Source organism: Streptomyces sp. Je 1-4 4N24 (assembly GCF_026239515.1).
Taxonomy (GTDB): domain Bacteria; phylum Actinomycetota; class Actinomycetes; order Streptomycetales; family Streptomycetaceae; genus Streptomyces; species Streptomyces nigrescens.
The window spans coordinates 5,762,718-5,993,403 of record NZ_CP110836.1 but is presented as its reverse complement, the minus strand read 5'-3'; the positions used below and the strand labels follow the sequence as shown (position 1 = coordinate 5,993,403).

Genomic DNA, 230,686 nt, shown 5'->3' with positions numbered 1-230,686 from the left:
CGCCACCGACCCGAACAGGTCCAGCGCCAGCTGGAAGTGGTTGATGATGCTCAAGCCGGGCACGGCGCCGGACAGCTCGAACAGGGTGCCGGTGACGGCCATCCCGATCACCGACAGCAGGGCGCCGGGCAGCGACACCACCGCCAGCCCGATGGCCAGCCCGCGGGCCGCGGAGCCGCGCATCAGGCTGTTGAGCGCGGCCGGCGCGGTCAGCGCCAGGAAGAACACGGCGTACCAGCCGGAGGCCATGCCCAGCAGCGAGCCGAGGGCGCCCTTGCCGAGGTAGAACATGGCGAGGTACTCGCTGCCCTGCGTCAGCATGTAGATCTGCCAGACCAGGTTGACCAGCACCATCGCGCCGAGCACCAGACCGCACACCACACCGGCCGTCCTGGCCGGGCGCATCGGCGGGTCGCTGGGCTGCTGACGCGGCCAGGAACGCATCCCGGCGAGCAGCACGATGCCCGCGACGAGGGACAGCAGGAACAGCCCCAGGCTGCTGAGGAAGACGCTGTCGAAGGTGTCGGTGCCCGTTTCGGCGTGCCGGAACCAGCGGTTGTCGCTGGTGTGGGTGCCGACGCTGATGATGGCCTGGAACGCCGTGGCGAAGGTGAGGGTGGTGGCGACGGCCAGCAGCCCGCCGGCCACCCGCTGCCCCGCGAACGCCGTGAAGACGGCCGCCAGCTGGACCAGGGCCAGGCCCAGGTGGAACGGATTGGTGACCTGGTTGAGGCCGCCGGAGTTCTGCATGGTCCAGGATTCCCAGACCCCGTCGATGCCGAACTCGCTGAGGTCGACGACCAGCCAGGTGGCGGTGAAAAGGAAGAACAGCAGGCAGAATGCCCCGCCGGTGATGCGGGCGCCCTTGGCGAGCGCCATGGATTGGTGCATTTCGTCCCCCGGTTGTGTCAGTGCGTGGCGAGGGAGCACGGTAGCAATGCGCCGGTCCGCGGTCTGCCCCTGGACCTGCAGTTCTTCACCGTCTCCGCGCATGGTGCCCCGGACGCCGTCACGATCCGGACATGCCGGACCCCCGGCCGGCGGGGGTCCAGCCGGGGGTCCTCAGGACGTCCTCAGTGGTTGCTGGGGAAGCCCAGGTTGATGCCGCCGTCGGACGGGTCCGGCCAGCGGGTGGTGACGACCTTGCCGCGGGTGTAGAAGTGCACGCCGTCGTTGCCGTAGATGTGGTGGTCGCCGAAGAGCGAGTCCTTCCAGCCACCGAAGGAGTGGTAGCCGACCGGCACCGGGATCGGCACGTTCACGCCGACCATGCCGGCCTCGACCTCCATCTGGAAGCGGCGGGCCGCGCCGCCGTCGCGGGTGAAGATCGCGGTGCCGTTGCCCCACGGCGAGTTGTTCATCAGCGCGATGGCCTCGTCATAGGTCTCGACGCGGACCACGGACAGCACCGGGCCGAAGATCTCGTCACGGTAGGCGTCCATCTCGGGCGTGACGTTGTCCAGGAGGGAAACACCCATCCAGTGGCCGTCCTCGTAGCCCTCGACGGTGTAGCCGGTGCCGTCGATGACGACATCGGCGCCCTGGGCCGCGGCGCCCGTGACGTACGAGGCGACCTTGTCGCGGTGCACCTTGGTGATCAGCGGGCCCATCTCGGAGGCCGGGTCGTCGCCGGGGCCGATCCGCAGCTTGTCGGCGCGCTCCTTGATCTTGCCGATCAGCGGGTCGGCGGTCTCCCCGACGGCCACGACGACGGAGATCGCCATGCAGCGCTCACCGGCCGAGCCGTACGCGGCGTTGATCGCGGAGTCCGCGGCCAGGTCGAGGTCGGCGTCCGGCAGGACCAGCATGTGGTTCTTGGCGCCGCCCAGCGCCTGGACCCGCTTGCCGTTGGCGGTGCCGGTGGTGTGGATGTAGCGGGCGATGGGGGTGGAGCCGACGAAGGAGACCGCGGCGATGTCCGGGTGCTCCAGGATGGCGTCGACAGCCACCTTGTCGCCGTTGACGACGTTCAGCACACCGTCGGGCAGCCCCGCCTCGGCGGCCAGCTCGGCCAGCTTGAAGGCGGCGCTGGGGACCTTCTCGCTCGGCTTGAGGACAAAGGTGTTACCGCAGGCGATGGCGAGCGGGAACATCCACATCGGCACCATCGCCGGGAAGTTGAACGGCGTGATGCCGGCGACCACACCGAGCGACTGACGGATCGCCGCCACATCGACGCGGGTGGATACCTGGGTGGACAGCTCGCCCTTGAGCTTCTCGGGGATGCCGCAGGCCAGCTCGACGATCTCCAGACCGCGGGCGACCTCGCCGAGCGCGTCGGAGTGCACCTTGCCGTGCTCGGCGGTGATCAGCTGCGCGATCTCCTCGCGGTGCGCGTCGAGCAGCTCGCGGTACTTGAACAGCACCGAGGTGCGCTTGGCCAGGGAGCTGCTGCCCCAGGTCCGGAAGGCTTCCTTGGCCGCGCGGACGGCCGCGTCGACCTCGTCGGCCGAGGCGAAGGCGACCTGCTTGTCCTGGGCGCCGGTGGCCGGGTTGTAGACCGGGCCGAAGTTGCCGGAGACGCCCTCGACGGGCTTTCCGCCGATCCAGTGGCTGATGGTCTTCATGCGGGGGGCCTTTCTGGGCTGACGGCTTCGGGCAGGGGTCACAGGTGGCGGCGGCGCCCGGCGGTGTGCCGGTCGTACGCCTCACGGGCGGCCACCGCCGCCGGACGTGTCGCGGTCTCGGCAACAGGAACATCCCACCAGGCCTGAGCCTCCGGCGCGCCCGGCACAGTGTCAGCCGTTTCGGTCTCGACATAGACACATGTGGGCCGGTTCGCGCCACGCGCCTCGGCGAGCGCCGCGCGCAGCTCACCGACCGTGGCCGCCCGCAGGACGTGCATCCCGAGCGAGGCGGCGTTGGCCGCGAGATCGACGGGCAGCGGCGCGCCGGTGTACGTGCCGTCCGCGGCGCGGAAGCGGTAGTCGGTACCGAACCGTTCGCCGCCGGTCTCCTGGGAGAGCCCGCCGATCGAGGCGTAGCCGTGGTTCTGGATGAGGACGATGTTGATGTGGATGCCCTCCTGGACCGCGGTGACGATCTCGGTGGGGTTCATCAGATACGTACCGTCGCCGACCAGCGCCCACACCGGCCGGTCGGGGGCGGCCATCCGCACACCGATCGCGGCGGGGATCTCATAGCCCATGCAGGAGTAGCCGTATTCGAGGTGGTACTGCCTGCGGGACCGGGCGCGCCAGAGTTTGTGCAGGTCACCGGGGAGGGACCCGGCCGCGTTGACGAGGATGTCGGTGTCGTCGACCAGGGCGTCCAGCGCGCCGAGGACCTGGGTCTGGGAGGGCCGTACGGAGGCGTCCCGGGCACCGAACGCGGCGTCCACCCGGCGTTCCCAGTCCGCCTTCGCCACTCCGTAGGCGGCCTCGTACTCCGCGTCGACGCGGTGTCCGGACAGCTCCTTGGTGAGCGCTTCGAGTCCGGCGCGGGCGTCGGCGACGAGGGAGGCGGCGCCGAGCTTGTGGGAGTCGAAGGGGGCGATGTTGAGGTTCAGGAACCGCACACCGGGCGCGGCGAAGAGGGTCGCGGAGGCGGTGGTGAAGTCGGTGTAGCGGGTGCCGACGCCGATGACCAGGTCGGCCTCGCGGGCGAGCGCGTCGGCGGTGGCGGTGCCGGTGTGGCCGATTCCGCCGACATCGGCGGGGTGGTCGTGGCGCAGCGAGCCCTTGCCGGCCTGGGTGGACGCGACCGGGATGCCGGTGGCGTCGGCGAAGGCGCACAGCGCGTCCTCGGCCTCGGAGTGGTGCACACCGCCCCCCGCGATCAGCAGCGGCCGGCGGGCGCCACGGACCGCGCGCACCGCATCCGCCAGGGCATCGGCGTCGGGAAGGGGCCGGGTGACCCGCCAGACCCGGTCGGCGAAGAACTCCTCCGGCCAGTCGTACGCCTCGGCCTGGACGTCCTGCGGCAGCGCGAGGGTGACGGCACCGGTGTCGACGGGGTCGGCGAGCACCCGCATGGCCTGGAGGGCGGCGGGGATCAGCGCTTCGGGCCGGGTGACCCGGTCGAAGTAGCGGGAGACCGGGCGCAGCGCGTCATTGACCGACACGTCCCCCGCGTGCGGGACTTCCAACTGCTGCAGGACGGGGTCTGCCGTCCGGCCGGCGAAGGTGTCGCCGGGCAGCAGCAGGACCGGGAGGCGGTTGACGGTGGCGAGCGCGGCGCCGGTGACGAGGTTGGTGGCGCCGGGGCCGATGGAGGTGGTGACGGCCTGGGCGGAGAGCCGGTCGCACTGCCGGGCGTAGCCGACGGCGGCATGCACCATGGCCTGCTCGTTGCGGCCCTGGAGGTACGGGAGCACCGGGGGCCCGGGGGTTGCCCCCTGCCCGGGGGTTGCCCCCTGGTGGGACGCGGCACCGGATTCCAGCAGGGCCTGGCCGAGACCGGCGACATTGCCGTGGCCGAAGATGCCCCAGCAGGCGTTGATCAGGCGGTGCCGGCGGCCGTCCCGCTCGGTGTACTGGTGGGCGAGGAACTCGACCAGGGCCTGCGCGACCGTGAGCCGGCGCGTCGTCGGAGCGTTCATCGGGCGTCTCCTGCGGGCGCTTCGTAGAGGGGGAGGCGGGGGTCGACCGGCCGGCCGGGCCAGGTGGAGCGGATCCAGCCGTGATCGGGGTGATCACAGATCAGCCACTCGCGGGCGCCGGGACCGGCCATCACGTTCAGGTAGTACATGGTGTGGCCGGGCGCGGCGATGGACGGGCCGTGCCAGCCGTCGGGGATGAGTACGGCGTCCCCGCTGCGGACCTCGGCCAGCACATCGGTGCCGCGGCCGCGCCCCGAGGGGCTCACGCGCTGGTAGCCGACCCCGTCCGTACCGCGCGCGGACGCGATCTCGAAGTAGTAGATCTCCTCCAGTTCGGACTCCTCGCCGGGGCGGCACTCGTCGTGCTTGTGCGGCGGGTAGGAGGACCAGTTGCCGCCGGGGGTGAGCACCTCCACCGCGATCAGCCGGTCGCATGCGAAGGTGTCCGCCGCGCCGAAGTTGTTGACCTGGCGGGAGCAGTTGCCGGTGCCGCGCAGCTCCACGGGGACGTCGGACGCGGCCCCGTAGCGGGCGGGCAGGCGGTTCTCGCAGCGGGCGCCGGTGAGCGCGAAGCGGCCGCCGGCCGCGGTGGCGATCTGGACGTGGGCGTCACGCGGCACGTAGGCGAAGTCCGTGACCCCGCTGAACACGCTCTCCCGGCCGGTCAGTTCGAAGGTGTCGCCCTCATCGGTCAGCACCGTGCAGCCGCCGGACAGCGGCAGCACGATCCATTCGCTGTCGCCGGTGGCGAAGGCGTGGTGGGCACCGGGCGGCAGGTCCAGGACGCGCAGCGAGGAGTGGTCCCAGCCCGCCCGCTTCGGGTCGATGTCCAGGGCGTACGGGCCCGCTGCCGTGGCCCCGGCCCCCAGATGGAATTCAGTGCTCATAAGTCGAGTCTCCTGCGGAAATCGCGGCGTTCACAGCAGGCCCACGGCGGTGTCCACGGCGGCCGCGACATCCCCGTCGGCCGGGTAGAGCAGGGAGCGGCCGACGACCAGGCCCTGCACGGTCGGCAGCCGCAGCGCCTTGCGCCACTTCTCGTAGGCGGCTTCCTGGTCCTGGACGGTGCTGCCGATGTCGCCGCCGAGCAGCACGGTCGGCAGGGTGGTGGTCTCGCAGACCCGGGCCATGGCGTCGGGGTCGTCGGTGACCGGCAGTTTGAGCCAGGTGTAGGCGGAGGTGCCGCCGAGTCCGGAGGCGATGGCCACCGAGCGGGTGACGGCCGCGGCGCTGAGGTCGTTGCGGACCGCGCCGTCCGCCCGGGAGGAGAGGAACGGCTCGACGAAGACGGGGAGCTGCCGTTCGGCCATCGCGTCGATGGCGCGGGCGGTGGCCTCCAGGGTGGTCAGCGAGCCGGGGTCGCGGTAGTCGATGCGCAGCAGCAGTTTGCCGGCGTCGAAGCGGAGCCGGGCGAGGTCCTCGGGGCGATGGCCGGTGAACCGGTCGTCCATCTCGAAGGAGGCGCCGGCCAGACCGCCGCGGTTCATCGAGCCCATCACGACCTTGCCTTCGAGGGCGCCGATCAGCAGCAGGTCCTCAAGGATGTCGGCGGTGGCGAGCACCCCGTCCACACCGGGCCGCGACAGCGCCAGGACCAGCCGTTCGAGCAGGTCGAGGCGGTTGGCCATGGCGAGCTGCCGGTCACCTACGGCCAGCGCGCCGCGGGCCGGGTGATCGGCGGCGACGATCATCAGCCGGCCGCTGTCGCCGAGGAGCGGGCGACGGGTGCGGCGGGCGGCGGCCTCCGCGACGGCTTCGGGGTGCCGGGCCCGCAGCGTCGCGAGGTCACTGATCCGAGGGGTCAAGGCTCAACTCACCTTCTTGAGTGCACAGGTGGAGGGGGTACGGCCACCGGGCGGGCCGGTCCGGGCGGTCACCGGCCGGCAAGGAACGCGTCGACCTCGTCGGCCGTGGGCATCGCCGAGGAGCAGGCGAGGCGGGAGGCGACGATGGCGCCCGCGGCGTTGGCGTACCGCATCATCGGCTCCAGCTCCCACCCGGCGAGCAGGCCGTGGCACAGCGCCCCGCCGAAGGCGTCCCCGGCGCCCAGGCCGTTGACGACCTCGACGGGGGTGGGCGGCACCTCGGCGGTGCGGCCGTCACGGTGGACGGCGAGCACGCCCTTGGGTCCCTGTTTGATGACGGCGAGTTCGACGCCCCTCTCCAGCAGCGCCCCGGCGCAGGCCTTGGGGTCGCGCAGCCCGGTGGCGACCTCGGCCTCGTCGACATTGCCGACCGCGACGGTGGCGTGCCGCAGGGCGGCCTCGTAATACGGGCGGGCGGTGGCCATCGCCGCGGCGCCGGTCGCCCCGCCGTCCCCGGAGGCGCCGCCCTCGCCGCCCCAGAACATCGGCCGCCAGTCGAGGTCGAAGACGGTGGGGCCCGCCTTGGCGCGGGCCTCCAGCGCGGCGAGGGTGGCACTGCGGCTGGGCTCCTCGCAGAGCCCCGTACCGGTGATCCAGAAGATCCGGGCGGCCGCGAGGGCGTCCTGGTCGAGTTCTTCGGGGCGGATGACCAGGTCGGGGGCCTTGGGACGGCGGTAGAAGTAGAGCGGGAAGTCGTCCGGCGGGAAGATCTCGCAGAAGGTGACCGGTGTCGGGTAGGCGTCGACGGAGGTCACCCAGCGGTCGTCCACGCCGAAGTCGCGCAGCGCCTGGTGGACGTAGTCGCCGAACGGGTCACGGCCGGTGCGGCTGATCACCGCGCTGCGGCGGCCGAGCCGGGCGGCGGCCACCGCGACATTGGTGGCGGAGCCACCGAGGAACTTCCCGAACGTCTCGACCTGGGCCAGCGGCACACCGGTCTGCAGCGGGTAGATGTCGACTCCGATGCGGCCCATGGTGATCAGGTCGTACGGCTGGGTCATGTGCGCCCCTTCGGGTCGGCCGGCGCGGCGGGTTCGGCGGGTTCGGCTCCGAGGAAAGGTCTAACGGGGAGAGCCAGACCCTGTCAATACTTTGTCCTTACATACTGACGTCAGGGAGAACATTGGATGCGCGACATGGGGGGAGCCGAGATGAACGCGAGGGGAGCCGGAGCGAAGGCACGGGGGAAGCCCACGTGCCCCCGGAAGGGGTTCGCGTGACCTCGGAAGGGTCGCGTGAACCCGGCATGGGCCCGCGCGATTCCGGAAGGGGCCCGCGCAATCCCGGCATGGACCCGCGTGCCCCCGGAAGGGCCGCACGATCCCGGAAGGGGCCCGCGCGATCCCGGAAGGGGCCCGCGCGATCCCGGAAGGGGCCCGCGTGATCCCGACAGGGGCCCACCTGCCCCAAAAGGAGCCCACGCACCCCAGGGGCGCGGCACCCGGCCACACTCCGGCGCACCCCGAGTGACAAAGTCCTTAAGTCCTTATGTCAGGACGAAGTCTTGACACTCCCCGGGGCGGCAGAGAGGCTGTGCCCCACAACCCCACCCCAGCGCCTCCCGGTCACCGTCGACCGGCGAGAGGAGAGCCGCAGCATGTCCGTTCCCCATGCCGCCCAGCCCGTCCTGGACCGCATCCGCGTCGGTTCCGCACCCGACTCATGGGGGGTCTGGTTCCCCGACGACGACCAGCAGGCCCCCTGGCAGCGCTTCCTGGACGAGGTCGCCGAGGCAGGGTACGAGTGGATCGAACTCGGCCCGTACGGCTACCTGCCCACCGACCCCGCCGTCCTGCGCGAGGAGATCGCCCGCCGCAGCCTGCAGGTCTCGGCCGGCACGATCTTCACCTCGCTGCACCACGGCCCGTCCGTATGGGACAAGACCTGGGCGCACGTCTCCGAGGTCGCCACCCTCACCCAGGCGATGGACGCGGGGCACCTCGTCGTCATCCCGTCCTTCTGGCGCGACGACAAGACCGCCGAGGAGCTCGAACCGCGCGAGCTGACCGTGGAGCAGTGGAAGCACCTGACCACCGGCATGGAGCGGCTGGGCAAGCGGGTGCGGGACGAGTTCGGGCTGGACATCGTCGTACACCCGCACGCGGACACCCACATCGACACCGAGGAGCACGTCGAGCGGCTCCTGGACGCCACCGACTCCGACCTCGTCAACCTCTGCCTGGACACCGGCCACTACGCCTACTGCGGCGGCGACAGCGTCAAGCTGATCCGCACCTACGGTGAGCGGATCGGCTACCTCCACCTCAAGCAGGTCGACCCGGACATCCTCGGCGAGGTCGTCGCCAAGGGCACGCCGTTCGGCCCCGCCGTCAAGCAGGGCGTGATGTGCGAGCCGCCGCTCGGCGTACCGGCACTTCCGCCCGTCCTGGAGGCCGCCCAGGAACTGAATGTCGACCTCTTCGCCATCGTCGAGCAGGACATGTACCCCTGCCCGCCCGACCAGCCCTTCCCCATCGCGGAGCGGACCCGCCGCTTCCTGCGCTCCTGCGGCGCATGAGCCGCCGGCACCTCCTGCGGGTGCCGCGGGTGCGGCGGGTACGGCGGTAGGCCTCGTGCGCGGATGCCGTATACGTATGCCTCGGACGCCTACGTCGGGTACGCCTACGTGGGGTACGCCTGCGCCCGGCAAGCCTGCGTCCGGCAAGCCTGCGTCCGGCAAGCCTGCGTCCGGCGCGCATGCGCCTCGCACGCGGCCGCCTCGTACGCCTGCACCTTGTACACGGCCGCCCCGCACACCTGCACCTTCTACACAGCCGCCCCGTACGCCTGCGTCTCGTTCGCGGCCGCCCCGTACACCTACACCCCGTACGCGCCCGCCTCGCGACGCCTCCTCCTCTTACCCCGGCAACGATTACGGAGCGTAACCAGTTCCGTTCTCAGGGTATCCCTCACACTCTGTAGCACGTAAGGACTTGTGGACGACATGACTTCGCACGAAACGCTGGGCGTGGCGATCATCGGCACCGGCCGGATGGGCGCCGACCACGTACGCCGGATCAACGAGGTGATCAGTGGCGCCCGGGTGGCGGCCGTGGTCGACATCGACGCGGCGCGGGTCAAGCACCTCGCCGACGGCATCGAGGGGTGCACCCCCTACACCGACCCGGCCGCCGCCATGGACGACCCCGGGGTGGACGCCGTACTGATCGCTTCACCGGGGCCCGCGCACGAGGCGACGCTGCTGGACGCCTTCGCACGGGATCTGCCCGTGCTGTGCGAGAAGCCGCTGACGCCGGACGCCGCCTCCGCGCTGCGGGTGCTGGAGGCCGAGCAGGCCTTGGGGCACCGCCGGGTCCAGGTCGGTTTCATGCGCCGCTACGACGCCGACTACCGCGCCCTCAAGTCCCTTCTGGACCAGGGCACTTACGGCCGTCCGCTGATGCTGCACAACAAGCACCGCAACGCCGGCAGCACGCCCGGCTTCACCAACGCGATGATGATCAACGACTCGGTGGTGCATGAGATCGATGTGACGCGCTGGCTGCTGGGGGAGGAGATCACCGCGGTGCGGGCGCTGCGCCCGGCCCCCACCGGCAACGCCCCGGAGGGTCTCAGCGACCCCCAGCTGATCCTCTTCGAGACCGCGGGCGGCCAGGTCGTGGACACCGAAATCTTCGTCAACTGCGGCTTCGGGTACCAGGTCAGCTGTGAGGCGGTCTGCGAGGGCGGCACGGCCAGGATCGGTGACGACCACGGGGTGTTCAGCAACACCGCGGGCCGCTGGGGCGGTGCGATCACGCCCGGTTTCGTGGAGCGCTTCGAGGAGGCCTACGACCGGCAGGTGCAGCGCTGGGTGAACGCCACCCGGCGCGGTGAGGTAGAGGGCCCCAGCTGCTGGGACGGCTATGCCGCGGCCGCGGTGTGCGAGGCGGGTGTGCGCGCCCAGACGACCGGCGAGCGGGTGACGGTCGAACTGATCGAGCGGCCCGCGCTGTACGGATGAGGCCGCCCGTCGCCGAGCCGTACCGCTGAGGCGGCGCACCCCCTTGCCCCCTGTGCCCCGAGGCCCTCGCCGCCCAAGCACCCGGGCACCGGGCACCCAAGCACCCGGGCACCCGTCGAGCCCGCACCCCCTCGCCCCCCTCCACCGATGCACGCCGTACCGCCGCGGTGCGCCGCCCGCTCCCCCGGGCCGCGCACCGCACCTGGTCCACCGAAAGGCCCCGCACCATGTACGTCGCTCCCGACGCCGGCCCGCACGGCCATCTGCCCCCGCACCAACATCCCGCTCCGGACGCCGGGTTGACCGGCCGGGCGCGGGCGGACCGGAGCTGCTGATGGCGGCTCCGACCGGCCAGATGGCGTCCGCCGGCCCGCACGAGGGTGCGCGGGCCCGCCACGCCAGACGCTTCATCGTCGGCATCGCTGCCATTGCCGCCCTCGGCGGCGCCCTCTTCGGCTACGACACCGGAGTGATCTCCGGCGCGCTCCCGTTCATGGAGGGCCACTTCGGCCTCACCTCCCTGGGCGAGGGCATCATCACCAGCGCGCTGCTGATCGGCGCGGCCTTCGGCTCGCTGATCGGCGGCCGGATGTCCGATGCGCTGGGCCGGCGCAACTCCCTGCTGTGGGCGGGCGCCGTGTTCATCGGCGGTGCGCTGGCCGTCGCGCTCTCCCCCGATGTCCCGTTCATGACCGTGTCGCGCTTCGTCCTCGGCCTCGCCGTCGGCAGCGCCTCGGTCATCACCCCGCTCTATCTCTCCGAGATCGCGCCCCCGCACATCCGCGGCCGGCTGGTCTCCTTCAACTCGCTGATGATCGTCAGCGGCCAGTTGCTCGCCTACCTCATCAATGCCTTCCTGGCGCAGTGGGCGGCCTGGCGCTGGATGCTGGGCCTGGCGGCGCTGCCGGCCGTGGCGCTGTTCGTCGGGCTGTTCTTCCTGCCCGACACCCCGCGCTGGTACATCAGCAAGGGGCGGCAGGACGAGGCGGCCCGGGTGCTGCGCCGTACGCTGCCCGCCGAGGAGGTCCCCGCCGAGCTGGCCCGGATCGATCACGCCCGCAGCCTGGAGGCGGATGCCCGGCAAGGCGGCTGGCAGCAGCTGCGCACGCCTTGGGTACGGCGGCTGTTGCTGGTCGGTATCGGTCTGGCGACCGTCCAGCAGATCACCGGTGTGAACGCCGTGGTGTACTTCGCGCCCAAGATCCTGGCGTCGACCGGTCTGGGCACCGGTGCCTCGATCACCGCCACCATCGCGGTCGGGGTGATCTCGGTGCTCGCCACCGCGCTCGGGATGTTCCTGATCGACCGGGTCGGCCGACGGCCCCTGCTGCTCACCGGCCTGGCCGGGATGACCGTCTCGCTCGCCCTGCTCGGCGCCTCCTTCCACCTCCCGCACTCCCCCGGCGTCAGCGCCCTGGTGCTGGGCCTGATGGTCCTCTACATGGCCTTCATGCAGGGCACTCTCAATACGGGGGTGTGGCTGCTGCTGGCCGAGATGTTCCCGCTGAAGGTCCGCGGACTGGCCATGGGCGCCGCGGTGTTCGTGATGTGGCTGGTCAACTTCGGGGTCGCGCTGGTCTTTCCGCTGCTGCTCGACGCGGTCGGCGCCGGCACCACCTTCCGGTTCTTCGGCGCGATGTGTGTGCTGTCCCTGGTGTTCTGCAAGCGGTACGCGCCGGAGACGAAGGGGCTTGCGCTGGAGGATCTGGAGGACGAGCTGCGGAAGGCGGCGGGGGCCGCACCGGCCGCGGCCTGACGGGGCGTCGGCAGGTTGCCGATCGCGGGAACCACGGACCGCGTCCCCGGCGTCACTACGGGTGGAATCACCTCCAACGGGGGAAACGGTGGAATTCGTGAATACCAACGCACTCAGCCATGCCGTCAAGCGCACGGCCGTCCTGACCGCGACCGCGGGTCTGCTGACCGCGGGTCTGCTCACCGGTCCGGCGTCCGCCGACAGTCCGGCCGCCGGGCGGGCCGACACACGGGCCGCCTGCGTGTACTACAACGGCAACGCCCTCACCGTCTACGGTCAGCGCGGCGACCGCGTCCGGCAGGTGCAGTGCCTGCTGGCGAACCGCCGCTATCTCCCCTGGGGAGATGTGACGGGGTACTTCGGCCCCAAGACCCGGGCCGCGGTGAAGAAGTTCCAGTCCCGGCACCATCTGACCGCTGACGGCAAGGTCGGCAAGAAGACCTGGTACGCGCTGTACCACGCCTGATCCGCGTCCGGCCGTCCACGGCACTCCTGTGGCGGGCCGGTTCCCCAGCCGGGGACCGGCCCGCCACACGTCTGTGTGCCCGCTGCGCCGTGGCCGCGCAGGCCGCCCTCCCCCTTCCGGATCATCCCGCACCCCCTTCCGATCGCCCCGTCTCCTTCCGGGTCGTCCCGCCCCCGTCACAGCCGTCCGCCCCGCGTCACAGCTGTCACCGTTACGCGCGCCTTACGTCACAGCCGTTCAACAGCCCCTCCCCGATGGTTACTCGGTGTCGTTGTCCAGGCACAGGGTGAGTGATCACCTGGCCGTACGCAGCCCCCTGCCGGCTCTCCGGGCCGACCCTGCGTACGGCGCTCAGGAGGTGGCAGAGATGACCGACCGCAAGCTCTGGTCGTACAAGGAGATCGCCGCGCACATCCAGGTACAGCCGGACACCGTGCGCTCCTACCGGAAGCACGGGTTGCTGCCCGAACCGGATCTGGTGGAGGGCGGAAAACCGTACTGGTTCGCCGATACGGTCAGAAGGTGGGTGGCGCAGCGACCGGGCCAACGCGGCCGGCGCTGAGAGCCACCGGACCGGCCCCGGGGCGCTCGGGCGGCATCGCCCGCCAAGTGTTCCCGGGCGCCACGAGTGGTACGTCCCCCGGCGCGGTCAGTCGGGCCGGGGTGGTGCCGTCGACCCTCTGATCTCCAGTGCGGGGGCCACGAGTTGCTGTCCGGCGGGGGCGTCCGGGCGCTCCATACGGTCCAGGAGGCAGCGTGCCGCGCGTCGGCCGACCTCGTGGCTGGCGTTGTTCACCGAGTTCAGCCAGAGGTGGCGGATGCGGGAGAGGTAGGTGTTGTCGTAGCCGACGAGGGAGAGGTCGGCGGGCGTGCGCAGGCCCAGCTCCTGGGCCGCGGACAGCGCGCCGACACCGGAGATGTCGTTGAACGCGAAGACGGCGGTGGGGCGTTGGGCGGCCGGATGCCCGGCACCGGGGCGCGAGGTGACGGGTGGCGTGACGGCCGGCGGGGTGAGCAGCCGGACGGCGGCGCGGGAGCCGCCTTCCTCGGTCCCGTCACCGCTCGCCACTACGGAGCTCGCGGCCAGGCCGTGGGCGCGCATCGCGGCCTCGAAGCCGCGCCGGCGCAGCTCGCCGACCAGACCCTCTCCGGCGATGTGGGCGATCCGCCGGTGGCCGAGGCCGATGAGGTGTTCGGTGGCGAGCCGGGCGCCGCGCTCGTCGTCGTTGGCGACGAGGTCGGTGTGCGGCAGCCGGGGTTCGTGGTTGCCCGCGATGACGGTCGGCAGTCGTTCGGCGACCTCGGCGAGGCCGTCGGTGTCCGGGAGGGTGCCGACGACGACGAGTCCGTCGACCCGCAGCTCCTGGAAGGTGCGGGCGAAGTCCTGGCCGGCGCGTCGGTCCAGCCGCCCGTCGGCCATCAGCATCCGCAGACCGTGCGCCTGCAGCAGCGAGTTCAGGCCGTCGAGCACCTCGACGAACCAGGGGTTGCGCATATCGTTCAGCAGCACCCCGACGGTGTGCGTACGGCGGGCCACCAGGCTGCGGGCGGCGGCGTTCGGCCGGTAGCCGAGCTCCTCGATGGCGTCCAGTACGGCCTGCCGCTTGGTGTCGCTGACCCGCGGGGAGCCCTGCAGCACCAGCGAGACCAGTGATTTGGAGACGCCCGCGCGCTCGGCGACACCGCGGATCGTCGGTGGCCGGTCCGCGCCCGGCCGTGTGCCGGTACATGTGCCGTTCCGTCCGTCGGCCTGGCCGTCCGTCCGCCCGTCGGCTCGCTTGTTGGACCGTTCCATGAACGGAAATCCTTCCATCGGCGCAGGTGGGCGTCAATGCGCAACCTTCTCTTCCTGCGGGGTGGTTGACATGCGGACATCAGGACATGCAGGGTGCGGATACCTGCGAGGGTTGGACCGTTCCAATTCCCCGCGCCCCGCATCCCCCTCCTCCCCTCTCTCCGTCCCACCCCCTGTCCGCGCCCCTCCCCTCCCCCTCCCCCGGAAAGGAACCGAGGCATGAAGATCGGGCTGATCGGCACCGGGCGCATCGGTGCGTTCCACGCCAACACCCTCCGGAGCGTCCCGGGCGTCACCGACCTGGTGGTCGCGGATCTGGATCCCGCACGGGCCGCCGCGCTGGCGGACACCCTTGGTGTACACGCCGCCCCGGGCATCGAGGAGATGTACGCGGACGGCCTGGACGGTGTGGTGATCACCGCCGCGACCAGCGCCCACGCCACGCTGATCCACCAGGCCCTGGACGCCGGGGTGCCGGTGTTCTGCGAGAAGCCGGTCGCCCTGGACGTGCCCGGCACGGTCGGGGTGGTGGAGCGGGTGCAGGCCGGCACCGTGCCCGTACAGATCGGTTTCCAGCGCCGCTTCGACGCGGGCTACCGCACCGCCCGCGAGGCACTGCACTCCGGTGCCCTGGGCCGGCTGCACACGCTGCGCGCCTGCACCAGCGACCGGACGCCGCCGCCCGCCGGCTACATCCCCACCTCCGGCGGGCTGTTCCGGGACTGCAGCATCCATGACTTCGACATCCTGCGCTGGCTGACCGGCCGTGAGGTGGTCTCGGTCTATGCGCAGGGCAGCAATCGCGGGGCGTCCTTCTTCGCGGACGGCGACGATGTCGACACCTGCGCGGCGCTGCTGCGCTTCGACGACGACACCCTGGCCACCGTCACGGCGACCCGCTACAACGGCGCCGGCCATGACGTCCGGCTGGAGGTGTGCGGCTCCGAGGGCGCCCGCTTCGTCGGGCTCGACGACCGGGCGCCGCTGCCGTCCGCCGAGGCGAAGCTGTCGTGGCGGCGGGCGGCCGATCCGTACGCCACGTTCATGGAGCGCTTCCACGACGCCTACGTCACCGAGCTGGGCGTCTTCACCGAGGTCGCGGCGGGCCGTACGCCGAGCCCCTGTTCACCGGCGGAGGCGCTGGAGGCGCTCTATGTGGCCGAGGCGTGCGAGCGCTCGCGCCGCACCGGTCAGCCGGTGGCCGTCGCGGAGGTCCGGGCCTCGGCCGGGGGCGCGGTTCCGGGCGCGTGAGGGCGCTCGGGGCGGGCCTCGGGCACCGCCCGCCCCCCCGTCACGTCGCCGCCACGGAGGAGGCCCGGCCGCCGGGATCCTCGCCGCCTCCTTTGCGGGGGCCGCCGCTCTCGCCCTCGCTGCCGTTCTCCGAGGGTTCGCGCAGGGCGCGGCGGCGGGCGGCCCATTGGATCGCGGCGCCGACCGTGGCGACCGCGCAGGAGACGCCGAAGCCGATGGCGGCGGCGTGGAGCGGGCGGCCGGTGGTGGCGCTGCCGAGGTAGCCGAGGCCGACGGAGTAGGTCGCCCAGGTGGCTTCGGCGATGCCGGCGCCGAGGACGTATTTGCGCAGCGGGTAGCGCAGCACGCCGGAGGCCAGTGCGCCGGCGATCCGCCCGCTGGGCAGGAAGCGTACGGCGATGACGAACGGCAGGCCGTAGCGCTGGATCCGGTCAGAGGTCCACTCCAGTAGTGCCCGGCGGCGGGGTTTGCGCCGCATCCAGGCCCGTACGGGTCCGCCGAACCGCCGCGCGACCAGGTACATCAGCAGGTCTCCGACCAGGGCGCTGCCGGCGACGGTCAGCAGGATCAGCGGGAGGAACAGCTCTCCCCGGGAGGCGAGCACACCGGCGGAGACGAGCAGGGCGGAGTTGGGGACCAGTGGCGGCAGCGTGGTGAGCACCAGCAGGCCGTAGAAGGCGAGTACGTCCATCCGGCCGCCTCCTCGGATCCGCCCCGAGCCCGTTATCCCAAGGCTGACGCGTGGTGGGGCGCACGGCAACGCGGTGCGGGTGTCCATGGCTTGGATTGATACCCCCCAGGGGTATACAGTGCGTAAGGTCGGGGGCACCGGCGGTCGCCTGAGCCTCGCGTGGCACGCTGCGGCACTCCGGCACTTGCACCACACGGAACACATCGGCACCACAAGGAGAGTCCCCCATGGCTGAGAACAGCTCCTGCTGCACCCCGGAAGGCTCCTGCCACTCCGGCGGCACCGACGTCCAGGTCGGCGCGGTGACCACCACCTACAAGGTCACCGGTATGACCTGCGGCCACTGTGAGGGTGCGGTGTCGGCCGAGATCGGTGAGATCGCCGGGGTCAGCGCGGTGCAGGCGGTGGCGGCCACCGGCCTGGTGACCGTCACGTCCCAGGCCCCGCTGGACGAGGAAGCCGTCCGCGCGGCCATCGACGAGGCCGGCTACGAGCTCGTGGGGCAGGCGGCCTGATCCCGGCGTCCGGTCCCCTCACGCCGGGGCCGCACCCTCACCGAGGGGGCCGGCGCCGCGAGGGCCTTCTCGTCGGCCTTCGCGATCACCAACAGTCGCGGCTGCGAAATTTCACACAGCCCTTACAACTAACACAACACCCATACCGGAGGGCCCCGATCTTCAGATCGAGGCCCTTGACCGCATTCGCCCCCATATGGCAAGAGACCCAGATCACACTCATCGGAACGTAACCATTGAGGGGGGTCGTGAGTCTAACCGGGCAGTGCAGGCACCCCGGCGGGGCTTGCACTGCAACAGCCGTGCTGATCTTGGGGGATCGTGCCCGGCTACGCGTGGCCGGGGCGACGTGCCCGGGGAGCTTTGAGCGGCCCTCCCGAACGTGCGCGTCCCGGCAGATCGCGGTGCAACCCGGAACGCCCGGACGGATCCCGTGGGGGGAATCCAACCGGGACAAGGGAAGCGCCCCGCGCTCTGGACCCGTGGGGGGATCCGGAGGCGGGGCGCTTTCTGCTAATGACCGTGAGGGCACCCTGGCGGGGCGGCCGTCAGCGCTCCTCGACCGGCACGAAGTCGCGCTCGACGACACCGGTGTAGATCTGCCGCGGACGGCCGATGCGGGAGCCGGGCTCCTTGATCATCTCGTGCCACTGGGCGATCCAGCCGGGCAGCCGGCCGAGCGCGAAGAGCACGGTGAACATCTCGGTCGGGAAGCCCATGGCCCGGTAGATCAGGCCGGTGTAGAAGTCGACGTTCGGGTAGAGCTTGCGCTCGGTGAAGTAGTCGTCGGAGAGCGCGTGCTCCTCCAGCTTCAGGGCGATATCCAGCAGCTCGTCGGACTTGCCGAGCGCGGAGAGGACATCGTGCGCCGCCGCCTTGATGATCTTCGCCCGGGGGTCGAAGTTCTTGTAGACGCGGTGCCCGAAGCCCATGAGCTTCACGCCGTCTTCCTTGTTCTTCACCTTGCGGATGAAGGAGTCGACGTCGCCGCCGTCGCGCTGGATGCCCTCCAGCATCTCCAGCACGGACTGGTTGGCGCCGCCGTGCAGGGGGCCCCACAGGGCATTGATACCGGCCGAGATCGAGGCGAAGAGGTTCGCCTGCGAGGAGCCGACCAGGCGGACCGTGGAGGTGGAGCAGTTCTGCTCGTGGTCCGCGTGCAGGATCAGCAGCTTGTCGAGGGCGCTGACCACGACCGGGTCGAGGTCGTAGTCCGCGGCCGGCACCGAGAAGGTCATCCGCAGGAAGTTCTCGACGTACCCGAGGTCGTTGCTCGGGTAGACGACCGGGTGGCCGACCGACTTCTTGAACGCGTAGGCCGCGATCGTCGGGAGCTTGGCCAGCAGCCGGATCGTGGAGATATGGCGCTGCTGCTCGTCGAACGGGTTGTGGCTGTCCTGGTAGAACGTCGACAGCGCGCTGACGACCGAGGACAGCATCGCCATCGGGTGGGCGTCCCGGGGGAAGCCGTCGTAGAAGCGCTTGACGTCCTCGTGCAGCAGGGTGTGGTAGGTGATGTCCTGCTTGAAGTTCGCCAGCTCATCGACGGTGGGCAGCTCGCCGTTGATGAGGAGGTACGCGGTCTCGACGAACGTGCTGCGCTCTGCAAGCTGCTCGATCGGGTACCCGCGGTAACGAAGAATCCCGTTCTCACCGTCGAGATAGGTGATCGCGGATTTATACGCCGCGGTGTTGCCGTAACCGGAATCCAGGGTCACCAGACCGGTCTGGGCGCGCAGCTTCGAGATATCGAAGCCCTCGTCGCCGACGGTGCTCTCGACGACCGGGTAGCTGTATTCGCCGTCCCCGTAACGCAGTACTACAGAGTTGTCGCTCACGTCATCCCTCACCGACGTTGTGCCTCTTCTTCGAGGTGCCCTGACTGCCTATACCTTCCCCCATTTGGGCCTTGGATGTGCACTCGGGGTCGGCCATAGGGCCTGTCTGCGGCACTCAGTGCCGTCCGAGTGCCCATCCTGCCCCTCTTCGCCCTGAATAGGAAAGAGGGGTGACATCACATCGCCCCGGCGAGCCGGTGATCCAGTGCCGTACACCGCCGACCGGCGGATACCGTGCGGACGGCTTGTCCCAGGGCTTTCCGGGAGCCGACCAGCACCACCAAGCGCTTTGCCCGGGTCACGGCGGTATACAGCAGATTGCGCTGCAGCATCATCCAGGCACTGGTGGTGACCGGAATCACCACCGCTGGATACTCACTACCCTGCGAACGATGGATCGTCACGGCATAGGCGTGGGCGAGTTCATCGAGTTCGTCGAAGTCGTAGGGAACCTCCTCGTCCTCATCCGTGCGCACGGTCAGCCGCTGCTCGTCACAGTCCAGTGCGGTGACCACGCCGACCGTGCCGTTGAAGACGCCGTTGTTGCCCTTTTCGTAATTGTTCCTGATCTGGGTGACCTTGTCGCCGACACGGAAGACCCGGCCGCCGAAGCGGCGCTCGGGCAGATCGGGACGGGCCGGGGTGACGGCCTGCTGGAGCAGGCCGTTCAGGGCGCCCGCCCCGGCCGGACCGCGGTGCATCGGGGTGAGCACCTGGACGTCCCGGCGCGGGTCGAGGCCGAACTTCGCCGGGATGCGGCGGGCCACGACATCCACCGTCAGCCGCCCGGCCTCTTCGGCGTCCTCCTCGGCGAACAGGAAGAAGTCCGTCATTCCGGACGTCAGGGGCGGCACGCCGGAGTTGATGCGGTGGGCGTTGGTGACCACCCCGGATTGCTGGGCCTGGCGGAAGATCCTGGTCAGCCGTACCGCCGGCACCGGGCCGGACCCGTCGAGCAGATCGCGCAGCACCTCGCCCGCGCCCACCGACGGCAGCTGGTCGACGTCCCCGACCAGCAGCAGATGGGCGCCCGGCGGCACCGCCTTGACCAGCTTGTTGGCGAGCAGCAGATCCAGCATCGACGCCTCGTCGACGACCACCAGATCGGCGTCCAGCGGCCGGTCCGCGTCATAGGCGGCGTCCCCGCCCGGCTTGAGCTCCAGGAGGCGGTGGACCGTGGAGGCCTCCGCCCCGGTCAGCTCCGAGAGCCGTTTGGCCGCCCGGCCCGTGGGCGCCGCCAGCACCACCGTGGCCTTCTTGGCACGCGCCAGCTCGACGACGGACCGGACCGTGAAGGACTTGCCGCAGCCCGGCCCGCCGGTGAGCACCGCGACCTTCTGCGTCAGCGCCAGCCGCACCGCCTGCTGCTGCTCGGGGGCCAGCTCGGCGCCCGTCCGCCGCGCCAGCCATGCCAGCGCCTTGTCCCAGTCGACGTCCCGGAACGCCGGCATCCGGTCCTCGTCCGTCCGCAGCAGCCGGGTCAGCCGGCCGGCCAGGGAGATCTCGGCGCGGTGGAACGGCACCAGATAGACGGCGGTGACCGGCGGCGCACCGTCCGCGCCGCCCGGTACCTGCTCGCGGACCACGCCCTCCGGGTCGGCGGCCAGCTCGCCCAGGCAGTCGATGACCAGTCCGGTGTCGACCTGGAGCAACTTCACCGCGTCGGCGATCAGTTGCTCCTCGGGAAGGAAGCAGTGGCCCTGGTCGGTGGACTGCGACAGGGCGTACTGCACGCCCGCCTTGACCCGGTCCGGGCTGTCGTGCGGAATGCCCACGGACTGTGCGATGCGGTCGGCCGTCAGGAAGCCGATGCCCCAGACGTCGGCGGCCAGGCGGTAGGGCTCGTTGCGGGTGACGGAGATGGCGGCGTCACCGTACTTCTTGTAGATCCGCACCGCGATGGAGGTGGACACCCCGACGCCCTGGAGGAAGACCATGACCTCCTTGATGGCCTTCTGCTCCTCCCAGGCCGCGCCGATCAGCTTCGTCCGCTTGGGGCCCAGGCCCGGTACCTCGACGAGGCGGGCGGGCTCGCGCTCGATGATGTCGAGGGTGTCCGTGCCGAAGTGCTCGACGATGCGGTCCGCGATCCGCGGCCCGATGCCCTTGATGAGTCCGGAGCCCAGATAGCGGCGGATGCCCTGGATCGTGGCGGGCAGGACGGTGGTGTAGTTCTCGACCGTGAACTGCTTGCCGTACTGCGGGTGGGAGCCCCAGCGGCCCTCCATGCGCAGCGACTCCCCCGGCTGCGCCCCGAGCAGCGCGCCGACGACGGTCAGCAGATCGCCCGAGCCGCGGCCCGTGTCGACCCGCGCGACCGTATAGCCGTTCTCCTCGTTGGCGTAGGTGATCCGCTCCAGGACCCCTTCGACGACGGCTGCGTTGACCATGCACCGACCGTACCGCCGGGGTCTGACACCGCGCGGGGATCCGCCGTCGCGCCGGGTCAGGGAGGCCGCGCCGGGCCGGGACATCGCGCCGGGTCCGGGACGCCGCGTTCCCATCGAGGGGCCCGTCCGATGGTCGGGCCCCTCGATTCCCCCTCCGTGCCGGTCCCGGATCCCCCCGGATCCCTCCCCTTTCGGGACCAACGTCAGCTATGACCTTTGTGGGCGGTCAACGGTTGCACACCTCCGCGGAGTTATTTCCCGGCCGCCGAGGTGCGGTCCCCCTGTCGGCCGGAGGTCGTCCGGCGGCCGTCCGGCGGTCATCCGACGTGCGTACGGACGCGCCGCACGATCTCGGCGAGTACCTCGGCGCCGTCCCGTGCCCACAGCGCCGGGTTGAAGATCTCCACCTCGACCGGGCCCCGGTAGCCGGCCGTCTCGACCCGCTCCCGGAACCACCGCAGATCCACCGAACCGTCCCCGAGCTGCCCACGCCCCAGCAGGACGCCTTCGGGCAGCGGGGTGACCCAGTCGGCGAGCTGGAAGGCGGCGAGCCGTGAACCGGCCGCGCCGCCGGTGCCGCCCGCGCGCCCGATCTGGACGCCGACCGTGTCGTCCCACCACAGGTGGTAGGTGTCCACGACCACCCCGACCCGGTCGGCGGGGAACCGCTCGGCGAGGTCGAGGGCCTGCGCGAGCGTCGAGACCACGCACCGGTCCGCCGCGTACATCGGGTGCAGCGGTTCCAGCGCCAGCCGTACGCCCCGCTCAGCGGCGTACGGCGCCAACTCGCCCAGCGCGTCCGCGACACGCTCCCGGGCGCCGGGCAGATCCCGGCTGCCGTGCGGCAGTCCGCCGGAGACCAGCACCAGGGTGTCGGTCCCGAGGGCGGCCGCCTCGTCGAGGGCCGCCCGGTTGTCGTCCAGGGCCGCGGCCCGCGCGCCCGGGTCCAGGGCGGTGAAGAACCCGCCCCGGCACAGGCTGGTGACCCGCAGCCCGGCGTCCCGGATCAGCCGGGCGGCCGCGGCCACCCCGTACTGCCGCACGGGCGCGCGCCACAGGCCCACGCCCCGTACGCCCGCGCGTGCGCAGCCGTCGGCCAGTTCGGGCAGCGACCACTGGCGGACGGTCTCCTGGTTGAGGCTGAGACGGTCGAGGAGCGAGGGGGTGGCGTGGCTCATGCGTCGTCCGCCCCGTACACCGTGAGCAGGGTGCGCATCCGGCGTGCGGCGCGTTCCGGGTCCGGGAACAGGCCGAGCGCGTCGGCCAGTTCGTGGGCGCGCCGCAGATGCGGCAGCGAACGGGCCGACTGGAGGCCGCCGACCATGGTGAAGTGCGACTGGTGGCCCGCCAGCCAGGCGAGCAGGACCACACCGGTCTTGTAGTGGCGGGTGGGTGCCGCGAAGAGGTGCCGGGCGAGCGCGACGGTCGGGTCCAGGACGGCCCGGAAGCCCGCGGTGTCCCCGGTGTCGAGGCGGCGTACGGCGGCCGCGGCCAGGGGGGCGAGCGGGTCGAAGACGCCCAGCAGGGCATCGCTGAAGCCGTGCCCGTCGCCGGCGATCAGCTCCGGGTAGTGGAAGTCGTCGCCGGTGTAGCAGCGCACGGCCGGCGGCAGTTGGCGGCGCAGCCGTACCTCCCGGCCGGGGTCCAGGAGGGAGATTTTGATGCCGTCCACCTTGGCGGGGTGGTCGGCGACGAGGGCGAGGAGCGTCTCGGTGGCGGTGTCGGGTTCCGTGCTGCCCCAGTAGCCCGCCAGTGCCGGGTCGAACATCTCGCCGAGCCAGTGCAGGATCACCGGCCGGGTGGTCTGGCGCAGCAGGTGGCCGTAGAGCTCCCGGTAGTCGTCCGGGCCGGTGGCGGCCGCGGCGAGCTGACGGGACGCCATCAGGACGGGGCGGGCACCGGCCGCCTCGACGGCGGCGAGCTGCTCCTCGTACGCGTGCCGGACGCCGGCCAAGGAGGCGCCGTGGGCGGGGAGTTGGTCCGTTCCGGCGCCGCAGGCGAGCAGGCCGCCGACCGCCCGTGCCTCGGCGGCGGAGCGCCGGATCAGCTCTGCGGCGGCGCCCCAGTCCAGGCCCGCACCGCGCTGCGCGGTGTCCATCGCCTCGGCCACGCCCAGGCCGTGCGACCACAGATGGTGCCGGAAGGCGAGGGTGGCGTCCCAGTCGACGGCGGCCGGGCCGTCCGGAGTGGTGTCGGCGTGCGGATCGGCGACCACATGGGCGGCGGCGAAGACCGTGCGGGAGCGCAAGGGGGGCGGCGCGGGAGCGGACCGGGATACGGGGTCCGGCGCGGACGGGGACGCGTGCGCCGACGCGTTCACCGGCTCAGCTCCGGCACGTCCAGGCGGCGGCCCTCCGCCGAGGACCGGCGCGCCAGTTCGGCGAGCTGGACGCCGCGGGCGCCCGCCGCCAGGTCCCAGCGCCAGGGCTCGTCGCGTACGACATGCCGCAGGAACAGCTCCCACTGCGCCTTGAACCCGTTGTCGAAGGCGGCGTGGTCGGGGACCTCCTGCCACTGCGCGCGGAACGGCTCGGACGCCGGGACATCGGGGTTCCAGACGGGCCGGGGGGTGCCGGCGCGGTGCTGGATGCGGCAGTGGCGCAGCCCGGCGACGGCCGATCCCTCGGTGCCGTCCACCTGGAACTCCACGAGTTCGTCGCGGTGCACCCGGACCGCCCAGGAGGAGTTGATCTGCGCGACGATGCCGCCGGCCAGTTCGAAGATGCCGTAGGCGGCGTCATCGGCGGTGGCGTCATACGGGGTGCCCGACTCGTCCCAGCGGCGCGGGACGTGGGTGGTGAGATGTGCCTGGACGCTTCTGACCGGCCCGAACAGTTCGTGCAGGACGTACTCCCAGTGCGGGAACATGTCGGCCGCGATGCCGCCGCCGTCCTCAGCGCGGTAGTTCCAGGAGGGGCGCTGCGCCTGCTGGAGGTCACCTTCGAAGACCCAGTAGCCGAACTCGCCCCGTACGGACAGGATGCGGCCGAAGAAGCCGCTCTCGACGAGGCGGCGGAGCTTGCGGAGGCCGGGCAGGAAGAGCTTGTCCTGGACGACGCCGTTCTTGACGCCCGCCTCCTGGGCCAGCCGGGCCAGCTCCAGGGCGCCGTCGAGACTGCTCGCGGTGGGCTTCTCGACGTATAGGTGCTTTCCGGCGGCGATGGCCTTGCGCACCGCTTCCTCGCGGGCGGCGGTGATCTGTGCGTCGAAGTAGATGCCGATGGTGCCGTCGCCCAGTACGGCGTCGAGGTCGCAGCTCCAGTGCTCCACGCCGTGGCGTTCGGCCAGCGCCCGCAGTTTGTGCGCGGAGCGGCCGACGAGGACGGGCTCCGGCCGGATCCGTGTCCCGTCGGCGAGTGCGAGGCCGCCCTGGTCGCGCAGGGCGAGGACGGAGCGGACCAGGTGCTGGCGGTGTCCCATGCGCCCGGTCACGCCGTTCATGGCGATACGTACGGTCGTGTGTGTCACGGCCCGGCCTCTCTCGCTCGCGGCAGATGAGGATCGTCATGCGGGGGCGTTCTCTCGTGAGGACGCTAGCCCGCGCGGGCGGGCGCCGACAGGGCGCGGAAATTCCGCTGCGCGGAGCGGCCCCGGTCGCTTATTCTTGACTCAGTCAAGGGTGAGGGGTCGACGATGACAACCGGGACGACATCCGACACGACTTCCGGCGCGGCGTGCGACGCCACGCCCGACGTCCGTGAGCTGCGCAGATTCAACCGCTTCTATACGAACCTGATCGGCGCCCTCGACTACGGGCGGCATCTCTACACCCCGTTCACGCTCACCGAGGCCCGGGTGCTCTACGAGGTCGCCCACCACGAGCGGGTGGACGCCGCCGATCTGCGGGCCTCGCTGTCGCTGGACGCCGGCTATCTGAGCAGGCTGCTCGGCAAGTTCGAGGACCGCGAGCTGATCACCCGCGGCAGGTCCGAGCGGGATCCCCGCCGGCAGCGCATCACGCTGACCGAGGGCGGCCGGGAGGCGGCCGGCCTGCTGGAGGAGCGCTCGCAGGACGCCGCCGGATCGCTGCTGGAGCGGCTCCCGGCCGGGGACCGGGCCCGGCTGGTGGACTCGATGCGGACCATCCGTGCCCTGCTCGGCGAGGGCGCGGAGCAGCCGCCCGAGGACCGGGGGCCCAAGATGACGCTGCGCACGGCCCGCCCCGGGGACCTGGGCTGGATGGTGGAGCGCAACGCCGCGCTCTACTCCGCCGAGTACGGCTTCGATCTGAGCTATGAGGCGCTGGTGGCCCGGATCGTCGCGGAGTACGCCGAGGCCTTCGACCCGCGGTGGGACCGCACCTGGATAGCGGAGCTGGACGGGCGCAGAGCGGGCGCGGTCATGTGTGTCCGGGACGGCAGGCCCAAGGTCGCCCGGCTGCGGCTGCTGCTGGTGGAGCCGGACGCGCGCGGCCACGGGGTGGGCCGTCAACTCGTCGATTCCTGTGTGGAGTTCGCACGGGAGGCCGGGTACGGCGAGATGGTGCTGTGGACCAACTCCGTCCTGGGCGCGGCCCGCAGCATCTATCAGCGGGTCGGGTTCGAGCTGGTCACCGAGTCGGCGCACCACAGCTTCGGGCAGGACCTGGTCGGCCAGGACTGGCGGCTGGTGCTGTGATGGCGCGCGCATTGCGGGCAGGGTGGAGGGGACGGACGACGATGACGTGACCGACGAGGAGGAGCCCAGGCATGGTCAGCACGGGCAACACGCACGGCACCACCCCCGCGATGCGCTTCGCGTTCTCCACCCTCGGTGTGCCCGGGATGCCGGTGGCCGACGTCCTGCGGCTGGCAACCGGGTCCGGGTACCAGGGCGTGGAGCTGCGGGCCCATCCGGAGGAGCCGGTGCATCCGCTGATCGGGATGCGGGAACGGGCCGCGGTGCGCAAGCAGTTCGCGGACGCCGGGGTCGAGATCCTGGCCGTGGCCGGATACGCGCAGGTCGCCGCGGCCCGGGATGCGGCGGGCGAGGAGGAGCTGGCGCAGGAGCTGAGCGAGCTGGTGTGGCTCGCCACCGATCTGGGTGCGCCGTATGTGCGGGTCTTCCCCGGCGGCGGGGAGCGCCCGGCGGCCGAGGCGGACGCGGATGCCGCCCGGCGGCTCGCCGCGGTGGCGCCGCTCGCGGCCGAACGGGGCGTCCGGGTGCTGCTGGAGACCCATGACTCGCACCGTACGGGCGCGGATGCCGCCCGTGTGCTGGGCCCCGTGGGGCACCGTCAGATCGGGGCGCTGTGGGATGTGCTGCACAGCTGGCTCGGCGGTGAGGAGCCGGCCGACACCCACGCCGCGCTCGCCCCGCATCTGGGCTATGTCCAGGTCAAGGACGTCGCCTCGGCCGAGGACCGCACACCGCTCCCGCTCGGTGCCGGCGCGGTCCCGCTGGCGGCCGTCCTGGAGACCCTGGGCCGGGAACCCGCAGGTGCCCACGGCCCCGTGCCCGCCCCCGAGGGCACCTACGACCAGGGCGCGGGCGGCTGGCTGTGCTGGGAGTACGAGAAGCGCTGGTACCCGGAGGCGGCCGGGCTCCCCGACCTGCTGGCCCCGGGCCGCATCCACCTCCAGCGGCTCCTCGACGGGCCGGACGCCTCCTGAGCGGGCTGCCGTCGGGCCGACCAGGGATATAGCCGTCGGCCCGCCCCCTGGCGTGGCAGTCGGCCCGGCCCCGGACACGGCCATCGGCCCGGCCCCGGACATAGCCGTCGGCGCGACTCCACTCCGGACACGGCCGTCGGCCCGGCCCCGGAGGGCGGCGTCCGAGGCGGCGTCCGACGCTCCATCACACATCCCCGGCCGCCGCGCAATAGCTGGGCGCCACCACGGATCGAGTCATTGACCGACAATAGTTTTCCGGCTATCCGTGTCTCCTTGGAAGTTTCCTTCAATGAGCCGAGGAAGCCCTCCGGAAGGAGCGCAGATGCACTCCAGACGTACCGTCCTGACCACCGCGGCCGCCGCGGCCGCCGCTGCCACGGGCGCGGGTGCCGGCCTGGCGCACGGCACGGCGCCCGCCGTCGGACACCAGCCCGCCGCCCCCGCCCCCTCCGCCGCCACCCGGGCCCGGCTGCGCCGCCTCATCTCCCGTATGACTCCGGAGGAAAAGGTCGGCCAGCTCTTCGTCATGCGGGTCTACGGGCACTCCGCCACCGACCCCGACCCGGCCGATGCCGCCGCGAACCAGAAGGAGATCGGGGTCGCCAACGCCGCCGAGCTGATCGCCAAGTACCACGTCGGCGGCATCATCTACTTCGGCTGGGCGCACAACACCCGTGAGCCGCACCAGATCGCCGACCTCTCCAACGGCATCCAGAAGGCCGCCGCCGCCCAGCGCGTCCCCGTCCCGGTGCTGATCTCCACGGACCAGGAACACGGCATAGTGGCCCGCGTCGGCGCGCCCGCCACGCTCTTCCCGGGGGCGATGGCGCTCGGCGCGGGCGGCTCCCGCGACGACGCCCGTACGGCGGCCCGGATCGCCGGCGAGGAACTGTTCGCGATGGGCATCCGGCAGGACTACGCGCCGGACGCCGATGTCAATGTCAACCCCGCCAACCCGGTCATCGGCGTGCGCTCCTTCGGCGCGGACCCGCAGGCCGTGGCCCGTATGGTCACCGCCGAGGTGAAGGGCTATCAGGGCGCCGGGATCGCCTCCTGCGCCAAGCACTTCCCCGGTCATGGCGACACCGACACCGACAGCCATGTCGGGCTGCCGTACATCCACCACAGCGCCGAGGAGTGGGAGCGGCTGGATGCGCCGCCCTTCCGGGCCGCGATCGCCGCCGGGATCGATTCGATCATGACGGCGCATATCGTCGTGCCCGCCTTCGACCCTAGCGAGGACCCGGCCACCCTCTCCCGCCCCATCCTCACCGGCATCCTGCGCGAACGCCTCGGCTACGACGGGGTGGTGGTGACGGACTCCCTCGGGATGGAGGGCGTCCGGGTGAAGTACGGCGACGCCCGGGTGCCGGTGCTCGCCCTGAAGGCCGGTGTCGACCAGCTGCTGAACCCTCCGGACCTCTCCGTCGCGCACGGTGCCGTCCTGACCGCGCTCAAGGAGGGCGAGCTGGCCGAGCGGGACCTCGACACGAAGCTGATGCGCATCCTGCTGCTCAAGGAGCGGCGCGGACTCTTCAAGGACCCGTACACCACCCACCGGGCCGTGGACCGGACGGTCGGCACCCGCGGTCACCTCACCGCCGCCGACCGGGTCGCGGACCGCACCACCACACTGCTGCGCAACGACACCGGCATCCTGCCGCTGTCCCGGCGCCGGGAGCGCAGGGTGCTGGTGGCGGGTGTCGACGCGGCCGCGCCGTCCGGGACCGGCGGTCCGCCCACCACGGTGCTGGCGCGCGCCCTCACCGAACTGGGCTTCACGGCCACCGCCCTGTCCACGGGCCTGACGCCGACCCAGCAGCGGATCGACGAGGCGGTGGCGGCGCTCGGCGAGCGGGACGCGGTGGTGGTGGCCACCTACAACGTGACCGCGGCCTCGGGCCAGCGGAAGCTGGTCGACGCGCTGCTCGCCACGGGTAAGCCGGTGGTGCAGCTGGCGGTCCGCAACCCTTATGACATCGCCCAGTTGGGCGGTGTCCGGGCGGCCCTGGCGAGCTACTCGTGGACGGATGTGGAGCTGCGGGCGGCGGCCCGGGTGATCGCCGGACAGCGGGATCCGGCGGGCAGACTGCCCGTGCCGATAATGCGTGCCGACGCCCCGACCCGGGCGCTCTACCAGATCGGCCACGGGCTGACGTACTGAGCCGGGGCCGGAGACGGACCCGGCGCGCTCCCCCGGTCACGGACCCGGCGCGCTCCCCCGGTCTCGGGGAGCGCGCCGGTTGCGTGCTGTCACCTCACTGCGGGCGCGGGGCGCTGCGGCCCACGGCGCCCCGCGGACTCAGGGCCGCAGCAGCGGCATCCGCCGGAACTCCTGCTTGTCCAGCTTCTTGTCGTCCGGGGCCAGCGGGGCGGGCTTGCCTTCCGGGGCCTGGACCCCGGCCCAGTCGAGAAGCTCGGCGGTGGCCCTGGTGCGGTCGGCCTCCTTCAGCTTCGCGATGTTCGAGCCGTGGTTGCCGCCGGGCACGGTGAAGACGTAGGAGTCCCGTGCGCCGTTCTTGCCGACCTCGAAGTGCTCCGAACTCCACGGGTCGTACTGGCCGTTGACGAACATCATCCGGTGCGCACGGTGCCGCACCCAGCGGTCGATGTCGGGCATCGCGCGCTTGTCGAAGCGCATCGGGATGTCCTTCGGCACGAACGACCGGGAGTTGTTGATGCCGGGGTACTTCAGCAGGCCGGCCAGCTGCGGGTAGCGGTAGCCGGGCTCACCGAGCTGGGTGCCCGCCTGGTAGTAGTACGGCGTGTAGGGCTCCATGCCCTGGTCGGTGTAGCTGTCGAAGCCGCCGACCTTGTCCATCCACTTCCACAGCTCGTCGGTGGAGACGGTCGGCTCGGGGACCTCGGCGCAGGCCGTCTCGGCCGGCTGGTACTGCCAGAAGCCGAACACCAGGTCCGTGACCATGACTTCATAGGCCCGGTCGGCGTTACCGACCTTGGTGAAGGTCTGCTTCTCCTTGTCGGCCCAGTCCTGGAAGCGCTTGACCATCTCCCCGCGGCGCAGCAGGGCCTCGCGCTCGATGGCGGTGAGGGCGGTGCGGCACTCCTTGGTCCCGACGGTCCGGAAGAACCGGTCGTACGCCGCGTCCGCGTCGTTGCGTACGTCGTTGGGCGCGACATAGGCGACGGTGCCGTTCATGTCGTCCGGGAAGAAGCGGCGGTAGTACGTGGCGGTCATACCGCCCTTGCTGCCGCCGGTGTCGATCCAGTTCTTGCCGTAGATCCGGTGCAGCGCCCGGAAGATGCGGTGCTGGTCGTTGGCGGCCTGCCGGATGTCCAGCTTCTTCCAGTCGGTGGGCGTGGGCCGCGACGGGGTGAAGTACCGGTATTCCATCGAGACTTGATTGCCGTCGATGATCTTGGTGGGCTCGCTGCGGGACGGTGTGGTGCTCACGTTGTACCCGGAGGTGAAGAACACCGTCGGCCGGTCCACCGACTTGTGCAGCAGGGTCAGTCGCTGCTGGAAGGTCCCCTTCGAGGGGTGCCGGTGGTCAACCGGCTGGCTGTAGTTCAAAACGAAGTAGCGGTAGCCGTCGACCGGCTTTTCCTCGACGAGGCTCATTCCCGGGATCGCGAGGATCCGGTCCTTGATGTCCTCGGTCTCCGGCCCTGCGGCGGTAGCCGCCCCGGCCGGCACGCTGCCGGCTCCCGCCGTGCCTATGAGCACCGCGAGCGACAGCAGCCATCTGGTGGCCTTGCGCATGCACCCTCCCCTTGGGATAGCAAAGGTCGGGCTGAACCTATCGGCGCGACGGGGGTGCCACCAGCCCTTGGCGCCGTTCGGAGGATCGGCCTCCCCGGCGCCGGGCGGGCGCGGACCGGTCGCGGAACGGCCGGGAGTCGGTCCCGGAACGGTCCGGACCGGCCCCGGAACTGCCATGGAACTGCCATGGAACTGCCCCGGAACTGGCGCGGAACTGGCGCGGAACGATCTGGAACAGCCCCGGACCGGTCGCGGACCGGGCCCGGGGCTCGGGCCTGAGACCTCACGCCTCGGGCCTCAGCCCTCACCCTCAGGCCGCGAGTTCCTCCTCCTCGCCCGTGAAGGTGCGCCACAGCTCCGCATAGCGGCCGTCGCGGGCGAGGAGCTGGGCATGGCTGCCGTCCTCGACGATCCGGCCGCGGTCGAGCACCACCACCCGGTCGGCGCGGGCCGCGGTGGTCAGCCGGTGGGCGACGACGAGGGTCGTACGGCGCCCGACGAGCCGGTCGGTGGCCTGGTTGACGACCGCTTCGGTGGCCAGGTCCAGGGACGCGGTGGCCTCGTCGAGCAACAGCACGTCCGGATCGACGAGTTCGGCACGGGCCAGGGCCAGCAGCTGGCGCTGGCCGGCCGAGAGGTTGCGGCCGCGCTCGGCGACCTCGTGGAGGTAGCCGCCGTCGAGGGTGGCGATCATCGCGTGGGCGCCGACGGCCCGGGCGGCGGCCTCCACCTCGGCGTCGGTGGCGTCCGGCCGGCCGTAGGCGATGGCGTCGCGGACCGTGCCGGTGAAGAGGTAGGACTCCTGGGGGACCACACCGAGGCGCCGGCGGTAGCCGGTCAGGTCCAGCTCGCGCAGATCGGCGCCGTCGACCCGGACGGCGCCCGAGGACGGGTCGTAGTACCGCGCGACCAGCTTGACCAGGGTGGACTTACCGGCGCCGGTCTCGCCGACGAAGGCCACGGTCTGGCCGGCCGGGATGCTCAGCGCGATACCGGCCAGCGCCGGGTCCTCGTCCTCGCCGTAGTGGAAGTGCACATCGTCGAAGGTGATGTCGCCCCGCAGCGCGGGCACCTCGCGGGGCCGCTCGACGGCCGGGGTGGTAGTCGGCTCGCGCAGCAGCTCCTGGATCCGGCCGAGGGAGACGGACGCCTGCTGGTAGCCGTCGAAGACCTGGGAGAGCTGCTGGACGGGGGCGAAGAACAGATCGATGTAGAGCAGGTAGGCGACCAGCGCACCGGCGGTGAGGGTCTCGGAGCCGACCCGCCCGGCACCGACGATCAGCACCAGCGCCGCCGCCACGGACGACAGCAGCTGGACGAAGGGGAAGTAGACGGATATCAGGAACTGGCCGCGGACCCGGGCCCGGCGGTAGGCGTCGCTGCGGGCGGCGAACCGCTCCGCGCCCTGCCGCTCGCGCCGGAACGCCTGGACGATCCGCAGTCCGGACACGCTCTCCTGGAGGTCGCCGTTGACGACGCTGATCCGCTCGCGGGCCAGCTCGTAGGCCTTCACGCTCTGCTTGCGGAAGAAGTACGTGCCGATGATCAGCGGCGGGAGGGTGGCGAAGACGACCAGGGCCAGCTGGAGGTCGATGGCCAGCAGCGCGACGAGTATGCCGAAGAAGGTCAGCATCGAGACGAGGGCGGTGACCAGGCCGGTCTGCAGGAACGTGGACAGGGCGTCCACGTCCGTCGTCATCCTGGTCATGATCTTGCCGGTCAGTTCCCGCTCGTAGTAGTCGAGCCCGAGGCGCTGGAGCTGCGCGAAGATCTTGAGGCGGAGGGAGTAGAGGACCCGCTCACCGATGCGTCCGGTCATGCGGTTGCCGCCGATCTGCGCGACCCACTGGGCCAGGACCACGACCAGGGCGATGGCGGCGGCCGTCCAGACACCGATCAGCGCACCGCGGCGGACGCCCTCGTCGATGCCCTGCCGGATCAGGACCGGCAGCATCAGCCCGGCGAGGGCGTCCACCGCGACCAGCGCCAGCGCGAAGGCCAGCGGCCCGCCGAAGCCGTGCAGCAGCCGGCGCAGGCCGTAGGAGCGCTCGGGGCGCACGGCTTGGTCCTCGTCGACGTCCGGGGTGTCGGTCGCGGGCGGCAGCGCGGCGACCTGGGCGAGGAGTTCGGGTGTCGCGGGCAGTCCTGCCATCGCGGCGCCGATACCGGGCCCGGCCGCGACGGCCGCGCGGGCCGCCATCCCGGCTCCGCCCGCCTCGGCCTCCTGCTCCCGGCGGACCCACAGTTCGGGGGTGATCGTGCCGTCCGCCCCGGTCCGGCCCGCCGCGCCGTCCCGCGCCCCGTCGGGCCGGTCGGTATCCACCGCCGGGTCCCGTTCCAGCAGTCCGCCGGCGGCGAACTCGCCGTCGAAGGCGCCGGCCAGCGCACCGGCCGGGTCCCGCTCGACGCCGCCCAGCTCCTCCGGATCGGTCAGCAGCCTGCGGTAGAGCGGACAGCGCTCTTCGAGCTCCTCCTGGGTGCCGAGGTCGACCAGCCGCCCGCCGTCGAGGACGGCGACCCGGTCGGCGAGCGCCAGGGTGGAGGCCCGGTGGGCGATGAGCAGGGTCGTCCGGCCCGCCATGACGCCGCGCAGCGCCTCGTGGATCTCGTGCTCGACCCGGGCGTCGACCGCCGAGGTCGCATCGTCCAGCACCAGCAGCCGGGGGTCGGTGAGGATGGCGCGGGCCAGGGCGACGCGCTGGCGCTGGCCGCCGGACAGGGTCAGCCCCTGCTCGCCGACCTTGGTGTCATAGCCCTCGGGAAGCTCGGAGATGAAGCCCTCGGCCTGGGCGGCGCGGGCCGCGGCGCGCACCTGCGCGTCGGTGGCGTCCGGATGGCCGTAGGCGATGTTGTCGCGCACGGAGTCGGAGAACAGGAAGCTGCTCTCGGGGACCAGGCCGATGGCGGCCCGCAGCGACTCCAGGGTCAGCTCGCGCACATCGTGGCCGCCCACCAGGACCCGGCCCGCGGAGACGTCGTAGAAGCGCGGCAGCAGCAGCGAGACCGTGGACTTGCCGCTGCCGGACGTGCCGACCACGGCGACGGTCTCACCGGCCTCGATGCGCAGCGAGAAGTCCTCCAGGACGGGGCGGGCGGCGGGCGGGGAGTCCTGGGCGGGCCCGGCGTCCTCGTCCGCGCCCCCGCGCAGCGGTGCGTACCCGAACGTCACCCGGTCGAATTCGACGGTGGCCGGGGCGTCGGCGGGCAGCTCGTGTGCGTCCGGCCGCTCGGCGATCGAGGGCTCGGTGTCGATCAGCTCGTAGACCCGCTCCACACCGGCCCGTGCCTGCTGGCCGACGGTCAGCATCATCGCCAGCATCCGGACCGGTCCGACCAGCTGCGCCAGATAGGTGGAGAAGGCGACGAAGGTACCGAGGGTGACCTGCCCCTGGGTGGCCATCCAGCCGCCGAGGGCCAGCATCGCGACCTGGCCGAGCGCGGGTACGGCCTGCAGCGCGGGGGTGTAGCGGGCGTTGAGCCGGACCGTGCGCAGCCGCCCGGCGAACAGCCGGCGGCTGACCTCGCGCAGCTTGCCGGTCTCCTGCTCCTCCTGCCCGAAGCCCTTGACGACCCGCACCCCGGAGACCGCGCCGTCCACGACACCGGCCACGGCGGCCGCCTGTCCCTGGGCGTACCAGGTGGCGGGGAAGAGGCGGGCGCGGCTGCGCTGGGCGATGAACCACAGGGCGGGGGCGGCGGCCAGCGCGACGACGGTGAGCAGCGGCGACAGCACCGCCATCACCACCAGCGAGATCACGAACAGCAGGACGTTCCCGATCATCATCGGGAGCATGAACAGCAGGCTCTGGATCAGCTGGAGGTCGCTGGTGGCACGGCCGACGACCTGGCCGGTGCTCAGCTCGTCCTGCCGCCGGCCGTCGAGCCGGGCGATCGCGCCGAACATCCGGGTCCGCAGATCGTGCTGGACGTCCAGGGCGAGCCGGCCGCCGTAGAAGCGGCGGATGTAGGTGAGGACGTAGACCACGACCGCGGCCGCGACCAAGAGAGCGGCCCAGGGGCCGAGGGCGCGCTCGTGCCGGACGATGACCTCATCGATGATCAGCTTCGGTACGAGCGGGACCAGGGCCAGCACCGCCATCCCGGCGAGCGAGGAGCCGAGGGCCAGCAGCACATCCTTCCGGTACTGCCAGCAGTCGCGGGTCAGCCGCCGCGCCCAGCCCGCTCGTTCCGTGTCCGTCCCCGCCACCCGATGCCTCCCGCCCATCGACACTTGTCGAGGGCACCAACACCACACGGGGCGGATTTCATCCCGCCGTGACAAACTTCTGTACGCATCCCGCCCGGCGCGGCGGAACGGCCCCGGCACGGCACGGCGGAGGGCCCCGTCTCCGCACGGCGGACGGCCCCGCCCCGGGTGGTCCGGGACGGGGCCGTCGCTCAGGCGGCGCGGCGGGTTACTTCCCCCGCTCCGCCGTCGGGTCGTCCTTCACCCGCTCCACCGTCAGCTCCGAGATGCCCGGATGCGGCTTGGGCTTCCCGTCGGCCGCCGGGGTCCGGTCACCGTTCACCGTGACCCGGACGTACCGGGCCGGGGTGCGGCCCGAGTATCCGGTCCCCGACCAGTGCTTTCCGTCCTGGGAGACCTGGACGTTGTAGGACTTGGGCCGGGTCTTGTTCCAGTGCGGGGTGATCTGGCCGACGCGGGTGGTCCGGCCGAGGTCGACGGTGAGGGTGCCGGTGGCGGCGTTGGGCACCCAGGCCGTGGTGCTGTTGCCGTCCACCGCGGCGCCGGCGTAGAGACCGGGCTCCTCCGAGGTCGCGGTGGCCGAGGTGCACCGGGCCGCGTTCGAGGTCGCCGCCAGATCCGGGCGGCGGGTCTTGAGGACGGCCGGCGCGCCCCGGCTGACGATCTTCTCGCCCTCCGGCGACTCGATCCGCATCGGGGCCCCGGCGGTCAGCCGCACGGTGGTCTGGTGCGCGCCGATCGCGATGTCGTAGGTCCGCCCCTGCCAGTGCAGACCACGCAGGGTGACACCCTCCTTGAGCTGCGGCGGCAGCATCGGGTCGAGACGGACCCGGTCCTCGCGCAGCCGCAGCCCCGTCAGCCCGTGGGTGAAGGTCTGCAGGAAGCCGCCCTTGCCGGTGAGGAAGTCCTGGGCGGGCTTGCCGGCGTGCGGATCCTCGGCCCCGGCCTTCTCGCCGCGCGCCTCGGAGAACTGGTCGAACGGCCCGCGGACGAACGGCTTGATGGAGCGCTGCAGGTAGGTGTACGTGGAGCAGCCGGCCTCGCCGATCCCGGCGGCGTCGATGGCGTGCACCGAGTCCGTCATGGCCGGGCCGTCCGGGTCGGTGTGTCCGGCGTAGAAGTCCAGCGTGCGGGCCGCCTGCGTCTGCGACATCGGCCATTCCAGCGGGTACATCAGCAGCACGGTGTCGGCCTGCTTGATGGTCGTGCCCTTGTACCCGGCGTACTGCTCGAAGACCTTCTTCTTGCTGTCGTAGGGGATGCGCAGCTTGTCGGCGATGGTCTTCCAGGAGGCCGGTGCCTTCTCGCCGAGGATCTCGGCGACCCGGCCGGCGTGCCGCAGCGCGGTGGCGGCCCCGGCGTTGGTGAACACCGCGTCGTTGACGCCGTTGCTGTACTCGTCGGGCCCGGCGACGTTCTTGACGGAGTAGCTGCCGTCGGTGTTGCGGGTGGCCCGTGAGGACCAGAATTCGGCGATGCCCTTGAGGACGGGCCAGCCGCGGGACCTGAGCCAGGCGGTGTCCTTGGTGGCGAGGTAGTACTGCCAGGTGGCGAGGGAGATGTCGCCCATCAGGTGGTTCTGGGTCTTGCAGTGCGGCGGGTCCCAGCTGTGGCACTCGTTCCACAGATCGCCCTTGCTGCCGCTGGTCCAGGAGTAGAACAGCCCGTCATAGCCGAGCTTGCGGGCGTTGGCGGCGGCCCCGGCCCGGGTCTTGTAGCGGTAGTCGACGATCGATTTGGCGAGTGCGGGGTGGGCGGCGAGCAGGCCCGGGTACATCCAGGTCTCGGCGTCCCAGAAGATCTCGCCGGCGTAGTTGTCGCTGGTCAGGCCGGTGGGGCCGATGCTGTTGCGGTTGCCGGCGCGGGTGTTGGCCAGCAGTCCGTACTGCGCCGAGCGGACCCAGGACTGCAGGTCGCGGCGGCCCTTGACCTCGATGTCGCTGCGCCACAGCCGCTTCCAGGCGTCGGTGTGCCCGGCGAACAGGGCGTCCCAGCCGCGGTCGGCGGCCCGGCGCGAGGCCGCCTCGGCGGCGGCGCGCGGGGAGTGGGAGGTGAGCGCGGTGTCCACGCCGACGTACTTGGTCAGCTCGTACGAGCGGCCGCTGCTGACCGGGAAGGACACCCGCTGCCGGTTGCTCAGCTTGTCCTGCCGGGCCGCCGGTCCGGGCGGGTCGGCGCGTACGCCGGGCCCGGTGCGCAGGGTGGAGGCCACCGCGCCCTCGGTCTTCGTCCCGTCCGTGCGGAACCCGACGTCCATGGTGCGGCCGGTGTCCGTGCCGCCGGCTTCCTTGCCGCCGGCCTCCTTGCCACCGGTGGCGGGGCCGCCGGCCTCCTTGCCGCCGGCCTCCTTGCCCCCGGCTTCCTTGCCCCCGGTGGCGGGGCCGCCCTCCGACGCCGTCATCCGGCGGGCGCCGCGGCCGTCGAGGCCGTCGGTGACCGTGGCCGAGCCGCTCCAGTGGGGCGTCATCCGCAGGCGTACGGCGCCGGTGTGGGCGTCGGTGCGGTCGGCGAGCACGTCGTAGACCAGATCGGTGGCCCGGCCGTCGGCGGCGGTCCAGGTCAGCGACGTACGGACGAATCCGCAGCGCAGGGAGAGGGTCTGGCGGTAGTGCGAGATCCGGCCGGGCGCGGTGGCGGAGGAGAAGGTGTCGGGGCGTGCGCCGCCGGTGGCGACGTCGAGGGTGGTCCAGGTGGGGATCGCGGCGATGGCCTGCCGGCCCTTGAGGTCCTTGGGCCCCTTGGCATACAGCCCGGAGACGAACGAACCGTCGTATTCGGGGGTCTTCAGCGGCCAGCCGGTCGCACCGCCGGGTGCCGCGTAGCCGGTGCCGTTGGGCGGTACCCGCTGTCCGAGGTAGCCGTTGCCGACGTAGGCGTGGTGGCTGTCCTTGGGGTCGATCTTGGTGGCGGTGGCGGTCCAGCCGTCTTCGCCGTCGCCCTTCAGACAGGGCCCCTGGCCGGAGCCGGCCGGTTCCGGCGCCGGAGTGGGCACCGAGGCGGAGGCCGATACGGGGGCGAGGACCGCTATCAGGGCGGTGGCGAGCAGGGGGGCGACCAGCTTGCGGGAGCGTGGCGCGGCCGGACCGGCCGCTTGCTGCGGCGGCCGGTCCACGGGGTGCTGAGCCGAAGGGTGCATGGTTCTCCGTCGTCTGTACGCGGTCCGCGCCGCTTGCCGCGGCACGGACTCACCATGGACATCATCAGGCCCCCGCCTGCACGGCACCCTAGGACGATTCCCCCGTCCGGGTCACGGGATCGACGCGGCCGACTTCGGTCCGCTCTCGCCGGGGCACCCCGATTGGTCAACAAGGCCCTCGATACGGCACACTTTTAGACTGACCAGTCAGATCAAAAGGGGAGGGGTGCCGGTGAACACCACCCGCCAGGGGGCGGCGGTCAACGCCAGGGGAATCGGAGTGGAGGGCCCACGGGGATGGGCCTTCAGAGGGATCGACCTCACCGCGGAGCCGGGAACGCTGATCGCGGTCCAGGGCCCCTCCGGCTCCGGCCGCACCTGTCTGCTGCTGGCCCTCACCGGCCGGATGCGGATCACCGAGGGTGAGGCGACGGTCTCCGGACTCCCCCTGCCCAAGCGGATGGGGACGGTGCGCAGCCGTACGGCGCTGGCGCACGTACCGGGCGTCGCCGACCTCGAACCCGCCCTCACCGTCGGCGAACACCTCAGGGAACAGGCCCTGCTGGGCCACCGCGTCAAGGGCTCCCTGAGCGCCTCGCTCCCCTGGGGCAAGCGCCACAAGGAGGCCACCCGGGCCCGGATCGACGCCGCCCTCGCGGCCGCCCGGCTCGACCCCGGCACCCTCCCCAAGGGCCTGCGGACGGCCGTACACGATCTGGAGCGGATCGAGGCGCTGCGGCTCTCCGTCGCGCTCGGGCTGATGCACGGCCCGCAGCTGCTGGCCGTCGACGATGTGGACCTCAAGCTCTCCGACGCCGAACGCACCGAGGCCTGGCAGCTCCTGCGGGACCTCACGCGCGAGGGCCTCACCGTCGTGGCCGCCGGCGACGGCGCACCGGCGGACGCACTGACCGTCAGCACCGCGCGGACGGACTCCGAAGCCGCCGGCCCCACCCCCACCCCCGTCCAGGACGACCCCCACACCCCCGAGGAGGAAGCAGCGCATGCGTTCGCCGAGACTGGCCGCGCTTGAGCTCAGGCGGTTCGGCAGGGGCAAGCTGCCCCGGCTGGGCCTGGTGGCCCTGACGCTGATCCCCCTGCTCTACGGAGCCCTTTACCTGTGCTCCTTCTGGGACCCGTACAGCCGCCTGGACAAGATCCCGGTGGCCCTCGTCAACGAGGACCGGGGTGCCACCACCGGCGGCAAGAAGATCACCGCGGGCGACGACCTGTCCGAGAACCTCAAGGACAGCAAGAAGTTCCACTGGGAGGACGTCAGCTCCGCCGACGCCGCCAAGGGCGTCGAGAACGGGACGTACTACCTCTCGCTGACCGTCCCCAAGGACTTCAGCAAGCGGATCGCCTCCAGCTCGGGGGACACCCCGCAGACGGGCGCGCTCCAGGTGCGCACGAACGACGCCAACAACTACGTCGTCGGCTCGATCTCCAAGACGGTCTTCTCCGAGGTCCGCGCCAAGACCTCGGCCACCTCGTCGCGGGCCATGCTCGACAAGATCTTCATCTCGTTCTCCGATCTGCACGACAAGACGGCCGAGGCGGCGGACGGGGCCGGCAAGCTCGATGACGGCCTCGGCACCGCCAAGGACAAGACCGGCAAACTGGCCGACGGCCTCGGCGAGTTGAACAAGGGTGCCGGCCGGATCAGCAAGGGCACGGCGGAGGCCGCCACGAAGGCCAGGCAGCTGAGCCTGGGCGCGCGCAAGGTCTCGGACGGTACCCAGCAGCTCGCCGACAAGGTCCACGGCATCGCCAGGAAGGACCTGCCCTACCTCCGCGAGCACGGCAAGGACATCGGCCGCAAGGCACAGATCGTCGCCGACCTCACCGAGCAGCTCGACGAGGACCTCGGCAAGCTGCCGGGAGACTCCGCCAAGGCCGCCCAACAGGCCCGGGAGAACGCCGACAACGCCGCGGACCTCTACCGGGAACGCTGCAACGGCCTCGTCGACGCCGACCCCGACTGCCCCAAGCTGAAGGCGATCGCGGACGGCAGCGCCCTCGCCGCCGACACGGCCGAGAAGGTCAACGACACCGTCGCCCACACGGACTTCGGGCAGCTGCGCACCAAGGTGCGGGAACTGCACCAAGGTGCCGCGATGGTCGCCGAGGAGGCACCGGGCATCGCGAACCGGGCCGACAAGGCGATCGGCCAGATCAACCAGCTCAACGCGGGTGCCCACAAGGTCTCCCAGGGCGCCGGACTGTTCGCCGACGGCATCGGCACGCTCGCCGACGGCGCCGGCAAGCTCCACGACGGCCTGGGCGTCGCCAAGGACGGTGCCGACAAGATCTCCGGCGGCCTGTTCAAGCTCAAGGACGGCAGCAACCAGCTGGCCGACGGGCTGCACAGCGGCGTCTCCAAGATCCCCGACTACAACAAGAAGGACCGGGACACCCGCACCGAGGTGATGGCCGACCCGGTCGAGCTGGCCGCCAAGTCGCTGCACAAGGCGCCCAACTACGGCACCGGCCTGGCGCCGTACTTCATCCCGCTCTCCCTCTGGGTCGGCGCGATGGTCGCCTTCATGCTGCTCCAGCCGCTGGGCAAGCGCGCACTGGCCGCGGGCGCCCCGGGCTGGCGGATCGCCCTCGGCTCCTGGCTGCCGGCCTACGCCATCGGCGTCGTGCAGGTGCTGGCGCTGATGGCCGTGCTCCACTGGGGACTCGGTCTGGAGATGGCCCGTACGGCAGGCACCGTCGGCTTCCTGCTGCTGGCCACGGCCTGCTTCACCGCCATCATCCAGCTGCTGGGCGCGTTCTTCGGACCGGCCGGCCGGGTGCTGACCCTGGTCGTCCTGATGCTCCAGCTGACCTCGGCGGGCGGCACCTATCCGGTGCAGACCAGCCCCGGGTTCTTCGCCGCCATCCACCCCTTCCTGCCGATGAGTTACGTGGTCGACGGCCTGCGCCGGCTGATCACCGGCGGTGACCTCGCCATCGTGCAGCAGGGCTGTGTGGTCCTGGCGGTCTTCACCCTGGGCGCGCTGGCCCTGACCGCCCTCGCGGCGCGCAGCCGGCAGGTCGTCCGGATGAAGGATCTGCATCCGGAACTCAGCCTGTGAACGTCCCCACGGTCCGACGGGGCGGTGCCGGCCACGGCACCGCCCCGGGGGCCGCCCCCGGCCCCCGGCGCAGCTCGACGCGCCGCCGGATCTTCGACGCCGCCGTCATCCTCATCGCGGAACAGGGCTTCTCCGCCACCACCGTCGACGAGATCGCCGACCGCGCCGGCGTCGCCAAGGGCACCGTCTACTACAACTTCGCGAGCAAGAACGTCCTCTACGAGGAGCTGCTGCGGGACGGCATCGATCTGCTCGCCGACTCCCTGCGCCGGGCCGCCGACGCCACGGCGGAGCGCGGCGGCACCCGGGTCGACGCCCTGGACGCGATGATCCGGGCCGGCCTGGACTTCATCGCCGGCTCCCCCGCCCTCATCCAGCTCTACGTCGCCGAGCTCTGGCGCACCAACCGCACCTGGCGTGCCACCCTCACCTCCGTGCGCGGCCGTGCCCAGGCCGTCGTCGAGGACGTCCTCCGGGACGCCGTGCGCACCGGTGAGCTCTCCGCCGAGCTCGACATCCCCCTCACCGCCTCCGCCCTCCTCGGCATGGTCCTGGTGGCCGCCCTGGACTGGCAGTCCTTCCAGCCGGACCGCTCGGTCGAGGACGTCCACGCGGCGCTGTCGCGGCTGCTCCAGGGGCGGGTGGGGGCGGGCGGCGGCGCGCCGGAGGCGTAGTTCGGCGGCCCGCCTCAGGGGTTCAGGTGGGTGGGCGCGAACATCCGCAGCCGGGCCGGGAGGACGACGACCGACGGGCCGGCGGCCGCCAGCGCCGCCGCCAGGTCCGTACGGAGCCGCTCCGGGCTCGTGCGGACCGCGGGGACCCCGAACGACTCGGCCAGGGCCACGAAGTCCGGCCGGGTGAGTTCGGTGGCGGTGGCCTCGCCGAACGCGTCGGTCATGTACTCGCGCAGGATGCCGTAGCCGCCGTCGTCCACGATCAGCCAGGTCACCGGCAGGTCGTACTGCCGGGCGGTGGCCAGCTCGGCGATCGAGTACATCGCGCCGCCGTCGCCGGAGACCGCCAGCACCGGCCGCGCCGGATCGGCGACCGCCACGCCCAGCGCCGCCGGGAAGCCGTAGCCCAGCCCGCCGGCGCCCTGCGCCGAATGCAGCGCGTTGGTCCGCCGTGGGTCGAAGGCGGACCAGGCCCAGTAGGCGAGGATCGTCATGTCCCAGCAGCTGACCGCGCCGTCGGGCAGCGCCTCCCGCACCGACGCCAGGACCTGCTGCTCCAGGTCGAGCTGCTGCCCCGCGATCCGGTCGCGGACCCGCGCCAGGAGGCCGGACACGGCGGCCTCGGGGGCGGGCGCTCCGGCCCCTCCGGTCCCTTCGGCCTCTTCACAAGCCTCTTCGGCGGCGCCGGTGTCCCGGGGCCCGCGCTCCCCGACCTCCTTGACCAGCGCGGCCAGCGCAGCCCGGGCGTCCGCGTGGATGCCCAGCGCGGCATGGTTCGACTCCAGCTTGCCGAGGTCGGCCTCGATCTGCACGACCTGCCCCAGCGGCCGGAACGTGTGGTAGTTCGAGGAGAGTTCGCCCAGCCCCGAACCGACGACCAGCAGCGTGTCCGCGTCCTCCAGGAAGGTGGTGGTGTAGCGGTCCTCCAGCCAGGACTGGAGGGAGAGCGGATGCTCCCAGGGGAAGGCGCCCTTGCCGCCGAAGGTGGTGGCCACCGGTGCCCCCAGCTGCTCGGCGAGCGCCAGCAGCTCCGCCTCGGCCCCGGCCCGGACGACTCCGCCGCCGGCCAGGATCACCGGCCGCCGGGCCCCGGTCAGCCGGTCCGCCGCCGCCGCGATCAGCTCCGGCCGCGGCAGCAACTCCCGGGGTGTGGCGTCCAGTTCACCCACCGGCGGGATACCGGCCTCCGCCAGCAGCACGTCCTGCGGGATCTCCAGCCACACCGGCCCGTGCGGGGCGCTCAGCGCCGACTCCCAGGCGGCGGCCACCGCCGAGGGGATCTGTGAGGCGGTACGCGCCGTGTGGACGGACTTGACCACACCGCGGAACGAGGCGCTCTGGTCGGTGAGTTCATGCAGATAGCCGTGGCGCCCGCCGCCGATCCCGGCCAGCGGCACCTGACTGCCGATGGCCAGTACGGCGGCCGACCCGGCCGCCGCCTCCTGGAGCGCGGCCAGCGTCATCAGCGCACCGGGCCCGGTGGAGACCAGCAGCGGCGCGACCCCGTGCGTGGCCCGGGCGTACGCGTCGGCGGCGAAGCCCGCGTTGTTCTCCACCCGCAGCCCCACATAGCGCAGGGTGGAGCGGCGCAGCGCGTCGAACACCCCGAGCGCATGCTGCCCCGGCAGCCCGAAGACGGTGCGCGCGCCGAGTGCGGCCAGCGACTCGACGACCAGGTCACCGCCGGTGCGCCGGTGCTGGGTTGCCGTGGGGTGGGGGATGCTCATGGATACGTGCTGCCTTCCTTGCCGGGGCGGACGTGGGGAGGGACGGACGGGTGGGCGGGCGGATGCGGAGGGGTGGCCGGGCGGTGGGGGCCGGGCGATGGGGGGCCGGGCCTGGGGGCCCGGGCACGGCTCGGGGACGGTCTGCGCCGGTGTCAGGCCCGTCCGGCGGGTCAGGCCCGTCCGGCGGCGGAGGGAGGCTGCAGCGCCAGCGCCACCGCCCCGGCCGTATCGCCTTCCGGCTCCCTCTCCGGGCCGCCCTCCGGATCGCCGTCCGGATCGCCGTCCGAGTGGCCGGCCAGCCGCGCCCGCCAGGCGGCCAGTACCGCCGCGTCCGTGGGCGGGGTGGCCAGGCTGACCGCCACATACGCCACGAGCGAGGCGATCAGCCCGTAATAGATCGGCTCGTTGGCGAGGACACCGAGCCAGACCATCAGCCCGACGACGGTCAGCCCGCCGACCGCGACCGAGGCCAGCGCACCGGCGGCGGTGCCTCGCTTCCACAGCAGCCCGCCGAGGATGGGCACCAGCAGCCCGCCGACGAGGACGTTGTAGGCGAGGGTGAGCGCCTCGACGACATTGTTGAGCGCGATCGCGATGACGATCACCGCGAGGCCCATGAGGAGGATGAAGAGGCGGTTGCCGCGCACCTCGTCATGCGCCACCGCCCCGTCCCCGGCGTCCGCCCCGTCCCCGGCGTCCGCCCCGGACCGGGTGCCGCCGTCGCCGGACCCTCCCGCGGCCGGCCGCCGCCGCTTCGCGGCGACGCCCTTCACCCGGGACCAGATGTCGTTGTTGGCGACCGTGGCGCAGGCGATGAGCGCGCCCGAGGACGTGGACATCACCGCGGACAGCGCCGCCGCCAGCACCAGCCCGCGCACACCCACCGGCAGCGCGTCCTTGACGATCGTGGCGAAGGCGTCGTCCGGGCTGCCCAGATGCGGGTAGAGCACCTTGGCCGCGGTGCCGATGACCGCACCGGCCAGGGCGTAGGCCAGACAGTACGTACCGGCAGCGGTGCCGCCCAGGCGCGCCACCTTGTCGCTGCGCGCGGTGAACACCCGCTGCCAGATGTCCTGCCCGATCAGCATGCCGAAGGAGTAGATCAGCACATAGGTGAAGACCGTCTGCCCGCCGATGCCCAGGGGCGCGAAGTAGCCGTCCGGCAGCTGGGCCTTCATCTCGGCGAAGCCGCCCGCCTTGATGACGGCGATGGGCAGCAGGAGCAGCAGCACACCGATCGTCTTGACGACGAACTGGACCATGTCGGTGAGGGTGATCGACCACATTCCGCCGAGCGTCGAGTACGCGACGACGATCGCCCCGCCGAGGATGATCGAGAGGGACCGGTCCAGGCCGAAGAGCACATCGAAGATGGTCGCGTAGGCGATGGTCGAGGTCACCGCCAGCATCAGGGTGTACGCCCACATGACGACACCGGAGATGATCCCGGCGGCGCCGCCGTAGCGCAGGTCGAGCATCTCGGAGACCGTGTAGACCTTCAGCCGGGCGATCCGGGCCGAGAAGAAGACGCTCAGCGCGAGCAGCCCGAGGCCGATGGTGAAGACCATCCAGGCGCCGGAGAGGCCGTACCGGTAGCCGAGCCCCACGCCGCCGATGGTGGAGGCGCCGCCGAGCACGATCGCCGCCATCGTTCCGGAGTACATCGCGGGGCCGAGGCGGCGGCCGGCGACCAGGAACTCGCTCTTTGATTTGGCGCGCCGCATCCCCCACCAGCCCATGGCGAGCATTCCGGCCAAATAGAGCACGATCACCGCATAGTCGACAGCCATGGGCCATCCCTTCCAGCTGCGCCGAGGGGGAGAGGGGGGAGAGGGAGAAGCGAGAAGTGCGAGGGGGGTGGGGTGTGACAGGGGGGACGACGGGCGCTCGGCGAGCGGGGGTCCCGTCCAAGCGCCGCGTCCCGGAGGTTGACCCTAGGAGGCGGCAGGACGACGCTGAAGTGTACGTTTCCTCCACTCGTCACCCTCCGATGTGGATGGTCCGCACATGCCGCACCCGATGCCTCCGCCGTCCACCCCGCCGGTGCCGCTGGCGGATCTCCTCGCCCGTACGGATCTGGGCCTGCGCCAGATCGCCGGCCCGCGCGAGGGCATCGCCATCCACTGGGTGCACACCTCCGAGATGGCCGACCCGGTGCCGTACCTCCTGGGCGGCGAGATGCTGTTGACGGCGGGGGTGCATCTGGCGGAGGTGATGGGGGGTGCGGAGGGGGCGGAGGGGGCCGCAGCGGGGCCGGACGCGGTGGATGCGGCGGATGCCGTCCCGGCGGACACCGCACGCGCGCCGGGCGCCCTCGATGCCTATCTGGACGGCTACGCCGCCCGTACCGTCGCCGCCGGTGCCGCCGCCCTCGGCTTCGGGATCGCGCCGGTGCACGACACCGTGCCCGCCGCCCTGGTGGCGGCCTGCGACCGGCACGGACTGCCGCTCGTCGAGGTCCCGGCGGGCACCCCGTTCACCGCCGTGGAGAGCGCCGTATGGCAGGCCGTGACGGAGGCCAGACACCGCGAACTGACCCGGCTCAGCGAGGCACAGCGCGCCCTGGCCGCGGCCGCCGCCCGCCCCGACCCGGCCACCGCCGTGCTGCGCACCCTCGCCCGCCATGTGCACGGCTGGACCGCGCTGCTCGCCCCGGACGGCGCGCAACACGGCTCAGCCGGCCCCCGCCCCGCCACCGCCGTCCGGACCGCGGCCGGCCGTCTCGCCCAGGTGATCGGCGCCGGCGGCCCGTCGTCGGCCACCGACACCCTCCCCGGCACCTCGCTGTCCGCCTACGCCCTGACGGGCCGCGGCCGCGACCGTCAGGCGCTCGCCCTGGTCGTCGCCGCGGACCCGCACGACCCGCCCGCGCATGCCATCGCGGGCGTCGCCGCCGTACTCCTCTCCCTGATCACCGGCCCGGCCGCCGCCCACGGCCCGGCCACCGCCGAGCACTCCGCGGCCCTGGTCCGGCTGCTCCTCGGCGCCCGCCCTGCCGATGTCGCCCCGCTCCTCGGCCCGTCCCTCTGGACCGTCGTACACGCCGAACGCCGCCGCGACACCACGGAGTCGGCGGCCTCACTCGCCGCCGCCCTGGGCACCTCCCTGGTTGCCCCGGGTGCGGCCGCCGAACCGCCCGCCGCCCCTGGGAAGCGCCCCGGCTCCGAGGTCCCTGGGACGCGCCCCGACTCCGAGGCGACGGCTCCCACCGAGGCCGGCGCCGAGGCGACCACCGCCCCCGGCGCCACCCCCGCCCTGCGCGCCCTGATCCCCGCCGGCCACGAGATCACCGCACACCCCGGCTGGACGCTCGGTGTCAGCGAACCCGCCCCGGTCGCCGAGCTGCCGGCCGCCGACCGGCACGCCGCCTCCGCCCTGCGCCGCGCCCTCGCCGGCCGCACCGCCCTGGTACGCCACCGCACCCCCGGCCCCCACAGCGTCACCTCCCTCGTCGCCCCCACGGACGCCCGGCGGCACGCCCAGGCCCTGCTCGCCCCGCTGGCCGACTCCCCTCCCCTCCTCGCCACCCTGCACAACTGGCTCGCCCTGCACGGCAGTTGGGACCGCACCGCAACCGCCCTCGGCATCCACCGCAACACCGTGCGCCAGCGCATCACCCGTATCGCCGGCCTCCTCGACACCGATCTGGACGACCCCGACGTCCGGATGGAGCTGTGGTTCGCCCTCCGCACGCTCGACCGGGACACCGCGCGGACCTGACGCCCCGCTCCGACTCCCGCACAACCGGGTCCGGCCCGGCGGCCCACTCGGCCGAACCAGGCGCATGCCGCACCTCCTGACGCACCCTCCGCCCCGGGCCTCCGGTGGAACGCGGCCTCTCCATCGGTAACACCCTTGTGACAACGCGCTCCTTGAGGCGGAACGGGCATGCCCCACTAGACTCGTTGAATGTTGTGCGGTCGTGACGACGCTTCCAGGGAACGGGGGACGCCATGGCAGGAGATGGGCTACAGGCCGACATTCCGTCACTGAAGTCCGGTGGCAAGGACTTCACCAATGTCGGCCGGCGCTATCAGAGCGCGGTGACGAAGCTGAAGAACGCGCTGACCGGCCTGGAGGGCAAGGACACTCCGCCGTGGGGCGATGACGAGATCGGTGAGAAGTTCGGCGTGGTCTACGAGGGCCTGCGCGACGGCATGTACGAGTCCATGGGGCATCTGGCCGCCAAGCTCCAGGAGATCGGCGGCGCCCTGAACACCATGGCCGACAACCACGAGGCCGACGAGGACTTCAACGACTCCCTGATGAAGCAGCACATCGCCAACGCCGAGGCGGAGAGCCAGCAGATCATCGCCCTCAAGTCGCCCCACGTCTGACGCCACCACCAACTCACCTGAGTCTCACGTTTCGTGACCAAGCTTCACCGCTTACCGGGGGATTGCCGCCATGTCGCTCATGCTTCCTGACTGGCTCGAGTGGGTACTCGAGATGCTCGGCTACGACTGGCCGACGGGCGACGAGGACAAGATGAACGACTCCGCCGGCCAGTGGCGGGAGTTCGCCCACGCCGTCGAGCAGTTGCAGGCCGAGGGCGTGTCCGCGGCGGGCAACGTGCTGTCGGCCAACTCCGGCGACAGCATCGACGGCTTCAGCAAGACCTGGGAGAAGTACTCCGGCAACGGCTCCGGCTACCTCGACGACGCCCGTAGCGCCGCCGAACTCATCGCGTTCGCGCTGGACGCCGGCTCCGGGGTCATCATCGGGATGAAAGTCGCGGTGATCGCCCAGTTGGCGATCCTCGCGGCGGAGATCATCGCGGCTCAGGCGGCCGCGCCCTTCACCCTCGGCCTGTCCGAGATCGGCGCAGCCGCCGCCACCCAGGCCACCCGTCTGATCGTGCGCCGCATTCTCAAGGAAGCCCGTGAGGCGCTGGTCGAGGCGATCGTCGAGACGGTGAAGGAGCCGGCCGTCTCCGCGCTGGAGGCGATGGTCTCCGACGCCATCGCGCAGGGCATGAACATGCACTTCGGGGCCCAGCAGGGCTTCGACGTCGGCCGCAGCGCCAAGACCGGCGCCGAGGCGGGCGTGGAGGCGCTCAAGAACTCCGGCCAGACCTTCGCCGAGTCCCTGCGCGACGGGGCGGGCGGCCGGGCGGGCCACCATGCCCGCAACGGGCTGGAGCACGCCGCCGGCCGGGGCGGGAGCGAGGACAGCGGCGGAGACGGCGGAGGCACGAGCGAGTCCAGCGGCTCCGGGGCCGGGAGCAACTCCGGGAGCGGGAGCAGCTCCGGAAGCGGCAGCGGCAGCGGAGACGGTGCGGGCTCGGGGAGCGGGTCGGGGTCCGCGAGCGGTTCCGGCAGCGGGTCGGCGAGCGGGTCCGACGGTGGCGGGGCGGGCACCGACAGCGGCTCGGGGGCCGGGGCCGGGTCGGGAACCGGTTCGGGGTCGGGGCCCGGGTCCGGCGCCGGTGAATCGAGTGGCGGTGGGAACAGCTCGGGCAGCGGCAACGGCTCCGGCGGCCCGTCGCATGCCCCGCGCGCCGGCGATTCCGGTACGGGCACCGGCTCCGGCAGCGACCCCTCCACCACGGGCGACAGCTCCACGCCCGGCCCGGACGGCAACCGCAACACGCCCCAGGCCCAGCCCCTGCCGCCTCAGGACCAGCGCACCGCGTTCGACGAGGGGTACACGGGCGGCAACAACCACAACCCGTACGGGGGCTCCACACCCGGCCCGGACTCGGGCAGCACCACCCCCGACTCGGGCGGGCCCGGCCCTGACTCGGGCACCACCCCCGACTCCGGCGGCCCCACCCCGGACGCCGCGCGCCCGGACTCGGACTCCGCGAGCACCCGGCCCACCCCGGACGCCGCCCGCCCGGACGCCATCAGCACCCAGCCGGCACCGGACAACACCCCCGACTCGGCCCGCCCGGACGCCATCAGCACCCAGCCGGCGCCCGACCACACCCCGGACTCGGCCCGCCCGGACCCCGACTCCCTCAGGACACAACCGGCCCCGGGCCCGTCCGTGCACCCCGACGGCGCACCGACCCCCGACTCCGGGACGACGACCCCCGACCCCGCCCCGGCCCCGGACCGCTCCTCCGCCGGACCGTCCAACTCCCCCACCCCCGACGGGCCTTCCCACCCGGACGCGTCCCAGCAGCCGCAGCAGGCGTCGCCCTCCCCCGACCCGGTGGCCGGCAACCCGCCCACCAACACCGACAACTCCCCCCAGGGCGACAGCAACAGCGGTCACAGCGGCTCCCAGAACAACGGGGACAACTCCGCATCCGGCGCGGGCGGACGCCCCTCCACCCCGCATGTGAGCGTGCCGTCCCAGGGCGCCCCGGTGCAGCACTCCTCGTCCGGCCCTCCCATCGGACAGCGTGACCCCTCGCCCGGCGACCCCATGCCGCATGTGCGCGACGAAGACACCACCGTCACGACCCAGTCCGCCGGCACCATGACGGCACCACCGCCGACCCCGCACACGGCGGACCCCAGCACCGGTACGCCCTCCACCCCGCAGCAGTCGCCGCAGAACACCCCGCAGAACCCCGGCCCGATGATGGGCCCGCCCACCGCCGTGCCCCCGCAAGGCGGCCCGGCGACGCCCCACTCCGCCCCGCCACGCGGCGGCACACCGTCCAACGGAAACGCGTCCGCCCCCTCCAACCGCCGCCCCGACGGCTCCCAGGCCATCCACGACGCCACCCAGCAACGCCGCCCCGAGCCGCCGCCGCACAACCCCCGCCTGGACGGCCCCCGCCCCACCACCACCTCACCGGGCCCGAACCGCCGCCCCGACGGCTCCCAGGCCATCCACGACGCCACCCAACAGCGCCGCCCCGAGCCGCCGCCGTACAACCCCCGCCTGGACGGCCCCCGCCCGGACCAGGACCGGCAGAACCAGCAGCACTCGCAGGACAGCCGGTCCCCCCAGGGCCAGAACCAGGCCCCCCAAACGAACCAGCCGAATCAGCAGAACCAACAGGGCCCGCGTCCCGACCAAACCCAGCCGGTACGCCCGGACCAGACCCAGCCGGTACGTCCCGACCAGGCCCAGCCGCGCCCCGACCAGACTCAGCCCGTACGCCCGGACCAGCAGCACCCCCATGACCAGCGCCCGGACACCACCCGGCCGGACACACCGCGCCCCGATGCCACGCGCCCGGACCAGCCACGTCCCGACGCCACTCGCCCCGATGCCACCCGCCCGGACGACCCGCGCACCCCCCAGAACGGGCGACCCGACCCCCGCCAGCAGCGTCCCGACCAGGCCCAGCCGCGCCCGGACACCACCCGCCCTGACGCGACCCGCCCGGATACGCCGCGCCCTGACGCCCAGCGTCCTCCGCAGCAGCAACCGCACGGCCCCAACCAGCAGCGTCCGCAACAGCAGCCACAGCAGCAGCCCCATCGCCCGGATCCGCGTCAGCAGCCCGAGCACCAGCCGACGAACCAGCCGAACCGCCCGGACCCCCATCACCAGCCGACGCTCCAGAGCCACCAGCCGCAGTCACAGTCGCAGTCGCAGCCGCAGCCGACGAACCAGCAGCAGCCGCAGCACCAGAACCAGCAACCCCAGCAGCAACAACCCAACCAGCAGCCACAGCACCAAGCCCCGCCCCAGCCCCACAACCAGAACCAGAACCAGAACCAACAGCCACAGCACCACCAACCGCAACAACAGCAGCAGCCCGCGCCGCCCAACCACCCCCCGCAGCCAAGCCTCAACGACGTCCGGGCGAGCCTCAACCACCAGCCCAGCGGCCTGTATTCACCGTTCCCGCACGACCAGCAGGCGTTGGAGAACCAGTTCCCGCGCAACCCGGACGGCAGCCCGCAGCGGCATGCGGACCCCTTCCAGCCCTGGTCCCAGCTCCAGAACGACGGCGGCCCGACCGTTCCCGGCCGCTCCAACAACTGCGCCGACTGCACCCGTTCGTTCATGGAGTCCTGGTACGGCAACCCGCAGGTCTCGGCACCCCGTACCTACGACAACGACGGCCATGGCGGCCTGGACCGGGTCAGCGGTGAGCGCGACGGCACCAACAACATCCAGAACTGGGCCGGCACCAACTTCCGCCACTCCGGCCAGAACGCCCAGGACAGCTACCAGCGCATCGCCGACGAACTCCGTCAGTCCGGCCACGGCTCGGCGGCCGCCGTTCTCGTCACGTGGCCCAAGAACCCCGACGGCTCCGGCGGCGGCGCCCATGTCTTCAACGCCGTCAACCACAACGGCCGGGTCGTCTGGGTCGACAGCCAGACCGGCGAGATCAGCCCACAGCCCATCCACACCCACGCCGACGGCGTCTGGCACCTGACTCTGGACGCCGACCGCAAGCCCTTCGACCCCGCGGCCAACCAGCAGCAGGGCCAGGGGCAGGGTCAGGGTCAGGGCCAGGGCCAGGGACAACACCAGAACCCGCAACAGCACCCCCAGACCCAGCAGCCGGGCCCGCACCAGTCCCAGAACCAACCCCAGCAGCCGGGCCCGCACCAGTCCCAGAACCAACCCCAGCAGCCGGGCCCGCACCAGTCCCAGAACCAGGGCCGGCCCCAGAACCAACCCCAGCAGCAGAACCCGCAACATCACCCGCAGAACGCCCCCGGCCCACACCCCGCCGGTACCCCCAGGGACGGCACCGCGGGTGACGGCACCACGTCCGACGCCTCCTCCGGCCGCCCGGATCACCCCTCCCCGGGCGATCCGTCGCCGTCCCACCGGACCCCGGACAACGAAACCCCGGACAACGAAACCCCGGCCGACGAAACCCCGGACCACCGGCCCCCCGACCGGCACACCGACGACAACCCGCCGGCCGCGGACCGCCGTCCCCCCGAGAACCCGTCCGGCCAGGACAACCCCCAGCCGCCGTCCGACCCGTCGGGCACCAAGCGGCCGGCCGAGGACGAGATCGAGCAGGGCGGCTCCAAGCATCCGCGTACGGACATGGAGATCGACAGCCCGGAGCCCGAGGGCGGGCACGGCGACGGCCACCCTTCGCCGTCCCCGATGGACATCGACAGCCCGGAGCAGCAGACCGGTTCGGACCCCCATTCGGCGGAGAACACCCGGGAAGAGCGCAACTCCGACCTGCCCGAGCCCGAGCGGACCACGGACCACCACGCTTCCCTGCCCCCGGACTCGGAGCAGCAGGGAATCCGGGTCGACCCGAACCATCCCGACGCGCCCCATCCGCACCCCGTTTACCGCATCGGGCTCGATCCGGTCCACGACCGCATGCAGCACTGGGCGAACGACGGAAGCCTCGCCGAACTGCTTCAGCGGGCCGCCGACCGCAAGGCCGCCGCCGACGCCGCCCGGGCGAACAACAAAAAGCAGGACGGCAAGGACCCCGTCGACATTCCGCCGACGGCCTTCACCGAGCGGGAACTGCGCGAGGTGCTCGGCAAGGACTTCGCCGACATGAACGACGGCCAGCGGGGTGCCGTCGTCGCCACGCTCGCCCGGATGAGCCAGGCGTTCCACGAGGACAACGGCGTGGGCCAGAGCCCTCAGCGGGCCACCGACGGCGAGAACCCGTACCACGGCGCCCCGCCCCGCAAGAAGGACGGCAAGCCCGACCCCATCGAGCAGAACGAGGTCTCCGCCGGTGCCCACTCCCGTGAGCAGGCGAAGCCCGCGGGGTCGTGGCCGGAGACGTACCGGCAGCCCGGCACGCCGGAGCACCAGGCGCTGACCGATCTCCGCGACGCGCGTCGCCCCAATCTGGCCGGCCGCGATCTGACCACCGCACACGTCAACCAGCTGCTGCGCCAGGCGGGTTCCACCCGGCCCGACTTCACGGGCAAGAACTACGCCGTGATCGAGGTCGTCGACAGCGAAGGGAACAGCACCTACGTCGTCGACTCCTCGATTCCGGCGGGAAACTCGGGTTACACCCCGCGGCACTCCGAACGGCACCTGCTGGAGTGGGTGGAGCGGCTCAACAAGAGCCAGACGGCCAGCGGCCAGGGCACGTACGACATCGCCGGTCTGTACACCGAACGCGAGCCGTGCGGCGAGGGGCTGGGGCACGCCCACTGCACCACGGAGATCCAGAAGCGCCCGCCCTTCCCGGTCTACTACAGCACGACCTACCGGACCGATCCGGAGGGCCAGCCGGCCCGTGACGAGGAACGTGCCCGCCTCCAGCAGGAGCGCAGGGACCTCCTGGCGAGCATGGAGGGCCAGTCGGAGGCCGCCCAGAAGGCGGCCCTGCGCAAGGCGGAGCTGTCCGACTCCAAGATCGATGAACGGGTGAAGGCCCACCGGCAGCCCAACGAGCAGATCATGGACGAGGAGATGGACAATCACCTGCGGAAGATGGGCCGTATGTGGGCAACCACCCGCATGCATATGCTGCCGAAGCCGTAGTCGAGGAGAGCAGCGATGAGCAGTAACACCCCGGTGCTGGAGACCATTTCCGCGCAGGCGGCGGCCGGACGGCTCCTGCGGTGGTGGCAGGACACCTCCGATCCGCTGGCGCCGGGGGGCTGGCTGAGCCTGGTCGGCGAGGGCGCGGCCGACGGCGGGCAGGTGCTGCGGGAGGTGGGCGCACAGGTCGCGTCGAGCGTCCTGGTCGATGCCACGGAGCGCACCGCGGAGGAGTTGCTGGGGGAGGTGCTGGCGGCGCTGGGGCTGGAGTCCCGGCGGTACGGCGGCCTCCGGTGGATCTCCGAGGTACGTGCCCTCCCGGAACGGCGGCTGGTGCTGCTCACGCATGTGCACCGGATGGGCCGTACCCGTCGTTCGTACGAGGCGGAGCGGCTGCTGACCGGAACGCTGAAGGCGCTGTGCGCGCGCACCGGACTTCAGGTGATCGCCCAGGTGGACGCGCCCGGTCTGCTGCGCTCCGGCGACGCCGGCCTCCGGCTGGAGCCGGCCGGAGCGGACCCGGCGCCCACCCCGCCGGCCTGGCCGGACGAGGTGCGGGCCCTGGCGCTCGCCGAGCCCCGTACGGTGCCGCCGCGCGCCTGGGCGGCACTCGTGGCGGGCCTGCGCGCGGACGCCGGCCGGCCGGTCACCGAGGACGCGCTCCCGACCGTGCCGGCCGCGTACGAACGGTGGCTGGAGCGGCGCGAGGACGGTGTCGGCTTCGTCGACGAGGCGGTGGCCGAGTCGCTGCGGCGGGAGACCGCCCCGGAAACCGTCACCCGGGTGAACCGTCATATGACGGCCTGGCTGCGGACGCTCGCCCCGGAGCTCGCCCACCCCGACGGCTGGGCGGCGAGCGGAGCGCTCGGCACGTACGCGGCAGCGGGGCTGGCCATGCACGCGGCACAGGCCGACCACGAGCAGAAGTGGACCACGCAGACCCTCGACGAACTGGTCGCCAGGGGCGAGCTGGTGGCCCATCTGCCGCAGACGGCCCTGCTCGATGCCGCGCGCTGCGCACACTACGGCGGCATCGGCAGCAACAGCGCCGCGGCGGACGCCGCGTACCTCTGGGACTACGGAGTGGTCCCGGCCTCGCAGACCGCCTGGGCCGCCTGGCTGCACCTGATGGCGACCGCCCGGGGCGACGAGGACTTCGTGGCCGGACTGCTCGCCTCGGGGATCCGCCTCCCGTGGAAGGCGGTGTGGACCCGCTGGCGTCCGCCGGGCGGTTTCCACACCTCGTTCCTGGCACCGGGCGTGGTCGGCGAGACGGCCGAGGTCCGCTGGCACGGCCGGCCCGCCGTGGCCGCGCTCGGCACACCGGAGGTGGACGTCAGCATCTGGGACGCGCAAACCGGCGAACCGCTGGCCGGCCCCTGGCCGGAGGACTCCGTCGTCCCGGAGGACGCCCAGGCCGCCCTCACCTGGCCGGACGAGTCGGGCACCGGTGACCCGATCACCACGCTCGCCGCACTCGAAGCCGCCGTCCCGGGCACCGACACGGCACATCCGAGCCTGCTCTCCGCTCCGGTGCTGACCGTGGGCGAACTGGCGATTCTGGGCGGCCCCGGCGGCCTCTTCGCCCTGGCCCCCGCGAAGGGCTGGGAGGAGACGGCCGGCACCCCCTGCCGCGCCCCGCTCTCCGGGCCGTACGCGGCGGCGGGCCCGACCACCCCGCGGCACGCCACGCCCCCCGGAGCGGCGGACCTGCGCGCCGTCGTGGGCGGGGACGCCTTCCGCCCCGTCAAGGAGGACCAGCTGCCGGCCGGCCTGGCGGAGGACGGCGCCCGCGAGGTGCTGACCGGCATCGGCGTCCCCGCGTTCGACGAGAGCGGCCTGCGCCTCGCCCCGGACGACGACGCCTTCCTGACCGAATTCACCTGGCCGGACGACGCGGCCGAAGACCCCGAGAGCGAGGGGCCGTTCTTCCGCCTCGGCCGGTGGATGGGCGGTGACGTGGTCCTGGACGGGACCGGCGGCGCGGTCTTCCGGGTCACGGACGAGGACGACCCGGTCGACGGCGCGCTGGTCGCGTCCTCCCTGGAGAACTTCCTCGCCATGGCCGCCCAGTGGCTGACCGGCCTGCGCATCTCCGCGACGGTCGACAACAGCGACGAACAGTACGCGCTGCGCCAGCACGTCAGCGGAGAACTCTGGATGCTCGACGACGCCGGCTCGCAGTCCGACGCCTGGATGTACATCTTCGAGAACGACTGACGGGGCGGTGACGGGCGGGCGGTGAGGGCCGGCGCGCGGGCGGTGAGGGTTGGGCACGCGGGCGGTGAGGGTTGGGCACGCGGGCGCGGCCGGGGCGGCGTGCCGGGCCGGGGCCGTTCCCGCTGCGGGCCGGGGTCGTGGTCGTACCGGGCCCGCCCTCATAGGGCGCCAGGGCCAGCCGCCCCCGGCGCCCGATTCCCGTTACTCCCCCTGCCGCCCCGCCGCGATCTGCCGCGACATGATCGTCGTCAGCTCGTACGCGGTGTGCGAGGCGGCCACGGCGGTGATCTCCGCATGGTCGTACGCGGGCGCGACCTCGACGACGTCCGCCGAGACCAGGTTGCAGGACGCGAGCCCGCGCAGGATCTCCAGGAGCTCGCGGGAGGTCATGCCGCCCGCCTCCGGCGTGCCGGTGCCCGGGGCGTGCGCGGGGTCCAGCACGTCGATGTCGATGGAGATGTACAGCGGACGGTCACCGATGCGCTGGCGCAGCTGGTCGGCTACCTCGTCCACCCCACGCCGCATGACATCCGCCGAGGTGACGATGCCGAAGCCCATCTTCTCGTCGTCGTCGAGGTCCTTCTTGCCGTAGAGGGGGCCGCGGGTGCCGACGTGGGAGAGCGCGGAGGTGTCGAGGATGCCTTCCTCGACGGCGCGGCGGAACGGGGTGCCGTGGGTGTATTCGGCGCCGAAGTAGGTGTCCCAGGTGTCCAGGTGGGCGTCGAAGTGCAGCAGCGCGACCGGGCCGTGCTTCTTGGCGACGGAGCGCAGCAGGGGCAGGGCGATGGTGTGGTCGCCGCCGAGGGTCATCATCCGGGCGCCGCCGGCGAGCAGGTCGTCGGCCGCGGCCTCGACCGTCTCCACGGCCTCGTTGATGTTGAAGGGGTTCGCGGCGATGTCACCGGCGTCGGCGACCTGCGCGAGCGCGAACGGGGACGCGTCCTGGGCCGGGTTGTACGGACGCAGCAGCCGGGACGCCTCACGGATGGCGTTGCCACCGAAGCGGGCTCCGGGACGGTAGGAGACGCCGGTGTCGAAGGGGACACCGACGACGGCCACATCGGCCCGGCCGCCGACCTCATCGAGGCGGGGCAGGCGGGCGAAGGTCGCGGGCCCGGCATAGCGCGGGACGCGGGAGGAGTCGACGGGGCCCACGGGCCCGTTGGATGCGCTGGCTGCGGTGGTCATGACGGTGAGGTTAGGGAGCGCCGAGCGCGGGGCCCATGGACATTTGCGCACCCGGGGCCGGGGTCGTTCGACATTTTGGCCAGGGGGCGCGCAAGGGCGGTGACCAGGCAATACGGGGTGTCCGCAGCGCGGTGCCGCGGCTCCGGCATCCGCACCCCGGTGTCCGCGCTGCGGAACTCCCCCGCCCCGGAACAGGTGTACGGGCACAATGGGCGCTATGCCGATAGCCTCCGCAGCCACCGCCCCCTCGCGCGCCGAACTCGTCGATCATCTCGTACGGACCCGGATCGCCGGTGACGTCGCCACCCCCCGCGAGAACAACCTCTCCCACTACCGCAGGCTCGCCAACGGCGACCGCCACTACTGGTTCGGCCTGGAGTTCGGCGACCGGTGGGTGGACGAGCAGGATGTGCTGGCCGTGATGGCGGAGCGCTGCGGGGTCATCGACGATCCGCACCACCGGCAGGGACAGGACACCATCGACCCGGAGTTGACGGTCGACGCGCTGGACCGGACGGCCGCGGTGCTGCGCAAGGCGGCCGCCGGGCAGCACCGGGTGCTGTTCGCGACCGGCCACCCGGGCGGCCTGCTCGACGTCCACCGGGCGACCGCCGAGGCACTGCGCGCGGCGGACTGCGAGATCGTCGTCATCCCTGACGGGCTGCGCGCGGACGACGGCATGGTCTTCCAGTTCGGTGACGTGGCGATGCTGGAGCGCGGTGCGACGCTCTGGCACACCCACTCCCCCGAGCCGATGGCCGCGATCCTGGACGGCCTGGAGCAGGCGGGCCGCCCGCTGCCGGACCTGGTGATTGCCGACCACGGCTGGGCGGGCTGTGCGGGCCAGCGCGGTATCGACGCGGTGGGTTTCGCGGACTGCAACGACCCGGCCCTCTTCCTCGCCGAGGCCGAAGGCACCCTCCAGGTGACGATCCCCCTGGACGACCACGTCCTCAGCCCCCGCCACTACGACCCGCTGACCGCGTACCTGCTGGACGCGGCGGGGCTGGTCTGAGGGAGCCCCGGACCGAACGCCCCCGCGGCTCGTCTCCCGGCTCGGCGCCTCCACGGAGCACAGCGGCGGATCAGAGAAATCAGAGAACGCAGAAGCCCCGTCCACCACGCCACAGAGGGCGGCGCACGGACGGGGCCGGTTCCGTCGGTCACTCCGCTCACGCTCGCGGAAGCCCGGCCTCGGGCGCGGGGTTGCCGCGACGGGCGCGGCGGACTCCGATCAGCAGCAGGGCGCACCCGACCACGAAGAGCGGCCAGGGCGTGAACGGGAGGACCACGGCGTCGACGACGGTCCAGCCCCCCAGCGTCCAGCCGATGAATGCCGGCGGGGTGATGCCGCGGCGGTCCAGCCACAGCACCGTCAGGCCCACCAGGATGAGCGGTATGCCGAAGCTGGCCAGGCTCAGCCAGTACGCGCTGCCCGCCGGGCTCATGTCGGCAAAGTCCTCGCTCCACAGTCCACCGCTGAACCAAGTCCCGGCGTAGCGCCCGGCCTTCTCCATCGTCAGGGCGCCGACCGTGTGTCCGGTGCCGCATAACGTGATGATCCAGCCAGCCCACTTGATCATCTGAGTTCTCCGTTCTCGTCGCGAAGCCACGCCGTGCGACTTCCTCGCGGTTGTCTCTGCGCAGCGGGAGCCAGCGAGCTCCGAAACTCTAGTTCCGGTACTACAGTTTCGATACTCACGTTCCGTATCATGCAGCCATGACAGCGAGAAGGCAACGGGGTGGACGCCCCCGGGACAGTCGTGTGGATCACAAAATCCTGCAGACCACCCGTGAGTTGATCGACGAAGTCGGCTACCCGGCCCTGACCGTCGATCAGGTCGCGACGCGCGCCGGGGTCGGCAAGGCGGCGATCTACCGCCGCTACGCCTCCAAGGCCGAGATGGCGTTCGTCGCCACCGTGCACGAGCAGCAGCTGCCCCCGCCGGCCGACACCGGCTCCTTGCACGGGGACCTGCTGGCGCTGGTCCGCGCGTTCCACGTCCGCATGGCCGCCCCGGCGGCCCGACAGCTGGCACCGGCCCTGATCAGCGAACTTGCCGGCAATCCCGAACTGGACACCCGGTTCCAGGACACCTTCCTGGCCACCGAACAGGCCGCCTTCGCCGAGATCATCGAACATGCCGTGGCCCGCGGCGAGTTGGCCGGGACCGTCGACCCCGCGATGGCCCACCTGCTGCTGCTCGGCTCCCTGGCGTCCGCCCTGTACCTCCTCAGCCTGCCCGTCGACGACGCGATGGTCACCGACCTCGCCACCGCCGCCACAGCAGGAATCACCGCCCTGGCCGACCGTCACCACAACGCTTCCGGCGAAGCCGCCGAGCCGCACTGACAGGGCCGCTTCCCCTGCGCGAGCGGGATCGAGTCGAGCAGGTCATGTCATGGAAGCCCCGTCCACCACGCCACTGAGGGCAGCGCATCGACGGGGCCGGTTCCCTTCGTCACACGGCCCAGGAGTCGGCCGGGTCATCCAGCCACACCCGCTGCCCCTCCGCGGTGACGGTGAGACCGAACCGGGTGTGGTCCGGCTCGCCCCGGCCGGCCCACCATCGGAGGGCCGCCTCTACTTCGTCCCACAGGCGACGCGGGCCCGACTGGTAGACCGTGGCGTCCGGTTCGCCGCTGCGGAACACGGCGGCGGCCCATGACCGGCTCCTCAGATCGAAGAACCACGCCTTCGCGGTCCCCCCGTCGGACCTGTTGATGACATGGGCGCAGTCGGGCACACACAGCCCCATGACGAACCGTGCGGGCTCGTAGCGGTCCCCCAGGTCTGTCAAAGCGACCGTCGTACGGGAGACGCCGGCATCGCCCGGGAAATCCGGCACGTGCTCCCTGAACCGGTTCCAGTCCAAGCGCTGTTCCCGCAGCTTCATGAACTCGACCATGCGCAGGAACGGGCCCGACGCGGAGCCGTCCTCCCGCACGGTCAACCGGACAAGTGCATCCTGGTCGCTGTAGTGGGTGCCCCAGGGGGCAAGGATGACCGCACCCGGCCGTGACTGCTCCAACCAGCGCGGCGGAACGGCTCGCACCCCCGCCGTGACCATCACCCGGTCATACGGCGCCCCGTCCAGCCAACCGTCCCCACCGTCCCCGTGGACCGTCCCGGGGTGGAGTCCGGCGCGCAGCAACGCTCCTCGGGCTTGACCGGCGACCGCCTCGTCGATCTCGACGCTGACCACGTTCCCGCCCCCCAGCCGGTGAGCGAGGAGTCCGGCGTTCCACCCCGTGCCGGTGCCGACTTCGAGCACCCGCATACCGTCGCGTACGTCCAGGTCGCGCAGCATCGCGGCCACGACTGACGGCATGCTCGCCGAACTGGTCGGCACGGTCCCGGGCTCGCTGCCCGTGTGCTGTCCGTCGTCCCACTGGATGACGAGCGGGACGTTCGCGTACGCGGCCCGCTCCCACCCTGCGGGGTCGTCGCTCCGGGAGACGGACACGCTGCGGCCGGTCGCCATGTCGTGCGCCCAGACGAGATCCGGCAGGAACAGCGCTCGTGGAACGGCTCTGAACGTCTCCGCCCAATCGGGCGTCAGGGCCCCCGCTTCGAGGAGGGACCGCGCCAGCTCGTCACTGGCGCGGCGCCCCTGCTGAGAGTTGGGGCTCACTTGCGGTGCGTCCCGTCGCCGGGCGGCATGTCACCGTCCGGGGGCGGCGGAGGCGGCGGCGTCCAGGGCTGACCGGGGTGCCCGTCCCCGTCGTCTTCCCCGCCGCCTTGCTGCGCGCCATCCGCAGCGGTGATGATCTGCATGCGCACTCCGTGCTCCTCTCCTTCATTCAGTTGGTGGTTCCCTGTACTTGCTACCCACCCGGACCGCTCAGGCTGTCCAGAACTGGTGTCCGGGGCTGTGCCCGGCCCCCGGCCGGGTCCACCCAGTCCAGAGGCGGGAGTTTGGGTTGTCAGCCTCCGTCTGTGGCTAGCGTCGTTCCGACACGCGACGCGGTCGGCTACCGCTCCTCACCGGCTCAGCCGCGCACCTCTGCTCTCCGCAACGCGATGCACGTCCCGCAGTGCCGCACTCAACTCGCGTGGTCGGTGACTCGCTCATCGCGCGGCCACCTCTGCCCCGACCGTCGGACGAGGGTCGGCACCCGGAGCCGGCGCTTCCGACAACAGGCCGTGATGGACGTGGAGTTGACGCCGATCCGCGTGCCGTCGTTCGTACGCCACCAGGTACGGGCGCACCATGGCGGTGTCCTCGCCCCGCAGCATCGGTACACGCACCAGCCACGACCGTACGGGCGGCCGATCCGTACGCGGCGGCATGGCTCCGTACGGGTACGCACCCGCCGACCGATGACGCCCCGGCGCGGGCAATAACAGCCGCAGCAGCAACTCGAAGATCCTGGCGATACCGTTCGGCATGTCGACCTGCTTTCCTCAGGTTGGCCATGCCCCCGGGCCGTCCCAACACGGTCGCGGGGGTCTTCTGACCCTCTCAGCGTGCCGACAGCGGAAGGCCGGAACTATCAGTCATCGCTGATAGCTCCGGCCATGGACTCTCAGAGCGTTACATACGGAGCCATGAGCCGTAGTTGCTGAAGGTGTCAGGCATTCTGCGCCTGGCTGAGTCCAGACCGGCGTACGTCTCCCGCACGGTGGGGTGGTATCGCGTCTGCTGCGGGGCAACCTTGCGGGCCTTCAGCAGACTCTTGAATGCCGCGTCCGTGCGTCCCGTCCACATCAGTGCCCGCGCCACCTCGGCATGGTGGTGCGCCAGCCGGGACGGAGGCCACCCGTCCGGAATCGTGATCTCTTGCGCCGACTGCACGGCCTCCGGGTATAGGTCCAGCTCTGCGAGCACGCTGACCCGGTGAACACCGACGTTGGTCGGCCCGAACGACAGCCAGTGGACCTGTTCGGCAGGGCCGGTCCGCTCCGCGATCCGCTGTGCCTCACCGAGGTGCCCCTCTGCGGTGTCCCTGTCCTTGTCGCGGCCCGCCAGAACGGCCGCTCCTAAGTGCAGTTGGCCCGTGACGGCGTCAAGCACCCGCCCGGAAGCGGCCTGATCCAGGTCGGTCAGGCCGAGCCGGACCAGTCGCTTCCCGGTGCGGTAGTCGCCCGCCCGCAGGTACGCCACACCGCGCATGTACTGACGCACTCCACTGAGCACCGCATCCGACGCCCGCTCGGCCGACCAGCCCATCCGGTCGAGCGCCACCATGCCCAGGTCGCAGAAGCCCAGTTTCGCCGCCACGTCGTAAGCAGTGCGGTACGTGCTCGCCAGCAGGCGCCAGTTGCTGTCCGTGGGGTGCAGGTGTGCCGTCGTCGTGGCCTCGTGGATCAAGCCGGGAAGTTCGGCGGCAACCTGCTTGATGTTCGTCGCCCGCACCATGGCGCACAGCCGATCGGCATCGGCTGCCAACTCCTCCGCCGTGCGCGGGGATACGTCCGGGTCGGGGCCGAGGTCGTAGATGTTGAGTGCTTCGCGAATCGGGTTGATCAGACCGTCCAGCTGGTCCTGGCGGAGTTCTTCGAGGTAGGGCTGTCCGGTCAGTTCCGTCACCGGCACCGAAAGGGCCCGGGCCAACGCCCCGAGCACCGAAGGACTTGCGGACAGGGCTCCTTGCTCCACTTTGGTCAACGTGCTGTACGAGACGTGGGCAAGGTCGGCCAACTCGCGTTGGGTCAGGCGTCGCACCTTGCGCGTGTGCGCGATGCGTGCGCCCGTGTGGTCATCGTGCAGTGAAGGCATACCGCTCTCCAGTCCCTCGCAGCCATTCGGAACGGTACCGGCACGGGCGGACAGGTGAAGGCTCTCCGCTCCTGATCCACAGGGTTCACGACAGAAGGCTGTGGTGGGATGGCGTGATGAATCGTCCCGTGCTTTACCTGTTCGGTTCCGCCGCCCCGCCCGTCCAGCAGTTTGCCGAAGTGGCGCGCAGCGCCCGCACAGTTGGGTTCGACGTGTGCATCGGCCTGACGCCCACGGCGGCCCGGTGGCTCGACGGCGAGGTGCCGCTGCTGGAAGAGCTGACGGGGTACCCGGTCCGGTCCGAGTACAAGCAGCCGGCCGACCCTGATGTGTGGCCTCCGGCCAACGTCATCGTGTTCGCACCGGTCACCTTCAATTCCCTCAACGCCTGGGCGCTCGGATTGACGCACCACTTCGTGGTCGGGGTGGTTGCCGAGGGCATCGGCAAGGGCATTCCCACGGTGGCGATGCCCTGTGTGAACACCGCGTATGTGCAACATCCGCAGTTCGACCGGTCAGTGGCGACACTGCGCGGCGCGGGCGTGTCGGTGTTGTACGGGCCCGGCGGCTTCGAACCCAACGAGCCGGGCAAGGGGCGACCGGAGGGCTATCCGTGGCAACTGGCGATGGCTGAAGCGGCGCGGGTCGTCCGCGTCACGCCATAACGGTCGCGGGAACCGGTCACGACCGCTGTCGGGGACCTGGCACGGCACCCCGGGGGCGACCCCACGCAAGGCACCCCAGCCGACCCACCGCCTAACCCCGCGGCACCCGGATAACCCCCTCCTGAATCACCGACACCGCCAACTGCCCCTCCGCCGTGAAGATGCGGCCCTTGCCGAGGCCGCGGCCGCTCTGGGCGGTGGGGGACTCCTGGTCGTACAGGAGCCACTCGTCGGCGCGCAGGGGGCGGTGGAACCACATGGCGTGGTCCAGGCTGGCGCCGACCACGTCGCCGACCGCCCAGCCGCCGCGGCCGTGCGCGAGCAGGATCGAGTCCAGCAGGGTCATGTCGGAGACATAGGTGACCAGGCAGATGTCCAGCAGGGGGCGGGGGATCTCGCCGTCGTCGTCGAGCTTGCCCTGGGTGCGGAACCAGACCTGGGACCGGGGGTCGCGGGGTTCGCCGACGGTGACGTAGGGCGGCTCGTCCACGTACCGGAGGTCGATCGCGGCGCGGGCCTCCAGGAGCCGCTCGGCGACGCCGGGGGCGAGGAACCGTTCGGCGTGGCGGGGCAGCATCTCGGCGGCGGTGGGCAGCTCCAGCGGGTCCGGTGCCGGCGGCATCGGCTCCTGGTGCTCCAGCCCCTCCTCGGCCGCCTGGAAGGAGGCGGAGAGGTGGAAGATCGGCTGGCCGTGCTGGACGGCGACGACCCGGCGGGTGGTGAAGGACCGGCCGTCGCGGATCCGGTCGACGGTGTAGACGATGGGGGCGCCGGGGTCTCCCGGGCGCAGGAAGTACGCGTGCAGGGAGTGCGGAGGACGGTCGGCGGGGACCGTGCGCCCGGCCGCGACCAGGGCCTGGGCGGCGACCTGGCCGCCGAAGACCCGGGGGACGACCGAGGCGCGGCTCTCGCCCCGGAAGATGTCCTGCTCGATCCGCTCCAGTGCGAGCAGATCGAGCAGGGACCGGAGTGCGTCGTTCACGTGCGCGGTGCCCTTACGGCCTAGAGGCCCATGGACTTGGCGATGATGGACTTCATGACCTCGCTGGTGCCGCCGTAGATGCGGTTGACGCGGTTGTCGGCGTAGAGGCGGGCGATGGGGTACTCGTTCATGAAGCCGTAGCCGCCGTGCAGCTGGAGGCAGCGGTCGATCACGCGGTGCGCGACCTCGGTGCAGAACAGCTTGGCGGAGGCGGCCTCGGCCGGGGTCAGCTCACCGGCGTCCAGGGCTTCGAGCGCGCGGTCGGCGACGGCCTCGGCGGCGTCCACCTCGGCCTGGCAGGCGGCCAGTTCGAACTTGGTGTTCTGGAAGGAGGCGACCGTCTTGCCGAAGATCGTGCGCTCCTGCACGTACTCCTTGGCGAACCGGACGGCGGCCTTGGCCTGGGCATAGGCGCCGAAGGCGATGCCCCAGCGCTCGGAGGCGAGGTTCAGGCCCAGGTAGGCGAAGCCCTTGTTCTCCTCGCCCAGCAGGTCCTCGACCGGGACCTTGACGTCGACGAAGGCCAGCTCGGCGGTGTCGGAGATCTTCAGGCCGAGCTTGTCCAGCTTGCGGCCGACGGAGTAGCCCGCGGACTTGGCGTCCACGGCGAAGAGCGAGATGCCGAAGCGGCGGTCGTCCTCGCGGGGGGCGGCGGTGCGGGCGCAGACGATGACGCGGTCGGCGTGCACACCGCCGGTGATGAAGGTCTTGGCGCCGTTGAGGACGTAGTGCGTGCCGTCGTCCGACAGCTTCGCGGTGGACTTCATGCCCGCGAGGTCGGAGCCGGTGCCCGGCTCGGTCATCGCGAGCGCCCACATCTCCTCGCCGCTGACGAACTTCGGCAGGAAGCGCTTCTTCTGCTCGTCGGTGGCGAGCATCTGGATGTAGGGCAGGCCCAGCAGCACATGCACACCGGAGCCGCCGAAGGTGACGCCCGCGCGGGAGGTCTCCTCGTACATCACGGCTTCGAACTTGTGCGAGTCGATACCGGCGCCGCCGTACTCCTCGGGGACCCGGATACCGAAGACGCCCAGCTCGGCGAGCTTGTAGTAGAAGTCGCGCGGGGCCTGCCCGGCGGCGAACCACTCGTCGTGGACGGGGACGACCTCGGCCTCGATGAAGGCGCGTATGGTCTCGCGGAACGCCTCGTGATCCTCGTTGAACACCGTACGGCGCATTGCTACGTCGCCTCCTCCAGGTCGCCGGCCCAAGCGCATGGCTAAGCGCTTGCTCAGCGAAAGCTACCGGCCAGTTACCTAAGCTGTCCAGAGGTCAACGAAAATGCGTGCGAGTGAGAGCGCCCACCAGGGATTACGGGACAGCCCTTAGGCGCCCGGCACCGACGCCGAGGCCGCCATCGGCTCCCCGGCCTCCGCCTCCCCCACCACCGCGCCGAACGCGCCGAGCGCGAGCCGGTGCAGCAGTTCCGCCATCTCCGTACGGCCCGGGAGGGCGCCCGGGCGGCCGAGGTGCGGGGTGGAGTTGAGCAGGCCGAAGACGGCGTGCACCGCGGCGCGGGCCTGTGACTCGGAGGGGCCCGGGTGGACCCGGCGGACGACCTCCACCCACAGCTCCACATACTGCCGCTGGAGCTGGCGGACCCGCTTGCGGTCGGCCTCCCGCAGCCGGTCCAGCTCCCGGTCGTGCAGGGTGATCAGCGGCCGGTCGTCCAGCGCGAAGTCGATATGGCCGTCGATCAGCGCGTCCAGCACCGCCTCGGGGCTCCCGCCGCCCTCCGCGACCCGCATCCGGCCCCCCGCGAGCAGCCGCTCGCTGATCCCGACCAGCAGCTCGGCGAGCATCGCGTCCTTGCCGGCGAAGTGCCGGTAGAGGCCGGGGCCGGAGATACCCACGGCCGCCCCTATCTCGTCCACGCCGACGCCGTGGAAGCCGCGCTCCGCGAAGAGCCGGGCGGCCTCCTTCAGGATCTGCTCGCGGCGGCTGGTCGGGGCGGAGGGCTGCGCATTACTCATGCCGTCGATTGTAGACAGCCGGGTTAGTGCTCGTTAACCTGAAGGCAATGAGGTTAACGCCCATTAACCCGGATGGCCCGGCAGCCGCGGACCGCGGCACCGGGACAGTCGACCGAGCAAGGGGGCTCGTAACGATGGAGCAGGCACCGGTGCTGGGGAGTACCGCCGATCCGGCGTCCGACTCCTGGCGGGCCAATGAGGCCGCGCACCGCGAGCTGGCCGCGGAGCTGCGCGAGAAGCTCGCGGCGGCCCGGCTGGGCGGCGGCGAGAAGGCCAGGGCGCGGCACACCGCCCGCGGCAAGCTGCTGCCCCGCGACCGGGTGGACGCCCTGCTGGACCCCGGCTCGCCGTTCCTGGAGCTGGCGCCGCTGGCCGCGGAGGGGATGTACGGCGGGGCCGCACCGGCCGCCGGGGTGATCGCCGGCATCGGCCGGGTCTCCGGCCGCGAGACGGTGATCGTCGCCAATGACGCCACGGTCAAGGGCGGCACGTACTACCCGATGACGGTCAAGAAGCATCTGCGGGCGCAGGAGATCGCCCTGGAGAACCGTCTCCCCTGTCTTTACCTCGTCGACTCCGGCGGCGCCTTCCTGCCGATGCAGGACGAGGTCTTCCCCGACCGGGAGCACTTCGGGCGGATCTTCTACAACCAGGCGCGGATGTCGGGGGCGGGGATTCCGCAGATCGCCGCGGTGCTCGGCTCCTGCACGGCGGGCGGCGCGTATGTCCCGGCCATGAGCGACGAGGCCGTGATCGTCCGCAACCAGGGCACGATCTTCCTGGGCGGGCCGCCGCTGGTGAAGGCCGCCACCGGTGAGGTGGTGACCGCCGAGGAGCTGGGCGGCGGCGAGGTGCACGCCAAGACCTCCGGGGTCACCGACCATCTCGCCGAGGACGACGCCCATGCGCTGCGCCTGGTGCGCACCATCGTCTCCACCCTCGGCGAACGCGAGCCGCTCCCCTGGACCGTGCGGACCGTCGAGGAGCCCAAGGTCGACCCGGCCGGTCTGTACGGGGCGGTGCCCGCGGACTCCCGTACGCCCTATGACGTCCGGGAGGTGATCGCGCGGCTCGTGGACGGCTCCCGCTTCGCGGAGTTCAAGGCGGAGTACGGCACGACGCTGGTCACCGGCTTCGCCCATATCCACGGCCACCCGGTCGGCATCGTCGCCAACAACGGCATCCTGTTCTCCGAATCCGCCCAGAAGGGCGCCCACTTCATCGAGCTGTGCGACCAGCGCGGCATCCCGCTGCTGTTCCTGCAGAACATCTCCGGCTTCATGGTGGGGCGTTCGTACGAGGCCGGCGGGATCGCCAAGCACGGCGCGAAGATGGTGACGGCGGTGGCCTGCACCCGCGTCCCCAAGCTGACGGTCGTCATCGGAGGCTCCTACGGGGCGGGCAACTACTCCATGTGCGGACGCGCCTATTCCCCGCGCTTCCTGTGGATGTGGCCGAACGCCAAGATCTCGGTGATGGGCGGCGAACAGGCCGCCTCCGTCCTCGCGACCGTCAAGCGCGACCAGCTGGAGGCGCACGGCGAGGAGTGGAGCGCCGAGGAGGAGGCCGCCTTCAAGGCGCCGGTCCGCGAGCAGTACGAGACCCAGGGCAACGCCTACTACGCCACCGCGCGGCTGTGGGACGACGGAGTGATCGACCCGCTGGAGACCCGGCAGGTGCTGGGGCTGGCGCTGACCGCCTGCGCCAACGCGCCGCTTCCCCAGAAGGACAGCACCGCGCCCGGCTACGGCGTCTTCCGGATGTGAGAGGGATGTCCACAGGAATGGCCACCAACTTCGACACCGTGCTCATCGCCAACCGCGGCGAGATCGCGGTCCGTGTCATCCGCACGCTGCGCACCCTCGGCATCCGCTCGGTCGCCGTCTTCAGCGACGCGGACGCCGACGCCCGCCATGTCCGCGAGGCCGACACCGCCGTACGCATCGGTCCGGCCCCGGCCGCCGAGAGCTATCTGTCCGTGGAGCGGCTGCTGGACGCGGCCGCCCGGACCGGCGCCCAGGCGGTCCACCCGGGCTATGGCTTCCTCGCCGAGAACGCCGCCTTCGCCCGTGCCTGCGCGGACGCCGGGCTGGTCTTCATCGGCCCGTCCGCCGAGGCCATCGAGCTGATGGGCGACAAGATCCGCGCCAAGGAGACGGTGCGCGAGGCCGGTGTCCCGGTCGTCCCCGGCTCCTCGGGCAGCGGGCTGACCGATGAGCAACTGGCCGCCGCGGCACGGGAGATCGGCGTACCGGTGCTGCTCAAGCCGTCCGCGGGCGGCGGCGGCAAGGGCATGCGGCTGGTCCGTGACGAGGCGCTGCTGGCCGACGAGATCGCGGCCGCCCGCCGCGAGGCCCGCTCCTCCTTCGGCGACGACACCCTGCTCGTCGAGCGCTGGATCGACCGGCCCCGGCACATCGAGATCCAGGTGCTGGCGGACGGCCACGGCAACGTCATCCACCTCGGCGAGCGCGAGTGCTCCCTCCAGCGCCGCCACCAGAAGGTCATCGAGGAGGCCCCCTCGGTGCTGCTGGACGAGGCCACCCGTGCCGCGATGGGGGAGGCGGCCGTGCAGGCGGCCCGCTCCTGCGGCTACCGCGGCGCCGGCACCGTCGAGTTCATCGTCCCGGGCAAGGACCCGTCCTCCTACTACTTCATGGAGATGAACACCCGCCTCCAGGTCGAGCACCCGGTCACCGAACTGATCACCGGCATCGACCTGGTCGAGTGGCAGCTGCGGGTCGCGGCCGGCGAGCATCTCCCGTACGCCCAGGAGGACATCACTCTCTCCGGGCACGCCATCGAGGCGCGGATCTGCGCCGAGGACCCGGCGCGCGACTTCCTGCCGACCGGCGGCACGGTGCTCACGCTGCACGAGCCGCAGGGCGGCGGAGTGCGCACGGACTCCGGCCTCTCGGAGGGCGGGGAGGTCGGCAGCCGCTACGACCCGATGCTGTCCAAGGTGATCGCCCACGGACCGGACCGGGCGAGCGCGCTGCGCCGCCTCCGGGCCGCGCTGGCCGGGACGGTCACCCTCGGCGTCACCACCAACGCCGGTTTCCTGCGGCGGCTGCTGGCCCACCCGGACGTGGTCTCCGGCGAACTGGACACCGGTCTGGTGGAGCGGGAGGCGGCCGGTCTGGTCGACGGCACGGTGCCGGACGAGGTGTACGCGGCGGCCGCGGCGGTGCGGCAGGCCGCCCTGGAGCCGGCGGTGGAAGACGGCGGCTGGCGCGACCCGTTCGCCGCGCCGAACGGCTTCCGCCTCGGCGGCGAGCCCGCGCCGGTACGCCACTGGCTGCGGGTGCCAGGACACGACCCGGTGCCGCACGACGTACGTCCCGGCGCCCCGGCCGGGCATCTGGAGCCGGGCCGCGTACGGGTCACCGTCGACGGGGTGGTGCACAGCTTCCACCACCGCGGCGACTGGCTCGGGCGGGACGGCGACTCCTGGCAGGTGACCACCCACGACCCGGTGGCCGCGGCGCTGCGCGGGGCCGCCGGGGCGCACGGTGCGGACACTCTGGCCGCCCCGATGCCCGGCACCGTCACCGTCGTCAAGGTCGCCGTCGGAGACGAGGTGGCCGCGGGCCAGGGCCTGCTGGTGGTGGAGGCGATGAAGATGGAGCACGTCATCTCCGCACCGCACGCCGGGACCGTCACCGAACTCGACGTCACCGCGGGCTCGACCGTCGCCATGGACCAGATCCTGGCCGTGGTCGCCCCGCACGAGAGCCCCGAGGAGCCCGCCGCGTCCGCGGGCGGCCTTGAGGGCGGGCAGGAGAGCGCCTCATGACCGCGTCCGGACTGCCGATGGAGATCCGCGCGGAAGGGCTGCCCACCCGCGTACGGATCCATGAGGTCGGCGCGCGCGACGGGCTGCAGAACGAGCAGACCGTGGTGCCCACGGAGATCAAGGCGGAGTTCATCCACCGCCTCGCCGCCGCGGGCCTGCCGGCCGTCGAGGCCACCAGCTTCGTCCACCCCAAGTGGGTGCCCCAACTCGCCGACGCCGAGCAGCTGTTCCCGCTGCTGGACGATCTCGATCCGCAGCGGCTGCCCGTGCTGGTCCCCAACGAGCGCGGGCTGGACCGGGCGCTCGCCCTGGGCGCCCGGCGGATCGCGGTGTTCGGCAGCGCCACCGAGTCGTTCGCCCAGGCCAACCTCAACCGGACGGTCGACGAGGCACTGGCGATGTTCGCCCCGGTCGTCGCACGGGCCAAGGACGCCGGGGTGCACGTCCGCGGCTATCTCTCGATGTGCTTCGGCGACCCCTGGGAGGGCCCGGTGCCCGTCGCGCAGACCGTCCGGGTCTGCCGGGCGCTGCTCGACCTGGGCTGCGACGAGCTGAGCCTGGGCGACACCATCGGGGTGGCCACCCCCGGCCATGTGCAGACCCTGCTGGCCGCCCTCGGCGAGGCCCAGGTCCCCGCCTCCCGTATCGGGGTGCACTTCCACGACACCTACGGGCAGGCCCTCGCCAACACCTTCGCCGCGCTGCAGCACGGCATCACCACCATCGACGCCTCGGCGGGCGGCCTCGGCGGCTGCCCGTACGCCAAGAGCGCCACCGGCAACCTCGCCACCGAAGACCTCGTGTGGATGCTGCACGGCCTCGGCATCGAGACCGGGGTCGACCTGCACCGCCTGACCGCCACCAGCGTGTGGATGGCCGGGGTCCTGGGCCGGCCGAGCCCCTCGCGCACCCTCCGAGCCCTCTCCCACCAGGAGTGACCCTCATGTCCCTTGACCACCGTCTGCCCGCCGAGCTGGAAGAACTCCGGCGTACGGTCGAGGCGTTCGCGCACGACGTCGTCGCCCCGAAGATCGGCGAGTACTACGAGCAGCATGCGTTCCCGTACGAGATCGTGCAGGAAATGGGCCGGATGGGCCTGTTCGGGCTGCCCTTCCCCGAGGAGTACGGCGGGATGGGCGGCGACTACCTCGCCCTCGGCATCGCCCTGGAGGAGCTGGCCCGGGTCGACTCCTCGGTGGCCATCACCCTGGAGGCGGGCGTCTCCCTGGGCGCCATGCCCGTCTACCACTTCGGCACGGAGGAGCAGAAGCGCGCATGGCTGCCCAAGCTGTGCAGCGGTGAGATGCTCGGCGCCTTCGGCCTCACCGAACCGGACGGCGGCTCGGACGCCGGCGCCACGCGGACGACCGCGGTGCGCGACGGCGGGGACTGGGTGATCAACGGCAGCAAGTGCTTCATCACCAACTCCGGTACGGACATCACCGGACTGGTCACCGTCACCGCCGTCACCGGCCGCAAGGACGACGGCTCCCCGCTGATCTCCTCGATCATCGTGCCCTCCGGCACCCCGGGCTTCACGGTCGGCGCCCCGTACTCCAAGGTCGGCTGGAGCGCCTCGGACACCCGCGAGCTGGCGTTCGCAGACGTCCGGGTCCCGGCCGCCAACCTGCTGGGCGAGGAGGGCCGCGGCTACGCCCAGTTCCTGCGCATCCTCGACGAGGGCCGGATCGCCATCGCGGCGCTGGCCACCGGTCTGGCGCAGGGCTGTGTGGACGAGTCGGTGCGCTACGCCAAGGAGCGGAAGGCCTTCGGCCGCGCGATCGGCAGCAACCAGGCGATCCAGTTCAAGCTCGCCGACATGGAGATGCGTGCCCATACCTCCCGGCTGGCCTGGCGCGATGCCGCGTCCCGGCTGGTGCACGGCGAGCCCTTCAAGAAGGAGGCCGCGCTCGCCAAGCTCTACTCGTCCGAGATCGCGGTGGACAACGCCCGCGAGGCCACCCAGATCCACGGCGGCTACGGCTTCATGAACGAGTACCCGGTCGCCCGGATGTGGCGGGACGCCAAGATCCTGGAGATCGGCGAGGGCACCAGCGAGGTCCAGCGGATGCTGATCGCCCGGGAGTTGGGCGTCGTCTAGGGCATGGCCCGGTGCGGTGAAGGCAGGCGGTCCGGTCGCTTCGGTGACCGGGCCGCCACTTTTTGTGCGCGGTGAACGGAGCGTTCGACGGTGCGGCGGTGCTGCAGTGCTGCGGTTGCTGCGGTTGCTGCGGTGCTGACGTCCCGGACACCGCGCGCCCCTGTGCGCGTCCGCGCCTGTACCCCGGTGCGTCGGGAGCATGCGGCGGCCGGAGGGCGCGCGGGCGCACCACCATGATCCGCCTGCCTCGCTTCGGGGTTTATGACTCGTGGATGCGAGTTCGCCCCCTTTCACGCCGTACCGGCGTGCTCTCCCTCCTGTTTGGCTTGCTCCTGAACACGGCCATTTTGGTCACCGCAGGCCGTTTTGCTCACTTCTGTTCATGTCCCGGGAGGGAATGTGTCCGTACCGGACGGCGTCACCGGTTCCGCTGCCGAAGAGCCCGCTCTCGCACCATCCGCAGACAGCGCGCTCACCAGCCTCAGCACCCAGGCAGCGCGCCAACTGGCGACCACCACCAAGTCCGAGCCCCAGATGCAGGCCATCACCTCACGATGGCTGCTGAAGACGCTGCCCTGGGTGGACGTCAAGGGCGGCTCCTACCGGGTCAACCGGCGTCTGCAGCTCCGCGTCGGCCGGGGCCGGGTCCAGTTCGAGCACAACGGCGCGGACGACATCAGAGTGATCCCGCAGACACTCACCGAACTGCCCGCCCTGCGCGGCTACTCCGACACCGAGGTCCTCAAGGAGCTCGCCGGCCGCTTCCGGGTCCGGGAGGTCCGGGCCGGCCAGGTCCTCTTCGAGGCCGGTCAGCCCACCACCGAGGCGTACCTCGTCGTCCACGGCCGGTTCGCCCGCTACACGGTCGGCAAGTACGGCGAGGAGGAGGTCATCGGGGTCGTCACGGACGGCGACCAGATGGGGGACGAGGCGATCGGCCGGCCCGACCCCCGGTGGCTGAGCTCGGTCCGGGCCGAAACGGCGGGCGTCCTGATGGCGCTGCCCTGGGACGTGGTCCGGGAGTTCACCGACCGGGTGCCCTCCCTGGCCGCCCATCTGACGGCGTACGCGGAGCGGCAGCAGCGCCCCATGAACCGCAAGGGAGAGGCGGAGGTACCGGTGCGGGCGGGGCACGTCGGCGAGCCGACGCTGTCCGGCGGCTTCGTCGACTACGAGCTGGCCCCGCGCGAGTACGAGCTCTCCCTGACCCAGACCGTGCTGCGGGTCCACAGCCGGGTCGCCGATCTCTACAACGACCCCATGGACCAGACCCAGCAGCAGCTCCGGCTCACCGTCGAGGAGATCCGCGAGCGCCAGGAGTGGGAGCTGCTCAACAACCGGGAGTTCGGACTGCTGCACAACGCCGACTACGGCCAGCGCATCAGCACCTACACCGGCCCGCCCACCCCGGACGACATGGACGAGCTGTTGTCCATGCGCCGCAAGACACGGCTGTTCCTGGCCCACCCGAAGGCGATCGCCGCCTTCTTCCGGCAGTGCAACAAGCGCGGTCTGGTGCCGGGCACGGCGAATGTCGACGGGCACGAGGTGCCCGCCTGGCGCGGCGTCCCGATCTTCCCGTGCGGCAAGATCCCGGTCAGCGACACGCACACCAGCAGCATCCTCGCACTGCGTACCGGTGAGGCGGACCAGGGAGTCGTCGGTCTGCGCCAGACCGGTATCCCCGAGGAGTACCAGCCCGGCCTCAACGTCCGGTTCATGGGCATCGACCCGTCCGCCGTCATCAACTACCTCGTCACCGCCTACTACTCGGTGGCCATCCTCGTGCCCGACGCCGTCGGAGTCCTGGAGAACGTCCAGATCGGCCGGAGCGCCGACTGATCAGGTGGAGTCCCGAACCATGAGCACGCCCCCGAACACCGCCGCCGCGTTCTCGCTGCCCGGCCCGCCGAACCTCGCCCGCACCCTGCGGACCCGGCCCCCCGGCGGAGCCGTCCCCGGGCTGAGGTACCGGCCCGCCGCCCCCGCCGACCCCGAGAAGGCCGAGGAGATCGACCGCAGGCTGGAGGCCTGGGCCCGCCAACTGGACCTGTTCCCCGCGCAGTGGACCGGGGACTTCACCCAGTTCCAGTTCGGCCGGGCCGTCGTCCTGCAGCATCCCGGTGCGGCCGACCTCGAACGCCTCACCGTCGCGGGCAAGCTGCTGCTGGCCGAGAACATCGTCGACAACTGCTACTGCGAGGAGGACGAGGGCAAGGGCGGCGCCCACCGTGGCCTCGGCGGCCGGCTGATCATGGCCCAGTCGGCCCTCGACCCGCTGCACGGCACCCCCGAGCTGGAGGAGGAGTGGCGCCACGGTGTGCAGGCCGACGGACCGCTGCGCTCCTACCACTGGGCCCTGAAGGACTACGCGGCCCTCGCCACCCCCAGCCAGACCGACCGGTTCGTCCAGGACATCGCCCGGCTGCACCTCGGCTATCTCGCCGAGGCCGCCTGGGCGGAGACGCGGCATGCGCCGCGGGTCTGGGAGTACCTGGTCATGCGGCAGTTCAACAACTTCCGTCCCTGTCTGTCCATCGTCGACGCCGTGGACGGCTACGAACTGCCCGAGGCCCTCTACGCCCGCCCCGAGGTCCAGCGGGTCACCGCTCTGGCCTGCAACGCCACGACCATCGTCAACGACCTGTACTCCTTCACCAGGGAGCTGGCGAGCGACCCGGACCATCTGAACCTGCCCCAGGTGGTGGCCGCCAACGAGCAACGCGGCCTGAAGGCCGCCTACTTGAAGAGCGTCGAGATCCACAACCAGATCATGGAGGCGTTCGAGACGGAGTCGGCTCCGCTGTCCGCCATCTCGCCCCTCCTCGAACGGTACGTCCGCGGCCTGGCCGACTGGGTGTCCGGCAACCACGAGTGGCACGCCACCAACACCGACCGCTACCAGCTGCCCAACTACTGGTAGACCGATCCGCGCACCACAGCAAGGAGTCACCGTTGACCATCGCTCACGCCGACACCGCCCGCACACCGGTGCCGACCCAGTCCACGTACCAGTCCCGGGTCGCGGACTACTGGAACGCCGAGGAGAACCCGGTCAACCTCGAACTGGGAAAGATCGACGATCTCTACCACCACCACTACGGCATCGGGGACGCCGACCGGTCGGTGCTGAACGAGCCGGACCCCGGCAGGCGACGCGACCGGGTCACCGGTGAACTGCACCGGCTGGAGCACGCCCAGGCCGAACTCCTCGCCTCCCACCTCGGTGACCTCTCCCCCACCGACCGCGTCTTCGACGCCGGGTGCGGCCGCGGCGGCGGCAGCGTGGTCGCGCATCTGCGCTACGGCTGCCACGCCGACGGGGCCACGATCTCCGCCAAGCAGGCCGACTTCGCCAACGGGCAGGCCCGCAAGCGCGGTATCGACGACAAGGTGCGCTACCACCACCGCAACATGCTCGACACCGGCTTCACCCCCGGCGCGTACGCGGCGTCCTGGAACAACGAGTCGACCATGTACGTCGAGCTGGACCTGCTGTTCGCCGAGCATGCGCGGCTGCTGCGGCGCGGTGGACGGTATGTCACGATCACCGGCTGCTACAACGACGCCTACGGACGCGCCTCCCGCGAGGTGTCCCTCATCAACGCCCACTACATCTGCGACATCCACCCGCGTTCGGAGTACTTCCGCGCCATGGCCCGCAACCGGCTCGTCCCGGTGCACGTCGAGGACCTGACGGAGGCCGCGCTGCCGTACTGGGAGTTGCGCCGGGAGGCCGACCATCTGGTCACGGGGATCGAGGACACCTTCCTGACCGCGTACCGCAACGGCAGCTTCCAGTACCTGCTGATCGCCGCCGAGCGGGTCTGAGGGCCCTGAGACCGTGCCGGGCGTCCGTCGACGCCCGGCACGGCCGGCTCAGCGTGCGGGCCAGGGCACGTCCGGGGAGCGGTAGTAGCCGATGCCCAGGGCGTCCCAGCGCGGCCCCTGGGCGGCCAGCCGCACCCTGTAGTCGTCCCAGTCGTGTGTGCTCGCCGGCGACCAGCCCAGCTCCGCGATACCGGGCAGCCGCGGGAAGGCCATGTACTCGATGTGCGCGGAGGTGGAGAGCGTCTCGGACCACAGGGGTGCCTCGACGCCGAGGAGGGAGTCCGCGGGCGCGCCCTGGAGGTAGCTGCCCGGGTCCCAGTCGTAGGAGCGCCTGGTGTCGACATAGCCGGCCCAGGACAGGCCCAGCGGCGTGTTCTTGTCGTACTTCATGTCGAGGTAGGCGCGGTCGGCGGGCGAGAGGACCAGCCGGGTGCCGTTCCGGGCGGCGTCGGCGACCTGCTGCCGCTCCGCCGCGCTCGTCTTGTCGTAGCCCCAGTACTGCGCGACGGCGCCCTTCGCCGGGTGCGCCCCGGTCAGCTGGTGCCAGCCGACCACGGTCTTGCCGTACTTGGCGACCACCGGCTGGACCTTGTCCATGAAGGCCACGTAGTCCGCATGGCTGGTGGAGTGCGCCTCGTCGCCGCCGATGTGGAGGTAGCGGCCGGGTGTCAGGGCCGCGAGCTCGCGGATGACATCGTCCACGAAGTCGTAGGTCTCCTTCTTCTGCACGCACAGGGAGCTGAAGCCGACCTCGGTGCCGGTGTAGAGCGGCGGTGCCTGGCCGTTGCAGTTGAGCGGGGCGTAGGAGGCCAGCGCGGCGTTGGTGTGGCCCGGCATGTCGATCTCGGGGACGACGGTCAGATAACGGGACGCGGCATAGCGGACGATCTCGCGGTAGTCGTCCTTGGTGTAGTAGCCGCCGGCGCCGCCGCCGACCTGGGTGGAGCCGCCGTAAGTCGCCAGCCGCGGCCAGGACTTGATCGCGATCCGCCAGCCCTGGTCGTCCGAGAGATGCAGATGCAGCTTGTTGATCTTGTACATGGCGAGCTGGTCGATGTACCGCTTGACCTGCGCCACGGTGAAGAAGTGCCGGGAGACGTCGAGCATCGCGCCGCGGTAGCCGTAGCGCGGGGAGTCGGCGATGGTGCCCCCGGCGATCCGCCAGGGCCCGCGCCGGGCGCCCTGCCGCTCCACATCGGCGGGCAGCAGCTGGCGCAGGGTCTGGACGCCGTGGAAGAGGCCCGCGGGGCGGGCGGCGCTGAGGGTGACCGCACGGCCGTCGGAGGTCAGCCGGTAGCCCTCGTCACCCAGCCCCCCGGTGCCGCTGCCGCCGAGCCGGAGGACGATGCCGTCCCGGCCGTCCTTGGTGGTCACGGGGAGGGAGAAGCCGGTGGCGGGCCGCAGCAGCCCCGCCAGATAGCCGGCGATCCGCTTGGCCTCGCCGGAGCCGCCGGGCACCCGGATCCGGGTGCGGTCACCGAGGGTGTACGCGTCCCCGCCGCCGCGTACGGACGCGGGCGCGGGGATCACCCGGTCCAGTGGGGTGGCGGCCCGGGGGGCGGCACCGGCGGCGCCCTGCGGCGGTACGGCGGCGGTTCCCAGCCCCGCCGCCGCGACCAGCAGCAGCGAGAACAGCAGTCTGCGTCGTCTCATCGACGGTCCCTTCGGCGAACCTCGTGCATGGCATGGTGCATGGCATGGAGCGACCGAACGGTGACCATGCGTACCGTGAGCCTTGATTCCGGTCAAGGTTTAGACCACTTTCCGGCCCCCAAACCGGGGACGTGCCCGATAGCGGGCAGATTTCTTGCGAATCTTCGCGCCGCCCCGCAGTATCAACGGGTGCTCGAACGCCGTCACCGCGCTGAAGCGCCGCACGAAGACCTGGTGGACCACCTGGTGCGCAGCACACCGCTACAGCGCGGTGAGGCCGCCCGGGTGGTGCTGGACGTGCTGGCGTACTTCGACGAGACCACGGAGGAGTTCGTCCGCCGCCGCCATCGGGAGCTGCAGTCCCAGGGACTGCGCAACGAGGAGATCTTCGAACGGATCCGCCACGAGATGCCGCACCGCGCCGTGGCCCCGCCCGATCTCTCGGCCCGCCAGCTGCGCCGCCTCGTCTACGGCTGACGGCCGCGCCCGGGACGCCGGGCAGCACGAACCATTGCCACAACGTTTTTCTGGGAGGGTCACTGCATGTGCGGGATCGTTGGATATATCGGCAAGCGTGATGTCGCCCCGCTGCTCCTCGAGGGTCTGCAGCGCCTGGAGTACCGGGGCTACGACTCCGCGGGCATCGCCATCCACGCCAAGGGCACCGGCAAGGCCACGGGCGGCCTGAAGACCGCCAAGGCCAAGGGCCGGGTCCGCGAGCTGGAGTCCCGGCTGCCCAAGCGCTTCGCGGGCTCCACCGGCATCGCGCACACCCGCTGGGCCACCCACGGCGCGCCGACCGACGAGAACGCCCACCCGCACCTGGACACCGAGGGCAAGGTCGCGGTCGTCCACAACGGCATCATCGACAACGCCTCCGAACTGCGCGCCAAGCTCACCGCCGACGGCATCACCTTCGCCTCCGAGACCGACACCGAGGTGCTGGCCCACCTGATCGCCCGCTCCCCGGCCGAGAAGCTGGAGGAGAAGGTCCGCGAGGCACTGCGGCACATCGAGGGCACGTACGGCATCGCCGTGCTGCACGCCGACTTCGCCGACCGCATCGTCGTCGCCCGCAACGGCTCCCCGGTCGTGCTCGGCATCGGCGAGCACGAGATGTTCGTCTCCTCCGACGTCGCCGCGCTGGTCTCGCACACCCGCCAGGTCGTCACCCTCGACGACGGCGAGATGGCCACCCTCAAGGCCGACGACTACCGCACGTACACCACCGAGGGCTCGCGCACCACGTCCGCCCCGGAGACCGTCGAGTACGCGGCCGAGTCGTACGACTTGGGCGGCCACGACACCTACATGCACAAGGAGATCTCCGAGCAGGCGGACGCGGTGGACCGCGCGCTGCGCGGGCGGATCGACGACCGCTTCTCCACTGTGCACCTCGGCGGCCTGAACCTCGACGCCCGCGAGGCGCGCGGGGTGCGCCGGGTGAAGATCCTGGGCTGCGGCACCTCGTACCACGCGGGCCAGATCGGCGCGCAGATGATCGAGGAGCTGGCCCGGATCCCCTCGGACGCCGAGCCGGCCTCCGAGTTCCGCTACCGCAACCCGGTCGTGGACCCCGACACGCTGTACGTGGCGGTCTCCCAGTCCGGTGAGACCTACGACGTGCTGGCGGCCGTCCAGGAGCTCAAGCGCAAGGGCGCACGGGTGCTGGGCCTGGTGAACGTGGTCGGCTCGGCGATCGCCCGGGAGACCGACGGCGGGATCTACGTCCACGCCGGCCCCGAGGTCTGCGTGGTCTCCACCAAGTGCTTCACCAACATGGTGGTCTCCTTCGCGCTGCTCGCCCTGCACCTCGGCCGGATCCGTGACCTGTCCGTCGCGGACGGCAAGCGGATCATCGAGGGTCTGCGCAAGCTGCCCGCGCAGATCGACGAGATCCTCAAGGGCGAGGAGGACATCAAGAAGCTGTCGGCCGCCTACGCGGACGCCAAGTCGATGATGTTCATCGGCCGGGTGCGCGGCTACCCGGTGGCGCGCGAGGCCTCCCTGAAGCTCAAGGAGGTCTCCTACATCCACGCCGAGGCCTACCCGGCGTCGGAGCTCAAGCACGGCCCGCTGGCCCTCATCGAGCCCGCGATGCCGACCGTCGCGATCGTCCCCGACGACGACCTGCTGGAGAAGAACCGCGCCGCGCTGGAGGAGATCAAGGCCCGCAGCGGCCGCATCCTGGCCGTCGCGCACCAGGAGCAGGAGAAGGCCGACCACACCATCGTCGTCCCGAAGAACGAGCCCGAGCTGGACCCGATCCTCATGGGCATCCCGCTCCAACTGCTCGCCTACCACACGGCGTTGGCCCTCGGCCGCGACATCGACAAGCCCCGCAACCTGGCAAAGTCCGTCACGGTCGAGTAGCAGCCGGGGGGGGAGCCCGACGGAGCGCTCCCCCCACTCCACCCCAATCCACTCCACCGAAGCGACAGTTGAGCACCCCACCACGGCGCCCAGCCACCTCCGCGAAAGCGGCGCCGGCTCAGGCCCAAAGGGGAGCACGGGGAGTTGGTCCGCGCCGACGGCGCGTCAGGGAATCACGATGACCGGGCGCTGCGCCCGGCGGGCCAGCCGGCCGGCCACCGAGCCGAAGATCCGGCCGACGATGCCGTGCGTGGAGCCGACCACGATCGCGTCGGCCTCGTACTCCCGGCCGACCTCCTCCAGCTCGTGGCAGATGTCGCCGCCGCGCTCGACGAGGATCCAGGGCACCTCGGTGAGATGGTCCGCACAGGCCAGCTCCAGGCCGAGCACTTCGGTGCGGTGATCCGGCACATCCACGAAGACCGGGGGCTCACAGCCCGCCCAGACGGTCGTCGGCAGCCGGTTGGCCACATGGACGATGATCAGACCCGAGCCGAGGCGCCGGGCCATACCGATTGCATACGCCAATGCTCGCTCGCTCGACATGGAGCCGTCGAAGCCGACCACGACGCCGTGCCGGAACGCGGGGTCGCAGGAGTGGCGCGTCTTTTCCGCCGCATCGAGGTCCGCCATGGGATCGGCGACCTGCTTGCGGTCCGCGGGTTCGGGGATTTCGTGACCGGCCATTGGTGTCTCGGCGAGGACGTCCTCTTGCGGAGGGGCGAACGGGGAACGGCGATTGACTTGATCCGGCAGTTGACTGAGCTGGCGCGCCCGAGGTGCGGGAGCCATAGTTCAAAGAGGAACGATACGACTGGGAATCATCTTCCCAACCCGATACCCCAAGAGTACGGCGCCACTCCCCCGCTGCCCAGAGCCCGCCACGGACGCGGGGCGCCCGCGCGAGGTGGGTGGGGCCTCGAACGTTCCCCGGAGCATGCCGGAGCGTGGCGCGGATGGCAATGCCCCGGCCTGCCCCCGTACGTACCCCTCGCGGTGACCCATGATCGTCGTCGGCGTTGTAGTAGCAGCCCGTCCGAGGGGAGTGCGCGGTGCCGTTGCCGTCCGACAGATCACCCGACCCAGTGAGCGATGTGGTGCGCTGGGGCGCGTTCAGCTGCGCCCTGGTACCCCTCGTACTGATCTTCAGCGGCGCCTCCTGGGCCGGCGCGACCGGCGCCGCCGCCGGTCTGGCCGCTGTGACCTGTGCCTGTCGCGCACTGTTGCGGCATTCCGAACGGACCGCCGCACGGGTCCGCGTGCGCGAGGTCGGAAGACACCGGGACAGAAGCGGACGTTCAGGGGCGACGGCGCACGGGGGCGGCCGGCATTCCGAAGGGCGTACGCCGGTCGATTGAGGGCGCCTGCAAGTCTGCGCGCGACCGTTTTCAGCCAACTTCCGGCCGAGGTCCACACCTTGTCCGCGGCCCCCCTCAACCCTGGCGTGAGCAGGGAGGAAAGGACCGCTGGGCATGGTTGTGCCCTACTGCGAACGGGCAGAGCCGAGACGCGTACTTCCCATGTAGGCCCGACGAGTGGAACGCTTCGTGATCGAATGCTTCGCGCCAAGTTGCCATATCGACATACCAGCGGGTGGTGAACTTGGCACTCCATCCTCACGGAACACAGTAGATTCGATCTTGGTAGCAATGGCGGGGGAACTGTGCAGGACCGAGAGGGCGAGACGACCGAGGGGGGCTTAAGTGCCATGAGCCAGGACTCCGCTGCCGTACCAGATGCCGCACGCAAGCTCGCCGCCCGACGACGCCGCGAAATAGTCGCGGTGCTCCTCTTCAGCGGCGGCCCCATTTTCGAGAGCTCCATTCCGCTCTCGGTCTTCGGCATCGACCGACAGGACGCAGGCGTCCCGCGGTACCGGCTGCTTGTGTGCGCGGGCGAAGATGCGCCTTTGCGCACGACCGGGGGGCTCGAACTTTCCGCCCCCTACGGGCTGGAGGCGATCTCCCGTGCCGGGACGGTCGTCGTACCGGCCTGGCGTTCCATCACCCAGGCCCCGCCGCCCGCCGCGCTCGACGCGCTGCGCCGCGCGCATGAAGAAGGGGCCAGAATCGTCGGGTTGTGCACGGGGGCGTTCGTCCTCGCCGCGGCCGGACTGCTCGACGGCCGCCCGGCCACGACCCATTGGATGTACGCACCGACGCTCGCCAAGCGTTATCCGTCCGTCCATGTGGACCCCCGCGAGCTCTTCGTCGACGACGGCGATGTGCTCACGTCCGCGGGGACGGCGGCCGGTATCGACCTGTGCCTGCACATCGTGCGCACCGACCACGGCGCGGACGCCGCGAACGCGCTGGCCCGCCGGCTCGTCGTGCCGCCCCGCCGGACCGCGTCCGACATGGGGCACCAGCGCTACCTGGACAGGTCATTACCTGAAGAGATCGGCGCCGACCCGCTCGCCGAGGTCGTCGCCTGGGCGCTGGAGCATCTCCACGAGCAGTTCGACGTGGAGACGCTGGCCGCGCGCGCGTACATGAGCCGGCGCACCTTCGACCGGCGCTTCCGTTCCCTGACCGGGAGCGCTCCGCTGCAGTGGCTGATCACCCAGCGGGTGCTGCAGGCCCAGCGGCTGCTGGAGACCTCCGACTATTCGGTGGACGAGGTCGCCGGACGCTGCGGATTCCGCTCGCCGGTCGCCCTGCGCGGCCACTTCCGACGGCAGCTGGGCGCCTCGCCCGCCGCCTACCGCGCGGCCTACCGCGCGCGCCGGCCGCAGAACGGGTCCGAACCCGCGCTGAGACCGGAGCGGGCGGAGCGTGCCGAGCGGCCGGAGCGCGAGCGGGCGGCGCTGGGGGCGGGCGGCGGGGACCGGTATTCCGCCGCCGCGCTGGCCGGCCACGGGCTGGCGACCGCCGAAGCGGCCGAAGCGGGCAAACCGCAGTCGGACGCCTACGCCTCCCGCCTGCCGGACTCCCCGGTCGGCCGGGGAGCGGGCCGCCCCGTGCTGCCCGGACAGCGGGAGCGCCCCGTAGGGTGAGATGTATGAACGATCGCATGGTGTGGATCGACTGCGAGATGACCGGACTCTCGCTGGCGAATGACGCGCTCATCGAGGTGGCCGCCCTGGTCACCGACTCGGAGCTGAATGTGCTGGGCGACGGGGTGGATGTGGTGATCCGCCCTCCGGCCGAGTCGCTCGGCACCATGCCGGAGGTGGTGCGCCAGATGCACACCGCCTCCGGGCTGCTGGAGGAGCTGGACAGCGGGACGACGCTGGAGGCGGCGGAGGCGCAGGTGCTTGCGTACATCAAGCAGCATGTGCCGGAGCCGGGGAAGGCGCCGCTGTGCGGCAACTCCGTCGGCACCGACCGTGGCTTCCTGCTGCGCGACATGCCGACACTGGAGAGCTACCTCCACTACCGGATCGTCGATGTCTCGTCCGTGAAGGAACTGGCCCGGCGCTGGTTCCCGCGGGCCTACTACAACAGTCCGGACAAGAACGGCAACCACCGGGCGCTGGCGGACATCCGCGAATCCATCGCGGAACTGCGCTACTACCGGGAGGCGGTCTTCGTGCCGCAGCCCGGCCCCGACTCGGACACCGCGAAGGCCATCGCCGCCAAGCACGTCCTGCCGGCCGAGCGGCAGTCCACACCGTAGTGAGCCGGAGGGCGCGTGTCGCGCGGTGCCCGGGTCCGCCCGTGACCCGCGCGACACGCCCTCGGTCCCGGGACACCAAACCTGGGCGCGAGCACCCCTCCGGACCCTGTACACTTTTTCTCAGCCGGTGGGGAAAAAGAACCACACAGCACCGGTCATGGTGGGTATAGCTCAGCTGGTAGAGCACCTGGTTGTGGTCCAGGATGTCGCGGGTTCAAGTCCCGTTACTCACCCCACTTCAAGGCCCCCGACCTCAGGTCGGGGGCCTTGGCGTTTGTCGGCGTACCGGCCACCGTATATGCCGCCATATATAGGGAGCGGATATGAGGGCCGGCTTCCGGAGACGGATGCCGGGTTCAGTAGCCGACGGTGAAGCGTTCGCCGAGGTGGCGGGGCCGCTCGATCTCGTCGAGGACGGCGACGGCGTAGTCCTCGGTGGATATCCGGCTGTGGCCCCCGGCGTCGGTGACCAGATCGTCGGTGGCGGTGCGGTAGCTGCCGGTGCGCTCGCCGGGCGCGATGATGGCCGCCGGGCTGAGGTTGGTCCAGCGCACATCGGAGACGGAGCGGTAGAAGTCCAGCGCGTCGCCGTGGGCGTGCATGATCTGCAGCAGGAATTCGGGGAGGCCCTCCGCGTCCCAGACCTGCTTGCCGTCCGGGGTGCGCAGCGAACCGGCGCCGCCGACGGTGAGCAGCCGGGGCGCCGCGTCGCCGAGGGTGCGCAGACCGGCGACGAGGGACTCGGCGGCGGGCCTGATCGTGGCGATATGGCCCGGACCGTCGCCGCCGCCGACCGCGCTCACCAGGACGTCCTGCCCCTTGGCCGCGGCGGCGACGGAGCCCGGGTCGAGGATGTCGCCGGTGGTCACGGTCAGGTGCTCATGGGTCGTGGCGATCTTCGCGGGGTCGCGGACGACCGCGGTGACCCGGTGACCGCGCCGGAGGGCCTCGTGGAGGATGCGGCTTCCGATGGTGCCGTTGGCCCCGAAGAGAGCGATCGTGGACATGATGGGTCTCCCAGCTGTTCCGTGGTCCCGGTCGGGACTTCCGTTTTCCGTCAGCTGATGTGCTGACGTCTTTACGCTAGGGGCACCAGCAGGACGTTTCGGGGTAGCGAGGAGACCAGCGATGGTCAGAAAGCGACAGGAGGGCGGGGAGCCCGTTCCGGAGATCCGGGAGGTGGCGTTCTCCGCGCCGGCCGGGCGGCCGGCCGGGGTGGAGGTGCTGACGCTCGCGGAGCTGCGGGCGCGGGCGGACGCCTGCCGGCTGTCCACCCCACACCGCCCCGGCTTCCACCATCTGCTGCTCCTGGACCGCGGCCGGCTGGTGCACAGCGTCGACTTCCGGGAGCACGTCATGGCCCCGGGCGATCTGCTGTGGTCGCGCCCCGGGCAGGTCCAGCACTTCGGCGATCTGACGGGTGCGGAGGGGCGGCTGGTGCTCTTCGAGGCGGGCTTCCTGGATCCGGCGACCGCGGCCGCGGCCCGGATCGAGGACTGGTACGGGCCGCCCGTACGGCATCCCGACGGCGCCGCGGCGCGGGGCGTGGCCGAGGCGCTGCGGCAGCTGCACACCGAGTTCGGGGCGCTGGGCGGGCTACCGCTGGAGATCCACCTCGATGTGCTGCGGCATCTGCTGGCCGTCCTGGTGCTGCGGGCCGCGCACCCGGGCGGTGCGGCGGGCGGGGACGGCGACGGGGCCTGTGCGGCGAGCGCGACATATCTGCGCTTCCGGGACGCGGTGGAGCGGGGCTTCACCCGCAGCCGCCGGGTCGCCGACTACGCCCGCGCGCTGGGCTATGCGCCGCGCACCCTCTCCCGGGCCACCGAGGCCGCCGCCGGAGTGGGGGCGAAGGAGTTCATCGACCGGCGGGTGGTACTGGAGGCCAAGCGGCTGCTGGCGCACGGCGATCAGTCCGCGGCCCGGATCGCGGACCGGCTGGGCTTCGCCGACGCCACCAACTTCAGCAAGTTCTTCCAGCGGCAGACGGGCACCACCCCGATCGCCTTCCGGGTGGCCGTACGGGGCGGTGCGGGCTGAGGACATGCCGCACACGGAGAAGGGGCGGGGCGCAGCGGTTGGGGGACCCGCTGCGCCCCGCCTCGGGGGCGAACGGTCCGGGGGGGGGACGGACCGCCGGTGGGGGTCAGCCCTTGTACGCGCCGAAGGCCTTGGTGAAGTCCAGCGGGCTCTGCTCGATGGAACTGCAGGTCGGCTGCGCGGAGTTGCCGGTGCCGCCCGGGCAGGCCTTGTCGCGGGTGGAGGACCACATCGACAGCCAGGCCAGGTGCTTGGCCTGGGCGAACTTCACCAGCTGGGTGGCGTCGTCGCGGCGGAAGATCTCGGACTGGACGTCATTGACGCCGATCATCGGGGTCACGGCCACGGTCTTCCAGGCGGCCGCGTCGCTCAGGCCGAGGGCCTTCTTGAGCTGGCCCTGGGTGGCGGTGGCGGCCTGGGTGGCGTAGGTGCCCATGTCGCCGCTGTAGGCGGGTCCGTAGTCCATCGCCATGATGTTGACGGCGGAGATCTTGACGCCGTTCTTCTTGGCGTCGGCGACCAGGTTCACCCCGTCCTGGGTCAGGCCCTCGGGCATGACCGGCAGGGTGAAGGAGACGTCGAGGCCGGGGTGCTTCTTCTGGAGCTGGGTGATGGCCTGGGCGCGGCGGGTGTTGGCGGCGGTGTCCGGCAGTGCGCCGCCCTCGATGTCGAAGTCGACCTTGGTGAGCTTGAACCGGTCGATGACCTTGCCGTAGGCGGCGGCCAGTTCGCCCGTGGAGCCGCAGGCCAGGCCGAGTTCGGAGCCGTTGGCGCCGCCGAAGGAGACCCGGACGTCGCCGCCGGCCGCGCGCAGTGCGGGGATCTGCCGGGCCACCGGGTTGTCGCCCAGCTCGCCCGAGCCGCCCCACTTGGGCACACAGCCGCCGCCGGAGGTGACGAAGGCGAGGTGGAAGTTCTTCACCCCGGTCTTCTTGGCGGTGTCGGCCAGGTCGTAGGCGGGGCTGAGCGAGGTGTCGACGTACGGGGCGAAGCCTGCCGCTGCCTTCGCGGCGGTGGGGGCGGGCCGCGGGGCCTTGGTGGCCATGGCGGAACCGGCGATGGCGAAGGCGCCGCCGGCCGCGACCGCGGCGGCCACGCCGGTCACGATCAGCTTGGTGGTGCGGCTCTTGCGCCGGCGGTGTACCGAGGAAGTCATGGCGTGCCTGCCTGTCGTCACATGGGGGGGTGGGGTGCACCGTGGTGCGTCCCGCACGCTAGCGCCAACGAAACGGACAAATGCCGGGAATGGCATGGCAGTTGGCGGAATTATGGCGGCCTTAAGGCAGCGGAAGGGAGTGGTTAAGAGCCCCCGGCATGTGCCTCCTTCAGGTGCCGGTGCGGGCCGCCCGCCGCCCCCGGGTACGGAGCGTGCGGCGCAGCCGGTGGCCGCGTCGTCCGCCGTGCGGGGCGCGCCGGCCGTCCAGCGCCAGCCAGATGCGCACCTCGGTGCCGCCGAGCACCGAGCGGCCGATGCGCATATCGCCGCCGGTGGACTCGGCCAGCCGGCGCACGATGTCCAGACCGAGGCCGGTGGAGCCGGCACCCCCACCGCCGTGGCCGCGGCGCAGCGCGGCGTCCGGGTCGGCGATGCCCGGCCCGGCGTCCGAGACCAGCACGATCACCGCCTCTTCCGCGTTGTGGACATCGACCGCGAAGGCGGTGCCCTCGGGCGTGTGCCGGAAGACGTTGCCGAGCATCGCGTCCAGGGCGGCGGCGAGTTCGGGGCGGGCGACGGGGATGCGTACGGGGCGGTCCGCGCCGGCGACGCGTACGGTGCGGCCCTCGTCCTCGGCGAGCGCCGACCAGAACGCCATCCGCTCCCGGATCACCTCGGCGGCGTCACAGCCGGCCGCGGCGGCCGCCTGCTGGGTCTGGGCCTTCTGCTCGCGGGCGGTCCGGATGATCTGGTCGACCTCGCGCTCCAGTTGCTCGACGGCGGCCCGGGTCTGCTCGGCGGCCGGGGTGTCGCCGAGCGAGGCGGCGTTGAGCCGGAGCACGGTCAGTGGGGTGCGCAGCCGGTGCGAGAGGTCGGCGGCCAGCTCCCGCTCGTTGGCCAGCAGTTGGACGACCTGGTCGGCCATGGAGTTGAACGCGCTGGCCGCCAGCCGCAGTTCCTTGGGGCCGTCCTCCGGGACGCGGACGCCGAGCTCGCCCTTGCCGAGGTCATGGGCGGCGCCGGCGAGGCGTTCGGCGGGCCGGACCATGCGGGTGCCGAGCCGGTCGGCGACCGCGACCGAGCCGATGACCAGCGCGAGACCGACACCGGCCAGCACCAGCCAGGAGGTGGTGACGCCCTTGGTGAGCGCCGCGTCGGGGACGAACACCTCGACGACGGCGATACCGGAGGCGACCGCGGTCGGCTGGAGGAGCGAGGAGCCGCCGGAGACCGGTGAGATGGAGGCCCGGCCCAGCTTGACGGCCGCCGCCACATCGGCCTCCGGGGCGCGCCGGGCGCCGATCTCGGCGGATCTGCCGTTCCTGCCGCTCGCCGGGACATGGACGCCGATCCGGCCGCCGGAGCCGGTCTCGGCGCTGGCGACGGCGCGCTCCAGCTGGGTGCGGTCGGTGGTGATGGCGAGGACCGGGCCGATGGTGGCGGCCTGCCGCTCGGCGCTTCCGTAGGCGCGGTCGCGGGCCAGCTCCTTGACGACCAGGCCGAGGGGGACGGCGAAGGCGACCACGACCATGGCGGTGACCGCCAGCGCCACCTTGACCAGGGCCCATCTCACTGTTTCTCATCCTTCGCTTCTCCGCCCACGAGGCGCAGAGGTGCGGCTCTCTCCGCCGTCTGCGGCCCGGCGGTCTCGCGCGCTCCCCCAGCTACCGCTGGGAGGTACCCCCAGCTCACCGTGGTGGCTCCAGCTTCACCCCGACGCCCCGCAGTGTGTGCAAGTACCGTGGTTGCGCCGCGGTTTCGCCCAGTTTGCGGCGCAGCCAGGACAGATGGACGTCGATGGTCTGGTCGTCGCCGTAGGACTGCTGCCAGACCTCGGCGAGGAGTTCCCTGCGGGGGACGACGACGCCCGGCCGGCCGGCGAGGAAGGCCAGCAGGTCGAACTCCCGGCGCGTCAAGTCGAGTGCGACACCGTCGAGTTCGGCCTGCCGGCGCAGCGGGTCGATGGACAGGCCGCCGACCCGGATCACTCGTGAGGGCGGTTCCGCGCCGGCCGTCGCGGACCGGGAGCGGCGCAGTACGGCCGCCATCCGGGCCGAGAGGTGCTCGACGGAGAACGGCTTGATGAGGTAGTCGTCGGCGCCGTCGTTCAACAGCCGGACGATATCGGCCTCGTCGTCCCGGGCCGTGGCGATGATCACCGGGACATCGGTGATTCCGCGAAGCATCTTGAGCGCCTCGCCCCCGTCCAGATCGGGCAGACCGAGGTCGAGGATGACGACGTCGAAGCCGACGTGTGCCACCTCGCGGAGCGCTTCCAGGGCGGTACCGACACTGCGTACCGTGTGGGCGGCCTCGGTCAGATGCCGGATGAGGGCCGAGCGTACGAACTGGTCGTCCTCGACCACGAGCACACTTGCCATGGGCGGCACCGTACGCCATTCGGGCGGGCTTCCCTGCCCGATGTTGACAGCGGAGCAATGCGGTCCGCGGTGCTGGACGGGCTGCACAGGGACAGGGCGGTGGTGCAGTATGACCCGGATGCAACGAGGACTGGTTCACGCGGCGGCCTGGACGCTGGCGACCGGCGCCGCGGTCACCCTGTCGTGGTTCGGTGTGCACACCGTGCTGTCCGGAACGGCGTACGACGCGCCGCGTGCCCTGCCGCTCTCCGAGCAAGTGGCCTCCTCGGGGCGGCAGTCGGACGACGGCGCCACACCGCGGGCCTCCTCCACGCACCGCCCCAAGCCGTCCCCCTCGCCCGGCCGCAGCAAGGCGCCCGGCGACCACGGACCCTCGCGGCCGGCCACCCCGTCACACACCGGCTCCCCCCGGTCGGGGTACCCGGGCACCGGCCGGCCGGGCGGCTCCGCCCCGGTCTCCGACGGCCGGGTCAAGAGCTACTCCACGGCGGGCGGCCGGGTGGTCATCGACATGGGCAACCGGTCCGCCGAGCTGGTGTCGGCGACCCCGAACCCGGGCTGGGAGATGCAGGTGTGGAAGCAGGTCGGGTGGCTGCGGGTCGACTTCACCGGCGGCGGCGCCCATACGTCCGTGATCTGCACCTGGAACGGCCATCCGCCGGTCGTGGAGACCAGCGACCACGCGACGTAGGGGGGTGTCTTCTCCTCGAACCGCCGCGCGCCGCCCGTCAGTCGAATGCGTCGGCCGGCGGGGCGGGTGAGGGGAGGGCGGTGGCGTCGGTGACGGGGGCCGCGCCGCCGGTGAAGTCCAGCAGCGCCCGGCCGTGTTCGACCCGTCCGGACTGGGGATCGGTCGCCGCCCGCCGGGTCAGTTCGGCGACCGGCAGCTCCCCGTCGGCGGCCAGCAGCACGGCGTTGCCGAAGCGCCTGCCGCGCAGCACGGCCGGGTCGGCGGTCAGACACAGCTCGGGGAAGACCGTACGGACCGTGGCGATCTGGGCGCGCAGAAACCGCAGCGGCGGCCCGTCGGCGAGATTCGCCGCGTAGAACCCGCCGGGCCGCAGCGCCCGGTGTACCTCCGCCACGAATTCGGTGCTGGTCAGATGCGCGGGCGTACGGGCACCGGCGAAGACATCGGCGATGATCAGATCCGCCCAGCCGTCCGGGATCTTCGCCAGGCCTGCGCGGGCGTCACCGCCACGCACCCGGATCCGCCAGCCGCTGTCCCACGGCAGCTGCCGGCGTATGAGAGGGACCAGCGCCGCGTCGATCTCCACGACCTGCTGGGTGGACCGCGGCCGGGTCGCCGCGACATAGCGGGCCAGGGTCAGGGCACCGCCGCCGAGATGGACGACGCGCAGCGGTTTGCCGGCCGGTCCGGCCAGATCGGCGAGGTGGCCGAGCCGCCGCTGATAGGGGAAGTCCAGATATGCCGGGTCGTCGAGGTCCACATGGGACTGCGGAGCACCGTCGATCAGCAGCGTCCAGCCGCGCGGCCGGTCCCGGTCGGGACGCAGCTCGGCAAGCCCGCCGTCCACCGTTTCGGTGACGGGCTCCGGGCCGCCGCGCCCCCGTCTGCTCTTCGCCATGCCCTCCAGTATGGCCTGTGCCCGGGATGCCGTATCCGCTGGTCAGCGCGATACCGGCGCCCGGAGGCCAGGGGCCGGGCGTGCGGGGCAGTGTGGCGAACCACCCACGACCGAGGTCACGGGTGATCCGCCAACTGCACATCATGACCCGTGCCGGCCCGATGTCCATCCGGACCGGCGGGCGGATCACCTATTGACGCATGCGTTCCCGAACGCCGGGTTCAACGCCGCGACAAGGTTGAGGCTGTTGCCGCAGATGTTGATCGGGATGTTGATCGGGACCTGGACATTGTTGCCACTGAGAATGCCCGGGGAACCCGCGGCAAAGCCCGCCGCATTGGCGCCACTGCGGTGGTTGTACAAACCGCGGTGGTCGTGACGGTAGCTGTCGTGATGGTCGTGGTGACCACGGCCGTGGTCCCCGCTTGCAGATGCGATGCCTGCGCCACCCAGAACCATGGCACAGCTGGCCGCAGTCATCGCGGCGGTCGTAACAAACCGCTTCATCCCATTCTCCTTTCAGTTCGCGAATGGGGCAACCGGTCACAACGAGCGGAATGAGTCAGGGATGCGGGCATTCCCTCTTCCGGGAAATCGTTAGCCCTTCTGGCAGTAACGGCGGGACGGCACGAAGCCCGGCATTCCGCTGAATGGCCGCCCCCGACCGGGGTCCGGCGTGCCTGCCGCGGTTTCCAACATGATTTCTGTCAGAGTGCTCTCCTGTTTGACTGATTGAAGTCGGAGAGGAAGACATGCGGAAGTCGATGGACCGCACCGGGCGCGGCGTCGTATGCGCACTGGCGTCCTTGGCATTGTCGGCCGCCTTGTCTTCGGCGGTGGCCGCGCCGGCCGCCAGGGAATCCGCACGAATTCCGTTCACCGAGCGCTATCACGCCACCCAGCACGGCGGTATCGCGCGCGCCGCCAACTCCTCGGTCACCTGCAAAACGGCGGCCGGCCGCACCGCCACCCCGTGTGCGGCGGTCCAGCAGGGTTCCGCCGGCGCGAACGGCCACTACCGGATGGCGTACATCGACGTCGACTCCGACGCCCGCACCGCCAACTCCAGCAGTGCCACCCTGCGGATCCCGGCCGGTTCCCGGGTGAGCTACGCCCGGCTGTACTGGGGCGGCAGCCTGCGGGGCAGCGGACAGAAGGCCGCCAGGGACAACGGCCGGGTGCTGCTCGCCGAGCCCGGCGGCCGGTACCGGGAGGTGCGCGCCGACACCATGACCGGGCACCGCCCGCACTCCGCGACCGAGGGATTCCAGGCCTCCGCGGAGGTCACCGAACTGGTGCAAAACAGCGGCGGCGGCGCCTACACGGTGGCGCAGATCAATATGGCGACGAGCCATTCCACGGCCGGCGTCTGGGGCGGCTGGACATTGGTGGCCGCATACGAGAACAAAAAGCAGCCGCTGCGCAGAATCGCGCTGTGGGACGGCTTCCAGTCGCTGGGCGCGGACCGCCGGGAGCTTTCGGTGCGACTGCCCGGACTGCGTATCCCGGCAAATTCACACGGCCGCGCGGGCGTGGTGGCATACGACGGCGACCGGGGCCACGGAAATGACACGCTCACCGTCCGGGCCGCCAGGCACCGCGCGCACACGGTGCGGGATGCCGCCAATCCGGCGAATGATGTGATGAATTCGACGGTCACCGATTTCGGCCGGGCAACGATGCGGTGGCCCGCTTACCGGAACACGCTCGGATTTGATTCCGATGTATTCGACATCACGCCCGCGCTGCGGTCCGGCGGCGACCGGCTCACTTTCCGCTTCACCACCCGCAATCCCGGATATCTGCTCGGCGCGCTCTTCGTCCAGACCGATACCAGGCGCTGAGCGACGCGCCCCGGGAATTCCGGAGAGCAGAGAGCGGATCAGCCGATGCGGATCAGCCGATGACGACGGAGAGCGCGGATGCGCACCGCTCCGCCCGGGTCCCGCCCCCGTCGGCGGTCCCCCGCCCGGCGGCCGCGGTCCGTCCGCCGCGCGGGCCGGGGCGGGAAACCCTTCCCCCGCCCCGGCCCGGCCGCGGTGTACGGCGACGGACCGTCGCCCCGCTGCTGGCCGCCGACGCCCTGGCCACCGCGGCCACCGCGCTGCTCGTCCTCGGCCCCGCAACGGCGCCGGCCGCACTCGGCCTCCTCCTGGTGGGACTGCTGCTGCTCCACGCCCACGCCGGTCTCTACCGTCCTGGCCCCGCCCCGAGCACGCTGAACGATCTGCCGACGCTGCTGGTCCGGTCCGCCGTCTGCTGGTGTGCGGCGGCCGCGGTGCTCGCCGCCGTACGCCCCGGGCAGGTGCTGCCGCCGGCCCTGCTGGTGGGTGCGGTGGCGGTGCACACCGCACTGGGCTGCGGCGGCCGGGCCGCGGTCCACCGGGCCCGCCGCGCCGCCGCCCGCCGCCGGCCCCGCGCCACGCTGATCGTCGGCACCGGCCCGGCGGCCCGGCAGCTCGCCGCCGTACTGCATGCCCACCCCGAGTACGGGATGCGCCCGGTGGGCGTGGTCACCCCGCCGTCGCTGCCGCCCGCCGGATCCGACGCGACGGGCACCGCCGGTCCGGACGCACCCCCGGGTGCCGTCGGACCGCCGCTGCCGCGGCTCGGATCCGCGCAGGACGTCACCCGCGCCGTCATCCAGCACACCGTGCGGGACGTGGTGTTCACCCTGCCGCCGTACGGCGATCCGCACACCACCGCACTGCTGCGCCGCTTCATCGCCCAGGGCTCGGCCGTCTGGCTGGCCGGCCCCGCGGCCGCCCGCGAGGGCCGGACGCCGCATGCGGACACCGACCACCTGAGGGGCTTCGCCTGCCGGCTCCTGGACACCGCCCCGCCGCGGCACGGCGGTGGGAGCAAGCGGCTGCTGGACCTCACGCTGGCCGCGTCGGGGCTGGTGGTCACCGCCCCGGTGCTGCTGGGCTGCGCCCTCGCGGTACGGCTCGCCGTCGGGCCCGGTGTGCTCTTCCGGCAGGAACGCATCGGCCGAGGGGGCCGCAGTTTCACCCTGCTGAAGTTCCGCACCTGGCAGCCGTGCGACGAGCACGAGGCGGCGACGCGGTGGAGCCTGGCGGACGAGTGCCGGATGAGCCGGGTCGGCCGGCTGCTGCGGCGCACCTCGCTCGATGAGCTGCCGCAGCTGTGGAACGTGCTGCGCGGCGAGATGAGCCTGGTCGGGCCGCGCCCGGAACGTCCCTTCTTCGTCGAGCAGTTCCTTGGGACCTGCCCCGAGTACGGCGCCCGGCACCGGATGCCGGCGGGCATGACCGGCCTGGCGCAGGTGCACGGGCTGCGCGGCGACACCCCCGTCGAGGACCGGGTCCGCTTCGACAACCTCTACATCGACAGCTGGTCACTGCGGCAGGACCTGCTGATCCTGCTGCGCACCGTGGCCTCGGTGGTGCGGCTGGAGGGCAGATGAGCGCGGGCGCCCCGCCGCTGCGCCGCCCCGGCCGCACCGCCACGGTGCCCGTCCCGCCCGGCGGGCCCGGGGGCGAGGGCGCCTGGGATCCGCCGGGCTCCCGTAACCGCGCCCTGCACCCGCTGCGGCGCCGTGCCCTGCCCCCCGACCGGACCACCACCCCGGCCGCTACCTCTGGAGGCATCCGGTGAAGGTTCTGCACGTGATCACAGACCTCGACGTGGGCGGCGCCGAGCAGCAGCTGCGGCTGCTGCTGCGCCGGCTCCCCGCGTACTGCGAGGTCCTCACCCTGACCGGTCCGGGCCCGGTCGCCGAGGGCATCGAGGCCGACGGCACCCCCGTCCGCCACCTCGGCATGACCGGCAACCGGGACCTGACCGCACTCCCCCGTCTCGCCGGGCTGATCCGTGACGGCGGCTACGACCTCGTGCACACCCACCTCTACCGGGCCTGCGTCTACGGCCGGGTCGCCGCCCGGCTGGCCGGCGTACGGGCCGTGGTCGCCACCGAACACTCCCTGGGCGACGCGGTCATCGAGGGCCGCCGGCTGACCCGTGGCGTCCGCGCCCTCTACCGGGCCACCGAACGGCTGGGGACGGCCACGGTCGCCGTCTCGGACACCGTCGCCGCCCGGCTGCGCCGCTGGGGCGTACCGGAGCAGCGGATCCACGTGGTCCCCAACGGCATCGAGGCGCACCGATTCGGCTTCGACCCGGCGGCGCGGGCGCTGGTGCGTACCCGGCTGGGCCTGCCGCTGGATGCCTTCGTGGTCGGTGGCGTCGGCCGGCTGGTGCCCGGCAAACGGTTCGATGTGCTGGTCCGCGCGGTGACCCAGCTGCCCGGTGTGCACCTGCTGTTGGCGGGTGCGGGGCCGGAGCGGGAGATGCTGCGGCGGATGGCGGAGCAGTTCGGCTCGGGCGACCGGATCCATCTGCTGGGCGAGCGCGACGGCGCGGTCGACACGGCGGCCGCCGGCCGAGGGGCCGCCGGGCCCGATATCCCCGGTCTGCTCTCGGCCATCGACGTCCTTGTCTCGCCCTCCCCGGACGAAGCGTTCGGGCTGGCCGTCCTGGAGGCGCTCGCGTCCGGGCTGCATGTGCTCTACGGCAGCTGCCCGGCGGTCGACGAACTGCCCGCCGACCAGGCCCCCGGCGCCCGCCGCTTCGGCCTCAACGTCCATGAACTGGGCACCGCCCTGCGGGACCTGCGGCGTCAGGGCCCGGGCCGGCTGCCGGTCCCGCCGGTGGTGCGGCGCTATGACATCACCCGCAGCGCCGAGGCCCTGATGTCCGTGTACGAGCAGGCCGTGGCCGCGATCTCGGCACGGCGCAGGGAGCCGGCGGTCGTGCCGCCACCGCAGGGCCGGCCCGCCGCGCTCCCCGCGGCAAGCGTGTCGCTGCCGGACCCGTCCCGGTCGCCCGACCCGTCCCCGCTCCCGAACAGGTAGGCAGCGCCATGGCCGAGGCCGTGAAGCAAGAGACCGGGGCGGCGTACGGCGGGACGGTGCGCGCCGCCGGGAGGGTGCGCGCCGACGGGGGGGGAGGAGCCACATCGCGCACACCGACCCGCACCGCACCGCACAAAAGAAAGAGCAGGGAACTTCCATGTACGACCTCGTCGTGGTGGGCGCCGGCCCCTACGGACTCTCGATCGCCGCGCATGCGGCGGCGGCCGGACTGCGGCTGCGGGTCCTGGGCCGGCCGATGGCCTCGTGGCGCGATCACATGCCCGACGGCATGCTCCTCAAGTCCGAGCCCTGGTCCACCGATCTCTCCGACCCGGCCGGCGGCCACACCCTGGCCGACTACTGCGCCGCCCACGAGCTAACCGCCGAGCACGGCGTCCCGCTGCCCCTCGACACCTTCGCCGCGTACGGCAGATGGTTCGGCGAACGGGCGGTGCCGCAGGTCGAGGAGGTCACCGTCACCGCCGTACGCCCTGACGGCGACGGCTTCCACGTGGAGACGGACACCGGCGAGCAGATCCCGGCCCGGACCGTGGCGCTCGCCCTCGGGGTGATGCCGTTCGTCAACCGCCCCTGGCCGCTGCTCGAACTGCCCCCGGAGCTCGCCTCGCACAGCAGCGACCACCGCGATCTGCGCCGCTTCAGCGGCCAGGACGTCACCGTGCTCGGCTCCGGGCAGTCCGCGCTGGAGACCGCGACGCTGCTGGCCGAACAGGGCGCCCGGCCCCGCCTCGTGGCCCGTGCCGACCACCTGCGCTGGAACGCCCCGCCGCAGCCGCTGGCGCGCGGCCGGCTGCGCGCGCTGCGCGACCCGCACTCCGGGCTCGGCACCGGCTGGCCGAACTGGCTGTGGTCGAAGCTGCCCGGGACGGTCCGCCGGCTGCCCTCGGGGACCCGGGTGCACATCGCGGAGAACGCGCTGGGCCCGGCCGGCGCCTGGTGGCTGCGGGAGCGCTTCGAGCCGGCGGTACCGGTGCTGCTGAGCCACCGGGTCCGGGCGGCGGCTCCCCAGGATGACGGGGTGCGGCTGCACCTCACCCATACGGACGGCCGCACCGAGACCCTCGACACCCAGCACGTGGTGGCGGCCACCGGCTTCACCCCGGACCTCGGGCGGCTGCGGCTGCTCCCTCTCCAAGTGCGCACCACCCTGCGGACGGTGGGCGGCAGCCGGGCGCCCGAGCTGAGCTCCGGCTTCGAATCGTCCTGGCCCGGGCTGTTCTTCGCGGGGCTGCTGACGGCGCCGTCGTTCGGCCCGTCGATGCGCTTCGTGTACGGCGCGGGCTTCACCGCGGCGCGGCTGCTGCGCGGCGTACAGCGCCGGCTCGGCGACCGCCGGGGCGCCACCACCATCCCCCGCCCGGCGCGGGACAGCACACCGGCCGCCCACTAGAGGCCGCCCTAAGGGGCCACCCGCCCGAAGGGGCCGTCCGGCATCGGCCGGGCGGCCCCTCTCACGTACGGTCCGGCCGGTGTCACTGGCAGCGGTCGACGGCCTCGATCGTGCGGGCCGCCTCGCCGAGCGCCGCGCGCAGGACGGCCGGATCGGTGGCGGCGGCGCCCGCGCCCTCCGGCGGCACCAGCCAGCCGGTGCCGGTCACCGGCGGCTCCTCCGCCGGGGTTCCTTCACCGCACAGTGCGCCCAGTGCGAGACCCCGCCCGGAGGTCTGGGTACAGGCACTGCCCGGCACGTCCCAGCCGTCCGCCGTGCCCGCGGGCACCAGAAAGCCGAGGGTGTCGCAGGCGCCGTCATGGAGGACGGGGCCGACCCCGTCCCGCAGCCGGAGGATGTCGACGGCCTCCAGGCCCTGCCGGGCCGGCACCGTGACGAGGTCACACGCCTGGGCCGGTACGGCCGGTGCCCCCGCCGCGACGGCCGGTCCCCGCCCACCGCCGGCCTGGCCCGCGGACCCGTTGCCGCCCCTGCTCACGCCGGTCTCCCACACGGAGAACCCCTCCTCCTGCACGTACCCGACCCTTTACACCGACTTCAACGGCCGGACGTGTCAACAGCTACGGCGGCGTAACGCTGCAAAGGATGGCAGTTCATGGCAGATCGCGCGCGAGATATCCGATTTGTAGCCAAACTGTGCGTATCGGAGCCATCACAGCCGGTACGGTCATCCCGCCGCACCGCCAGGAGGCGGCAACGCCACCTGATGGCACGGAGAGGGCACGGAGAGGGTCCGCCATGGCGTCGCCAGCAGCTAGTTCAGCGTCGTCCCGCACCGTACCCGCCCGCCCGAACCTCGCCTTCCGACAGCTGCGCGGCCGGCTGTCACCGGGCGAGTTCGCGGCGGCGGTCCGACGGTCCGCCCGTGAGATCGGCGAACAGGTCTCGTGTGACGCCCGCTATGTGGGCCGCGTCGAGTCCGGGGAGATCCGGTGTCCGAACTACGCCTACGAGCGCGTGTTCCGGCACATGTTCCCCGGGCTGACGCTGCCCGACATGGGGTTCGCGCCGCGCGAGGCGGTACGCGGACGGGGGGCGCGTACGGCGGCGGTCAGCGCCGCGCCCCTGGCAACCGACCCCGACCACCGCGATACCCGTATCCAGATCTGCGAGGAGAGCGACGTGCTGCGTCGCGCGTTCATCACCGGCGGCCCGGCAGCAGCCCTGGGCTTCGCCGCCCTGCATCCCATCGAGGCCGCTGCCGCCGCCGCGTCAGCCCATGTGCCGGGCCCGCGCACCCCCGGCCGTCCCGGGACCGCCGAGGCCGCCGCGGTCGAGGAGGCCGTCCGCCATATCCGGCTGCTGGACGACCGGCACGGCGCGGAGGGCATCTACCGCCGCGCCGCCCAGCCGCTGCGCGCCGCCTACGAACTGCTGGACGCCGGCGTCCAGCGTCGCTCGGTGTCCGACCGGCTGCACGCCGGGGCGGGTGAACTCGCCATCACCGTGGGCTGGCTGGCGCATGACTCGGGCCGTTTCGAGGACGCCCGCTCGCACTACGCGGAAGCCCTGGCCACCGCCCGGGTCTGCGGTGATGCCGCCCTGGAGGCGCACGCCTTCTGCAATACGGCCTTCCTCGCCCGCGATGCCGGCCGGCCGCGGGAGGCGGTGCGGGCCGCGCAGGCCGCGCAGCAGGCCGCCAAGCATCTGGCCTCGCCGCGGCTGCTGTCGCTGCTGGCGCTGCGGGAGGCGGGCGGCTGGGCGGGGCTGGCCGACCGCGCCGGCTGTGAGCAGGCGCTGGCGCGGGCCGAGCGGCTGTTCGCGGGCGGGCCGCGGGACGGCGACCCGGAGTGGATGACGTTCTACGGCGAGGCCGAACTGGCGGGCCTGGAGGCGCAGTGCTGGTCGGCCCTGGGTGACGCGGGGCGCGCGGTGGAGCAGGCGCGCCGGGCGGTGGCGCTGCAGGATTCCCATTTCACCCGCAATATCGCCCTGTTCACCGCGGAGCTCGCGGGCGATCTCGCGGACAGTGGGGAGCCCGAGGAGGCCGCCGCGGCCGCGGCCCGGGTGCTGGCGCTGCTGGAGCAGGTCCGTTCGGCCCGTATCCGCGCGATGCTCGACGGCACGGCCCGGACGCTGCGGGCGTACCCCGCCGGTGGCGCGGTCACCGACTTCCTGGAGCGGCACGCGGCCTCGGCCGCGTCCGGCGGCGGGACGCCGGCCCCGGGCTCCGCGGGCTGACGGCCCACGGAGCGGCAGGCCGACGCCCCGTCAGGCGGCCTGCGGCGCCCGCGCCCCCGGCCGGACCGTGGCGGCCGGGCGGCCGTCGTTCAGCCGAGGTGCCCGGTGTCGTTCCAGCGCTCGATCGCCGGTTCCCCGTAGGCCCAGCCGAGCACCGACAGGGACGTCGGCTCCAGCCGGATCCGGGCGCCGAAGGAGATGTCCAGGCCCAGCCAGCGGGCGCCGAGGGCGCGCAGGATGTGGCCGTGCGCGAAGACCAGCACATCGCGGTCGGCGGACCGGGCCCAGTCGATGACCTCGTCCGCCCGCGCGGTGACCTCGGCGAGCGTCTCCCCCTCCGGCACCCCGTCGCGCCAGATGAGCCAGTCCGGCCGCCCGGACTTGATCTCGGCCGGTGTCAGGCCCTCGTACGCGCCGTAGTCGATCTCCATCAGCGCGTCCCACTGCTGCGCCCGGTCGCCGAACCCGGCCAGCTCACAGGTTTCCTTGGCGCGCACCAGGGGGCTGGTGCGGACCTCGACGCCCGGCAGTCCGTCCCAGGGGGCGCGGTGCAGCCGCTCGCCCAGCAGCTTGGCGCCGCGCCGGCCCTCGTCCAGCAGCGGGACGTCCGTGCGGCCGGTGTGCCGGCCGGACAGGGACCACTCGGTCTGCCCGTGCCTGGCCAGGAATATGCGCGGTGCCATGGTCGTACCTCTCGCCGATCGCTCGGCTGCTCGTTCTCGGTGCGGGCGGCGTTGACCGCGGGCTTTCCATCATCGCGCATCGGGTCGATTTGTCCCTGACCGGGGAGGCCGTTCCGCCCGGGACCCGGCGCCCGGGGCGGTCGCGCCTACAGCGTATGGGGCGTCCGGAGGGGCATCCGGCGGCGGGCGGTCGCCCCGTATGTCGGTGCCGGATGCGAGACTTCCGCGGGTGAACGCTTTCCGCGACAGCCGACCCGCGTCAGCCGCCCCTCCGGCGGGGCGGCCGACGGCGACGCCGAGCCCGCCGCCGGGGGACCTCCCTCCCGGCGTGCGCCGGGGGAGACTCACCGAGCTGCGCGGCCCCGGTGTCCGCCCCCGCTCCCTCGACGCCCGCGCGCTCGCCGCGCTGGCCGCCAACCCCGGCTGCCGGCGCCGCGCGCTGCTGGACGGCGCGGGCATCGACAAGGGCGCGCTGGCCCAGGCGCTGGGCTCGCCCGCGGCGTACGGCCAGTCGCAGTTCGCGATCGTCCGCGGCAATGCCTTCGAATCCCGGGTGAAGGCCGACGGCGGCACGGAGCTGCTGCGGCTGCTGCACGAGCGGCTGGCGCCCGGCACCCCGCCGCCCGCGCCGGAGGAGGTCGCCACCCCCGATCTGTCCGCGGCCGGGCCCGAGGGCCGGGCGGCCCGTACGGCGCTGGCGCTGCGCGAGGCGACCGCGGCCGGCGGCTGGGCGCTGCTCGACCATCCGATGCTGGTCGTCGAGGTGGCCGGCTCGCCCGCCTATGTGGAGCCGGATGCGGTGGTGGTGCATCCGGACGGCAGCTGGACGGTCGTCGAGATCAAGTCCTTCCCGATGATCGACGGTTCGGCGGACGCCGCCAAGGTGGGCGCCGCCGCGCGGCAGGCGGCGGTGTATGTGCTGGCCCTGGAGCCGGTCGCCGGTCATGCCGGCGCGCACACCGGCCGCACGGTCCGGGTCCGCGACCGGGTGCTGCTGGTGTGCCCGAAGGACTTCTCCAACCTCCCCACCGCCGCGGCCGTGGACGTCCGCAAGCAGCTGGCCACGACCCGGCGGCAGCTGGCGCGCCTCACCCGGGTCGAGGAGATCGCCGCCGCGCTCCCCGACGGGACCACCTTCGACCTGCGGCTGGCGGACGACGGGAAGACCCCGACCCGTCGGCCCGAGGAGCTGGCCGAGGCCGTCGAGGCGGTCGACGCGGCCTACGCCCCCGAGTGCCTGGCCGCGTGCGAGCTGGCCTTCCACTGCCGTAAGCGGTCCCGTGAGGACGGTGCGGTGGAGGCGCTGGGGCGCGGTGTCCGGGGCGAGTTGGGCGGGCTGCGGACCATCGAGGAGGTGCTGGCGGCGGCGGGTCCCGACGGCCCGGAGCCCCCCGAGGCCGCCGACGACGGGCCGGACGACCCGGCCGTCGTAGCGCTGCGCCGGGCCGCCGCGCTGCGGGCCGAGGCGCTGGCCCGCCCCTCCGTGCCGGGACCGCGAGCGGAGGAGCCGGGATGCCGCTGATCGAGACACTGGCCCGGATGGAGGCGGTGGCCGCGGGCAGCGCCCGGCCACGGTGCACGGTCCGCCACCGCCATCTGTCCGAACGCCCGTTGGTCTTCGTCCCGTTGACGACCGCGGGCGAGGCCGGTGCCCCGCTGGGGGCGCTGGTCGGCACGGACCGCGAGAAGCCGGTGCTGCTGGCCGTCCCGCAGCCGCGCGACCGCGATCTGCGGTTCGCGTTCCTCGCCGAGCTGGCGGAGTCGGTGCTGCCGTATGTGGACGGCTTCGCGGACGCCATCGAGTGGGAGGAGCGCAAGGAGACCGACCCGGAGACCGGCAAGAAGGTCCCGGTGCAGGTCGAACTGTGCGCCAACGCCCCGCAGTTGATCGTGCCGAGCGCCGCCGGCATCGAGTTCGTCCGGCTGCTGGGCCGCTCGATGCGCTTCCGGCGGACGGCCGAGCAGGAGCCGGAGGCCCCGTATCCCGCGCCGCCGCACGTCCCGCTGCTGGGCCGCTGGCTGACCCATTTCGGCGAGCGGGCGCGGGTCCCGGGCGCGAGCCTGCTGCTGTCCATGACGGGCCTGCTGACCCGCCATTGGGCGACGGGCCAGAGCGTGCTGGAGGACCAGCACCTGGGCGCGCTGCTCTCCTGGATCGACCCGCCGCCGGGGCTGTCCGGCCGGGAGGCGGCCGAGCGCGCGGAGTCGGCGCGGGACGCGGACGGGCAGTTGCTGTGCCCGCCGGCCGGCCCGGCCACCGACCCGGCGTTCGACAACCGGCTGCTCGCCCCCGCGATGGCCCGCTACGACGCCGGGCTGCCGGGCGCCGAGGACGCGCTCCGCACCCTCGTCGAGGGGCAGCTGCGGCCGGCCTGGGACGCCGTCTGGCAGGGCATCGACCTGCTGCGGGAGCTCCCCGCGGGCACCCGGGTCCCCGACCGCTGGAAGCGCGACCGCTGGTCGTACACCGCGCACCGGGACCGGATCCGCGCCGGGGAGCCCCCGCAGCCCAAGCAGGACGACGCGGTCACCGCCGCGCAGAAGCTGTCCGCCCGGGAGACCGCACAGGCCCAACTGGACGCCCAGGAAGCCCTGGACGACCCGTTGGTGATGGCGGGGCGCCGGCTGGCGGGCGAGGCGTTCCAGGGCACGGTCACCGCCGTCGAGATGGCCTTCTCCGAGGGGCGGCGGCCGATGCCGCGCCCGCTGGTCACCCTGCGGACGGCCGACCGGCCGCAGCTGTCCGGGGGCGGCAGGCTCTACCGCGCCCTGGCGGACGGCAAGACCCAGACCGCCGAACTCGTGGGGTATGCGGCCGAGGAGCCGGGGACGCTGGTGGTGCGGCTGACCGGCGGGATGGGGCGCGGGAAGACCCCGGAGCCCGGTTCGGTGCCGGAGCCGGACGAGGTGGTGTGCTGGACGCTGTTCGAGCACGCCCCGCGCGGCGGCCCGGAGCTGCCGGATCCCGAGGACACCCCGTGGACCCACGGCGGTCCGCCGTCCGGTGCCGCGGACGCGCCGCACCCCGCCCCCGACCCCGTGACCGCGGAGGACTTCCTGTGACCCGCGCCCGGCCCTCGACCGCCCTGGAGCACACTCGCGTATGACGGCCACTCAGGACCCCACCGCCGCCGGCCCCTTCGACCCCGCCGCCGCGGCGGCCGCGGCGACCGACGCGATCCTGCGGGACACGCTGCACGGCACCCGGCGCGGCGTGGTCGTGGACTCCCCGCCCGGCGCCGGAAAGTCCACCCTCGTGGTGCGGGCGGCCCGCGAACTCGCCGCCGCCGGACGCCCGTTGATGGTGGTCGCGCAGACCAACGCCCAGGTAGACGACCTCGTGCTGCGGCTCGCCGAGAAGGATCCGCAGCTGCCGGTCGGCCGGCTGCACAGCAGTGAGCCCGGCGCGTTCGACCCGGCGCTCGCCGAGCTGCCCGCGGTCCGTACGTCCGCGAAGGCCGCCGATCTGGCCGGGATGGACATCGTGGTCTCGACGGCCGCGAAATGGGCGTACACCAAGGTCGACGAGCCCTGGCGGCACGCCATCGTGGACGAGGCCTATCAGATGCGCTCCGATGCGCTGCTGAGCGTCGCCGGGCTCTTCGAGCGGGCGCTGTTCGTCGGCGACCCGGGCCAGCTGGACCCCTTCAGCGTGGTCGGCGCGGAGCAGTGGGCGGGGCTGGCCTACGACCCGTCGTCGAGCGCGGTGTCCACCCTCCTGGCGCACAACCCCGATCTGCCGCAGCACCGGCTGCCGGTCTCCTGGCGGCTGCCCGCCTCGGCGGCGCCGCTGGTCTCCGCCGCGTTCTATCCGTACACCCCGTTCCGCAGCGGCACCGGCCACGGCGACCGCCGGCTGGCGTTCGGGGTGCCGGGCGACGGCTCGGGCGTGGACCGTGTCCTGGACGAGGCCGCCGAGTCCGGCTGGGGCCTGCTGGAACTCCCCGCCCGCCATACGCCGCGTACGGACCCGGAGGCGGTCCGCGCGGTGGCCCATGTCGTGCGCCGGCTCCTGGACCGCGGCGGCGCCACGACCAGCGAGGCCCACGGGGCTCCGGAGGGGGCCGCGCCCGCCCCGGCACCGCTCACGGCAGGCCGGATCGCGGTCGGCACCGCCCATCGCGACCAAGCGGCGGCCGTCCGCGCCGCACTCGCCGACCTGGGAGTGAGCGGCGTCGCGGTGGACACCGCCAACCGTCTCCAGGGCCGCGAGTTCGATGTCACGGTCGTCCTGCATCCGCTGTCCGGCCGGCCCGACGCCACCGCCTTCCATCTGGAGACCGGCCGGCTGTGTGTGCTCGCCTCCCGCCACCGGCACGCCTGCATCGTGGTCTGCCGGGCGGGCGTCGCCGATCTGCTGGACGAACACCCCTCGACCGAGCCGGTCCGCCTCGGCGTCACGGTCAAGTTCCCGGACGGCTGGGAAGCCAACCACGCCGTCCTCGCCCATCTCGCGGAACACCGGGTGGCCTGGCGCCCTTAGGGGCCGGGCTGGACGGCGGCCCGCAAGGCGTACGGCCCCTCCCTCGGGGCCCACTTGCGCGCAGCGGGACAATGGAATGCGGCACACGATCTGGAGGTAGGTACATGTCCGAGCCGCGACCGGCTCCCGACCCGCGTGGTACGGCACCCGGACCACGGCGGATGAAGCCCGCGCAGCTGCTCTTCGAGCCGCCCGAGGCCGTCGCCGACCCCGAGCACTTCTTCGGCCTGGAGTCGATGGAGGACCCGCGCGAGCTGCTCGGCCGCGCCACGGAGCTGACCCTCGCCTTCCGCGCCGCGGCCGACCGCGCCACGGAGTTCCAGGCGCTGGCGGCGGCCCAGCTGTCCGACCCCAGCCGGTTCGACCGGCTGCCGCTGGCCGCGCTCGCGGAGCAGGCGGAGTGGACCGAGGACTATGCGCAGAAGATGATCGAGTTCGGCCGCAGCCTGATGCGGAGCGGCGGCACCCTGCCGGGCGACATGGACTGACCGCCCCGGCCCCGCCCACCGGCCCCCAGGAACCCCGCCCACCGACGCGCCCCACGACGGCTCATGGTCCATGATCATGGGCCGCTGGCATATGCAAGGGGGGAAAGATACCGGCTCCCCCACCGCCCCGTCCCGTTTTCCGCCAATCAGCCAAGTCCCGGGTGCCGGCTGGGTAGACCTGTCCCCATGAGCGACTGGCTGCCTGAGACCCCCCGCACCCTGGCCTTTCCGACCGCGGCTTATGTCACCCTCGCGGGCGCCGACTGGCTCGCCTCCGCCAGCCCCCATCCGGACGAGATGCACACCCTGTGGGCCACCCGCCCGGCCGCGCCCAGCGTGCTGCCCTGCGGCACCGCCTTCGACGTGATCAACGCCCCGGCGCTCTTCGGGCGGCGGATGGTGGACCGCTTATGGTCCGACGGGCCCGGCTCGGGGCCGGTGGCGGCGCACCGCGGCCGGATCCTGCTCTTCGCCGCCCCGGGCACGGCCCAGCGGCTGCCGGCGCTGCTCGTCTGGGAGGAGTGGGCCACCGCCGTCCCGCCGCTGCTGTGCCACGGCAGCGGCGACGCGGTGACCGTCCCGCCGCTGCACCCCCGCCAGAGCCCCGCCGTGGACCGGACCGCGGGCGCCGGCGCCCCGGCCGACGAGGATCCGGCCGCCCCGTCCGTCTCCCGCTGGCTGGTGGCACCGGATGTCCGCAATCCCTGGCTGCCCGGCCCCGACGTACTGCTCTGGGCCTGTGTCCGCGCGGCCCGCTCGATGACCGGCCCGGTGCACGAAGCCGCAGCTCAGCACCCCGTTTCGATGCTGACCGCGGGCTGAGACAAACCGATTTTTGTCCTCCCCGACCAGGATGCTAATGTTTTCCCCGTCAGCAGGCGCCGCTAGCTCAGTTGGTTAGAGCAGCTGACTCTTAATCAGCGGGTCCGGGGTTCGAGTCCCTGGCGGCGCACAGACGGTCGAAGGCCTCCACTCCGGTGGGGGCCTTCGTCGTTCCGGTGTACGGCGCGGTCAGTGCGGCGCGGCCCCGCGGTTCACCTTCACCGCCCAGTCCCCGTCGGCCGTCCGGCCCTCGACCTGGATGCGTACCCCGTCCTCGGCGTCGTCCATGCTCTCCCCCACGCCCAGCGGCGCGTCCGCGAGCGGCGGGTAGACGGAGGTGCCCCAGCAGGCCGAGGTGGCCGGATGCCCGTCGAGCACCTGCACGGGGCCCGACCCGGAGGCCGTCCGGCTGCGTACGCGGTAGACCAGGACGCCCTCGGTGCACAGGGAGCGGTCGTTGCCCATGGCACCGCGTGCCTCGATGGCGAGCGCACTGTCGGGGCCCGTACGGACCACCAGGAGCCGCGGCCGGCGCTGGGCGCGGGGTTCCTCGGGGGCGGACAGGGTGCGCAGGGAGTGCAGGGCGCGTCCGGTCAGATCGACGCAGTCAACCTGGCTGTCGGCGATCCAGCCGAGCTTCCACTTGTGCCAGGCGAAGGGGTCCGGCGCCAGTCCGAACTGGCTGCCCATGAGGTCCCAGTCGCCGACGTAGGTGTCCCAGTCGCCCTTGCCGTCCTCCGGCCGGTGATAGAGGTCCGGCAGGTCGAAGACGTGCCCGGTCTCGTGGGCGAGGACATTGCGGTCCGGCGGGCTCTGCTCGAAGACGGTGACGAACCGGTGCAGATCATGATCGTCGGCGTGCAGCGGGCGATCGAGGTTGACGACCTTGGTGGCGTCCGAATCGACACCGGGGGCGTCCGGGTCGGCGACGAAATAGACCACGTCGTACCGGCTGAAGTCCACGGAGGGATCGGCGGCGGTGACCGCGTCGCGCAGGTAGGACGAGCGCCGGCCGGCGTCCCAGTCGCGCTGTATCCCGTAGGAGACGGACGAGCGCGGCATCTGCACCCAGTGGTGGTGGATGTGCGGGCGCAGCCGGAACTTCCCGTACGAGGCGCGGTCGAAGAAGCCGGAGGTGGCGGGGAAGTAGTCGTGGGACAGCTCCGGTGGCGCCGAGAGGGGCCGGGAGTCCGGGAAGGACAGAAAGATCATGACCGCGTTGAGCGTGCGGTCCGGGCGCGGATAGGCCCCGTTCCAGCTGTCGACGCCCTCGGAGTGGTGCGCGTCGGTGCGTCCCAGGGCGCACGGGAGCACGGCCTCGGAGGCGGTGGCGGGTCCGGCGACGATCGAGGTCGCGATGAGCGCGCTCAGGGAGGTGGCGACGGCCGCGACGCGCCGCAGGGTGCGGCGATCCGCCCCGTCGGGTGTCTGGGCGCGCGGCACACATACCTCCAGGGACGGATTCGGAGACCTCATCTACCCTGTGGCGATTTAATGCTATTCGTCCTGTTTTGAAGGCCCGGACGAGTGACCGGCGCGTCTTGGCCGTCTCGTAACGGAAAGTCACAAACGGCCAACGGGGCAATCCGTACGAACAGAGCCGGGCAGAAATGGCTGAAGTTCCGTCATGCGCGCGGACGATCACGGCTGCGTCGCTGGATCGGCCGTCGTGCCAGCCTCTATGATCGCCACACTTTCCAGCGCGAGATCCCCCCTCCATCACGAGACAGCGCCACGCGGGAGCGAGCAGTGAGCGGACACCCCGACAGCCCGGGCCGCACGCCCGGAGCGACGCTCCCCTCAGTGACGGAGCGTGATGAAACGACCAAAGAATCCGCCGAGGCCCGGCCGGCCCCCAGCGGACGCTGCGACGACACCGCGGCCTCGCTCGGCGACTACCGCGCCACGTTCTACGCGGCGCGGGTGGCGATGGCCGTCCTCAACCGCGACGGCCTGGTCCTCGCCGCCAACCCGGCCTTCGGTGAGCTGGTCGGCGCCGACCCGGCCGAGCTGGTCGCCGCCACCGCGTCGGACCTCACCGACCTCGGTGCCGACCCACGGGTGTGGACCGCCTACCGCGAGGTGCTGTGCGGCCGCAGCGACCGGATGCGCTGCACCCGCCGCCTCAAACACCCCGAAGGGCACTCCGTCTGGGTGGAGGTGACCGTCGAGCCGCTGACCCCGGAACCGCTCAGCGGCGAGGAGCGGATGCTGCTGTCGGTCGCGGACATCAGCGACCGGCACGATCTGCTGGCCCGGCTGCGGCATCTGCAGATGCACGACCCGGTGACCCGGCTGCCCAACCGGGCGCTGTTCTTCGAGCGGCTCTCCTCCGCCCTGGAGACCGCCTCCTTCGAACCGTCCGGCACCGGCCGCATCGGGCTGTGCTACCTCGACCTGGACGGCTTCAAGGCCGTCAACGACACCCTCGGGCACCGCGTCGGCGACCGGCTGCTGAGCGCGGTGGCACAGCGGCTGACGCGCTGCGCGGAGAGCGCCGCGGACCGCGGGGCGGGCCGGGGCGGGCATCTGGTCGCCCGGCTCGGCGGTGACGAGTTCGCTCTTTTGGTGGAGGACTCCACCGGCACCGACCAGCTCGCCGAACTCGCCCAGTGCGTCCTGGACGCGCTGCAGCGCCCGTTCGACCTGGCCGGGCAGCGGCTGTCGGTGTCGGCGAGCATCGGCGTCGTGGAGCGGGCCGCCACCGGCACCACCGCGACCGGTCTGATGCAGGCCGCGGACACCACGCTGTACTGGGCCAAGGAGGACGGGAAGGCTCGCTGGACGCTCTTCGACCCGGAGCGCAATGCCCACCGGATGACCCGGCAGGCGCTCTCCAGCACCCTGCGCCCGGCCGTGGACCGCGGCGAATTCACCCTGGAGTACCAGCCGCTGGTCGGGCTGGGGGACGGCCGGGCACAGGGGGTGGAGGCACTGGTGCGCTGGCGGCATCCGCAGTTCGGGACGCTGTCGCCGAATCGGTTCATCGCCCTGGCGGAGGAGAACGGCGCGATCGTCGAGCTGGGCCGCTGGGTGCTGGAGCGGGCCTGCCATCAGGCACGCGCCTGGCAGCTGGCGCACCCCGGCGAGCCGCTGTTCGTCAGCGTCAATGTGGCCGTACGTCAGGTGTGGGACTCCGACCTGGTGGCGGATGTCGCCGGCATCCTCGCCGAGACCGGGCTGCCGCCGGAGCTGCTGCAGCTGGAGCTGACCGAGTCCGCGGTGATGGGCTCGGCCGGCCGGCCGCTGCAGGCCCTGCAGGCGCTCAGCGACATGGGCGTACGGATCGCCATCGACGACTTCGGCACCGGCTACTCCAACCTCGCCTACCTCAGCCGCCTCCCGGTTTCCGTACTGAAGCTGGACGGGTCCTTCGTCCGCGGCTTCCGCTCGCAGGAGCATCCGAACCCGGCGGACGAGATGATCGTGGAGGCGCTGGTGGCGCTGGCCCACCGGCTCGGCCTCACGGTCACCGCCGAGTGTGTGGAGAGCGCCGAACAGGCCGAGCGACTCCGCCGGATCGGCTGCGACACCGGCCAGGGCTGGCTCTACTCCCGCCCCGTCGCGCCCGACCGGGTGGCGGCCCTGCTCGACGCGGGCCGCCACACGGGCGCCTGAGGGCCCCCACGTACGCGGCTCGGGGCGGCGCCGGGGCGGGCGGACCCCCGTTCCGTCCGCCCCGGCGCACACATCCCACCGCGACGGCGCGCAACCCCCACGGCGAGGGCCCGGCGGAATCAGCCCCGGCCGCAACCACCCCGTACGACGCCCTCAAGCCGGCAGGCCGTACGCATCCGCGATCAGCTCGTACGAGCGCAGCCGGGCCGCGCCGCCATGGGCGTTGGCGGTGATCATCAGCTCGTCGGCGCCGGTGCGCTTGGCGAGGTCGTCCAGGCCCTGGCGGACGGTGTCCGGGGTGCCGTGGACGACATTGCCGAGCCAGCTGTCGACGAAGCCCCGCTCCAACTCGTTGAAGCGGTACGCCTCGGCCTCCTCCGGGCTGGGTACCAGGCCGGGGCGTCCGGTGCGCAGCCGGACCATGGACAGCGCGCCGGTCATGACCTGACGGCGGGCCTCCTGCTCCGACTCGGCGGCCAGCGCCGCGACCCCGATCAGGGCGTACGGCTCCGACAGCACCTCGGAGGGGCGGAAGGACGCGCGGTAGAGGTCCAGCGCGGGGAGGGTGTTGGCCGCGGAGAAGTGGTGCGCGAAGGCGAACGGCAGGCCGAGGGAGCCGGCGAGCCGGGCGCTGAAGCCGGAGGAGCCCAGCAGCCACAGGGGCGGGCGGTGCGGGTCCTGGACGCCGCCCGCTGAGGTCGCCTGCACCGGGCCGGGGACGGCATGGATCTTGGCGTACGGGTGGCCGTCGGGGAAGGAGTCGTCCAGAAAGCGGGTCAACTCGGCCAGCTGCTGCGGAAATTCGTCCGCCCCCTCGTGCAGCCTCTCGGTCCTGCGCAGCGCGGCGGCGGTGGCCCCGTCGGTGCCCGGCGCGCGCCCCAGGCCCAGGTCGACCCGGCCGGGGGCCATCGCCTCCAGGGTGCCGAACTGCTCGGCGATGACGAGCGGGGCGTGGTTGGGCAGCATGACGCCGCCGGAGCCGAGGCGGATGCGGGTGGTGTGGGCGGCGAGGTGGGCGAGCAGCACCGCGGGCGAGGACGAGGCGACGCCGGGCATGGAGTGGTGCTCGGCGACCCAGTAGCGGTGGAAGCCCCGGCGTTCGGCCGTACGGGCGATATCGACGGCCGTGCGCACCGCGGCCGAGGCGGTGCTGCCGGCGCCGACCGTCACCAGGTCGAGCACCGACAGCGGGACGGGTGCGGTGCCCGGGGCGGTGCCCCGTATCCCGTCGCCGGCCGTCTCGCCGCTGCCCCGGGTCTCCTCGTCTTCGCCGCTCACGGTGCGGGTCCTCCTCGCGTCGGTGGTCTGCGAGGAGGACAACCGGAGAGGATCTCCACTTATTCCCGGGTCAGTTTCCCGGCGCGGCACCGCGGTCGGCGGGGCCGCCGGACCTCCCCCGCCCGGGGACCCTCGGGCGCGCTACGCGTGCGCGGTCCGCGAGAAGAGGGTGCCGAGCGCGGGACAGCTGATCGTGCGGTCGAGCAGCCGGAGCCCCTCCCAGGCCGTCACCTGATTGGCGGTGAGCACCGGCTTGCGCAGCTCCGCTTCGAGGGCCGGCAGATGTTCCGCGGTGTGCAGTGCGGTGTCGGGCAGCAGCACCACCTCGGCGTCCGGATGGTCACCGGCACGGGCGAGCGCCAGCACCTCCTCGACGCCCCAGGTGCCGACCTCGGCGGCGGTGATGATGCCGCTGCCACGGGTCGAGACGACCTCCGCACCCGCGGACTTCAGGAAGGCGTGGAAGCGCTCGGCCACGTCGTCGGGGTAGGTGGCGGCGATCGCCACCCGCCGGGCGCCGAGCGCCTGGACGGCATGGGCGAAGGCGAAGGACGTACTGGAGGCGGGCAGGCCCGCGGTGGCGGACAGCTCCCTGACCTGTTCGTGGGCGCCCTCCCAGCCGAAGACGAAGCTGGCGCTCGTACAGGCCCAGACGACGGCCTCGGCGCCGCGCTCCTTGAGTTCGTCGACGCCGGCCGCCAGCCGCCCGGCGGAGCCCATCTCCAGCAGTGCGTCGACGCGATGGGCGTCCTCGCCGATATCGGTGTGCACGAGCGGCAGGCGGATCCCGCCGCCCAGGAGCGCTTCGAGCCGGGGGTAGTCGTCCTCCGCGGAGTACCCGGGGTAGAGGAAGCCGACCGATGCCATGCAGGTCTCCCTTGCGTGTACGGCTGCGGGTGCAGGGGGGTTCGTGGGTGCGGGTGCGCTCACGGGTGGTGCGGTGAGTCCGGGAAGGAGTGCTGCCGGCGAGAGGAACGACGCCGGCAGCATCCGGGGTGGAGGTCGGGTTCGGACCGGCCTCAAACCGGGGGCAGGCCTCCCGTGTCATCGGGCGGATACGGCGGCGGATCAAGGCCGTCGAGGAGCTCCCCCTCCGGTGGGGCGGGGGGTCCGGCGAAGGCCGCCTCGGGGGTCACCCGCGGCACTCCTTCTTCCGGCCCTTCCGCCGTTGCGGTCATCGCGGCCGGGCCGCGCCGCGCCACCGGATCGAGCAGCGCCTGGTACGGGCCCACCGCCTGGACGCCGATGGCGCGCAGCGCGGCCCACATCGTGACCTGATTGGCGGACAGCACCGGCATCCGCAGCTCGGCCTCCAGCTGCGGGATGACGTCGTAGGTCGGCAGGTTCGTACAGCTGATGAAGAGGGCATCGGTGGCGCCGACGACGGCCGCGCGGGCCATGTCGACGACATCGCGGTACGGCACCTTCCAGATGTGCCGGGTCAGCCCGAGGTAGGCGCGGCCGGTGACGGTGATGCCGGCCTCACCGAGATAGTCCTCCAGGGAGTCGGTGACCGATTTCGTATAGGGCGTGACCACGGCGATGCGCCGGGCGCCGATCTCGCGCAGCGCTTCGATCAGTGCGCCCGAGGTCGTGAGGGAGGGAACCTCCCCCGCCTGGACCATGGCGGCGCACATGGCCCGCTCGCCCGCGACCCCGCCGACGAAGCTGCCCGAAGTACAGGCATAGGAGATGACCTGCGGTGATACCGCACACAGCGCCTGGACGGCAGCGTCCAGCGTTTCGTGCTCGCTGACCAGACGGGCCAGATCGAGGCTGACCTCGACGGGCACAAAAGGGGTGCGGGTGAGGTGGAGGGACACGTCGTCGGGAACCCAGCGCCAGAGCTCTCGGTCGAGCGCGAAGTCGAAGGGAGCGACGACACCCACGCCGAGCTGCGGCTGTGGGCCACCCAGAAAAGAGACGTCCATGAAGGCCCCTAGAAGAAACGAAGGGCTGGAATGGCCAGGCCAGTGGCCGGGGATGAGGTGCAGCCGGATCAAGCCGGGACGTCGGGACAGAGCCGTTGTTGACACGGTAGATACGACTTCCTAGCGTGGTCAATCCTCGCATCTCAGGCATCTGTCGGCGCCCCTTTCCATGGAAAGGGGCTCACGTTTCAGAACGGTTTCTGGCTATGTCCGAAAGCACCGTCCTCGTCCTCGGTTCCGACCCGCCGCCGAAGCTGGACCGGCTCACCGGCCGGGCTCGGGTGATCTTCACCGACGAGGACTCGCTCGCCGACCGACTGCCCACCGCCGACGTACTGTTGGCCTGGGACTTCACCTCCGACGCGATCCGCAGAGCCTGGCCGGTGGAGGGCCCCAGGCCGCGCTGGGTGCACACCGCCAGCGCGGGTGTGGACCAGCTGCTGTGCCCGGCGCTGGTCGCCGACGACACCCTGGTGACCAACGCCCGGGGCGTCTTCGAGCAGCCGATCGCAGAATATGTGGCCGGGCTGGTGATCGCCATGGCCAAGGACTTCTACGGAAGTTGGGAGCTGCAGCGGCAGCGGCGCTGGCAGCATCGCGAGACCCTGCGGCTGGCCGGCAGCCGGGCCGTCGTGGTGGGCTCCGGACCGATCGGCCGGGCCATCGGCAGCACCCTGCTGGCACTGGGTGTCAAGGTCGATCTGGTCGGCCGCCGGGAGCGCCCGGACGATCCGCAGTTCGGCCTCGTGCATGCGAGTGACGCGCTGAACGACCTGCTGCCCCAGGCGGATTGGGTGATCTGCGCGGCGCCCCTGACCGAGGCCACCCGCGGCCTGTTCGGCAAGGAGGCGTTCGCCAGGATGGCGCCGCGGGCCCGGTTCATCAACGTCGGGCGCGGGCCGCTGGTGGTCGAGGACGCTCTGGTCGCGGCGCTGCGCGAGTGGCGGATCGCGGCGGCGGCGCTGGACGTCTTCGAGGAGGAGCCGCTCACCGCGGCCAGCCCGCTGTGGGACGTGCCGCATCTGATCGTGTCGCCCCACATGAGCGGCGACACCCTGGGCTGGCGGGACGCCCTCGCCGAGCAGTTCCAGGACAACTTCGAGCGGTGGTCGGCGGGCGAGCCGCTGGACAACCTCGTCGACAAACGGCTCGGGTACGTGCCGGTGCAGTGACGGGGCCGGCTGCCGGGCCCCGGCGCGGCAGCCGCGCTCCCCCCACCGCCGTCCCGCCCGGGGGCGGCCGACGCTCGGAGGACGCATGACCACCGAACCGACCCACCTCGCCGACCTCTCCGCCACCCGGCTCACGGCCGGGTACGCGGCCGGCGAGTTCTCCCCCGTCGAGGCGGTCCGGGCGGTGCTGGAACGCGCCGAGGCCGCCCAGGCCGCGACGAACTGCTTCACGCTGATCGACGCGGACGAGGCGCTGTCCGGCGCCAAGGAGTCGGCGGAGCGCTGGCGGGCCGGGGAACCGGCCGGTCCGGTGGACGGGGTGCCGGTCACCGTCAAGGATCTGATCCTCACCCGGGGCGCCCCGACGCTGCGCGGTTCGCGCACGGTGCGGGCCGAGGGCCCCTGGGAGGAGGACGCCCCGTCGGTCGCCCGGCTGCGGGAGTCCGGCGCGGTGTTCGTCGGCAAGACCACCACCCCGGAGTTCGGCTGGAAGGGCGTCACCGACAGTCCGCGGCACGGGGTAACGGGCAATCCGTACGACCCGGCGCGCACCGCGGGCGGCTCCAGCGGCGGCAGCGCGGCCGCGGTGGCGCTGGGCGCGGGCCCGTTGAGCCTGGGCACGGACGGCGGGGGCTCGGTACGTATCCCGGGTTCGTTCTGCGGGATCTTCGCGCTCAAGGCGACCTACGGGCGGGTGCCGCTCTATCCGGCGAGCCCCTTCGGGACCCTGGCGCATGTCGGGCCGATGACCCGGGACGCGGCGGACGCGGCGCTGATGATGGAGGTGATCTGCGGGGCGGACTGGCGGGACTGGTCCCAGCTCGGTCCGGCCGCCGGCTCGTTCCGAAAGGCGCTGGCCGGTCCGGTCTCCGGACTGCGGGTGGCCTTCAGCCCATCGCTCGGCTGGGACGTGCCGGTGGCCCCGGAGGTCGCCGCGGCGGTCCGGGCGGCCGTCGACACACTGGCCGGGCTCGGCGCGGTCGTCGAGGAGATCGACCCGGGCATCACCGACCCGGTGGAGGCCTTCCACACGCTGTGGTTCAGCGGCGCGGCGCGGGTGGTGCAGCATCTGGACGACGCGGACCGGGCGCTGCTCGACCCGGGGCTGCGGGAGATCTGCGAGCAGGGTGCCCGCTACAGCGCGCTGGACTATCTGGCCGCGGTCGATACGCGGATGGCGCTCGGCCAGGCCATGGGCCGTTTCCACAGCGCCTACGACCTGCTGGTGACGCCGACCGTGCCGATCACCGCCTTCGAGGCGGGCACCGAGGTGCCGGCCGGCTCCGGTCACACCCGCTGGACGGGCTGGACGCCGTTCACCTACCCCTTCAACCTCACCCAGCAGCCGGCCGCGACCCTGCCCTGCGGGGTGGACACGGAGGGGCTGCCGATCGGCGTCCAGCTGGTCGGCGCGCGGCACGCGGACGCGCTGGTGCTGCGCGCCGCGCATGCCCTCTACGAGGCGGGGACGGCGGAGATCCCCGCGCCGCCTGCGCCTAGGCCGTAGCCCCTAGACCCGCCGGAAGTTGAGGCTTTCGCCCAGGGCACCGGCCCGCCACAGGTCCTGACAGGCTTCGGCCATCCGGTCCAGACCGTCGACGACACTGCCCCACACGATGCCCGGCACCCAGCCCGCGTCACCGTTGATCAGTAGATTGTTGCGCTCGTAGAACAGCGCAAGATCGACGACGGTGGCGCGGCCCTGGTGCGCCGCCTGTGTCTCGTAACCGTAGGACTTGGTGCCCAGTTGGGTGTCGGTGAAGGTGAAGTAACACAGATCGCCGGGGATCGGGGTGATCGTCGGATTCTCCAGCGGCGGCTCCTCGGGAGCGAACGGCGCCAGCAGGGCGTAGATCTCATTGCGGGCGTACTTGGCGTGGTAGACGTCGCCGCCGAGTGGGAGGGCGTCCCATACGGCATTGCAGGTGATCGGCGCGCGGTCGTCGAGCAACTTGGCCGTGCAGCTCACGCCGCGCTTGTCCAGGGAGACTTCGATGAAGCGATCGGTCATGCCCCGATCGTAGGTGGGCAATACCGGCGTACGGAACAAGTCCGCGGCGCTTCCATCAAGGGCTGGAAACGATTGGCATATGTGTGAGACGTGCGGGTAGCCGCGCGCCCATGGCTCCACCACAGGAGAACACCAAAATGATCAAGAGAAAATTGGCAAGCGGCATCCGCCGCCGCTCGCTGCTCGCGGGGGTAGCGGCGCTCGGCGCAGCGGGTGCGGTGGGAGCGGCCACGGGCTGCTCACGGGTCGACGTCTCGGGCGCGACCGGCGGCGGACATCTGCTCGAGGATCTGCGGAAAAAGGGCACCGTCCGCATGGGAATCGCCAGCGAACCGCCCTATGCGTCCATCAACAGCAAGGGCGAACTGACCGGCGAGGCCCCGGCCGTCGCCAAGACGATCTTCCGGCGGCTGGGGATCAAGAATTTCGAGCCGGTACCGGTCGAGTTCCAGGCACTGGTGCCCGGTCTGCATTCTTTCCAGTACGACGTGATCGTCGCGGGAATGTTCATCAACAAGGCCCGGTGTGCGGCCGTCCTCTTCTCCGACCCGGACTACGAGAGCAAGGACGCCTTCCTCGTACGCAAGGGGAACCCCGACAAAATCCATTCCTACGCGGATATCGCCAAGGGGAAATTCCGGATGGGTTCCGGTATCGGCTATGCCGAGATCGACTACGCGGTCGGCAACGGCGTCAAGAAGGACACCATCCAGACCTACGGTGACCAGATCGCCGGAATGGAGGCCCTGGAGGCGGGCCGTATCGACGTCTTCGCCGGCACCGCGCTGACCATGATCGAGGCGCTGAAGACCGGCGCCCACCCCAAGGTGGAGATGACCAGGCCGTTCACGCCGGAGGTCGACGGGAAGCCCCAGCGCGACGGCGGCGGCTACGGCTTCCGGCTCGGTGAGACCAAGCTGCGGGACGCCTTCAACGCCGAGCTGCAGAAGATGAAGAAGAGCGGCGAACTCCTGCGTATCGCCGAGCCGTACGGCTTCACCAAGGAGTTCATGACCGACCTCACGGCGAAGGAGCTCTGTAAAAAGTGACCGGCGCGCTGTGGGAACTTTTCTTCGAAGGGCTGTGGATCACCGTCCAGCTGATGGTCTACAGCGCCGCCCTGGCCGCTGTTGTCGCCTTCGGCATCGGCCTGGCACGCACCTCGCGGTTCCGGACCGTCCGCTTCCTGTCGGGTGTCTATGTGGAGTTCTTCCGCGGCACCTCGGCACTGGTGCTGATGTTCTGGCTGTTCTTCGCGCTGCCGCTGCTGGGCTGGCAGCTGGTCGGCATCTGGGCGGGCACCCTGGCGCTGGGACTGTCGTACGGGGCGTACGGCTCCGAGGTCGTCCGCGGTGCGCTGCAGGCGGTGGCCCCCGCCCAGCGTGAGGCGGCCATCGCGCTGAGCTTCACGCCCGGTCAGCGGCTGCGGAAGGTGATCCTGCCGCAGGCCGTCCCCGAGATGATGCCGCCGTTCAACAACCTGCTGATCGAGCTGCTCAAGGGCACCGCGCTGGCGTCGCTGCTGTCCATCGGCGAACTCACCTTCCAGGCCAAGCTGGCCCGGCTGTCGACCGGCCAGAGCGCCGAGATCTACGGAATCATCCTCGTCCTGTACTTCGCGGTCGCGTTCGTGATGACCCGGATCATGCGGGTGCTGGAGCGCCGCGCCAAGGCCTCGGTCGGCCGGGCGGTACCCAAGGGTGAGGGCTGGTTCTCCCGCAAACTGCCCGTCGAGAAGCAGGGCCCCGAGGCGCTGGCCACCGGAGGAAAGCCGTGAACAACTGGTCATGGAGCTACATCTGGGAGATCATGCCCCAGATCCTCGAAGGGCTGTGGATCACCGTCCAGGCGACGTTCTACGGCTCGCTGGTGTCCTTCGCGCTCGGGCTGGTGTGGGCGATGGCCCTGCGCTCGGGGAGCCGCTGGGTGACCTGGCCGGTCAGCATCTTCGTCGAGTTCATCCGCAACACCCCGCTGCTGGTGCAGCTGTTCTTCCTGTTCTTCGTGCTGCCGGGCTGGGGGCTGGCCTTCTCTCCGCTGACCACGGGCGTCATCGGGCTGGGCCTGCACTACTCGACGTACACCTCCGAGGTCTACCGCGCCGGTATCGACGGGGTGCCGCCCGGCCAGTGGGAGGCCGCCACGGCGCTGAACCTGCCGCGCCGGCGCACCTGGACCGCGGTGATCCTGCCGCAGGCGTTCCGCCGGGTGGTGCCCGCGCTCGGCAACTACGTGATCGCGATGTTCAAGGACACGCCGCTGCTGGCCGGTATCACCGTCGCCGACATGCTCTTCCAGGCGAACAGCATCAGCGCCACCACCTTCGACTACCTGGAGCCGATCACCGTCGTCGGCATCCTCTTCGTGGTCATCTCCTACCCCACTTCTCTCCTCCTGCGAGCCCTGGAGCGTCGTCTTGTCCGCTGACAGCAATCACCCGAAGGACCACTCCGGAGAAACGGCCAACCCGGCGGTGGACGGCACCGAGCTGATCCGCTTCGACCACGTCACCAAGCGGTTCGGGACCAACACCGTCCTGGATTCCCTGGACTTCACCGTCTCCTCGGGCAAGCACGTCACCCTCATCGGCCCGTCCGGTTCCGGCAAGACCACGATTCTGCGGCTGCTGATGACGCTGCTGAAGCCCGACGAGGGCACCATCAAGGTCGGCGGCGAATATCTGACGCACGAGGAAAAGGGCGGCAAGCTCGTACCGGCCGGCGAGAAGCACATCCGCGAGGTCCGCAAGAACATCGGCATGGTGTTCCAGCAGTTCAACCTCTTCCCCAACATGAAGGTGCTGCGGAACATCACCGAGGCGCCGGTGCACGTCCTGGGGATGGAAAAGGACGCCGCCGAGGAGCGGGCCCGCGAACTCCTCGATCTGGTGGGTCTGACCGAGCACCTCGACAAGTACCCGACCCAGCTCTCCGGCGGCCAGCAGCAGCGGGTCGCCATCGCCCGCGCGCTGGCGATGCGCCCGCAGGTGCTGCTGCTGGACGAGGTGACCTCGGCGCTCGACCCGGAGCTGGTGGCCGGGGTGCTGGACGTCCTGCGGGACATCGCGCACACCACGGACATCACCATGCTCTGTGTCACCCATGAGATGAACTTCGCCCGGGACATCTCCGACGATGTCCTGATGTTCGACGCCGGGCGGGTCATCGAATCCGGCTCCCCGGAAAAGATCTTCACGGAGCCGGAGCACGAGCGCACCCGGGAATTCCTGAGCGCGGTGCTCTGAACGGCGCTCAACAGGCAGTGAGTTCGGGTGGTGGGCCCCGCCGAGGGGGCGCACCACCCTTTCTCTTTTCCGCACACCGGCGCCATGGCCGACGAATTCCGGAATAGCACCCCGCCGCCTGACGGCACCGGGCGGCGATGCAGCAAGCTCAAGGGCACCAGCGGGGAAAAGATGATGATGACCTCCTGAGGCCCCGCACCCTCCCGGCCCCCGGCCCGGCGCCGGGGGCCGTACGGCACGAAGCCGCCGGCGGCCCGGCACTGTGACCTTGGCATATGCCAAGGTCTCTAGCCCCAGTACAGATGACCGGGGCGCGCTTCTTTTCAGTCAAGACCCCCTCCCCCGAGGGCCGTTGGCCGCTATCGTGAGGGAAGCCCCGCTGTCCGGGATCGGCCGCGCAAGCCCGGCCGTGACCACCGACGGCGGTCACGACGCAAGCGGTAACAACCTGCTAGGGGGACACCGTGGCGCTGAAGCCCGAGCCGACCGCGCCGTTCCATTCGGTGCAGTACGCCCTTCGCGTGCTCGAAACGGTCTCCAGGCACGCCGAGGGCGTGACCGATGCGCAGATCGCCCGCGAGACCGGCCTGTCCCCGGCCCAGCTCGGACACATGCTGGCGATGCTCCGGCGCGAGGGCTATGTCGAGCAGGTCACCGACGGGGCGTATGTCATCGGCGAATCGCTCCTGCTCCTGGGCTCGGGCGGCGACCGCGACCAGGCCCTGCGCGACAAGCTCCAGCTCACCCTCGACCAGCTGCGCGACTCGGTCGGCGCGGCGGTCTACATCAGCCGGTACATCGACGGCGAGGTGAAGATCCTCCACTACGCCGACGGACCGCTGGCCCCCAAGGTCAACGAGTGGGCCGAATTCCACCGCACGGCGCACGCCAGCGCGATCGGCAAGTGCCTGCTCGCGCAACTCGACCACGACGGCCGCAAGGACCACCTCTCACGGCACAAGACCGCCCGGCTCACCTCGCGGACGATCACCAACGAGAAGGTCCTGTTCCACAAGCTCGACAGCCAGCCGCCCACGGTCCCCGTCCTCGATCTCCAGGAGTACGCCGTGGGCACGGTCTGCGCGGCCGTCCCGATCACCGCAGGTGCGACGGTCGGCTGCCTCGCCCTGTCCATGCCGCTGGAGCACGCCCACCGGCTGCGCCAGGCCGCCGACACCCTCAACCGTCAGGCCGCCCCGGTCCTGCTGTCGCTGGCGATCTGAGCCGGGGCACGGGCAGGGCGGCGGGGCCGGACGGCACAGCTCTGCCGGCCGTGGTCCTGAGCACCCCTCTCGACCAGGTAGTATTTCTTTCGTCAGCGCGCGCCGCTAGCTCAGTTGGTTAGAGCAGCTGACTCTTAATCAGCGGGTCCGGGGTTCGAGTCCCTGGCGGCGCACGTATCGAGTGGGCGTTCCCGGTTCTCCGGGAACGCCCACTTCGTTGTGTCCGGACCCGCGCCAGGGGTCGAGGGCCGATGGTGCCGGCGGGGGCGTCAGGAGAGGTCGACGTCCGAGCAGGCGTAGAACGCATTGCCCGTGTCGGCGATGTTCCAGACGCCGAGGATGAGGTGGCGGCCGGACTTCTGGGTGGGGACGGTGCCCTGGTGCTGGACGGTCGCGTCCGGCTGCGCACCGCCCATGGGGACCGTCATGAACGGCTCGGGTTCGAGGTCGGCGCGGGTGAGCGGCTTGCCGGGGTCGTAACCGTCCTTGGTGATGAAGTACTGGAAATCCGTGGTGGCATGACGGGCCGTCAGCCGCCAGGTGAAGGTGTAGCCCTGCCCCGGGGAGAGCTTGGTGCCGGGCCAGGCGCCGCCGCGCGGATCGTCGAGTTCGGCGAAATTCCCATGGCCGCCGGAACAGATCTTGCCGTCCGCCGGGCCGGCGGCCGGGAAGCCCTTGGGGGCCTCCACGCTCTGCGGTTCGTACTGGATCGCGCCGCAGTCCTTGACGGTGCCGTTGGCGCAGAGCGCCTGCCGGCTGGGGGGTGCGTCGCTGTAGCCGTGACTGGCGGCGCTGCCCGTCGAGAGGAGGGAGACGCCGAGGACGCCGAGGCCGATCACGGCAGCACTGATCTTTTTGCGCATGCTTCGCTCCTGAAGAACGTGGGGGGAGTTCCATGAGCCGAGAGGGAGAGGCAGTGCGGTCTAGACCAAATGGCAGACTAATCAGCGCACACTGAGCATGTCCATACCAAGGTACGGACCAATGTCGGACCACTGTCGGACCGAGGGCTGCCCACCGGGGGCCGCACCGAGGGCGACCGGACGCACGCCACGGGGGGCGCGAGCGGGGGGGCCGCCGCGGGTCAGGCCGCCTTCATGAGCGGAGCCGCCGTGGGGCGGGCGGCGGCCTGGACCAGTGCCGTATAGGTGCGGCGGAGGGCGATCAGGGACTCCTGGGCCTCCCGATAGACGGCGGCATCGGGGCCACCGCGGTGGGCGAGGGTGCGCACGGGAGCACAGTGGCGGTCCATCGCGCTGAGCCAGGCACGGTGCTGCGCCGGCAGATGGCGCCGCAGCAGCTGGCGCCGGCCCTCCCGCATACGCCGGGCGCCGATGCCCAGTACCGCGTCGGCGGCCTGGAGCACCGGCGGCTCCAGGGCGCCCTGTCCGGCGAGCGCGGCGAGCACCGCGCGCTGCTGCGGAGTGGCCGGTGCGGCCGACAGGTCCGCCGCCTCGGCGAGGAGCTGGGCGCGCAGCGCGTGCTGGACCCGGACCAGACGGCGCAGCGCCGTCGGGGTGGAGGAGTCGTCGGGTGACCGTCCCGCAAGGGTTTCGGCGAGCCGGAAGAGCCAGATCCCGTGCGCCTCCAGGCGGGTCGCGGCCAGCATCAACCGGTCGAGCCGGCTGAGCGGTTGGCCTTCCGGGGCCCAGCGGACTATCGGCACCAGCGCTTCCGTGCGGGCCAGCTGGTCGATGGGGATATGGCGGCGCGGTTTGCGTTCCGGGGCCCAGTTGTGGAGCGCGAGGGTGGGCAGCGCGACGAACTGGTCGTGGTCGATACGGTGCGCGATCGCTGCCCAGAGGTCGAGGAACGCCTCGTCGGCGACCTCGCGCGCGGCCGGCGCCTGGGGATCGAGCCCGCACCAGCCGCAGGAGACCGCGATGACCGCGATCCGCATGGCGGCGGCCTCCGCGTTGCGCAGCGAGAGCCGGGAGACGCGTTGCCGCAGGGCGGCCAACTCATTGGCGTGGTGCGCCCGTTCCACGAGCGCGACGGCGGCCTCCCGGTCGGGCACGATCGCGGCCGCGCGCGCCATGGCGTCCAGCCGGGTCCAGGTACCGATCAGGGACCGGACGGGTGGCCGCTCGGGCAGAAAGCCGTGCGCACAGGGGTCGTGCGGGGCGGCCGTGGCGGCGTCGGCGGAACCGTCCGGCTCCCCGTCGGCACGCCCCGGCCGAGCGCCCGCCGACTGCCCCTTACCGTCCGGGCCGGCCGGCCCCGCGTCCCCTTCCGCGCGGCCTGAGCCCGTGGTGCGGCGTGGGGCGGGGAGGGGGGAGGCGGGGGTGGCTTGGGTGGCGGAGGGTATGCCGGGGCTGGAGGGGGTGCCGTCGGTGGAGCGTATGCCGTCGCCGGACGGTATGGCGGAGGCGGGATTCGCGGCGGCGGGCAGCACTCCGGAGCTCGGGACGGGCGTGCGGGGCCCGGTCGTCGTCACCGGTCCGGTCGTCGTCGGCCCGGCCGCGTTCACCGGCTCGGCCGTCGTCGTCTTCATGATCGCCGTGTCCCCCATCAGCACTTCCCAGCGAACAGCCGGGCCAGGTGTGTGTCCATGTCGAGGTAGCCGCCCTCGTCGCCGGGCGGCACGATCGCCGCGGTCTGCTCCAGCCAGGCGGTCAGCTCCGTCGCGCGTACCGACAGCTCGCAGACGCTGTCGTCGGTGGACAGCTCGATATGGACGCGGCGCGGTTCGCCCGGCCGGCGGAAGGGCCACACCCGGACGTCCCCCTCCCCCGCTACGTCATGGAGCCCGGCCAGCAGGAGGTCGCGGGCGAACAGCCAGGTGGCGACCGTCTGGCCGCGGCTGATGAAGGCGACCTCGACCTCGTACGGACGGTCGCTGCGGTAGCTGAACCGGCCGGCCACCGGAACTGCTTCGTCCGGCCCGAGGAGGAGCCGCATCTCAAGGGTGCGCTTGGCTGTCGACACCACGACGATCAACCTTTCCGACGGAGGGGCGAGTCCCGGGGACCCGGTCCGGGGCGCGCGTCCTGGCAGACGTTGCTGTGGAGGGTGGGGTTGCAACAGGCGCAAGAGGAGTGACGGACGCCATGGCCGGCGCCCTCTGGACAATGTTCAGTTCTTGCGCCTCGGCGCTCGCCTCAGCCTCTCAACCGGCAGGAGATATCGCATGTTGACGGGGCAACTGGTGACTGTTGGTATGTAGAGGGCAAAAGTGTCCTTCTCGTAACATTTCGGTCAGGGGGGCGATCGGAACCCCTGAAGCTAAGCGGCTTTTGTCCTGTGTGTACGGAGATCTGCCCTGCGGTGGGAGTACGGGCGAGGGGCCGCCGGACGTGGCAGGGATCACATGGGCCGGGGGCGTGAGCCGCGCGGCCGAGGGTACGGAGCACCCTCCGAGTTCGTGTAAAGTTCTTCAGGTCAGCGCGCGCCGCTAGCTCAGTTGGTTAGAGCAGCTGACTCTTAATCAGCGGGTCCGGGGTTCGAGTCCCTGGCGGCGCACGTCACACTGAGGCCCCTCGCCATGCGAGGGGCCTCAGTCGTGTGCCGGGCAGGGCGCGAGATCTCCCGCCGCCGTCGGGGCCATCAGGGCACACGGGCGGCGGTCACCCGGGAGGAGTAGCGGCTCCCCTGGTCGCAGCCGACCGGACTCAGGCTCGACGCCGACCGCCGGCGGACGGGGGAACGTGCGTGCGAGGGTGCAGGAGCGTCGACCCTCATCGCCGGGAACGCTGCCACCCGGAGGCGGGAACGGTGTCACCGGCCGGCGGCAGTATCGAGAGGGTGGCGGAGGTTGACCGCCTACCGGGTCCGACGTTCAGCCAATTCGCCGTACTGGCCGGTCACTTACGCAGATTCGGCGGAGCGGGTCGAATCCGTTGCGGATCTGCCCATCCCCTGTTTTGCGGGTGAATTCCTTCAGATACCGTTCCAAACCGTACGCATGACCGCAAAGGCTCCGTCCGGCCCGTCCGGTCGAGGCGGCTTCGATGAGTAAATCTTCGCGCCGCGCGCGCCCGATTCCGCCGACTCCCGCTATTTCATTGCCAGTTGCTGACGGACTTTGCGAACCGGGGGCGTTTACTTTACCGGACGGGTAACTCCGCGCTCACGGAGCGTGTTATTCCAGCTATCGCGCCCGGAACCGCCAACAAGGCAGAAATGAGGCGCCGTTCCAGGTCAAAGCGATGCGCGGGGCACCATATGCCGCCCCATATTGCCTATCCTTGTCCCCATACTTTGTGATCAGCCTTGCAATCAGGGGGACCGTTCGGCACTCTGACCTGGGAACTCGGTCGGAATGCGGCGGGGTTCGCAGGACTGAGAACAAAGGGATACGCCGGTTGGCGTGATGTGAACGCGGGGAACCCGCTCCTTGGCAGGATTACGGGGCGTTCCTCATGCAACCGGAACACGGCCGTCAGCATCTGACGGTGCGGGCGGCCGACACCAGTGAGCCCGAGTCGGTCGAGGGGGACCGAGAAATTCGGGCTACCAGCACACGGCACGCAGCCAGTTGCGTGCGGGGGGATGGACCCATGACGTCGCCACCTGACGGTGCCCGACCGCAGCACTCGTACGATTCGTCCGCCACCGCGCGCCTGCGTCTGCCACGCCAGCAACGGCAGCGGCGCGCCCAGCGCAAACCGCTGCCGCGCTACGACTACGAGCACTACAGCAGACTGGCCGGGCCGCTCACCCAGCCGGACCCGGACAAGCCGTACAAGGTCCGCTATCGCTCGCTGCTCGCCGACGAGCCGCACCGTATCCGGGCCGCCCTGCTGCTCGGTGCCGCGCCGCTGCTCTCGTTCGGGCTGCTGATCTGGCTGATGCAGCCCGGCCACTGGACCGAACGTGACTACCCCGCCTACGACTTCCTGCCGGTGCTGGACACCGTCATGCTGGTCACGATCGGGCTGATCGAGTTCTTCCGGTGCATGAATGTGCTGTCCAACGCGCATGCCACCCTCGTCGCCCGCGACCCCATACCGGTCATACCCGAGAGCGGCACCCGCGTCGCGTTCCTCACCTCCTTCGTGCCGGGCAAGGAACCCCTCGCCATGGTGACGAAGACGCTGGAGGCGGCGGTGAAGATACGCCACCGCGGGCTGCTGCACGTATGGCTGCTGGACGAGGGCGACGACCCCGAGGTCAAGGAGGTCTGCCGGCGTCTGGGCGTGCACCACTTCACCCGTAAGGGCATCCCGGAGTGGAACCGGGCCAAGGGGCCGCACCGCGCCAAGACCAAGCACGGCAACTACAACGCCTGGCTGGCGGCGCACGGCGACGACTACGACTACTTCGCCTCGGTCGACACCGACCATGTCCCGCTGCCCAACTATCTGGAGCGGATGCTCGGCTTCTTCCGCGACCCGGACGTGGGCTTCGTCATCGGCCCCCAGGTGTACGGCAATTACGACACCTTCGTCACCAAGGCCGCCGAGTCCCAGCAGTTCCTCTTTCATGCGCTGATCCAGCGGGCCGGTAACCGCTACGGCGCGCCGATGTTCGTCGGCACCTCCAACGCCGTACGCATCAGCGCGCTCAAGCAGATCGGCGGGCTGTACGACTCGATCACCGAGGACATGGCGACCGGGTTCGAGATACACCGGCACCGCAATCCGCAGACCGGGAAGAAGTGGCGCTCGGTCTACACCCCGGATGTGCTCGCGGTCGGTGAGGGGCCCACGGCCTGGACGGACTTCTTCACCCAGCAGCTGCGCTGGTCACGCGGGACGTACGAGACGATCCTCAAGCAGTTCTGGAAGGCGCCGTTCACCCTGCCCTTCGGCCGCCTCGTCAACTACACCATGATGGTGATCTTCTACCCGATGTCGGCGCTGAACTGGATCCTGGCGGCGCTGAGTTGTGCGCTGTTCCTGGGTCTCGGCGCCTCGGGTGTGGAGATCGATCCGGCGGTGTGGATGATGCTGTACGGCAACGCCTCGGCGCTGCAGATCGGCCTGTACATCTGGAACCGGCGGCACAATGTCTCCCCGCACGAGCCGGAGGGCTCCGGCGGTGTCGCCGGCATGGTGATGTCCGCGCTGTCCGCGCCGATCTACGCCCGGTCGCTGTTCGACGCGGCGCTGCGCCGCAAGAGCAAGTTCGTGGTCACGCCGAAGGGCGACTCGTCCAGCCCGGACACGCTCTTCGGGACCTTCCGGGTGCATCTGTTCTTCCTGCTCGTCTTCGGGGGCTCGCTGATCGCCTCGTTCGTGCTGGGGCACAGCCATCCGGCGATGGTCATCTGGGCCGTCCTCGCGATGGTGATCACCGCCGCACCGATCGTCGCCTGGCGGATGACCGTACGCGAGGAGCAGCAGAAGCGGAGTGCGGCCGCCGCCACCTCCGGTGCCACGGACGGTGCTGCGGCCGGCGGCGGGAGTCCGCCGCAACCGGCGGACCCGGCCGACGGCGGGGACCCGCCCGCGTCGGCCGCTGACGACGCCGCCGCTCCTGCCGCTGACGGCGCCGCCGCTCCGGCCGGCGACCCGGCCGCCACCACCGAACAGACCATGCAGATCGCCCTTGGGGGACGTCACACATGAAGTACCGTCCGAGCCGTCGCACCCGCAGAGTGGCGATAGCAACGGCGGTGGTGCTCGCGCTGGCCGGGATGAACGGGCCGGCCCTCTACGGCTTCGCCTCCGAGCAGTACCACCAGTACAAGATCAACAGGCCCGAGTACAAGGCGGAGAACGGCCACTGGGATGTCGTCAACGTCCCGGAGAAGTACCGCATCAACACCATCCACGCGGCCCTGCTGCACACCGGGAAGGTGCTGCTGGTCGCGGGCTCCGGGAACAACGCGGCGAACTTCAAGGCCAAGTCGTTCCGTACGGTCCTGTGGGATCCGGAGAAGAACACCTTCAAGAACATCCCCACCCCCAAGGACCTCTTCTGCTCCGGGCACACCCAGCTCCCGGACGGCAAGCTCCTGGTGGCCGGCGGCACCCAGCGCTACGAGAAGCTGAACGGCGATGTGAAGAAGGCCGGCGGCCTCATGATCCTCTACAACGAGAATCCGGACGGCCCGAAGACCTTCCCGGCCGGCACGCTCTTCACCGGCAAGAAGAACGGCAAGACCTTCACCTCCAAGGACCCGGTCGTGGTGCCCCGGGCGAAGAAGAAGACCGACCCGGCGACCGGCAAGGTCACCGTCGTGCACAGCGAGGCCCGGGTCTATGTCGAGGCCCTCAAGGACGGCCCGTCGCACTCCACGGGCACCCAGGACAACTACCGCATCCACGGTCTGACCGGTGCGGATGCCCGTAACCTCTACGGCATCGCGCAGAAGCTGTCCTTCGACAAGAAGGACTTCCAGGGGATCAAGGACAGCTTCGAGTTCGACCCGGTGGCCGAGCGCTACATACCCGTCGACCCGATGAACGAGGCCCGCTGGTACCCGACGCTCACCACCCTGCAGGACGGCAAGGTCCTCTCCGTCTCCGGGCTGGACGAGATCGGGCAGGTGGTCCCCGGCAAGCAGGAGATCTACGACCCGAAGACGAAGAAGTGGCGCTACCTGCCCAAGCGGCGCTTCTTCCCGACCTACCCGGCGCTCTTCCTCACCGACCAGAACCGGATCTTCTACACCGGCTCCAACGCCGGCTACGGCCCGGACAACATCGGCCGCAAGCCCGGCATCTGGGACCTGAAGACGAACAAGTTCCAGTACGTGCCCGGGATGAGCGACCCGAACATCCTGGAGACGTCGATGTCGGTGCTGCTGCCGCCGGCCCAGGAACAGCGGTACATGGTGCTGGGCGGGGGCGGGGTCGGCGAGGACCCGAAGGCCACGGACAAGACCCGGATCGTGGATCTGCACGCGCCGTCGCCGCGCTTCAAGGACGGCCCGCCGCTGTATGCGAAGGCCCGCTACCCCAGCAGCGTGATCATGCCGGACGACACCGTGCTGACCACGAACGGCTCAGGTGACTACCGCGGGCGCAGCGACTCCAACGTCCTCAAGGCGGAGCTGTACGACCCGGCGGCCAACACCGCCCGGCAGGTGGCCGATCCGCTGGTGGGCCGCAACTACCACTCCGGTGCGCTGCTGCTGCCCGACGGCCGGGTGATGACCTTCGGCTCCGATTCCCTCTTCGCCGACAAGGACAACACCAAGCCGGGCGTCTTCCAGCAGCAGATCGACCTCTACACCCCGCCGTACCTCTACCGGAAGTCGCGCCCGGAGCTGACGGGCGGAGGGACGAAGACGCTCTCGCTCGGCGACCGCGCGACCTACGGCTCCCCGCACGCCACCGGCATCAAGAAGATGCGGCTGATGCGCCCCGGCTCGTTCACCCATGTCACCAATATCGAACAGCGCTCCATTGCGCTGGACTTCACGGTGGCGAAGGACGGGAAGGGTGTGACGGTCACCCTGCCCAAGGACCCCTCGCTGGTGCCGCCCGGGTGGTACATGCTCCACGCGGTGGACGGCGAAGGGACGCCGTCGAAGGCGGTGTGGGTGAAGATCGGTCCGGAGGGGACGTAGGTCCCGGGGGGAGGTACGTCCCGAGAGGTCGTACCTCCCGAGGGGAAGGTCCCGAGGGGACGTAGGTCCGCCCGCGTTGTGGCCCGGTGGAATGTCTTCCGCCGGGCCCTCGTCGTGGGGGGGCAGGCTTGCTGTGCCGTTGCGGCGGGGTGTGCCCTCTCCGTGGCTGCCTGCCGGAGGTGAGTTTGTCCTCGCGGCGGGGTGGGGCTTGTCGTGGGGGCGGGATGTGGCGTCGTGCCGTGACGGCGGCCGGGCATTGGTCGCCGGCACGGCAGGACGCGGGGCCTACTTCGCGCTATCGGCCAGGCCGAGGGCGTACTTGGGCCACCAGGTGCCCGCCTTGGGGCCGCCCTTGCAGGTGCCGTCCGACTCGCCGGGGCGCTTGATCCACAGGTAGGCGGCTATCTGCGGGTCATCGGTCTTGGTGGTGGGCGGGGTGCCCAGGGCGCGGCCGGGTGGGTTGCACCAGTTCTCCGGGTCGTCGCCGCCGGGGGCCGGGCCGTTGCCGTTGCGGCTGGTGTCGATGACGAAGGGCTTGCCGCCGACCATGGCGGACAGCTTCTTGCCGTACTTCGTGTTCTCCGCGGTGGTCTGGTAGTTGGAGATGTTCAGCGCGAAGCCGTCGGCGCGGTCGATACCGGCCCGCTTGAGCGGTTCGACCATCCGGCCCGCGTCCTTGATCCAGTGGGGGTTGCCGGCGTCCAGATAGACCTTGGTGTGCGGCAGCGCCTTGAGCTTGCCGACCGCCTCCGTCAGCAGGGCGTAGCGCTCCTCGTGGAACTGCTGCGGGGTGCACTTGTCCTCGATGTGCGGCAGTGCGTCGGGCTCCAGGATCACGGTGGTGGCGCGGTCGCCGATGCCCTTGAGCACCCCGTCCAGCCAGGAGCGGTACGCGTTGCCGTCGGCGGCGCCGCCCTTGGAGTAGCTGCCGCAGTCGCGGTGCGGGATGTTGTAGAGCACCAGCAGTGCCTCACGGTCGGCCTTGGCGGCCGCCTCGGTGAAGCCACGGGCCTCGCCTTGCGGGTCGTCGATGCCTATCCATTCGGCGACCGGCTGCGTCGCGATCTTGTTGACCAGACGGGCGTCGCCGGATTTGCCGTCCTTGCCGTATGCGGACACCTGACGGGCCGCCTTGCTGTCCGGGTTGACCCAGAACGGGGTGACGGCCTTGGGGCGTTGGCCCGGTTTGCCCGGCACGCTGCCGTCGCTGTCGCTGCCGGACGAGGAGCAGCCGGCGACCAGCAGCAGGGCCAGCGCGCCCACCGCCGCCCTCGCCGATGCCACACCGGCATGCGCGGAGCGCCGCCGGCCGTCGCGGGACCCGCCCGTCGGACCGACCCCGGCCATCCGTCGCAGATTGCCGTACATCCACTCCCCCCTCGGAGCATGAACACGGAACATGGTCGGCAGGGGACCACCGGCCGCATCCATCGTGGCACACGCCCGACTTGCCCGGGTCGGCCTGTGGACAGGCTGGCTACCGATCGTCCACAGGCCGCTGTTCGCGCCGGCCCGGGTGACGGTTGTGACGGCTGTGATGGTTGTGGCGGTTATGGCGGTCGGTGGCTGTGCCTGTGGCTGTGGCGGCTCAGCGGGCCCCGGTGTGCGGGGGGTGCTGGTAGGACGTCAGGTATGCCGAGACCACGGTGACGTTCGTGGCGCTGCCGCCATGCCGTCCGGGGTCACGGCCGAGGCTGCCGTCGCCGGTGATCAGGCGGAGTTCGGAGCGTCTCCGGTCGTGAGCGGCGTAAGCCTTGCGCGGGTCGAAGCGGTGGCGGTCGTAGAGCTGGATGTCTTCGACGGTGAAGCGTGCGGTGCTGCCGTCGGCGCGCTGGATGTCCACCCTGTCCCCCGGCTTGAGGCGGGGCAGACGGTGGAACACGGTCCGCTGGGCGCCGGGATCGCGGTCGGCGCCGCCACGGGCCACGAGCAGCGCCGCGCCCGCCTCGCCCGGTTGCGGCCCTTCGGCGTACCAGCCGACGGGCTCCGGGGAGGTGTACGGGGGCGGGGTGAGCATGCCGTCCCCGTCGAGGCCTCGTCCGGCGATACCGGCATCCCGTACACCGAGCGCATCGATGGTGAGCCGGACGGGCCGTGCGGTGGTGGCGGCCGTTACCGGGGCGTGCGCATGCGGCGGTGCCTGTCGGCCCAACGGGCGCCCGGCGGCGGCGACATCACCGGTCGTGGCGAGCCGCGCGGCCACCCCGTCCACCAGGTCGCGGCCCCACAGCCACAGCCCCAACAGCAACACCGCCCAGGCCACACCGGCGAGGAGCTGCCCGGGGCGGTGGGCGGGGCCGGGGCGAGAGGCAGCGGGGCGGGGGCGAGAGCCAGGCGTGCGGTGGGGGCCGGTGTCGCGGACGGGGCCGGTACCCGTATGGGGAGTGGGGCGGGGGCCGGTACCCGTAGCGGGAGCGGAGGCCGGGCTGGTACCCGTATCGGGAGCGGGGGCGGCATGGCTGCCCAGTAGGGCAAAGGTGTTGAGCGTCTTATGGGTGCCATGGGCGCCGGGCGGGCGGGATGCGCCCGGGCCTCTGGATACCCCGGGTACGGCGCTCGTGCCGGGTACGTCGCCGCCCCGGCCGGATACGCCGGGTCTGGCGGTCACCCCGACCGCGCCTGCCCGCCCGTCTTCGTCAGCGCTCATCGGCGTCGCCCCGGCGCTCGCGGCGCAGTCTCAGCCGGAGCCGGAGCAGCTGCCCCGCGATGACCAGGATGGCGCCGCCGGCCAGCACCAGCCCCACGGCCGAGGTGCTGCTCAGCTCGTCGCTCGAGGCGGCTTTGGCTGCCTTGGTGGCTTTGGCGGGCTGGGTGGCTTTGGCGGGCTGGGGCAGGGACCGGTCAGGGTGTACGGCCGCCGCGTCGGCCGGTATCGCCCGCGAAGGGTGGACGGCTGACGCATCGGCCCGCACCGTTCGCGCAGCATCAACGGCCACCGCTCCGGCCTGCACCGTTCGCGCAGCGAGCGAGGTCCGGCCGATGCCGCTCGGGCAGACGGCGGTGCGCGGATGTGAGAGGGCTACCGAGCCGGAACGGATGCGGCCGACGCCTGTGATCAGGCCCGCGGCGGCCCGGGTGAGCGGCGGTGCGCCGTGGAAGGCCGCAGAGTGGACGGTGGCCCACCCGGCGGCGCAGCCGGTGCCCCGCAAGGTGACCGTGCCGCGTGGGGTGGCCGGGGCGGGGTGGGCCAGGACCGTTGCGGTTCCGGTTGCGGTTCCGGTGGCGCGTTCGTCCCCGCCGTACGCGGGCGCCGTCGTCACCGCGCACGCCGCGACCGCGGCACAGAGAGCAAGTTGCCGTGAGCGCATGGTGAACCTCCGATAACTCCGAAGGTCCGCCCACGCGAGCCCGGCCGCATCCGGTGCGGTCCGAGGCTGCGCCGTTCGGGTGGGGCCCACGGGCCACCAGCGGTCCACGGCCGGAGGAGGCCGCGGACCGGACAGCGAACCGGCCCGCCGACGGGCCGGCGGGCCGGAGCAGCCCGCCGACGGTCAGACCGGCTCCCCCACGAGCGACGCCGAGACGATGGGCCCGGTGCTCACACCGGCCCGGCCCCCTCACACCAGGTCAATGAGATCCGCGATCGAGTCCACCACGCGGGAGGGCCGGAACGGGTGCCGTTCGATCTCCTCGGGGCGGGTGAGACCCGTCAGTACGAGGAAGGTCTCCATGCCCGCCTCCAGGCCGGCCAGCACGTCGGTGTCCATCCGGTCACCGATCATCGCGGAGGTCTCGGAATGGGCGCCGATGACGTTCAGTCCGTGCCGCATCATCAGCGGGTTGGGCTTGCCGACGAAGTACGGGTCGATGCCTGTCGCCTTGGTGATCAGTGCGGCCACCGACCCGGTCGCGGGCAGCGCGCCCTGGGGAGAGGGGCCGGTCTCGTCGGGGTTGGTGGCGATGAACCGCGCCCCGTCGTTGATCAGCCGGATCGCCTTCGTCAGGGCCTCGAAGCTGTAGGTGCGGGTCTCCCCCAGGACCACGTAATCCGGGGAGTGGTCGGTCAGGACGTAGCCGATGTCGTGCAGCGCGGTGGTCAGGCCCGCCTCGCCGATGACGTAGGCGGTGCCGCAGGGGCGCTGGTCGTCCAGGAACTGGGCGGTGGCCAGCGCGGAGGTCCAGATCGACTCCCACGGCACGTCCAGGCCGATGCGGTTCAGCCGGGCGTGCAGGTCACGCGGGGTGTAGATGGAGTTGTTGGTCAGGACGAGAAAGGGCTTGCCCGAATCGCGCAGCCGCTTGATGAAGGCCTCCGCGCCGGGAACCGGAATGCCCTCGTGCATCAGGACGCCGTCCATGTCGGTGAGCCATGACTCGATCGGCTTGCGCTCTGCCACTGCCGGACTCCTGCCGTGCGTGAGGACCAGGGGCGCCGACCGCCTCCCGCACGCGCCGTGGACCACGCGTAAGGACCCGCGCGTCGTACGTACGGCCGACGCCCCCACCCTAAGTCAGCCACCGTGCCGCTGACCCTGGCGATCACCCGGGTCTTCTTCCAGGCGCGATACGGGACCGTTTCCGTCTCCTATGAGATAGCAGGACTTGCCCCCGGGACCGGACCACGGAAGCAATCGGGCCTGTTGCCGGTGAGAGAGATACATGGTGGACCACCGCCTCACGTCGGGCTGTGGGCTGTTCACGCAACCAATAGATATCGCTATTCGCGAATAGCGGCGAGGATGCAGCTACTCTGAGGCTTGTCACTTGTTCTGTAAGGCAGCACAGTTGTCGGGTGGGAGGACTTTCGACCGTGCCGGAGGATGCCGTGAACAGCCCCGAGTGGATCACCACGTCCGTGCCGTACCTGGCCCCGCGTGAACCGGGGCAGCGCGACGCGTGGAGCGCCGAGACCGCGGCCAAGGGCCGCCGGGGCAGCCAGCGCATCGTGCAGGCGGGGGAAGTGGCCGCCCCCGGCGAGATCGCGGAGCTGCTGGGGGTGCGGCCGGGCGACCGTGTCGTCGTGCGGCGGCGCATCATGTCTCTCGACGGACGGCCCTGCGAGTTGACGGACACCTACTACCCGCTGTCCATCGCCCAGGGCACCCGTCTCGCCGGGACGGCGAAGATCGCCGGCGGGGCGGTCACGCTGCTCGCCGAGCTCGGATACGTCGGCGTGCGGGCCCGCGAGGACGTCACCGCGCGGTTGCCGAGCGATGAGGAAGCCACGGCCCTGGAGTCGGAACTGTCGCAGCCGGTACTGCAGTTGCTTCGGCTCACTCTCGATGCCCAGAACCGGCCCGTCCAGGCGGACAGAATGGTGATGCCCGCGCAGCTCCAGCGGTTGCGCTACGACGTGAGGATCGGATGACCGACGTGACCGGCGACAGCACCGACACCTTCGACAACCGCCCCCTGCACGAACGTATCGCCGCCGACCTGCGCGACGAGATCATGAACGGCGATCTCGCGCCGGGCGCCAAGCTGCCGTCCACGGTCCGGCTCAAGGAGCGGTTCGCGGCCTCGAACGCGACCGTGCAGAAGGCGCTGGGGCTCCTGAAGGAGGAACGTCTGGTCGTCGGACGCGCCGGATCGGCCGTGACGGTACGGGAACACCGGCAGCGGACCATGCGGCCGGCCTCGTACATGGCCCCGGCGGACAGCGGTGACCGGTACCGCTGGCTCACCGAGGCGGAGAAGCTCGGGGCGCAGGCGCGGAGCAGGCTGCTCCGGGTGGCGGAAGTCGCGCCGCCCGCCGATGTGTCCGCGGTACTCGGACTCCCGGAGGGCGGCACGGCCCTGCTCCGTCAGCAGTTGCTGCTGATCGACGATGAACCGGTCGAGCTGGTCAGCTCCTACTACCCGCTGGAGATCGCCCGTGGCACGGCCATCGCCAAGCGGCAGAAGATCAAGGGAGGGACGCCGGTGCTGCTGGCCGAGCTGGGGTACCCGCCCCGGCTCAGCGTGGACCGGGTCTCGGCGCGAGTGCCCACCCAGGAGCAGTTCACCGCGCTGCGGCTGCCGGGCGATCTGCCCGTGCTCCGGACCCTCCGTGTCGTCCGCAGCGACGGCGACCTCCCCATCGAGGTCACGGTGATGGTCAAGGCGGGCCATCTCTACGAGCTGCAGTACGAGTTCACGGCCGAGTGAGGTTCGGCATGGACTTCATGTTGGCGTAGTTCATCTGGACATCGCCGTTGGCCACCAGGAAGGCCACCCCCGCGTCGCCCCGCAACGCCCCCTCGCCACCCCCTCACCGCCCCTCAGGTCACCAGGGCCGGCTGCCGCGTCCCGAACAGCGGCGCGAGTACCAGCTCCGCCGCGCCGTCCGCGACCGCCCGTGCGCCGCCCCGGGCGAGCGCCACCGGGACCGCGGCCCTGCCGCGGGCGCGGGCCTGGGCGTCGAGGGCCGCGGCCACACCGGTCCGGAACCCGTCCGGGTTCTCCAGTACGGTGCGCCCGCCGAGCAGCACCCGGTCGATGTCCAGCAGTTCGACGAGGTTGGCGGCACCGGTCCCCAACACCTCTGCCGCGCCCGGGAGATCACCGCGGGCCACCGCCGCCAGGCACAGCGCCTCGATGCAGCCGCGCCGTCCGCAACTGCACCGCGGCCCGTCCCACTGCACGGTCTGGTGCCCGAACTCCCCGGCGCCGGTACGCGGGCCCCGGTAGAGACTGCCGCCCAGGACGAGCCCGGCACCCAGGCCGGTGCCCAGATGCAGATACCCGAACGAACCGGCGCCGGACGGCATCCCCTGGGCCAGGCCGAGCGCCGCCGCGTTGGTGTCCTTGTCGAGGACGACGGGCAGGCCCAGGCGTTCGGCGAGCGCGTCCCGCAGGGGGAAGCCGTCCCACTGGGGCGCGCCGGTGACCCGGTGCAGGACGCCGGCGGTGTGGTCCAGCGGCCCCGGGCAGGCCACCCCGGCACCCAGCACCGGCGGGCCGCCGGCCTCCGCGCGCAGCGCCGCGACCTCCCGTCCGGCGGTGTCGAGCACCTGCCCGGCGCCCGCCTCGAAGGCGAGCGGGGCGCGGCGTACGGCCACCGGGGCGCCGGTGAGATCGGCGAGTACGGCGGTCAGCTCATCGCGGTCCAGGTGCAGCCCGACCGCGTGCCGGGCGCCGGGAACCAGCCGCAGGACGGTGGCGGGCTTGCCGCCCGTGGAGGCCCGGCGGCCCGCCTCGGCGGCCAGGCCCTCGGCCCGCAGCCGCGCGGTGATCTTGCTGACGGCCTGCGGGGTCAGCCCGGTGTGCGCGGCGAGCTCCAGCCGGCTCACCCCCTGCTCACCGGCCGCACGAAGCAGCCCGAGCACCACCGCGGCATTGTGACCGCGCAGCGCGGGGAGGTTGACGCCCGGATTTCCCGTGGCGCCAGGATTCCCGGCGGCGGCCGAAGTGCCGCCGTCGGCGCCCGGAGCGCCGCCGGTACCCGCCGCCCCGGCCCGGCCCTGGGAGATGTCATCGCTGCTCACCCACCCATTGTCCGCATCGCTTGCACTTTGGCAACAGCGTTGCTTAAGTGGGAGCCATGAGCGAGATGAGCGAGATCAGCGACCCCACCGGCACCGCTGCCCCCCATGGCCCGCTCCGCGTCGGCCTCATCGGCTACGGACTGGCCGGTTCGGTCTTCCACGCCCCCCTGATCGCGGCCACCGAGGGCCTGCGGCTCGACATCGTCTCGACCTCCGATCGGGAGCGGCAGGCGCAGGCCCGCGCCGAGCATCCCCAGGTCCGTACGGTCGACACCCCCCAGGCCGTGCTCGACCACGCCGCGGACCTCGATCTGATCGTGCTGGCGTCGCCCAACAAGACCCATGTGCCGCTCGCCACCGCCGCGTTGGAGGCCGGTCTGCCGGTGGTCGTCGACAAGCCGCTGGCCGCGACCGCCGCCGAGGCCGAGAAGCTCGCCGCGCTCGCCGACGACCGCGGCCTGCTGCTCTCCGTCTTCCAGAACCGCCGCTGGGACAACGACTTCCGCACCGTCCGCAAGCTGATCGAGGAGGGCACGCTCGGCGACATCCAGCGCTTCGAGTCCCGCTTCGAGCGCTGGCGCCCGCAGCCCAAGGGCGGCTGGCGCGAGTCCGGCGACCCGGCGGAGATCGGCGGGCTGCTCTACGACCTCGGCAGCCACCTCGTCGACCAGGCGCTGACCCTGTTCGGGCCGGTCGTCTCGGTCTACGCCGAGTCCGACATCCGGCGTCCGGGCGCGGAGGCCGACGACGACACCTTCCTCGCCCTCACCCACGCGGGCGGCGTCCGCTCCCATCTGTGGGTGAGCGCCACCACCGCCATGCTCGGCCCGCGCTTCCGGGTGCTGGGCAGCCGGGCGGGCTATGTGAAGCACGGTCTGGACCCGCAGGAGGCCGCACTGCGCGAGGGCCTGCGGCCCGGCACCGAGGGCGTCGAGTGGGGTGTGGAGCCGGAGTCCCGCTGGGGCCGGCTCGGCGCCGGGGCGTCCCCGCGGGCCGGTGGCGGTGAGCCCGTACCGACCCTGCCGGGCGACTACCCCGCGTATTACGCCGCGATCGCACGGGCCCTCCGCGAGGGCGTCCGTCCGCCGGTGACCGCCACCGAGGCCGCGGCCGCACTGCGCGTCCTGGAAGCCGCCAAGCTCTCCGCCGCCGAAGGCCGCACGGTCCGGATCGAGGCGCGCGCATGAGCCCGGCCGATCCGGACCGCGCCCCACGCACGAGCCCGGCCGGTCCGCGCCCGGCGGACGACGACGAGATCCGCGAACTGGCCGCGCAGGAGGAGCGGCTGGTCCTCGACACCTTCAGCAACGACGATGCCTGGCAGCTGGGCTCACTGCTGGTGGAGCTGGCGCAGGAACGCGGCGCCGCGGTGACGATCGGCATCCGGCGCGGCGCCCAACAGCTGTTCCACTGCGCACTCCCCGGCACCTCCGCCGACAACGACGCCTGGATCGCCCGCAAATCCGCCGTCGTCGAACGCTACGCCGAGTCCTCATACCTGGTCGGCGCCCGCTTCCGCGCCAAGGGCCGTACTTTCGAGGAGAGTTCACGGCTGGACCCGGACCGCTACGCCGCCCACGGCGGCGCCTTCCCGCTCCGGCTGCGCGGCACGGGCGTCGTCGGGGTGGTCGCGGTGTCGGGCCTGCCCCAGGCGGACGACCATGCGCTGGTGGTCGAGGCACTGGAGCGGTATCTGGCGGCGGGGTGACGGGGAAGCGGGGGCGCGGAACGCCCGCTTGTGGGTACGTTCTGAGTGCTACCGCAGAACGGAGTTCATCGTGCCACCGAGCATCGAAGAGCACACCGGCACACGGATCGCCCGATACCGCAAGCAGCGCGGCCTGCTGCAACAAGGACTGGCCCTGCGCGCCAATGTCTCCAAGTCCCTGCTGTCGAAAGTGGAATGCGGGCAGAAGCCGGCCTCCCCGGCCTTCGTCGCGGCTTGCGCCCGCGCGCTCAGCGTCTCCACCTCCGACCTTCTGGGACAGCCCTACGCCGACGAGTTGCGCCGGGACCGGATGGATGAGCTGATACAGCCCATTCGCGAAGGGATGGAGAACTGGGACGTACGCCTCGACTGGGAGACGGCTCCCCGTGCGGTCCCTCTCATCCGTGCCGACGTACAGCGCGCGCTTGTGCAACGCCGCCAGGCCGAATACACAGAAATGGCCCGCGCCCTGCCCGGCCTCATGGACGAATCCGTCCACACTGTTCACACCACCTCAGGTGAGGAACAGCGGCAGGCATACACATGCCTTGCCGGAATTTTCCAGTGCACGTTCACCCTGGCGTGGAAGCTCGGCTGCACCGACCTCGCCACCGTCGCACTGGACCGCCTTGCCTGGACCGCGCCACGCACCGACGAGCCGGGCTGGTCCGCCATGTATGCCGTCCTCCGCGCCCAGACCACACTTGCTTACGGCCGGTACGACGTCGGGATGCGGGTGGTGGACGGCGCGCTACGGGATCTTGAAGGTCAAGCCGCGCGCCGGCCGGCTGGCATCGAGGCCATGCGGGGGATGCTGCACCTTCGGGCTGCCGTGATCGCGGGCAGGGCCAAGGACCGGGACCACGCAGACGCCCGCCTCGCCGAAGCCCGCGCCCTCGCCGAGGAGACAGGTGAGTTGCCCGATTACGGGGTCACCTGGGGGCCCACGAATGTCGGTGTGCACGCGGTGGCCATCGCCTCGGAGCTGGACGAGTTCGGCCGCGCGGTGGAACTCGCGCAGGAGGTGCGCATCCCGCGTGGCTGGTCCCGTTCCCGGGCCGGTCACCACTGGATGGACCTCGCCAGGGCACACACCTGGGCAGGCCATCCGGCCGAGGCACTCGACTGCCTGCAACGCGCCCGAAGGGTCGCGCCACAGCAGACGCGATACCACCCCACGGCGCGAGAGACCGTGCTCGCCCTCAAACGACGCGAGCGGGCCCGGAGCGGATCGCTGGCGCAGTACGCGGAGTGGGTCGGCATCTAGCACGTCCGACAAGCGGGGAGTTGCACGATTCCGTGCAACTCCCCGCCTCCGGCTGTCGGCAGCCTGACGTGTAGTCAATCCCCCCGCGACCGCGCGAACGGCGGGGGACAAGGCCCACGCTGAATGGAGCGTCGACGTGCCGCACGGTATCGCCCGGACCTTCGCATCGCCGCTGCGCCGGTTACTTCCGCCACCAGGCCACCATCGGTCGACAAGGTGCGAGAGGACGGTGCCCGCATGACCAGCGGACCGCCGGAGGCGGCGCGGCTGCTCCCCTGGACGGGGACGGGCGGCAGCCGTGCTATCTCGTCGGGGACGGCACCGGCTTTCTCTCCCGTATCGCCGACGACACCGAGACCGCCCAGTTGGACATGGCGTCCGAACTCCTCGATCAGGCGACGCGCCTACTCGTCGACCGCGCCTGGACCTCCGGTGAAATTCACCTGCTGGCGCTTCAGTTGACCGAGTCGCTGCGTGAGGTGAAGCGGATCGCGGAGAGCCGGGGCGGGCGCCTGCCCTCGCCGGTCGGTGACGGCACCGATGATCCCGACGAGACCGACACGGACGAACACGGCACAGCCGGCATCGACGGGCCCCCGCCCCTCCACCGCCCGCCCCTCAGGCGCCCTTGAGTTCCTGCCGCTGCCGCCCCAGGCCGTCGATCTCCAGCTCCACGACGTCGCCGGACCGCAGATACGGCTTGGGCTCCGGGTGGCCCATGGCGACGCCGGCCGGGGTGCCGGTGTTGATGACGTCGCCCGGGTAGAGGGTCATGAACCGGCTTACGTAGCGGACCACTTCGGCCACCGGGAAGATCTGCTCGGCGGTGGTGCCGTCCTGCTTCAGCTCGCCGTTGACCCACAGCCGCAGGCCGAGGTTCTGCGGGTCGGGTACCTCGTCGGCGGTCACCAGCCAGGGGCCCAGCGGGTTGAACGTCTCGCAGTTCTTGCCCTTGTCCCACTGGCCGCCGCGCTCGATCTGGAAGGCGCGCTCGGAGACGTCATGCGCGACGGCATAGCCGACGACCGCCGCCAGCGCCTGTGCGTCGGTCTCCAGGTAGCGGGCCGTCCGGCCGATGACGACCGCCAGCTCCACCTCCCAGTCCGTCTTCACGCTGTCCCGCGGGACCAGCACGGTGTCGTCGGGGCCGACGACCGTGTCCGGGGCCTTCATGAAGAGGATCGGCTCCGCGGGGGTCGCGGCGCCCGTCTCCCGGGCGTGGTCGTGGTAGTTCAGCCCGATGCACACGATCTTGCCGATCCGGGCCACCGGCGGGCCGGTGCGCAGCCCGGCCGGATCGAGCCGCGGCAGCTCACCGGAGGCGGCGGCGCGGAGCTGCGCCAGTTTCGCCTCGTCGGCGAGGAGCGCTCCGTCGATGTCCGGCACCAGGCCCGACAGGTCCCGCAGGGCCCCGGTCCCGTCGAGCAGCGCCGGGCGTTCGGCCCCCACCGTTCCGACACGCAGCAGCTTCATCGGTTCAACTCCCGTGGTCGAAGGTCGGCCGGGAAGGCGTCTTCCCGGCCGGCCGATGGGGGACGGCCATCGAGCGATTTGGCTGATCGTCCAAGAAGGGGGTCCAGTCCGCAAGACCCCGTTCACGGACTGGACCGTTACTGAGGGGTAGTGGTGATCTCCTCGGAAGCCCCGCCGCCGGACGGCGCACCCGCCTCGCCGGCCGGGCGAGAGCCGTTCCGGGAGTCGGCCCTGCCGTGGGAGTTGGCAGGCGAGTTGGCCTCAGAGTTGGCCCTGGTGTGGGAGCCGGCCTGGGAGTTGGCCCTGGCGCGGGCCGCCCGCTGCCGGGCCGCGCGGCTCTTCGGCGTACGCCGGCCCGCCCGCTGCTGTGCCGGGCGCTGCCGCGGCATGCGCTCGCCGGACGCCCCGCCCGACGCTCCGCCCGACGCCCCGTCAGCCGCCGCGGCCGCTGGCGCCCCGGCCGGGGACGCCTGCTCCCCGGCGGACACGGCCTTCCCCTTGGCCGAGGCAGTCTTCCCCTTCGCCGCCGGGCCCCCCGCGATGCCCGTCTCCTGCGCGTCGCGCCCGCGGTCCCGGTGCAGCAGTGCCCGCTCGCACGCCGTCCAGGTCGTCGTCGTGACCATGTAGAGGCCGGCGGCCAGCGGCACCACGGCCACCGTGATCAGCGTGCCGAAGGACAGCAGCGGCATCACCTTGGCCATCGAGGCCATACCGGGCACTGCGGGGTTGCCCGCGGCCGGCTGCGGGGCCTTGGCCATCGTGGCCCGGGCGCGCCGGAAGTTCCAGGTGGCGACGGCCGCGATCAGCGCGAACAGCCCGAGGTAGACCAGCCCCTGCGGCCCGAGGACCCCGCCGTCGGCGAGCGCCTCGGTCCAGTGGCCGTCGAGCGGCGCACCCAGCAGCGTGTGGTCCAGCAGGCCGCCGCTCCCGGTCGAGAACAGGTGGTACATCACGAAGAAGACGGGCAGTTGCAGCAGGGTCGGCAGGCAGCCGGCGAGCGGCGAGGAGCCGGTCTTGGCATACAGGTCGGCCATCGCCTTCTGCAGCCGCTCGGGGTTGCCCTTGTGCTTGCGCTGGAGTTCGGCGAGCTGCGGGGCGAGCGCCGTACGAGCCTTCTCACCGCGGGCCGCGGCACGGGCGAGGGGGTGCAGCGCGGCGCGGACCCCCAGGGTGAACAGAACGATGGCGGCGGCCATGGCCGCGGAGCCGAAGAGCGGGGCGATCGCCTGGGCGCCGTGCGCCAGCGCCTCGCCGAGGAAGCCGAACATGGACATGGGTGAGCCCTCCACGGGTCTCGTCGTGCCGGGATGTGGATTCGGCGTGACGAGCCGCGCGGACGCGGAAAAGCGGTACGGGGACCGGACCGATGCGCCTACGCAGCCGTCGGGAGGGGACGGCCCGGCGCTCGGGGACGCGGGCGGCCGGCCGCGTCGGGATCACGTTGTGGCAGAAAGGCCGTACGCCGCTCGCGGTCGCGGATGGCCGTACGGATCCGGCCCGGTGGCATGGGCCGGGCGCAGGCCGCGATCAGGAAGGCGCGGCACAGGAGCAGCAGCGCGGTGGTGGTCGCGGCGGCGGTCAGGGCCGTGGTGAGACCGGTCTGCGTGAGCAGGAATCCGGCCAGGACGAAGAACAGCGCTGAGGTCCAACGGACGCCTGGGGGCACCGCCCGGACGGAGTCCGGGGGAGCGTCGGCGATGCGGTACATCCAGCGCCCTCCTCAGGTTGTCCGGTCGTCAAGACTTGTCGTCTTCCGCTCAAGAGTAGCCACACATCTGGGCAGCCGGGAGACCGGCCGGTAGCTTGCGCCCTCCCTGCCGTCGGGGACGGCAGGGAGCAGGGGGAATTCAAGGGGGAACACCTAGGAGGTGCTGTGCGCGACATCAGCGTTCCGGCCCTGGCGGCTCCGCTGCGGACCGGCGGCCTGGCCGACTCGGTCTTCGACACCGCCGCCCACCAGCCGGATTTCGCTCAGCTCGCCCGCCGCGACGACCGGACACCCGGCAGCTGGCGGGAGGTGTCGGCGGCGGAATTCCGCGACGAGGTCATGGCCCTGGCCAGGGGGCTGCTGGCGGACGGGATACGGCCCGGCATGCGGGTCGCGCTGATGTCCCGTACGCGCTACGAGTGGACCTTGTTCAGTTATGCGCTGTGGGCGATCGGCGGGCAGCTCGTCCCGGTCTATCCGACCGCCTCGGCCGAGCAGCTGCGCTGCATCCTCGCCGGGGCGAAGGTCACCGCGATCGTCGTGGAGAACGAGGCGCAGGCCATGACCGTGGCCGAGGCCTGCGACGAACGGGCCAGGCTGCGCCGGCTGTGGCAGCTGGACCTGGACTGCGTCCGGCGGCTGACGGAGGAGGGCACCCGGCTGACCGAGGCCGATGTGCACCGGCTGCGGCACGCGGTCACCCCGGACACCATCGCGGCGATCGTGTACACCTCGGGGACCACCGGACGCCCGCGCGGCTGTGTGATCACCCACGCCAATCTCGCCGCGGGGTGCGACACCCTCTACGCGGGCTGGGGCGGGCTGCTGGCCGCGCCCGGCGAACGCCCGTCGCTGCTGGCCTTCCTGCCGTTCGCGCACATCTACGGGCTGATGGTGCAGGTGGCGTGTCTGCGCGGCGGGGTGAAGCTCGCCCACCAGCCCGATGTGACCTCGGACGAACTGCTGCCGGCGCTCGCCTCGTTCCGTCCGACGTTCCTGTTCGCGGTGCCGCACGTCTTCGAGAAGATCTGCACCCGCGCCCGGCAGGCCGCGGAAGAGGCGGGCCGGCGGCGGACGTTCGACGCGGCGATGACGGTGGCGGTGCGCTACGCGGAGGCCCTCGCGGCGGAGGCGCAGGGCACCGGGCGCGGCCCCGACCCGTTCCTGCGGGCCCGGCACGCGCTCTACGACCGGCTGGTGTACTCCCGCATCCGGGAGCTGCTCGGCGGCCGGGTGCGGACCGCGGTCTCCGGTGGCTCACCGCTCTTCCGGGAGCTGGGGCTGCTCTTCGCCGGCGCCGGTATCACCGTCTATGACGGCTACGGCCTGACGGAGACCAGCGGCGCCATCACCGTACAGCCGCCCGGCCGGGTGCGGTTCGGGACGGTGGGCCTGCCGCTGCCGGGCAGCTCGGTGCATCTGGCGCTGGACGGCGAGGTGTGGGTGCGCGGCGCGGTGGTGTTCGCCGGCTATCTCGACGAGGACGACGACGCACCGGGCAGCGGGCTGTACGACGGCTGGCTGGCGACCGGCGACCTCGGGCATCTGGACGAGGACGGCTACCTCGTCATCACCGGCCGCAAGAAGGACATCATCATCACCAGCAACGGCAAGAGCGTGGCCCCGCAGGGGCTGGAGCAGCGGCTGTGCGCCCATCCGCTGATCTCGCAGTGTGTAGTGGTCGGCGACAACCGGCCGTATGTGACCGCGCTGATCACGCTGGACCCGGAGGCCCTGGACCACTGGCACAAGCTGCGGGAGGCGCCCGGCACGGACTCCGGCGCACCGACGCCGGAGGAGCAGCTGCAGGCGGAGGTACGGCGGGCGGTCGCGCGGGCGAACGCCTCGGTGTCCCGGGCCGAGTCGATCCGCGCGTTCCGGGTGCTGCCGGGCGAGTTCAGCCAGGAGTCCGGGCTGGTGACGCCGTCGCTGAAGCTGCGGCGGGCGGCGATCGTACGGCGGTACGCGGCCGAGATCGAGGCCCTGTACGCCCAGGGACAGCGTGAGGAGCCCGAAACCCGGCAGGACCGGCGCAGATGGGCGGCGGCGGGCCTGTACGCGCGCTGAGGGCGCAGGACAGACCACCTCTGGACGGGCTCGGCCGGGCATACGGCAGCCGGCGCACGTCACCCGTATCCGGCCGGGCCCGCCCGCGGCACCGTAGCAGTGCCGCGGCGGGCCCGGCCTTTATTTGTCCAGGGGTGAGGACCCACGACCGCAGGCCCGTCAGGGCACTTAGCGTCCGGTGGCATTCCAGTACGGACGATCCGGGAGGCCGTGTGCGGTCCATCCTCAGCAATTCCGCAACATCCGGGCGGACCATCGCCACCGGACTGGTGGTCGCCGCGCTCGTGGCCACGCTCGCGGCACTGCTGCTGCCCGTCCAGCTCTTCGGTGAGACCGCGTCGGCGGCCACGAACACCGTGACCTACGACGATGACGGCGGCGGCACGGTGAGCACCCGCTACGGTCCGCTGACCGCCATGGACCGGGACTTCGTACGGAAGGTCAGACTGGCCGGCCTGTGGGAACTGCCCGCGGGCCGCCAGGCGCAGGAACGCGGGCAGACCGCGGCGGTCCGTACCGCCGGCGCCACCCTCGTCGCCGGGCACACCGAACTGGACCGGCGGTCGATCGAGGCCGGGCGGGCACTGGGCATCTCGCTGCCCAACCAGCCCAACGCCGATCAGCAGGGCTGGCTGGCACAGATGAACGCCGCCCAGGGCGACGACTTCGTCCCGACGTTCGCGGAGCTGCTGCGACGGGCCCACGGCAAGGTCTTCGGCCTGATCGCCATGGTCCGCGATCAGACCAAGAACTCCATGGTGCGCGCCCTGGCGAACCGGGCCAATGACGTCGTCCTGCAGCACATCACGGTGCTGGAGAAGACCGGCGGCGTCGACTTCAACACCCTGCACAGCAGCTAGGTAACGGAGCCCTGGCATGCCACGGCGGCGCGGTCGCCGGCCGGGACGACGGCGGACCCCCTCGCCCACGGCGGGGGACGCACCCCGCCCTCCACCACCCGCGAACCGGAAGAAACGACACCCGCACCCAACCGACACCCCTCACATCGGACGAAGCGAAGTGATCTCATGAGGCAACGGCAACAAGCCCATAAACGCTCGCGTTTGACGAACAGAATGCTGATCGGCGCCACCGCCCTGCTGCTGGGCGGCGGCGGTCTGGCCGCCTACGCCACCACGGCACTGGCCGGCAACAACACTCCGGACGCGGCGGCCGGCCACTCCCAGCACACCGCGAGCGCCTTCACGCTCTCCTGCCCCGATGTGGGCGAACGGCTGCGCCAGGTACCCCGCAGCGCCAAGCTCCCGGTCTCCAAGGGGCTGTCGGCGCTCGACAAGCAGGTGCACGACGCCTACCACAAGATGACGGGCGGCAGCGGGGGCAGCGGCGACAGCGTCCTCAACGGGCTGAAGACGAAGCGGCAGACGACCATCAAGATGATGGTCTCCGCGATCGCCAAGGACGCCAAACGGCCCAGCTACCTGCTCAAGATGAGCGGCTGCACCATGAAGCCCGTCAACGAGGGCGCGGGCGAGGGCGGCAACGACTCCACGAAGTCCGTGCAGGACGGGTGGTACCAGGGTCAGACGCAGAACCAGACCCAGGGAGCGACCGAGGGCCAGGACCCCGGTCAGGTACAGGGCCAGGACGCCGGTCAGGTGCAGGGCCAGGACCCGGGCCAGGACCAGAACGGCGGGCAGCAGCAGGGCCAGGCCGGCGGCCCCTCCCCCGACGACTTCGTCGACATCAACAACGTCCAGCCGAACGCGGACGCCCCGCCGTTCGCCGCCCCCCAGGGAGACAACGCCTCGACCGGCACCTTCACCACCGAGTGCGGCCGCAATGAGGACGGCCACTTCAACTCCGACAACGTCATCGTGACGCCGGGCGTCAGCAACGGCGCCCACCACACCCACGACTACGTCGGCAACAAGGCCACCGACGCCTTCTCCGACGACAACAAGCTCGCCGCCTCCGACACCACCTGCAACAACGGCGACCAGTCCACCCACTACTGGCCGGTGCTGCGCAAGCTGGACGGCAACGCGGAGCAGAAGCCGGGCGCCGCGCAGGACGCCAACATCGGCACGACGCTGACCCCGGCGACGGTCACCCTGACCTTCCGGGGCAGCCAGTCGGGCGAGGTGCGGGAGATGCCGCGCTTCCTGAAGATCATCACCGGCGACGCCAAGGCGTTCACCAACGGCACGAAGAACGCCAACGCCTCCTGGAGCTGCACCGGCTTCGAGGACCGGCAGCTGAAGGACAAGTACCCGCTGTGCCCGCAGGGCTCGCAGGTCGTACGGACCTTCGCGTTCCAGAACTGCTGGAACGGCCAGGACATCGACAGCGGCAACCACCGCGACCACATGGCGTTCTCCGACCAGAACGGCAACTGCCCGCAGGGCTTCCAGGCGGTCCCGCAGCTCGTCCAGCGGATCACCTACGACGTCCCGCAGGGCAACAGCTTCGCGGTGGACAGCTTCCCCGAACAGCTGCACAAACCGGTGACCGACCACGGTGACTTCATCAACGTGATGCCGGAGAACCTGATGCGCGAGGCGGTCGACTGCATCAACAACGGCCAGGAATGCAACTGACGGACCAGTGGCCCTGAGGCCTACGGGCCGCAGGGCCCTTACCGCAGGGCACTTGACCGCAGGCCACTTGACCGCAGGGCACTTGACCGCAGGCCCCTTAGGGGATACGTCCCCTAAGGGGCCTGTGGGCCCCCTGGACCCGACAACGCAGTGGCCCCGACCCGGATTCCCGGGGCGGGGCCACTGTTCTGCGCCGAGGGGCTGTCGTGGTGCCGGCGGTACGCCGTCGGACCGGCCGGCCGTCAGCTCAAGGGGCGCGGTGGTTCATCCGTCGGCACTTCAAAGACCGTTGACGCGGGCCTCACGGGCCATGCCAAGGGGACGTATGGAGGACGCGACGGCACGGGCGCGGCGGCCGGCCCGCGCGCGGTAGCTGCGGACGTGTGCCATCAGACGCCGGCTGCGCAGCGCCATCTCCAGCTCGAAGCGGGTACGCGGGTCACGCAGCACCGGACCGAAGAGCTTCTCGATCTGGCGCAAGCGGTACCGGACCGTCTGCGGGTGCACATGCAAGAGTTTGGCCGCCTCGGGGGCACCTCCTCCTTCCAGCCACGCCAGCAGCGTGACTTCGAGCCGTTCGCTCTGCCGGGGCGTCAGCTCCTCCAGCGGGCCGAGCCAGCGGGAGGTCAGGGCGTCCGCCAGCGACTCGTCCTGGAGCAGCAGCAGCGCCGAGAGATGGTCGTCGACGAACGCGGGCCGCGACTCCGGGCCGACCCGGCTCGGGGCCAGCGTGAGCAGATACCGCGCCCAACGCAGCGAGGACGCGGTGTCGGTGGCCGGCACCACGTGCCCGACCGCCGCCGGCCGGCCCTTGAGCGCCGCCTCCAGGCGGGCCCGGGTCTGGGTGGCCGGGTCGGGGACGAACAGACAGGTGTAGCCCTCGACATTGCCGATGAGGGCATGGCCCAGTGCCGCGGCGAGCTGGGGTGCCTCGGCGGGGGTGGCGAGAACGACGGCCTGGAGGGTGTCGGGCACCGGCCAGCCCGCTGCGCGGGCCAGTTCGTGCAACCCCTCCTCGGGTACCTCTCGTTGGCCGGCGAGCACGTCGAACAGGTCCTGGCGGGCCCGGGCCACCGGCATCGGTGTGACAACTGAGGGCACCGCCGGAGGTTTACTTTCCGACTCTTTTTGGTACCCCAGAACTGTCAGCAAGGCCTGTTCAAGCGCCCAATGTGCGTCTTCTACGGGAGTATCCCCGAGAAGTGCGGACAATGCGGGAAATCCGCGTTGCAACTCCGCGACCAACTTCTCGGCGAGATCCGGGAGTTCATTTCTCACTACCCGGTTCCACTCGCCGCGGGGACGCGACCAGATGCGGTTCAGGAGATCACACATCGCTACCTCGATCCTGGCGGGGATGCGGCTGGTACAGGGGATTGGCGCCCCCCCGTGCGCCTGAGTCGGCATCATCCGGAGTCCCCCCGCGCGACCGCGATGCCAGTGCAGGAATTTGTCACAGCGCGATAAACCTTACGAAAGCCTGAACACGTTCGGAGATGCTTTTGCACATCCGGATTACGGCCCTGCGTATCCACCCGGTTACAGAATGTTTAGTGTTACCGGGGGTCACCCGAACAAAAGCCCCGGGCAAATACCGCCCCCGGGAGATTTCATAGAAATTCGCATCCCGCACCCGTGCCCTGACACCGGGAGGTCCGATGTCCGCACCGCGTTTGCAGAGCCGCCGCGCCGCACACCGTGCCCGGCCCTCGCCCACTCCACCCCGCCCCCGGCGCCCTCCCAACGAACCCGGCCCGCCGGACCGGCGGGCTCCCGGCGGCGGCTTCGCCGGAACTGCCGTGCTCCGCCCGGCGCTTCCCGCGGCCCTGCTGCTCTTCATCGCCGTCACCCTGCACTCGGGTGCGGCGGAAACCCTCATGCGCTTCCTGGACTTCGGCGCCGGGGTCCTCGCGCTGGTCTCGCTGTCGGTCACCGTGCTGTGGGGCCTGGCCGCCACCGACCGGATGGTGCTGCACTCCGGCCACCGGCTGCTCGCCCAGGCCGTGCACCGCGGCACCGCGGTCGCCGGCCTCGGCTTCCTCGGCCTGCACATCTGGGTGAAGATCGCCGAGGGCCACACCGGCGCCACGGCCGCCGCGGTGCCCTTCACCGACGGCGCCCGGCCGGTCCTCATCGGCCTCGGCACCCTCGCCGCCTACACGTTCATCGCCGTCGCGGTGACCGGCGCGGTGCGCGGCGCCTTCACCGGCCTGTCCGGTGCCCGCTGGTGGCGGGCACTGCACATGTGCGCCTACCTCGCCTGGGGCCTCGCCCTGGTGCACGGCCTCAAGTCCGGCCGTGCGGCGGCCGGCTGGGCCGTCGCCGGATATGCCATCTGCCTCACGGCGGTGGCCGTACGACTCGCCCTGCGGCTGCGCGACGCACGCAGGAACACAGGAGAACTCCCATGACCGCCCCCGCCCCCACCCAACTGCTGCCGGTTTTCGCCGAGGCCGAGCCCGTACCGACGCTGGCGTCCTTCGGACCGCCGCGTCTGCTGGCCGGCCTCGACGAGATACCCCGCATGGACCGGGTGGCCCATCTGTCCCGGCACGGCAGTCTCCCCCAGCTCACCCCTCAGGAGCTGGTGGCGCTGGCCGAGGACATCGATCTGCGCGGCCGCGGCGGCGCGGGCTTCCCCTTCGCCCGCAAGCTGACCGCCGTCATCGACGGGATGAAGCGCGCGGACGGCAAGGGCGCGGTGGTCGTCAACGGCAGCGAGGGTGAGCCCAGTTGCCTCAAGGACACCGCGATGCTGCTGCACGCCCCGCATCTGGTGCTCGACGGCGCGCTGCTGGCCGCCGACGCGCTCGGCGCGCAGGAGGTCGCCCTCGGGGTGACCCGCACGGACGTCCTGACCTCCGTGCAGCGCGCCATCGACGAACGTGGCCCGGTCCGGCCGGCTTTACGGGTCACCCTGCTCACCGAACGCTTCGTCACCGGCGAGGGATCCGCCATGACGAACGGACTGGGCGGCGGGCCCGGACTGCCCTCGGGCCGCAAGATCCGCTCCAGCGAGCGCGGACTCCACGGTGTGCCGACCCTGCTGTCGAACACCGAGACCTACGCCCAGCTCGCCGTGGCGGCCCGCCTCGGCGCGCTCGGCTACCGCACCGCGGGCCTGCCCACCGAGCCCGGCACGCTGCTGCTGACGGTCGCCGGCAGCCGGGTGGTGGAGGTCCCCTACGGCGTCTCGCTGGCCCGGGTCCTGGCGCTGTGCGGCATGGACCAGGGGCAGGGCGTGCTGATCGGCGGCTACCACGGCACCTTTGTGTCCCCCGCGGACGCGCTGACCGCGAACCTGTCGAAGGAGTCGCTGGCCGAGTACAACGCGGTGCTCGGCGCCGGGGCGGTGCTGCCGATCCCGTACGACACCTGTCCCGCGGGCGAGACGGTACGCGTCGCCCAGTGGATGGCCGCCGAGTCGGCCGGCCAGTGCGGCCCCTGTGTGCTGGGCCTGCCCGCGCTCGCCGACCAGCTCGACCGCGCCGTACGGGGCGGCGGGGAGAGCGCCCTGGAAGCCGTGCAGACCCGGATGCGGGCCGTGGAGAAGCGCGGCGCCTGCAGCCACCCGGACGGCACCTCACGCTTCGTCGCCTCGGCCCTGCGGTCCTTCCCCGAGGAGTTCGAACGGCATGCGAAGGGCTTCGGATGCGGCCGCCCGGTGACCGGTGCCCTGCCGGTCACGGGGAACCCGCCGCTGGCGGTCACCGCCCCCGCCCCCGCCCCGGCGCGGGTGTCCGCGCCGCCGCAGGAACGGCTGCTGGTCGACTGGACGCTGTGCCGCGGCCACGGCCTGTGCGCCGATGTCGTGCCCGGCGTCGTGAAGCTCGGCGCGGACGGCTATCCGCAGTCCGCCAGCATGCCGCTGCCGGCCCGGATGCGGCGCCGCGCCCAGCTCGCGGTGCGCCGCTGCCCGGCGCTGGCCATGCGGGTGCAGGGCGGCAACTGACGTGCCGCACAGGCCTTTTGCGCCCGGGGAAAATTCTTCGGCGCCGTTGAACGCCCGGCCCCCCGTAGCGCGTATTCCCCGGGCGACGGCACCCCGCCGCCGCCGTCGCCCGGACGGGAACTGAACGGGCGGCCGGACGAGCAACACAGTCACCACCTCAGCAAGCGACGGAACCACCCACCGGCAGAGGAGACATCATGATCAATCGACGTCGTGCGGCATTCGCGGCCGCGGCGGTCGCCACCCTGGCGCTGACCACCGCCTGCGGCAGCAACGGCACCCAGAGCGCCGGCACCACCACCACCGACAACGTCCAGCCCGCCGGCCAGGGCACCAGCGACTACGGCTCCTCCGGCGGCATCGGCGCGGACGGCTACGGCCAGGCGGGCGGCGCCAACGGCAGCGGCAAGGCCCCGAAGGCCGCGCCCAGCGCCGGGAAGCTGGCACTCCACCAGGACGCCAAGCTCGGCACGGTCGTCGCCGACTCCAAGGGCATGACCCTCTACCGCTTCGACAAGGACACCCCGGACCCCGCCAAGTCCAACTGCAACGGGTCCTGCGCCACCACCTGGCCGCCGGTCCCCGCCGACGGCGCCACCGCCCCGGCCGGCATCGACGAGAGCAAGCTGGGCTCGGTCACCCGCGCCGACGGCGTCAAGCAGCTCACCATCGCCGGCTGGCCCGCCTACCGCTACATCAAGGACACCAAGGCCGGTGACACCAAGGGCCAGGGCGTCGGCGGCACCTGGAACGCGCTCGCCCCCGACGGCAAGAAGGCCGGCGCCCAGGAGCCCAGCGACGTCTCGGTGTTCAACCACCCCGACCTCGGCGGCATCCTCGTCGACGGCAAGGGCCGCACCCTCTACCGCTTCAACAAGGACAGCGCCTGGCCGATGAAGTTCGGCTGCAACGACGCCTGCCTGGACACCTGGAAGCCCGCCAAGCCCGCCGACCGCTCCAAGCTCAAGGGCATCGCCCCCAAGCTCATCTCCACCGTCACCCGCCCCGACGGCACCCGCCAGCTGGCCGTCGACTGCTGGCCGGTCTACTGGTTCACCGGTGACGAGCAGCCCGGTGACATCAACGGCCAGGGCAAGATGGGCCTGTGGTTCGCGGTCTCCAAGGAGGGCAAGAAGATCACGACGACGCCCGAGGGCTGACCCGCCCGTCCTGCGACGGCACACCGTCCCGCGGGAACTCGTCGTCCAGCGCCAGCACCTCGGCGTCCGGCCTCTCGTCCGTGGCGCGCGGCCCCAGCCAGGTGACCACCAGCGCCACCGCCACATTCACGGCGAGCCCGACGATCCCCGCGTTCATCCCCCACACCGGGTCGTGTCCCCCGAACACCAGGACACACACCAGCGTGAAGCCCGCCACCAGGCCGCTCACCGCGGCGTGCAGTGTCAGCCGCCGCCACACCAGCCCCAGCAGCAGCATCGGCACGAGCTGCGCCATGCCCTCGTACGAAATCAGGGACAGCCGGACGAGGGTGTCGGGGGCGGTGTAGGTCAGCAGCAGTGCCAGCGCCCCGGCCGCCACCACGACCAGCTGCGACCACAGCTTCTGACGCGCGCCCGTCGCCCCTCCCCCGCCGTCCCCGGAAGCCGCCCCGGCCGCCCCCTTGTTGAGACGAGGGATCGCGCCCAGCACGCTCCTCCCCCACATCGTGCCGATGACCAGCATGAACACGGCCATCGGCACGATGGAGGAGAGGGCGGCGGCCACCCCGACAAGCCCCACGGCCCAGGCCGGAAGGGAGTCCACCACCATCGTGAACAGCGCGAGGTTGGAGTCCGCGCCGGCCAGGCCGGGCACCACGAACAGCGCCGCCATACCCAGCAGCATCGGCACGAACAGCAGCACGTTGTAGAAGGGGAGGTAGAGGGCGTTGCTGCGCAGCGCCTCGGCGTTGCGGGCACCGAGATAGCCGGCCACGGTCGTCGGGAAGATCACCACGGTCAGGGAGTTGACGAGGGTGGTGGTGATGAACCAGACCTGGCCCAGTCCGCCCGAGGCGTGCCCGGGGAAGGTCAGCCACTGCGGCTTCTCGGCGACGATCCGGTCCAGGAAGGGCCCGTAGCCGTCGAAGTAGTGCAGCGGCACATAGATGGCGAGGAAGCCGAGGGTGCCGATGACGAGGAGGTCCTTGAGCACCGAGACCCAGGCGCTGCCGCGCAGCCCGCTGATCACCACGAAGCCGGTGGTGACGGCGAAGCCGAGGAAATAGGCCCAGTTGATGCTGATGGCGCCGTAGGAGATGGTGGAGACGACCACGCCCATGCCGGTGATCTGCAGCTGGATGTACGGCAGCAGACAGACCGTGGCGAGGAGGGCGACGGCGGCCCCGAGCCAGGGCGCGCGGTAGCGGTGCGCGATCATGTCGGTGATCCCGACCAGGCCGTGCCGGCGGGCGTAGGCCCACAGCATCGGCCCGACGACGTACCCCAGCGCATAGCCGCAGGACATGTAGGCCAGCACATAGAGCACCGGGGCACCGAAGTTGTAGCCCCAGCCGGCCGCACCGAGGTAGCTGAAGCTCGTATAGCTCTCGCCGGCCATCAGCACCCAGATGAAGACCGTGCCCATGCTCCGGCCGCCCACCGACCACCCGGTGAGCCCTCCTCCCTCCCCCTTTCCCCGCACCGCGAGCAGGCCGAGGACGACGGTGAGGACCATGAAGCCGCCGAAGATGCCGGTCGAGACCGCGGCGTTCATATCCGCCCCCGGGCACGGTCACCGCGCCGGGCCAGCCACACCGCGAGCGGGGTGGCCAGTGTCGCCAGCAGCATCCAGAAGAACAGGAACGGCAGACCGAGCACGGTCGGGGTGACCCGGTTCACCAGCGGCAGCACCACCAGGAACAGCACATACGGCAGCAGCAGCCACAGCAGCGCGGGACGCCTTCTCGAACCCGGGGGCGGGCCGCCGGAGGTCTGGTTTCGCTTTCGCACGAGCCGAGAGCCTAGGGGACACCGGCCCGCGGTCACCGGGACTGTGTCGACCGCAACACGGCCCAGACCACCAGCCGGTAGGTGGAGGTGTACTCCGGCGTACAGGTCGTCAGGGTCAGATAGGCGCCCGGCGCGGTGAAGTGGTAGGCGGGGTGCACGCTGCTGTACGGGACCGCGGCGAGGACCGTGCCGTCGCCGGGGGTGGTCCGCGGCAGGGTGCGCCGCACGGCATAGGTGTAGCGGGCCTCGGCGGTGTCGATGAGGACGGTGTCGCCCGGACGCAGCCGGTCGAGACGGCGGAACGGCTCACCGTGGGTGTTGCGGTGCCCGGCCAGCGCGGCATTGCCGGCCCGGCCGGGCTGCGCGCTGTGCGGATAGTGGCCGACATAGCCCCTGTTGAGGACCGCGGCCTTGGCGACGCCCTGGGCGACGGGGGCGGTGAGGCCGATCCGGGGGATGCGCAGGACGGCGTACGCCAGATCCTCGGGGGGTGCCGTCGTCCGGTTCCCGGTGCGGTGGGCGGGCGGACCGGACGGCGCGGCGCCCGGTGCGGTGCGCGCGCCCGGACCGTCGTCCCCGGGCACGGGGGCCGGGCCGGGTGCCGGCGGCCGGGCGTCCCACTGCCGCTCCAGCCGGCCCACCTGGTCCCGTGCCGCGTGCTGCGCCTGACGGTTGGTCCACCACAGCTGGTGGACGACGAGCAGCAGCAGGACGGCGCCGAGCGTCACCGCCAGCTCCGCCGCCGTCCACAGCGCCCGCGCGGCACGGGAGCGACGGGTGCGCCGCCCCTGTACGACTACCGGTATCCGCTCCCGCACGCGGGCACGGTAAGCCCTGCGGGCACAGGTCACCAGAGGCGCGCACGGTCCGGCCGGCGAACGGAGTCAGCCGCCGAAGGCCTGCGAGACGGAGTAGATGCACAGCCCGGCCAGCGCGCCGACGACGGTGCCGTTGATGCGGATGAACTGCAGGTCCCGGCCGATGTGCGCCTCGATCTTCTTCGAGGTGTGCTCGGCGTCCCATCCGGCGACGGTGTCGGTGATCAGGGAGGTGATCTCGCTCTGATAGGTCGTCACCACATAGACGGCCGCACCCTCCAGCCAGTTGTCCACCTTGCCCTGCAGCCGCTCCTCGCCGGCCAGCCGGCGGCCCAGGGACAGCAGCGCCGCCCGTACCCGCAGCCGCAGTTCGCTGCGCTCGTCCTCGGCGGCGGCGACGATCATCGCGCGGACCGAGCCCCAGGCCGAGGCGATCAGATCCTGCACCTCGCCGCGGCCCAGCACCTCGGACTTCAGCCGCTCGACCTTGTCCCGGGTCCCCGGGTCGGACTGCAGATCCTCCGCGAAGTCCCGCAGGAAGCGGTCGATCGCCCCGCGCGCCGGATGCTCGGGCATGTCCCGCATCTCGGTGACGAAGCGCAGCAGTTCCTTGTAGACCCGGTCACCCACCTTGCGGTCGACGAACCGCGGGGTCCACCCCGGTGCGCCGCCGGAGACCGCGGTCATGACGGAGTCGCCGTGCTCGACCAGCCAGTCGTGGGCGCGGGCGACGACCAGGTCCACCGCCCGCCGGTGGCCGCCCTCCGCGACGATCTTCTCCAGCATGGTGCCGACACCGGGCGCGATCTCCTGGGCGTCCGCCCGGCGGGTGATCGCCTCACCGACCACCGCCTGCACATCGGAGTCGCGCAGCACGGTCAGCGCGCCGCGCAGCGCGGTGGACAGCTCCTCGGTGACCCGGTCGGCGTTCCTGGGTTCGGCGAGCCAGCCGCCGAGCCGCCGGCCGATACCGACGGAGCGCAGCCGGCGCCGGACGACCTCGGCGGAGAGGAAGTTCTCCCCGACGAAGTCACCCAGACTCTGACCCAGTTGGTCCTTTTTGGTGGGAATGATCGCCGTGTGCGGAATGGGCAGCCCCATCGGCCGCTTGAACAGTGCGGTGACCGCGAACCAGTCGGCCAGCGCACCGACCATCCCGGCCTCAGCGGCCGCCGCGACAAACCCGGTCCAGCCACCCGCCCCGGCCGATCCGGCCCATTTCGCCAGTACGTAGACCACGGCGACGGCCAGCAGCATGCCCGTGGCCAGCGTCTTCATCCGGCGCACTCCACGCCGGCGCTCCTCGTCGGCGATGCCGAAGACGAAACCGCCGCCGGGCGCCGTGCCCGCCACCGGCGCCCGCTCCGCCCGGGGCGCCGCATCCGCTCCTGTGCGTTCCATCCGCTCCACCGCTCCCACCGTGCCCCCGCCGTCCGTACGCCCTATCCTGCTCCGCACGACGGCCACGTTCCGACCGTCATCCCACTGTGACCTACTCCTGGAACGAACCACGAGTTCCCCGCGTCCATGCCGTGGAGGCATCGAGCGGGGCGCCGGGCGGCTCCCCCGCGGTCCGTGGGATCATGAGGGACCGATCGGACCGCAACGGTGCCGCTGATCATCCGCTGCCCTTGCCCGCCCGGAGCGTGCTGCTCCGCTTTACCCAGGAGACCTCTCCCGCATGAAGAAAAGTGTGGGTTACTCCCTGCTCGCTGGTCTGGCGGCAGTGGTGGTGCTGATCTCGACCGCGATATTCGTCGGCTTCGGCGGCGAGAGCGGCGGTCCGGGCAGTTCCTCGCACAAGCCGCGCGACCCCGCGGCCCCCGCGGTCTCCGGGCAGTGGGTCGGCACCTGGTCGGCGGCCGCGGCGGCGGCCGAGCCCGGCACCCTGAACGGCTACGCGGGCATGTCGATACGCAATGTCGTGCACACCAGCGTCGGCGGCTCCGGTGTCCGCATCCAGCTCTCCAACCTCTACGGCACCCGTCCGCTGGTGGTCAGCCACGCCTCGCTGGCGCTGGCCGCTGCCCCCAGCAACCCCACCGCCGCGACCGGCACCATGCGGCGGCTGGCGTTCGGCGGCAAGCCCGCGGTGACCATCCCGGCGGGCGGCGCGGTCTCCAGCGACCCGACCCGGCTGAAGGTGCCCGGCGACGCGGACCTGCTGGTCACCACGTACTCGCCCTCCCCCTCGGGCCCCGCCACCTACCACCCGTACGCCCGGCAGACCTCCTACCTGGCGCGCGGCGACCGTGCCGAGGACGCCACCGGCGCCGCCTACACCGAGCAGAGCCCGTACTGGCGGTATCTGACCGGCGTGGACGTGTGGAGCACCGAGGCCCGCGGCGCGGTCGTCGCGATCGGCGACTCGATCACCGACGGCATCACCTCCACCCCCGGCGCCAACCACCGCTGGACGGACTTCCTCGCGGCGCGGCTGCGCAACGAGCCCGGCGCGCCCCGCTACGGCGTCCTCAACCAGGGCATCAGCGGCAACCGGCTGCTGGTCAACGGCAGCCGCTTCTCGCCGAACAACGGGCCCAGTGTGCTGTCCCGCCTGGAGCGCGACGCGCTGTCCCGAACCGGTGTGAAGGCCGTGATCGTCGAGATCGGACTGAACGACCTCTTCAAGTCCCCACGGCAGCTGGACCCGCAGAAGATCGTCGCGGGGATGCGGGAGATCGTCCGGGAGGCGCACGCCCGCGGTCTGCGCGTCACCGGCAGCACCCTTACGCCGTTCGGGGGGCACCGCGGTTACTCCACGCTGCTGAATTCGGTCCGCGAACAGGTCAACCGCATCATCCGCTCCGGCACCGTCTACGACGAGGTCGTGGACTTCGACAAGGCGCTGCGCGACCCGGCCGCGCCGGTGCGGCTGCGCCCCGCCTACGACTCCGGCGACCACCTCCACCCGAGCGACGAGGGCTTCCGCGCCATGGCGAACGCCGTGAACCTCGCCCACCTCAAGCAGGCGGCCCCCGCCGCGCTGTAACACCAACGGAGCAGGCGCGCCGCCTCGGGTACAGGCCCTAGTCCAGCTCCTTGCGCCCGTCGTCCTTGAGGCGGCGCCGCTCCTCCTTCAGGCGGCGCCGCTCGGCCCTGGGCAGCTTGCGTTCGACGCTGACGCCGCCCATCAGCGCCAGGCCCCTGACGACCACACGGGGCGCGCCGGGCTCGCCCGGTGTCCCGTCCTCCCGCGCGTCGAAGCCGCCCATGATGCCGAGCCCGCGCACATCGACCTCGACGCCCGGCGGCACCACGATGTTCACCCCGCCCATGAGCACCCAGCAGTCGATGACGACCTCGGGCCCGGCGAATTGCGCCTCGCGCAGATCGATCTGGCCACCGCCCATGAGGCAGGCCGCCGTGAAGCGCCGCCCGATCGTCCAGCGGCCCTTGCGCTGGAAGCCCCCCATGAAGGAGAGGCCGACCGCGGACCCTTCCGTGCCGCTGACGATCCGCTCCGCCCACCGGGTCGGCGCACCGCTCTCCTTGCGCAGCGACAGCGGTGCCGGCCCGCCCGCCGCGGCCACCGGCAGATCGGCGGTGAGCGGCTCCAACTCCCCGTAGGTGCGGGCCTTGTACGTCGCGTCGAGCCGCTCGTCGAACTCCTCCATCGCCAGCCGTCCCTCCGCGAGGGCGTCCCGCAGGATCTCGGCGACCCGCTCACGGTCGGTGTCGGAAGCGCGCAATTCCGGGAGGTCTTCAGTCATACGGACACATTAGAGGGCGTCACCCGCCCTGCCCCCGTTCCCCGCGACATCCCGCCACGTCCCGCCGCCCGCGTACAGCTCGGCGATCAGGGTCTCGATGTCCGGCTCCCGCACCGACAGATCCACCAGCGGATAGCGCTCGGCGACCGCCGCGACCAGCGGCGCCGCGCTCTGCGACGCCGGGAACGCCAGCCACTGCCGGGGCCCGTCCACCCGGACCGTACGGGCGCCCGGTACGCCCTCGATGGGGGGCAGTTCCCGCGCCAGGTCCACCACCAGTGTCCGCTCGCCGTCGCCGGCCGCCCGCAGCCCGTCGAGGCCGCCGTCGTAGACCAGACGACCGTGGTCGATGACCATCACCCGGCGGCACAACTGCTCGATGTCGGTCAGGTCATGGGTGGTCAGCAGGACCGTGGTGCCCCGTTCGGCGTTCACCTCGCGCAGGAACTCGCGCACCTTCGCCTTGCTGATCACATCGAGGCCGATGGTCGGCTCGTCCAGATACAGCACTTCGGGGTCGTGCAGCAGCGCCGCCGCGATATCGCCGCGCATCCGCTGCCCCAGCGACAACTGCCGTACGGGCACGGTCAGCAGCGGGCCCAGGTCCAGCAGTTCGACACAGCGCTCCAGGTTGGCGCGGTGGACGGAGTCCGGGATCCGGTACATCCGCCGCACCAGCTCGTAGGAGTCCTTCAGCGGCAGGTCCCACCACAGCGTGGTGCGCTGCCCGAAGACCACCCCGATCCGGCGGGCGAGCCGGGTCCGCTCCCGCGCCGGGTCGATGCCGGCGACCCGCAGCCGGCCGCCGCTGGGGACGAGGATGCCCGTCAGCATCTTGATGGTGGTGGACTTCCCGGCGCCGTTCGGCCCGATGTAGCCGACCATCTCGCCGCGCGGCACCCGGAAGGAGATGCCGTCGACGGCCCGGACCTCCTGCCGCACCCGCCGCAGCCGGCCCGCCCTGCGCCGTACCGGGAAGACCTTCTCGACACCGTCGGCCTCGATCAGCTGCTCCGCAGCGCCGTCACCGCTCACCACACCCACTCCTCCGTCGTCCCGTCCGCGGCCCATGAGGCGCCCTCAGCTGCCGGTGCTGCGGTACCCCCGCAGCCCCAGCCGCCACGCCAGCCCGGCCCCCGTACACATCAGCGCCGCCACCACCGGCCCCAGGAAGTCCACCCAGCCCGGCAGCCCCAGCGGGTCGGGGCGGCCCAGCAGCCGCAGCGCGGGCAGCCAGTTCACAAAGGCCAGCGGAACGAGGTAGGTGACCCCGCGCACCAGTTCCTTGGCGAACACCGTCGGCGGGTACTGCAGCAGCGCATTGCCGCCGTAGGTGAAGGAGTTCTGCACCTGGGCCGCGTCCTGCGCCCAGAACTGGAAGGCGGCCCCGGCGGTGAAGACCGCCGCGAAGATGGCCGTGCCGCACACCGCCATCAGCGGCACCATCAGCACCCGGCCCACCGTCCAGTCCACCTCGATACGGGGCAGCGCCCAGCCGAGCACCAGCAGCGCCTGGGTGACCCGGCCCACCCGGCGCAGCGCGAAACGGTCCGCCGCGATCTGCGCGAAGACCGGTACGGGGCGCAGCAGCAGCGTGTCGAGGGTGCCGTCCCTGATCCGCCGGCCCAGCCCCTCGATGCTGCCCAGCAGCAGATCCGCCAGGCCCAGCGCGATCCCGGACGTCCCGTACAGGAAGGCCACTTCGGGCAGTGTGAAGCCACCGAGGGCCTCGATCTGCGAGAACATCAGCATGATCGCGACGAAGTCCAGGCCGTTGGCCGCGAAGCTGCCGACCGTCATCATCACGAACGAGGTCCGGTAGGCGAGGGTGGAGCGCACCCACATCCGCACGATCAGCCCGTACGCGGACAGCCCCTGCGCCACCGCCGCCGCCCGGCCATACCCGGCCCGCTCCGGCGCCTGCCCGCTAGCCACCGTGCACCACCACCTTGCGGGTCGCCGCCGACTGCACCAGCCGGCCCAGCGCCAGCAGTGCCACCGCCCACCCCGCCTGGAACAGCAGCCCCCGCACCAGCGCGTCGCCGCTCCGGACACCCATCAGCACATCGGCCGGCACCTGCAGGACCGCCGCCCACGGCAGCAGCTGGACCACCTCCCCGAAGCCGCCGGGGAAGACCCGCAGCGGCAGCACCATCCCCGTGAAGAACATGCAGGCCAGCCCGCTGATCATGGCCAGCCCCGAGCCGTCGAGGAGCCAGAACGACGCCAGCGCGACGAGATACCGCAGCGCGAAGCTCACCAGCACCCCCAGCAGCACCGACAGCACAAAGCAGCCCCAGGTCGGCACGTCGCCGGGCAGCGCCAGCGGGAAGGCCAGGGCGCCCACCGCCATCGGCGCCACCCCGCGGCCGATCAGCTGCACCCCGGCCCGCCCCAGATCCTCGGCCAGCCACCACAGCTGGAGATCCGCGGGCCGGTAGAGGTCCACCGCGATATCGCCGGTACGGATCCGCTCCTGCAGCTCGTCCAGCCCGCCGCCGCCCATCAGCGCCGCGGTGGCCAGCAGCGCCTGCCCGGTCCATACGAAGGTCAGCGCCTGCGCCTGGTCGTAGCCGCCCAGATGCGGCCGCTCGTCCCACAGCGCGATATACGTGTAGGCGATGATGAAGCCGAAGACGGTATTGGTGAACACCCCCGCCGCGGTGGCGATCCGATAGGTGGCGTACCGCCGGAAGCTGCCGGCCGCCACCGCCGCGTACACCACGCCGCCCTCCCCCAGCCCCGTTCCCGTCGGACGCGCAAAGCACCGGAGCCTAAGCCGCGGGCACGGCGGGCACCATCGAATTATCACCGCTTCGGGTGAGCCGTGGGCGCCATTCAGCCGGTCAGGTGGCGGACCCCGGTGCGCGCCACCCCCGCTGACCGGGACGCATGATGCGAGAGTTTCCCAGCGGGCGGCAGTTGCTCTTCCGGCGTACCGCGCGCAGTCCCCCGACACGACACCGTCCGCCGCAGTACAACCTCCGGCGGCGGCCGAGGAGTCCATACCGACATGAGCGGACAACGCACAGGCTGGCGCCGTGTCATCCCCACCTGGCGCACGGTGCTCAGCACCACGCTGCTGTTCCTGCTGCTCGTCGTCGGCGGGATGATCGCCGGCTATCTGCTCGTCGGCATCCCGCCGGCCAACAGCGCCGCCAAGGCCCAAAGCAACATCTACCTCTACTCCGACGGCTCCGAGCTGGCCCACGACGGCGAGATCAACCGGCAGAACGTCACCCTCAGCCAGATCCCCCGGTCCGTCCAGCAGGCCGTACTCGCCGCCGAGGACCGCGACTTCTACTCCGAGTCCGCGGTCGACCCCGCCGCGATGGTCCGGGCCGCCTGGAACACCCTGACCGGCAAGGGCAAACAGTCCGGCTCCACCATCACCCAGCAGTACGTGAAGAACTACTACCTCGGCCAGGAACAGACCCTCACCCGCAAGGCCAAGGAGTTCTTCATCGCCATCAAGCTGGACCGCGAGGTGAGCAAGGACAACATCCTGGAGGGCTACCTCAACTCCAGCTACTACGGCCGCAACGCCTACGGCATCCAGGCCGCCGCCCGGACCTACTACGGCCGCGACGCGGAAGCACTGACCACCGCCCAGGGCGCCTATCTCGCGTCCCTCCTCAACGCCCCCAGCGCCTACGACCTCACCACGCACCCCGAGAACCGGCAGCGGGTGCTGGCGCGCTGGAACTACGTCCTGGACGGCATGGTGACGAAGAAGTGGCTCGCCCCCGCCGAGCGGGCCGCGCTGGAGTTCCCCACGACGAAGCGCGCCAAACCGTCCCCCGGACTGTCCGGGCAGCGCGGCTACCTCGTCGAAGCGGTCAAGAACTACCTCACCGGCCACCACATCCTCGATGAGGACACCCTGCGCGGCGGCGGCTACCGGATCACGACCACCATCAGCAAGAAACGCCAGAACGCCTTCGTCAAGGCGGTCAACACCCGGGTGATGGACCGGCTCGACGACTCCCGGAAGGTCGACCGCTACGTCCGGGCCGGCGGCGCCTCCATCGACCCCGCGAGCGGCCGGGTCGTCGCCCTCTACGGCGGGGTCGACTACGCCCAGCAGTACGTCAACGGCGCCACCCGCAACGACTACCAGGTCGGCTCCACCTTCAAGCCGATCGTCTTCGCCTCCGCCGTACAGCACCGCTCCACCACCCAGGACGGCACCCGGATCACCCCGAACACCGTCTACGACGGCACCAACAAGCGGATGACGGTCAGTCACGGCCGCGCCACCGGCTTCGCGCCCGCCAACGAGGACGACCGCTCCTACGGCCCGATCACCGTCACCGAGGCCACCGACAAGTCCGTCAACGCCGTCTACGCCCAGATGGGCATCGACGTCGGCCCCGCCAAGGTCAAGTCCACCGCCGTCGCCCTGGGCATCCCCGCCGACACCCCCAGCCTCGCCTCCTCCCAGGGCGCGGTCTCGCTGGGCACCGCCACCCCCAGCGTCCTGAGCATGACGCAGGCCTACGCCACCCTCGCCGACCACGGCACCCACCGGCCGTACACCCTGGTCGACAAGGTCACCAAGAGCGACGAGGAGATCGAGCTGCCCGAGCGCGAGGAGACCGCCGCCGTCCCGCGGACGGCCGCCGACACCACCACCGCCATCCTGCGCGGCGTCGTCGACGGCGGCACCGGCACCGCCGCCCAGGGCGCCGGGCGGCCCGCGGCCGGCAAGACCGGCACCGCCGAGGAGGACAAGGCCGCCTGGTTCGCGGGCTACACGCCCGAACTCGCCACCGTCGTCGCGGTGCTGGGCCAGAACCCGAAGAGCGCCGCACAGGAGCCCCTGTACGGCGCGGGAGGCCTCTCGCGCGTCAACGGCGGCGACTACCCCGCCCAGATCTGGGCCGACTACACCGCGGCCGCGCTGAACGGACGCCCGGTCCGCGACTTCGACCTGCGCCTGGAAGCGGGAGCCGAGCCGTCCTCGCCGGAACCGTCCGGCAGCGATTCGCTGTCACCCGGCGCCTCGGGCACCCCGACACCCGGCTCCACCGGCTCGCCCACCGAACCCGCCCCGCCCACCGCCGCCCCCACCCGGCCGACCGTCGGCCCCCCCACCCCGACGCCCCCCACCGAGCCCGGGCCGACCACACCACCCACCAACGACTTCCCCACGGTGCAGCCGCAGAGCGAGGAGCTGGAGCGGCAGATGCAGTGGAGGTGGGACGGATAGCGACACGCGCCCGTGCCTTCCCACGGGAGCGCGCCGCGCGTCTGCCGGGCGGGCGTCAGTGCCCCGACGTCGCCTTGAGCCCGACCACCGCCACGAGCAGCAGACAGATGAAGAAGATCCGCGCCGCCGTGGCCGGTTCGCCGAGCACCATCATGCCGACCACCGCCGCACCGGCCGCCCCGATGCCGACCCACACGCCATAGGCGGTACCGATCGGCAGGGTCCGGGCCGCGTACGAGAGCAGCAGCATGCTGGCGACGATGCCCGCGCCGGTGAACACACTGGGCCACAGCCGGGTGAAGCCGTCGGTGAACTTCATCCCGATCGACCAGCCGACCTCCAGCAGACCGGCAACCATGAGCAGAATCCAGGCCATGACGGCACCTCCGCGAAAGAGCTTCAACAGGGGTGCGTCGTCTTGTCCTGACCCGGTACGGCGCGTCTCGTCGGGTACCTTCCGAGGCTAGCAAAGGGCAGCAGAACGGGCGGTGACCCCGGTCACCGCCCGCTTCCAGGGGCTACGGATACAGCCCGGTTCCGAGGGCTACAGGTACAACCCGGTGTCCCGAGGGCTACAGGTGCAGCCCGGTGTCCCGAGAGCTACAGATACAGCCCGGTCGAGTCCTCCGCGCCCTCCAGCCGCTCCGCGGCCACCGCATGCAGATCGCGCTCACGCATCAGCACATACGCCACGCCGCGCACCTCGACCTCGGCCCGGTCCTCCGGGTCGTACAGCACCCGGTCCCCGACCTCCACGGTCCGCACGTTCTGCCCGACCGCGACCACCTCGGCCCAGGCCAGACGACGGCCGACCGCCGCGGTCGCGGGAATGACGATGCCCCCGGTCGAGCGGCGCTCGCCCTCGGGGATGTCCGTCCGGACCAGCACACGGTCGTGCAGCATCCGGATCGGCAGCTTGTCGTGGGTGTCCTTGGCGTTATTCGGGCTCACGGCATGACGGTACCTGCCCGGCGACGCCCGGCACGCACCGCGGGCCGCCCGGGGCCCGGGCGCCGCAGACGGCCTAGCTACGCCGCCTGGCGCGCAGCGTCAGCAGGCCCACCACGGCCACACCGATCAGCGCCACCGGAACGATCCGCTCCAGTCGCGGCGCCCCGTCCTCCGACACCAGCTGCGCCCGCACATCCGTCACCGCGCGATTGGCGGCCACATAGGCCCGCCCCGCCGTACGGTCCACGACGGCCGCCGCCCTCGCCTTGGCGTCATCCATGATCGTCTTCGGGTGCAGCCGCACACCGATCTCGTCGAGCGTGACGGCGAGCTCCTGCCGCCTGCGGACGATGTCCGCCTCGATCTGCGCCGGGGTCCTGGCTTCCGCCACCGCGCTGCCTCCGTCGTCTCGCGCCGATGCGTACGGGGGCCGGGCACGGGGCCCCGTACGGAACCGGCCACACACTGACTGCCGATTCGTGATGGACAGTCTGTCAGCTCACACCCCCACGCGCCCCACAGCACCCCCGTTTCGCGCACCCGAGGCGCCCCCGGCACCGCTCCGCACCCCGGCTGGCTAATGTCGGGGCGTACGGATCCACCCTAAGGAGAGCCATGAGCGCGCGACTGCAGCCCGGCGACACCGCCCCCGCCTTCACCCTGCCCGACGCGGACGGCAAGCAGGTCTCGCTCGCCGACCACAAGGGCCGCAAGGTCATCGTCTACTTCTACCCGGCCGCCCTGACCCCCGGCTGCACCAAGCAGGCCTGCGACTTCACCGACAACCTCGACTTCCTCACCGGCCACGGCTACGACGTCATCGGCATCTCCCCCGACAAGCCGGAGAAGCTCGCCAAGTTCCGGGAGAAGGAAGAGCTCAAGGTCACCCTGCTCGGCGACCCCGACAAGACGGTCCTGGAGGCCTACGGCGCCTTCGGCGAGAAGAAGCTCTACGGCAAGACCGTCACCGGCGTCATCCGCTCCACCGTGATCCTCGACGAGGACGGCAAGGTCGAGCGCGCCCTCTACAACGTCAAGGCCACCGGCCACGTCGCCAAGATCATCAAGGACCTGGGGCTGTAGCCGCCCCCTGAGGACGGACCACCCCCGGGAACACCACCCACCGTCCCCCGCGTTACGGCCCCGAGGGGGCCCGCGCATCCCCTACGGGATGTGTTCGCCCCCTCCCTAAGGGCACGACGCCTCCGGAGCCGGCGCCACCGCCCGGTCCGGCAGTTCCAGCACCGCTTCGGCGCCGCCCTCCGCGGCGGCGCCGAAGTCCAGCCGCGCACCCAGCACCTCCGCCTGGCCCGCCGCGATCGTCAGCCCCAGACCGTGCCCGGTGCCCCGCTCCGGCGCGGCCGTACGGAACCGCCGCGGCCCCTCGGCACACAACTCCGCCGGATAGCCCGGACCGTGATCGCGCACCACGATCCGCGAACCAGCCACCGCCACCTCGATCGGCGGCTTGCCGTGCTTGGCCGCATTCGCCAGCAGATTCACCAGCACCCGCTCCACCCGCCGCCGGTCCGTCTCCACGATCCGCGGCTCCCCCTCCACGGTCACCGACACCTCGTCCACCCCGCGCTGCCGCGCCGCACGCTTCACGATCCCGCGCACCAGCGACGGCAGCTCACAGGCGTCCAGATCCGCCCGCTCCACGCCCGCGTCCAGCCGCGACACCTCCAGCAGGTCCTCCACCAGCCGCCGCATCGCCTGCGCCCGGTCCCGCACCAGCTCCACCGCCCGCGGCTGCGGCAACAGCTCCGCGGCCGCCACCAGCCCGGCCACCGGCGTCCGCAGCTCATGCGCCACATCCGCGGTGAACTCCCGCTCCGCCTGCGCCTGGGCCGCCAGCGACGTCGCCATGTGATGCACACTGCGGCCCAACTCGGCCACCTCGTCCCGGCCGTTGCTCGCCAGCGCATCCGCGTCCGGCGGCGCACCCGCCGCGATCCGCCGCGCCGCCGCCGCACTCAGCCGCAGCCGCCGCGACAGCCGCTGCGCCACGAACCACGACACCCCCGCCATCAGCGTGACCGTGCCGCACCCCGCGATCAACAGTGCCCGGTCCAGCGCCACCTGCGCCGGATCGTCATCCGGATACGCCGCCGACACCGACAGCGACCGCGACGGCGCACTCCCGTCGCCGCCCCCGACCCCGGTCGCCGCCCACACCCGCGGATCCTCACCACCGCTGACATACGTCCCCGACTGGTTCCTGAACACCGCGTCCCGCAACGGCGACGGCAAGGTCGCATCGTCCAGCTGCGCCCCCAGCGCGAGCGTGCCGTCCCGCTCGTAGATCTGCAGCGCCGAACTCAGCCGGTCGTCCTGATACGCCCGCGCCGACCGCTCCCACTCCGCATCCGCTATGTGGCGCACGGCAAACCCGAGCACCACCACGGCCAGCGCGGTCATACAGGAAATGGCCAGGGCGATCCGGCCTCGAATGCCCATCACGCGAGGTTGTACATCTCCGTCGTGTCACCGAGCGGCGTGGAGCCCTCGTACGTCACCTCCAGGCCGGTAAAGGTCAGCTCCCCACCGACCCGCTCCGGGTCACGGAGGCGGAAGGTGGCCGGGAATCCGGCATCCGTGCCCACCCCGGCATCCGTCCTCTCCAGCTGCACCACACCCACCCCCAGCGCCTCCCGCTCCCCGTAGTACCTCCACGTGATCGCGGTCGCCACCATCTCCGCATCCTCGCAGGTCAGCGTAATCACATGCGGTTTGGTCTCCGGCTTCCCGCGCCCGCAGTCCCGGACCCCCGGCAGCCCCCCGGACTGCTTGCCGTCGTCCTTCACGTCCTGCACCGCCGACGTCTTCGGCGCGGCGTCCACCGCCGACGCACGGTCCGACGACTGCCCGAACCACACCCCGCCGGCCGCCAGCGCCGTCACCACGACAAAGGCCGTCAGCGCGGTACGCCCCCGAACCCAGCGGGCCCCTTCGCGGTCCGTCATCACGCTCTCCTCCCGGGGACGACGCCCCGTACCCCCACAGCAAACACGAATGCCGCCCCCGGTGCCGCCACTCTCCCGTCCCCGCGACACAGGCTGATTGCTTGAACACTGCAGTGACCGCTCGGCTGTGTACCAGTCCTGTAACAAGGCCTGCCGCACCTCTGGCGCATCCCCGCCACGGCCCTGTCACCACCCCGCTCCGGCACTCCGGACGGACCGGCCGCCCGTGACGTACCTCAATTCATCCGGCCGGAGTGGTTTGGATCCACGCTCCGCTGCGCAGACGCACCTGTCGTATCCCACGCGCACCACGCGCTGACCGACCCGAGAGGACCGCCTCGTGCCGACCGGCAGCACCGAAGCCGACCCCGCTCCCGAACAGGACCGGGAAGCGCTCAAGCGCCACCGGGTGCTCTTCCGTGCCGTCGCCCGGCGCAAGAACCCCAAACTGCGGCGCACCGACATCACCGTCACCGACGAACGCGTCGTCAAGCGCGCCGTGAAGGCCGCCGCGCTCGGCAACGCCATGGAATGGTTCGACTTCGGGATCTACAGCTATCTCGCGGTCACCATCGGCAAGGTCTTCTTCCCCGGCGGCAGCGACACCACCAGCCTGCTGTCGTCCTTCGCGACCTTCGCCGTGGCCTTCCTCGTACGGCCCCTCGGCGGCGCCTACTTCGGCCCCCTCGGCGACCGCATCGGCCGCAAGAAGGTCCTCGCCCTCACCATGATCATGATGGCGCTGGGCACCCTCTGCATCGGGCTGATCCCGTCCTACGCCGCCATCGGCTTCTGGTCGCCCGTCCTGCTCATCCTCTTCCGCCTCGTCCAGGGCTTCTCCACCGGCGGTGAGTACGGCGGTGCCTCCACCTTCATCGCCGAGTACGCCCCCGACAAGAAGCGCGGATTCTTCGGCAGCTTCCTGGAGATGGGCACTCTCATCGGCTACACCGGCGCCGCCGGCATCGTGCTGCTGCTCAACACCACCCTCGGCGACGAGGCCATGCTCAGCTGGGGCTGGCGCCTGCCGTTCCTGATCGCCGGCCCGCTCGGCCTGGTCGGTCTCTACCTCCGGGTCAAGCTCGACGAGACCCCCGCCTTCCAGAAGTTCGAGGCCGCCCAGACCCACGGCGGCGGCAACTCGGCCGTCGAGACCGAGGCGGAGTTCTCCCACCTCTCCGAGAACGCCCCCAAGAAGAAGATCGGCGAGATCTTCACCCAGCAGTGGCCCACCCTCATCCTCTGCATCGCCCTGGTCGGCGCGTACAACATCACCGACTACATGCTGCTGTCGTACATGCCGACCTACCTGACGGACACCCTCCACTACGAGGAGTCCCACGGCCTGCTGATCCTCCTCGGCACCATGGCCGTCCTGATGTGCCTGATCAGCACCGTCGGCAAGCTGAACGACCACTACGGCCGCAAGCCGCTGCTGATGACCGGCATGGTCGGCTTCTTCGTCCTCGCGATCCCGTCCTTCCTCCTCGTCAAGCAGGGCAGCATCCCCGCGGTCTGCACCGGTATGGCCCTCCTCGGCCTCTCCCTGGTCTGCCTCCTGGGCACCATGTCCGCCGCGCTGCCCGCCCTCTTCCCCACCAACGTCCGCTACGGCTCCCTCTCCATCGGCTACAACCTGGCCGTCTCCCTCTTCGGCGGCACCACCCCCCTGGTGATCACCGCCCTCATGGACGTCTTCGACAAGAACGTGATGGTCCCCGCCTATTACACGATGGGCGCCGCCCTGGTAGGCGTCATCGCCGTCGCCTGCATGAAGGAAACCGCCCAACAGCCCCTCGAAGGCTCCCCACCCTCCGTGGCCACCAAGGAAGAAGCCGTCGAACTCATCGAGGCCCAGTCCCCGGAACCACGCTTCTGACCTGCCCCATACGGCGCCGAGGGGCCCCGGGGAACCCTTCCCCGGGGCCCCTCGCCTCTGCGCACCACATGCCGTAACCGGCCCCGCGTTCGATCGTTGTTCCGTTCGAGAGGGTGCACTGGAGGGGTGGGCCTGATGCCTGGGACGGGGGAGCATGCCGGTCAAGTACACGCCGGAGCGGCTCGCGGAGGCCGCACGCGCATCATCGTCGTTCGACGACGCCGTGCGCTGGTTCGGCGGGACACCAACGCCGGGCAGCAGACGCTACCTGCGCGCGCGGATGCGGGAGGCGGGCGTCGGCACCACGCACTTCGCGCCCCCGGGCGTACGGCACACCGCGGCCGGACTCCGTGAGCTGGTGGCCTGCTCGCACAGCATCGCCGAGGTCGTACGCCGCCTCGGCATCAGTCCGGTCGGCGGAAATCAGGCGCACATCGGCCGGCGCATCGCGGAACTGGGCATCGGCACCTCGCATTTCACCGCCCCGCCCCGCGAACACGCCAAGATCGCCAAGCATGATTGTCTGGTGCTGGGCTCATCGGCCGACGGCCGCACCCAAGGTGTGCGCCTTCGCAAAGCATTGCTGCGCCGGGGAGTTCCGGAGCGGTGTGCGCTATGCGGCACGGGCACGGAATGGAACGGCAAGCCGTTGCGCCTGGAAGTCGATCACCTCAACGGTGACTGGTGGGACAACCGCGAAGCCAACTTGCGCTTGCTCTGCCCCAACTGCCATGCGGTGACCGACACTTACCGCGGCCGTAAGCCACGGCGGACGTGACGTCCCGCCATGGCCCGGCACCTGACCTACACCCGTGACCTGCTGACCCGTACAGCCGCTGACTCCACCAGTCTGGTCGACATGCTGCGCCGGCTCGACGCGCCCTTGGGCAGCGGTCCGCGCAGATACTTACGCGACCGGTTGAAACACCATGGCGTCGACACCACGCATTTCGTCGATGAGCCGCTCCCGCCTCGTCAGCGCCGTGCGTACACCCGAGCCCTGCTCGAAGAAGCCGCCGCGCAGTCCCACAGCATCCGGGAGATGCTGGAGTACATGGAGGTTCCGCCGTACGACAGCGCGTACACGCACCTCCACAGGAAGCTGGAGCAATTCGGCATCGACACCTCCCACTTCACCCGCCGCGGACGGGACTCCGTCCTGCTCCCACGCTGTCAACTGGAAATGGCCGTGGTCGCCTCACAGAGCCTCGCCGGAGTCCTCGCCCACCTCGGCCGGACCGACAACAGCACATCCCGGAGAGCGCTGAAACGCAGCATCGAGGCATACGGCCTGTCGACCGAGCACTTCACCGGTCAGGGCCACAGACGTGGGCTTCCCTCGCCGGCCCGCAAGTCTGCCGACCACATCCTGCGGCAACGCGAACCCGGTTCCCGACGCGAGAAGACGGTGTTCCTACGCCGCGCCCTCGACGAGAAGAAGGTTCCCCGGCAGTGCTCGGAATGCAGCCTCGGGGACACCTGGCAGGGCAAGCGGCTCATCCTGGAAATCGACCACATCAACGGTGACCGGCTGGACAATCGTCTGGAGAACCTGCGCTATCTGTGCCCCTCGTGCCACAGCCAGACGAGAACTTTCTCCTGCCGGTCAGCGCACCCGGCCATCCCCGCGCAACCCCGCGCCCGGGCACAGTAAGGTAGGCGCGCGGGCCCGTACCCCAGCTGGCAAGAGGGCGCCGGTTTAGGTCCGGTGTGTCGTGGGTTCGAGTCCCACCGGGCCCACCTGCGCTCACGGCCTCCCAGTCCTCGGACGGGAGGCCGTTTTGCTGTCCGGCCTCAGCCCAACAACTCCCCCACCACCGGTGCCAACGCCCTAAAGGCCTGGCCGCGATGGCTGATGGCGTTCTTTTCGGTGGGGGTCAGTTCGGCGCAGGTACGGGTGTCGCCGAGGGGCTGGAGGATGGGGTCGTAGCCGAAGCCGCCTGTGCCGGAGGGGGTGTGGCGGAGGGTGCCTTCGAGGGTGCCCTCGACGACGCGTTCGGTGCCGTCGGGCAGGGCGAGGGCGGCGGCGCAGGCGAAGTGGGCGCCGCGGTGCTCGTCGGCGATGTCGCCGAGCTGGGCGAGGAGCAGGTCCAGGTTGGCCCGGTCGTCGCCGTGGGTGCCGGCCCAGCGGGCGGAGAAGATGCCGGGCGCGCCGCCGAGGACGTCGACACAGAGGCCGGAGTCGTCGGCGACGGCGGGGCAGCCGGTGGCCTGGGCGAGGGCGTGGGCCTTGAGGAGAGCGTTCTCGGCGAAGGTGACGCCGGTTTCCTTGACGTCGGGGATGTGGGGGTAGGCATCGGCGCCGACGAGTTCGATGCCGAGGTCGGCCGCGTCGAGGATGGCGCGGAGTTCACTGACCTTGCCGGCGTTGCGGGTGGCGAGGATGAGGCGGCGGGGGTGAGCGGAGGGTTGGCCGGTGTGAGTCTGCATGGGACCCGATTATCCCGGCTATCCCGGGGTGCAGATCTTGGTCATTTCGCCGGTCCCGTCGACGATCGGCTGGATGTCGGGGGCCTTGTTGTTGTCGAGGTCCTTGCGGGCGGCCTTGATGCCGTCGTTCGTCTTGTCGATGGCCTTGGACAGGTCGGCGTCGTTCGCGTCGTCGCTGAGCTTGCGCAGCTTCGCGTCGATGTCGTCGAGGGCCTGCTGGGTCTTCTGCGGGTCGCTGACGGCGTTGTCCGCGGCCTGCTGGAGCTTGTCGACGGCGCTGACGACGGAGGAGGCGGTGTTGGCGCAGTCCATGGCCTTCTGGACCGCTCCGCAGGCGGAGAGCAGCGGTATCGCGAGGGTGGCGGCGGCGAGTGCGGCGAGTGCGGTGGTGGCGGGGCGACGCTGCGGGCGCGTGCGGTGGGCCATGGCGCGGTGTTCCTTCCCTTGGGCGTGTTCGGGTAAAGGAAGAAACGCGGGGCGGGGTTGTTTTGGTTGCGCTAGTACGCCGCCCGTCCGCAACCCCACCGTGAGCCGCGCCCCGTCCGTCAGATGAGGCCGGGTCCGTCAGATGAGGCCGGTCTGGGTGAGCAGCATGGCGAGGGCGACGACGAGGGTCCAGCCGAGGATGTTCTCCAGGAGCCGGGAGTCGTCCCCGGGCCCGCCGGTGCGGGCGCGGGTGCGGGGCGCGGTGGCAGCGGTGGTGGACATGGCTCCACAGTGCGGGTGCCGTGGTGGCTTTTCCAGAGCGGCAGGCCCCATGAGAAAAGGGTCACACGGGGAGGTTTGCGGGTCCTCCCCCTGTGGTGGGTGGCTTCATGCGGTGGGCGGCGGTGCGCTCCGGGTGCCCGGGGCGCGGGCCGGTGTGCCGCGCCGGGTGCTCAGAGCGTGCGGGCCAGTGCCGCCCGCTGGGCTCCGTCGAGTTCGGCGCAGCCGGCGACGGCGAGGTCGAGGAGGGCGTTGAGTTCTTCGCGGGCGAAGGGTTCGGCCTCGGCGGTGCCCTGGACCTCGACGAAGCGGCCGTCGCCGGTGCAGACGACGTTCATGTCGGTCTCGGCGCGGACGTCCTCTTCGTAGCAGAGGTCGAGGAGGGGCGTGCCGTCGACGATGCCGACGCTGACGGCGGAGACGGTTCCGGTGAGGGGCTTGCGGCCGTGCCGGATGAGCTTCTTGCCCTGGGCCCAGGTGATGGCGTCGGCGAGGGCGACGTAGGCGCCGGTGATGGCGGCGGTGCGGGTGCCGCCGTCGGCCTGGAGGACGTCGCAGTCCAGGACGATGGTGTTTTCGCCGAGGGCCTTGTAGTCGATGACGGCGCGCAGGGAGCGGCCGATGAGGCGGCTGATCTCGTGGGTGCGGCCGCCGATCTTGCCGCGTACGGATTCGCGGTCGCCGCGGGTGTTGGTGGAGCGGGGCAGCATCGAGTATTCGGCGGTGACCCAGCCTTCGCCGGTGCCCTTGCGCCAGCGCGGGACGCCTTCGGTGACGGAGGCGGTGCAGAAGACTTTGGTGTCGCCGAAGGAGATGAGGACAGAGCCTTCGGCGTGCTTGCTCCAGCCGCGTTCGATGGTGACCGGGCGGAGCTGTTCGGGGGTGCGGCCGTCGATGCGAGACATGGCGTAGACCCTATCGGGAACGGCGAGGGCCCCACTCCGGGGCGGTGGACGTCCGGTGCGGGGCCTTCGGGAGTGACCGGGGGTCAGCTCACATCATGTCTTCGATCTCGGCGGCGATGGGGTCGGCGTCGGTGCCGATGACGACCTGGATCGCGGTGCCCATCTTGACGACGCCGTGGGCGCCGGCGGCCTTGAGGGCGGCCTCGTCGACGAGGGAGGAGTCGACGACCTCGGTGCGGAGGCGGGTGATGCAGCCCTCGACCTCTTCGATGTTGTCGAGTCCGCCGAGCCCGGCGACGATCTTCTCAGCCTTGCTGGCCATGTCCACTCCTGCTTGTCTCGGCCGCCGGCGGTTCCGCCGTGCGGTTTCACACCGTAACGCACGTTCAGCCCAACTATGTGGGCGTTTGTCCGCTGTCTGACGAAGGATGGCGATCACCGGAGTGCGCGCCGGACAGCCGGAAAAAGGCCGCGGTGCGCACCCCTAAGTGGTCTACACCACCAGTATGCGGTAAGCACCAGGGCGGTTGTCGACGGGCCGACTGCCGGGAGGACAGGGATGAGCGCGAACGCGGCGGCGGCACCGGGGAAGAGGTGGGGGGCGAACCTCTTCCAGGGCCTGCAGAAGATGGGGCGCAGTCTGCAGTTGCCGATTGCCGTCCTGCCCGCCGCGGGGATTCTCAACCGTCTTGGCCAGCCGGATGTGTTCGGCGCGGACGGGCTGGGCTGGGACGCCGTCGGCAAGGTGTTCGCGGCCGCGGGCGGTGCGCTGCTGGATTCGGGGCTCGGTCTGCCGCTGCTGTTCTGTATCGGTGTGGCGATCGGTATGGCCAAGAAGGCGGACGGGTCGACGGCGCTGGCGGCGGTGACCGGTTTTCTCGTCTATTTCTCGGTGCTGCACGCGTTCCCGTCCGGCTGCGCCGCGGGCCAGACCTACACCCAGGCCGGCCTGTGGAGCGGTGTGTGCCTGGACAGGACCGATACGGTCACGCAGGCGGAGTTCCAGAATCCGGGGGTATTCGGCGGCATCGTCATGGGATTTCTGTCCGCGTGGCTCTGGCAGCGCTTCCACCGGGTGAAGCTGGTGGACTGGCTGGGGTTCTTCAACGGCCGCCGGCTGGTCCCGATCATCATGGCCTTCGTCGGCCTGGTCTTCGCGGTGCTGTGTCTGTTCGTGTGGCAGCCGATCGGCGATGCGCTGACGAGCTTCAGTGAATGGCTGTCGGGGCTGGGGGCGTGGGGCTCGGGGATTTTCGGTGTCGCCAACCGTGCGCTGCTGGTCATCGGCCTGCATCAGTTCCTGAACACCTTCGTCTGGTTCCAGTTCGGCAGTTTCACCAAGCCGGACGGCACGGTCGTCCACGGTGACATCAACCGGTTCCTGGCGGGCGATGCGGATGCGGGGCAGTTCACCACCGGGTTCTTCCCGATCATGATGTTCGCGCTGCCGGCGGCGGCGCTGGCGATCGCGCACTGCGCCAAGCCGCATCGCCGCAAGGAGATCGCGGGCATGATGCTGTCGGTCGGCCTGACGTCGTTCGTGACGGGTGTGACCGAGCCGATCGAGTATTCGTTCCTGTTCGTCGCGCCGGTGCTGTACGCGATCCACGCGGTGCTGACGGGTGTGTCGATGGCGGTGAGCTGGGCGCTGGGGGTGCACGACAGCTTCAGCTTCTCGGCGGGGCTGATCGACTACGTCATCAACTGGAGCCTGGCGACCAAACCCTGGCTGATCATTCCCATCGGTCTGTGTTTCGCGGCGGTGTATTACGCCCTCTTCCGTTTCGTGATCACGAAATTCAATCTGTCGACGCCCGGCCGCGAGCCGGATGAGGTGGGGGACGCGATGGAGCGGGAGAACGTGAAGTAGGACCTGGCCCGGAACACCCGCCGGGAGTGGCCGCACAGGCCGCCGCCCGGCCTTCCGGGACGCTTTTTGCCGGCCCCTGAGTCCGATGACCAGGGGCCGGTCGCCATGTGGTCCACACCACTTGGAAGAATGGATTCCTTTATGTCGGGGCTACGTGCTAAGAATGGTCTAAACCACTAGTGGTGTAGACCAAGGTGTAGACCAAGCGCGGGCCGTCCCCCCTTCGAGTGCCCGCCTCACCAGGAGGAATCCGATGAGTTCGGCCACCGCAACGGCGGCTCCCGACAAACAGGGCCGCGGCTCCCGCGCCATGGCAGTGGCCCAGCGCATCGGCCGCAGCCTCATGCTGCCGATCGCCACGCTTCCTGCGGCGGCGCTGATGGTGCGGCTCGGCCAGCCGGACATGCTCGGCCGGGAGTCGTTCCCCGGTTTCCTGAACAAGATCGCCGAGTTCATGGCGGCCGGCGGCGGGGCACTGCTCGACAACATGCCGCTGCTCTTCGCCGTGGGCATCGCGATCGGCTTCGCCAAGAAGGCCGACGGCTCCACCGGCCTGGCCGCGGTCGTCGGCTACCTGGTCTTCAAGCAGGTGCTGGGCACCTTCGCCGACGACAACCTGCCGAAGATCCAGAAGGTCGTCGACGGGAAGATAGCCGACGTCGCGCCGCCGGTGGACGCGGGCGTTCTCGGCGGTGTGGTGATGGGCATCGTGGTCGCCCTGCTCTATCAGCGCTACAGCCGCAAGAAGCTCCCGGACTGGCTGGGCTTCTTCAGCGGCCGGCGCCTGGTGCCGATTCTGGCCTCCTTCGCCGGCCTGGTGATCGGCATCGCCTTCGGCTACATCTGGCCGGTTCTGGGCTCGGCCCTGCACGACTTCGGTCAGTGGCTGGTCGGCTCCGGCGCCGTGGGCGCGGGCATTTTCGGTGTCGCCAACCGCGCGCTGATCCCGGTCGGCATGCACCACCTGCTGAACTCCTTCCCCTGGTTCCAAGCCGGCGACTTCGACGGCAAGCACGGTGACATCGCCCGCTTCCTCGCCGGCGACCCGCACGCCGGCCAGTTCATGACCGGCTTCTTCCCGATCATGATGTTCGCGCTCCCGGCCGCCTGCCTGGCGATCGTGCACTGCGCCCGCCCCGAGCGCCGCAAGATCGTCGGCGGCATGATGCTCTCGCTCGCGCTGACCGCCTTCGTCACCGGCGTGACCGAGCCGATCGAGTTCACGTTCATGTTCATCGCCCCCGTGCTCTACGCGATCCACGCGGTGCTGACCGGCGTCTCCATGGCGCTGACCTGGGCTCTGGGCATGAAGGACGGCTTCGGCTTCTCGGCCGGCGCCATCGACTTCCTGCTCAACCTGGGCATCGCGACCAAGCCGTGGATGCTGGCCCTGGTGGGGCTCTGCTTCGGAGCGCTCTACTACGCGGTCTTCCGCTTCGCCATCGTCAAGTTCAACCTCCCGACGCCGGGCCGCGAACCCGACGAGGAACTCCCCGAGCCGGAGAAGAAGGCCAAGTAAGCCGGCCTCCCGGACAGTTCGGCGGCGGTCTCCCACCTGAACGGGCGGGGAGGCCGCCGCCTCTTTCCGGGGGCCGGTCATCGCTGAAGTCGACGGGCTCCACTGGATGGACTCTGCCTGGAGGGGCTCCATCTGAACGGACACCCGGCGCGTGCCGCGTGCGCGAACCGCCTTGGCCTTCCGGGGACGGGCTCACGGGGCCGGGGACCGACGCGGTGGCGCGTGCTGAGGCAGCGAGTCCTGGACCGAACGGCAGGACCGTGAAATGCGCGCGAGCATCAAGCGCAGATCGGTAAGGCCCCGTTCCAGACTCTCACTCGTCCCGAGGCGGACCGCCTGCGCATAGTCGTCGGGAACATCGTCGTATCTGCCGCAGGACAGGGCCAGCAGCCCCCGCAGTTCGGCGTACTGGCCGGCCGGCCTGCTCCCGACGCGCGGGCCGCGTTCGGCCTCCGCGTCGAGCCGGTCGACGAGTTGGGAGAGCCGCGCGACCAACCGGCTGCTCTCCAGGAGGGTCGCGAAGTACGTCTGCTCCACGGTGCGCCCGAAAGCGTTCAGAACTGCCAGGCAGCGCTCGATACGTTCAGGGTCTCCGGCCCGGAAGGCGAGTTCGCCGAGCAACGCGAAGGCCTCGTCCCGGCGTTGGCGCTCATAGTCCGTAGCACCCTCACGGCCATACGCGCTCACCGCGGCGACGAGATCGTCGAACGTCTCCGCGGCCGCCGACGCGGTCACCATCCGGTCGGCGACCACTTCCCGGGCCGAGTAGAACACCCACGTCGGATTCCCCGGTTCCTCCCGGCGGCACAGGTCGATCAGCCTGCCGTCGCGCTCTTTCTTGCCCTTCCGCTCGATGACCTCCGGCTCATAGCCACCGTGGGTGAACTCCACGTCCACGTCGACGGTGGACGGCGCACTGCCATCCGCGTAGAAGAGGTGCTCGTGTACGCGGCCCCGGAAACGCAGGGCACTGTCCGCCCTGAGCAGTCGGTGGAGCCCTCTGTACACATCACCGCCACCGGAGTCGGCGACACGCGGCGACAGCACGAGGTCGGCTCCCGGGCACACGTGATCGACGGCGCGTACGGCGCGACGGATCCTTCCGGAATCTCCCTCGGTGAGCCGCTCGTCGGCGTCGACGAACAACAGCCAGCCTTCGCCGACGTGCTCGAATGCGTGGTTCCGCTGATCAGCGAAGTCGTCCTGCCAGGGACGGTGCACGACGTCGAGCTGAATCAACCCGTCCGCGGCAGCACGAGCAAGCTCCACCGTGCGATCGGTGGACCCCGAGTCGATGATCAAAATCCGGTCGGCCTCATCTGCCAGTGCCGCCACCGTCCCGGAAATCATCTGCTCTTCGTCGCAGGTCAGGACAACCGCGGTCAGCGGACTTCGCCCCGATTCCCGGTAGGCGTGATTGAGTTCATTCCATTCACCGCATACTGGGACGTCGGTCAGCGGCTCCGGAACGTTGACAATGATGTGGAGATCTTCCGCCAGTTCCCCGGTCTCATCGACGCAGGCAGCACGAAGACCTTCGAGCGTCCGGCTGCTCATGGAGGCTTCCATCATTCTCCGACCGTCATAGTGAAATCGAAATCCACACCGGCCACTTCGCGATGCGACACCATAATCTTGGAACAATCCAATTCGTCCAGATTTTTCCAGATGCGCACGTAGGTGTCTTCGTCGATCCCGCTGAAGGTTTCGTCGAAGAGGAACACATCGGGCGAATGGAGCACCGCCCGGGCTATGGCCAGCCGCTGAGTCTGCCCCCGAGAAAGGATCCCGCCTTCCTCCTTCAGATACTGATCGTAGCCATCCGGGAGTTCGGCAACCACCTCGTCGAAACAGGAAACACGAACAGCCCGTTCGATTCCCTCGCCGGAGCATTCGGCACCGAGGGTCAGGTTCTCCCGAACCGAAGCGGAAACCACCAGCGGATTTTCCGAGACATACAGGATGCGCCGCCTCAGCGTATCCTCGTCGAACTCCCGTATGTCCGTCTCGCCCACGGCGACCGATCCGCCGAACTCCGGGTAAAGCCCCGCCACAACCTTGAGTACGGTACTTTTCCCTGCGCCGTTGAGGCCTCGTACGGCCACCCTCGCCCCGTGCGGGACCACGAAAGACAGAGAGGAAACGACAGGTTTTTCCACGCCGGGATACCGGAACGAGAGGTCTTTCACCAGCAGTTCGCTGCCGCGTTCCTCCTCCGCCTCCGTTCCGCTGCCCGCCCTTTTGAGGCTCAGACGCGGGTCCTCCAACTGGGAGCTCACGTCACGGTAGCGGCCAAGCGCGGCGGTGTCCCGCTGGATGGAGACCTGGAGTACGGCCAACTGCTCCGCGGAGCCGAGGAAATAGCCGGCCAGCGTGAAGAAGCTCATCAACTCGCCGAGAGCCATGGCCCCGGAGTTCACCTGCAGCATCCCTACCCAGGCTGCGGCGATCGTGAAGATACCCTTGTTCGCCACCTTGATGACGCCGTTCAGATTCTCCAGCCGACCAAGCTTGACCTCGGCCCGGATGGACCGTTCAAGCTGGTGGTCGAGGCGGCTCGCAGCGTATTTCCGCCGACCGTGCGCGATCACGTCCAACTGGCCCCGCAGCACGTTGTACGCCTCAGCCTTGAGCGAGGCGTCCCGCTGGAGCGCTTCCTCGGCTTGCTCCCGCACTGATGGATACAGGGCCCAGGACGAAATGAAATCGACCGCGGCCGAGACCAGCACGATGCCGCAGAGCTGGGGCGAGGCCCAGGCGAGATACCCACCCGAGAGGAGCAGGGTGCACAGGTCGATGGCAACGCCGACCGTGACGGTGGCGACCAGGCCCCGGATGGCCTGCACATCACTGAACCTGCTCACCAGATCGCCGGTTCGCCGCGTAGCGAAGAAGGTGAGTGGAAGCCGCATCAGTTTGCGGGTATACGCCCGCGTGAGATCACGCTGCAGCGAACGGCTCAAGTTGATGAGCAGTCGCCCCCGTATGTACTGGAAGAGCGCGGCGCCACCTGCGATCAGAGCGGCGGCCAAGGCCGAGAGACCCAGTCCGCCGAGGTCTCCGGTCGGCAAATACTCGTCGACAGCAACCTGCAGATAGAAGGTGGTACTGGCAATGAGCAGGGCCGCGGTGACTGCGGTTATCAGGCCGGTGCCCAACAGACTGCGTTTACGTTCTGCGGCGATCTGCCATACAACGCTGTTCCTGCGGGCGTGCTGGAGCACGCTACGGATGGTGAGCTTCCGCTGGGGCGTATCGGTCACCAGAACTTCGCCGTTGAACCATTCGGCGAAGTGTTCCAGGCTTACGACAGCCGGCCGGAAGCGAACGGGATCGCTGACGATCAACTGCCCATCGCTGCGCACCTCATGTACGACAACAAAATGAAGAAGGCCTTCCTCCTTCATCACGGCGATGGCAGGACCAGATTTCCGGACAGCAGTACGCAATTCTTCGGGCGACACCCTCAACAGGAGCGATTCGACGCCATACCCCGCCAGAACGTCTCGCAGCCGAAGCAGCGAGGCACCTCCATGACCGAGGCCGGCGGACTCACGCAACGTGGCCGTATCGACCACCACCCCATGCCGGTTGAGCACCATACGCATACAGGCGGGGCCGCAGTCGGTCTCGCCCTCCTGATGCGCGTGGTAGCGCTGCCACTTCATGGGGTCTTGCTCCTTCGGGAGAGTGAGTTTCCCTCATCGGCACCCTGCCCCCGTCCGCCGAGCGGACAGGGGCAGGTGAGTACCTTCAGATCAGTGCACCGGGCAGATCAGAGCTTCGGCCCCTTGCCCTTGCAGTTCGACCGGTACAGGTCGAGGTAGTTGCTGCTGGGGACACAGCCGTGGGACGACGTCGCGCCAGTCGTGATCAGGTTGTACAGGTAGGTGCACTGGGCCTTACTCATGCCGCCGCCGACGATCTCGGCGGACTCGTCGTCGCGAAGAGTGGACAGGCCCATGTTGCGCAGATCAGACAGGCTCATAAGTTCCCCTGGTCGTTTGGTCGTTGATGCGCGGCCACGCATACCCATCCCACTACGACTGGTCTAGTCCACGCAAGTTTTGATCAAGAGAAGGAGATCACACACCGTCAGATTCAAGGCCCTGAACTCGGGTTCTGTCGAATCCTGACGCCTCGGGCCGCCGGATCGACGGACCAGTACCCCGGTTCCGGATGGTGGGTGCCATGCCCTGAGAGACGCTGCTGGTTAATTCGACCCTCACGTGACGTCGGTCTCCACGATCCGGTTGTGGTCGTGGAGACCGACATTGTTGTGTGGGGTGAGTGTCGATGTCGATGCAGCCGAAGGGCCCGGGGGAGATTCCGGCGGAGACGGTGCGGGTGGCCCGTGTCGCGTTCCCGAAGGGGAGCCTGGCGATCCGGGCCCGAGCTGGGGCCGCTGTTCCGGGACGGGGACTTCGTGGACCTGTTCGCCTGCCGGGACCGGCCTGCCTGGTCTCCCACTGGGCTGGCGCTGGTGGCCGTGTTGCAGTTCGTGGAGGGGCTGACCGACCGCCAGGCCGCGGAGGCGGTGCGGGCCCGGATCGACTTCAAGTACGCACTCGGGCTCCCTCTCGACGATCCCGGCTTCGACTTCTCGGTTCTGTCGGAGTTCCGGGAGCGGCCGGCCGGATCGGGGGGCGGGCGGCGGCTGCTGGACGGGGCGCTGGGCGCGGCCCGGGAGAAGGGGCTGCTCAAGAGCGCGAGCCGGGCCCGTGCGGACTCCTCGCACGTACTGTCGTCGGCACGCCGCCCTGTATCGGCTGGAACTTTTGGCGGAGACGATGCGGACAGCACTCAACGCGCTGGCTCAGGCCGCCCCGGACTGGCTGACCCGCGTCGTGGAGACGGACTGGTTCCGTCGCTACGGCGCCCGGGCTGAGGACTCCCGTTTCCCCAAACCCCGCACGAAGCGGAACAAAATGGCAGAACGGATCGGCCGGGACGGGATGCGCCTGCTCCAGGCCCAAGGGTCTGCCGGTCATACGCGTGCGGTTCCCTGCCAGTCGCTGCGACCCTTGCCCCCATGTACGCTCATGCGTCAGCTCGGCCACGGGCCGCCGCCGGGAACTCATGCTGCGGCACCAAGAGGCCGGACACGACGTCATCCACACCATCCGAGCCGAGCAGCAGACCAACGCCTGGAAAGAGCGCTACAAGATCCGTGCCGGCGTGGAGGGGCACCATCTCCCCGGCCGTCGGACGCTGCGGCCTGCGCAGGTCCCGCTACCGGGGCCTGGACCAGTCTCCAGCACCAGCTCACCGGAGCCGCGATCAACCTCGCCCGCATCGACGCCCACCTCACCGGCACACCACGAGCCCGCACACGTACCAGCCACTTCGCAGCCCGGTGCCCCGCCGACGCTCGACGGGGGCACAACAGGGGCCGAATGAACCAACAGCGTCCCCGAGGGAACGGCCCCCTGCTCGTGCGGCAGCCCTCCTCCCCGGCCCCCCGTTCCAGCCCCCGCAATGCCTCCGTACGAGATCCCCCGCCCGCCCGGGACGGGACGAGCCCCCCGGGGGTGCCGTCACCTTCCCGGTGGTGTGCTCACACCTCGTAGACGGCCCCCGCCTTGGCGGCCTCGACCGGGCCGTCATAGACCTTCTGGGCGTCGCGGATGCTGATGTCGGCGTCGGTCCACGGCGGGATGTGGGTCAGCACCAACCGCCCCACGCCGGCCCGCCGGGCGCTCTCGCCGGCCTCCCGGCCGTTGAGGTGCAGATCCGGGATGTCTTCCTTGCCGTACGTGAAGGACGCCTCGCAGAGGAAGAAGTCGGCGCCCTCGGCGAGCGACTCCAGCGCCTCGCAGGGTCCGGTGTCCCCGGAGTACGTCAGGGTCCGGCCGCCGTGCTCGATACGGAAGCCGAAGGCCTCCACCGGGTGCCTGACGCGTTCCGTACGGATCGTGAACGGCCCGATGGTGAAGGTGCCGGGGGTCAGGGTGCGGAAGTCGAAGACCTCGCTCATCGCGCCGTCGTGCGGCACATCGGCGTGGGCGACGGTCAGCCGCCGCTCGGTGCCGGCCGGCCCGTAGACCGGCATCGGCGCACAACGCCCGCCGTCCGGGCGGTAATAGCGGACGACGAAATAGCCGCACAGATCGATGCAGTGGTCTGCATGCAGATGCGACAGGAGTACGGCATCCAGGTCATAGAGGCCGGAGTGGCGCTGCAGCTCGCCCAGGGCGCCGTTGCCCATGTCGAGGAGCAGCCTGAAGCCGTCGGCCTCCAGGAGGTAGCTCGAGCAGGCCGATTCCATGGAAGGGAACGACCCCGAGCATCCGACGACAGTGAGCTTCATACGGGCGTGAACCTCCGTGGGCGGGGGCGGCGGCCGGCTTGTCCATGCGGGGATTCCCGGCGGGGCCCTGCCGGGGTGTTGCCGGGTCCTTGGCGGTCTGTGCGGTGCCCACGAGCGTAAGCCGCAAAAGGTCCTGTGGCTCCTCCAGCGGGGCGAGCTGTGGGCGGAATCACCAGTCTGGGCTGTCGCCCCGTACGCCCGTACGCAGGACCGCTGCCGTCACGGATTTGTGCCGGGCCGCCGCCGTCCGCGGAGTGCCCCCGGCCTTCGCCGGGGGCATCCGGGTACTACGCCCAGAGCTGGCCCTGCAGCGTGGCGATGGCGGCCTCGGTCGACTCGGCGGTGTAGACGCCGGTGGAGAGGTACTTCCAGCCGCCGTCGGCGACGACGAAGACGATGTCGGCGCTCTGGCCCGCCTTGACCGCCTTCTTGGCGACACCGATCGCGGCATGCAGCGCCGCGCCGGTGGAGATGCCCGCGAAGATGCCTTCCTCGGCGAGGAGTTCGCGGGTGCGGCGGACCGCGTCCTCGGAGCCGACCGAGAAGCGGGTGGTGAGCACGGACTCGTCGTAGAGCTCGGGGATGAAGCCCTCGTCGAGGTTGCGCAGACCGTAGACGACGTCGTCGTAGCGCGGTTCGGCGGCGACGATCTGGATGCCCGGGACCTGCTCGCGCAGATAGCGGCCGACGCCCATGAGCGTGCCGGTGGTGCCCAGACCGGCCACGAAGTGGGTGACGGAGGGGAGGTCGGCGAGGATCTCGGGGCCGGTGGTGGCGTAGTGCGCACCGGCGTTGTCGGGGTTGCCGTACTGGTAGAGCATCACCCAGTCGGGGTGCTCGGCGGACAGCTCCTTGGCCACCCGGACGGCGGTGTTGGAGCCGCCGGCCGCGGGCGAGGAGATGATCTCGGCACCCCACATGGCGAGCAGCTCGCGCCGCTCGGACGAGGTGTTCTCCGGCATGACGCACACGATGCGATAGCCCTTGAGCTTGGCCGCCATGGCGAGCGAGATGCCGGTGTTGCCGCTGGTCGGTTCGAGGATGGTGCAGCCGGGGGTGAGCCGGCCGTCCTTCTCGGCCTGTTCGATCATGTGCAGCGCGGGACGGTCCTTGACCGAGCCCGTGGGGTTGCGGTCCTCCAGCTTCGCCCAGATACGGACGTCGTCGGAGGGTGAGAGGCGCGGGAGGCGGACGAGAGGGGTGTTCCCGACCGCCGCCAGCGGGGAGTCGTAACGCATCAGCGCATGCCGCCCGACCGCCGCCCGACCGCCGCCCCTGCCGGACGGGGCTGCGCCCCGGCACCTCCTGCTACGGCCGGGAGGATCGTCACGTTGTCGCCGTCGGCGAGCTTGGTGGAGATGCCCTCCAGGAAGCGGACGTCCTCGTCGTTGAGGTAGACGTTCACGAAGCGGCGCAGCTGCTCGCCCTCGACAAGGCGCTCGCGGATGCCGGTGTGCCGGCTGTCCAGGTCGGTGAAGAGGTCGGCGAGGGTCTCTCCGCTGCCCTCGACGGCCTTCTGGCCGTCGGTGTAGGTGCGCAGGATGGTCGGGATTCGGACCTCGATGGCCATGGGAGTGCTCCTGTCGGAGTGCGGTGGCGGATGCTGTGCGTCCCGGTGCACGGTGGTCGGCAGGCCGGGAGGACGTCGGGGGACGCGGGAAGTGCGGGTGGCGCGCGCCGCGCGCCTGAAGGGGGCCGGTCAGGCGCCGGCGCAGCGCGGACAGATGGCGCTGGAAAGGCGGCACAGATCCACGTGCAGCCGTGCGGCTCCGCAGCCGAACGCGCCCAGCAGGGCGGATGCGGAGCGACGCGTGGCGAGCGGAGCGAGCAGCAGCATGCCCGGCCTCTTCTCGCTCACGTCGTGGTCAACCATGCGGTCATCGTATCGATTCCCGGTCCGGGTATTGGAACCTCGTCCCATGATGCGGACGATTGGTGTACGCCAGGTGGGACGCGCTCAGGAGTACGCCGCCACGACCTCGACCTCTTCCTCCGTGACCTCGCCGTTCACGATCCTGAACGAGCGGAACTGAAAGGGTCCGGCATCGTCGGTGTCGGCGGTGGATACCAGGACATAGTGGGCACCGGGCTCGTTCGCGTAGGAGAGGTCGGTGCGCGAGGGGTAGGCCTCGGTGGCGGTGTGCGAGTGGTAGATGATCACCGGCTCCTCGTCCCGGTCGTCCATCTCGCGGTAGAGCTTGAGCAGGTCGGAGGAGTCGAATTCATAGAAGGTGGGCGAGCGGGCGGCGTTCAGCATCGGGATGAACCGCTCGGGGCGGCCGCTGCCTGCCGGGCCCGCGACCACGCCACAGGCCTCGTCGGGGTGGTCCTGGCGGGAGTGCTCGACGATCTGGTCGAAGAGGGCCTTGGTGAGGGTCAGCATGGCGCCAAGAATAGCCAGCGGGCCCGTACGTACCGAAGAGTGGTACATACGGGCCCGCATGCTGGACAGTCGGGCGGCTCCGCCGACCGTCCGGGGTGCTGCCTCAGCTCTTGGTGTCCTTGGCGGCAGCCTCCCGCGGTGCCCCGGCGGCCGCCAGGGCCGCCGCGTCCCGCCGCTTGATGCAGAGGTAGCCGACACCGAGGATGAGCGCCCACACGGGAGCCGCGTAGAGCGAGATCCGGGCATCCGGGTCGGCGCCCATCATCACGATCACCATGCCGATGAAGGCCAGCGCGAAGACCGAGGTGAAGGGGCTGCCGGGGGCCTTGAACTCGGACTGCGGCAGCTCGCCGCGGTTCGCCTTGGCGCGGTAGCGCAGCTGCGAGGCCAGGATGACGATCCACGCCCACATACCGGAGATGGTGGCGAAGGAGACGACGTAGTTGAACGCCTCACCGGGCCACTGGTAGTTGATGTAGACGCCGAACAGCATCATCGCGACCGAGACGCCGGTGCCCCAGGTGGGCAGGCCGTTCTTGCTCAGCCGGGTGAAGAACTTCGGTCCCTGGCCGTTGAGCGCGAGGTCGCGCAGCATCCGGCCGGTGGAGTACATGCCCGAGTTCGCCGAGGAGAGCGCGGCGGTCAGCACGACGAAGTTGACGATGCCGGCACCGGCCGGCAGGCCGATCTGCTGGAAGGCGGCGACGAACGGGCTGACGCCCGGCTTGAACGCCGTCCAGCTGACGACGGACAGGATGATGATCAGCGCGCCGATGTAGAAGAGGCCGATCCGCCACGGCACGGTGTTGATCGCCTTGGGCAGGACCTTCTTGGGGTCGGTGGCCTCGCCCGCGGTGACGCCGACGAGCTCGACGGCGAGGAAGGCGAACATCACGATCTGCAGCGTCATCAGCGTGCCGCCGATGCCCTTGGGGAAGAAACCGCCGTCGGACCACAGGAGGCTGAAGGAGGCGGTGTCACCGGCGTCGGAGAAGCCGAGGGTGATCACGCCGAGGCCGATCAGGATCATGCCGATGATCGCGGTGACCTTGACCATCGAGAACCAGAATTCCAGCTCACCGAAGATCTTCACGGAGATCAGGTTGATACCGAAGAGCGCACACGTGAAGACGAGTGCCGCGGCCCATTGCGGTATGTCCTTGTTCCAGTACTGCACATACGTCGCGGCGGCGGTCACTTCGGTGATGCCGGTGACGACCCAGAACAGCCAGTACGTCCAGCCGGTCACAAAGCCGATGAACGGGCCGAGGAATTCGCGTCCGTACTCCGAGAAGGAGCCGGAGACGGGCCGGTACATGAGCAGTTCGCCCAGGGCCCGCATGATGAAGAAGATGACCAGACCGACGATGGCGTAGGCGAGGATGATGCTCGGCCCGGCCATCGAGATCGCCTTGCCCGCCCCGAGAAAGAGGCCGGTACCGATGGCGCCGCCAATGGCGATCATCTGGATCTGACGGTTTCCCAGCCCCCGCTGGTAGCCCTCTTCGGGGGCCTGTCCAGGTGCCTCGTTGCCGTCGTGCTGCTTGTCGACCTGCACAGAGGTCATGAGTGGTGCGCCTTTCTCCATTCCGACCCGGTCTGTCCGGATCGGGTCCCGATCCCCCCGGATGGAGTTCCTGCACGCCGACGGTCGGCCGGCTCAAGCGCTCCCGCAGCGACAGGGGTGGCGTCGCCCACGGCAGGTCGTGAACATTTAACACGCGCCACTGAAGATCGACTAGAGATGGCGTGAACCGAACCACAAGGAAAACAGGACAAGTTGCGCCAACGACGGCAAGCCGCACCACTGCAGTGATGCGATCGTTATCCGGATTTGAGCATCCGCTGAGCGAACACTCGGCACATTCCCGGGTTGGTACGCCCGGGTTTCAGCCCATGAGTGACTCGACGAGAGTCTCCTGGAGCCCGCCGAGCCAGAGGTATGCCATCACCATCGGCTTGCGGGGATCGCTGTCCGGCAGCCGGAGCAGCTCGCCGCCGTCCTCCTCATCGGTGACTTCAAGCCGCGTTCCGATGGCCAGCCGGAGGTCGTTGAGCGCCCCCAGCCACTGCCGGCACTCGTCGGGCTTCAGCCGCAGCTCCGCGCTGCCGCCCTCGGGCGCCAGGGTGTCCAGCGCACGGATCAGCGCGAGGGCGTCCTCGCGCTTGCGGGAGCGCAGATCGTTCTCGGTGTAGCGGCGGAATTCGGCGGAGGCGGCGCGGACGTCGTCATCGGGGACGAGGTCGGGCCCGCCGTAGGCGTCGGGGAAGAAACGGGCCAGGACCGGGTCGGCGGGCGGCTCGCTGGGCCCGTCGTTGAAGACCGACGCGAGCAGATCGTCGCTCTCGCTCTCCCCGGTCTCCTCGCCCGGACCGATCAGCTCCATCAGCTGGACCGCGAGGCTGCGCAGGATGGAGATCTCGACCTCGTCGAGGGGAACGGCGGCGCCGCCGTCGGGCAGCGGCTCGAAGTGCCCGCTCATTTGCGGTCCTGCTGAAGGGTCGCCCACAGGCCGTAGCCGTGCATGGCCTGCACGTCGCGCTCCATTTCCTCGCGGCTGCCGCTGGAGACCACCGCGCGGCCCTTGTGATGGACGTCGAGCATCAACTGGTGCGCCTTGTCCTTGGAGTAGCCGAAGTACGACTGGAAGACATACGAGACGTAGCTCATGAGATTGACGGGGTCGTTGTGGACGATCGTGACCCACGGGACGTCGGGTTCGGGGACCTCGAAGGGAGCCTCGCTCGACTCGGGACGTTCGATCTCGACCGGGACACTGAGCGTGCAGCGATGCGGCCGGAGCGTGGTCGTGGGTGACGGGTGGGCGCTCACAGGCCCCATGCTGCCACCCGGGGACGGGCGACGCACAAATGCCCCTCGCGCGGGCCGCGTCGGCGAGCCGCACACCGCGCTCGCGGGCAGCCTTTTGTCCACCCCGGAGCACTATCGTCAGAGTGACGAGTAATGGGGGTAGCATCTCCCCCATGAACACAGCAGACCTGGGGCTGCCGGTGGCCGTGCCGTCGACTGCGCTCTTCACCGACCAGTACGAACTCACCATGCTGCAGGCCGCGTTGCGGTCCGGCACCGCGGACCGGCGCTCGGTCTTCGAGGTCTTCACCCGCCGTCTCCCCGAGGGCCGCCGCTACGGCGTGGTCGGCGGCACCGGCCGGGTCCTGGACGCGGTGGAGAACTTCCGCTTCGACGAGACCATCCTCGGCTTCCTGCGCGGGCGCGGCATCCTCGACGAGCCGACCCTGGAGTGGCTGGCCGACTACCGCTTCCGCGGCGACATCTGGGGCTACCCGGAGGGCGAGGTCTACTTCCCCGGCTCCCCCGTGATGCGGGTCGAGGGCACCTTCGCCGAGGCGGTCCTCCTGGAGACCGTGATCCTCTCGATCCTCAACCACGACTCCGCGGTGGCCGCCGCTGCCTCCCGGATGTCGGTGGCGGCCGGCGACCGCCCGCTGATGGAGATGGGCGCCCGCCGCACCCATGAGCTGGCGGCGGTGGCCGCGTCCCGCGCCGCGTACGTCGGCGGCTTCCACACCACCTCCGACCTGGCCGCCGGCTTCCGCTACAACATCCCCACGGTCGGCACCAGCGCCCACGCCTTCACCCTGCTGCACGACACCGAGCGGGACGCCTTCACCGCGCAGGTCGACACCCTCGGCAGCGGCACCACCCTGCTCGTGGACACCTTCGACGTCACCGAGGCGGTGCGCACCGCCGTGGAGGTGGCCGGCCCGGGGCTCGGTGCCGTACGGATCGACTCCGGCGATCTGCTGCTGATCGCCCACCGGGTGCGCCAGCAGCTGGACGAGCTGGGCGCCGACCGGACCAGGATCGTGGTCACCAGCGATCTGGACGAGTACGCCATCGCCTCGCTGGCCGCCGCCCCGGTGGACGCGTACGGCGTCGGCACCCAGCTGGTGACCGGCAGCGGGCACCCGACCTGCTCGATGGTCTACAAGCTGGTCGCCCGCGCCGACGGCGAGGATCCGGGCGCGCCGCTGCGGCCGGTCGCGAAGAAGTCGATGGGCGCCAAGACCTCGCTCGGCGGCCGCAAGTGGGCCGCGCGCCGGGTGGATGCGGAGGGCGTGGCCGAGGCCGAGGTCATCGGCACCGGCCCGGTCCCCGCCGAGCTGGCCGACCGGCAGCTGCTGGTGCCGCTGGTGAGCGCCGGCAAGGTCGTGGCCCGCGAGCCGCTGGACGCCGCCCGCGACCGGCACATCGCGGCCCGCGCCACGCTGCCGCTGTCGGCGACCCAGCTCTCCCGCGGCGAGCCCGTGCTGCCCACCGAGTACGTGTGACCGGGCGCCGCTGAGGGGGCGCACGGTGCCGGGCGGCGGCCGCCGTACGCCGCGCCCGGTATCCGCCGTCCCGCCGGGCTCCGCCCCACTCCCGCAATCCCCCTCCAGTGGCTACCCTCGGTCACACCACCACTCGCGCCCCTCCCCGATTCCCAGCCGGAAGGCACGCACCATGCACCGGGCATTGATCGTCGTTGATGTGCAGAACGACTTCTGTGAGGGCGGCAGCCTCGCGGTGGCGGGAGGTGCGGACGTCGCGGCGGCCATCACCGATCTCGTGGGCCAGGCGGCCGGCAGCTGCTACCGCTATGTCGTGGCCACCCGGGACCACCACATCGACCCCGGCGATCACTTCTCCGACACCCCGGACTACGAGCACTCCTGGCCGGTGCACTGTGTGGCCGGCACGGAGGGCAGCGGGTTCCACCCCAATTTCGCCCCGGCGCTGGCCTCCGGCGCCATCGACGCGGTCTTCGACAAGGGCGCCCACACCGCCGCGTACAGCGGTTTCGAGGGCGCGGACGAGAACGGCACCCCGCTCGCGGACTGGCTGCACGCCCACTCCGTCAGCGAGGTCGATGTGGTCGGTATCGCCACCGACCACTGTGTCCGCGCCACCGCCCTGGACGCGCTCGGCGCCGGGCTGCGCACCCATGTCCTGCTGGACCTGACCGCCGGGGTGGCCGCGCACAGCACCGAGCGGGCACTGGAGGAGCTGCGCGCGGCGGGCGCCGAGCTGACCGGCAAACCGGTCCTCATCGGCGCCTGACGGGCCCGTCAGGCGGCCGGACGTTCGTTCCCTTCGGCCGGCTCGGCCTCCACCGCCGGGCGGGCCGGCCGGGGCCGCAGCAGCGCCCGTATCGGATGCCACGACTCGGTGTCGTCCTCCGGGGCCTCGCGCCAGACCAGGCCGTCGGGATGGTGCAGCACGGCCGTGACCTCGTCGGGTGTGGGCGGCTCGGTGTTGCCGCGCAGGTAGACGGACCGCAGACCGAGGTTGCGCAGCCTGGTCAGGGCGCGCTGGCGGTTGACGGCATGGACCAGGACCCGGACCCGGCAACCGCAGTCGTACAGGCCCGACCGCGCGCCGTGCGGCGGTCTGGGCAGCGAGAGGGCGACCACCACGCTTCCGCCAGGAAGCCTGATGAATCCACCACCGGACATCGTCATATCTCCCCCGTGAGACTTCGCGTCAACAAGGAACTGTAGAACGCATCTAAACGCGAATCGGCCGCCGCCCGCTAGGGGGCGACGGCCGAACAGCATCTGACCTGCGGTTTTACGTTTTACTTACCGGCAGAGCCGACCTTCAACGTCACCGTGGAGCCGTCGCGGGCCTCCTTGGTGATCTTGATCTGGGTGTTGGTGTCAGGAACGATCACACCGCCGGTCGGGTTCGCCTTGTCGTAGTAGACGCCGCGGTGGTCGTCGAAGAGCGTCACGCCCTTCTTCGAGGTGATCTTCACCGGCTTGCCGTCACGGTGGAGCGTGAGGGCGTCGGTCCGGAAGCGGGTGAAGGTCGAGTCGTAGGACTGGAAGCGGTTGCGCATCAGCTTGCCGTCCGCCCAGCGCTCGGCCTTGGGGTGCGCGTCGACCGGGAGGATCTGCCCGCGGCCCGGGTGCAGACCGACGTTGTTGTCCGCCTGCGAGGTGTCCCACAGCCAGATCAGCACACCGTTCTGGTACGGGAAGTGCTCCACCCAGCCCGGCTTGGCGGTGGTCCAGCCGAAGTTGTACGGGCCGACCTTGAGGGTCTTGTCGTACGACACGTACTGGCGGTTCTCGGCGAGGTAGTACTGCGGGTAGTCCTTGGTGAAGGACGCGCCGATGCGCGAGAAGCCCTTGCCGGTCCAGCCGTTGTCGCCGCCCTCGGCGTTGTCGCTGAACAGCGGCTTGCCGTCGGCGACGACGCTGACGGTGTCGGCCGCGAAGCCCTTCTGGGCCGCGCCGCCGTCGGTCTGGTAGCGGAAGCGCAGGTCGATCTTCTTGCCCGCGTAGGCGTCCAGCGGGTAGACGAGGTCCTGGTAGGCGCCCACGGTGCCGGTCAGGGCGGGCTTGTCGCTGCCGTCGCGCGGGATGGCCTTGCCGCCCGCGGTGCCGTCCAGGGCCGTCCAGTCGGTGCCGCCGTCGGTGGAGACCTCGGCGTAGAGGTAGTCGTAGTCCTTCTCGATGTCCCACCAGCCCTTGAGCGTCAGCGACGCCTTGGCCTTACCGGTGAGGTCCACCGGCCGGGACAGCGTGTTCTTCAGGTTGTCGCCCATACCGCTCCACCACTGCTTGGAGCCTTCCGCGGGCTGGACGATGTCGGTCTTGACCGCCTTGGCCGGCAGCTCGACGACCACCGCCTGCTTGTTCTTGGTGTTGTACTCGGCGACGCCCAGCTTGTGGGTGGACTTCTTCGCGGCCTTCGCCTTGCCGTAGTTGAGCCAGCCCAGCTGCAGCTTGTCCCAGGCACTCATGTCACCGGGCAGGTCGCCGATGGAGTCCTTGCCGGTGCCGAGCCAGGAGCCGCCCGACATCAGCGACCAGAAGTCCACGGAGGACTCACCGGTGCCGCTGGTGTCGTACTCGTCCGGCAGGCCCAGGTCGTGACCGTACTCGTGGGCGAAGACGCCGAGTCCGCCGTTCTCCGGCTGCATGGTGTAGTCGCCGACCCAGATCCCGGTGTCGCCGATCTGGGCGCCGCCCGCCTTGTTCGCACCGGGACCGGTCTTGCCGGCGTCGGTGCCGTACGCGTACCAGCGGTGCGCCCAGATGGCGTTGGTCTTCTGGACCCCGCCGCCCGCGGACTCGTCCTCACCGGCGTGCACGATCTGGAAGTGGTCGATGTAGCCGTCGGGCTCGTTGAAGTTGCCGTCGCCGTCGTGGTCGTAGCGGTCCCACCGGTCGTACTTGGCGAGGTCCGTCTTGATCTGCGCGTCGGTGCGGCCGGCCGCCTTCTGGTTCTTGGCCCACTGGTTGACGCCGTCGCGGATCAGGTCCCAGGCGCTGGCACAGTTGGTCTGACCGCAGTAGTTGGAGCCGTAACGGGCCTCGTTGTAGTCGACCTTGACCCAGTCGGAGACCTCGCCCTCGACGGAGTAGCGGCCCGAGGACTGCTTCTCGTAGTACTTGGCCAGCGACTGCTTCTTCTTGTCGTGCGAGAAGTAGAGGTCCTGGAAGTGCTTCTGGTTGTAGTCCTTCTGCCAGGCCGTGCTGTTGTCCTTCTTACGGTCCGGCTTGGCTATCTGGTTGTGCGCCGGGCCGGGGTCGCCGCCGTACTTCTTCACCGGGGGCTTGGGGCCGTCGCCGTCCGGGTCGAACATCGTGGTGTCGTCGACCTTGTCGCCGAAGTCCACGAGGACGGTGAAGATCCGGTCGGTCTTCTGCCGGGCCAGCTCGACGTACTTGCTCTTGCCGAGCTTGACGACCTGGGAGCCGTTGCGCTCGGTCGCCTTGGCGTCGCCGGCGATGACCTGCTGCAGCGCTTCCCTGCGCTCGGCCGCCTCCCGGTCACTGAACGGGCCCTTGAGGTCGTGGTCCACGGCCCGCTCGGGAGCCGGGTCCTGACGCTTGGCGACCGGCGACGGCCCCTGCGCGTCGGCCGTCGCCACCCCCGTAGACAAAGCGGCCGCCCCGATCGCGGCAATTGCCGTGGCCAGGGCGGCCGATCTGAACACCCTTCTGCTGTCTCTCACTTGGCGCTGTCCTCCCCATCGAACCGGTCACTGTTCGAGGGCATTCGACCGGAAGTACGATGAAAAAGACAGATCTTGACTTGGGCACGTCAGCGAAGTACGTTACTCGGTCCGCGAGTTGCGGCTATCGGACATCGGGCGACGGCATCGCGCCGGACGCCGGATCATCGGGCAGGGGCCGGGTGTATATGCCCGCTGGGCATGCGCCCCCGCCCCCAGCAGCCATGACGTCCTGCCGCCCGCGCAGCCGCGGCGGCGTTGTGCGCCCCCTGTGCCCCGAGCCGTGGGTTAGGTCACGCTTACTCGGCGTTCCGCTCGGGCAATTACGACCGTAGGCTCCTTTTCCGGCGCGCCCTGACCAACCCCCCTGCCGACCCTCCGAGGACGGATTCCGCCATGCCTCGTCCGACCGCCGCACAGCTCGCCTACGGTTCGGCCACCGTCTTTTTCTCCACCCTCGCGATGCTGCTGCTGTCGCAGACGCAGACCGGGATCGGGGTCGCGGTCATCGCCATCGCCGGGCTCGGGCTCGGGCTGCTGGTCGCCATGACGGTGCCGATGCCCGGGGTGTCACGGGTGGTCCGCCGGCATGTCGTACGCAACGGATCGCCCGCAGCGTCCGCCCCGTTGCGGGCCGTTCCGGCGCCGTCCGAGCACCCCCGGCCCGCGGGCGCGCCGCAGCGCACCGCCTGGGGCGGCGTCACCGCGGGCGCGGGTGAGGCCCGGATCGGCGAACACTCACGCTGAGCCGGTGGGCGGCGGCGTCTCCGTGGACACCACCACGGTCTTCGCCGCCTTGTCGTGCAGACACTGCTGGTACGGCTTGTCCCAGGTACACCACAGGACGTTGATCAGCCAGAAGATGAAACCGCAGCACGGGATGATCTCCGGCAGCGTATAGACCGCGGCCCGGACCCAGCCGGGCTGGCCGTGCGGGATCGAACCGTCCGAGAGCATCGCCACCCGGATCTTCATCGCCATCTTGCCGACGGTCTGGCCGCGGCTGCTGAGCATCAGCCCCTCGTAGATGAGGTACGCCAGCATGGTGACGCCCGAGACCGTCGACTGCCGGCCGGCCTGGTCGCCGTCGGTGCTGAAGAAGTCCACCCCGCCGACGATCGCGGTCATGATCAGCCAGGCCGGCACCCCGATGATCACCGCGTCGATGATGCGCGCCACGAGCCGGCGACCGCGGTTCGCCAGCGGCGGCATCCCGGCCAGCGGATCGGCCACTCCGTACTGCCCGCCGTAGGGATCGCCGGCATACGGGCCGCCGCCGTAGGGGCGACCGCCGTACGGGCCTCCTGCGGGCGGCGGGGTGCCCCCGGGCGGCGGCGGACCCCCCGGGGGTGGTGCACCGCCTTCTCCGCCGCCCGTACCGCTGCCCCCCGTACCGCCGCCGTGCGGAGCGTGGTTACGGGGCGAGCCGTTCTCCCGGGGAGAGCTGTTGCGGGGAGCGCCGCCCGCCGGCGGCTCCTGCGGCTTCTTCAGGAACGGGTCGTTCTCCGGCGGCTCACCGGGGCCGGGCCGGGGCTGGTCGGTACTCATGGCCCGAGTCGACCCCTTGTCGCGGCCCGCCGCATCCGGCGAGGTCCGTTCGGGGGAACGGATGCGGCCGCGGCGGCGGCCCGGCGGCGGTCAGCCGGACGCGACGAAGGTCCGTGCCAGCTTGTCGTGCCAGCACTGGCGCCACGGCCGGTCGAACAGGCACCAGACGACGTTGAGCACACCGACGACGAGGATGCCGAGCACGCTGTAGAGGAACCAGCGCTTGAGCGCGGCGCCGAGGGTCGGGGTGTCGTGGCTCTCGATGTCCAGGACCCGTACGCCGCACAGCTTCTTGCCCAGGGTGCGGCCCCACTTGAGGGTCGGCAGCGCCTCGTAGAGCGCACCGCCGATCAGCAGGACGGCCAGGAGGGTGGCGAAGACCGGGGTGGTCGTGCCGTCGACCAGATAGACCGTCACCTGGCGGCCGGACTGCTTGGCCGCCTCCACCTTGGCGTCGAGGTGGTCGGTGACCGTGCCCCACATGGGGACGGCGACCGCGGCGGTGAGCGCGCCCAGCACCAGGGTGTCGATCAGCCGGGCCGCGAACCTGCGGCCGAGACCGGCCGGATGGCCCTGCGCGGCCTGCGCCAGCGCCGAGAAGGGGTCGGCGGCGGCCGGCGGCTTCCAGGGGATGACCCCGTCGGCGTCGGCGCCCTGCGGACCGGGCCGGGCCGGTGCGGCACCGCCCTGCGGCGGCAGGCCGGCCGCGGGGGCGGACGCCTGCTGGCCGGGCTGCTGCACCGGGGCCTGCGGGGCGGGACGCTGCGGGGCCGGGCTCTGGGGCGCCGGGGTCTGCGGGGCCGCGGCTTGCGGGGCCGGCGTCTGCTGCGGGGCCTGGCTCTGCGGGGCCGGGCGGCTCTGCTGCCGGTCGCCGCCGGCCGGCAGCGACTGCGGGGAGCCGTCCTCGGGGGCGTCGGACGGGGTACGGCCGCCGCCCGCGACGCGGATCGCCATCGTCTCGTTGCCCTTGGCGGGCTTGCCGCCACCGGGCCGGACCGCGCGGATCGCGGTGGTGCCCTGGTCGCCGGAGTTCCCGCCGCGGCGGGCGGCCGGGTTCACGGCGCGGATGGCGACCGTCCCGTCGGAGGGGACGCCCGGCCCCCGCGAGGCCGACGAGGAAGCGCCGGGCACGTCACCCGCTCCGGCGTCGGCGCCCTGCTCCTCACGCTGCGGCGGCACCGCGCCCCAGGAGGCGGCGCCTGACGGAGTACCGGCGGGGGCCTGGTCCGGCGAACCCCAGGAGATCCGGCGGTCGGGCTCGCCGCCGAATCCGCTCTGCCGGGAGGCATCGGCCTGCCAGGCGGCGGCCGACTCGGGGCTGGTGCCGTGCAGCCGGGCCGGGTCGTCCCAGCTCACGGGTTGGGCGGCGACCTCACCGCTCTGGCGTACGGCGGGCACCGCGGAGCCGCCGGCCGCCTCCTCCTCGTCGAAGAAGACCGGGCCGGTCTCCTCGACGGCAGGGGAGGGCGACGGGGCCGCACCGGGCGGTGGGGCGGGCATCGCCTCGCCCTCGGCGGGGGCGGGCCGGCTGGTGCCCGGCACCCATGCGGCACCGTTCCAGTACCGGATGTAGCCGGGGATGGACGGGTCCGGGTAGAAGCCTGGCGTGGGGCTGCCGCCGGCGGATCCTGAGGTGGGAGCGCTCATATCCGTAGTCCCGCTATCTGTACTCGGCCTGGTGGGTGTGGGGTGCAGTCTGCCGCAACGCGGCGTCCACATCTATCAGACCCCGGGTTCCCGCGGTGGCCGTGCCCGCCGACGACCACCTGGAAGAGGCGCGGGAAAAAAGTTGTACGAAGTCGTGTAAGGGTTCGGCGGTTGGCGGCTCTCTCTCCGTGCGGGCCCGGTATCGGGGGCCCCGCAGGAAGCGAAGAGAGGCGGACGCCATGCACACCGTGGTGGAACGAGAGCTGGAGCTGGGCCTGGTCCTGTCGCCGGAGCACAGCATTCCGGTGCCGGCCCGGCTGAGGTACCGGACGGATGACCCGTACGCCGTCCATGTCACCTTTCACATCGGTTCGGACTCCCCCGTCAGCTGGACGTTCGCCCGCGAACTGCTCGTCGAGGGCGTGTTCCGGCCGTGCGGCGACGGCGATGTGCGGGTGTGGCCGACGAAGCGGGACGCCCGCAGCCTGGTCTGCATAGTGCTGGACTCGCCGGACGGGCAGGCCCTGCTGGAGGCACCGGCCGCGGCGGTCTCGGCGTGGCTGGAGCGCACCCTGCGGGTGGTCCCGCCGGGGTCCGAGCAGGCGCATCTGGGCCTCGACAAGGGGCTGAGCGACCTGTTCGCGATGGCGTCCGGGGACGAGCTGCGGCCGGGCGGCCCCTGGCCCGCGGACGAGTCCCCGGAGCCCGGGGCGTAAGGGTGAGGGGCCAGGTCTCCGGGGGGACGGGGCTTGACGAGGCGGCCGGTGCCTGACGTCGTACGGCCCGGCGCCGCCTCAGCCCCGGTACGCCTCCAGCAGCCGCAGCCACACCTCGCTGATCGTGGGGTAGGAGGGAACCGCGTGCCACAGCCGCTCGATGGGGACCTCACCGGCCACCGCGACCGTCGCGGAGTGCAGCAGCTCGCCGACGCCGGCACCGACGAAGGTGGCGCCGAGCAGCACCTCACGGTCCAGGTCGACGACCATCCGGGCCCGGCCGCGATAGCCGTCCGCGTACAGGGACGCCCCGGCCACGGCCGCCAGGTCCTGGTCGACCACCCGGGTGCGGTATCCGGCCTTCTCGGCCGCGGCGGCGGTCAGGCCCACCGAGGCGGTTTCCGGGTCGCTGAAGACGACCTGGGGGACGGCGAGGGTGTCCGCGGTGGCGGCGTGCGCGCCCCAGCGGTCGGACTCCAGGATCGGGACTCCCCGGGCGCGTGCGGCGATCGCGGCTCCGGCGATCCTGGCCTGGTACTTGCCCTGGTGGGTGAGGAGCGCGCGGTGGTTGACGTCGCCGACGCCGTAGAGCCAGCCGCCGGTCACTCCCGTCACCCGGCAGCTGTCGTCGACGTCCAGCCAGGAGCCGGGCGCCAGGCCGACCGTGTCCAGGCCGATGTCCTCGGTGCGCGGGGCCCGGCCGGTGGCGATCAGGAGTTCATCGGCGACGATCTCGTCACCGGAGTCCAGCAGGATGGTGACCGGGCCGCCGGGGGCCTCCCGGCGTACCTCGCGCACCTCGACGCCGGTCCGCAGGAAGACACCCGCCTCGGCGAGCGACTCCGCGACGAGGTGGCCGGCGAACGGCTCCATCCGGGGCAGCAGCCCGTCGCCGCGGACCAGCAGCGTCACCGACGCGCCCAGGGCCCGCCAGGCGGTGGCCATCTCGACGCCGACCACACCGCCGCCGACCACCACCAGCCGGCCCGGCACGCTCTTGGCGCTGGTCGCGTCGCGGCTGGTCCAGGGCCGGGCCTCGGCGAGCCCGGGGATGCCGGGCAGCACCGCGCGGCTGCCGGTGCAGACCGCGACCGCATGCCGTGCGGTGAGCACCCGGCCGCCGTCGACGACCACTCTGCGGGGACCGGCCAGCCGCCCCTGGCCGCGCACCAGGTCGATACCGAGCGAGTCCAGCCAGCGGACCTGCCCGTCGTCCTTCCAGTAGGAGGTGAAGGCGTCCCGGTGGGCGAGTACGGCGGGCGCGTCCAGTGCCACGTCCGCGGCGTCCTTGAGGCCGGGTACCCGGCGGGCCTCGGAGCGGGCGGTGACCGGGCGCAGCAGGGCCTTGCTGGGCATGCACGCCCAGTAGGAGCATTCGCCGCCGACCAGTTCGCTCTCCACGACGACGGCGCTCAGCCCGGCGGCATGCGCCCGGTCGGCGAGGTTCTCACCGGTCGGCCCCGCTCCCAGCACAATGACGTCATACGCCTCATCAGCGGCTTTGGTGGCTTCGGTCGCTGCCATCGGCTCTCGCTTCCTGCGTGGGCATGAGGTGGCCCGCGGGGCGGGTCCTTCTGGCCATCCTCGGCCCAACGGGCGGTCAGCGCATCCGGCGTTCGACCGCTTCCTTGGCCTCGGCGAGCCCGGAGCCCGTCACCTCGCGGTGCACCTTGATGGCCTGGATCTTCTTGCCCTGCGTCAGCAGCTGGTCGATCTCGGCCATTCGGGCGTCCTGCGGCTCTTCGACGCCGGCGTGCGCCAGCAGCAGGTCCACCTTGCGCTCCAGCTGCCGGAGCCGGCGTTCCAGCGACCTGGAGCGGCGGTCGGTGGCCGAGACCAACATGATGGCGGCCAGCACGAGAAGAGCGATGACGACGGGCAGTACGGAGTCCATGGCGATCACTTTACGAGGCGGCTGCGCGTGCCATGAACACGGCAGTCGCGGCCGGTCCGTGCACGGTGCCGCGGACGGCCGGTGCGCCGTCCGTGAGGATCTCGCACTCGGCGTAGGCGTCCGGGCCGTCGAGGGTGAGGGTGAGCATCGGCATGGCGCCCACCCCGCGCGCGTCGGTCACCACGAACCACGGCAACTCCGGCCGGGTCACCTGCTCTTCACTGCCGGAGTCCTCCAGCGCCTGGACGGCGTAGGTGATGTCGTCGACGCCCTGGCCGGTCACCCGGAAGGTGACCATTCCCTCGCCGGGTCTGTACGGATCATGGATCGTCATGGGGGCAGTCAACCGTCCTTCCCCTGCCGTGTACATCCGGTCAGCGGCCCGGGCGGCGGCGCACGGGTGCGCCGGGTCAGGGCAGATGCCAGATCTGGGTCGTCACGAGGTAGAAGACCGCGGCCCAGAACACCATGACCGCCGCCACGATGCCGAGGCCGGTGAGGCGGGTCTTCGCCGCCGGTGCGTCCGGGGGCGGCCGCAGCCACCGCCTGAGCATCGGGTTCACATAGAAGGGCATGGTCAGGAAGCTCATGATGAAGCTCGACAGCAGGTTGCCGATGAGCAGTCCGAGCCAGAGCGGCAGGTGCAGCGGTGACAGGGCGAGCGTCAGCAGCACCACGGTCGGGTAGAGGCCGACCCAGACCGCGACGGAGGTCTTGGTCTCCGAGGGCGGCGGTGCTTCCCTGCCGTTCTCCTCGAAGGCGAACCAGCTGCCGAACGAGTTGTCGATGGTGCGCATGCGGAAGTCGTGGAACTTCTCGCCCTCGGCGAGGACTTCCTTCCGCTCGGCCGAGGTCAGCCAGGCGTCGAGATGCTCGGCGCTGTCGAACCGGTACAGCGTGGTCCATTCTTCCTGGAGTCCTTCGACCGGGCGGAAGAGCTCGGTTCCGCGAAAACCGTCGAAGGTGCTCTCCTCCTGGGTCATATGGCGCTGCCAGGCGAGAAAGGCGTCGACGTGGTCCGGGTGGACGCGGTGGGTGACCACCACGGTCACCAGCGGGTCCGGTTGCCGGTTGCCGCCGCTGACCACCTGCTGGGTCGCGGGGCCGTCCAGATATTTGCTGCCGCTGTCGAGAAAGCGCTGCCGGGTGACGCTGTTGATCCACGCCTGCAGATGGGCTATCGAGTCGAACCGGTAGACGACCACCCAGTCGGGCTGGAGGGGTGTCGGCGGGGAGATCTCGGCGCCGAGGAATCCGGCGTAGCCGGCGGCCGCGGCATTGACTTCCTCCTGCCACGCGTGGAATTCCTGCTCCAGTCCGGGCCGGATCTTCTGGCCGATGATGACGGTCGCCTCGGTGCCCTGGGGCTTTTCGGTGGTCATGTGCTCAGCCCCGTCGCCACCGCCGCGCTCTCACTGAGTTGTCGGTAAATGCGTTCCGGGGTCAGGGGCAGTGCCCGGTAGCGGACGCCCGTGGCGTCGTGGAGCGCGTTCGCCAACGCGGGGGCCACCGGGTTGATACAGCATTCCGCTATCCCCTTCGACCGCAGGGGCCCGACGGAATCCGCCGAGTCCACCAGGAGCACCTCGGTGCGGGGGATGTCGGCGTAGGCGGGGATGCGGTAGTTGCGGAAATTCGGGTTGACCATGACACCGTCCGCGTTGACCTGGTGATTCTCGGTCAGGGTGAAGCCGATTCCCTGGGCGACACCGCCTTCCACCTGTCCGCGGACCTGCGCGGGGTTGATGATGACGGCGGCGTCGGTCGCCTGGACGCTGTAAAGGATGCGGATCTCACCCGTCACCCGGTGTACGGCGATACGGAATCCCTGCGCATTGGAGGTGACGCTGCGGGGCGAGCCGTAGGCCTTGCGGGCGGCGGTGAAGCGGATTCCGCGGGCGCGGGCCGCCGCGACGAGCTCGGCCAGCGAGACCCGCTGGTCACCGCAGATGACCCCGTCGTCGTCCATCGAGCACATCACGACATGGGTCCCTGTGTACGCGGCGGCACTCTCCAGAATGCGGTCGCGCACGGCATTGGCCGCCCGCAGGACCGCATTGCCCGCCACGAAGAGTCCCGCACTCGCGAAAGCGCCGGTGTCGAATCCCGTGCGGTCGGTGTCGGACTGCACCAGGCGAATCCGCGACGGCGTGGTGCCGAGCTGGTTGGCGGCGATCTGGACATGCGCGGTCGACGTGCCCTCGCCGAATTCGACCGTGCCGATGGCCAGTTCGTACATGAGGTCGTCGCCCAGCGTGACCCAGGCCTCGGAGAGGTGCTCGGTCGGCGGTGCGGTCTCGTGCAGGGAACTCGCGACACCGGACCCGACCAGCCACCCGGGGCCGGGGGACGGCTGCTCGGCGGTGCGGGCCATGGCCTCGTCCACCAGGTCGAGGCACTTCGCGAGTCCGTCCTCGGTGAACACCACGTCGTCGGGGCCCTCGTGCAGGGCGAGCAGCGGATCGCCGGGCCGCACGATATTGCGCCGTCGCAGTTCGAGCGGATCCATGTGCAGCGCGCGTGCGAGTTCGTCCATCGCCGATTCCACGGCGAACGCCGGCTGCGTCATTCCGTAACCGCGCAGTGCCCCGCTCGGCACGGTGTTGGTGTAGACGGAGAACGCGTCGTACTTCTTGTGGGGGCAGCGGTAGATCATGACGGCGGCACCGCCCGCATACAGCGTTTCGCCGGCGTGATTGCCGTAGGCGCCCGTGTTCGACACATTGCGGACCTGGAACGCCGTGAGCGTGCCGTCCGCCTTCGCGCCGAGCTTGACCGTCAAGGTCATCGGATGCCGTGGCGAGGCCGTGGTGAACTCCTCCTCCCGGGTGTACTCGAAGGAGACCGGACGCCCGGTGTCCAGGGTGGCGAGCGCGGCCAGATCCTCCGAGATCACTTCCTGTTTGCCGCCGAAGCCGCCGCCCACGCGTGCGCAGAACACCCGGAGCTGATCCGGGCGCAGCGCGAACAGACGGGCCAGTTTGACCTTCCCGATCGACGGCGACTGCGAGCTGGTGCGGACATTCAGGCGGCCGTTCTCCATCCAGGCGATCGAGCCGTGCGTCTCCAGATGCGCGTGCTGCACCCGCGGTGAGAAGTACGTGCCTTCGTGGATCACCTCGGCTTCGGCGAACCCTGTGTCGATATCGCCGATCTGCGAATGGATCTCGACCAGGGTGTTGTGGACGGGATCCAGGACGAAGGGATCCACCGCTCCGTGCAGTTGTGGCGCCCCGTCGGCCATGGCCTCTTCGGGGTCGAATACCGCCGGCAGCACCTCGTATTCCACGACGACCCGCCGGCAGCCCTCTTCTGCCGCCCCGACCGAGTCGGCCAGGACCGCGGCGACGCGCTGGCCGGCAAAGCGGACCGTGCTGTCGAGGAGGTAGGTGTCGTCCGGATCCACGAGATGGTCGGTGTGGATCGCGGTGGAAAAGCGCCTGCGCGGCACATCTTCCCAGGTGTAGACCCGGTGCACGCCGGGGACGGCGAGTGCGGCGGTCTTGTCGATCGAGACGATCCGGGCGTGCGCATGGGGTGAGTGCAGCACCTTCAGGTGCAGCATGCCGTCGATATGGGTGTCCATCGTGAATTCCGCGCGCCCGGTGACCACATCATCGGCGGCCGGCGCATTGACGCTCGTGCCGACGGCCTTTCCCGGTGCGGCCTCCGCCACGCCGGTGACGCCTTTCACGGCATCCTCGATTGCCCGATAGCCGGTGCAGCGGCAGAGATTGCCCTTCAACGCCCGTGGCAGGTCCGCTTTCTGGGCCTCGGTGAAGGTCGCCGACGTCATGATCATCCCTGCGGTGCAGAAACCGCACTGGAATCCGGGGGCGTCGCGGAACTGCCGCTGCATCGGATGCAGATGGCCGGGTGAGCCGATCCCTTCGATCGTCGTCACCTCACGGCCGTCCGCGCGGAAGGCGGGGGTGATGCAGCTGTGGACCGGCTCGCCGTCCAGCCATACCGTGCAGGCGCCGCAATCGCCCGCGTCACAGCCCTTTTTGACGCCGTAATGACCGAGCGCACGGAGGAAGGTGCGCAGGCACTGGCCGGGGTCCGGTTCCTCGTCGAAGCTCCGGCCGTTCACGCGGTAGGTCATGCCGGTCCCCCAGCCACGAGTTCATGACGGATCTCTTCGGCGAAATGCCGTGTCAGGTGGCGGCGGTGGCCGGGGGTCCCATTGGGATCGGCGAACCAGACGTCGGAGGGAATGACGTCGATGCTCTGCTGCAGGGTCCGGGCGTCGGGCAGGGAGTCGAAGGCGATGCGCACCGGCCGTGTGGTGCCGGCGGTGAGGGTGAGCAGCAGGTCGTTCGTGCCCGGCGTTTGCGTACCGATGAGGAATACCGTCGAACGGCCGAGGCGGGTCAATGAGAATCGGCGGTGTGCGGTGCGTTTCTTCAGGGCGTGCGCCGGAATGTCGATGCGCCGCAGGATTTCCCCGGGGGCGAGCACGTTCTCATTGTTTCCGGTCACGAAGGCGAGGGCGTCGACAGTGCGCACGGATCCGTCAGGAGCCCACAGTTCGTACTGCGCCTCCAGGGCGACCGTCAGCGTGATCATGGGGCCGGCCGGCAAGGACATACAGATATTGCCGCCGACGGTCGCCGAGTTCCAGACCTTGAACGAGGACAAGAAGGCCTCGCAGCTTGTCGCGACGATGCCGCCCGCGCTCCACTCGTCCGGCAGCGCACAGGCATACAGCTCGCGGATGGTGCAGGTCGCGCCGATGCCGAGGCCCGCGTCGCCCGGGACGAGGGGATCCCACCGCAGGGCCGTCAGGTCGACCAGGCGGCGCAGGTCCGGCTGTTCCACGGAGTACAGCCAGGTTCCGCCGGCGAGCCAGGCATCCCCGGCGCGCCAGTCCGCGCCCGGCCGGTCGGACGGTCGCCGGACGACTTCGGTGATGGTGTTGAGGTCCATGGGAATTGTTCTCCCTCACGACGAACATCGTGTGCGCGGGGAACGGCGCAGCCTCAAACGACGGAATCCCTCTGTGGCCGCGGCGGTCGAATTATTCAGGGAAGGACCGGCGGGCGCAGATATTCTTGTTCAGGATAGGCAGAAGGAGCCGGGCTCGCCACGCCAGGGATGCGGCGGGAATCCGCGATATCTGCGGGTGCGCACAACCGGCAGTAAGATGCGCCACCGCACGGCCAGGGAAATTCCGGGGCCCTTTGCTCAGAAAAGCTTGCCGGGGTTGAGGATGCCCAGCGGGTCGAAGACCTCCTTGATGCCGCGCTGCAATTCCACACCCACCGGCCCCAGTTCGCGCGCCAGCCACTCCTTCTTCAGGACCCCGACCCCGTGCTCACCGGTGATGGTGCCGCCCAGCTGCAGACCGAGCGCCATGATGTCGTCGAAGGATTCCCGGGCCCGGCGGGACTCGTCCGGGTCGGCGGCGTCGAAGCAGACCGTGGGGTGGGTGTTGCCGTCCCCGGCGTGGGCGCAGACGCCGATGGTGAGGCCGTACTTCTCGGCGATGGCGGCGGTGCCGTCGAGCATCTCGGCGAGCCGGGAGCGCGGTACGCACACATCGTCGATCATCGTGGCGGATTTGACCCGCTCCAGCGCGGTCAGGGTCAGCCGGCGGGCCTGCAGCAGCAGATCGGACTCGGCGGCGGTCTCGGCGGGCACGACCTCGGTGGCGCCCGCCGCGGTGCACAGCGCGCCGACGGCGGCGAGGTCGGCGGCCGGGTCGGGGGTGTCGAAGGCGGCCAGCAGCAGCGCCTCGGTGCTGTCCGGCAGGCCCATCTGGGCCATGGCGTTGACCGCGCGGATGCTCGTACGGTCCATCAGCTCCAGCAGCGAGGGGGCGTGGCCGCGGGCCATGATCTCGCAGACCGCCTCGCAGGCGGCGGCGGTGGAGGGGAACTCCGCGGCCAGCGCGAGCTGCCCGGGCGGCTCCGGCTTGAGCGCGAGGACGGCGCGGACGACGATGCCCAGGCTTCCCTCGGAGCCGACGAACAGCCGGGTGAGGTCATAGCCCGCGACGCCCTTGGCGGTGCGCCGGCCGCAGGTCAGCAGCCGCCCGTCGGCGAGAACGACGTCCAGGCCGAGGACGTACTCGGCGGTGACGCCGTATTTGACGCAGCACAGGCCGCCGGAGGCGGTGCCGATGTTCCCGCCGATGGAGCACTCCTCCCAACTGGAGGGGTCCGGCGGGTAGTAGAGCCCGTGCTCGTTCACCGCGCGGGACAGCACCGCGTTGATGACACCGGGTTCGACCACCGCGACCCGGTCGACGGGGTTGATCTCGATGATCCGGTCCATCTTGACCAGCGAGAGCACGATGCAGCCGTCGGAGGCGTTGGCGGCGCCCGACAGCCCCGTACGCGCCCCCTGCGGGACGACCGGGACCCGCAGCTCGGTGGCCGTCCGCATGATGTGCTGGACCTGCTCGACGGTGCGCGGCAGCACGACCACTGCGGGCGTCCCGGCCTCGCAGAAGCTCGCCATGTCATGGGCGTAGGAGCCGGTGACGTCGGGGTCGGTGAGGATCGCTTCACCCGGGAGTCCGGCGCGCAGCCGTGCGATGAGGTCCATACCCTCAGCCTCGCATCCGTGGGCCGTACACGGAAGATCGTGTACGGCCCGTGGCGGCTCCTGTGGCTCCTGCGACTCCTGCGGCTCAGAGATTGCCGCGGCGCTCCTGCTCCCGCTCGATCGCCTCGAAGAGGGCCTTGAAGTTGCCCTTGCCGAAGCCCATGGAGCCGTGCCGCTCGATCATCTCGAAGAACACGGTCGGCCGGTCCTGGACCGGCTTGGTGAAGATCTGCAGCAGATAGCCGTCCTCGTCGCGGTCGACCAGGATCTTCAGCTCGCGGAGCGTCTCCACGGGCACCCGGGTCTCGCCGGCCCACTCGCCGAGAGTGTCGTAGTAGGAGTCGGGGGTGTCCAGGAACTCCACACCGGAGGCGCGCATCGCCCGGACGCTGGCGACGATGTCGTTGGTGGCCAGCGCGATGTGCTGGACGCCGGGGCCGCCGAAGAACTCCAGGTACTCGTCGATCTGCGACTTCTTCTTCGCGATCGCGGGCTCGTTGATCGGGAACTTCACCTTGAGGGTGCCGTCGGCGACGACCTTCGACATCAGCGCGCTGTATTCGGTGGCGATGTCGTCGCCCACGAACTCCTTCATGTTGGTGAAGCCCATGACCTTGTTGTAGAAGGCCACCCACTCGTTCATCTTGCCGAGTTCGACGTTGCCGACGCAGTGGTCGATGGCCTGGAAACGCCGCGGTCCGGTCTCCACCAGCGGCTCGACGGCGGTGAAGCCGGGCAGGTAGGGGCCGTCGTAGCCGGAGCGCTCGACGAGGGTGTGCCGGGTCTTGCCGTAGGTGGCGATGGCCGCGAGGACGACGGTGCCGTGCTCGTCCTTGAGGTCGTGGGGCTCGATGAGGCCGGTGGCGCCCTGGGCGACGGCGTGCTCGTAGGCGGCGCGGGCGTCCGGGACCTCGATGGCGAGGTCGATGACGCCGTCGCCGTGGGCCGCGACATGCTCGGCGAGGAAGTGGCCCCAGTCGGTGGTGGGCTTGATGACGGAGGTGAACACGAACCGGGCGCCGCCGGATTCGAGCACATAACTCGCGGTCTCTCGGCTGCCGTTCTCCGGACCGGAGTAGGCGACGCGCTTCATACCGAAGGCGGTCGAGTAGTAGTGCGCGGCCTGCTTGGCGTTCCCGACGGCGAAGACGACCGCGTCCATCCCCTTGACCGGGAAGGGGTCCGCCTGCCGGGCCGAGCTGGGGGTGGTGGGCTGAGTGTGCATCGTGGTGTCTGCCATGGCCGCAGAGTCTCTCCGATCCACAAGGTGCGCAATAGTTCGCGAATCTCCTGGGCATTATGCCTAGCAAAGGGGCGGCATCGCCGGGCTATCTGTACATGATGACCATCGAAAAGGAAGGGACGACCGATGGCGATCGATCATTTGGACGGAGCGCTGCTGGAGCTGCTCGCCGAGGAGCCGCGGATCGGCGTCCTGGAGGCGTCCCGGCGGCTGGGGGTGGCGCGCGGCACGGTCCAGGCCCGGCTCGACCGGCTTCAGTCGAATGGAGTGATCCGGGGCTTCGGGCCGGACGTGGACCCCGCGGCGCTCGGCTACCCCGTGACCGCATTTGCCACGCTTGAGATCAAACAAGGGCAAGGTAATGACGTACGTGCCCACTTGACGACCGTTCCCGAGGTGTTGGAGCTGCATACAACGACGGGACATGGGGACATGCTCTGCAGGCTCGTCGCCCGTTCCAACGCCGATCTGCAGCGGGTGATCGACCGGGTTGTGGGCTTTGATGGGATTGTGCGGGCCTCAACGGCAATCGTCATGGAAAATCCGGTTCCGTTGCGGATCGTCCCGCTGGTGAAACAGGCATCGGGAGACTGAACCGAGGAGACCGAGTGAGCTTCTGGGAGTACGTCGGCACCCGGCACGCCCAACTGCTGACGGATACGTATCAGCACGCCAGCGCGGTCTTCCAGTGCATGGTGCTCGCCACCCTGCTGGGGGTCTTCATCGCCGTGGTGACCTATCGCAGCGAGTGGGCGGGCAATCTCGCCACCACCTCCACCGCCACCATCCTGACCATCCCCTCCCTGGCCCTGATCGGTCTGCTGATCCCGATCGTCGGCCTCGGCGTCCCCCCGACGGTGATCGCCCTGACCCTGTACGGGCTGCTGCCGGTGGTCCGCAACGCCATCGTCGGGCTGCGCGGGGTGGACCCGGATCTGATCGACGCGGCCCGGGGCATCGGGATGTCGCGCACCGCCCAACTCGTCCGCGTCGAACTGCCGCTGGCCTGGCCGCCCATCCTCACCGGCATCCGGGTCGCCACCCAGATGCTGATGGGCATCGCCGCCATCGCCGCCTTCGCCTCCGGACCCGGTCTGGGCAACGAGATCTTCCGCGGGATCGCCTCGCTGGGCAGCGCCAACTCCCTCAACCAGGTGCTCTCCGGCACCCTCGGGATCGCCATCCTCGCTCTTCTCTTCGACGCCGCCTACGTCCTGATCGGACGCCTGACCATCTCCAGGGGGATCCGTGCCTGAGACGACAGAGACCACCCCGGCCTCCGGGGCCAGGATCCATCTGGAGAACCTCACGAAGATCTATCCGGGGAGCGCCGGCCCCGCGGTGGACAACGTCAACCTGGAGGTCAGGGCCGGCGAGATCGTGATCTTCGTGGGCCCCTCGGGCTGCGGCAAGTCCACCTGTCTGAAGATGATCAACCGGCTGATCGAGCCGACCCACGGGCGGATCCGGATCGGCGACGAGGACGTCACCGACATGGACCCGGTCAAGCTGCGCCGCAAGGTGGGCTACGCCATCCAGGCGTCCGGCCTCTTCCCGCACATGACGGTCGCCCAGAACATCGCCCTGGTCCCGAAGATGATCGGCTGGTCCAGGAGCAAGGTGACGGGCCGGGTCGAGGAGATGCTCGACCTGGTCGGACTGGACCCGCGCGAGTTCCACGGCCGCTATCCGCGCCAGCTCTCCGGCGGCCAGCAGCAGCGCGTCGGAGTGGCCCGCGCCCTCGCCGCCGACCCGCCCGTCCTGCTGATGGACGAGCCGTTCGGCGCCGTCGACCCGATCACCCGCGACCACCTCCAGGACGAGCTGATCCGGCTCCAGCACGAGCTCCACAAGACCATCTGCTTCGTCACCCACGACTTCGACGAGGCCATCAAGCTCGGCGACCGCATCGCGGTGCTCCGCGAGCACTCGCACATCGCCCAGTTCGACACCCCCGAAGCCATCCTCACCAACCCGACGGACGATTTCGTCTCCGGTTTCGTGGGCGCCGGGGCGGCACTCAAGCGGCTGAATCTGACCCGTGTACGGGACGTGGGCGTGGTCGACTTCCCCACCGCCGGCCTCGACGACCCGCTGGAAGCCATCTTCGACCGGCTGCGCTCCGGCTCCCACAACGAACTGCTGCTGCTGGACCGCAACGGCCGCCCGTACAAATGGCTGCGCCGCGGCGATCTGGCCCGGGCCAGGGAGTCACTGGCCCGCGCCGGGACCCTGGTCCAGCACACCGTGTCCCGGGACGCGACGCTGCGCGACGCGCTGGAGGCGGTGCTCACCGACAGCGCGGGCCGGGTGGCGGTCACCGGGCGGCGCGGCGAGTACATCGGCGTGGTCGACATGGAGACGCTGATGAACAACGTCCATGAGCTGCTGGAGGCGGACCACCTCGAAGCGGTCGAGCATCAGCACCAGCTCCAGGAGCGGCGCGCCCGCCAGACCCAGATGGAGCAGGAGGGCCTGGCCGGCGCGGGCGGCCCCGAGGGCGGCCCGGGAGGCACGGTATGAGCCCCCGTGACGGGAGCGGCGACAGCCCGCGCCGGCGCGAGCGGCACCCGAGCGATCACGAGGCGCTGGCCTTCAAGGACGACGTCGAGATGGAGCAGCGGGAGCGGGCGGCCGGGGAGGCGCCCGTCCCGTCCGCGCCGTCCGGCGCGCGCCGGATCAGCTGGCAGAAGTGGACCTTCATGCCGGTCTTCCTGGTGGCCGCGCTGCTCATCACCTGGCTGTGGTTCCGCGGCGCCCGGCTGGACTCCATCGCGCATCAGGCGGTGGACAACGGCAAGGTGTGGCTGGCGCTGCAGCAGCACATCAAGCTCACCGCGATCTCCACCTTCTTCGTACTGATCATCGCGATCCCGCTGGGCATCGCACTGACCCGGTCCAAGCTGCGCAGGGCCACCCCGGTCGCGATGGCCTTCGCCAACCTCGGGCAGGCGGTGCCGGCCCTGGGTCTGCTGATCCTGCTGGTGATCTGGCTGGGCATCGGGGCCCGTTCGGCAATCGTCGGCATGGTCATCTACGCGGTGCTGCCGGTGCTCGCCAACACCATCGCCGGGCTGCGCGGTATCGACCCGACGCTGACCGAGGCCGCCCGCGGCATCGGCATGTCCCCCACCCTTGTGCTGACCAAGGTGGAACTCCCGCTGGCCGTACCGCTGATCCTGGCCGGTGTCCGTACCGCGCTGGTGCTGAACGTCGGCACCGCGACGCTGGCGACCTTCGGCGGTGGCGGCGGTCTCGGCGACCTGATCTCGGCGGGGATCGTCACCCAGCGGATGCCCGTACTGATCCTCGGTTCCGTGCTGACCGTGGCGCTCGCCCTGCTGGTGGAGTGGCTGGCCTCGCTGGCCGAACTGCTGCTCCGCCCGCGCGGCCTGGAGGTGACGGCATGAGCGGGCACCAGCCCCCGGCCGGGCACCGCCGCTTCGGGCGCCGCCGGGCCGCCCACCTCGCCGTCGCCCTGCTCGCCGCCCTCACCCTCGGCGGATGCGGCCTGGTCAGCGGCAGTGCGATGACCGACAACGTGCGGCCGGGCCCGAAGGCGGGCTATCCGGGCCGCCCGCTCTCCGGGGCGCAGCTCACGGTGACCTCGAAGGAGTTCACCGAGCAGATCATCCTCGGCCAGATGATGGGCATCGTCTTCGAGGCGGCCGGTGCCAAGGTCATCGACAAGACCAGCATCCAGGGGTCGATCGGCGCGCGGGAGGCCGTCAAGTCCGGCACGGCGGACGCCGCGTACGAGTACACCGGCACCGGCTGGATCACCTACCTCGGCCACACCAAGCCGATCGCCGACCCCCACGAGCAGTGGAAGGCGGTCCGCGACGAGGACGCGAGGAACGGCATCGTCTGGCTGCCGGCCTCGACGCTGAACAACACCTACGCGCTGGCGCTGAACTCAGCGAACTTCAAGAAGCTGGCGGTGCGCGACCTCTCGGACGTCGCGACGCTGTCCCGCAAGAACCCGGGCGCCGTGACGATGTGCGTGGAGAACGAGTTCGCCACCCGCAACGACGGTCTGCCGGGCATGGCGCGGGCGTACGGCATGAAGGTGCCGTCCGCCAACGTCCGCAAGATGACCGGCGGCGTCGTCTACACCGAGACGCAGAAGGGCACCTGTGCGTTCGGCGAGGTCTTCACCACCGACGGCCGGATCAAGGCGATGCATCTGCACGTGCTGGCCGATGACAAGCACTTCTTCCCCAACTACAACGTCGCTCCCGAGATCAACGCCAAGGCCCTGAAGAAGCACCCGGCGATCGCCGAGGTGCTGGCCCCGGTCACCAAGGCCCTCAACAACACCGTCGCCCAGGAGCTGAACCGCAAGGTCGACGTGGACGGCGAGGACCCGCACGAGGTCGCCAGGAACTGGCTGATCCAGGAGGGATTCATCAAGGAGGCGTGAGGGGCCGGAACCGCCACCGGGCACCCGGCCCGCGCCGCCCGGCCCGCGTCCGCCGGGCCGGGGTCCGGCGGACGGCCGGGACCCACCGAGCCGGGACCCAGCGAGCCGGGGCCCACCGAGCCGGGGCCCACCGCCTCAGCAGCTGGGGACCTTGCCCCCGGTCCGCAGCGCCTTCAGGGCGTCCACCGCGCCGTCGAGAGTGCCGACCGGGATCAGCCGCATCCCCTTCGGCAGCTCCGCCCGCGCGTCCGCGCACTCCTTGCGCGGGACCAGGAAGACCGTGGCCCCGTCCCGCCGCGCGGCCTGCGTCTTCAGCGGGACGCCGCCCACCGCGCCGACCTTGCCGCCGGCCGTGATGGTCCCGGTGCCCGCGATGGTGCGCCCACCGGTCAGGTCGTGGCCCGCGCCGTCGCCGTCCAGCTTGTCCACGATGCCGAGGGCGAACATCAGCCCGGCGCTCGGCCCGCCGACGTCCGCCAGGCTCAGCTTGACCTTGATGTCCTTGGCGGACCTGCCGACCTGCCCGAGCGCGGCGCTGGTGGCCGTGTCCTGGGACTCCCGCATCTGCCGTGCATTGTGCTCGGCGATCTCCTCGGTGTTCTCGCCCACCGGGTAGACCGCCTCCCGCGGCATCACGGCCTCGTCCGTACGGAACCAGCCCTTGACGAGGTCCGGCAGATGGACGGCGGCCTCCGGGCCGGTGGCCACAATCGACGTCATGCGCAGCTGCCCGCTCGTCTTCCGGGTCTCGGCGCCGGTGATGGTGATCACCGGCTTGCCCTTGTTGGCACCGAGGACATTCGCCGTCAGGCCCGGATAGGCGAGCGAATACGGCAGCGGGGCGAAGACCGCGGTGACGAGAAGGGCGAGAACGAGGGCGGTGCAGACCGCCAGGGCGCGGGTGCGTGCAGACACCCCGCCACCTTAGTTGACACCCGCCTCACCAGGGCCTTAAGGCGCTGCCGCCTCACGACACGGCCACCGCCCCTTCACACCCCACGGCCTCGCCCGCCTCCAGGGCCTCAGCGCAGCGCCTCGGACACCTCCCGGGCCGCGTCGACCACCCGCGGCCCGACCCGCTCGGAGACGGTGTCGGCGAGCATCACCACGCCCACACTCCCCTCGATGCCGCTCACCCCGAGCAGCGGGGCCGCCGCACCACTCGCACCGGCCTCCAACTCCCCGTGCGTCAGGGCGAGTCCGGCGTCCTGGGTCCGGCCCTGCCGGGCCTTGAGGATCGCCCGCCCGGCGGCCCCCCGGTCCAGCGGATGACGGAAACCGGCCCGGTAGGCCACGTGGTAGTCGGTCCAGGTCGGCTCCACCACGGCGACCGCCAGCGCCTCCGTGCCGTCGACGAGGGTGAGATGCGCGGTGGCCCCCACGTCCTCGGCGAGCGACCGCAGCGCGGGCAGGGCGGCCTCCCTGACCAGCGGATGCACCTGACGGCCCAGGCGCAGGACGCCCAGGCCGACCCGGGCCCGGCCGCCGATGTCGCGGCGCACCAGAGCGTGCTGCTCCAGCGTGGCCAGGAGGCGGTAGACGACCGTGCGGTTGACGCCGAGCTTGTTGGACAGCTCGGTGACGGTCAGCCCGTGATCGGTGTCGGCGAGAAGTTTGAGGACGCGCAGCCCTCGGTCGAGTGTCTGGGAGGTCTCTGCGGTCACGACGCCCCTCCTGGGTGAGTGGCGGCATCGGGCGCGACGCGCTGCGGGTCCCGGAGCAGCGCGCGCTAGAGGCCGCCGGCCGCATGGCACCGGCTGCGCTCCGCGGCGGCGCTGCCACGGGGCGTGTGCGTGACCGGGACAGTAGCGAGCCGGTTCGGTCAGCGGAAGAGTCCGTCCAGAATCCGGTCTCCCGTGCCCGAAATATCCCAGTAGGTCCACCCAGAGCGGCCTGTTGTGCTCCGTGTGGTGTTTCAAGGAGGGCTACGGCGTTATCCGGGTGTTACGGAAACGGACGGATCCGGCACACCGCTCCGGGGGACGGATACGGGCGCCGCACCACGGGAGCAATCGGGCGCGGGCGGCCCGCGTCGCGGACGCAAACGGGCGAGGCGGAGTCCCGGCCGGGGCGGGCACGGAAGAGGGCGGCGCACCGTCCCCACGGCACACCGCCCCACGGGCCCCGGACGGCCTCACCGCATCCGCGTCGCCCACTCCCGTACCTTCTTGATCCGCTCACCCAGCTGCCCGGCGGTCGCCTCCGCACTCGGCGGCCCGCCGCACACCCGCCGCAGCTCGGTGTGGATCACACCGTGCGGCTTCCCGCTCTGATGGACATACGCCCCCACCAGCGTGTTCAGCTGCTTCCTGAGCTCCAGCAGCTCCTTGTGCGTAACCACGGGACGCCGCTCGGCCGGCAGCTCCAGCAGATCCGCCTCCGCATCCGGCCGCTTCTTGCTGTGCGCGATCTGCCGGGCCTGCCGCTTCTGCAGCAGCATCTGCACCTGGTCGGGCTCCAGCAGCCCGGGGATGCCCAGGTAGTCCTGCTCCTCCTCGCTGCCCGCGTGCGCCTGCATACCGAACTCGGCACCGTCGTAGAGCACCCGGTCGAAGACCGCCTCCGACTCCAGCGCCTCGAACGAGAACTGCTCCTGCTCGCCGGTGTCCTCGTCCTGCTCCTTGTTCGCCTCCTCCATCTCCTTCTCGGATTCGGCGTACGGGTCCTCCTCCCCGTCCTTCTTCGGCTTGTCGAGGACGTGGTCGCGCTCGACCTCCATCTCATTGGCGAAGCCGAGCAGCATCGGGACGGTGGGCAGGAAGACGGAGGCGGTCTCGCCGCGCTTACGGGAGCGCACGAACCGCCCGACGGCCTGCGCGAAGAACAACGGGGTCGAGATGGTGGTGGCGTACACCCCGACCGCCAGCCGCGGCACGTCCACCCCCTCGGACACCATCCGGACCGCGACCATCCAGCGGTCCTGGGAGTGCGAGAAGTCATCGATGCGCTGCGAGGCCCCGGAGTCGTCGGACAGCACGAGGGTGGCGCCCTCCCCGGTGATCTCCCGGATCAGCTTGGCGTACGCCCGCGCCTGCTCCTGGTCGGAAGCGATCACCAGCGCACCGGCGTCCGGTATCGACTTACGGACCTCGCTCAGCCGCTGGTCGGCGGCGCGCAGCACATTCGGCATCCACTCACCGCGCGGATCCAGCGCGGTACGCCAGGCCTGCGAGACCGCGTCCTTGGTCATCGGCTCGCCGAGCCGGGCCGCGATCTCGTCGCCCGCCTTCGTCCGCCAGCGCATATTGCCGCTGTACGAGAGGAAGATGACCGGCCGCACGACGCCGTCGCCCAGCGCGTTCCCGTAGCCGTAGGTGTAGTCGGCGGAGGAGCGCCGGATGCCGTCGTTCCCCTCCTCATACGTCACGAACGGAATCGGGTTGGTGTCGGACCGGAAGGGCGTACCGGTCAGCGCCAGCCGCCGGGTGGCGGGCTCGAACGCCTCCAGACACGCCTCGCCCCACGACTTCGAGTCACCGGCGTGGTGGATCTCGTCGAGGATCACCAGTGTCTTGCGCTGCTCGATCCGGTTGCGGTGCAGCATCGGCCGGACACCCACACCGGCATAGGTGATCGCCACACCGTGGTACTCGCGGCCCAGCGGCCCCGCGCTGTACTCCGGGTCGAGCTTGATACCTATCCGGGCCGCCGCCTCCGCCCACTGCTTCTTCAGATGCTCGGTCGGTGCGACGACCGTCACCTGCTGCACGACATGGTGATGCAGCAGCCACGACGCGAGCGTGAGCGCGAAGGTCGTCTTACCGGCGCCCGGCGTCGCGACGGCGAGGAAGTCTCTCGGCTGGGTCTGGATGTAGCGGTCCATGGCCGCCTGCTGCCAGGCACGCAGCTTGTTCGCGGTACCCCAAGGGGCCCGTCCCGGGAAGGCCGGGGACAGGTGATGGTTATTGGTGGCGCTGGTGGTGGTAGTCACGGTCTCCGTCGGCTGGACTCGGGGATCGGCAACCGCGCCACCCTATCGCTGCGTTCCGCTGCGCTTTGCCTTCGGCCCCACGTTGTCGGCTGTCCCGCCGTGGGGGTTTGTCGCCGTGGCGCCTGGCGGCGGGCCGGTCCGCTGCGCGGGGCTGTCGGGGTGCGGTGACGGGCCTGCGCGGGTGGGTGTCCGGACTGCTTCGCTTTACGTCCGGACACCCACCCGCTCCGGCCCGTCCCCTCCCGTTGGGGGGTGGGAAAACGGTTGGTGGGGGTGATCATTGGTGGTCCACTGCTCCTCGCGAAGCAGGAGTGAAACGTCCTACGGACGCCCGCCCCCACCCACCGCCACTACTCCCCCAACGGGAGGGGACGGGCCGGAGGGGCCTGGTGTGTGGACGTAAAGCGAAGCAGTCCACACACCAGGCCCCGGAGGCCCGTCACCGCACCCGACAGCCACCCAGCCCGCCGCAGGCGCAACGGCGGGGAACCCGCAAGCATCACCCGAGCCCACGCCCCGCGCAGCGGACCCGCAACGGCGAGAAACCACCACGGCGGGTCAGCCGAAAACGTGGGAGCTACTTAAGACGGCTCGCCGTCACGGAGCCGGTGAGCGCGACCACCGCCATCGTCGCGAACACGGCCACAAACGCCGCGGGATGGCTCGCCGCGCCGGTCGCGGCGGGCCCGTGCGCCGCGATCGTCCCGCCGCCGAACGCGACGAACAGCACACCGCCCACGCCGACGAACGTGACATTGCCCAGCGCGTCCGACATCTGCAGGGACGCGGAGTTGCTGCCGGCCTCCTCGGGGCGGGACAGCTTCAGCAGCAGTACGCCGCCGCTGGAGATGTTCAGGCCCATGCCGAAGCCGCCGATCGTCCAGGCCACCGCGACGATTGCGGCCGGCACCCCGTCGATCAGGGCCAGCGGCACCATCACGATGGCCGCCGCCAGGAGCACCATGCCCAGGCCCATCAGCCGCTCCCGGTACGGCTCCAGGCGCGGCCGGCTCTGCACGTACGAACCGAGCGCCCAGGTCAGCCCGCCGCCGGTGAGGGAGAGTCCGGCGAGGGTGGCGGACAGTCCGCGCTGGGTGACCAGCATCAGCGGGATGAAGCTCTCGGCGGCGACCATCGCCCCGGCGGCGAGTCCGCGCATCAGCACCACGGACGGCAGGCCGCGCGCCGCCCGGAACGTACCGCGGGGCAGCAGCCGCACGATGCCCGGCGCCAGCAGGGCCAGTCCGGCGGCCGCGGGCAGCAGCGCGAGCCAGGACGGGTGCTGGCCCGCGTACTGCAGCAGGCAGGCGCCCACGGCGACGGCCAGCGCGAGCAGACAGCGCCGGCTGCCCAGCACCTGCCGCACTCCGCCCCGCGGGCCCGGCCGGGTCCGCGGCAGGGTGCGCAGCGCGGGCAGCATCACCACGAGCGGCAGCAGTATCAGGACGGGGATGGCGAGGAAGACCCAGCGCCAGCCGAGCTGTTCGGTGACGGTCCCGGCGACCAGCGGACCGACGATCACCGGCACCACCCAGGCCGCGGAGAACGACGCCATGATCGACGGACGCAGCCGCTCGGGGTAGGCGCGGCCGACGACCACGTAGAGCGAGACCACCACCAGCCCGCCTCCGATGCCCTGCACCCCGCGGCCCACGATGAACATCCCCATGCTGTGTGCGACGCCCGCGACCAGCAGCCCCGCCCCGAACGCGGCGATCCCGGTGAACAGCGGTCCGAGCGGGCCGCGCCGGTCGCTCCACTCCCCCGCGAGCGCCATCGCGAACAGACTCGCCGTGAAGAACGCGGAGAAGCCGAAGGCGTACAGCCCGATGCCGTCCAGGGCGCGGGCGGCGACCGGCATCGCGGTGTTCACGGCGCTCGCCTCGAAGGCGACGAGCGAGACGACGGAGATGATGCCGAGGGTGAGCGCGCGATGGGCCCGGCCGAGGATGCCGCCGTCCGGCCCGCCGCCACTGCCGTCCGCGGACCGGGCGGGGTGACCGTCCGCGGACCCGGCGGGGTGGCCGGGGGTGGCGACGGTCTCGGCGCCGGGTGCGGTGTCTGCGCCGTCGTCGGTGCCGATGCCGAGGTCGTGGCCGGTGCCGGTGCCGGTGCCGAGGTCGTGGGGGCGGTCAGCGGTCATCGGGCCAGCGTAAGGGCCGTACGGCGGTGGTGCCCCTGGCGGAGGACGGGGATCGGGTCGGTCGTCGGTCCTACGTCGCCCGGCCCGCCCGGACCGCCTCCGCCCCGTCCTTGCCGCCGTATGTCGGGCAAGCTGTCCGTATGCCGCACTTCCGTACGTACGACGATGCCGAGCTCCACTACCGCGTGCTCGGCCCGGACGACGCGCCCCTGCCGCCCCTGGTGTGCCTGGCCGGCGGTCCCGGGCGGGACGCCGCGTATCTGGGTGACCTCGGCGGCCTGTCCGCACACCGGCAGCTGATCCTTCCCGACAGCCGCGGCACCGGCGCCTCCCCTGCCGCCGCCGACCCGTCCCGCTATGCCTTCCCGCAGCTCGCCGAGGATCTGGAGGCGCTCCGCGCGCATCTGGGCCTGGAGCGGTTCGCGCTGCTGGCGCACGACGCGGGGGCCGCGGTCGCGCAGGCGTACGCGGCGGGGTATCCGCAGCGGCTGACCCGGCTGGTGCTGGTCTGCCCCGGCTCCCGGCTGCAGGGCGAACTCCCCGACGACGCATGGGAGATCTTCGAGTCGCGCCGCCACGAGGAGTGGTGGCCGGAGGCCTCGGTGGCGCTGCGGCAGCTGACCGAGGCGGCCGATCTGAGCGAGGTGCGGGAGCTGCTGTTCGCCGCGGCGCCACTCGCCTACGGGCGGTGGGACGAGCCTCAGCGGACCCATGCCGCCACGGAGGGCGCGCAGTTGGGGCCGGTGCCGCGGGCCGGGTTCTGGCAGGGCGTGGACGAGCAGCTGCGCGCGGCCCTGCTGGCCGGTCTGCACGAGGTGACCTGCCCGGTGCTGGTGGTGACCGGGGACCGGGACGCGGTGACCGGTATGCGGGCGGGCGAATGGGTGGCCGCATCGTTCCCGGACGCACGGGTGCACCCCCTGCACGGCGTGGGCCACTATCCCTGGGTGGACGAACCGGACCTGTTCGGACCGGTGGTGGAGGAATTCCTGCACGCGGTGTGAGGACGGCTCGGCGGGGAGCCGGGTCATCGACGCCTTCCATCACCCGGCCGGGTTTCATGAACCCCGTATTGCTGCGCCGTTTCCCCGCATTACCCCGCGTTACCCCGCGTTGCAGCCTTTTGGCATCCCGCCCCGCGCCCTTGCCGGGCTGGGTGCCCCGCGGCCTACAGTCGGGACAACAGCAGCAACCCGGCCGTGTGCCCGAGTGGTTCAGGGGCTCGCCTGCAAAGCGAGTTACGCGGGTTCGAATCCCGCCACGGCCTCTGTTTGCTTGATGAGGAAAACGAATGGGCGGCATCCCTGGAGGGATGTCGCCCATTCGTTTTCCATGGCGACCGACACATATGGCCAGCACATATGGCCGACAAAAGACAAAGGCAAGGAGGTCACCCGCTCCTTGCCAGTCTCAACTTATAGCGCACTGGGGGGCTTGCGGCAAGGCCCGGGTCGTGCCGCAGAATCCTCGGCCTGAGCAAGAATTCTGCGGAAATGGGCGTTGTGATGATCGATGTGATCGTTGTCGGTGGTGGACCGACCGGGTTGATGCTGGCGAGCGAGCTGCGGCTGCAGGGTGTGCAGGCGGTCGTGCTGGAGAAGTTGGCGAAGCCGACCGCGCAGTCCCGTGGGCAGGGCCTGCACGCGCGCAGCGTCGAGATGATGGACCAGCGCGGCCTGCTGGACCGGTTCCTCGCGGTCAGTGAGACGTTCCAGGTCGGCGGTCTCTTCGGCGGCATCATGAAGCCGTGGCCGGACGGGTTGGACACGGCGCACCCGTACGGCGTCGCCACCCCGCAGCCGGTCACCGAGCGGCTGCTCAACGAGCGCGCGCTCGAACTCGGTACCGAGATCCGGCGCGGCTGCGAAGTGGTCGGGCTGAGCCAGGACGAGGACGGGGTGACCGTCGAGCTGGCGGACGGGGCACGGCTGCGCTCGCGCTACCTCGTCGGGTGCGACGGCGGCCGCAGTGCGGTGCGCAAGCTGGTCGGCGTCGGTTTCCCCGGTGAGCCCGCCAAGGTCGAGACGCTGCTGGGTGAAATGGAGGTGACCGAGGATCCGGCGACGATTGCCGCTGTCGTCGAGGAAGTCCGCAAGACGCACCTGCGGTTCGGCGTCGCCCCCACCGGGGACGGGGTGTGCCGCGTTGTCGTGCCCGCCGACGGGGTGGCCGAGGACCGTGCGACCGCGCCGACCCTCGACGAGTTCAAGCAGCAGCTGCGGGCGTTCGCCGGCACCGACTTCGGCGTGCACTCGCCGCGCTGGCTGTCCCGGTTCGGCGACGCCACCCGGCAGGCCGAGCGCTACCGGGTCGGCCGGGTGCTGCTGGCCGGCGACGCGGCGCACATCCACCCGCCGACCGGCGGGCAGGGGCTGAACCTCGGTGTGCAGGACGCGTTCAACCTCGGCTGGAAGCTGGCCGCCGCGGTCACCGGCTGGGCACCGGAGGGCCTGCTGGACAGCTACCACGCCGAACGGCACCCGGTGGCCGCCGCCGTCCTGGACAACACCCGCGCACAGATCACGCTGATGGGGGCCGATCCGGGTGCGACCGCGCTGCGGGAGCTGTTCTCGAAGCTGATGGACTTCGAGGAGGTGAACCGGCACGTGACCGGGATGATCACCGCGGTCGGGGTCCGCTACGACTTCGGCGAGGGCCACGAACTGCTCGGCCGGCGGATGCGGGACGTGGAGTTGAAGCGGGGCCGCCTCTACGAGCTGATGCACGGCGGCCGCGGACTGCTGCTCGACCAGACCGGCCGGCTCTCGGTGGCGGGCTGGGAAGGCCGGGTCGACCACGTCGTCGATGTCAGCGAGGAACTGGACGTGCCCGCGGTGCTGCTGCGGCCGGACGGCCACGTGGCGTGGGCCGGTGAAGATCAGCAGGATCTGCTCGGCCGCCTGCCCCAGTGGTTCGGCGCCGCCGTCGGCTGAGCGCACAGTCGCGGCCCCGAGCCCCCTCTTTTACTTCCACGCCTTCCGGCTCCACACCGGCCGGGCCGCCGCGCCCCTACCGGCCGGCGGACAGCCCGGCCACGAAGCGGTAGATGTCCCCGGCCTCGCCGGTGTTCGTCGGGCGGCGCAGCTCCACCAGCGCCAGCGGACGGTCCACCGGCTCGCCGGTGTCCGGGTCGAAGGCTATGTAGCCACTGATGCCACGGACCCGGGACCTGCCGTTGGTCTGCTCCAGCATGGCCAGGACCATACGGGCGGTGACCTGGCGGGTGCCGTAGACGCCGACGGCGTTCCGGGCCGCCTTCCCTATGGTGTACGTGGCGTCATGGCCGAGCATCGCCTGGCCGCTGGCGAGGTCGGTGGTGGGGCCGCCGACCGCTTTGCGGTAGGCGCGCTCGAAGTCGTCGAACGGGCCGCTCCCGGCGCCGCCGTAGACCTCCTTGGATATCGCGGGGTGGGTGAAGGCGGTGTAGTAGACGGTCAGTTGGCTGTCCTTCCAGCGCTCGGCGAGGGTGGCGAGCTCGGCGCGGTGCCGGTCGCCTCCGGTGTCGAAGTAGACGCCCAGCGCACTGGAGCCGGAGAGCACCGTCGTACGGCAGTGCCGGCCGCCCTCCCCCGCCGCCTCGATGAACCGGCGCAGCTCCCGCCCCCGGCCCGCGAAATACACCGCGTCCGGCGGCTTCGGGTCACCGCAGACCTTGTCGGCGACCAGGGACAGCGCATTGCCCGCGGTCGCCGCCTCGTCCTCCCCGGAGCGGAACGGGATGACCTCGTCGTCCACGTCGAGGCCCGCGCGCCGTGCCGCCGCCGAGAAGTCCTCGTAGAGCGAGGTGTTGTAGTTGTCCTTCTCGTTGCCGTCCCTGATCACCTGGACGCGGTAGCCGGGGTGCTTGCGCTGCTGCTCCTTGAGGTAGCCCGCGGCGGCCGCGGTCTGGTCGCGGTTGGGGAAGGAGACCCGGTAGAACCCGGCCGTACGGGAACTCAGCCCGTCCGCCGCCACTGTCGCACCGACCATCGGCAGCCCGGCGGCGCGCAGCCGCTGCACGGCGCGCATCGTACGGTCGTTGCTCTGCCCGAAGCCCGCCACCGCGACCAGCCGTTCCTTGTCCTTCATCGCGATGAGCTGGTCGACGACCTGGCGCCAATGGCGGTCTCCGCGGCCGGTGTTGGCGAGCAGCAGCCGGATCTTGGGGAGTGTCGAGCGCTCGGCGTTCAGGGCGCGCTGGGCGAGGTAGGCGCCACTGATGGCCTGCCGGGTGGCCTCCGGCCCCCGGTCTGCGGAGCCGCCCGCCATGGCCTCCAGATAGGCGATGGCGACCGACCGTTCCCCGGACTTGGCGACCTCGTCGTTCTCGGTGTGGATCCTGTCGCTCAGCGACTTCATGTTCCCGAAGGCGTACGCACCGTCCGTGACGCCCACACACTCACCGTCGGCCACCTCGCGGACGCCCTCCCCGCAGCGCCCGTTCGTCTCGGCGATCTGCACCACGGCGGCGGCCACGACCGCCGCCGCCACCAGCACCGAAATGATCCACAGCCCCCAGCGCCGCGGGGGCCGGGGCGGTTCGAAAAGACGGGTGCTCACAGCCACGGCTCCTTTCCGTACTGCTTCGCCTTCCGCAGCAGCGCCGAGGTCCAGGGCACGCTGTCGGCATGCACCGCGAGGGTGTGGAAGCGGGCCTGGATCTCGCCGTACAGCTCGGCCCCGGGGTCACCGAGGGGGTCGCGGTACGGATCGCCGACCCGGTCCGTACGGGGGTCGTCCGGCGGCTCGGGGCCGATCCAGACCGCCGCGAGGAGCCGGGTGATGGTCCGCAGCCGCTGCTCCACGGCGCCCTCGCCCAGGTGCTCCACCAGCCGCTCGTAGCGCTCCCACAGCGGCTGATCGAGGGCCGGCCCGGCCTCGGCGAGCGGCGCGCGCCGCAGCCGGCACAGCTCCGCACACCACTCCTCCGGGGTGACCCGGTCGAACGCGTCGTCCAGATAGGCGGCCGCCGCGGCGAGATCGCCGCCCGCCAGCGCGTGATAGGCCGCGGTGGCCTCCTCCCCCGCGGCGGCCGCCCGGTCCCGCAGCGCGGCATGCACCGCCCGCCGCCCCCGGATACCGGCCGCCCCGTCAATGCCCCCGGCCGCTCCGCCCGCCGCGGCGTCGGGCTCGGGGACCGCGGCGAGCCGGCGCAGCAACAGCAGACGCAGCAAGGGGTGGGGGGTTTCCGTCCGGCCGTCGGACTCCTCGTCACCCCCGTCGAGATGCATGGTGCGCAGCACGTCCGTACAGAAGTCGTTGAACTCCTCCTGGACACGGGCGCTCGACTCGTCCCACAGCACCCGGCCCGTCTGCGCCTGCGCCAGGTCGACGGCGGCCGCGCCGCGGGCCAGCGCCTGCATCAGCTCGCTGCTGGCGTCTATCGGCAACAGCCGCTCCAGCAGGGCGTCCACGAGGTCCGAGGAGGGCTGCAGGACCTGCCGCAGCCGCGCCTCCCAGCCCTCCTCCGCCGGGCACTCCAGCAGGGCCTCCAACAGCTGTGCGGTGCCTGCCGGATGCCCCCGGGTGAGCTCGTGCACCACCCAGCCCAGCCATTGCACACCGTTGTCGGCAGCCGGCACCGGCACCCGGGGGCCGGCCGACCGCAGCGCCTCCTTGGCCTGCTGCTCGACCTCATGACGGACCAGATCGCGCAGCCGGCCCACCACCAGCCCCTTCACGACCTGCTCAGGAACGAACCTCTCCTCCTGCGCGGGCCACCGGCCGGGCAGCGCACCGGGCCGCCGCGGCCCGCCGAACGCAAAGCCCTCCAGCGCCGCCGGATAGCTCCCCGCGGTGGCGAGCACCAGCAGCGGATCGGGCGCCCCGGCCTTCCGCCGGGCATCCAGCAGCGCTTTGAGGAAGTCGTTGCCCAGCGGACTGTCGACGTTGTCCAGCAGCACCAGGCACTGCGTCGTACGCCGCTTGTCGCCGCCACGCGAGCCGTACGCCCGCCGCAGATCGTCCAGGAAGGCGTCGAAGAGCACCGCCTCGGCCCGCTGCCGCTCGGCCGCCTCGCGGTCGCCGTAGCGCTGATTGAGGTCGATCAGAAAGCCGTCGACGGAACCCCCGCCACGGCTGCGGCGCCGGATACGCGCCAGCCGCCAGCGCACCCGCAGCCGCACCCAGTGGCGCCGCCACTCCGGCAGCAGCGGCAGCGCGGCGGTCACCGCGGTCGGGGCGCCCAGAACCGTCGCGGCGTACGCGGCCAGCTGGTTGATCACCTCCGAGCGGTTACCCGGCGGCCCGACCAGCGCCTCTTCCATCTGTCGTACGGCGGCGTCCCGGTCGGCCGCGTCCATCCGCGCCGCGACCGCAATGGTCAGCAGCCCGAACGCCGGGAAGCTCAGCCGGGCGAAATCCCGCTTGGCCTCATTGAGCTGGAAGACCAGCGCGGCCAGCACATCGATCGGTTTACGGCCCTCCTGGCCCAGCGCCGCCAGATCGAGGCGGGCCACCGGAGCCCGCCGGGCCCAGTCCGCCAGATGGCGCAGGACCGTCGTCTTACCGCTGCCACGCGGCCCCAGCAACAAGGTGGCAGGCAACTCGGGCCGGCTGCCCGGCCTGCGCACCAACAACTCCTGGACGTACCGCTCCACGGCCCGGTCCCGCCCGGACTCCCCCGCCCATTCCTGCGGCATCCCGCTCCCCCTCGACCTCGCGAATCCCTGCGATCCCCGCGATCCCCACGACCGGCCGGCGCTCACTCCGGCCGCCCCAGGATCCTCCAATTCCCGCCCCCCGCAAGCACTTTGACCCCACCAGACCGTTTTCCTCCCCTCACGCGCCCCCATCTCGCCCACCGGAAATCACTCTAAGTGACCCCACTGACAATCTCCGTGACGGATAGAGAAAGCGCAGGTCATCGACCGATCGCCGCAGCAACGCGCAGGAGGCACACGCGCACGAGGCCCACGCCCGGCCCTGAACCGATGCGCAGCCGCTCACCTACGCCGATCGGCGGCACAGCCACCGGCTGCGCCGAACCGCTGCGCGGGCGCCGCCCCGCGAGCAGCTGCCCCTCCGAACCGGGGCACGACAGGGCCCCCGCCAACCCCAGAAGGACCGCAGCCGACAGCCAACGGCCACCCCCCAAAGGCACGCGACCAACCGGCAACCCCAAAAGGCGCGCAGCGCAGCCCCCAGTCGCCCCAGCCCCGTGAGCCCTACTGCTGCACCACCTGCGCCACCGCCGCCTGCGGGCGGATCGGGAGGCGGCCGATGGGGCGGCCGGTGGCGGCGCGGACCGCGGAGGCCACGGCGGCCGGTGCGGTGACGACCGGGACCGCGCTGGCGGGCTTGGCGCCGAAGGGGGCGACCACATCGCGCTCCTCGACGAGCTTGACGATGCGGATCTCCGGAGCGTCCAGGGCGGTCGGCAGCGCATAGCCGGTCAGGTCGGGGTGGCGGACCTGGCCGCGGGTGGTGCGCAGGTTCTCCATCAGGGCGGCGCCCATGCCCTGGGTGACCCCGGCCTCGATACGGGCCCGCAGCTGGCGGGGGTTGAGCACCCGGCCCACGTCCTGGGCGACGGTCATCTCCACCACCCGGATGGTGCCGAGCTCGATGTCGACATCGGCGACGCAGCGGATCGCGCAGAAGGCGAGTCCCACGAACGCATCGCCCTGGCCGCCCTCGTCCAGCGGCTCCGTCGGATGCGGCCGGCACTGGGCGGTGGCCCACAGCTCCTTGCCGTCCAGCGCCTCGGAAACGGTGGTACTGAGCACCCCGTCGTAAGAGGTGATCTTGCCGTCGTTGATCTGCAGCAGCTCGGTGGACATCCCGAACTTGTGGGCCAGCGGCTGCAGCAGCTGGGTACGGACCATCTTGGCGGCACGCTCGACGGCGCCGCCGGAGACCCAGGTGTGCCGCCCGTGGCAGGCCGGCCCGGCCGGCGGCTGGTCGGTGTCGACGCCCGCGACATGCACTTCCTCGATGCCGAGCGTCTCCTGCACGATCTGCCGCGCCAGCGTGGAGAACCCGGAGCCGGTCTCGACGGCTGCGCAGATGACGGTGGCGACCGAGCCGCTGACCTTGACGGTCGCGGTGGAGACCTCGTCGGTGCCCTCCGCGCCCAGCATGTGCACCATGCCCAGGCCATAGCCGACGCCGCGGCGTACCGCGCCCGGCTCGCCCGCCCCTTCCGGCCCGCCCGGCAGCAGCCACTCCGCTTCGGGCGCGTCCTTGGGCAGCTCGGGAAGCGGCGCTTCCTTGACGGCGTGCAGGAGTTCGGCGACCGGGGCGGGGCAGGTCACGGTCTGCCCCGTGGGCAGCAGATCGCCGGTGGCCATGACGTTGCGGAGCCGGATCTCGTCGGGCTCCAGGCCCAGCCGGGCGGCCAGCTTGTCCATCTGGCCCTCGTAGGCGGCACAGACCTGCATCGCGCCCTCGCCGCGCACATGGCCGGACGGCGGGTTGTTGGTGCGCACCGCCCAGCCGTCGACAACGGCGTGCGGGACGACATACGGGCCGCAGGAGAAGGAGACGGCGGCGGCGAGCGCATCGGCCGAGGTGTCGGCGTAGGCGCCGGCGTCCATGAGGATCTGTGCCTCCACCTTGACCAGCTTGCCGTCGGCGTCCGCGTGGTGGCGGTAGCGCAGCAGCGTGGGGTGGCGGTGGGCGTGCGAGAGGAAGGACTCCTCCCGGGTGGCGGCGAGCTTGACGGGGCAGCCCGTACGCAGCGCCAGCAGTCCGAGCGAGAGCTGGATGCCGGGGTCCTCGCGGTCGGCGGTGGCGCCGGGGACGCCGGTCACCACGACCTTGACCTGCTCCGGTTCGAGGCCGAAGGAGGCGGCGGCCAGATCGCGGTCGGTGTGCGGGTCCGTGGAGGCGGTGTAGATCTCCACGCCGCCATCGGGGCGCGGCACCGCGAGCCCGGCCTCGGCCCCGATGGGCGCCGGGTCCTGCCGGCCGATCCGGTAGAGCCCCTCGACCATCACCTCGCCCATGGCCTCGGCGTCGCCGAAGCGGAGCGGGATGTGCCGGATGAGATTGCCGTCCGGGTGCAGCGGCTCGGCCTCGAAGGCCAGTTGGGGGTCGGTGACCGCGTCCAGGACCTCGTACTCGACGGCGATGGCGGCGGCGGCCAGCCGTGCCGTGTCGGGGTGCTCGGCGGCCACCGCGGCGATCGGCTCACCGTGGTGGCGGACCTCGTCCTTGGCGAACACCGGGCGGTCGGCGGTGCCCCGGCCGTGCCCCGCGTCACCGGGCACGTCCTCGTGCGTGACGACGACGCGCACGCCCGGCATCTCCACCGCGTGCTTGGTGTCGATGGACAGGATCCGCGCGCGCGGATGCGGCGAGCGCAGCACCGCGGCCCACAGCAGCCCTTCGGCCCACAGGTCGGCGGCGTACGGGAAGGTGCCCTCGGTCTTCGCCGGCGCGTCGGCGGGCGGCAGCGAGACGCCCAGGCCGTGCGGCGGCGGCTCCTCGGGGATCTGGACGCCCGCCGCGGGGGTCGCGGTAACGGCACCTGCGCCGTCGGACGTACCGCTCATGCCGAAACCTCGCTTCGCTCGGCCTCGCATTCGCTCAGCGCGCACCTCTCCATCGTTCGCTCGCTGCGCTCGCTCATGCAGGGCCTCCCGGGTGCGGATCCTGGTCGTGCGGGGCGTGGCCCGTCTCGTCGGCGGGCCCCGCCTGGTGGGGAATACGGGCGGTGTCCGCGGGCGCCGCCCCGTCCGGTTCGTCCGCGGGCGCATAGGCGGCCTCGGCGGCCTCCGCACGGGCCTTGACGACCTCGTCGACGGCGTCCAGCACACCCCGGTAGCCGGAGCAGCGGCACAGGTTGCCGCACAGCGCCTTGCGGGTCTCCAGCTCGCTGGGGGCGTGGTTGCCCTCCAGGAGGTCGTGGACGGTCATCGCCATCCCCGGTACGCAGAAGCCGCACTGCACGGCACCGGACGCGGCGAGCGCGCACTGCACGTCGGAGGGCACACCGTTCTCGGCGAGCCCCTCGACGGTACGGACCTCGCTGCCCGCCGTGGTGGCGGCGGGTACCAGGCAGGACGCCACCAGCCGGCCGTCCACCTGGACGGAACAGGCCCCGCACTCGCCCTGTGAGCAGCCGTCCTTGGCGCCGGCCAGACCGAGGCGCTCGCGCAGCACGTAGAGCAGTGACTCGCCGATCCAGGCGTCGGTGACCGGCCGGTCGATGCCGTTCACCCGCAGGACGTAGGAGGAGGCGGGGTGTTCGTCGTGGTCGTCGAAGCCGGGATCGGCCGCCAGGTCGGAGGCGTGCGCGGCGGCGAGCCCGTCGACGAGGCCGGTGGACTCCCCGGGGCCCGCGTCAGCGCCTGTGGGCTCCCCGGTCCCCGTGCGCTCCTCGGCAGCGGCGGGGTCCCCGCCACCGGTGTGCTCGGCGTCGCCGGGGGGACCGGCGGCGTCGGTGGTGTCGTGCGGCGCGGCGCCCTCGTCCGTGGTGTCCACGGGGCCGGCGGGGCCGGTGAGGTCCACGGGCTCGCCGGGCTCGCCGGACCCGGTGGGCGCACCGGGCTCCGCTGTCTCCGTGCTCTCCGTGGTCCTCGCGGTCTCCGTGCTCTCCATAGGAGCGTCCGCCGCTCCGTCGGCCTCCGGCACGGCGGGCGAGGCGGGCGCCAGGTGCCCGGCCGCGTCGGCGAGCGCGAACTCGCCGGAGTGCTCCTGCTGTTCGCCCTCGGCAACCGGGATCGACCAGTTGCCCGCGCCGGGCGCGTCCGCAGTGCCGTCGGGACGGTCCGCCGCCTCCTGCTGGTGCATCGCCTCCCGCTGGTGCGGCGCCCCGTCGTGCGGCGGCTGCGCCGTCTCCGCGGCCGGCGGCCACTGGGCGAGCGCATCGGCCGGCAGCGACCAGTGCCCGGTCGCGTCGCCCGCCGCGGCGTTCCGCCCGCCCGCGCCCGTGGCGTACGGGTCACCGGCCGACGGACCGCCGTCTCCGGGCCGTTCGCCGCCCCGCTCGGCGCCGTGGCCCGGGAGGCCGCGCTCGTGCGCGTACGGGTCGCCTGCAGGGCCGCCGAAGGGGTCGTGGACCGCTCCGCCGTGCCCCGTCTCCCGCGGCTCAGCGGGGTGCGTCTCCGGCGCGCTCGTGGCGCTCAGCCCGGCGGTGAAGTTCCAGTGCCCGGTCCCGGCGGCCCCGCCGGTGTCCGCCGCGCTCCCGGCGTCGCCGTACGCACCGGACCCCGGGTATCCGCCGCCGTGGTAGCCCGCGGCGACACCATGCCCTGGATGCCCCGGATGGCCCGAATGGCCGGGGAGGCCCGGGTGGCCACCCGTAAGTCCCGTATGGCCCGTCAGGCCGTCGTCGCCGACCAGGTACTCGCCGGATTCCTCCAGGCCGTCGTCCGCCGCCGCGGGGACCGACCAGGCTCCGGTGCCACCCGCCTCGGGGCTGCCCGCCACGGGCCACTCCACGGTGTCGCCGCCCCACGGCTGGGCCGCCTCGGGCGCGCCGCCCTGGTAGCCCGCGGACGGGTCGTGGTGGGGTGCGTGCTCCGTATGGGCCGGGTATCCGGCGGTCGGGTCCGCGTAACCGGCCGAGGGGTCCGCGAAGGGCATCGTCCACTGGCCGGTGGACGACGGGTCGGTGCCCGTGTCCGCGACTGGCGGGGCGGTGTGCGAACTGAAGGAGGCCGGCGGGGTGTAGCCGTGGCCGGGTGCGGCGAGAGGCTCGGGGCCCGGGGTGTTGTACCGGGGCGATCCACCGCCGTAGACCCCGGTGGTGAAGCCCTCCGGGAGCTGCACGAAGGCCGTCGCCTCCGACTCGTACTCGCCGCCCTGGGGCAGCGGCTGCCAGCCCTGGTCGGGGTGCGGCTGGTACGGATGGCGGTTGTCTGCGTCGCTCATGAGAGCGCCCTCCCAAGTGCGCGGCGGGCCAACGCTGCCACCGTACGGCGCAGGTGCAGTGCGGCCGGCGGCAGGGTGGCCGGTTCCGAACCGTCCTCGGGCGGTGCCGGGTCCGGGATGCAGGCGGCCGCGACATAGTCGCCGAAGGCCGTCAGCGCCTCGGGCACCAGGCCGCGTTCGCCGTCCCAGTCGATGAGCGAGGCCACCCACTGCTCGGCCTCCAGGGGGCGCAGCGGCATGGCGGCGACCGCGCCCACCGCGCAGCGCACACCGCGCCTGGCCGGGTCCAGGACGAGTGCCACCGAGGCGGTGGCACGGCCGGGGCCGGTGCGGCCGGTCGCCTTCAGGAACGTCTGCGGGGCGTGCAGCAGCGGCACCCGTACGAAGCCGACGAGTTCGCCGGGGCTCAGCATCTCCCGGCCGGCCAGGAGGTGGCTGACCGGGATCTCGCGGCGGCTGCCCCCGGGACCGGCGATGATCACCGTGGCTTCCAGGGCGGCGAGCACCGGGAGGGTGTCACCCGTAGGGGCGGAGGTCACGATGTTGCCGCCGAGGGTGCCGGCGTTGCGGACCTGCGGCGGACCGGCCGCGCGGGCGGCGGCGGCCAGTCCGGGGATCAGGGCGGCGAAGTCGGGGCGTCCCATACGGGCGAGGGTGAGGCCGGCGCCGAGCAGCGCATGGCCGTCCAGGTACTGCCAGCCGCGGATCTCGCTGATGCGGCCGAGGCCCACCAGGGCTGCGGGTCTGAGGAGTCCGGCGTTGACCGCCGCCATGAGATCGGTGCCGCCCGCGACGGGCACGGCGGCAGGCATGTCCGTCAGCGCCGCCACCGCCTCGTCGAGCGAGGCCGGCAACGTCACCGTGTGCGACGCGTGCGGTGCGTGCGTGGTCAAGCCAGCTGCCCCTTCCCCGGTGTCCCGGCAGTTCCGCTCCGCCGTACGGTACGTGCTCACAGCCCGGACGTGGCAACTCTGGCACATCTTCCCGGGCCCTCGGCGCGAGGGTCCACGAAGGGACGATCCGTCCCCGAACAGGCTGCTGGTCCGGTTTCGTCCGCCACCACGGCGCGGAACTGCGGTGCGGTGCGTCGGCGGAGGCGTCCGGCGGGGCGCACACCGTCGTTGCGACGGCGGTCGGTACGGCGTACGGGGGAACCGCCGCACCGCACCACCGTCCCAGGGACCGGCCGTACGAGCGCCCTCCTTGCACCAGGGCTCACACGTTTGGGGGCGCTCCGTCGATCGGGCGTC

General features: G+C 71.4%; 190 protein-coding genes, 6 tRNA genes, 1 pseudogene and 1 riboswitch (2 of these 198 only partly in view). Of the genes and pseudogenes, 92 read left to right on the top strand and 105 right to left on the bottom strand.

The window, feature by feature from the left end; translation table 11 throughout:
• The 6 genes from SLV14N_RS26210 to iolC all read right to left on the bottom strand — a co-directional run.
• Positions 1-891, bottom strand: the 5' portion of a protein-coding gene (locus tag SLV14N_RS26210; RefSeq protein WP_259670517.1) for a hypothetical protein. Its footprint begins 246 nt before the window's first position; the window shows 891 of its 1,137 coding nt (coding positions 1-891); it begins with the start codon at positions 889-891; the stop codon falls past the left edge of the window.
• Between the two features lie 182 nt (positions 892-1,073).
• Positions 1,074-2,567: a CoA-acylating methylmalonate-semialdehyde dehydrogenase gene (locus SLV14N_RS26205; RefSeq protein WP_208684129.1), complete on the bottom strand. Its 1,494-nt coding sequence runs from the start codon at positions 2,565-2,567 to the stop codon at positions 1,074-1,076.
• Positions 2,568-2,605: 38 nt separating this feature from the next.
• Complete coding sequence (iolD, locus tag SLV14N_RS26200) at positions 2,606-4,540, bottom strand: 3D-(3,5/4)-trihydroxycyclohexane-1,2-dione acylhydrolase (decyclizing) (RefSeq protein WP_263271330.1); 1,935 nt, start codon at positions 4,538-4,540, stop codon at positions 2,606-2,608.
• Positions 4,537-5,427: a 5-deoxy-glucuronate isomerase gene (gene iolB, locus SLV14N_RS26195; protein WP_208684125.1), complete on the bottom strand. Its 891-nt coding sequence runs from the start codon at positions 5,425-5,427 to the stop codon at positions 4,537-4,539. Before iolB ends, iolD begins: the two co-directional genes overlap by 4 nt.
• 30 nt (positions 5,428-5,457) lie before the next feature.
• Positions 5,458-6,345 carry a hypothetical protein gene (locus SLV14N_RS26190; protein WP_018093035.1) on the bottom strand — a complete coding sequence of 296 codons (888 nt, stop codon included), beginning with the start codon at positions 6,343-6,345 and terminating at the stop codon, positions 5,458-5,460.
• Positions 6,346-6,413: 68 nt separating this feature from the next.
• A complete protein-coding gene (gene iolC / locus SLV14N_RS26185; protein ID WP_208684121.1) occupies positions 6,414-7,406 on the bottom strand; it encodes a 5-dehydro-2-deoxygluconokinase in 993 nt (330 codons plus the stop codon).
• 596 nt (positions 7,407-8,002) lie between these two features.
• Here iolC and SLV14N_RS26180 point away from each other — a divergent pair.
• From SLV14N_RS26180 to SLV14N_RS26160, 5 genes are all read left to right on the top strand, one after another.
• Positions 8,003-8,923, top strand: coding sequence for a sugar phosphate isomerase/epimerase (locus SLV14N_RS26180; RefSeq protein ID WP_263271325.1), 921 nt, complete (start codon positions 8,003-8,005; stop codon positions 8,921-8,923).
• Between the two features lie 426 nt (positions 8,924-9,349).
• A complete protein-coding gene (locus SLV14N_RS26175) occupies positions 9,350-10,369 on the top strand; it encodes a Gfo/Idh/MocA family protein (RefSeq protein ID WP_263271323.1) in 1,020 nt (339 codons plus the stop codon).
• Between the two features lie 334 nt (positions 10,370-10,703).
• Entirely contained in the window at positions 10,704-12,125 is a 1,422-nt protein-coding gene (locus tag SLV14N_RS26170) for a sugar porter family MFS transporter (RefSeq protein ID WP_263271322.1), read from the top strand.
• Between the two features lie 97 nt (positions 12,126-12,222).
• Positions 12,223-12,591, top strand: coding sequence for a peptidoglycan-binding protein (locus SLV14N_RS26165; RefSeq protein ID WP_263271321.1), 369 nt, complete (start codon positions 12,223-12,225; stop codon positions 12,589-12,591).
• A gap of 367 nt (positions 12,592-12,958) precedes the next feature.
• Positions 12,959-13,153: an AlpA family transcriptional regulator gene (locus SLV14N_RS26160; RefSeq protein ID WP_018093041.1), complete on the top strand. Its 195-nt coding sequence runs from the start codon at positions 12,959-12,961 to the stop codon at positions 13,151-13,153.
• Between the two features lie 87 nt (positions 13,154-13,240).
• Here SLV14N_RS26160 and SLV14N_RS26155 read toward each other — a convergent pair whose 3' ends face one another.
• Positions 13,241-14,386 carry a LacI family DNA-binding transcriptional regulator gene (locus SLV14N_RS26155; protein WP_263271318.1) on the bottom strand — a complete coding sequence of 382 codons (1,146 nt, stop codon included), beginning with the start codon at positions 14,384-14,386 and terminating at the stop codon, positions 13,241-13,243.
• Between the two features lie 219 nt (positions 14,387-14,605).
• On the opposite strand from SLV14N_RS26155, the gene SLV14N_RS26150 reads away from it, so the two are divergent.
• A complete protein-coding gene (locus tag SLV14N_RS26150; RefSeq protein ID WP_263271316.1) occupies positions 14,606-15,637 on the top strand; it encodes a Gfo/Idh/MocA family oxidoreductase in 1,032 nt (343 codons plus the stop codon).
• Between the two features lie 40 nt (positions 15,638-15,677).
• On the opposite strand, the gene SLV14N_RS26145 is transcribed toward SLV14N_RS26150, so the two are convergent.
• Positions 15,678-16,328: a DedA family protein gene (locus SLV14N_RS26145; protein WP_263271314.1), complete on the bottom strand. Its 651-nt coding sequence runs from the start codon at positions 16,326-16,328 to the stop codon at positions 15,678-15,680.
• A 227-nt stretch (positions 16,329-16,555) separates the two neighbouring features.
• Here SLV14N_RS26145 and SLV14N_RS26140 point away from each other — a divergent pair, with 227 nt between their 5' ends.
• Positions 16,556-16,843, top strand: a complete 288-nt coding sequence (locus SLV14N_RS26140) for a heavy-metal-associated domain-containing protein (protein ID WP_208684103.1) — start codon at positions 16,556-16,558, stop codon at positions 16,841-16,843.
• Positions 16,844-17,391: 548 nt separating this feature from the next.
• Here the strand turns inward: SLV14N_RS26140 and SLV14N_RS26135 are convergent.
• The 5 genes from SLV14N_RS26135 to SLV14N_RS26115 form a co-directional block, all read right to left on the bottom strand.
• The gene (locus SLV14N_RS26135; RefSeq protein WP_208684101.1) at positions 17,392-18,681 is read right to left on the bottom strand and encodes a citrate synthase; all 1,290 of its coding nucleotides are present in this window, start codon (positions 18,679-18,681) and stop codon (positions 17,392-17,394) included.
• Between the two features lie 176 nt (positions 18,682-18,857).
• Complete coding sequence (locus tag SLV14N_RS26130; protein ID WP_263271312.1) at positions 18,858-21,071, bottom strand: ATP-dependent RecD-like DNA helicase; 2,214 nt, start codon at positions 21,069-21,071, stop codon at positions 18,858-18,860.
• A gap of 317 nt (positions 21,072-21,388) precedes the next feature.
• On the bottom strand, positions 21,389-22,249 hold the full coding sequence (locus tag SLV14N_RS26125; RefSeq protein WP_208684097.1) for a sugar phosphate isomerase/epimerase: 861 nt from the start codon (positions 22,247-22,249) through the stop codon (positions 21,389-21,391).
• The gene (locus SLV14N_RS26120) at positions 22,246-23,391 is read right to left on the bottom strand and encodes a dihydrodipicolinate synthase family protein (RefSeq protein WP_263271311.1); all 1,146 of its coding nucleotides are present in this window, start codon (positions 23,389-23,391) and stop codon (positions 22,246-22,248) included. The genes SLV14N_RS26125 and SLV14N_RS26120 overlap by 4 nt, the downstream gene beginning before the upstream one ends.
• Positions 23,388-24,539, bottom strand: a complete 1,152-nt coding sequence (locus SLV14N_RS26115) for a Gfo/Idh/MocA family protein (protein ID WP_263271309.1) — start codon at positions 24,537-24,539, stop codon at positions 23,388-23,390. The genes SLV14N_RS26120 and SLV14N_RS26115 overlap by 4 nt, the downstream gene beginning before the upstream one ends.
• Before the next feature lie 165 nt (positions 24,540-24,704).
• Here SLV14N_RS26115 and SLV14N_RS26110 point away from each other — a divergent pair, with 165 nt between their 5' ends.
• From SLV14N_RS26110 to SLV14N_RS26100, 3 genes are all read left to right on the top strand, one after another.
• Positions 24,705-25,688: a bifunctional helix-turn-helix transcriptional regulator/GNAT family N-acetyltransferase gene (locus SLV14N_RS26110; RefSeq protein ID WP_263271307.1), complete on the top strand. Its 984-nt coding sequence runs from the start codon at positions 24,705-24,707 to the stop codon at positions 25,686-25,688.
• A gap of 110 nt (positions 25,689-25,798) precedes the next feature.
• Entirely contained in the window at positions 25,799-26,662 is an 864-nt protein-coding gene (locus SLV14N_RS26105; RefSeq protein WP_263273270.1) for a sugar phosphate isomerase/epimerase, read from the top strand.
• 322 nt (positions 26,663-26,984) lie between these two features.
• Positions 26,985-28,826, top strand: a complete 1,842-nt coding sequence (locus SLV14N_RS26100; protein ID WP_263271305.1) for a glycoside hydrolase family 3 protein — start codon at positions 26,985-26,987, stop codon at positions 28,824-28,826.
• Between the two features lie 138 nt (positions 28,827-28,964).
• Here SLV14N_RS26100 and SLV14N_RS26095 read toward each other — a convergent pair whose 3' ends face one another.
• The 3 genes from SLV14N_RS26095 to SLV14N_RS26085 form a co-directional block, all read right to left on the bottom strand.
• Entirely contained in the window at positions 28,965-30,386 is a 1,422-nt protein-coding gene (locus tag SLV14N_RS26095) for a S28 family serine protease (RefSeq protein WP_208684087.1), read from the bottom strand.
• 310 nt (positions 30,387-30,696) lie between these two features.
• On the bottom strand, positions 30,697-34,611 hold the full coding sequence (locus tag SLV14N_RS26090) for an ABC transporter ATP-binding protein (RefSeq protein ID WP_263271303.1): 3,915 nt from the start codon (positions 34,609-34,611) through the stop codon (positions 30,697-30,699).
• Positions 34,612-34,801: 190 nt separating this feature from the next.
• Complete coding sequence (locus tag SLV14N_RS26085; protein WP_263271302.1) at positions 34,802-37,729, bottom strand: discoidin domain-containing protein; 2,928 nt, start codon at positions 37,727-37,729, stop codon at positions 34,802-34,804.
• A 232-nt stretch (positions 37,730-37,961) separates the two neighbouring features.
• Here SLV14N_RS26085 and SLV14N_RS26080 point away from each other — a divergent pair, with 232 nt between their 5' ends.
• From SLV14N_RS26080 to SLV14N_RS26070, 3 genes are read left to right on the top strand one after another with little or no spacing between them, the layout of a single operon-like run.
• Positions 37,962-38,762 carry an ATP-binding cassette domain-containing protein gene (locus tag SLV14N_RS26080; RefSeq protein ID WP_208684084.1) on the top strand — a complete coding sequence of 267 codons (801 nt, stop codon included), beginning with the start codon at positions 37,962-37,964 and terminating at the stop codon, positions 38,760-38,762.
• Positions 38,734-40,812, top strand: coding sequence for a YhgE/Pip domain-containing protein (locus SLV14N_RS26075; RefSeq protein ID WP_208684083.1), 2,079 nt, complete (start codon positions 38,734-38,736; stop codon positions 40,810-40,812). The genes SLV14N_RS26080 and SLV14N_RS26075 overlap by 29 nt, the downstream gene beginning before the upstream one ends.
• Positions 40,809-41,486: a TetR/AcrR family transcriptional regulator gene (locus SLV14N_RS26070; protein ID WP_263271300.1), complete on the top strand. Its 678-nt coding sequence runs from the start codon at positions 40,809-40,811 to the stop codon at positions 41,484-41,486. The genes SLV14N_RS26075 and SLV14N_RS26070 overlap by 4 nt, the downstream gene beginning before the upstream one ends.
• A 14-nt stretch (positions 41,487-41,500) precedes the next feature.
• On the opposite strand, the gene SLV14N_RS26065 is transcribed toward SLV14N_RS26070, so the two are convergent.
• Both SLV14N_RS26065 and SLV14N_RS26060 read right to left on the bottom strand, forming a co-directional pair.
• A complete protein-coding gene (locus SLV14N_RS26065) occupies positions 41,501-43,213 on the bottom strand; it encodes a thiamine pyrophosphate-binding protein (RefSeq protein ID WP_263271298.1) in 1,713 nt (570 codons plus the stop codon).
• Positions 43,214-43,383: 170 nt separating this feature from the next.
• A complete protein-coding gene (locus tag SLV14N_RS26060; RefSeq protein WP_263271296.1) occupies positions 43,384-45,003 on the bottom strand; it encodes a sodium:solute symporter in 1,620 nt (539 codons plus the stop codon).
• A gap of 217 nt (positions 45,004-45,220) precedes the next feature.
• Here SLV14N_RS26060 and SLV14N_RS26055 point away from each other — a divergent pair, with 217 nt between their 5' ends.
• The 4 genes from SLV14N_RS26055 to SLV14N_RS26040 all read left to right on the top strand — a co-directional run bounded on the left by SLV14N_RS26055 (position 45,221) and on the right by SLV14N_RS26040 (position 55,786).
• A complete protein-coding gene (locus tag SLV14N_RS26055) occupies positions 45,221-46,933 on the top strand; it encodes a PucR family transcriptional regulator (protein ID WP_263271295.1) in 1,713 nt (570 codons plus the stop codon).
• Between the two features lie 233 nt (positions 46,934-47,166).
• A complete protein-coding gene (locus SLV14N_RS26050) occupies positions 47,167-47,550 on the top strand; it encodes a WXG100 family type VII secretion target (RefSeq protein ID WP_208684074.1) in 384 nt (127 codons plus the stop codon).
• A gap of 70 nt (positions 47,551-47,620) precedes the next feature.
• A complete protein-coding gene (locus SLV14N_RS26045; protein WP_263271293.1) occupies positions 47,621-53,566 on the top strand; it encodes a toxin glutamine deamidase domain-containing protein in 5,946 nt (1,981 codons plus the stop codon).
• Between the two features lie 15 nt (positions 53,567-53,581).
• Positions 53,582-55,786 (top strand): SUKH-4 family immunity protein, encoded by a 2,205-nt coding sequence (locus SLV14N_RS26040; protein ID WP_263271291.1) that lies wholly within the window; start codon positions 53,582-53,584, stop codon positions 55,784-55,786.
• 201 nt (positions 55,787-55,987) lie between these two features.
• On the opposite strand, the gene speB is transcribed toward SLV14N_RS26040, so the two are convergent.
• Positions 55,988-56,974, bottom strand: coding sequence for an agmatinase (gene speB / locus SLV14N_RS26035; protein WP_208684067.1), 987 nt, complete (start codon positions 56,972-56,974; stop codon positions 55,988-55,990).
• Between the two features lie 217 nt (positions 56,975-57,191).
• Here speB and SLV14N_RS26030 point away from each other — a divergent pair, with 217 nt between their 5' ends.
• Positions 57,192-57,989: a phosphatase gene (locus tag SLV14N_RS26030; protein WP_263271289.1), complete on the top strand. Its 798-nt coding sequence runs from the start codon at positions 57,192-57,194 to the stop codon at positions 57,987-57,989.
• Positions 57,990-58,146: 157 nt separating this feature from the next.
• Here the strand turns inward: SLV14N_RS26030 and SLV14N_RS26025 are convergent, their stop codons facing one another.
• A complete protein-coding gene (locus SLV14N_RS26025) occupies positions 58,147-58,557 on the bottom strand; it encodes a DUF6463 family protein (RefSeq protein ID WP_263271288.1) in 411 nt (136 codons plus the stop codon).
• Positions 58,558-58,739: 182 nt separating this feature from the next.
• On the opposite strand from SLV14N_RS26025, the gene SLV14N_RS26020 reads away from it, so the two are divergent.
• Complete coding sequence (locus SLV14N_RS26020; RefSeq protein ID WP_221174710.1) at positions 58,740-59,327, top strand: TetR/AcrR family transcriptional regulator; 588 nt, start codon at positions 58,740-58,742, stop codon at positions 59,325-59,327.
• 109 nt (positions 59,328-59,436) lie between these two features.
• Here the strand turns inward: SLV14N_RS26020 and SLV14N_RS26015 are convergent, their stop codons facing one another.
• The 4 genes from SLV14N_RS26015 to SLV14N_RS26000 form a co-directional block, all read right to left on the bottom strand.
• Entirely contained in the window at positions 59,437-60,609 is a 1,173-nt protein-coding gene (locus SLV14N_RS26015) for a methyltransferase domain-containing protein (protein WP_208684059.1), read from the bottom strand.
• Positions 60,606-60,758, bottom strand: a complete 153-nt coding sequence (locus tag SLV14N_RS26010) for a hypothetical protein (protein ID WP_208684057.1) — start codon at positions 60,756-60,758, stop codon at positions 60,606-60,608. The genes SLV14N_RS26015 and SLV14N_RS26010 overlap by 4 nt, the downstream gene beginning before the upstream one ends.
• A gap of 288 nt (positions 60,759-61,046) precedes the next feature.
• A complete protein-coding gene (locus SLV14N_RS26005) occupies positions 61,047-61,367 on the bottom strand; it encodes a hypothetical protein (protein ID WP_208684053.1) in 321 nt (106 codons plus the stop codon).
• Positions 61,368-61,512: 145 nt separating this feature from the next.
• The gene (locus SLV14N_RS26000; protein WP_208684051.1) at positions 61,513-62,697 is read right to left on the bottom strand and encodes a helix-turn-helix domain-containing protein; all 1,185 of its coding nucleotides are present in this window, start codon (positions 62,695-62,697) and stop codon (positions 61,513-61,515) included.
• 116 nt (positions 62,698-62,813) lie between these two features.
• Between SLV14N_RS26000 and SLV14N_RS25995 the strand changes: the two genes are divergently transcribed.
• Positions 62,814-63,362 carry a flavoprotein gene (locus SLV14N_RS25995; RefSeq protein ID WP_263271285.1) on the top strand — a complete coding sequence of 183 codons (549 nt, stop codon included), beginning with the start codon at positions 62,814-62,816 and terminating at the stop codon, positions 63,360-63,362.
• A gap of 91 nt (positions 63,363-63,453) precedes the next feature.
• Here the strand turns inward: SLV14N_RS25995 and SLV14N_RS25990 are convergent, their stop codons facing one another.
• From SLV14N_RS25990 to SLV14N_RS25980, 3 genes are all read right to left on the bottom strand, one after another.
• A complete protein-coding gene (locus tag SLV14N_RS25990) occupies positions 63,454-64,344 on the bottom strand; it encodes an acyl-CoA thioesterase II (RefSeq protein WP_263271283.1) in 891 nt (296 codons plus the stop codon).
• Positions 64,345-64,364: 20 nt separating this feature from the next.
• On the bottom strand, positions 64,365-65,522 hold the full coding sequence (locus SLV14N_RS25985; protein ID WP_127150950.1) for an acyl-CoA dehydrogenase family protein: 1,158 nt from the start codon (positions 65,520-65,522) through the stop codon (positions 64,365-64,367).
• A 147-nt stretch (positions 65,523-65,669) separates the two neighbouring features.
• Positions 65,670-66,317, bottom strand: a complete 648-nt coding sequence (locus SLV14N_RS25980) for a TetR/AcrR family transcriptional regulator (protein ID WP_263271281.1) — start codon at positions 66,315-66,317, stop codon at positions 65,670-65,672.
• Between the two features lie 134 nt (positions 66,318-66,451).
• Between SLV14N_RS25980 and SLV14N_RS25975 the strand changes: the two genes are divergently transcribed.
• The 7 genes from SLV14N_RS25975 to SLV14N_RS25945 all read left to right on the top strand — a co-directional run bounded on the left by SLV14N_RS25975 (position 66,452) and on the right by SLV14N_RS25945 (position 76,045).
• The gene (locus SLV14N_RS25975; RefSeq protein ID WP_208684044.1) at positions 66,452-68,083 is read left to right on the top strand and encodes a carboxyl transferase domain-containing protein; all 1,632 of its coding nucleotides are present in this window, start codon (positions 66,452-66,454) and stop codon (positions 68,081-68,083) included.
• Positions 68,084-68,100: 17 nt separating this feature from the next.
• Positions 68,101-70,113 carry an acetyl-CoA carboxylase biotin carboxylase subunit gene (locus SLV14N_RS25970; protein WP_263273269.1) on the top strand — a complete coding sequence of 671 codons (2,013 nt, stop codon included), beginning with the start codon at positions 68,101-68,103 and terminating at the stop codon, positions 70,111-70,113.
• A complete protein-coding gene (locus tag SLV14N_RS25965) occupies positions 70,110-71,051 on the top strand; it encodes a hydroxymethylglutaryl-CoA lyase (RefSeq protein ID WP_263271279.1) in 942 nt (313 codons plus the stop codon). The genes SLV14N_RS25970 and SLV14N_RS25965 overlap by 4 nt, the downstream gene beginning before the upstream one ends.
• A 5-nt stretch (positions 71,052-71,056) precedes the next feature.
• Positions 71,057-72,214: an acyl-CoA dehydrogenase family protein gene (locus tag SLV14N_RS25960; protein ID WP_208684040.1), complete on the top strand. Its 1,158-nt coding sequence runs from the start codon at positions 71,057-71,059 to the stop codon at positions 72,212-72,214.
• Positions 72,215-72,613: 399 nt separating this feature from the next.
• A complete protein-coding gene (locus SLV14N_RS25955) occupies positions 72,614-74,056 on the top strand; it encodes a family 2B encapsulin nanocompartment shell protein (RefSeq protein ID WP_263271277.1) in 1,443 nt (480 codons plus the stop codon).
• 19 nt (positions 74,057-74,075) lie between these two features.
• On the top strand, positions 74,076-75,137 hold the full coding sequence (locus SLV14N_RS25950) for a family 2 encapsulin nanocompartment cargo protein terpene cyclase (protein ID WP_263271275.1): 1,062 nt from the start codon (positions 74,076-74,078) through the stop codon (positions 75,135-75,137).
• 32 nt (positions 75,138-75,169) lie between these two features.
• Positions 75,170-76,045, top strand: a complete 876-nt coding sequence (locus tag SLV14N_RS25945) for a geranyl diphosphate 2-C-methyltransferase (protein WP_208684034.1) — start codon at positions 75,170-75,172, stop codon at positions 76,043-76,045.
• Positions 76,046-76,093: 48 nt separating this feature from the next.
• Here the strand turns inward: SLV14N_RS25945 and SLV14N_RS25940 are convergent, their stop codons facing one another.
• Positions 76,094-77,698 carry a beta-N-acetylhexosaminidase gene (locus SLV14N_RS25940; RefSeq protein WP_263271274.1) on the bottom strand — a complete coding sequence of 535 codons (1,605 nt, stop codon included), beginning with the start codon at positions 77,696-77,698 and terminating at the stop codon, positions 76,094-76,096.
• A 189-nt stretch (positions 77,699-77,887) separates the two neighbouring features.
• On the opposite strand from SLV14N_RS25940, the gene SLV14N_RS25935 reads away from it, so the two are divergent.
• Positions 77,888-78,175 carry a hypothetical protein gene (locus SLV14N_RS25935; RefSeq protein ID WP_026170258.1) on the top strand — a complete coding sequence of 96 codons (288 nt, stop codon included), beginning with the start codon at positions 77,888-77,890 and terminating at the stop codon, positions 78,173-78,175.
• Between the two features lie 66 nt (positions 78,176-78,241).
• Entirely contained in the window at positions 78,242-80,071 is a 1,830-nt protein-coding gene (glmS, locus tag SLV14N_RS25930; RefSeq protein WP_208684030.1) for a glutamine--fructose-6-phosphate transaminase (isomerizing), read from the top strand.
• Positions 80,072-80,236: 165 nt separating this feature from the next.
• Here glmS and SLV14N_RS25925 read toward each other — a convergent pair whose 3' ends face one another.
• Positions 80,237-80,758: a universal stress protein gene (locus SLV14N_RS25925; RefSeq protein ID WP_208684028.1), complete on the bottom strand. Its 522-nt coding sequence runs from the start codon at positions 80,756-80,758 to the stop codon at positions 80,237-80,239.
• 1,021 nt (positions 80,759-81,779) lie between these two features.
• Between SLV14N_RS25925 and SLV14N_RS25915 the strand changes: the two genes are divergently transcribed.
• The 3 genes from SLV14N_RS25915 to SLV14N_RS25905 all read left to right on the top strand — a co-directional run bounded on the left by SLV14N_RS25915 (position 81,780) and on the right by SLV14N_RS25905 (position 83,925).
• Positions 81,780-83,066: a GlxA family transcriptional regulator gene (locus SLV14N_RS25915; protein ID WP_208684026.1), complete on the top strand. Its 1,287-nt coding sequence runs from the start codon at positions 81,780-81,782 to the stop codon at positions 83,064-83,066.
• Between the two features lie 5 nt (positions 83,067-83,071).
• Positions 83,072-83,689: an oligoribonuclease gene (gene orn / locus SLV14N_RS25910; RefSeq protein ID WP_208684024.1), complete on the top strand. Its 618-nt coding sequence runs from the start codon at positions 83,072-83,074 to the stop codon at positions 83,687-83,689.
• A gap of 160 nt (positions 83,690-83,849) precedes the next feature.
• Positions 83,850-83,925, top strand: a tRNA-His gene (locus SLV14N_RS25905).
• A 120-nt stretch (positions 83,926-84,045) separates the two neighbouring features.
• Here the strand turns inward: SLV14N_RS25905 and SLV14N_RS25900 are convergent.
• Entirely contained in the window at positions 84,046-84,696 is a 651-nt protein-coding gene (locus SLV14N_RS25900; RefSeq protein ID WP_208684022.1) for an NAD(P)-dependent oxidoreductase, read from the bottom strand.
• A gap of 121 nt (positions 84,697-84,817) precedes the next feature.
• Here SLV14N_RS25900 and SLV14N_RS25895 point away from each other — a divergent pair, with 121 nt between their 5' ends.
• On the top strand, positions 84,818-85,729 hold the full coding sequence (locus tag SLV14N_RS25895; RefSeq protein WP_208684020.1) for an AraC family transcriptional regulator: 912 nt from the start codon (positions 84,818-84,820) through the stop codon (positions 85,727-85,729).
• Between the two features lie 106 nt (positions 85,730-85,835).
• Here SLV14N_RS25895 and SLV14N_RS25890 read toward each other — a convergent pair whose 3' ends face one another.
• The 3 genes from SLV14N_RS25890 to SLV14N_RS25880 all read right to left on the bottom strand — a co-directional run bounded on the left by SLV14N_RS25890 (position 85,836) and on the right by SLV14N_RS25880 (position 89,266).
• Positions 85,836-86,885 (bottom strand): chitinase, encoded by a 1,050-nt coding sequence (locus SLV14N_RS25890; RefSeq protein WP_208684018.1) that lies wholly within the window; start codon positions 86,883-86,885, stop codon positions 85,836-85,838.
• Positions 86,886-87,054: 169 nt separating this feature from the next.
• Positions 87,055-88,458 carry a HAMP domain-containing sensor histidine kinase gene (locus tag SLV14N_RS25885; protein WP_208684016.1) on the bottom strand — a complete coding sequence of 468 codons (1,404 nt, stop codon included), beginning with the start codon at positions 88,456-88,458 and terminating at the stop codon, positions 87,055-87,057.
• A 115-nt stretch (positions 88,459-88,573) separates the two neighbouring features.
• The gene (locus tag SLV14N_RS25880) at positions 88,574-89,266 is read right to left on the bottom strand and encodes a response regulator transcription factor (protein ID WP_208684013.1); all 693 of its coding nucleotides are present in this window, start codon (positions 89,264-89,266) and stop codon (positions 88,574-88,576) included.
• A gap of 118 nt (positions 89,267-89,384) precedes the next feature.
• On the opposite strand from SLV14N_RS25880, the gene SLV14N_RS25875 reads away from it, so the two are divergent.
• A complete protein-coding gene (locus tag SLV14N_RS25875; RefSeq protein ID WP_263271268.1) occupies positions 89,385-89,957 on the top strand; it encodes a hypothetical protein in 573 nt (190 codons plus the stop codon).
• A gap of 37 nt (positions 89,958-89,994) precedes the next feature.
• On the opposite strand, the gene SLV14N_RS25870 is transcribed toward SLV14N_RS25875, so the two are convergent.
• Positions 89,995-90,855 (bottom strand): spermidine synthase, encoded by an 861-nt coding sequence (locus tag SLV14N_RS25870; protein ID WP_263271266.1) that lies wholly within the window; start codon positions 90,853-90,855, stop codon positions 89,995-89,997.
• Between the two features lie 186 nt (positions 90,856-91,041).
• Positions 91,042-91,362 (bottom strand): chaplin, encoded by a 321-nt coding sequence (locus tag SLV14N_RS25865; protein WP_078518717.1) that lies wholly within the window; start codon positions 91,360-91,362, stop codon positions 91,042-91,044.
• A gap of 245 nt (positions 91,363-91,607) precedes the next feature.
• Here SLV14N_RS25865 and SLV14N_RS25860 point away from each other — a divergent pair, with 245 nt between their 5' ends.
• The 5 genes from SLV14N_RS25860 (at position 91,608) to SLV14N_RS25840 (ending at position 97,140) form a co-directional block, all read left to right on the top strand.
• On the top strand, positions 91,608-92,699 hold the full coding sequence (locus SLV14N_RS25860; RefSeq protein WP_263271264.1) for a hypothetical protein: 1,092 nt from the start codon (positions 91,608-91,610) through the stop codon (positions 92,697-92,699).
• A 59-nt stretch (positions 92,700-92,758) separates the two neighbouring features.
• Positions 92,759-94,282, top strand: a complete 1,524-nt coding sequence (locus SLV14N_RS25855; protein WP_263271262.1) for a sugar transferase — start codon at positions 92,759-92,761, stop codon at positions 94,280-94,282.
• Positions 94,279-94,473: a hypothetical protein gene (locus SLV14N_RS25850; protein WP_208684004.1), complete on the top strand. Its 195-nt coding sequence runs from the start codon at positions 94,279-94,281 to the stop codon at positions 94,471-94,473. The genes SLV14N_RS25855 and SLV14N_RS25850 overlap by 4 nt, the downstream gene beginning before the upstream one ends.
• Entirely contained in the window at positions 94,470-95,729 is a 1,260-nt protein-coding gene (locus tag SLV14N_RS25845) for a glycosyltransferase (protein ID WP_263271260.1), read from the top strand. Before SLV14N_RS25850 ends, SLV14N_RS25845 begins: the two co-directional genes overlap by 4 nt.
• A 157-nt stretch (positions 95,730-95,886) precedes the next feature.
• Positions 95,887-97,140: an NAD(P)-binding domain-containing protein gene (locus SLV14N_RS25840; RefSeq protein WP_263271259.1), complete on the top strand. Its 1,254-nt coding sequence runs from the start codon at positions 95,887-95,889 to the stop codon at positions 97,138-97,140.
• 82 nt (positions 97,141-97,222) lie between these two features.
• Here SLV14N_RS25840 and SLV14N_RS25835 read toward each other — a convergent pair whose 3' ends face one another.
• The gene (locus SLV14N_RS25835; protein ID WP_263271258.1) at positions 97,223-97,693 is read right to left on the bottom strand and encodes a hypothetical protein; all 471 of its coding nucleotides are present in this window, start codon (positions 97,691-97,693) and stop codon (positions 97,223-97,225) included.
• 245 nt (positions 97,694-97,938) lie between these two features.
• Between SLV14N_RS25835 and SLV14N_RS25830 the strand changes: the two genes are divergently transcribed.
• Complete coding sequence (locus SLV14N_RS25830) at positions 97,939-99,381, top strand: tetratricopeptide repeat protein (protein WP_263271257.1); 1,443 nt, start codon at positions 97,939-97,941, stop codon at positions 99,379-99,381.
• Between the two features lie 89 nt (positions 99,382-99,470).
• Here SLV14N_RS25830 and SLV14N_RS25825 read toward each other — a convergent pair whose 3' ends face one another.
• Positions 99,471-100,064 (bottom strand): histidine phosphatase family protein, encoded by a 594-nt coding sequence (locus SLV14N_RS25825; protein WP_127150975.1) that lies wholly within the window; start codon positions 100,062-100,064, stop codon positions 99,471-99,473.
• Positions 100,065-100,263: 199 nt separating this feature from the next.
• Here SLV14N_RS25825 and SLV14N_RS25820 point away from each other — a divergent pair, with 199 nt between their 5' ends.
• The 6 genes from SLV14N_RS25820 (at position 100,264) to SLV14N_RS25795 (ending at position 105,987) form a co-directional block, all read left to right on the top strand.
• On the top strand, positions 100,264-101,586 hold the full coding sequence (locus SLV14N_RS25820; RefSeq protein WP_263271256.1) for a hypothetical protein: 1,323 nt from the start codon (positions 100,264-100,266) through the stop codon (positions 101,584-101,586).
• Positions 101,577-103,127: a hypothetical protein gene (locus SLV14N_RS25815; RefSeq protein WP_263271255.1), complete on the top strand. Its 1,551-nt coding sequence runs from the start codon at positions 101,577-101,579 to the stop codon at positions 103,125-103,127. Before SLV14N_RS25820 ends, SLV14N_RS25815 begins: the two co-directional genes overlap by 10 nt.
• 40 nt (positions 103,128-103,167) lie before the next feature.
• A complete protein-coding gene (locus SLV14N_RS25810) occupies positions 103,168-104,547 on the top strand; it encodes an AAA domain-containing protein (RefSeq protein ID WP_208683991.1) in 1,380 nt (459 codons plus the stop codon).
• Positions 104,548-104,651: 104 nt separating this feature from the next.
• Positions 104,652-105,035, top strand: coding sequence for a hypothetical protein (locus SLV14N_RS25805; protein ID WP_208683990.1), 384 nt, complete (start codon positions 104,652-104,654; stop codon positions 105,033-105,035).
• Positions 105,036-105,221: 186 nt separating this feature from the next.
• Positions 105,222-105,857, top strand: a complete 636-nt coding sequence (locus SLV14N_RS25800) for a bifunctional DNA primase/polymerase (protein ID WP_208683989.1) — start codon at positions 105,222-105,224, stop codon at positions 105,855-105,857.
• Between the two features lie 56 nt (positions 105,858-105,913).
• Positions 105,914-105,987 (top strand) — tRNA-Lys (locus SLV14N_RS25795).
• 59 nt (positions 105,988-106,046) lie between these two features.
• Here the strand turns inward: SLV14N_RS25795 and SLV14N_RS25790 are convergent.
• Positions 106,047-107,300, bottom strand: a complete 1,254-nt coding sequence (locus tag SLV14N_RS25790; RefSeq protein ID WP_208683988.1) for a M6 family metalloprotease domain-containing protein — start codon at positions 107,298-107,300, stop codon at positions 106,047-106,049.
• Between the two features lie 360 nt (positions 107,301-107,660).
• Between SLV14N_RS25790 and SLV14N_RS25785 the strand changes: the two genes are divergently transcribed.
• Positions 107,661-109,475, top strand: coding sequence for a bifunctional diguanylate cyclase/phosphodiesterase (locus SLV14N_RS25785; protein WP_208683987.1), 1,815 nt, complete (start codon positions 107,661-107,663; stop codon positions 109,473-109,475).
• A 153-nt stretch (positions 109,476-109,628) separates the two neighbouring features.
• Here SLV14N_RS25785 and SLV14N_RS25780 read toward each other — a convergent pair whose 3' ends face one another.
• The 3 genes from SLV14N_RS25780 to SLV14N_RS25770 all read right to left on the bottom strand — a co-directional run bounded on the left by SLV14N_RS25780 (position 109,629) and on the right by SLV14N_RS25770 (position 112,684).
• Positions 109,629-110,753 (bottom strand): LLM class flavin-dependent oxidoreductase, encoded by a 1,125-nt coding sequence (locus SLV14N_RS25780; protein ID WP_208683986.1) that lies wholly within the window; start codon positions 110,751-110,753, stop codon positions 109,629-109,631.
• Between the two features lie 141 nt (positions 110,754-110,894).
• Positions 110,895-111,620, bottom strand: coding sequence for an aspartate/glutamate racemase family protein (locus tag SLV14N_RS25775; protein ID WP_208683985.1), 726 nt, complete (start codon positions 111,618-111,620; stop codon positions 110,895-110,897).
• Between the two features lie 152 nt (positions 111,621-111,772).
• The gene (locus SLV14N_RS25770) at positions 111,773-112,684 is read right to left on the bottom strand and encodes a decarboxylase (RefSeq protein WP_208683984.1); all 912 of its coding nucleotides are present in this window, start codon (positions 112,682-112,684) and stop codon (positions 111,773-111,775) included.
• Positions 112,685-112,890: 206 nt separating this feature from the next.
• Here SLV14N_RS25770 and SLV14N_RS25765 point away from each other — a divergent pair, with 206 nt between their 5' ends.
• Both SLV14N_RS25765 and SLV14N_RS25760 read left to right on the top strand, forming a co-directional pair.
• Entirely contained in the window at positions 112,891-113,856 is a 966-nt protein-coding gene (locus tag SLV14N_RS25765) for a D-2-hydroxyacid dehydrogenase (protein ID WP_208683983.1), read from the top strand.
• Between the two features lie 85 nt (positions 113,857-113,941).
• Positions 113,942-115,363, top strand: coding sequence for an amidase (locus tag SLV14N_RS25760; RefSeq protein WP_263271251.1), 1,422 nt, complete (start codon positions 113,942-113,944; stop codon positions 115,361-115,363).
• A 3-nt stretch (positions 115,364-115,366) separates the two neighbouring features.
• Here SLV14N_RS25760 and SLV14N_RS25755 read toward each other — a convergent pair whose 3' ends face one another.
• Complete coding sequence (locus SLV14N_RS25755) at positions 115,367-115,867, bottom strand: DUF3830 family protein (protein WP_208683981.1); 501 nt, start codon at positions 115,865-115,867, stop codon at positions 115,367-115,369.
• Between the two features lie 137 nt (positions 115,868-116,004).
• Here SLV14N_RS25755 and ehuB point away from each other — a divergent pair, with 137 nt between their 5' ends.
• The 6 genes from ehuB (at position 116,005) to SLV14N_RS25725 (ending at position 120,507) form a co-directional block, all read left to right on the top strand.
• Positions 116,005-116,916: an ectoine/hydroxyectoine ABC transporter substrate-binding protein EhuB gene (gene ehuB / locus SLV14N_RS25750; RefSeq protein ID WP_263271249.1), complete on the top strand. Its 912-nt coding sequence runs from the start codon at positions 116,005-116,007 to the stop codon at positions 116,914-116,916.
• Positions 116,913-117,644: an ectoine/hydroxyectoine ABC transporter permease subunit EhuC gene (gene ehuC, locus SLV14N_RS25745; RefSeq protein WP_208683979.1), complete on the top strand. Its 732-nt coding sequence runs from the start codon at positions 116,913-116,915 to the stop codon at positions 117,642-117,644. Before ehuB ends, ehuC begins: the two co-directional genes overlap by 4 nt.
• A gap of 32 nt (positions 117,645-117,676) precedes the next feature.
• Positions 117,677-118,294 carry an ectoine/hydroxyectoine ABC transporter permease subunit EhuD gene (ehuD, locus tag SLV14N_RS25740; protein WP_259670788.1) on the top strand — a complete coding sequence of 206 codons (618 nt, stop codon included), beginning with the start codon at positions 117,677-117,679 and terminating at the stop codon, positions 118,292-118,294.
• Complete coding sequence (gene ehuA, locus SLV14N_RS25735) at positions 118,284-119,111, top strand: ectoine/hydroxyectoine ABC transporter ATP-binding protein EhuA (RefSeq protein ID WP_208683977.1); 828 nt, start codon at positions 118,284-118,286, stop codon at positions 119,109-119,111. The genes ehuD and ehuA overlap by 11 nt, the downstream gene beginning before the upstream one ends.
• Before the next feature lie 464 nt (positions 119,112-119,575).
• Positions 119,576-120,334 carry an IclR family transcriptional regulator gene (locus tag SLV14N_RS25730; protein WP_208683976.1) on the top strand — a complete coding sequence of 253 codons (759 nt, stop codon included), beginning with the start codon at positions 119,576-119,578 and terminating at the stop codon, positions 120,332-120,334.
• 99 nt (positions 120,335-120,433) lie between these two features.
• A tRNA-Lys gene (locus SLV14N_RS25725) sits at positions 120,434-120,507 on the top strand.
• A 96-nt stretch (positions 120,508-120,603) separates the two neighbouring features.
• Here the strand turns inward: SLV14N_RS25725 and SLV14N_RS25720 are convergent.
• From SLV14N_RS25720 to SLV14N_RS25710, 3 genes are all read right to left on the bottom strand, one after another.
• Positions 120,604-121,197, bottom strand: a complete 594-nt coding sequence (locus SLV14N_RS25720; protein ID WP_263271245.1) for a lytic polysaccharide monooxygenase — start codon at positions 121,195-121,197, stop codon at positions 120,604-120,606.
• A gap of 221 nt (positions 121,198-121,418) precedes the next feature.
• On the bottom strand, positions 121,419-122,828 hold the full coding sequence (locus SLV14N_RS25715; RefSeq protein WP_263271243.1) for a hypothetical protein: 1,410 nt from the start codon (positions 122,826-122,828) through the stop codon (positions 121,419-121,421).
• A 17-nt stretch (positions 122,829-122,845) separates the two neighbouring features.
• A complete protein-coding gene (locus SLV14N_RS25710; RefSeq protein WP_259670510.1) occupies positions 122,846-123,265 on the bottom strand; it encodes an SsgA family sporulation/cell division regulator in 420 nt (139 codons plus the stop codon).
• A 457-nt stretch (positions 123,266-123,722) separates the two neighbouring features.
• On the opposite strand from SLV14N_RS25710, the gene SLV14N_RS25705 reads away from it, so the two are divergent.
• The 3 genes from SLV14N_RS25705 to SLV14N_RS25695 all read left to right on the top strand — a co-directional run bounded on the left by SLV14N_RS25705 (position 123,723) and on the right by SLV14N_RS25695 (position 128,795).
• Positions 123,723-123,796: transfer RNA gene (locus SLV14N_RS25705), tRNA-Lys, on the top strand.
• A gap of 1,037 nt (positions 123,797-124,833) precedes the next feature.
• Positions 124,834-126,846 carry a cellulose synthase catalytic subunit gene (locus tag SLV14N_RS25700; RefSeq protein WP_263271241.1) on the top strand — a complete coding sequence of 671 codons (2,013 nt, stop codon included), beginning with the start codon at positions 124,834-124,836 and terminating at the stop codon, positions 126,844-126,846.
• A complete protein-coding gene (locus SLV14N_RS25695; protein ID WP_263271239.1) occupies positions 126,843-128,795 on the top strand; it encodes a kelch motif-containing protein in 1,953 nt (650 codons plus the stop codon). Before SLV14N_RS25700 ends, SLV14N_RS25695 begins: the two co-directional genes overlap by 4 nt.
• 285 nt (positions 128,796-129,080) lie before the next feature.
• Here SLV14N_RS25695 and SLV14N_RS25690 read toward each other — a convergent pair whose 3' ends face one another.
• The 4 genes from SLV14N_RS25690 to SLV14N_RS25675 form a co-directional block, all read right to left on the bottom strand.
• The gene (locus SLV14N_RS25690) at positions 129,081-130,163 is read right to left on the bottom strand and encodes a glycoside hydrolase family 6 protein (RefSeq protein ID WP_208688096.1); all 1,083 of its coding nucleotides are present in this window, start codon (positions 130,161-130,163) and stop codon (positions 129,081-129,083) included.
• A gap of 220 nt (positions 130,164-130,383) precedes the next feature.
• On the bottom strand, positions 130,384-131,058 hold the full coding sequence (locus SLV14N_RS25685; RefSeq protein ID WP_263271237.1) for a sortase: 675 nt from the start codon (positions 131,056-131,058) through the stop codon (positions 130,384-130,386).
• A gap of 373 nt (positions 131,059-131,431) precedes the next feature.
• A complete protein-coding gene (locus SLV14N_RS25680; RefSeq protein WP_263271235.1) occupies positions 131,432-132,103 on the bottom strand; it encodes a hypothetical protein in 672 nt (223 codons plus the stop codon).
• A 249-nt stretch (positions 132,104-132,352) separates the two neighbouring features.
• Positions 132,353-133,132, bottom strand: a complete 780-nt coding sequence (locus SLV14N_RS25675) for an HAD-IIA family hydrolase (protein WP_208683970.1) — start codon at positions 133,130-133,132, stop codon at positions 132,353-132,355.
• A gap of 428 nt (positions 133,133-133,560) precedes the next feature.
• Between SLV14N_RS25675 and SLV14N_RS25670 the strand changes: the two genes are divergently transcribed.
• Both SLV14N_RS25670 and SLV14N_RS25665 read left to right on the top strand, forming a co-directional pair.
• Positions 133,561-134,103 carry a GntR family transcriptional regulator gene (locus SLV14N_RS25670; RefSeq protein ID WP_208683969.1) on the top strand — a complete coding sequence of 181 codons (543 nt, stop codon included), beginning with the start codon at positions 133,561-133,563 and terminating at the stop codon, positions 134,101-134,103.
• Positions 134,100-134,882 carry a GntR family transcriptional regulator gene (locus tag SLV14N_RS25665; protein ID WP_208683967.1) on the top strand — a complete coding sequence of 261 codons (783 nt, stop codon included), beginning with the start codon at positions 134,100-134,102 and terminating at the stop codon, positions 134,880-134,882. Before SLV14N_RS25670 ends, SLV14N_RS25665 begins: the two co-directional genes overlap by 4 nt.
• Before the next feature lie 113 nt (positions 134,883-134,995).
• Here the strand turns inward: SLV14N_RS25665 and SLV14N_RS25660 are convergent, their stop codons facing one another.
• Positions 134,996-136,066, bottom strand: a complete 1,071-nt coding sequence (locus tag SLV14N_RS25660) for an ROK family transcriptional regulator (protein ID WP_263273268.1) — start codon at positions 136,064-136,066, stop codon at positions 134,996-134,998.
• 200 nt (positions 136,067-136,266) lie between these two features.
• On the opposite strand from SLV14N_RS25660, the gene SLV14N_RS25655 reads away from it, so the two are divergent.
• The 4 genes from SLV14N_RS25655 to SLV14N_RS25640 all read left to right on the top strand — a co-directional run bounded on the left by SLV14N_RS25655 (position 136,267) and on the right by SLV14N_RS25640 (position 139,808).
• Positions 136,267-137,388: a Gfo/Idh/MocA family oxidoreductase gene (locus SLV14N_RS25655; protein WP_263273267.1), complete on the top strand. Its 1,122-nt coding sequence runs from the start codon at positions 136,267-136,269 to the stop codon at positions 137,386-137,388.
• The gene (locus SLV14N_RS25650; protein WP_263271233.1) at positions 137,385-137,909 is read left to right on the top strand and encodes a heme-degrading domain-containing protein; all 525 of its coding nucleotides are present in this window, start codon (positions 137,385-137,387) and stop codon (positions 137,907-137,909) included. The genes SLV14N_RS25655 and SLV14N_RS25650 overlap by 4 nt, the downstream gene beginning before the upstream one ends.
• 70 nt (positions 137,910-137,979) lie before the next feature.
• Entirely contained in the window at positions 137,980-139,176 is a 1,197-nt protein-coding gene (locus SLV14N_RS25645; RefSeq protein ID WP_263271231.1) for a helix-turn-helix domain-containing protein, read from the top strand.
• A gap of 371 nt (positions 139,177-139,547) precedes the next feature.
• The gene (locus SLV14N_RS25640; protein WP_317633720.1) at positions 139,548-139,808 is read left to right on the top strand and encodes a hypothetical protein; all 261 of its coding nucleotides are present in this window, start codon (positions 139,548-139,550) and stop codon (positions 139,806-139,808) included.
• On the opposite strand, the gene SLV14N_RS25635 is transcribed toward SLV14N_RS25640, so the two are convergent.
• The 3 genes from SLV14N_RS25635 to SLV14N_RS25625 form a co-directional block, all read right to left on the bottom strand.
• A complete protein-coding gene (locus SLV14N_RS25635) occupies positions 139,795-140,649 on the bottom strand; it encodes a fumarylacetoacetate hydrolase family protein (RefSeq protein ID WP_263271229.1) in 855 nt (284 codons plus the stop codon). The genes SLV14N_RS25640 and SLV14N_RS25635 overlap by 14 nt on opposite strands.
• A gap of 137 nt (positions 140,650-140,786) precedes the next feature.
• On the bottom strand, positions 140,787-141,923 hold the full coding sequence (locus SLV14N_RS38840; RefSeq protein ID WP_263271228.1) for a YidC/Oxa1 family membrane protein insertase: 1,137 nt from the start codon (positions 141,921-141,923) through the stop codon (positions 140,787-140,789).
• Positions 141,924-142,021: 98 nt separating this feature from the next.
• Positions 142,022-142,357, bottom strand: coding sequence for a DUF6412 domain-containing protein (locus tag SLV14N_RS25625; RefSeq protein WP_208683959.1), 336 nt, complete (start codon positions 142,355-142,357; stop codon positions 142,022-142,024).
• A 165-nt stretch (positions 142,358-142,522) separates the two neighbouring features.
• Here SLV14N_RS25625 and SLV14N_RS25620 point away from each other — a divergent pair, with 165 nt between their 5' ends.
• From SLV14N_RS25620 to SLV14N_RS25610, 3 genes are all read left to right on the top strand, one after another.
• Positions 142,523-144,424 carry a long-chain fatty acid--CoA ligase gene (locus SLV14N_RS25620; protein WP_263271225.1) on the top strand — a complete coding sequence of 634 codons (1,902 nt, stop codon included), beginning with the start codon at positions 142,523-142,525 and terminating at the stop codon, positions 144,422-144,424.
• A 212-nt stretch (positions 144,425-144,636) separates the two neighbouring features.
• Positions 144,637-145,284, top strand: coding sequence for a DUF4142 domain-containing protein (locus SLV14N_RS25615; protein ID WP_208683955.1), 648 nt, complete (start codon positions 144,637-144,639; stop codon positions 145,282-145,284).
• A gap of 216 nt (positions 145,285-145,500) precedes the next feature.
• On the top strand, positions 145,501-146,985 hold the full coding sequence (locus tag SLV14N_RS25610; protein WP_208688091.1) for a DUF1996 domain-containing protein: 1,485 nt from the start codon (positions 145,501-145,503) through the stop codon (positions 146,983-146,985).
• Between the two features lie 279 nt (positions 146,986-147,264).
• On the opposite strand, the gene SLV14N_RS25605 is transcribed toward SLV14N_RS25610, so the two are convergent.
• Positions 147,265-148,086 carry a CdaR family transcriptional regulator gene (locus SLV14N_RS25605; protein ID WP_229838178.1) on the bottom strand — a complete coding sequence of 274 codons (822 nt, stop codon included), beginning with the start codon at positions 148,084-148,086 and terminating at the stop codon, positions 147,265-147,267.
• A 698-nt stretch (positions 148,087-148,784) separates the two neighbouring features.
• Between SLV14N_RS25605 and SLV14N_RS25600 the strand changes: the two genes are divergently transcribed.
• From SLV14N_RS25600 to SLV14N_RS25590, 3 genes are all read left to right on the top strand, one after another.
• On the top strand, positions 148,785-149,396 hold the full coding sequence (locus SLV14N_RS25600) for a hypothetical protein (RefSeq protein ID WP_208683953.1): 612 nt from the start codon (positions 148,785-148,787) through the stop codon (positions 149,394-149,396).
• Entirely contained in the window at positions 149,393-150,937 is a 1,545-nt protein-coding gene (locus SLV14N_RS25595) for an NADH-quinone oxidoreductase subunit NuoF family protein (RefSeq protein ID WP_208683951.1), read from the top strand. Before SLV14N_RS25600 ends, SLV14N_RS25595 begins: the two co-directional genes overlap by 4 nt.
• Positions 150,938-151,134: 197 nt before the next feature.
• Positions 151,135-152,097 (top strand): SCO0930 family lipoprotein, encoded by a 963-nt coding sequence (locus SLV14N_RS25590; protein WP_208683948.1) that lies wholly within the window; start codon positions 151,135-151,137, stop codon positions 152,095-152,097.
• On the opposite strand, the gene SLV14N_RS25585 is transcribed toward SLV14N_RS25590, so the two are convergent.
• The 4 genes from SLV14N_RS25585 to SLV14N_RS25570 form a co-directional block, all read right to left on the bottom strand.
• Positions 152,075-153,652: a sodium:solute symporter gene (locus SLV14N_RS25585; protein WP_263271219.1), complete on the bottom strand. Its 1,578-nt coding sequence runs from the start codon at positions 153,650-153,652 to the stop codon at positions 152,075-152,077. The genes SLV14N_RS25590 and SLV14N_RS25585 overlap by 23 nt on opposite strands.
• Complete coding sequence (locus tag SLV14N_RS25580) at positions 153,649-153,888, bottom strand: DUF3311 domain-containing protein (protein WP_208683944.1); 240 nt, start codon at positions 153,886-153,888, stop codon at positions 153,649-153,651. Before SLV14N_RS25580 ends, SLV14N_RS25585 begins: the two co-directional genes overlap by 4 nt.
• A gap of 32 nt (positions 153,889-153,920) precedes the next feature.
• Positions 153,921-154,640, bottom strand: coding sequence for a class E sortase (locus SLV14N_RS25575; protein ID WP_272578548.1), 720 nt, complete (start codon positions 154,638-154,640; stop codon positions 153,921-153,923).
• A gap of 132 nt (positions 154,641-154,772) precedes the next feature.
• Positions 154,773-156,107, bottom strand: coding sequence for a DUF445 domain-containing protein (locus tag SLV14N_RS25570; protein WP_263273266.1), 1,335 nt, complete (start codon positions 156,105-156,107; stop codon positions 154,773-154,775).
• 280 nt (positions 156,108-156,387) lie between these two features.
• Here SLV14N_RS25570 and SLV14N_RS25565 point away from each other — a divergent pair, with 280 nt between their 5' ends.
• Entirely contained in the window at positions 156,388-157,698 is a 1,311-nt protein-coding gene (locus SLV14N_RS25565; protein WP_263271215.1) for an SGNH/GDSL hydrolase family protein, read from the top strand.
• Positions 157,699-157,735: 37 nt separating this feature from the next.
• Here SLV14N_RS25565 and SLV14N_RS25560 read toward each other — a convergent pair whose 3' ends face one another.
• From SLV14N_RS25560 to SLV14N_RS25545, 4 genes are all read right to left on the bottom strand, one after another.
• Positions 157,736-158,419, bottom strand: coding sequence for a DUF1707 domain-containing protein (locus SLV14N_RS25560; RefSeq protein WP_208683940.1), 684 nt, complete (start codon positions 158,417-158,419; stop codon positions 157,736-157,738).
• 9 nt (positions 158,420-158,428) lie between these two features.
• Entirely contained in the window at positions 158,429-159,457 is a 1,029-nt protein-coding gene (locus SLV14N_RS25555; RefSeq protein WP_208683938.1) for an ATP-binding cassette domain-containing protein, read from the bottom strand.
• A gap of 42 nt (positions 159,458-159,499) precedes the next feature.
• A complete protein-coding gene (locus SLV14N_RS25550) occupies positions 159,500-160,264 on the bottom strand; it encodes an ABC transporter permease (protein WP_259670787.1) in 765 nt (254 codons plus the stop codon).
• A gap of 82 nt (positions 160,265-160,346) precedes the next feature.
• The gene (locus tag SLV14N_RS25545) at positions 160,347-161,144 is read right to left on the bottom strand and encodes an ABC-2 family transporter protein (RefSeq protein ID WP_208683936.1); all 798 of its coding nucleotides are present in this window, start codon (positions 161,142-161,144) and stop codon (positions 160,347-160,349) included.
• A gap of 288 nt (positions 161,145-161,432) precedes the next feature.
• Between SLV14N_RS25545 and SLV14N_RS25540 the strand changes: the two genes are divergently transcribed.
• Entirely contained in the window at positions 161,433-163,631 is a 2,199-nt protein-coding gene (locus SLV14N_RS25540; RefSeq protein ID WP_263271212.1) for a transglycosylase domain-containing protein, read from the top strand.
• A gap of 55 nt (positions 163,632-163,686) precedes the next feature.
• On the opposite strand, the gene SLV14N_RS25535 is transcribed toward SLV14N_RS25540, so the two are convergent.
• The 3 genes from SLV14N_RS25535 to SLV14N_RS25525 all read right to left on the bottom strand — a co-directional run bounded on the left by SLV14N_RS25535 (position 163,687) and on the right by SLV14N_RS25525 (position 164,973).
• Positions 163,687-164,007 (bottom strand): multidrug efflux SMR transporter, encoded by a 321-nt coding sequence (locus tag SLV14N_RS25535; RefSeq protein ID WP_208683932.1) that lies wholly within the window; start codon positions 164,005-164,007, stop codon positions 163,687-163,689.
• Between the two features lie 31 nt (positions 164,008-164,038).
• A riboswitch (guanidine-III (ykkC-III) riboswitch) is annotated at positions 164,039-164,109 on the bottom strand.
• A 122-nt stretch (positions 164,110-164,231) separates the two neighbouring features.
• Positions 164,232-164,534: a co-chaperone GroES gene (locus tag SLV14N_RS25530; protein ID WP_042155576.1), complete on the bottom strand. Its 303-nt coding sequence runs from the start codon at positions 164,532-164,534 to the stop codon at positions 164,232-164,234.
• 121 nt (positions 164,535-164,655) lie between these two features.
• Positions 164,656-164,973: a DUF3618 domain-containing protein gene (locus SLV14N_RS25525; protein WP_263271210.1), complete on the bottom strand. Its 318-nt coding sequence runs from the start codon at positions 164,971-164,973 to the stop codon at positions 164,656-164,658.
• A gap of 224 nt (positions 164,974-165,197) precedes the next feature.
• On the opposite strand from SLV14N_RS25525, the gene bcp reads away from it, so the two are divergent.
• Positions 165,198-165,665 (top strand): thioredoxin-dependent thiol peroxidase, encoded by a 468-nt coding sequence (bcp, locus tag SLV14N_RS25520; protein ID WP_208683930.1) that lies wholly within the window; start codon positions 165,198-165,200, stop codon positions 165,663-165,665.
• A gap of 105 nt (positions 165,666-165,770) precedes the next feature.
• On the opposite strand, the gene SLV14N_RS25515 is transcribed toward bcp, so the two are convergent.
• Complete coding sequence (locus SLV14N_RS25515; RefSeq protein ID WP_263271209.1) at positions 165,771-167,042, bottom strand: HAMP domain-containing sensor histidine kinase; 1,272 nt, start codon at positions 167,040-167,042, stop codon at positions 165,771-165,773.
• A complete protein-coding gene (locus SLV14N_RS25510) occupies positions 167,042-167,548 on the bottom strand; it encodes a hypothetical protein (protein WP_208683926.1) in 507 nt (168 codons plus the stop codon). Before SLV14N_RS25510 ends, SLV14N_RS25515 begins: the two co-directional genes overlap by 1 nt.
• 340 nt (positions 167,549-167,888) lie before the next feature.
• Here SLV14N_RS25510 and SLV14N_RS25505 point away from each other — a divergent pair, with 340 nt between their 5' ends.
• From SLV14N_RS25505 to SLV14N_RS25490, 4 genes are all read left to right on the top strand, one after another.
• Complete coding sequence (locus SLV14N_RS25505; RefSeq protein ID WP_208683910.1) at positions 167,889-169,427, top strand: MFS transporter; 1,539 nt, start codon at positions 167,889-167,891, stop codon at positions 169,425-169,427.
• A 154-nt stretch (positions 169,428-169,581) separates the two neighbouring features.
• Positions 169,582-170,205: an HNH endonuclease signature motif containing protein gene (locus tag SLV14N_RS25500; protein ID WP_263271206.1), complete on the top strand. Its 624-nt coding sequence runs from the start codon at positions 169,582-169,584 to the stop codon at positions 170,203-170,205.
• A 9-nt stretch (positions 170,206-170,214) separates the two neighbouring features.
• A complete protein-coding gene (locus SLV14N_RS25495; RefSeq protein WP_208683906.1) occupies positions 170,215-171,081 on the top strand; it encodes an HNH endonuclease in 867 nt (288 codons plus the stop codon).
• Between the two features lie 11 nt (positions 171,082-171,092).
• Positions 171,093-171,167 (top strand) — tRNA-Leu (locus SLV14N_RS25490).
• Positions 171,168-171,221: 54 nt separating this feature from the next.
• Here SLV14N_RS25490 and rdgB read toward each other — a convergent pair.
• From rdgB to SLV14N_RS25465, 5 genes are all read right to left on the bottom strand, one after another.
• Entirely contained in the window at positions 171,222-171,857 is a 636-nt protein-coding gene (gene rdgB / locus SLV14N_RS25485; protein WP_208683904.1) for an RdgB/HAM1 family non-canonical purine NTP pyrophosphatase, read from the bottom strand.
• 18 nt (positions 171,858-171,875) lie between these two features.
• Positions 171,876-172,283 carry a hypothetical protein gene (locus tag SLV14N_RS25480; RefSeq protein ID WP_208683901.1) on the bottom strand — a complete coding sequence of 136 codons (408 nt, stop codon included), beginning with the start codon at positions 172,281-172,283 and terminating at the stop codon, positions 171,876-171,878.
• Positions 172,284-172,421: 138 nt separating this feature from the next.
• On the bottom strand, positions 172,422-172,565 hold the full coding sequence (locus SLV14N_RS25475; RefSeq protein ID WP_127151074.1) for an SCO1431 family membrane protein: 144 nt from the start codon (positions 172,563-172,565) through the stop codon (positions 172,422-172,424).
• Between the two features lie 170 nt (positions 172,566-172,735).
• Positions 172,736-173,467, bottom strand: a complete 732-nt coding sequence (gene rph, locus SLV14N_RS25470) for a ribonuclease PH (RefSeq protein WP_208683899.1) — start codon at positions 173,465-173,467, stop codon at positions 172,736-172,738.
• 88 nt (positions 173,468-173,555) lie between these two features.
• Positions 173,556-173,795: a glucose PTS transporter subunit EIIB gene (locus tag SLV14N_RS25465; RefSeq protein ID WP_208683897.1), complete on the bottom strand. Its 240-nt coding sequence runs from the start codon at positions 173,793-173,795 to the stop codon at positions 173,556-173,558.
• A gap of 231 nt (positions 173,796-174,026) precedes the next feature.
• On the opposite strand from SLV14N_RS25465, the gene SLV14N_RS25460 reads away from it, so the two are divergent.
• Both SLV14N_RS25460 and SLV14N_RS25455 read left to right on the top strand, forming a co-directional pair.
• Complete coding sequence (locus SLV14N_RS25460; protein ID WP_208688087.1) at positions 174,027-175,337, top strand: PTS transporter subunit EIIC; 1,311 nt, start codon at positions 174,027-174,029, stop codon at positions 175,335-175,337.
• A gap of 253 nt (positions 175,338-175,590) precedes the next feature.
• Positions 175,591-176,856, top strand: coding sequence for a PTS transporter subunit EIIC (locus tag SLV14N_RS25455; protein ID WP_127151077.1), 1,266 nt, complete (start codon positions 175,591-175,593; stop codon positions 176,854-176,856).
• A 192-nt stretch (positions 176,857-177,048) separates the two neighbouring features.
• On the opposite strand, the gene SLV14N_RS25450 is transcribed toward SLV14N_RS25455, so the two are convergent.
• The 3 genes from SLV14N_RS25450 to SLV14N_RS25440 form a co-directional block, all read right to left on the bottom strand.
• The gene (locus tag SLV14N_RS25450) at positions 177,049-178,413 is read right to left on the bottom strand and encodes a glycosyltransferase (protein WP_263271203.1); all 1,365 of its coding nucleotides are present in this window, start codon (positions 178,411-178,413) and stop codon (positions 177,049-177,051) included.
• Positions 178,414-178,424: 11 nt separating this feature from the next.
• Positions 178,425-180,524, bottom strand: coding sequence for a peptidase domain-containing ABC transporter (locus SLV14N_RS25445; RefSeq protein ID WP_208683884.1), 2,100 nt, complete (start codon positions 180,522-180,524; stop codon positions 178,425-178,427).
• A gap of 107 nt (positions 180,525-180,631) precedes the next feature.
• Complete coding sequence (locus tag SLV14N_RS25440) at positions 180,632-180,844, bottom strand: hypothetical protein (RefSeq protein WP_208683882.1); 213 nt, start codon at positions 180,842-180,844, stop codon at positions 180,632-180,634.
• A gap of 308 nt (positions 180,845-181,152) precedes the next feature.
• Here SLV14N_RS25440 and SLV14N_RS25435 point away from each other — a divergent pair.
• Positions 181,153-182,256: pseudogene (locus SLV14N_RS25435) on the top strand (transposase).
• A 157-nt stretch (positions 182,257-182,413) separates the two neighbouring features.
• Here the strand turns inward: SLV14N_RS25435 and SLV14N_RS25430 are convergent.
• The 8 genes from SLV14N_RS25430 to clpS form a co-directional block, all read right to left on the bottom strand.
• On the bottom strand, positions 182,414-183,166 hold the full coding sequence (locus SLV14N_RS25430) for an MBL fold metallo-hydrolase (RefSeq protein ID WP_208683881.1): 753 nt from the start codon (positions 183,164-183,166) through the stop codon (positions 182,414-182,416).
• A 287-nt stretch (positions 183,167-183,453) separates the two neighbouring features.
• On the bottom strand, positions 183,454-184,404 hold the full coding sequence (locus SLV14N_RS25425; RefSeq protein ID WP_026169916.1) for a PLP-dependent cysteine synthase family protein: 951 nt from the start codon (positions 184,402-184,404) through the stop codon (positions 183,454-183,456).
• Positions 184,404-184,736: a MoaD/ThiS family protein gene (locus SLV14N_RS25420; RefSeq protein ID WP_208683879.1), complete on the bottom strand. Its 333-nt coding sequence runs from the start codon at positions 184,734-184,736 to the stop codon at positions 184,404-184,406. The genes SLV14N_RS25425 and SLV14N_RS25420 overlap by 1 nt, the downstream gene beginning before the upstream one ends.
• A gap of 129 nt (positions 184,737-184,865) precedes the next feature.
• A complete protein-coding gene (locus tag SLV14N_RS25415) occupies positions 184,866-185,039 on the bottom strand; it encodes a putative leader peptide (protein WP_018091301.1) in 174 nt (57 codons plus the stop codon).
• A gap of 84 nt (positions 185,040-185,123) precedes the next feature.
• On the bottom strand, positions 185,124-185,549 hold the full coding sequence (locus tag SLV14N_RS25410) for a Mov34/MPN/PAD-1 family protein (protein ID WP_127151088.1): 426 nt from the start codon (positions 185,547-185,549) through the stop codon (positions 185,124-185,126).
• Between the two features lie 103 nt (positions 185,550-185,652).
• Positions 185,653-187,116: an amino acid permease gene (locus tag SLV14N_RS25405; RefSeq protein WP_208683877.1), complete on the bottom strand. Its 1,464-nt coding sequence runs from the start codon at positions 187,114-187,116 to the stop codon at positions 185,653-185,655.
• A gap of 322 nt (positions 187,117-187,438) precedes the next feature.
• Entirely contained in the window at positions 187,439-188,032 is a 594-nt protein-coding gene (locus SLV14N_RS25400; protein ID WP_263271199.1) for a DUF2017 domain-containing protein, read from the bottom strand.
• Entirely contained in the window at positions 188,029-188,382 is a 354-nt protein-coding gene (clpS, locus tag SLV14N_RS25395) for an ATP-dependent Clp protease adapter ClpS (protein WP_259670506.1), read from the bottom strand. Before clpS ends, SLV14N_RS25400 begins: the two co-directional genes overlap by 4 nt.
• Positions 188,383-188,534: 152 nt before the next feature.
• On the opposite strand from clpS, the gene SLV14N_RS25390 reads away from it, so the two are divergent.
• Entirely contained in the window at positions 188,535-189,863 is a 1,329-nt protein-coding gene (locus SLV14N_RS25390; protein WP_263271197.1) for a nicotinate phosphoribosyltransferase, read from the top strand.
• A gap of 172 nt (positions 189,864-190,035) precedes the next feature.
• Complete coding sequence (locus tag SLV14N_RS25385; RefSeq protein WP_208683871.1) at positions 190,036-190,632, top strand: isochorismatase family protein; 597 nt, start codon at positions 190,036-190,038, stop codon at positions 190,630-190,632.
• A gap of 8 nt (positions 190,633-190,640) precedes the next feature.
• Here the strand turns inward: SLV14N_RS25385 and SLV14N_RS25380 are convergent, their stop codons facing one another.
• Both SLV14N_RS25380 and SLV14N_RS25375 read right to left on the bottom strand, forming a co-directional pair.
• Positions 190,641-191,033 (bottom strand): hypothetical protein, encoded by a 393-nt coding sequence (locus tag SLV14N_RS25380; protein WP_208683869.1) that lies wholly within the window; start codon positions 191,031-191,033, stop codon positions 190,641-190,643.
• 116 nt (positions 191,034-191,149) lie between these two features.
• Positions 191,150-193,540, bottom strand: coding sequence for an immune inhibitor A (locus SLV14N_RS25375; RefSeq protein WP_263271195.1), 2,391 nt, complete (start codon positions 193,538-193,540; stop codon positions 191,150-191,152).
• A gap of 396 nt (positions 193,541-193,936) precedes the next feature.
• On the opposite strand from SLV14N_RS25375, the gene SLV14N_RS25370 reads away from it, so the two are divergent.
• Complete coding sequence (locus SLV14N_RS25370; protein ID WP_208683865.1) at positions 193,937-194,287, top strand: hypothetical protein; 351 nt, start codon at positions 193,937-193,939, stop codon at positions 194,285-194,287.
• Here SLV14N_RS25370 and SLV14N_RS25365 read toward each other — a convergent pair.
• Together SLV14N_RS25365 and SLV14N_RS25360 are read right to left on the bottom strand one after the other, a co-directional pair.
• Positions 194,279-195,088, bottom strand: a complete 810-nt coding sequence (locus SLV14N_RS25365; RefSeq protein ID WP_208683863.1) for an RDD family protein — start codon at positions 195,086-195,088, stop codon at positions 194,279-194,281. The genes SLV14N_RS25370 and SLV14N_RS25365 overlap by 9 nt on opposite strands.
• 90 nt (positions 195,089-195,178) lie before the next feature.
• The gene (locus SLV14N_RS25360) at positions 195,179-196,735 is read right to left on the bottom strand and encodes an RDD family protein (protein ID WP_263271192.1); all 1,557 of its coding nucleotides are present in this window, start codon (positions 196,733-196,735) and stop codon (positions 195,179-195,181) included.
• A gap of 239 nt (positions 196,736-196,974) precedes the next feature.
• Between SLV14N_RS25360 and SLV14N_RS25355 the strand changes: the two genes are divergently transcribed.
• Positions 196,975-197,451 (top strand): SsgA family sporulation/cell division regulator, encoded by a 477-nt coding sequence (locus SLV14N_RS25355; protein ID WP_263271190.1) that lies wholly within the window; start codon positions 196,975-196,977, stop codon positions 197,449-197,451.
• Positions 197,452-197,529: 78 nt separating this feature from the next.
• Here SLV14N_RS25355 and SLV14N_RS25350 read toward each other — a convergent pair whose 3' ends face one another.
• The 8 genes from SLV14N_RS25350 to hppD form a co-directional block, all read right to left on the bottom strand.
• Positions 197,530-198,975, bottom strand: a complete 1,446-nt coding sequence (locus SLV14N_RS25350; RefSeq protein ID WP_263271189.1) for an NAD(P)/FAD-dependent oxidoreductase — start codon at positions 198,973-198,975, stop codon at positions 197,530-197,532.
• A gap of 76 nt (positions 198,976-199,051) precedes the next feature.
• Positions 199,052-199,345 (bottom strand): ribosomal protein L7/L12, encoded by a 294-nt coding sequence (locus tag SLV14N_RS25345; RefSeq protein WP_263271188.1) that lies wholly within the window; start codon positions 199,343-199,345, stop codon positions 199,052-199,054.
• 10 nt (positions 199,346-199,355) lie between these two features.
• The gene (locus SLV14N_RS25340; RefSeq protein WP_263271186.1) at positions 199,356-199,679 is read right to left on the bottom strand and encodes a hypothetical protein; all 324 of its coding nucleotides are present in this window, start codon (positions 199,677-199,679) and stop codon (positions 199,356-199,358) included.
• Between the two features lie 76 nt (positions 199,680-199,755).
• Positions 199,756-200,727, bottom strand: a complete 972-nt coding sequence (locus tag SLV14N_RS25335) for an antibiotic biosynthesis monooxygenase (protein ID WP_208683854.1) — start codon at positions 200,725-200,727, stop codon at positions 199,756-199,758.
• Positions 200,724-203,450 carry a molybdopterin-dependent oxidoreductase gene (locus SLV14N_RS25330; protein ID WP_263271185.1) on the bottom strand — a complete coding sequence of 909 codons (2,727 nt, stop codon included), beginning with the start codon at positions 203,448-203,450 and terminating at the stop codon, positions 200,724-200,726. The genes SLV14N_RS25335 and SLV14N_RS25330 overlap by 4 nt, the downstream gene beginning before the upstream one ends.
• Entirely contained in the window at positions 203,447-204,274 is an 828-nt protein-coding gene (locus SLV14N_RS25325) for an FAD binding domain-containing protein (protein WP_263271184.1), read from the bottom strand. Before SLV14N_RS25325 ends, SLV14N_RS25330 begins: the two co-directional genes overlap by 4 nt.
• Positions 204,275-204,532: 258 nt before the next feature.
• Entirely contained in the window at positions 204,533-205,897 is a 1,365-nt protein-coding gene (locus SLV14N_RS25320; RefSeq protein ID WP_208683849.1) for an FAD-binding oxidoreductase, read from the bottom strand.
• 85 nt (positions 205,898-205,982) lie between these two features.
• The gene (gene hppD / locus SLV14N_RS25315; protein ID WP_127151116.1) at positions 205,983-207,137 is read right to left on the bottom strand and encodes a 4-hydroxyphenylpyruvate dioxygenase; all 1,155 of its coding nucleotides are present in this window, start codon (positions 207,135-207,137) and stop codon (positions 205,983-205,985) included.
• Positions 207,138-207,266: 129 nt separating this feature from the next.
• On the opposite strand from hppD, the gene SLV14N_RS25310 reads away from it, so the two are divergent.
• The 5 genes from SLV14N_RS25310 (at position 207,267) to SLV14N_RS25290 (ending at position 211,563) form a co-directional block, all read left to right on the top strand.
• Positions 207,267-207,734 carry an Lrp/AsnC family transcriptional regulator gene (locus tag SLV14N_RS25310; protein ID WP_030986863.1) on the top strand — a complete coding sequence of 156 codons (468 nt, stop codon included), beginning with the start codon at positions 207,267-207,269 and terminating at the stop codon, positions 207,732-207,734.
• 14 nt (positions 207,735-207,748) lie between these two features.
• On the top strand, positions 207,749-208,396 hold the full coding sequence (locus SLV14N_RS25305; RefSeq protein WP_208683847.1) for an ABC transporter permease: 648 nt from the start codon (positions 207,749-207,751) through the stop codon (positions 208,394-208,396).
• Complete coding sequence (locus tag SLV14N_RS25300; protein ID WP_208683845.1) at positions 208,389-209,663, top strand: betaine/proline/choline family ABC transporter ATP-binding protein; 1,275 nt, start codon at positions 208,389-208,391, stop codon at positions 209,661-209,663. Before SLV14N_RS25305 ends, SLV14N_RS25300 begins: the two co-directional genes overlap by 8 nt.
• Before the next feature lie 89 nt (positions 209,664-209,752).
• Positions 209,753-210,550 (top strand): ABC transporter permease, encoded by a 798-nt coding sequence (locus SLV14N_RS25295; protein WP_259670786.1) that lies wholly within the window; start codon positions 209,753-209,755, stop codon positions 210,548-210,550.
• Positions 210,547-211,563 carry a glycine betaine ABC transporter substrate-binding protein gene (locus SLV14N_RS25290; RefSeq protein WP_263271182.1) on the top strand — a complete coding sequence of 339 codons (1,017 nt, stop codon included), beginning with the start codon at positions 210,547-210,549 and terminating at the stop codon, positions 211,561-211,563. Before SLV14N_RS25295 ends, SLV14N_RS25290 begins: the two co-directional genes overlap by 4 nt.
• Before the next feature lie 135 nt (positions 211,564-211,698).
• Here the strand turns inward: SLV14N_RS25290 and SLV14N_RS25285 are convergent, their stop codons facing one another.
• The 4 genes from SLV14N_RS25285 to SLV14N_RS25270 form a co-directional block, all read right to left on the bottom strand.
• Positions 211,699-212,478 carry a S16 family serine protease gene (locus tag SLV14N_RS25285; RefSeq protein ID WP_208683839.1) on the bottom strand — a complete coding sequence of 260 codons (780 nt, stop codon included), beginning with the start codon at positions 212,476-212,478 and terminating at the stop codon, positions 211,699-211,701.
• A 107-nt stretch (positions 212,479-212,585) separates the two neighbouring features.
• Positions 212,586-213,227, bottom strand: a complete 642-nt coding sequence (locus SLV14N_RS25280; RefSeq protein ID WP_093646501.1) for an IclR family transcriptional regulator — start codon at positions 213,225-213,227, stop codon at positions 212,586-212,588.
• 470 nt (positions 213,228-213,697) lie between these two features.
• Positions 213,698-215,494 (bottom strand): DEAD/DEAH box helicase, encoded by a 1,797-nt coding sequence (locus SLV14N_RS25275; RefSeq protein WP_208683837.1) that lies wholly within the window; start codon positions 215,492-215,494, stop codon positions 213,698-213,700.
• Between the two features lie 577 nt (positions 215,495-216,071).
• Complete coding sequence (locus SLV14N_RS25270) at positions 216,072-217,637, bottom strand: MFS transporter (RefSeq protein ID WP_263271179.1); 1,566 nt, start codon at positions 217,635-217,637, stop codon at positions 216,072-216,074.
• 140 nt (positions 217,638-217,777) lie between these two features.
• Between SLV14N_RS25270 and SLV14N_RS25265 the strand changes: the two genes are divergently transcribed.
• From SLV14N_RS25265 to rox, 3 genes are all read left to right on the top strand, one after another.
• Positions 217,778-218,641: an alpha/beta fold hydrolase gene (locus SLV14N_RS25265; RefSeq protein WP_263271177.1), complete on the top strand. Its 864-nt coding sequence runs from the start codon at positions 217,778-217,780 to the stop codon at positions 218,639-218,641.
• Positions 218,642-218,832: 191 nt separating this feature from the next.
• A tRNA-Cys gene (locus SLV14N_RS25260) sits at positions 218,833-218,904 on the top strand.
• A gap of 238 nt (positions 218,905-219,142) precedes the next feature.
• Positions 219,143-220,570: a rifampin monooxygenase gene (gene rox / locus SLV14N_RS25255; protein WP_263273265.1), complete on the top strand. Its 1,428-nt coding sequence runs from the start codon at positions 219,143-219,145 to the stop codon at positions 220,568-220,570.
• Positions 220,571-220,646: 76 nt separating this feature from the next.
• Here the strand turns inward: rox and SLV14N_RS25250 are convergent, their stop codons facing one another.
• From SLV14N_RS25250 to SLV14N_RS25225, 6 genes are all read right to left on the bottom strand, one after another.
• Positions 220,647-222,176 (bottom strand): ABC transporter substrate-binding protein, encoded by a 1,530-nt coding sequence (locus SLV14N_RS25250; protein WP_263271176.1) that lies wholly within the window; start codon positions 222,174-222,176, stop codon positions 220,647-220,649.
• Positions 222,173-224,257 carry an ATP-binding protein gene (locus SLV14N_RS25245; protein WP_263271175.1) on the bottom strand — a complete coding sequence of 695 codons (2,085 nt, stop codon included), beginning with the start codon at positions 224,255-224,257 and terminating at the stop codon, positions 222,173-222,175. The genes SLV14N_RS25250 and SLV14N_RS25245 overlap by 4 nt, the downstream gene beginning before the upstream one ends.
• Before the next feature lie 525 nt (positions 224,258-224,782).
• On the bottom strand, positions 224,783-227,113 hold the full coding sequence (locus SLV14N_RS25240) for a xanthine dehydrogenase family protein molybdopterin-binding subunit (protein ID WP_208683828.1): 2,331 nt from the start codon (positions 227,111-227,113) through the stop codon (positions 224,783-224,785).
• A gap of 73 nt (positions 227,114-227,186) precedes the next feature.
• Positions 227,187-229,436 carry a 2Fe-2S iron-sulfur cluster-binding protein gene (locus SLV14N_RS25235; protein ID WP_263271173.1) on the bottom strand — a complete coding sequence of 750 codons (2,250 nt, stop codon included), beginning with the start codon at positions 229,434-229,436 and terminating at the stop codon, positions 227,187-227,189.
• Positions 229,433-230,329 (bottom strand): xanthine dehydrogenase family protein subunit M, encoded by an 897-nt coding sequence (locus SLV14N_RS25230; RefSeq protein ID WP_208683824.1) that lies wholly within the window; start codon positions 230,327-230,329, stop codon positions 229,433-229,435. Before SLV14N_RS25230 ends, SLV14N_RS25235 begins: the two co-directional genes overlap by 4 nt.
• A 322-nt stretch (positions 230,330-230,651) precedes the next feature.
• A protein-coding gene (locus tag SLV14N_RS25225; protein ID WP_263271172.1) for a beta-N-acetylhexosaminidase crosses the window boundary here: on the bottom strand, positions 230,652-230,686 show its end. It continues 1,621 nt past the right edge of the window; 35 of the gene's 1,656 nt are visible here — the last part of the coding sequence; its start codon lies beyond the right edge, outside the window — the gene reads right to left on this strand; it ends in the stop codon at positions 230,652-230,654.

Bases quoted from the DNA above. Each gene is read 5' to 3' on its own strand.
- SLV14N_RS26205 (WP_208684129.1), bottom strand. From the start codon at position 2,567: ATGAAGACCATCAGCCACTGGATCGGCGGAAAGCCCGTCGAGGGCGTC.
- iolD (WP_263271330.1), bottom strand. From the start codon at position 4,540: ATGAACGCTCCGACGACGCGCCGGCTCACGGTCGCGCAGGCCCTGGTC.
- iolB (WP_208684125.1), bottom strand. From the start codon at position 5,427: ATGAGCACTGAATTCCATCTGGGGGCCGGGGCCACGGCAGCGGGCCCG.
- iolC (WP_208684121.1), bottom strand. From the start codon at position 7,406: ATGACCCAGCCGTACGACCTGATCACCATGGGCCGCATCGGAGTCGAC.
- SLV14N_RS26180 (WP_263271325.1), top strand. From the start codon at position 8,003: ATGTCCGTTCCCCATGCCGCCCAGCCCGTCCTGGACCGCATCCGCGTC.
- SLV14N_RS26175 (WP_263271323.1), top strand. From the start codon at position 9,350: ATGACTTCGCACGAAACGCTGGGCGTGGCGATCATCGGCACCGGCCGG.
- SLV14N_RS26170 (WP_263271322.1), top strand. From the start codon at position 10,704: ATGGCGGCTCCGACCGGCCAGATGGCGTCCGCCGGCCCGCACGAGGGT.
- SLV14N_RS26160 (WP_018093041.1), top strand. From the start codon at position 12,959: ATGACCGACCGCAAGCTCTGGTCGTACAAGGAGATCGCCGCGCACATC.
- SLV14N_RS26155 (WP_263271318.1), bottom strand. From the start codon at position 14,386: ATGGAACGGTCCAACAAGCGAGCCGACGGGCGGACGGACGGCCAGGCC.
- SLV14N_RS26150 (WP_263271316.1), top strand. From the start codon at position 14,606: ATGAAGATCGGGCTGATCGGCACCGGGCGCATCGGTGCGTTCCACGCC.
- SLV14N_RS26145 (WP_263271314.1), bottom strand. From the start codon at position 16,328: ATGGACGTACTCGCCTTCTACGGCCTGCTGGTGCTCACCACGCTGCCG.
- SLV14N_RS26140 (WP_208684103.1), top strand. From the start codon at position 16,556: ATGGCTGAGAACAGCTCCTGCTGCACCCCGGAAGGCTCCTGCCACTCC.
- SLV14N_RS26130 (WP_263271312.1), bottom strand. From the start codon at position 21,071: ATGGTCAACGCAGCCGTCGTCGAAGGGGTCCTGGAGCGGATCACCTAC.
- SLV14N_RS26125 (WP_208684097.1), bottom strand. From the start codon at position 22,249: ATGAGCCACGCCACCCCCTCGCTCCTCGACCGTCTCAGCCTCAACCAG.
- SLV14N_RS26110 (WP_263271307.1), top strand. From the start codon at position 24,705: ATGACAACCGGGACGACATCCGACACGACTTCCGGCGCGGCGTGCGAC.
- SLV14N_RS26105 (WP_263273270.1), top strand. From the start codon at position 25,799: ATGCGCTTCGCGTTCTCCACCCTCGGTGTGCCCGGGATGCCGGTGGCC.
- SLV14N_RS26100 (WP_263271305.1), top strand. From the start codon at position 26,985: ATGCACTCCAGACGTACCGTCCTGACCACCGCGGCCGCCGCGGCCGCC.
- SLV14N_RS26095 (WP_208684087.1), bottom strand. From the start codon at position 30,386: ATGCGCAAGGCCACCAGATGGCTGCTGTCGCTCGCGGTGCTCATAGGC.
- SLV14N_RS26090 (WP_263271303.1), bottom strand. From the start codon at position 34,611: ATGGGCGGGAGGCATCGGGTGGCGGGGACGGACACGGAACGAGCGGGC.
- SLV14N_RS26085 (WP_263271302.1), bottom strand. From the start codon at position 37,729: ATGCACCCTTCGGCTCAGCACCCCGTGGACCGGCCGCCGCAGCAAGCG.
- SLV14N_RS26075 (WP_208684083.1), top strand. From the start codon at position 38,734: ATGCGTTCGCCGAGACTGGCCGCGCTTGAGCTCAGGCGGTTCGGCAGG.
- SLV14N_RS26065 (WP_263271298.1), bottom strand. From the start codon at position 43,213: ATGAGCATCCCCCACCCCACGGCAACCCAGCACCGGCGCACCGGCGGT.
- SLV14N_RS26060 (WP_263271296.1), bottom strand. From the start codon at position 45,003: ATGGCTGTCGACTATGCGGTGATCGTGCTCTATTTGGCCGGAATGCTC.
- SLV14N_RS26055 (WP_263271295.1), top strand. From the start codon at position 45,221: ATGCCGCACCCGATGCCTCCGCCGTCCACCCCGCCGGTGCCGCTGGCG.
- SLV14N_RS26050 (WP_208684074.1), top strand. From the start codon at position 47,167: ATGGCAGGAGATGGGCTACAGGCCGACATTCCGTCACTGAAGTCCGGT.
- SLV14N_RS26045 (WP_263271293.1), top strand. From the start codon at position 47,621: ATGTCGCTCATGCTTCCTGACTGGCTCGAGTGGGTACTCGAGATGCTC.
- SLV14N_RS26040 (WP_263271291.1), top strand. From the start codon at position 53,582: ATGAGCAGTAACACCCCGGTGCTGGAGACCATTTCCGCGCAGGCGGCG.
- speB (WP_208684067.1), bottom strand. From the start codon at position 56,974: ATGACCACCGCAGCCAGCGCATCCAACGGGCCCGTGGGCCCCGTCGAC.
- SLV14N_RS26030 (WP_263271289.1), top strand. From the start codon at position 57,192: ATGCCGATAGCCTCCGCAGCCACCGCCCCCTCGCGCGCCGAACTCGTC.
- SLV14N_RS26025 (WP_263271288.1), bottom strand. From the start codon at position 58,557: ATGATCAAGTGGGCTGGCTGGATCATCACGTTATGCGGCACCGGACAC.
- SLV14N_RS26005 (WP_208684053.1), bottom strand. From the start codon at position 61,367: ATGCCGAACGGTATCGCCAGGATCTTCGAGTTGCTGCTGCGGCTGTTA.
- SLV14N_RS26000 (WP_208684051.1), bottom strand. From the start codon at position 62,697: ATGCCTTCACTGCACGATGACCACACGGGCGCACGCATCGCGCACACG.
- SLV14N_RS25995 (WP_263271285.1), top strand. From the start codon at position 62,814: ATGAATCGTCCCGTGCTTTACCTGTTCGGTTCCGCCGCCCCGCCCGTC.
- SLV14N_RS25985 (WP_127150950.1), bottom strand. From the start codon at position 65,522: ATGCGCCGTACGGTGTTCAACGAGGATCACGAGGCGTTCCGCGAGACC.
- SLV14N_RS25980 (WP_263271281.1), bottom strand. From the start codon at position 66,317: ATGAGTAATGCGCAGCCCTCCGCCCCGACCAGCCGCCGCGAGCAGATC.
- SLV14N_RS25975 (WP_208684044.1), top strand. From the start codon at position 66,452: ATGGAGCAGGCACCGGTGCTGGGGAGTACCGCCGATCCGGCGTCCGAC.
- SLV14N_RS25970 (WP_263273269.1), top strand. From the start codon at position 68,101: ATGGCCACCAACTTCGACACCGTGCTCATCGCCAACCGCGGCGAGATC.
- SLV14N_RS25965 (WP_263271279.1), top strand. From the start codon at position 70,110: ATGACCGCGTCCGGACTGCCGATGGAGATCCGCGCGGAAGGGCTGCCC.
- SLV14N_RS25960 (WP_208684040.1), top strand. From the start codon at position 71,057: ATGTCCCTTGACCACCGTCTGCCCGCCGAGCTGGAAGAACTCCGGCGT.
- SLV14N_RS25950 (WP_263271275.1), top strand. From the start codon at position 74,076: ATGAGCACGCCCCCGAACACCGCCGCCGCGTTCTCGCTGCCCGGCCCG.
- SLV14N_RS25940 (WP_263271274.1), bottom strand. From the start codon at position 77,698: ATGAGACGACGCAGACTGCTGTTCTCGCTGCTGCTGGTCGCGGCGGCG.
- glmS (WP_208684030.1), top strand. From the start codon at position 78,242: ATGTGCGGGATCGTTGGATATATCGGCAAGCGTGATGTCGCCCCGCTG.
- SLV14N_RS25925 (WP_208684028.1), bottom strand. From the start codon at position 80,758: ATGGCCGGTCACGAAATCCCCGAACCCGCGGACCGCAAGCAGGTCGCC.
- SLV14N_RS25915 (WP_208684026.1), top strand. From the start codon at position 81,780: ATGAGCCAGGACTCCGCTGCCGTACCAGATGCCGCACGCAAGCTCGCC.
- orn (WP_208684024.1), top strand. From the start codon at position 83,072: ATGAACGATCGCATGGTGTGGATCGACTGCGAGATGACCGGACTCTCG.
- SLV14N_RS25900 (WP_208684022.1), bottom strand. From the start codon at position 84,696: ATGTCCACGATCGCTCTCTTCGGGGCCAACGGCACCATCGGAAGCCGC.
- SLV14N_RS25895 (WP_208684020.1), top strand. From the start codon at position 84,818: ATGGTCAGAAAGCGACAGGAGGGCGGGGAGCCCGTTCCGGAGATCCGG.
- SLV14N_RS25890 (WP_208684018.1), bottom strand. From the start codon at position 86,885: ATGACTTCCTCGGTACACCGCCGGCGCAAGAGCCGCACCACCAAGCTG.
- SLV14N_RS25880 (WP_208684013.1), bottom strand. From the start codon at position 89,266: ATGGCAAGTGTGCTCGTGGTCGAGGACGACCAGTTCGTACGCTCGGCC.
- SLV14N_RS25875 (WP_263271268.1), top strand. From the start codon at position 89,385: ATGCAACGAGGACTGGTTCACGCGGCGGCCTGGACGCTGGCGACCGGC.
- SLV14N_RS25870 (WP_263271266.1), bottom strand. From the start codon at position 90,855: ATGGCGAAGAGCAGACGGGGGCGCGGCGGCCCGGAGCCCGTCACCGAA.
- SLV14N_RS25865 (WP_078518717.1), bottom strand. From the start codon at position 91,362: ATGAAGCGGTTTGTTACGACCGCCGCGATGACTGCGGCCAGCTGTGCC.
- SLV14N_RS25860 (WP_263271264.1), top strand. From the start codon at position 91,608: ATGCGGAAGTCGATGGACCGCACCGGGCGCGGCGTCGTATGCGCACTG.
- SLV14N_RS25855 (WP_263271262.1), top strand. From the start codon at position 92,759: ATGACGACGGAGAGCGCGGATGCGCACCGCTCCGCCCGGGTCCCGCCC.
- SLV14N_RS25850 (WP_208684004.1), top strand. From the start codon at position 94,279: ATGAGCGCGGGCGCCCCGCCGCTGCGCCGCCCCGGCCGCACCGCCACG.
- SLV14N_RS25840 (WP_263271259.1), top strand. From the start codon at position 95,887: ATGTACGACCTCGTCGTGGTGGGCGCCGGCCCCTACGGACTCTCGATC.
- SLV14N_RS25830 (WP_263271257.1), top strand. From the start codon at position 97,939: ATGGCGTCGCCAGCAGCTAGTTCAGCGTCGTCCCGCACCGTACCCGCC.
- SLV14N_RS25825 (WP_127150975.1), bottom strand. From the start codon at position 100,064: ATGGCACCGCGCATATTCCTGGCCAGGCACGGGCAGACCGAGTGGTCC.
- SLV14N_RS25820 (WP_263271256.1), top strand. From the start codon at position 100,264: ATGTCGGTGCCGGATGCGAGACTTCCGCGGGTGAACGCTTTCCGCGAC.
- SLV14N_RS25815 (WP_263271255.1), top strand. From the start codon at position 101,577: ATGCCGCTGATCGAGACACTGGCCCGGATGGAGGCGGTGGCCGCGGGC.
- SLV14N_RS25810 (WP_208683991.1), top strand. From the start codon at position 103,168: ATGACGGCCACTCAGGACCCCACCGCCGCCGGCCCCTTCGACCCCGCC.
- SLV14N_RS25805 (WP_208683990.1), top strand. From the start codon at position 104,652: ATGTCCGAGCCGCGACCGGCTCCCGACCCGCGTGGTACGGCACCCGGA.
- SLV14N_RS25800 (WP_208683989.1), top strand. From the start codon at position 105,222: ATGAGCGACTGGCTGCCTGAGACCCCCCGCACCCTGGCCTTTCCGACC.
- SLV14N_RS25775 (WP_208683985.1), bottom strand. From the start codon at position 111,620: ATGGCATCGGTCGGCTTCCTCTACCCCGGGTACTCCGCGGAGGACGAC.
- SLV14N_RS25770 (WP_208683984.1), bottom strand. From the start codon at position 112,684: ATGGACGTCTCTTTTCTGGGTGGCCCACAGCCGCAGCTCGGCGTGGGT.
- SLV14N_RS25765 (WP_208683983.1), top strand. From the start codon at position 112,891: ATGTCCGAAAGCACCGTCCTCGTCCTCGGTTCCGACCCGCCGCCGAAG.
- SLV14N_RS25760 (WP_263271251.1), top strand. From the start codon at position 113,942: ATGACCACCGAACCGACCCACCTCGCCGACCTCTCCGCCACCCGGCTC.
- SLV14N_RS25755 (WP_208683981.1), bottom strand. From the start codon at position 115,867: ATGACCGATCGCTTCATCGAAGTCTCCCTGGACAAGCGCGGCGTGAGC.
- ehuB (WP_263271249.1), top strand. From the start codon at position 116,005: ATGATCAAGAGAAAATTGGCAAGCGGCATCCGCCGCCGCTCGCTGCTC.
- ehuD (WP_259670788.1), top strand. From the start codon at position 117,677: ATGCCCCAGATCCTCGAAGGGCTGTGGATCACCGTCCAGGCGACGTTC.
- SLV14N_RS25720 (WP_263271245.1), bottom strand. From the start codon at position 121,197: ATGCGCAAAAAGATCAGTGCTGCCGTGATCGGCCTCGGCGTCCTCGGC.
- SLV14N_RS25715 (WP_263271243.1), bottom strand. From the start codon at position 122,828: ATGAAGACGACGACGGCCGAGCCGGTGAACGCGGCCGGGCCGACGACG.
- SLV14N_RS25700 (WP_263271241.1), top strand. From the start codon at position 124,834: ATGACGTCGCCACCTGACGGTGCCCGACCGCAGCACTCGTACGATTCG.
- SLV14N_RS25695 (WP_263271239.1), top strand. From the start codon at position 126,843: ATGAAGTACCGTCCGAGCCGTCGCACCCGCAGAGTGGCGATAGCAACG.
- SLV14N_RS25690 (WP_208688096.1), bottom strand. From the start codon at position 130,163: ATGTACGGCAATCTGCGACGGATGGCCGGGGTCGGTCCGACGGGCGGG.
- SLV14N_RS25680 (WP_263271235.1), bottom strand. From the start codon at position 132,103: ATGCGCTCACGGCAACTTGCTCTCTGTGCCGCGGTCGCGGCGTGCGCG.
- SLV14N_RS25665 (WP_208683967.1), top strand. From the start codon at position 134,100: ATGACCGACGTGACCGGCGACAGCACCGACACCTTCGACAACCGCCCC.
- SLV14N_RS25655 (WP_263273267.1), top strand. From the start codon at position 136,267: ATGAGCGAGATCAGCGACCCCACCGGCACCGCTGCCCCCCATGGCCCG.
- SLV14N_RS25650 (WP_263271233.1), top strand. From the start codon at position 137,385: ATGAGCCCGGCCGATCCGGACCGCGCCCCACGCACGAGCCCGGCCGGT.
- SLV14N_RS25640 (WP_317633720.1), top strand. From the start codon at position 139,548: ATGGCGTCCGAACTCCTCGATCAGGCGACGCGCCTACTCGTCGACCGC.
- SLV14N_RS25635 (WP_263271229.1), bottom strand. From the start codon at position 140,649: ATGAAGCTGCTGCGTGTCGGAACGGTGGGGGCCGAACGCCCGGCGCTG.
- SLV14N_RS38840 (WP_263271228.1), bottom strand. From the start codon at position 141,923: ATGTCCATGTTCGGCTTCCTCGGCGAGGCGCTGGCGCACGGCGCCCAG.
- SLV14N_RS25625 (WP_208683959.1), bottom strand. From the start codon at position 142,357: ATGTACCGCATCGCCGACGCTCCCCCGGACTCCGTCCGGGCGGTGCCC.
- SLV14N_RS25610 (WP_208688091.1), top strand. From the start codon at position 145,501: ATGCTGATCGGCGCCACCGCCCTGCTGCTGGGCGGCGGCGGTCTGGCC.
- SLV14N_RS25595 (WP_208683951.1), top strand. From the start codon at position 149,393: ATGACCGCCCCCGCCCCCACCCAACTGCTGCCGGTTTTCGCCGAGGCC.
- SLV14N_RS25590 (WP_208683948.1), top strand. From the start codon at position 151,135: ATGATCAATCGACGTCGTGCGGCATTCGCGGCCGCGGCGGTCGCCACC.
- SLV14N_RS25585 (WP_263271219.1), bottom strand. From the start codon at position 153,652: ATGAACGCCGCGGTCTCGACCGGCATCTTCGGCGGCTTCATGGTCCTC.
- SLV14N_RS25570 (WP_263273266.1), bottom strand. From the start codon at position 156,107: ATGGAACGCACAGGAGCGGATGCGGCGCCCCGGGCGGAGCGGGCGCCG.
- SLV14N_RS25565 (WP_263271215.1), top strand. From the start codon at position 156,388: ATGAAGAAAAGTGTGGGTTACTCCCTGCTCGCTGGTCTGGCGGCAGTG.
- SLV14N_RS25560 (WP_208683940.1), bottom strand. From the start codon at position 158,419: ATGACTGAAGACCTCCCGGAATTGCGCGCTTCCGACACCGACCGTGAG.
- SLV14N_RS25550 (WP_259670787.1), bottom strand. From the start codon at position 160,264: ATGTGGGTGCGCTCCACCCTCGCCTACCGGACCTCGTTCGTGATGATG.
- SLV14N_RS25540 (WP_263271212.1), top strand. From the start codon at position 161,433: ATGAGCGGACAACGCACAGGCTGGCGCCGTGTCATCCCCACCTGGCGC.
- SLV14N_RS25535 (WP_208683932.1), bottom strand. From the start codon at position 164,007: ATGGCCTGGATTCTGCTCATGGTTGCCGGTCTGCTGGAGGTCGGCTGG.
- SLV14N_RS25530 (WP_042155576.1), bottom strand. From the start codon at position 164,534: ATGCTGCACGACCGTGTGCTGGTCCGGACGGACATCCCCGAGGGCGAG.
- bcp (WP_208683930.1), top strand. From the start codon at position 165,198: ATGAGCGCGCGACTGCAGCCCGGCGACACCGCCCCCGCCTTCACCCTG.
- SLV14N_RS25515 (WP_263271209.1), bottom strand. From the start codon at position 167,042: ATGGGCATTCGAGGCCGGATCGCCCTGGCCATTTCCTGTATGACCGCG.
- SLV14N_RS25510 (WP_208683926.1), bottom strand. From the start codon at position 167,548: ATGACGGACCGCGAAGGGGCCCGCTGGGTTCGGGGGCGTACCGCGCTG.
- SLV14N_RS25500 (WP_263271206.1), top strand. From the start codon at position 169,582: ATGCCGGTCAAGTACACGCCGGAGCGGCTCGCGGAGGCCGCACGCGCA.
- SLV14N_RS25495 (WP_208683906.1), top strand. From the start codon at position 170,215: ATGGCCCGGCACCTGACCTACACCCGTGACCTGCTGACCCGTACAGCC.
- rdgB (WP_208683904.1), bottom strand. From the start codon at position 171,857: ATGCAGACTCACACCGGCCAACCCTCCGCTCACCCCCGCCGCCTCATC.
- SLV14N_RS25480 (WP_208683901.1), bottom strand. From the start codon at position 172,283: ATGGCCCACCGCACGCGCCCGCAGCGTCGCCCCGCCACCACCGCACTC.
- SLV14N_RS25475 (WP_127151074.1), bottom strand. From the start codon at position 172,565: ATGTCCACCACCGCTGCCACCGCGCCCCGCACCCGCGCCCGCACCGGC.
- rph (WP_208683899.1), bottom strand. From the start codon at position 173,467: ATGTCTCGCATCGACGGCCGCACCCCCGAACAGCTCCGCCCGGTCACC.
- SLV14N_RS25460 (WP_208688087.1), top strand. From the start codon at position 174,027: ATGAGCGCGAACGCGGCGGCGGCACCGGGGAAGAGGTGGGGGGCGAAC.
- SLV14N_RS25455 (WP_127151077.1), top strand. From the start codon at position 175,591: ATGAGTTCGGCCACCGCAACGGCGGCTCCCGACAAACAGGGCCGCGGC.
- SLV14N_RS25450 (WP_263271203.1), bottom strand. From the start codon at position 178,413: ATGAGCAGCCGGACGCTCGAAGGTCTTCGTGCTGCCTGCGTCGATGAG.
- SLV14N_RS25445 (WP_208683884.1), bottom strand. From the start codon at position 180,524: ATGAAGTGGCAGCGCTACCACGCGCATCAGGAGGGCGAGACCGACTGC.
- SLV14N_RS25440 (WP_208683882.1), bottom strand. From the start codon at position 180,844: ATGAGCCTGTCTGATCTGCGCAACATGGGCCTGTCCACTCTTCGCGAC.
- SLV14N_RS25430 (WP_208683881.1), bottom strand. From the start codon at position 183,166: ATGAAGCTCACTGTCGTCGGATGCTCGGGGTCGTTCCCTTCCATGGAA.
- SLV14N_RS25425 (WP_026169916.1), bottom strand. From the start codon at position 184,404: ATGCGTTACGACTCCCCGCTGGCGGCGGTCGGGAACACCCCTCTCGTC.
- SLV14N_RS25420 (WP_208683879.1), bottom strand. From the start codon at position 184,736: ATGGCCATCGAGGTCCGAATCCCGACCATCCTGCGCACCTACACCGAC.
- SLV14N_RS25415 (WP_018091301.1), bottom strand. From the start codon at position 185,039: ATGGTTGACCACGACGTGAGCGAGAAGAGGCCGGGCATGCTGCTGCTC.
- SLV14N_RS25410 (WP_127151088.1), bottom strand. From the start codon at position 185,549: ATGCTGACCCTCACCAAGGCCCTCTTCGACCAGATCGTCGAGCACTCC.
- SLV14N_RS25405 (WP_208683877.1), bottom strand. From the start codon at position 187,116: ATGACCTCTGTGCAGGTCGACAAGCAGCACGACGGCAACGAGGCACCT.
- SLV14N_RS25400 (WP_263271199.1), bottom strand. From the start codon at position 188,032: ATGAGCGGGCACTTCGAGCCGCTGCCCGACGGCGGCGCCGCCGTTCCC.
- SLV14N_RS25390 (WP_263271197.1), top strand. From the start codon at position 188,535: ATGAACACAGCAGACCTGGGGCTGCCGGTGGCCGTGCCGTCGACTGCG.
- SLV14N_RS25385 (WP_208683871.1), top strand. From the start codon at position 190,036: ATGCACCGGGCATTGATCGTCGTTGATGTGCAGAACGACTTCTGTGAG.
- SLV14N_RS25380 (WP_208683869.1), bottom strand. From the start codon at position 191,033: ATGACGATGTCCGGTGGTGGATTCATCAGGCTTCCTGGCGGAAGCGTG.
- SLV14N_RS25370 (WP_208683865.1), top strand. From the start codon at position 193,937: ATGCCTCGTCCGACCGCCGCACAGCTCGCCTACGGTTCGGCCACCGTC.
- SLV14N_RS25365 (WP_208683863.1), bottom strand. From the start codon at position 195,088: ATGAGTACCGACCAGCCCCGGCCCGGCCCCGGTGAGCCGCCGGAGAAC.
- SLV14N_RS25360 (WP_263271192.1), bottom strand. From the start codon at position 196,735: ATGAGCGCTCCCACCTCAGGATCCGCCGGCGGCAGCCCCACGCCAGGC.
- SLV14N_RS25355 (WP_263271190.1), top strand. From the start codon at position 196,975: ATGCACACCGTGGTGGAACGAGAGCTGGAGCTGGGCCTGGTCCTGTCG.
- SLV14N_RS25350 (WP_263271189.1), bottom strand. From the start codon at position 198,975: ATGGCAGCGACCGAAGCCACCAAAGCCGCTGATGAGGCGTATGACGTC.
- SLV14N_RS25345 (WP_263271188.1), bottom strand. From the start codon at position 199,345: ATGGACTCCGTACTGCCCGTCGTCATCGCTCTTCTCGTGCTGGCCGCC.
- SLV14N_RS25340 (WP_263271186.1), bottom strand. From the start codon at position 199,679: ATGACGATCCATGATCCGTACAGACCCGGCGAGGGAATGGTCACCTTC.
- SLV14N_RS25335 (WP_208683854.1), bottom strand. From the start codon at position 200,727: ATGACCACCGAAAAGCCCCAGGGCACCGAGGCGACCGTCATCATCGGC.
- SLV14N_RS25330 (WP_263271185.1), bottom strand. From the start codon at position 203,450: ATGACCTACCGCGTGAACGGCCGGAGCTTCGACGAGGAACCGGACCCC.
- SLV14N_RS25325 (WP_263271184.1), bottom strand. From the start codon at position 204,274: ATGGACCTCAACACCATCACCGAAGTCGTCCGGCGACCGTCCGACCGG.
- SLV14N_RS25320 (WP_208683849.1), bottom strand. From the start codon at position 205,897: ATGGACCTCATCGCACGGCTGCGCGCCGGACTCCCGGGTGAAGCGATC.
- hppD (WP_127151116.1), bottom strand. From the start codon at position 207,137: ATGGCAGACACCACGATGCACACTCAGCCCACCACCCCCAGCTCGGCC.
- SLV14N_RS25310 (WP_030986863.1), top strand. From the start codon at position 207,267: ATGGCGATCGATCATTTGGACGGAGCGCTGCTGGAGCTGCTCGCCGAG.
- SLV14N_RS25295 (WP_259670786.1), top strand. From the start codon at position 209,753: ATGGAGCAGCGGGAGCGGGCGGCCGGGGAGGCGCCCGTCCCGTCCGCG.
- SLV14N_RS25290 (WP_263271182.1), top strand. From the start codon at position 210,547: ATGAGCGGGCACCAGCCCCCGGCCGGGCACCGCCGCTTCGGGCGCCGC.
- SLV14N_RS25270 (WP_263271179.1), bottom strand. From the start codon at position 217,637: ATGACCGCTGACCGCCCCCACGACCTCGGCACCGGCACCGGCACCGGC.
- SLV14N_RS25265 (WP_263271177.1), top strand. From the start codon at position 217,778: ATGCCGCACTTCCGTACGTACGACGATGCCGAGCTCCACTACCGCGTG.
- rox (WP_263273265.1), top strand. From the start codon at position 219,143: ATGATCGATGTGATCGTTGTCGGTGGTGGACCGACCGGGTTGATGCTG.
- SLV14N_RS25245 (WP_263271175.1), bottom strand. From the start codon at position 224,257: ATGCCGCAGGAATGGGCGGGGGAGTCCGGGCGGGACCGGGCCGTGGAG.
- SLV14N_RS25240 (WP_208683828.1), bottom strand. From the start codon at position 227,113: ATGAGCGGTACGTCCGACGGCGCAGGTGCCGTTACCGCGACCCCCGCG.
- SLV14N_RS25235 (WP_263271173.1), bottom strand. From the start codon at position 229,436: ATGAGCGACGCAGACAACCGCCATCCGTACCAGCCGCACCCCGACCAG.